Raw genomic sequence first — 230686 nt, 5'->3', positions numbered from 1 at the left:
CCCTGAGTGAACGCAGGCCGGAACCGAGGCGCCCGGCCCTGCCGAAACGAGACTCAGAGTGTACGCAATTCGCCGCACGCCTGCTGACGGTGCGGCACGCGCGCGGCGCGCCGCGTGCCGCACGCGCTGTGTCGCAGCGCACCGTGCCGTCGGCCGTCAGTAGCGCGGCGGCGGCGGTTGAACGCCGGCCGGCGGCATCGGCGGCGGCGTGCGCGGCGCGCCGCCATATCCACCACCCCCGCCGCCGCTCATCCCGCCCGGCACCGGCACACGGTTGCCGGCCGCATACATGCATTGCAGGTAGCCGTAGTCGTAGCGGCGCTGCATGTCGTATGCCGAGCCCTGCGCCGCGCCGGCGCCGACCACGCTGCCCGCGAGCAGGCCCGCTCCCGCGCCGACGGCCGCACCGGTGCCGCCGTTGATCGCGGCGCCCGCCGCCGCGCCGAGCGCGGTGCCGACGGCCGCGCTGCCGACCGCGCTCGCGGTCGACGCCTGCCCGGCGCTCACGCCGCCCGACTGCTCGAACGCAAACTGGCGACAGTTCGCGTCGTCGGCGCGGAACTGGTCGAACGACTTGCCGGTGCCCGGCAGCGCCATCACGCTCGGCCCGGTCGGCATGTACGCGCATGCGCCGAGCAGCGCGGCCAGCGCCAGCGCGGCCGGCAGGCGCAGAGGTCGAATCGCTGGTTTCATCGTCGCGCCTCCGTCATTGCGGTCGCGCCGGCACCGCTCGCCAGCCCGACCTGCATTCCTTCACATACGGGTAGTAATGCCTCGACGCGTCGCAGTAGTACCAGAGGTTCGCGTCGCCGTTGTCCTGGGGCTGGCCCTTCTCGATGTATTCGGGCGGCGGCCCCGGATCGACGGGCACCGCGACGACGGGCGGCGGGTAGTAGTACGGCGCGGGAACCACGGGGTAGTAGTACGAATAGCCGGGGCCGACATAGACCCCGACCCGGGCGGCATGCGCGAGGCCGCCCGTCGCGATCGCCACCGTCGCGACCGCGCCCAGCGCGAGCTTCAATCGATTCACGTCACGTTCTCCGGCACGCCGGTTCGTCGATTCGAACCCGGCATATCGAACGCTACGCCGCGCGCGATCCGGCATCCATTACAGGCACGCGCGCCAATGTTGCGCGCCGTTACCGTTGTGACAGACCCCGTCGGCGACGGCCCGCCGGCGCGGCCGCGCGCATTACGCGCTAACGGGCCGAAACCGGCCGGTCGCGCGCGGCGCCGCGCAGCAGCGGTTCGCCACCGCCGCTATCGTTCAATGCCGCGACGCGCCATATTGACGCACGTGCGGCAGACCGCCACGCCGGCCGGTCGCACGCCGCGAACGCCGTTCTTGATACGAATCAACGATTTATCCCGGCATCGGCCGAAACGGGCTGGACATCTGCGACGAGTTGGCACATTTCGCGGCGCAACATCGCGTCCCATACTCCAGCCAACCCCGCCGCCCGTCGGCCGGGGTCCGCCGGCATCCGCCGGCGGGCATCGACAGCTTCGGTCAACTGGTATGGATACCGCTTTCTCGGCCCTCGATCTGGCCCGCCTGCAATTCGCGTTCACCGTCTCCTTTCACATCGTCTTTCCGGCCATGAGCATCGGCCTCGCGAGCTTCATCGCGGTGCTCGAATACCGCTGGCTCAAGACCGGCAAGCCGTACTACAAGACACTCTGCCTGTTCTGGTCGAAGATCTTCGCCGTCGCGTTCGGGATGGGCGTCGTCTCCGGCGTCGTGATGAGCTATCAGTTCGGCACCAACTGGTCGGGCTTCTCCAGCTTCGCCGGCTCGGTCACGGGCCCGCTGCTGATGTACGAGGTGATGACCGCGTTCTTCCTCGAAGCGGGCTTCCTCGGGATCATGCTGTTCGGCTGGAACCGCGTGAGCCCGCGCGCGCACTTCGGCGCGACGCTGATGGTCGCGATCGGCACGCTGATCTCGACCTTCTGGATCCTCGCGTCGAACAGCTGGATGCAGACGCCGCAGGGCTTCGAGATCGTCGACGGCCGCGTCGTGCCGACCGACTGGTTCGCGATCGTCTTCAACCCGTCGTTCCCGTACCGCCTGCTGCACATGGCGATCGCCGCGTTCATCGTCGCCGCGCTGGTCGTGGCCGCGACGGGCGCGTATCACCTGCTGAAGGGCCGCCGCGACAAGAGCGTGAAGAAGATGTTCTCGATGGCGCTGTGGCTGCTGCTCGTGCTCGCGCCGCTGCAGGCGGTGATCGGCGACCAGCACGGCCTGAACACGCTGAAGTACCAGCCCGCGAAGATCGCCGCGATCGAGGGGCTGTGGGAAACCGAGAAGGGCGGCACCGCGCTGAACCTGTTCGGCATCCCGGACATGAAGGCCGAGACGACGCACTACGCGTTGAAGGTGCCGCATCTCGGCAGCCTGATCCTTACGCACAGCTGGGACGGCGAGATCCGCGGGCTGAAGGAATTCCCGCCGGAAGACCGGCCGAACTCGACGCTCGTGTTCTGGAGTTTCCGCATCATGGTCGGCCTCGGCTTCGCGATGATCGGCCTCGCCCTGCTCGCGTGGTTCCTGCGCCGCCGCGGCCGCCTGTATGAATCGAAGCTGCTGCAGCGCTTCGCCCTGGTGATGGGCCCGGCCGGCTTCGTGTCGCTGCTCGCCGGCTGGGTGACGACCGAGGCGGGCCGCCAGCCGTGGGTCGTGTATGGCGTGATGCGCACCGCGCACGCGGTGTCGCCGCTGTCGGTGCAGCAGGTCAGCGTGTCGATGATGACGTTCGTGATCGTGTACTTCCTCGTGTTCGGCACCGGCGTGTACTACATGCTGAAGCTGATGAAGGCCGGCCCCGCGCTGCCCGATGCGAAGCACGACCATACGCCCGACACGCGCCACGACCATACCGCGCGCCGCCCGATGTCGGCCGTCGACGAACCGCTCGAGACCGTCTGAGCCGCCCACCCCATCCGCATACGAGAAAACCTATGGACGTCACCGTAATCTGGGCCGCGATCATCGCATTGGGGCTCTTCATGTACGTCGTGCTCGACGGCTTCGACCTCGGCATCGGCATCGTCTTCCCGTTCTTCCCGGACGAGAAGGAACGCGACCTGATGATGAACACCGTCGCGCCCGTGTGGGACGGCAACGAGACCTGGCTTGTGCTCGGCGGCGCGGGGCTGTTCGCGGTGTTCCCCGTCGTCTACTCGACCGTGCTGTCCGCGCTGTACCTGCCGCTGATCTTCATGCTGGTCTGCCTGATCTTCCGCGGCGTGTCGTTCGAGATCCGCGCGAAGGCGCGGCGCACCAAGCATCTGTGGGACCTCGCGTTCATCGGCGGCTCGGCCGGCGCGACGTTCTTCCAGGGCATCGCGCTCGGCGCGTTCCTGCAGGGCATCGACGTGAAGGACGGCGTGTTCGCGGGCGACGCGTTCGACTGGCTGACGCCGTTCAGCCTGCTGACCGGCCTCGGCCTGATCGCGACCTATGCGCTGCTCGGCTGCTGCTGGCTCGTCGCGAAGACCGAAGGCGACCTGCAGCGCCGGCTGCATCGCGTGGTGTGGCCGCTGACCGTCGTGCTGCTCGGCTTCATCGCGATCGTCAGCCTGTGGACGCCGCTGCAGGATCCGGCCATCGCGCAGCGCTGGTTCGATACGGGGCTGTTCTGGCGTCTGCTGCCGGTACCGTTCCTGGTCGCCGGGTGCGCGGTGTGGATGCGGCGCGCGGTGCGCGACCGGCACGACATGACGCCGTTCGTGCTCGCGCTGGCGCTGGTGCTGCTCGGCTACGTCGGCCTGCTCGTGTCGCTGTTCCCGTACGCGATTCCGCAGACGCTCACGATCTGGGAAGCCGCCGCACCGCATTCGAGCCAGACCTTCACGCTGGTCGGCGCAGCGGTTATCCTGCCGATCATCATCGCCTACACGACGATGGGTTACTGGGTATTCCGAGGCAAGGTGCGCCATGAAGACCAGCATTACTACCACCACTGAACGGCAAGCCGATACGCGGCGGCCGCGCATGCGCGGCTGGATGTGGTTCGTCGTGCTGTGGGCGGGCGGCGTGATCGGCGCCGTCACGCTCGGCTACGCGTTCAAGATCTTCATGAACCTGACGCTGTTTGCGGTGAAGTAAGCCGCGCGCCCGGCGCGAAGCCGGGGCGCAGGGTGCCGGTCACGCGCGGCGGCGGCGCATCATCCGCGTCCGCGCAGCGCCGCTTCGATCTTGCGGTCGGTCTTGTACTGGCTCAGCGCATACACCGACCAGATCGCGGCCGGCAGCCAGCCGATGATCGTGAGTTGCAGGATCAGGCAGATGATCCCGGCGATCGGGCGGCCGATCGTGAAGAACTGGAACCACGGCAGCAGCAGGGCAAGCAGAAGGCGCATGAACCCACCTCTCGGGACGTTGTTGAACGGGTGATGCCTCGCGAATATGCCGGCGCACCCGGCGGATTTCAAGCCGCATGCGCCGGCCCGCATCCCGGCCCGCCCGACGGCAGCGCGGCGCCGTCGACCGCCCGGCGCCGCCTGCCTCGCCCGCGTCATGCCGCGGACGCCTTCCCGTCAGGCGCGGCGATCCGCGTCCGACGCCTCCCTCGACACCCGCCTCAACGGTCGATACCGAGCCCCGGCAGCACGCGCGTATTCTCGGCCACGACCGCATGCAGCAGGCGCGGGTCCGCGCCGAGCAGCCCGAGGATCGTCGGCGCGACCTGCTTCGTGCCGACCAGGTCGGTCACGGTGCGCGCGCGATGCAGGCCCGGATACGACACGAGCAGGCCGAGATGGCTGTCGTCGGGCGCGTTGCCGCCGTGCTCCTCGTCCTTCTTCGTGCTCGACGTATAGATCACGCCCGGATTCGGCTGCACGACGATGTCCGGCGTGCGGCCGTTGGCCGGGTCGCCGAAGCGGTCGGCGAGCGCCGCACCGTACAGGATGTACGCCTGCGGACCGTCCGCGCAGATCCCCGGCGCATTGCAGCCGAGGTTCGCCTTCAGCGTCTCTACGACGGCCGTGCGCTGGCTGCGGTCGCGCAGCCAGATCAGGCCGACGTCGTCGGTCTGCACGAAGCCCGTGCCGACCAGCCCCGAACCGTCGTTCAGGTTGCCCGTCCGGGTGTTGTTCTGGCCGAAGTTGCCGTTCGGGTCGAGATAGTTGTTCGCTTCGAGCAGCTTGGTCAGCGTATCGCCGTTCTTCACGAGCTTCGTGTGATCGGTCGGCGACTGGCCGTGCTTCGACGTGACGATCACGGCCGTCGACGAATACAGGTTCGCCTGCTTCAGCGCCGCGACGACATGGCCGATCGCGTTGTCGACATACGTGATCGCATTCGCGACCTGCCCGTTCGGCGTGAAGTTCGCGTCGAGATAGCCGCCGCCCGTCGCGACCGGCGCCTTCTGCGCAACGCTCAGCGTCTGGAAATTCGCGCCGAACAGCGTCGGCACCGGCGCGCTCTTGGTCCCCGTCGAGTCGCGACCGCCGATCTGGTTGATCAGCGCCTGCACGTGCAGGTTGTCGAAGCGCGCGGTATGCGAATAGACGTCGGTGTAATCGGTGCCCGTCGCCGGATCGATCGAGTTGATCTCGGTGCGCGCGAGATCGTCGACGCCGGCGCCCGACGGGCCGTTCAGCCAGTCGTAGCCCCACGCGTGCTTGTCGGCCCACGCGGTATGCGCGTTCGGGATACCCGCCTTCACGGCTTCGAACACCGTGTTGGTCTTCACGTAGTTGTGCGGATAAACCGGCACGCACTGGCCGTTGACCTTCGCGTGCGGAATCGCCTGCGGGTTGAATGCGCCGCCGCCGTCGAGGTGGACGAGCGCGCCGCCGTTCTGGGCGTCGATGCCCGTCGTCTCGTCGAACACGACGTTCCAGCCCTGCTTGCCCGAGCAGGTCGTATCGCTCGGCGCGTACAGGTTGCGGTCGTACGACACGTCGTAGAACAGGCCGGCCGTCTTCGGCGAGCCGCCCGTCACGAGCGCCGCGAGGCCCGGGAACGAATCCGACAGGCCCGGCGTATACGCATTCGTGTAGGTCACGCCGCTTTGCGCGAGCACCGCGAGGTTCGGACACGTGTTCGCGCCGATGCAGCGCGCGAGATCCTGCTCGTGCAGGCCGTCGATGCTGATCAGCAGCACGTGCTTGACGACGCGCCGGCCGTGCGCGGCGTCGCCGCCCTGACTGTTGCCGTCCTGCTGCGCGTATGCGCCCATGCTCGCGAGCGCCAGCGCGCCCGCCACCATCGCTGCGGTTTTCCGCTGCTTAACGAAGAAAGACATCATCACCCCACCTCATCGATTGACGTTGAACTGCATGACTTGCCACCAGCGCGCAAAATATCGCCGCGCCGTGCGGCGGTCGGATGAAGCGGGGCTTTCTGTTTTCTATCAAACGTAACTAATCGCAAGCGACACGCAATCGTCGCAATGCGGCGCGCGACGCGCGCTCACGCGCCGGGCGAATTTTTTTCCGGTTGGCGCACGACTATTGGCGTGTGATAAAGGGTTTTCCCTGACCCGGAGCACGAGTATGTCGACCCTGGAAGCCCTCCGGTTCGTGCTGGACGACGCACGCACCCCCGAAATCATTCGCCATCATGTCGTCGACGCGCTGCAGTACGCGCTGCGCAACTACGGACAGGTCTTTACGGCGAAGGAAGTCGAATGGCTCGCGCAGTGGGACGACGCGCGCCTGCCGCTGGCCGCGAGAAAGGAACTGGACAAGCGCGAGCCGGCGATCGCCGCGCGCTGAGGACGCGCGCCGCGGCGCCCCGCTCGGGCGGGCGCCGCGGCGGCTTGCTACGCGCTTACTGCAGACCGAAATCGACGCGCGTCGTCGCACCCTTGTCCTGGATGCCCTTCGCATCGAGTTTCGGCGCCACGACGAACACGCGGCGCGCATCGATCTTGCCTTCGAGATACTGACGCACCGCCTGTGCACGCTGCTGCGCGAGCGCGCGCAGCGCGTTGTCGTCGGCCGGCGCGTGGTCGGCCAGCGCCTTCTTCATGTCCGCGTCGGGCAGCGTCTTCTGCAGGCCGATCAGGTTGCGCGGCTTCTTGAAGTCGGCGGCCTTGTAGGCACGCGTCAGGTACTTGCCGTACTCGGCCGGCTCGACCTTCACCGACATCGGATCGATGCTCTCGCCCTGCCCGATCACGTCCTTCAGCTTCTGCTGGCGAACCAGGCGATCGACGTACGCATCGCGCAGCCCCGGCGTGTCCTTGGCCGGGTCGACGCGCCCGATCAGGTCGAGACGGATCGACGGCTTCTCGGTCAGCATCTTCACGACGGTGTCGAGCTTCTTCTGCTGCGCGTCGTCGAGTTCGTACGAGCCCGGTGCGAACTCGACATAGCCGAGATCCTCGCCGCCGCCGCCGAACGCGTTCGCGAGCAGCATGAACGGCGACGTGACGGCCTTCGCGATCAGGTTCAGCACCGCATGCCAGATCAGCCCGCCGACGCTGAACTCCGGATTCGACAGCGAGCCCGACACCGGCAGGTTCACGTCGATCTCGCCGCGCGTGTTCTTCAGCAGCGAGATCGCGAGCTTCACCGGCAGCTTCGTCGCCGTGTCGTTCTCGACGTGGTCGCCGAACGTCAGCTGGTCGATGAAGATGTGGTTGTTCGCCTTCAGCTGGTCGTTCGCGAGCTCGTAGTGCAGATCGACGTTGAGCTTGCCCTTCGTGATCGGATAGCCCGCGTACTTCGCCGAGTACGGCGTCAGGTTGGTCAGTTCGATGTCGTGCGCGGTCGCCGTGAGGTCCAGCGCCGGCTTGTCGATCAGCGGGTTCACCGAGCCCTTGATCGAGATCGGCCCGTTGCCGGCGAGGTTCGCGGCGACGTCGACCGGCGCGGAGGTCGTCGAATCGGTGCCGAACGCGCCGACCGTGCCCTTGATCGCGACCAGGTTCGCCGTGTAGTTCGGCTTGATGAAGTTGTCGGTGTAGGTCACGCGGCCGTTCTGCAGCACCAGCTGGCCGAAGTGCATCCGCACCGGGTTCTTCGGCGGCGGCGCGGCCTTCACGATCACCGTCGCCGACGCGGCGGCCGGCGCGGACGCCTGCTGCGCGGCCGCGGCCGACGCCGCCTGCGCGGCGGCCGGCGGCGTGACGCCCGGCGACAGCGGCACCGGCTCGCCCTTGCTCGCATCGCGCGTCAGCGACTGCGCGGGGCCCGACTCCTTCGCGACGACGTCCTTCAGGTTCAGCCGCCCCTGCGCGTCGAGCAGCACGCGGCCGTAGAAGTCGGAGAAGGTCACGCGCGACGCGTCGACGTCGGTGCCCTTCTCGTCGTAGTTCGCCTTCAGGTTCGACAGCGCGAGCGAGCGCCAGCCCGCGAACGGGTCGGAGGTCGCCTTGTCGAGCATCCGCACGTCGACGAGCGCGACGTCGCCGCGATACGTCGCGCGCATCGCGTCCTTCACCTGCGCGAACTGCAGGTTGCCCTGCGCGTTGAGCAGCGCGCTCGCGATCGTCGCGTTCAGCGTACTGCCGAAATACGGCTCGAACGCGGCCGCGTCGAGGCGGTTGCCGTTGATCTTCAGGCCGAGCTTCAGCGGTTGCGCAGTCACGTCGCCCGACACGTTCAGCGAGCCCTTGCGATTCAGCGTCGCCTTCAACTGCACCGGCAGCGGCTTCGTCATGTCGTCGCCGAGCTTCTGCACCGACAGGTCGAGCGGCTTGATCGCCAGTTTCACCGGGCGCGGCGTCGACAGGTCGGTGAAGTTCGCGGACGCGTCCTTCACGTTCAGCGCATCGATCCGGTAATGCCAGGACGGCGCGGCGGCCTCGGCCTTGCGCGCGACCGTGCGCTTGGGCACCGACGCCTGCGCGGGGCCCGCGAGCGCCGCGAGGTCGATCTTGCCGTCCTTCAGCCGCTTCACGTCGAGCGCCAGCCCGCTGGCGTCGACGCTCGCGATCTCCGCGGTGCGCGCGGCGACGTCGACCTTCGCGATCTTCGCGCTCGCATCGGGCAGCACGATCGCGGGCGCCTTCGCGTCCGGCGCCGCGATCTTCACCGACTTCAGGCTCACGACGCTGTCGGCGACCTGCGCGTCGAGCGGCGTCTTGCCCCAGTCGGCCTTCGCGTTGAGCGTCGCGCCGAGCGCGCCGTCGAGCACGCGCGCGCGCGTCGCTTCGCCGAGATACGGCTGCAGCGGCGCCAGCGCGAGCGCATCGACCGTCAGCTTCGTGTCGACCTGCTTCGCCGCCAGGCTGAACGCGCCTTCGGCCTTCACGTCGCCGCCGCGCGACAGCGCCGTCGACAGCGTGTACTTCGCGGGCGTCCTGCCTTGCAGCGAGAAGCCGTCGAGCGTCGCGGCGAGCTTCGTCAGCGACAGCGCGGTCGGCGGCGCCGGCACGCGGTCGTCGAGGTTGACCGTGCCGCCGTCGATCGCGAAATGGCGGATCGTCAGGTCGAGCGGCGGCGTCTTCGCGTTTGCTGCGGCCGGCTTCGCACCGCTCGCGGCGGCGGAGGCGGCAGCGGCCGTGGCGCCCGATGCGGCCGCTGCCGGCTTCGGCGCGGCTGACGGCTGACCGGCGAGCTTCTCGAGGTTCAGCACGCCCTGCTTGTCGCGCGACAGGTCGACCACCGGCCGGTCGATGCGAATCTCGTCGAAATGCAGCACGTTGCGCAGCGGCTCGAGGCTGGCCGCCGCGACATGCACGCCGTGCGCGGCGAACAGCGGCTCGGACGCGAGGCCCGTCACCTTCGCGTCGGCCAGGTCGACGGTGCCCGACACGCGCAGCGCCGGCGTTTCGCCGTTCATCGCGAAGCTGAGCGCGAGGTCGCTGCTCAGCAGGCCGCTCGTCACGGCGACCGGCAGCTTGGTCGGCGCGTACGAGATCAGCTTCGGCACGTCGAGCTTGTCGAACTTCAGCGCGATCTCCGATTCGCGCGACTGCGCGAACGGCTTGGTCTTGCCGTCGATCGCGATCGGGCTGCCGTCGAAGCGCAGGCGCAGCGTCGGCTGGACGAAGATGTCGGTCTTCGACGGCAGCGTCGCGATATACGGAATGCCGAGCGTCCAGTTGTCGACGACGTGCTTTTCGTTCAACAGGCGGTCGTCGAAATCGATCCGGCCGTTGTTGACCTGGATGTTCGACACGGAGAACAGCGTCGGCTTGCTGTCGGGTTTCGACGGGGTCGAGAATTTCTCGATCAGGTCGGTGAAGTTGAAGCGCTGCGCGTCGTAGCGGACGATGTGAAAGCGCGGCGAATCGAGGCGGATCTCGTTGACGATCGGCGCGCCGCGGAACAGCGACGTCCACGACGGCCGAACGACGAGCTTCGCGATGTCGATGAAGTCGCCCTGCCCGCCGCGCTCGCCGAGGTGGATGCTGTCGGCTTCGAGGTTCAGCGTGTACGGGTTCAGCGCGATGCGCTGGATCGTCGCGGGCCGGTCGAGCTGCTTGCTCAGCTGCTGCTCGGCGATATGGCGGATCAGCGGCGGCGCCGCGAAGAATCCGAGCAGTCCGAATAAAACCAGGAAGATCAGCACGCCGATGCCGATACGCCGGGTGCGACGCGCGCGTGCGATGCCGCCGAGGGCATGGAGGGTCGAGGGTAGGGTTTCTTTGTCTGCGCTTGCCATGCTGGATTGCCTCGGGAATGGACGCCGGCCGCACCGGAAAACCGGTTCGCCCGCGCGCGCTATCCCGAAAGTATAGGCTCAGGAGGTAACGGAACGGCGTTCGGGTGCCGCCGCCGCGCCCGCCGATCGGACCACGGCGGCGGCCGTCCGTTCATTTCCGCACGACGACGGGCGGCATCCACGAGCCGTCGCTCGCTTGCGGTTTCGGCGCATACAGCCGCAACGCGAGTGCGAAATCGGTGCGCGGCGCCGGCAGCCAGTTCGCGCCGCCGGGCGTGGCGGACACGACGATGTCGATCGAGCCGTCGTGATTGCGACGCAGCCGGTCGCGATCGCCGAGCGAGCGGCGTGCGGCGCCGACGTCGGGCAGCGCGCCGTTCGTCGTGTACGGCGTCAGCGTCCAGAACGCGCGCACCGGCGGCAGCGCACGCGGCGCGAAATGCAGCACGTAGCGGTTCGCGCCGTTCAGCGGATGGCCGTCGCTGTCGACGCGGACGATCGCGAGCGTCTCGTCGTCGCGCGTCGCGGTGCCGAACTGCGTATAGGCCGCATACGCGCGCAGTGCGTAGTCCTGGCCGTACTTGCCGGCCGTATCGCCGATCCAGGTCCAGCCGTTCGCGTTCAGCAGGTTCGGCGGCGGCGTCGCGAGCCGCGCGCGCGCCTCCGCGACGCCGGCCGTCGCGGCCGCGAGGCGGTCGCCCGTCCACAGCACCGGATAGCCGGCCGATACGCCGATGTCGTCGAGCAGTTGCTTCGCGTGCGGATCGTCGTCGGGCGCCGGGTTGTCCTGCAAGGCCTGCGCGAAACGCGTGAAGAACGCCTTCGGATCGAGCGCGGCGACCTGCTCCGCCGGCGTGCCGCCGCTCGCCGCCTCGGACGGCGCACTGCCCGCGTGGACCGCGACCGACGCGCCGCGCGCGGCGCCCGTATAGACCGACAGCGGCACCACGCGGATCGCACGCTGCAGCTTCTTCACGTTGGTCAGGTCGCGGCCGCCGCTCGTCTGCAGCCGCACGTCGAGCCAGACATTGCGCGACGGCACGTCGACGCGCACCGCCCCCTTCGGCAGCGCGCCCTGCCAGTCCTTCGCGGCGAAGGCAATCGTTTGCGATCGCGCGCCGCCGCGAGCCCCGTGCGCGGTCACGCTCGACGACGACCACAGCACGTTCGTCCACATGTCGAGCGCGCGGGCGTCCCAGTAGCGGCCGCGCGTGTCGGGCAGCGTGACGATCACGGGCTCGTCCGCCACGTCGAGCCAGCCGGTCGAATCGAGCGTATCGACGCCCGGCAGCGGCGGATTGACCGCGCCGACCGGCGGCAGCGCCTGCGCATGGCGCAGCGTGTTGAGCGGCGCCTGGCCCGGCTGCGCGCCGTCGCCGCCCGTTGCGACGTCCTTCGCGACGTCCATCAGCACGAGCGGATACGCGTACACATAGGAGTCGGCGACTTCCGAGCGCATCCAGCCGGTTTTCTGCTGGATCGCGTCGGGCTGCGACGCGCATCCCGCCAGCAGCGCCGCCATGGCCAACGGCACGCAGGCGCGCCGCAGAGAAATTGACTCTCGTAGGTTTTCAATCATCGATTACTGGCCGAATATCATTCTTTTCAGTCAACGCCGGCTTCGTCAGCGACCGGCGCATGCCAGACATCGCAGCAAGCCCGGCGGGCCGCTTCGCGGCGCAGGATGCCGATGTCAGGCCGGTATCATAGCGCCTAAGGGCATCCCCCAATATGCCGAATAACGGGTCGGGCGCTAGCGGCGTCCGGCCGCGGCCGTGCGCACGGCCGCTAATTGGGGGAGGATCGACGCCGGCAGGCGCGAACATGCGGGCCGCCCCCCCGCGGCACATCGTCGCCGACGCTTGACCTTACCATCATGGGAATGTTGATACTGACACCCATCGCGTCACGCTTCGGGGAAATCCGCCATGAATGAACCACTTGCTTCCGCAGCCCTGCACACGATCGAACTCGGCGTCGACGGCATGCATTGCGGCGGCTGCACGGGTCGCGTGCAGCGCGCGCTGGCCGCGGTGCCGGGCGTCGTCGACGCGGCGGTCGATCTCGACCGGCAATCGGCAACCGTGACCGCGTTGGAGACGGTCGAACCGGCCCGGCTGGTCGAGGCGGTCGGCGAGGCCGGCTATCCTGCGGTAGTGCGTGAAGCGGGAATCGGGGCGGCCGCAGCTGCGCGGACGCACGAGCACCGCGCGGCAATGCCGGCAGCGTCCGGCGCCGCCGACCGGACGCTGCCGGCCGATACGACGATCGAACTCGACATCGACGGGATGACTTGCGCGTCCTGCGTGTCGCGCGTCGAAAAGGCGCTCGCGAAGGTGCCCGGTGTCACGCATGCGTCGGTCAATCTCGCGACCGAACGCGCCACCGTCGAGGCGGCGGCCGACGTCACCGCTGCGCGGCTGGTCGACGCCGTGAAGCAGGCCGGCTATGGCGCGACGCCGGTCGAGCCGGATGCCGCCGTCCCGGCAACCCCCACCGCGCCGACCGCTTCCACCGATATCGAGCTCGACATCGGCGGCATGACCTGCGCATCCTGCGCCGGTCGCGTCGAGAAAGCGCTGGCCGCCGTGCCGGGCGTCGCGCGCGCGTCGGTGAATCTCGCGACCGAGCGCGCCTCGGTGCACGGCGCGGGCCCGCTCGCCGCCGACGCGCTGATCGCCGCCGTCACGACCGCCGGCTATCGCGCATCGCTGACGGCCGCGCCCGCTCCCGCGACGCAGGCCGACTCGCAGGCCGCCCGCCCCGCCTCGGACGCCGACACGCGCAAGCGCCGCGAAGCGATCCGCGAGCGCAATCTCGTGATCGGGGCCGCCGTGCTGAGCGCGCCGCTCGTCGCGCCGATGCTGGCCGCGCCGTTCGGCATCGACGCGATGCTGCCCGGCTGGCTGCAGCTCGTGCTCGCGTCGATCGTCCAGTTCGGCTTCGGCGCGCGCTTCTACCGCGCCGCGTGGCACGCGGTGAAGGCGCGCGCGGGCAACATGGATCTGCTCGTCGCACTCGGCACCTCAGCGGCATTCGGGCTGAGCCTGTGGATGCTGCTGCGCGATCCCGCGCATCCCGGCCACCTCTACTTCGAGGCGTCGGCCGTCATCATCACGCTGGTGCGCTTCGGCAAGTGGCTCGAAGCGCGCGCGAAGCGGCAGACGACCGAAGCGATCCGCGCGCTGAACGCGCTGCGGCCTGATCGCGCGCGCGTCGTCGAACACGGCGTCGAGCGCGACGTGCCGCTCGCGCAGGTGCGCGTCGGCACGGCCGTCAGCATCCGTCCGGGCGAACGCGTGCCCGTCGACGGCCGGATCGTATCGGGCCGCTCGCATATCGACGAATCGCTGATCACCGGCGAGAGCCTGCCCGTTCCGAAAGACGCCGGCGACATCGTCACGGCCGGCTCGATCAACGGCGAAGGCGCACTCGTCGTCGAAACCACCGCGATCGGCGCGGAGACGACGCTCGCGCGCATCATCCGTCTGGTCGAATCCGCGCAGGCGGAGAAAGCGCCGATCCAGCGTCTGGTCGATCGCGTCAGCGCGGTGTTCGTGCCGGCAATCCTCGGCATCGCGGTGCTGACGCTGATCGGCTGGCTGCTCGCCGGCGCCGGCGCGGAAACCGCGATCCTCAACGCGGTCGCGGTGCTCGTCATCGCATGCCCGTGCGCGCTCGGCCTCGCGACGCCGGCCGCGATCATGGCCGGCACCGGCGTCGCGGCCCGGCACGGCGTGCTGATCAAGGACGCGCAGGCGCTCGAACTCGCGCAGCGCACGACCGTGATCGCATTCGACAAGACCGGCACGCTGACCGAAGGCAAGCCGTCGGTGACGGCCTTCGAAGCGGTCGGCATGCCGCGCGGCGAAGCGCTCGCGCTCGCGGCGGCGGTGCAGCGGCAAAGCGACCATCCGCTCGCCCGCGCGGTGGTCGCCGCGCACGACGCGGCGGCTGCCGCCGACGGCAGTGCGGCAGCCACGCCGGTCGCGACCGACGCGCGCGCGGTGGCCGGGCGCGGCGTCGAAGCCCGCGTCGACGGGCAGTTGCTTGCACTCGGCAGCACGCGCTGGCGCGACGAACTCGGCATCGTCGTGCCGCCCGCGCTCGACGCACGCGCCGCCGAACTCGAAAGCGCGGGCAACACGATCTCGTGGCTGATGCGCGCCGACGCGCCGCGTGCACCGATCGCGCTGATCGCGTTCGGCGACACCGTGAAACCCGGCGCGCGCGACGCGATCGCGGCGCTCGCCGCGCGCGGCGTCGCGAGCGTGCTGGTCACGGGCGACAACCGCGGCAGCGCGGCGGCCGTCGCCGCGTCGCTCGGGATCGACGAAGTCCATGCGCAGGTGCTGCCCGACGACAAGGCGCGCGTGGTCGCCGACCTGAAGCGCACGCACGGCGGAATCGTCGCGATGGCCGGCGACGGGATCAACGATGCACCCGCGCTCGCGGCGGCCGATGTCGGCATCGCGATGGCGACCGGCAGCGACGTGGCGATGCATACGGCCGGCATCACGCTGATGCGCGGCGATCCGGCGCTCGTCGCCGACGCGATCGACATTTCGAAGCGCACCTATCGGAAGATCCAGCAGAACCTGTTCTGGGCGTTCGTCTACAACCTGGTCGGCGTGCCGCTCGCGGCGCTCGGCTGGCTGAGCCCGGTGATCGCAGGCGCCGCGATGGCGTTTTCCAGCGTCAGTGTCGTGACGAACGCACTGCTGCTGCGGCGATGGAAGGGACGCGCGCGCTGAGCGCGCGGGCGAACCTCGCCGCGGTCGATTTCAGCGGGGAAGTGGTATCGGGAAGCGGATTCAGTCGTGAACGACCGGCTTGATCAGCGTCGTCGTGATCGGCACGAAACCGCACGCGCGATACAGTGCGCGCGCCGCCGCGTTGTGGTTGAACACCGACAGCCCGATCTCCGTCACGCCGTGGCGGCGCGCGTCGTCCTCGAGTGCGTCGAGCGCGCGCGTGGCCCAGCCCTCGCGACGTCGGGACGCGACGATCTCGAGATCGTAGATGAACAAGGTGCGGTTCGGCCCCTCGGCCACGAGCGCGTACCAGAGGTCGCCGACGGTGTCGCCGCTGGCGGTATCGACCAGCGAGACGAGCGTCTGGCCGGAAGTCAGCAGGCCGTCGGGCAGCAGGGTGTCGAAACAGGCGCGGGCACGGTCGGCCGCGTCTTCGGGGGCGTTTTGCCCGGATGACACGAGATCGCGCGCATAGCCGTCGATGGCGCGCGTGCGGTACGCGTGAAATTCACCGGCCGTCATTGGCCGCATTTGCAGCATGGCCCGGTCGCCGTGGAGGGATCGAGCTTTCAGTGTAGCGGGACGGTCGCACCGGCGCACGGGGCGGCGGCGGAAGCGGGCGCTGGACGGCGAGCGCCGGGCTGAATCAGCGAATCAGCGAATCAGCGAATCAGCGACGGTACAGGCAAATCGGCACGAGATGCGAGCGACGCACACGCTCGGCTTCAGCGCGACGGGCAGCGTACGAGTATTCCGCATCGAGCGGCAGGTGCGGCGAAACGAACAGGTCGTCGATCTTTTGCAGCAGCGCGAAGATGAAGCTCATGTGAGACTCCTGACAGATAAGGCTAGGGTTTTCCCTGAGATAGATGCCATTCTAAGGGTTTTCCCTAAACTCTGCCAGTGCGCTGCATCGGTTTGTCGCACCGTCCCGCCGCGCCGACGCGTGGCGCGCCCCCCGATCCTTGCCCGGCGCGGCTTTCCAGACGGGGTCGAAACGATCAATGCGTGCGACGGGCCCGCTTCGCGGCGGCGGCTTCGCGCGACGCGTTGCGCTGCAGCCGGTCGACCTGGGACAGCAGCGCTTCGTGATGCTCCTCGAGCGTCATCAGCGTCGCCTGCTGGGTCGACAGATCGGCCGCCAGACGATCGATCCGCAATTGCCGGGCGGCGACGTCCTGCTTCAGATGCGCAATCTGCCGCGTCTGCATCACCAGCGCGACGAGCCCGGCCAGCACGACCACGGCCAGCGCGAGCAGCAGCCGGTTGACGCGGCGCATCTCGCGATCGGCCGCGCGCGTCAATCCGGCCACTTCGGTCTGCAGGGCCGCGACGCGGTCCGACAGCGGGCGCAGCTGAGTTTCCGGATCGAAGGTCGGGCCCGCCTGCTCCGCGGACGGCTTCGTCACGAAAGCCGCTGCGGATGGCGCGCTCGGCGACGCCGCTGCGGCAGCCGGTCGGCCCGCATCGCGCTGGACGGGAGCCGTCGGCGGTTGCGACGATTGCGGCGCGGCAGGGCGCTCGTCAACCGGGACGGTTTCCGGTGCCGGGTTGGGTTCGGTGGAGAGGGATGCGGCTTCCGCGATCGTCGGAACCGGCCCGGAGCGGGCCGCCGTATCGCGCGGCGTCGTGCGACGCTTTGCGCCCGACGAGGACCGGCGCTCCTTCACGTTGTCGGCGGCGGACCGTGCCGCACCCGACTTCACCGCCGGGCCGGCTGTCGCAGCTTCGTCGATCGGGGCGACGGCGGCCGCATCGTCTGGGCCGTCGACTTTTGCCGTGGCATCGGCAGGTTCGAATGCGTGTTCGCCGAGGGCCGACGCGCTGCCCGCCCCGGATGCCGCACGCGCTTCAACCGCCGCCACGGACTCTGCATCGCTCACACGCGCATCGATGACCTTCGCCGCAACTTCGCCGACTTCATGCGCGTTGCCCGACGTCGGGGCCATCCCGTCGACTACCGACGCGCCGCCACCCTGCGCAGCCTCATCGTGCCCGGATGCCTGCATCTCGCCGGGCGCCGCCGCGCGCGTCGCATCGCTTACATCCGAATCCGCGGCTTCCCCGGCTTCCACGCGGCCGGTCGCGGTGGCCGCTTCGGCCATTTCAATCGCCTCAAAGCCGTCGAGCGTCGCCTGCCGGCCGGCAGCAGCATCGTCCGCCGCACTGCTCGTTTCCGCCGACGCCTGCGCAACCGCCTCGTCGCGCACCGCAACCGACGCACGCTCGCCCGGCTCGAGCACCGGGTCGCCGAACAGGTCGAGCGTCTGTTCGGCCCGCGCCGGATCGCCGCCCGGCGCGGGCGCCGCCTTCACCGCGGCCTTCGCGGCCGCCTCGCCTGCGGCCGCCGCGGAGCGCGGACGGGAGCGTGCCGACGAACGGCTGCCGGAACGGGAACGGGAACGAGGCGCGATAACGGATTCGGTCATGAGATCGGATTGCGAGGCCCGCGGGCGCGGGACCGGACGTCGAACGGAATCGGTGGCCGGCCATTGTCGCATGAGCCGCCGCCTATTCGTCGCCCGACAGTCCCCTTCCTTCCTCGAAACGCGTGACGCCGCGCAACGCGCGCAGCTTGTCGCAGATCGCGCGATATTCGAGATCCGACACGCGTGCGAGCGCGATGCGCACCTCGTCGTGCTCGCCCGTGTCGTCGGCGCGCTGCACGATGAACTGCTTCACGCGCGCGCTGTCCGGCCCGAGCGCCGCATGCAGCGAGTCGAACGTCAGCGTGCCGCTCACGACCGTCAGCGCGAGCTGGCGCCGCTGCCGCACCGTGAAGTAGCGCCGTTCGAGCGGCTTGATGCCGGCCAGGATGATCAGGATGATGATCGTCGCCGAAATCGACGCGACGTAAAGCCCGCCGCCCACCGCGAGACCGATCGCGGCCACCGACCACAGGCTCGCGGCCGTCGTCAGCCCGCGCACGATCTCGCCGCGCAGCAGGATCGAGCCCGCGCCGAGGAAGCCGATCCCCGACACGACCTGCGCGGCGATCCGCGACGGATCGAGCACGATGTGGTCGCTGCCGAGCACGTCGGCGAAACCGAATGCCGACACGATCATGATCAGCGCGGAGCCCACGCACACGAGCATGTGCGTGCGCAGCCCGGCCGCCCACGACAGGCGCTCGCGCTCGAAACCGATGACGCTGCCGAGCGCGGCCGCGAGAATGAGCCGCATCACGAGTTCCAGATTGCTGAGCATCCGATTTATCTCCTTTTTTGTGGTGCCGGCCGCGCGGAATGTTTTATCCTTGGGCCCGGCTGCGCCGATTCGGGCCGCGCCGACACGTTCGATCCAAGCGCTCAACCCCGCCATGTCCGTCTCCGACTCCGCTTCCGCCCAGGCCGCCCAATTGCGCCACCATTTCGCGCACGTCGTCTTGCCGCTTTGGCGGGGTTCAGGGTTCGACCACGCATTGCAACTGCCGTTCGAGGCCGTCGATCCGGCCACCCACGCACCGTTGCCGGTAACGCGCTATCGCGCGATGGCGTGCGCGCGGCAGCTGTTCGTGTTCGCGCAGGCCGGCGACGCGGCGCACGCGGCCACGTTGTTCGATTCGCTGCGCGACCGTTTCCGCGACACGCGCCACGGCGGCTGGATCTACAGCGTCGACGCGCAGGGCGCACCGCTCGACACGACCAAGGATCTCTATACGCACGCGTTCGTCGTGTTCGCCTGCGCCGCGTGGCACGCGGCATCGGGCGAACCGGCCGCGCGCACGATCGCCGAGGAAACCGCCGCGCTGATCCAGGACCGCTTCGCACCGGCGCCGGGCGATGCGCTGCTCGATGCAGCCCGTCACGCCGATTTCTCGTCCTCGGGCAAAGGCGCACTGCAGAATCCGCTGATGCATCTGACCGAAGCCTGGCTCGCGGCCGCCGACGCGTTCGGCGACCCGGCATTCGACGACGCGCTCTTGCGCACCGCACAGGCCGTCGAACGCAGCTTCGTCGACACGGCGACCGGCTGCGTCGCCGAACTGCCGCTCGGCACCGCCGGCAACCGCTTCGAGCCCGGCCACCAGTTCGAATGGTTCTATCTGGTGGACGCGGCCGGCGCGCGGCTCGCGCAGACCACGCTCGCCGACGCGCTCGCGCGCGCGTTCGAGTTCGCGGAACGACACGGCGTCGACGCGCAGACGGGCGGCGTCTGCGCGGCACTCGACGCGCAGGGCGCATGCATCGACGGCACGCAGCGAATCTGGGCCCAGACCGAATATCTGCGCGCGCTCGCGACGCACGGCGGCACGCCGGCCTCCGCGCCGCTCGCGACGCAGATCGGGCGCTTCGCCTCGCGCTTCCTGCACCCGCGCGGCTGGTTCGAATGCAAGACCGCGGACGGGCAGGTGTCGCGCGCCGACATGCCTTCGACGACACCCTATCACCTCGCGACCGCCTACGCAGCCCTGCCGGCCTGAGCGGCTGACGGTAGACGGCGCCGCCGCGCGACACGCGCGCCGGCGGTTCGGTGGTTCGGCGGCTGCGCCCGGGAGCGTCCCGCGCACACCGCACATCGGACGGGCACGCGGTTCGCTCGTCCGGCAGCGGCGGCGCCGAAATCCACGCGATTCCCGCCTTCCGCGCAAAAGTCGCGCCGCATCGCGCGCGCGATGCGGACGAATTTCCTTGCTTATCCGCAGCCCCCTTCCTAGAGTTCAGCGCAAGCGGCCACTCATTGCGAGGGAAGTCGATGACCGACATCGTGGACCACGCGCGCGGCGCATTGCGCGCGCAACCGTTCAGCATGCTGCTGGGCACGGAGCTGATGCACATCGGCGACAACGAAGTGTCGCTGTGTCTGCCCGTGCGCGAAGAACTGCGGCAGCAGCACGGGTTCGTGCACGGCGGCGTCATCAGCTATCTCGCCGACAACGCGCTGACGTTCGCCGGCGCGCTCGCGCTCGGCCCGCGCGTGATCACCGCCGAATACAAGATCAACTATCTGCGGCCGGCGGTGAACGGCACGCTCGTCGCGCGTGCGAAGCTCGTCTATGCGGGCCGCAACCATGCGACCTGCCAGTGCCACGTGTTCGTCATCGACGGCGATCACGAGCGGCTCGTCGCGATCGCGCAAGGGACGATCAACCGCGTCGGCGACGGCAAGATGCCGGGCGCGCCGGAGGAAACGGCCTGAACGCAGCGGCCTGACGCCGCGCCGAGGCCGAAACCGGCGCGTTCGTTCACGCCGTCCCGCCGTCTTCCGTCAGCGGCAGAAAACGCGGCGCCATGCGCGCGCGCAGGTTGCCGTTCGCATCGGTTCGATAAATCCCGCGTGCCGCGTTGTGCGGATGCGTTGCCGCGTCGGCCACGCTCAGCACCGGCGCGAAGCACGCGTCGGAGCCTTCGAGCAGCGCACGCCAATGCGCAGACGGTTGCTGCGCGAACACCTCGGCGAAACGCGCCTTCAGCGCCGGCCAGCGCGCGCGGTCGTACTGCGACGCCGGATCGACGTCGGTCAGGCCGAGCCGTTCGACCAGCAACGCGTAAAACGGCGGCTCGAGCGCGCCGATCGTCACGCATTCGCCGTCGGCGCAGCGATACACGTCGTAGAACGGCGCGTCGTGAAACAGGCTCGGCTGCGCGCCGTCGAGCTGGCCGTTCGCGCGCGCCCAGAGCGCGAGCGTGCCGAGCATCGACACGATGTCGACGATCGCGCCGTCGACCACGCGTCCCGGTCCGCCGCCGCGCACGTCGAACAGCGCGCAGACGATGCCGAACGCGAGCCCGAGCGCGCCGCCCGCGTCGCCGACCACGGTCGGCGGCAGGCCGGGCCGGCCGTCGCGCGGCGCGGACAGCGACAGCAGCCCCGTCAGCGCAACGTAGTTCAGGTCGTGGCCGGCCGCAGCCGCGAGCGGCCCGTGCTGGCCCCAGCCCGTCATCCGGCCATACACGAGCGTCGGGTTGCGGCGTGCGCACGCATCGGGCCCGAGGCCGAGCCGCTCCATCACGCCGGGCCGCAGCCCCTCGATCAGCGCATCGGCCTGGGCGACCAGCGCCAGCGCCGCGTCGCGGCCGTCCGGCGCCTTCAGGTCGAGTTCGACGATCGTCTTGCCGTCGCGCAGCAGGTCGCCCTCGCCGGCTCGCAGCGCATCGGGCGCGCTCGTGCGGCCGGACGGGCGCGCGATCAGCGTGACGCGCGCGCCCATTCCGGCCAGCATCCAGCCCGCGAGCGGGCCGGGGCCGAGACCTTCGAATTCGACGATGTGGACGCCGGCGAGCGGTGCGTTCAGTGACATATCGACCTCGCTGGAATACAGGCGGACAGGATTGGCGGATGTTTCGATTCTATGTGAGGGCGTGGGCGGTTATCGGCCTCCGCCCGCCGCCTCAGCCACGACGCACTGCGCCGGTTCCTGCACGGCTGACCGAAACGACACGGGCGGCCGAAGCCGCCCGTGTCCTTGCCCATGCAACCGGCAACGATCAGAACGCATCCCCCGGCACGCGCACCCAGCCTTCCATCAGCACGCGCGCGCTGCGGCTCATGATCGCCTTCGTGACGGTCCACTCGCCGTTCTCCTGCTTCGCCTCCGCGCCGACGCGCAGCGTGCCCGACGGATGCCCGAAGCGCACCGCGTTGCGTTCGCCGCCACCCGCCGCGAGATTGACGAGCGTGCCGGGAATCGCCGCGGCCGTGCCGATCGCGACCGCCGCCGTACCCATCATCGCGTGGTGCAGCTTGCCCATCGACATCGCGCGCACCAGCAGGTCGACGTCGCCCGCATTCACGCGCTTGCCGCTCGACGCGACATAGTCGGCCGGCTTCGCGACGAACGCGATCTTCGGTGTATGCTGCCGCGTCGCGATCTCGTCGAGCGTGTCGATCAGCCCCATGCGCAGCGCGCCGTGCGCGCGGATCGTCTCGAACTTCTCGAGCGCCTTCGCGTCGCCGTTGATCGCGTCCTGCAGCTCCGTGCCCGTATAGCCGATCGCTGCCGCATCGACGAAGATCGTCGGAATCCCCGCGTTGATCATCGTCGCCTTCAGCGTGCCGACGCCCGGCACCGCGAGATCGTCGACCAGGTTGCCGGTCGGGAACATCGAGCCGCCCGCGCCCTCCTCCTCGGCGGCCGGGTCCATGAACTCGAGCTGCACTTCGGCGGCCGGGAACGTGACGCCGTCCAGTTCGAAATCGCCGGTCTCCTGCACCGCGCCGTTCGTGATCGGCACGTGCGCAATGATCGTCTTGCCGATGTTCGCCTGCCAGATCCGCACGGTCGCGACGCCGTCGCGCGGCACGCGCGCGGGATCGACGAGGCCGCCGCTGATCGCGAACGGGCCGACCGCCGCCGACAGGTTCCCGCAGTTGCCGCTCCAGTCGACGAACGCCTTGTCGATCGACACCTGCCCGAACAGGTAGTCGACGTCGTGCCCGGCGCGCGTACTCTTCGACACGATCACCGTCTTGCTGGTCGACGACGTCGCGCCGCCCATCCCGTCGATCTGCTTGCCGTACGGATCGGGGCTGCCGATCACGCGCAGCAGCAGCGCGTCGCGCGCGGCGCCGGGCGCCTGCGCGGCCTCGGGCAGGTCCTGAAGCCGGAAGAACACGCCCTTGCTGGTGCCGCCGCGGATGTAGGTCGCGGGAATCCTGATTTGAGGAATATGAGCCATGTTCGTGTATCCCTTGTTGATCGAAGCCGGCGCGTCAGCGCCTTCCGCTGCCGGATGCTTCGCACTCCGATGCCATGCGAAGCAAAATGACGCGGGCCTGTTCGAGCCGGCGGCGCCTGCGCGCCGCCACCGGAACAGACCCTTCGCTCCACGCGCCGCTGCGGCGCATGAAGCCGCCGCGCAGGCCATGCAATCGCATCGCCCGCCCGGCGCCCCGCCGCATCACGCGGCCTGCGACGACTCGAGGAAGTCCTGTGCGAAGCGCTGCAGCACGCCGCCCGCCTCGTAGATCGACACTTCCTCGGCCGTATCGAGCCGGCACGTGACGGGCACCTCGACGCGCTCGCCGTTGCGGCGATGAATCACGAGCGTCAGGTCGGCGCGCGGCGTGCGCTCGCCGATCACGTCGAAGGTCTCGGTGCCGTCGATGCCGAGCGTCGTCCGGTTCGTGCCGGGCTTGAACTCGAGCGGCAGCACGCCCATCCCGATCAGGTTCGTGCGGTGGATCCGCTCGAACCCTTCGGCGACGATCGCCTCGACGCCCGCGAGCCGCACGCCCTTGGCCGCCCAGTCGCGCGACGAGCCCTGGCCGTAGTCGGCGCCGGCGACGACGATCAGCGGCTGCTTGCGATTCATGTACGTCTCGATCGCCTCCCACATCCGCATCACCTTGCCGTCCGGCTCCACACGTGCGAGCGAGCCCTTCTTCACCGCGCCGTCGACCACCGCCATCTCGTTGACGAGCGTCGGGTTCGCGAAGGTCGCGCGCTGCGCGGTCAGGTGGTCTCCCCGGTGCGTCGCGTACGAGTTGAAGTCTTCTTCCGGCAGGCCCATCTTCGCGAGATATTCGCCGGCGGCGCTGTTCGCCATGATCGCGTTCGACGGCGAAAGATGGTCGGTCGTGATGTTGTCGCCGAGCACCGCGAGCGGACGCATGCCGCGCAGCGTGCGCTCGCCGGCCAGCGCGCCTTCCCAGTACGGCGGGCGGCGGATGTACGTGCTCTGCGGCCGCCAGTCGTACAGCGGCGCCGCGCGCTCGCCCGCATCGGCCACGCGCGCGAACATCGGCTCGTAGACGGTGCGGAACTGCTCGGGCTTCACGCTCGACGCGACGATCGCATCGATCTCCTCGTCGGTCGGCCAGATGTCCTTCAGCGTGACGGGCTTGCCGTCCCGGTCGTGGCCGAGCACGTCCTTCTCGATGTCGAAACGGATCGTGCCGGCAATCGCATACGCGACGACGAGCGGCGGCGACGCGAGGAACGCCTGCTTCGCATACGGATGGATGCGGCCGTCGAAGTTGCGGTTGCCGGACAGCACGGCCGTCGCGTACAGGTCGCGATCGACAATCTCCTGCTGGATCTTCGGATCGAGTGCGCCCGACATCCCGTTGCAGGTCGTGCAGGCGAACGCGACGATGCCGAAGCCGAGCTTTTCGAGTTCGGGCAGCAGGTTCGCTTCCTTCAGGTACAGCTCGACCGCCTTCGAGCCCGGCGCGAGCGAGCTCTTCACCCACGGCTTGCGCACGAGGCCGCGCGCGTTCGCGTTGCGCGCGAGCAGGCCCGCCGCGATCACGTTGCGCGGGTTGCTGGTGTTCGTGCAGCTCGTGATCGCCGCGATGATCACCGCGCCGTCGGGCATCTCGCCCGCCTTTTCTTCCCACTGGCCGGCGATCCCGCGCGCGGCGAGATCGGACGTCGGCAGCCGCTTGTGCGGATTCGACGGGCCGGCCATGTTGCGCACCACGCTCGACAGGTCGAACGTCAGCGTGCGCTCGTATTGCGCGTCATCCAGCGTGTCGGCCCACAGGCCGGCCGCCTTCGCGTAGGTCTCGACGAGCTTCACCTGTTCGTCGCTGCGGCCCGTCAGGCGCAGGTAGTCGGTGGTCTGGCCGTCGATGAAGAACATCGCGGCGGTCGCGCCGTATTCGGGCGCCATGTTCGAGATCGTCGCGCGATCGCCGAGCGTCAGGCTCGCCGCGCCTTCGCCGCGGAATTCCAGATACGCGCCGACCACCTTTTCCTTGCGCAGGAACTCGGTCAGCGCGAGCACGATGTCGGTCGCGGTGATGCCGGGCTGGCGCTTGCCGGTCAGCTCGACGCCGACGATATCCGGCAGCCGCATCCACGACGCGCGGCCGAGCATCACGTTCTCCGCCTCCAGCCCGCCGACGCCGATCGCGATCACGCCGAGCGCATCGACGTGCGGCGTGTGGCTGTCGGTGCCGACGCAGGTGTCCGGATAGGCGACGCCGTCCTGCACCTGGATCACCGGCGACATCTTCTCCAGGTTGATCTGGTGCATGATGCCGTTGCCCGGCGGGATCACGTCGACGTTCTCGAACGACTGCTTCGTCCACTCGATGAAGTGGAAGCGATCCTCGTTGCGGCGATCCTCGATCGCGCGGTTCTTCGCGAACGCGTCCGGATCGAAGCCGCCGCATTCCACGGCCAGCGAGTGATCGACGATCAGCTGCACCGGCACGACCGGGTTCACCTTGGCCGGGTCGCCGCCGCGCTCGGCGATCGCGTCGCGCAGGCCGGCGAGGTCGACGAGCGCGGTCTGGCCGAGGATGTCGTGACACACGACGCGCGCCGGGAACCACGGAAAGTCGCGCTCGCGCTTGCGCTCGATGATCTGCTTCAGCGAATCGGCGAGGATCGCCGGATCGCAGCGGCGCACCAGGTTCTCGGCGAGCACGCGCGACGTGTACGGCAGCGTGTCGTAGGCGCCGGGCGCGATCACCTCGACCGCGGCGCGCGTGTCGAAGTAGTCCAGCGACGTGCCGGGCAGGGGTTTGCGGTAGGCGGTATTCATCATGTGGGGGAAATCGAAGTATGGCGTGCGGCGCGCACCGGCCGCCCGCGGAACGGACGCCGGTGCGCGCGGCTGGCGTATCAGCGCTTCTCGATCGGCACGAACTGCAGATCGTCCGGGCCCGTGTAGTTCGCGCTCGGGCGGATGATCTTGTTGTCGACGCGCTGCTCGATGATGTGCGCGGCCCAGCCGGAGGTGCGCGAGATCACGAACAGCGGCGTGAACATCGCGGTCGGCACGCCCATCATGTGGTACGACACCGCGCTGAACCAGTCGAGGTTCGGGAACATCTTCTTCGCGTCCCACATCACCGATTCGAGACGCTCGGCGATGTCGTACAGCTTCAGGTCGCCCGCTTCCTTCGACAGCTTGTGCGCGACGCCCTTGATCACCTTGTTGCGCGGATCGGAGATCGTGTAGACCGGGTGACCGAAGCCGATCACGACTTCCTTGTTCTCGACGCGGCGGCGGATGTCGGCTTCCGCTTCGTCCGGCGAGCGGTAGCGGCTCTGGATTTCATACGCGACTTCGTTCGCGCCGCCGTGCTTCGGCCCGCGCAGCGCGCCGATCGCGCCGGTGATCGCCGAGTAGATGTCCGAGCCCGTGCCCGCGATCACGCGGCCCGTGAACGTCGACGCGTTGAACTCGTGCTCCGCGTACAGGATCAGCGACGTGTGCATCGCGTCGACCCACGACTTCGACGGCGTCTTGCCGTGCAGCAAGTGCAGGAAGTGACCGCCGATCGAGTCGTCGTCGGTTTCCGTTTCGATGCGCTTGCCGTTGTGCGAGAAGTGATACCAGTACAGCAGCATCGAGCCGAGCGACGCCATCAGGCGGTCGGCGATGTCGCGCGCGCCCGGCAGGTTGTGGTCGTCCTTCTCCGGCAGCACGGTGCCGAGCACCGACACGCCGGTGCGCATCACGTCCATCGGGTGCGCGGACGCCGGGATCTGCTCGAGCGCCGCCTTCAGCGCGTTCGGCAGGCCGCGCAGGCCGCGCAGCTTCGCCTTGTAGGCGGCCAGCTCGGTCAGGTTCGGCAGCGTCTCGTGGACGAGCAGGTGCGCGATTTCCTCGAACTCGCACGATTCGGCGACGTCGAGAATGTCGTAGCCGCGATAGTGCAGGTCGTTGCCGGTCTTGCCGACCGTGCAGAGCGCCGTGTTGCCGGCCGTCACGCCCGACAGCGCCACCGACTTCTTCGGCTTGAATGCGCCTGCGGCGGCCGGTGCTGCTGCGTCTTTCGTCTCGCTCATGTTTCGGTTCTCCAGATGCGGGGATGCGGATTCGTATGTCGGGGCGCGCGGCTTACTTCTTGCCCTGCGCGAACAGCTCGTCGAGCTTGCGCTCGTATTCGTGATAGCCGAGGAAGTCGTACAGCTCGGCGCGGGTCTGCATCGTCGGTACGGCCGCCTTCTGCGTGCCGTCGCGGCGCACCGTCTCGTAGAAGTTCAGCGCGGCCTTGTTCATCGCGCGATACGCGCCGCAGCAGTACAGCGCGATGTCGACGTTCGCCTCGCGCAGTTCGTCGAGCGTGAACATCGGCGTCGAACCGAACTCGGTCAGGTTCGCGAGGATCGGCACCTTCACGGCCGCCTTGAAGCGGCGGTAGTCGTCGAGCGTCTTCATCGCTTCCGGGAAGATCATGTCCGCGCCCGCCTCGACATAGGCCACCGCGCGCTCGATCGCCGCGTCGATCCCTTCGGCCGCGGCCGCGTCGGTGCGCGCCATGATCACGAACTGGTCGTCGGTGCGCGCGTCGACCGCAGCCTTCACGCGATCGACCATTTCCTCGGTCGGCACGACTTCCTTGCCCGGACGATGGCCGCAGCGCTTCTGGCCGACCTGGTCCTCCATGTGCACGGCGGCGACGCCGGCCTTGATGAACGAGCGGACCGTGCGCGCGATATTGAACGCGCCGCCCCAGCCGGTATCGATGTCGACCAGCAGCGGCAGGTCGGTCGCGTTGGTGATCCGGTTCGCGTCGATCAGCACGTCTTCCATCGTGCTGATGCCGAGATCGGGGATGCCGAGCGAATTCGCGGCGACGCCGCCGCCCGACAGGTACACGGCCTTGAAGCCGGTGGCCTGCGCCATCTTGGCCGCGTACGCGGTGATCGCGCCGACGACCTGCAGCGGCTGCTCCGCCGCGACTGCCGCGCGGAATTTCGCGCCGGCGCTCTGAAGATGCGTGTTGCTCATGAACGGCCTCCTGAAGGAATGCCTTTTAACAGCAAGGACCGGGCCAGCTTGCATCGCGCGGCTAACCCGCTGATTTTTAAGCAAACGGCCGATGCGCGACCGTGCCCGCTTGTTTCAAATTGGAAATTTCGTGTTCCAAAAATGAAATGCGGCGCGCATAATCGGCCGCATGGACCTCTCCTCGATCAAGCCCGTCGGCGCCGCCGACCGCACGGTGCGTCCGCGCATCTGGGCGATGGGCATCAGCCGCCTGCGCGACCTGTTTCGCGAGATCGCCGGCGAATTCGACGAACGCGCCGACGTGCGCATCGTGTCGCGCGCGTATGAGGATGCGCTGAGCGCGATTGCCGAGGCCGGCGCGACGCGCCCCGACGTGATCGTCGCGGCCGGCTCGAACGGCGGCTTCCTGAAGACGCGCGCGCAGGTGCCGGTCGTGGTCGTGTCGCCGACCGGCTTCGACGTGATGCAGGCGCTCGCGCGCGCGCGGCGCGACGCGACGCGGATCGCGCTCGTCAGCGCCGGCGAAACGCCGCCCGAAGTGCGCCGCTTCGTCGCCGCGTACGGCCTCGACGTGCAGTTTGCGTCATATCAGTCCGCGCAGGAAGCGGAAGCGTGCGTGCACGACCTGCGCGACCGCGGCATCGAGACGATCGTCGGCCCCGGCCTCGTCACCGATCTCGCGGCCAGCGCCGGGATGGGCGCGGTGTTCCTGTATTCGCACACGTCGGTGCGCAAGGCCGTCGATACCGCGCTCGAGGTCGCGTACGCGACGCACGCCGAGGCGTTCCGCCGCCAGCGGCTCGACAACCTGCTCCAGCATCTGCGCGACGGCGTGGTCGCGCTCGACGCGCAGGGCCGCGTCGAGGCGATCAACGAACGGCTCGCGTCGGCGCTCGGGGTCGAGCCCGCGGCGGCCGTCGGCCGCGCGCTGGTCGACCTGCGGCCCGAACTGCGCACGCTGCGCGGCGAGGACGGCGACGCGCTCGCGACCGTGCGCGGCATCCGCTACGTCGTGCATCGCGGGCCGCTCGTCGATCGCGGCGTCACGTCGGGCAGCGTGCTGACGTTCCAGGAATCGCGTGCGGTCGAACGGCTCGACCGCGCGCTGCGCTCGCAGCCGGGCACGCAGCAGTTCGCCGCGCGCTATGCGCTCGACGACGTGGTCGGCGCATCCGCGCCGATGACGCGCGTGCGCGACCTCGTGCGCCGCTACGCGAAATCGGATGCGACCGTGCTGGTGCTCGGCGAGAGCGGCACCGGCAAGGAAATGATCGCGCAAAGCCTGCACGGGCTGTCCGCGCGGCGCAGCTATCCGTTCGTCGCGGTCAACTGCGGCGCGTTTCCGGAGGCGCTGCTCGAGAGCGAACTGTTCGGCTACGAAGAAGGCGCGTTCACCGGCGCGCGGCGCGGCGGCAAGACCGGCCTGTTCGAGGCCGCGCACCGCGGCACGCTGTTTCTCGACGAAATCGGCGAGATGCCGCCGTCGCTGCAGAGCCGGCTGCTGCGCGTGCTGCAGGAGCGCGAGGTGATCCGGCTCGGCTCGACCGAGCCGATCCGCATCGACGTGCGCGTGATCGCCGCGACGCACCATCCGCTGCTCGCGGCCGTCGAGGCCGGCACGTTCCGCGCGGATCTCTATTACCGGCTCAACATCCTGAACATCGGCCTGCCGCCGCTGCGCGAACGCGCGGCCGACCTGCCCGCGCTCGCGGCCACGCTGCTCGTGCAGGCCGCGCGGCGCGAGCCGCGGCTGGCGGAGCGGCTGCGCGACACCGACGATGCCGCGCGCGTGCTCGCCGCGACGCAGGCGACGCTCGCGCGCTACCGGTGGCCCGGCAACGTGCGGGAACTGCAGAACGTGATCGAGCGGATTGCGGTGGAACTGGCCGAGGAAGCGGACGAAAGCGATCCGGCCGCCGCGTGCGCCGCGCTCGCGCCCGACGCGCTGCAGACGATCGCGCCCGAGCTGTTCGCGCTGCCGGCCGACGCCGCCGAAGCCGACGATGCGCAGACGCTGCAGACGCTGCAGGCGCGCCGGCGCCGTGCGGAGGCCGACGAGATCCGCGCGGTGCTCGACGCGTGCGGCGGCGACCGCGACCGCGCATGCGCGATGCTCGGCATCAGCAAGACGACGCTCTGGCGGAAGCTGTCGGCGAAATAGCGTCGGCGCGGGCGGAAGGCTCGCGCGGGCGCGTCAATCCGCCTTGTGATAGTGGCGATAGGCCTTTGCGCGGTTGCCGCACGACGACATCGAGCACCAGCGCCGGCTGCCGTTCTTGCTGTCGTCGATGAACAGCCACTGGCACGCGTCGTTCGCGCAGCGCTTGACCTTCGCGAGCCGCGCGCCGCCGAGCAGGTCGGTCGCCGACCAGAGCACCGGGCTCAGCAGCCCGGCAAGCGTCGCGTTCCGCGCATCGATCCGCCACGCATAGCCGCCGTCGATCCGCGCCAGCGCGACGCGCGGCGACGCTTCGCCGAGAAAGCCGCAGAGCAGCGCGAGATCGTCGGGATGCGGCTCGCGCTGCTCCGCCTGCGCGTGAAACAGCCGATACAGCGCCTCGCGCAATGCGAGCGCGCGCGCCAGCAGCGCCGCCCCGTGTCCTTCATCCGCGCTGCGCGCGCGGCACGCTTCGGCCAGCCACGCCGGCACGCCGGCGCGCTCGCGGCACCAGGCCAGCAGGTCGTCGAGCGATCCGAAGGTTTCCGTCGGCGTGTCGGTGCCTCGCCAGTACAGCGTGTTCGCGAAATCGATGCTCAGGGTTTCGGGCGGCGCCGGAATCAGGCTGTCCGGCGCGGCCGCGGCGCGGGTTTCTTTCATGCCGGGATCGTACTAACCACCATGCAGGTTGACAAGCGCCGAGGCGCTTCCTAGCATAACCAGCATGGTGGTTAAAAACGATTTGTCGCACCGACGTTCCCCTTCAGTCCAAGGAGCCAGCAGATGATCGATCACCTTTCCTTTGGCGTCGCGCATATCGAGCGCAGCCGCGCGTTCTACGACAGCACGCTCGGCGCACTCGGCTACAAGCGGCTGTACAGCGACGACGGATCCCTCGGCTACGGCACCGACGAACCCTCGCTGTGGCTCACGCACGTGGCGCGGCCGGTCGTCGCCGACGCCGAATCGGGGCTGCATGTCTCGTTCAAGGCCGATTCGCCGGTCGAAGTCGATGCGTTCTACCGGGCCGCGCTCGAGCACGGCGGCCGCGACAACGGCGGGCCCGGCAAACGCGAGCACTACGGTCCCGGCTATTACGCGGCATTCGTCGTCGATCCCGACGGATATCGGCTGGAAGCGCACTGCGAACTCGACAACCCCGTATGACGCGGCCGCGCCGGGCGTCGCGCCCGGCGGCGGACCACCGGCGCACGAACTGCAAGGGCCCGATTCCACGTTGCGCGGAATCGGGCCCTTGTCTTTCGGGTCGGCGCTGCCTGGCGGCGGGTCGCGGCGAAACCGGTTGCGCCCGCAACCGGTCGCGCGTCGTACCGGCGCTTACTCCGCGCCGCGCGTGCGCTGCAGTTGCTCGCCGAGCCCTTCGATGCCGAGACGCACCATCTGGCCGGCCTTCAGGAACACCGGCGCAGGCTTGATGCCCATCCCGACGCCCGGCGGCGTGCCGGTCGTGATCACGTCGCCCGGCTGCAGGCTCATGCAGCGCGACAGATACGCGATCAGTTGCGCGACGGTGAACACCATCGTGCGCGTGTTGCCGTTCTGGTAGCGATGGCCGTCGACTTCGAGCCACAGATCGAGACGCTGCGGATCGGGCACCTCGTCGCGCGTGACGAGCCACGGGCCGATCGGGCCGAACGTGTCGAAGCCCTTGCCCTTGTCCCACTGGCCGCCGCGCTCGATCTGCCACTCGCGTTCGGACACGTCGTTGACGACGCAGTAGCCGGCGACGTAGTCGAGTGCGCGCGCCTCGTCGACGTCCTTGCACGGCGAGCCGATCACGACGCCGAGCTCGACTTCCCAGTCCGTCTTGACCGATCCCTTCGGGATGTCGATGCCGTCGTTCGGGCCGCAGATCGAACTCGTCCACTTGCCGAACACGACCGGCTCCTTCGGCACCGGCATGCCGGCTTCGGCCGCGTGATCGGCATAGTTCAGGCCAATGCCGATGAACTTGCCGACGCGCGCGACGCAGGCGCCGATACGCGGCTCGCCGGGGACCAGCGGCAGCGTCGCCGGATCGATCGCGCGCAGCCGTGCAAGACCCGCATCGGACAACACGTCGCCGGCCAGATCCGGGACCTGCGCGGACAAGTCGCGAATCCGGCCGTCCGCGTCGAGAATGCCGGGCTTTTCCTGGCCGGGCGGGCCATAGCGAAGCAGTTTCATCGTGCTCAACCTCTGTAGTCGAATGTGACAGGATACCGGCCGGCGCGGCAGGCCGCAGCCGCGCGGCCGGACTGATCGTCGATCGTCGATGGCGCGCGCCGGCACTGCATCGGGCTTGCCGTTCGACGCGCAAGATTCGCGCGGGCGCAGCGATCGCGGCGCCGCACGACAGTGCGGCGCGCGTCGGTCGGGCGGCCGCCGGTCTGCGCATCGGCGACGACGGCGCGCACGCCGCGCCACGACCCGCCGCAACGGCCGGCATTCGTGCGCGGCCGCGCCGCCGCTGGCCCGCGACTCTTTGTACCATCGGCCGCGCGCCGTGAAATGACGCGCGACGCATACCGACTATTGGGGTATCCGCAGACATTGCGACGCAGCGCCCGTCTGCTCCGCGTCTTTCGTCTTCCCGCACCTTCACCATACGAAATAGCGGATATTCGGGCCGACCCTGTCATCGGGATCGCCTCCTGATCCGTTCTTGTCGAGTAACGATCGGTAAAAAGACGCGGCATTGCACACTGCTGGTTTGTTGTTAATCTCGGACGAATTGCGTTCATTGCCTTCGAGCCCTGCGTGTTGCCGTTCGCCGCGTACGTCGCCGCCGATCGATGGTCATTCTCGAACCTCATACCAATATCAATGCAAACGACAAACGACCTGCTTCCCGGTAGCGACGCACGGGAATCAATGAGCGCAATCGATCGCTATCGCGCACCCGCGCTCGACAAGGGGCTCGACATTCTCGAGTTGCTGTCGGAACAGAAGGAAGGGCTCACCCGTACCGAAATCACGAAGGAACTCGGCCGCAACGCGAGCGAAATCTACCGGATGCTCGAACGCCTGGTCGCACGCCGCTACGTGATGCGCTCGCCCGGCGGCGACCGCTATACGCTGAGCCTCAAGCTGTTCACGCTCGCACACCGCCATCCACCGATGAACCGTCTGATCGCCGAAGCGCTGCCGCCGATGCAGCGCTTCGCCGACGCCGCCGAGCAGTCGTGTCACTTGGCCGTCTACGATCGCGGCAGCCTGCTCGTGATCGCGCAGGTCGACGGGCCCGGTTCGTGGGGCGTGTCGGTCCGGATCGGTGCGCGCATCGGGCTCGCCGACACGGCGTCGGGGCGCGTGATGCTGTCGTTCCAGAGCGCCGAGCAGCGCGCGCACATGCTGGCCGAGCATCGCAAGGTCAAGGGCGAAGCGCCGCTCAACGAGCAGGAACTCGCGCATGCGTGCCAGTCGATCCGCCAGACCGGCTTCCTGCGCCAGGACAGCCGGCAGGCGTACGGCGTCACCGACCTGAGCGCGCCGCTGCTCGGGCCGTCCGGACAGGCGATCGCGGTGCTGACCTGCCCGTACATGCGCCGGATCGATGCGCACGCGGCACCGTCCGTCGATGCGGTCGTCGAGCGCCTGCGCGACACGGCCGGCCACCTGTCGATGTACCGCGCCGAAGCCTGCTGACACGCGCGTGCACGACACGCCCGCCGCAGCCCGGCGCGGCAACGCGAAGCTGCGACCGGCGCGGGCTGCGTCCCGCGCCGGCGTATCGCCCGTTCGATGCGCGGCGCCCGATCGTCGCAACCGCGCGCGGCGATGCACGGCCGCGCTACGCTAGAATGACGGCCCTCTCAAAAACTACGGCGGCCCGCGGTTGCGGCCGCCGTGTCCGATGGATGTCATGGCCAAACTTCTGAACGATCAAGAATTCCAGCGTTTCTCCGAACTTCAGCAGAAGCAGGCAAGCTTCACGATCACGCCCGAAGAGGCGGACGAACTGCGCGACATCGTCGCGCGCGCCCAGAAAAAGCGCGACGATCGTGCCGCCGCGATGCAGGCGATCGAGGACTACATCGAGCAGTTCGACATCACGCCCGACGAGCTGTTCTCGCCCGAGCAGATCGGCGATGCGGCCCGCACCTACGGGCTCATCACGGCAACCAAGAAGGAACGCACGCTGCCGCCGTCGATCACGTTCAACGGCAAGCCGTACCAGTGGACCAAGACGCTTCCGGACGACGTGCGCGGCGCGCTGTTCGACGCGTTCACGTCCGGCGAGTCGGTCAAGCGCTTCATCGCGATGCCGAAGGACACCGCGCGCTGCGCGCTGACGATCGCCCGCCTCGAGCGCGAAACGGGCGCGGTCTACGCCGATGCGCACCTCGAAGAACTCGCGATTTCGCGCGAGCAGGTGAACGACGCGGCGGCAAAACTCGCTGCCTGAAATCCCGCCGCGGGCACGGTTCGTGCCGGGCCCGCGGCACGCAGGCGCGGGCCGCGCCGGCACCCGCGCCTGCGGAAGGCGAACGCCCGCACACTCCCGTAAATACTCACCCCGGCGTTTAGTGAGCGCTCACCTTTCCTCCCGGAAAAGCTCACCAGACGATCCCGGAGACGCTCACCGAAGTCGTCCCGGAAGTCCTCACCGGTGCCTCCCGCAGACGCTCACCGGTGCTTCCCGAACAGTCTCACCACGCCTTCCCGCAGGCCCTCACCGATGCATCCCGGAAAGGCTCACCGGCGGTTCCCGAGGAAGCTCACCGGGCGCTCCCGTATCGGCTCACCTTCGGACTCCCGTAAGCGCTCACTCGCTGTTCCCGAAAAATCTCACCTTTCAGCTCGCTGCGCGGCATTTCGCCTGCCCTACGGCTGCAGCTTCATCCTGAAGCCGACGACGCCCGGCTCCTCCGTCGCCGACACCTCGAACCCGCACGACTTCGCCAGCGAGATCATCGGCGCGTTCTCGCGCAGCGCCTCGCCGACCATCCATGCGGTGCCGCGCGAGCGCGCGTAGTCGATGATGCGCGTCATCATCAGCCGCCCGAGCCCCTTGCCCTTCTGGTCCGGCCGCACGGCGATCGCGAATTCCGCCGTCTCGTTGTCGGGATCGGCCACCGCGCGCGCGACCGCGAGCGTATGCGACCGGCCCGATGCGTCGGTCACCTCGACGATGAAGGCCATTTCGCGGTCGTAGTCGATCTGCGTCATGCGCGCGACCTGTGAATGATCGAAGCTGCGCACCGCGCCGAAGAAGCGCATGCGCAGGTCCTCCGGCGTCATCGCCGCGAGCAGCTCGTTGTGCGCGGCCTCGTCTTCCGGCCGGATCGGACGAATCGTCGCCGTCTCGCCGCGCCAGTCGAGCGTCTGTTCGAGATGACGCGGATACGGCATGATCGCGAGCCGGCTGCGCCCCGCGGCCAGCGTGATGCGCGGCGCGATCAGCCGCGCGCGGTCGGGCAACACGCGCAGCGTGACCGACATCGCGACGACCTCGCGCACGTCGCACACGACCTGCGACAACGCGGTCAGCGCATCGAGCGTCGGCTCGACCGGCGCACGACGCGCATAGGGCGAGCGCGCCATCACCGCACGCGCGAGCACCGTATTCATCGGCGGCAATCCGTAGACGACGAACGGCGCCGAGATGCCATCCGCCGACGGCACCGTGTAACGAAACACCGGGCCGAAATTCGAATCGTCGTACATGTCGACCGTCACGTCGACGATCCTCGCGCCCGCCTGGTCGTCCGCCGTCGCGCCGCGCAGACCGAAATGGGACAGCCATTGCAGCGCGGCGTCGCCGGCAAGTTCGTGTTGCCCGGCTTCGAGCATCCGGCGCGCGTCGGCCTGTGCGGACGCGACGCACCCGGCCGGCTGCAGCGGCGTGCCCTCCGGCGTCTGCATCAGCAGTTCGCGCCCGAGGTTGTAGTCGACCAGACGCGCGTAGGCGCGCGCGAGCCGCTGCGGCGTCGTGTGCACCGGAATGCCGTTCGCGTGCAGCGCGTCGCGCGTCGCCGCATCGACCGCGCCAAAGAAACACGCGAGGATCCCGCGATGCGCATGCTGCCGCGAATCGATCAGCGTACGCGCAACCCGTTCGGCCGGCGCGCTGTGCGACGTCGAGTGCACGACGAACAACGTGCCTGTCTGCGGGAACGGCGCCAGCGCCTTGATCGCCGCGGCGAAATGCTCGGGGCGCGCATCGTCGCCGAGCGTCAGCGGATTGCCCGGCGCCTCGAGATGCGGCAACGCGGCCGACACGGCGGCCGTGGCGGCCGGCGGCCAGTCGGACAGCACGTCGCGCACCTCCGCCACGGCATCGACCGCCAGCTTCGCGACGCCCGCATCGCTCGTCACGAGCGTCGCCGCGCCGCGCGCCGTGACGCGGCCGACACCGAGCGTCTCGATCTCGTCGAGCAGATCGTCGAGCGCATCGACGCGGACCATCCCCGCGCGCTGGAACGCCGCCGTGTAAAGCGCATCGCCGGGATCCGCGCGGCCGGTGCGCAATGCGAGCACCGGCTTGTTGCGCGCCGCCGCGCGCGCGGCCGACATGAACTTGCGCGCGGCGCGCACCGAATCGAGTTCGAGCAGGATCGCACGGGTGCCGGGATCGCTCGCCAGATAGTCGATCACGTCGCCTGCGTCGACGTCGGCCTCGCTGCCGAGCGCGACGACGTGCGAAAAACCGAGCCCGCGCGCGCCGGCCCAGCCCAGCACCGCGTTCGTCAACGCATTCGATTGCGACACCCACGCGACGCCGCCGGAACGCGCCGTATACGCCGGTGCGCCGAAATGCGCGTGACGCGCGGGCGACAACACGCCGAGGCTGCCCGGCCCGACGATACGGAGCACGAACGGCTTCGCGGCCTTGAGCGTGCGATCGAGCGCGACGCGGTCGGCATCGGTGCGCGCCTCGCCGACGATGATCGCGACACGCGTGCCGAGTTCGCCGAGCTTGCGCACGATGCCGGCCCATGTCGCCGGCGGCGTGCAGATCACGGCGACCGACGGCGGCGCGGGCAGCCGGTCGACGTCGGCCACGACGGTATGCCCGTCCAGCTCGCGGTGTTTCGGATTGACGGGCCAGACGGGCCCCTGGAACGCACCGGCCAGCACGCGCGACCACACCATCGCGCCGATGCTGCCTTCACGCGACGACGCACCGACGACCGCAACGGACCTGGGCTGGAACAACGCATCGAGATGGCGAACGGTCACATCGGCTCCATACGGTAATGAAAGACGATCCGGCCGACACGCGGCCGTGCGGGCCGCGCGCCGGGCGACGCGAATTCCAAGCATAGGCGAACGGCCTGCGGCTGCCTATATGCCGAACGGCCAGCTATCCGGCGGCCGTCAACAACGGCATCATCGACTCGCCATCCATGCACGGCGCAGGCACGACTGCCCGCGTCATGCAGATCAAAGGTGAGGATTTACAGGAGCCATGGTGAGAATCTTCGGGACCGGCGTGCAACGACACGCAAATCGGCGAGCGGTGATGAAAACCTGCGCCGCGCATGCACCGCGAAATTCGCCAATGCGAATGCTCGGGCCATGCGCAATTGCAGGCGTGTTTACCGAAAATCGCCGCGACAAGCAGTCGAATCGCGGCGAATTCGCGCAAGGCGATCCGTTAATTGCGTGCTGTCGCACGACGATTCGCGAAACGCAATCGCATTGCGGTGGCATGAAAACAAAACGGTGCGATGGCTGTCTGGCCAATCGCACCGTCCATCAACGCACCAAAGGTGAGCGTTTTCGGGAGTCAGTCCTTGATCAGGAAACGCGTGCGGTTCTTGCCGAGCCAGGCCGGCGCGCGGCCGCGGCCGCTCCACGTTTCGCCCGTCTTCGGGTTGCGATATTTCGGCGGCAACGGACGCTTCGATTTTGCGGCGGCGGCGCCGAGCGGACGGAAACCGAGTTCTTCCGGCGTAATGTCGAATTCGTCGATTTTTGCGCGGATCTCGGCTATCGCGTCGGCAATCGCCTTTTCGCGTTCCTTGTCGATCTTTTGCTGAAGCCGTTCGAGTTGCACGGACAGTTGCCGGTAGGTCGCCATATCGATGGGATTCCGTGAGGGTTATTCAAGAAAATAGCCAACGTCACGCAAATTGAAAAGCGCTGTCCCCAACGGGCACGTCCCGGACGGGCATGTCCCAAACGGGCATGTCCACCCCGCCGCTCGCGGATCAATAGCCGCTTTTCTTCCTGCACGCGAACAGCAGACTCCGCACGCCACCGTCGGTGGACTGCTGAAGCACGTCGTACTCGCCGTTGCAGATCGCGCGGGCGTTGTCCGTGCAGTTGCCCCACGAGTCGCCCGTACATTGCACCTGCGTGGTCGGGCGCCCGTCCGAAGTAAACAGCGGCGCACTGCCGCCGCAGCCGCCGAGCCCCGCGATCAGGGCCAACAATCCGGCCCGACGCAGCAGCCTTCCGGGCCGCCGACAGACCGACGCAAGCATGTGTTTCATTGTTCTTTCCGTCAACCTTTTTTTAAATGCCGCGAGTATGCCATGCGTCGTCCCCCGATGTTCAGTTCGGCGGCCGGTCGGGTTGTCCGCGCGTCTTGTACGGCAAGGTCCGGCGCGGATCGTCGGTGATGCGAATGAACACCTGCTCGACGTCGGGCAGCGCCTCGAATTCCCGTTGCAAAGCCTGTCGGTCGAGCGCCGCATCCGCGCATCCTTCGACATAGATGAAGCGCCGCTGCACGGTGATCCACAGGCTCGTGCCGCGCAGCCGGTCGGAACCCGCGAAATGCGCCTTCGCGGCTTCCGCGATCGGCGCATCGTACATATAGGAATTCGGCTTCGTGCAGCGGTGCGCGAGCCAGCAGGTCGTCCCGCGCTCGGCGCGGTAATGCGCATCGTCCGACATCTCGGCGCGGGTCATCCACGGGCCGAGCGGCAGCGGACACTCGGCCACGTCCCGCGACAACGCGATGAACGGATCGTTGTACCAGTTGCGGCGCGCCGTCGGCGCGTCGGCATCGCCGGACTGCGCGAACGCCGAAGTCGCCAGCGCGAAAGCCGCGCATGCCGCCATGCCGATTCGCTTCATGTCGTCTCCTGTCGCCGGCGTGTGCGCACGCGCGCTTGCGCCGACCCATGTTGTCGGGCCGACTGGCTGCCGGGCCCATCGTGCGCCGGCGTTCCGTCGAACCTCGTGCAAGACCGGCGCGGCTTACCGGTCGATGCCCAGCGCCGCGAGTTTCTTGTAAAGCGTCGCGCGGCCGATACCGATGCGCGCGGCCGCGTCCACCACGCGGCCGTCGCATGCAGCCAGCGCGTCGGTCAGGAACTGGCGCTCCCATGCCGCCAGCGCGTCGGCATACGAGACGCCCGGCGCGCCGCCGTCGGCCGGCGGCGATGCAGCCGGTCGCGCGAGCGACGCACCGTCCTGCTGCACGCGCACCGGGCCGAGAAACGGCGCGAGCGCGCGCGCGTCGATCACCGAGCGGTCGGACAACATCAATGCGCGCTCGAGCGTGTTGCGCAGCTCGCGCACGTTGCCCGGCCACGGATACGCGCACAGCATCCGCAGCGCATCGTCGGTCAGTTCGCAGTGCGCGGCGCGTCCGTGCTGGGCCGCCAGTTCCTCGAGCGTCGCATAGACGAGCGCGGCGATGTCGGAGGCCCGTTCGCGCAGCGGCGGCGCGTGAATCGTCAGCACATTCAGCCGGTAATAGAGATCGGCGCGAAAACGTCCGGCCGCCACGAGCGCCGGCAGATCGGCCGACGTCGCGGCGATGATCCGCACATCCGCACGCACGATGCGGTTCGAGCCGACCGGCTCGAACTCCTTGTCCTGCAGCACGCGCAGCAGCTTGCCCTGCAACGGCAGCGGCATGTCGCCGATCTCGTCGAGGAACAGCGTGCCGCGATCGGCCAGCTCGAACTTGCCGACGCGGCCCTTGCGGTCGGCGCCCGTATATGCACCGGGCGCCGCGCCGAAGAATTCGGTTTCGAGCAGCGTGTCGGGAATCGCGGCGACGTTGACGGTCACGAGCGGCTGCAGCGCGCGCGCCGACGCCGCATGGATCGCATGCGCGAGCAGTTCCTTGCCGGTGCCCGTCTCGCCGAGCAGCAGCACCGGCGAATCGACCTGCGCGGCGCGGCGCGCCTGACGCTTGGTTTCGAGGCTCGCGGCGCTCGTGCCGACGAAGCTCGCGAACGTGTATTTCGCGCGGCGCGCCTGCGCGAGCGAACGCTGCGTCGCGATCAGCTGCTGCTGAAGCTGCGCGTAGCGCGAGAAGATCGGCGTGAGCGTCTTCAACTGGTCGAACAGCGCGAAGCCGATCGCGCCGACCGTCTCGCCCGCCTCGTTCTTCAGCGGCAGGCGCGTGACGACAAGCGGTTCGCGGCCCGTCTCCATGATGTCGAGCAGGATCGGCTGCCCGGTCGACACGACTTCGCGCATCAGGCTGTTCGGAATCACGGCCTCGCAGTCGAGGCCGACCGCCTGCTGCGGATCGGCGAAGCCGAAGCGCGCCGCATAGCGCTCGTTCATCCACACGACGCGCGCGTCGCGATCGACGACCACGGTGCCCGCGCTCGAATCCTCGAACGTCCGGAACAGCGACTCGGCGGCGCGTCGCAGCACATCGCCGTAGTTGACGGGCAGGCGCACCCAGTCGTTCATCATCGTGTCGTCGTCTCCGCGTATGCTTGGCCGATTGTCTCCGGAACGGGACGAATTATCTCATTCCGGAGACACGCCGCAACGCCTTGTCCGGGAACACCCTGCCCGTTTCGCCGAGCGTCCGGGTGACCAGGATCGTCTCCGGATGGAGACGTTTTATGTAGAATCCTCAGACATTGGCCGGCGCGGGCCCGCCGGCCTCCGGCGGACCCGCGTCCGGCGGCGCAATCCGGCCGATGGCACGAAACCTGCAGAACCTGAGCCGGTCCGCGGCGCGCCGCACGACCGAACAACAACCAGAGCCATTAGGAGACTTCCCTTGTCTTTCGTGATCGTCCTCGCCGCGCTGGCGTTCCTGATGTTCGCCGCGTATCGCGGCTACAGCGTGATCCTGTTCGCGCCGATCGCCGCGCTCGGCGCGGTGCTGCTGACCGATCCGGCCGCCGTCGCGCCGGTCTTCTCCGGCATCTTCATGGAGAAGATGGTCGGCTTCGTCAAACTGTATTTCCCGGTGTTCATGCTCGGCGCGGTGTTCGGCAAGGTGATCGAACTGTCCGGCTTCTCCGAGTCGATCGTCCATGCGGCGATCCGCTACATCGGCCGCTCGCGCGCGAATGCGGTGATCGTCGCGGTGTGCGCGCTGCTCACCTATGGCGGCGTGTCGCTGTTCGTCGTCGTGTTCGCGGTCTATCCATTCGCGGCCGAACTCTATCGCCAGAGCAACATTCCGAAGCGGCTGATGCCCGGCGCGATCGCACTCGGCGCGTTCTCGTTCACGATGGATTCGCTGCCCGGCACGCCGCAGATCCAGAACATCATCCCGACCACGTTCTTCAAGACCACCGCATGGGCCGCGCCCGTGCTCGGCACGATCGGCTCGCTGTTCATCATCGTTGTCGGCCTGAGCTATCTCGAATGGCGTCGCCGTGCCGCGATGGCGAAGGGCGAAGGCTACGGCTCGTCGCTCGTCAACGAGCCGGAACGCGTCGAGGCGCAGTCGCTGCCGAATCCCGCGCTCGCGATCCTGCCGCTAATCCTGGTCGGCGTGTCGAACTTCGCGTTCACGAAGCTGATCCCGCAGTGGTACGGCGCCGCCTCCTATACGGTCGCGCCTGACGTGCTGCCCGGCGTGCACACGCCGGTGACGACGTCGATCAAGACGGTCGTCGCGATCTGGTCGGTCGAGGCCGCGCTGCTGCTCGGCATCGTGCTGGTCGTGCTGACCGCGTTCAAGCGCGTCAGCGAACGCTTCGCGGCCGGCTCGAAGGCGGCCGTCGGCGGCGCGCTGCTCGCCGCGATGAACACCGCGTCGGAATACGGCTTCGGCGGCGTGATCGCTGCACTGCCGGGCTTTCTCGTCGTCGGCGACGCGCTGAAGAGCATCCCGAACCCGCTCGTCAACGCCGCGGTGTCGGTCAGCTCGCTCGCGGGCATCACCGGCTCGGCGTCGGGCGGCATGAGCATCGCGCTCGCCGCGATGTCGGACGTGTTCATCAAGGGCGCGCAGGCGGCCAACATCCCGATGGACGTGCTGCACCGTGTCGTCGCGATGGCGAGCGGCGGCATGGACACGCTGCCGCACAACGGCGCGGTGATCACGCTGCTTGCGGTCACGGGCCTCACGCACCGTGAGTCGTATCGCGACATCTTCGCGGTGACCGTCATCAAGACGCTCGCGGTGTTCTTCGTGATCGCCGTCTATTACATGACGGGGCTCGTGTAAGTCCTTGCGCCGGGCGGCGTTTTGCACGCCGCCCGCGCCTGCCGGCCGCTTCGTCGCGGCCGGCGCGTTCTACCCGCGTTTCACGAACGGCACGCAGCCGTGCCGGATCGACGCCGCGATGGCGTCCGGCCCCTTTCCGGCCGGCGCCCCGGCCCGCCGGACCTTCCCCCGCGCCGCCCCGCCATTCGGCCCCGCTCGCTCCACCGTCATTGTTGTCCGCAGCGAAACACTGCATTGGGCGCCCGCGCATTTTTCGCGCGGCCGGCCCGGCCTACACTGGTTTCAACGTCGCCCGTCGCCTTCGTCACACGAAGAGCGGCCGATTCACCGGAAACCTGGAGGTCCCGATCATGAAGCGCCTGATTCAAGCGGTTGCCCTTGCCCTGGCCGTCTCCGGCCCGGTCGTCGCCCATGCGCAGTCGAACCAGCCGCTGACGCGCGCGCAGGTCCGTGCCGAAGTGAAGGCACTGAAGCAGGCCGGTTTCCAGCCGAGCGACTGGTTCTATCCGGCCAGCATCAAGTCGGCCGAAGCGAAGATCGCGCAGCAGAACGGCGCCGGATACGGCAGCGCGCGCGACGCGTCGTCGGAATCGGGCCGTTGATTCCGAACACGGCCACGCCGGCCGTCACGCCTTCACGGGCTGAATCAGCTTCGCGCATGCCGCTGCCTGCGGGTCGCCCGCGGGCAGCTTCCCGCATACCTCGTCGAACTGCCTGACGACGGTCCTGACCGACGCATCGTGCGCGCCGCCGCTGCGCCAGCGGTTCAGCTGCGCGACGACCTTGGTCAGCGCACGCAGGTTCGCGCCGTAGAACGCATCCCGCGTCTTGCCCGCCTGCGCGAGCACGCTCGCGGCAATCCCCTCGATCCGCGCCGAATCGTCGGGCGCCAGCTGCACCGCGTTCGCGAAATAGGTCGCGCCCCAGCGCAGCTTCGTCGCGGGGCCCGTCGCCGCGTCGTATGCCTTCCGGTACCAGTCGAGCGCCGCCGCCTTGTCGCCGCGCGCTTTCGCGTTCGCGGCCAGCCCGGACATGAAGTAGTACGGCGTCGACGAGCGCGGCAGTTCGGTTTTCAGCAGCGCATCCGACTCGTCGAACAGCCCGGCATCGGTCAACGTATCCGCGCCCTCGCTGACGAGCGCCTGCCGCTCGTACGGATTCGCCGCGCCCTGCACCGACGCGGCGATCTGCCGACGCACGGTATCGACGAGCGCCGGCGCATCGAGCGGCGCGCCGCTGCGCGCCTCGCCGCGCGCGAGCAGCACGCGCCCGTGCAATGCCATCAGGCGATCGATCGACGACAGCGTCGCATCGGTCGACAGCCGCGCGAGCGCCGCGTCGTATGCACCGCGCAGCTTCGCGCGCTGCGCATCGCCGCCGCCGAGATACGCGACGACGCGCGCCGGCGCCATCACCAGCACGTCGGAATCGGCGCGCGACAGCGCGCGATCGGCCAGCACAGTGCGCCATGCGTCGCCGAGCGCCACCTTGTCGAGCGCGCCGGCCTGCGGCGGATCGTCCGACGCGGCGACCACGGCCGCCTTCAGCGCGAAGCGCGCCGCCTCGGCCTTGGCGCCGGCAGCACGCGCGCGCTGCGACAGCGTCTGCAAGGTCTGCGCGACGCGATCGGCCGGCACCGGCAGCGCGCCGTCGGTATCCCACGAGTAGTCGGCCAGCAGGCGCCATTCGTCCGGCGTCAGCGATGCGCCGTCCTTCAGCGCGCTCGCGAGCGTCTGCCGCACCGGATGCGCGGCGGTCATGCCGAGCGACAGCGCCTGCATGTAGCGGTCGAGATCGGCCTCGCCCGGCAGCCGCGTCACCTCGGCGCCGTCGGGACGGAACAGGATCATCGTCGGATAGCCGTGCACCTTGAAGCGCTCGCCGAGCTTCTGCGCACTCTCGGTGTCGCCGTCGAGATACACGGGCACGAACAGCGACGAGCGCGTCTTGAACGCCTGCTGGCTGAAGATCGTCGACTTCACCTGGTTGCACGACGGGCACCACACCGCGCCCCAGTAAAGCAGCAGCGGCTTGCCGCTGCGCTTCGCGAGCGCGAAGGCGTCGTCGACGTCGCCCTGGTGCCACGCGATGCCGGGCGGCAGATGGGCGCGCTGCGGCGATGGGCTCGCCGCGACGGCGTCCTGTGGTGCAGTGGTGGCGAAGGCCGCGCCCGACGCGGCGAACAGGCAGGCGGCGGTCAGAGTCCGGAGAACGGTTTTCATCGAAGCGGGTTCCGTTGAAAAGACGATGGCGGGAAGGCGCGTCGCGCGCCTGTCGCGACGGCCGGCAAATCGTTCGACGATACGATGCAGGCAGCCGGTTGAAAACGAACGAATTCTCAATTGAATATCAGGCACCGGACGCGCGGCCTCACGGCCTCGGCCTGAGCCGCGCCATGTGATGGACGGACGCATACGCGCCGTCGCGCAGCGCATACTCGGGCGATTCGCCTTCGATCCGGAAGCCGTGCTTTTCGTAGAGCGCGATCGCCGCGCGATTGTCGACAAACACGGTCAGCTCGACCCGCGTGACGTTCAGCCAGTTCTCGGCGAGGTCGATCGCGGCCGCCAGCAAACGGCTGCCGATGCCGCGCCCGTGATGCGACGCATCGACCATCATGCCGAGCCCGGCTACATGACGGCGGCGCGGGTTCGATTCGGTATGCAGGGCGAGATGGCCGACCACCACGCCATCGATTTCGGCGACGAGGCTCACGCCCTGTTCGCGAATGCGCTCGAGCCGCTGCTGCCATTTCTCGAACGACGGAAACGGATGCTGCAGCGTATTCAGGCAGACCGCGGGTTGCGCGGAGATCTTGCGGATCGCGCCGACGTCGTGCGCGTCGCTGTGCCGGATCGTGATGTCGGTCATGACGGATAGCGTCCAGGGTATCGTTTTTCAAGGGCATGCCGCGGTGCGCGTACTGCAGGCCTTCGAGCTTATCCGGTTTCATGCCGATGCAACACCGTCGTCACGGGTTCGCCCCGCATGTCGATGGCGCGCGGCGGACGTAACGGGATCATCGTCGTCGATTCGGTTGTGCCCGCAACGGCATGGCGCCCCATCGGCCTCGTGCGGACGGACATTTTTTACCGAATGCCTTGCGAAAATCGGTAATTTCTCGCCGCCGGAAGCAGTCGTCCACTCGCACGCTGTTCGTTGCGCACACAACATCACGCGGCCGACATGCAATGTCATCTCGCCATCACGTCGACGTCACGTCGGCTCCCTAGACTGGTCGCCGCCCTGCCCGGCATGCGCCAGGCCGGCGCGTGCCGGCATCCCGTCCCGCGCATCACGAACGCGCGAGCGACGAGGCAGCAACGACGGCCGAAACCGCCACGCGACGCAGCGCGTCGTCCGTGGGGCGCGCACATCCGGCGCGCGGCCGGCGCATCCGCACGCACGCGCATCGCGGCCGTCCCAGGGGGGGACGACGCTTGGGCGCAACCAGACGAAGTCACGAACGCTCCCACCATCACAGGACTCGAACGCCATGACGTCACGCCGCAAATTTCTCCAGAAAACCACCGCTGCCGGCCTCTCGGCCGCCGCGCTGTCCGCGTTTCCGCCGAGCATCCGCCGCGCGCTCGCGATTCCCGCGTTTCACGAGACGGGCACCATCCAGGACGTGAAGCACGTCGTACTGCTGATGATGGAGAACCGCGCATTCGACAGCTACTTCGGCACGTTCAAGGGCGTGCGCGGCTACGGCGACCGCTTCGCGGTGCCGTCGCCGAACGGCCGCGACGTGTTCTACCAGACCTACACGAAGACGACGCCCGCCACGACCAGCACGCCGTATCACCTCGACGCGAGCCAGGGCAACGCGCAGCGCGCGGGCGGCACGCCGCACACGTGGGCCGACGCGCAGGCCGCCTGGGACCACGGCCGCATGAACCGCTGGCCCGACGCAAAGACGCTGCTGTCGATGGGCTACTACGACGCAGCCGAAGTGCCGTTCCAGCGCGCGCTCGCCGATGCGTTCACGCTGTGCGACCACTACCACTGCGGGATGCACACCGGCACGATCGCGAACCGCCTGTTCTACTGGAGCGGCACCAACGGCCCGAACGGCATCAGCCCGACCGACGGCAGCCGCGTGAAGGTCGCCGCGCTGAACAACCAGTTCAACGGCGGCAACGACATCGGCCCGTCGAGCCAGGGCTGGACCTGGACGACCTACGCCGACCGGCTGCAGCAGGCCGGCGTGAGCTGGAAGGTCTACCAGAGCCTGATCGACAACTTCGGCTGCAACGAGATGATGAGCTTCCGCCACTGGCGCGCGGCCATCGAGCAGATGCCGGCCGCGCGCCGGCCCGTGTATGTCGCGTCGACCGACATCACGCAGCCGGTGACGGCCGCCGGCCCGTTCTACGATCCGGCGATCGACGACCCGCTCAGCCCGCTCGCGAAAGGCTTCGGCAACACGATGCCGTACGGCTTCCTCGAGTCGTTCAGCGACGACATCCGCAACGGCAGGCTGCCGGCCGTGTCGTGGATCATTCCGCCGTCCGTCTACAGCGAGCACCCGGGACCGTCGAGCCCCGCGCAGGGCGGCTGGTACGTGCAGGCCGTGCTCGATGCGCTGACCGCGAACCCGGAGGTGTGGAGCAAGACGGTGCTGCTGATCAATTACGACGAAAACGACGGCTTCTTCGACCACATGCCGTCGCCGGCCGCGCCGTCGCGCAATGCCGACGGCACGCTCGCGGGCGGCCATACGCTGCGCGACGCCGACGTCGCCGTCGAGTACCACGACTTCGCGCCGGCCACGTCGAGCCAGCCGGCGGCCGACGGCCGTCCGTACGGGCCCGGTCCGCGCGTGCCGATGTGGGTCGTGTCGCCGTGGAGCCGCGGCGGCTGGGTCAATTCGCAGGTGTTCGACCATACGTCGACGCTGCGCTTTCTCGAGCAGCGCTTCGGCGTCGCCGAGCCGCAGATCGGCGCGTACCGCCGCGCGGTGTGCGGCGACCTGACGAGCGCATTCAACTTCCGCTCACCGAACAACGAGCCGCTGCCGACGCTCGCGGGCCGCTCGACGAAGCAACAGGTCGACGCGCTGAGCGCCGCGCAGCAGGCCGCACCGAAGATCACGCCGCCCGCCACGCCGGCCGCCCCCACGCAGGCCGCCGGCGTGCGCCCGTCGCGCGCGCTGCCGTACGAACTGCATGCGAGCGCACGCGCCGATGCCGGCAAGGGCACGATCACGCTGAAGTTCGCGAATACCGGCCGCGCGGCCGCCGTGTTTCATGTCTACGACAAGCTGCATCTCGACCGCCTGCCGCGACGCTATGCGGTCGAGCCCGGCAAGACGCTGCACGACGACTGGGCGGCCGGCGCCGACGACAGCGGTAAATATGACCTGTGGGTGCTCGGCCCGAACGGCTATCACCGCCGCTTCACCGGTGACCTGACGCGACTGGCCGGCGCCCGCGCGCCGAACCCGGAAATCCGCGTCGGCTACGCGGGCGCGAGCGGCAACCTGCATCTGCGGCTGAGCAATCACGGCGCCGGCACGGTGCGCTTCACGGTGAAGTCGAACCAGGTCTACGGGCCGCTGACCGCCCGCGGCGCCAACGACGACCATGGCCATGACCACGGCAAGGGCACCGCATGGACCGTCACGGTGCGCGCCGGCGAACAGTCCGAGCTGCACTGGAAGCTCGATTCGACCGGCAACTGGTACGACTTCGTCGTGACGGCGGACAGCGACGCGAGCTTCTCGCGCCGCGTGGCGGGCCGTGTCGAAACCGGCCGCCACTCGGTCAGCGACCCGGCGATGGGACTCGCCGACCGCTTCTGACGCGGCCGCGGCGACGCGCGCGGCAACGCGCGTCGCCGTGCCCGCCGCGCCGGCCGCAACCGCCGGCCGGACGCCGGCGCACTGCCCTGCGCCCTGCCTGGAACGCCCGTCCGGCGCGGACAAACATCTGACGGATCGGTGGTATAACCCTCATTTCCGGCCGTACGAAAATGCTCCGTAATGCCGTCCGTTCGCGTTAAACTGCGTCAAGCTGTTTTGCAGTTTTTCTACAACGACATTTCGCCATCACGGCAACCACGACACGAGGATAGGTTCGATGCGCACTACCGGCTCATCCGGGGCAATGACCCTGCTCACCGAACACGACCCGGCCGACGGCCGCGAACTGCGCTCGCTCCGGCTCGAAGCGACCGCCGACGGCAAGAGCGTACTGCTGATCGAAATCGACGAACGCAAGCCCGGCATTCATCGCGAGGTGCGCTATGAAATCACGCCGGCCGAGCTGATCGCGGCGATTCGCTCGCACGGCGCCGAGCTGCCCGGCGAAAACCACGGCCTCGCGTCGCTCGCCCGCACCCCCTCCTGATCCGCCATGGTGAGCGGCGCACCCTTCGCCCGCTCACCGTCATCACCCTGCTGCCGTCAGGCACTTTCCGCCATTCCGTCCGCCGTCTTGAAAATGGCCGATAATCGGCCCATCTTGATGCTTTCCGCGCGCGCGTCGCTTCCAGTCAGCCGCCATGCTCCGTGATCTCGTCGCCCAGTACGGGCCGCTTCTCGTCTTCGCCAACGTGCTCGCGGCGGCCATCGGGCTGCCGGTGCCGGCGTTGCCGACGCTCGTGCTGTTCGGCGCGATGGCCGCGATGCACCCGGGAATGATCGGCTCGCAGCTGGTGACGGTGATCGCGTTGTCGGTGCTCGGCGCGCTGATCGGCGACACCGTCTGGTACGTCGCCGGCCGGCGCTACGGCGGCACGACGCTGAAAACGATCTGCCGGCTGTCGCTGTCGCGTGACAGCTGCGTGAAAAAGACCGAGCGTTTCTTCGGCCGCTACGGCGTGCGCGTGCTCGCGGTCGCGCGCTTCATTCCGGGGCTGTCGCTCGTGTCGGTGCCGATGGCCGGCGCGCTCGGCACACGCTATCGCACCTTCGTCGGCTACGACGCGCTCGGCGCCGCGCTGTGGACGATCGTCGGACTGTTCGCGGGGCTGGTGTTCTACCGGCAGATCGACTGGCTGTTCGCCGGCGCGAGCCGGCTCGGCCGCGCGGTGCTGGTCGTGATCGTCGCGCTGCTGGCCGTTTATGCAGCCATCCGCTGGATGCGCCGCCGCGCGCTGATCCGCCAGCTCGCAAGCGCGCGGATCGGCGTCGACGAGCTCGACGCGCTGCTGCGCGACGCCTCTGCGCCGGTGATCCTCGACGTGCGCTCGCCCGAACACCGCAAGCTCGACCCGTTCACGATTCCCGGCGCGCAGTTCGCGGACGAACGCCAGATCGGCGATATCGTCGCGCGCTATCCGCTGACGCAGAAATTCGTCGTGTACTGCTCGTGCCCGAACGAGGTGACGGCCGCGCTGATGGCGAAGCGCCTGCTCGACGCCGGCTTCACCGATGCGCTCGCGCTGCGCGGCGGCCTCGACGCATGGCGCGACACGGGCCGCCAGCTCGTGTCGCTCGCCGAAGACCTGCCGGCGGCGAACGACGCGATCGCGGGGCTGCACAAGCCGGCCTGAACGCAGCCGGCCGCGCGACGCGGGCGGCCCGCGCGTCGCTCGCGATCAGAACGCGTGCAGCGGCAGGTTCACCACCAGACGGTACTCGCGGTTCGTCGCATCCGAGTAGTGGGCCGAACCGTTGTGCCACATCGCGATGAACGTGACCTTCGTGTCCTTCAGCTTGCCGCTCTGGAACGTGTACGACGGGATGAAGCCGAACTCGTGGTGACGGCCCTGCACCGGCGCGCCGTTGCTCCAGTAGATGCTCGACTTGCTCGGGTCGTTCGCCGCGCCCGCGCTCGCATCCGCGCCCCAGCCCGTCACGCCCCACACCATCGCCTTGAAGCCCGGCAGGCCCGCTTCCTTGCCGTAGAACGTGTAGCGCAGCTGCAGCGACTTTTCGTGCGGCGCGTTGTAGTCGACGTCCATCGAGTTGGTCAGGAAGATCCCGTTGGTCTCGGTGATGTAGTCGAAGAACTGGTCGCCGAGGATCTGCTGGTAGCCGAGCAGCAGTTCGTGCGGGCCGTGCTGCGCGGCCAGCGACAGGCTGTACGCGTTGTTGTCGATCTTGCCCTGCAGCGCATCGCCCGTGTCGTGCGTCGAGTAGACGTTCGCGAAGCCGGTCCACTTGATCGACTTCGTATCGCCGATGCTGTGCTTCACCGACGCGTAGTACTGGTGCCACACGTCGTCGGCCTGGTCCGCATACAGCGCGAGCTCGCCGTTCGGCGAGTAGTCCCACGTACCGCCCACGTACGTCAGGCGATTGACGCGCGTGCCGCCGTACTGCGTCGTCAGGTTCGTGAGCGTCGTATGCCCGCGCGCGTCGGTCTTCGTGAAGCTGCCGGCCTCGAGCATCACGTTCTTGAATTCGTTGCTGACGATCGTCGCGCCGAGGAAGGTCGGCGGCAGCGCACGGTTGTCGTGCTGCTCCATGAACGGGTTGTCGACGGCCTGCAGACCGTACTTGATCACCGTGTTCGAGATGCGCGCCTTCACGTCGTAGATGCCCGGGTACGCCCACGCGAGCTGGTTCGAGCCGCCGCCGCCCTTCGCGATGTGCGCCATGCTGCCCGCGCCTGCGCCGCCGTCGAGCTTCAGCGCCGCATACAGCGATGCGTCGAAGCCGATACCGATCAGGCCCGTCGTGTAGCCCGACTCGAAGTTCGCCATCACGCCCTGCACCCACGCGTGGCGGTGCGGGCCGCCCTTGTTGTCGAGCACGTCCGCGTAGTTGCGGAACAGGAAGTCGAGATGGCTGTCGGCGATGAAGCCCTTCGACTTCGATTGCGCGGACGGCTGCTCGTCGGGCGGCGTGACGGCCTGGGTGGCCTCCGCGTTGACAATGGCGTTCGGCGTCGTCGCCTGTGCGACGCTCGCACTCGCGCCGGCGGCCGGTGCGGCCTGCGCGACCGTCAGCGGCGCCGGGGCCGCGTCGTCGGCGCACGCCACGCCCGTCAGCGACACGCCGGCGAGCGCCGGCAGTCCCCATGCAAGCAGCATCTTCGATGCCGTCCCGATCGTCTTCTGCTTTTTCATCGTGGTTCTCTTCTTGTGTTGATGTCGTCCCGCCGGTCGCGATCCGCGCCCGGCCCCCACCCGGCGCGACCGGCTACGGACGCGCCTGTACCCGCGACGCGAAGATCGTTCGCGCCGCACTTACCCCTGTCGACCTGCCTGTTTATGGTTGTTCGACGCTCATGCCACACCCGCACGGATGCACGCGACGCGCGCCGCCGAGCCGTGCCGCACTTCCGGCAGCGGCACGTCCTGCGCGCACGCGTCGATCGCGACCGGGCAGCGCGTCCGGAATGCGCAGCCCGACGGCGGATTCAGCGGCGACGGCATCTCGCCCGCCAGCAGCAGCGGCCGGCGCGCACGCTCGCGCGCCGGTTCCGGCGTCGGCGCCGCGTCGAGCAGCGCGCGCGTGTACGGGTGCTGCGGCACGCCGTACACGTCGTGCCGCGTGCCGAACTCCATCACGCGGCCGAGATACATCACCAGCACGCGCTGGCTGATCGCCTTTACCACCGCGAGATCGTGCGCGACGAACAGATAGGACAACGACAGGTCGCGCTGCAGGTCGCGCAGCAGGTTCACGATCTGCGCCTGGATCGACACGTCGAGCGCCGACACCGGTTCGTCGCAGATCACGAGCTTCGGCTCGCCGATCAGTGCGCGCGCGATGCCCACGCGCTGGCACTGCCCGCCGGAGAATTCATGCGGATAACGCAGCATGTGATGCGCGTTCAGGCCGACCCGCTCGAGCATCGCGACCACGCGACGCCGCACTTCGGCGCGGCCGAGGCCCGGCTGGTGCGTGACGAGCGGCTCGGCGACGACCTGCTCGATCGTCATGCGCGGATCGAGCGACGCGAGCGGATCCTGGAAGATCATCTGCACTTCGCGCCGCATCGCGGTGCCGCGCAGGTGTTCGGTCTCGACCGGGCGGCCGCGCCATTTCACGGTGCCGGCCGTCGCCGGCACGAGGCCGATCAGCGCGCGCGCGAGCGTCGACTTCCCGCAGCCCGATTCGCCGACGAGCCCGACCGTCTCGCCGCGCTTGACGTCGAACGACACGCCGTCGACGGCGCGCAGCGTGCCCTTCGGCGACCACGGATAGCCGCCGAGCGGCACGCGGAAATGCACCTTCAGATTCTCGACGGACAGCAGCGTGTCGTCCGTTGCGCCAGCATCCTGGCGTTGATCGACGCTCATCGCAGTCCTCCCGTCAGATCGGCCACCGGCCGGTGGCATGCGCGCACCGCGTGCGCGGCGCCATAGGTTTCGAGTGCCGGGCGCGCCGTGTCGCAGCGGTTTTCCGCATACGCGCAGCGCTTCGCGAACGCGCAGCCGGCAGCCGCGGTGCCGGGCATCGGCGGATTGCCGGGAATCGCGACGAGCGGTGCGTCGTCGGCGTCGGTCAGGCGCGGCAGCGCGTTCAGCAGCCCGATCGTGTACGGATGCGACGGCGCCGCGAAGATCGACTCGGCCGGCGCGTATTCGACGGTGCGGCCCGCGTACATGACCATCACGTCGTCCGCGAGGCCCGCGACCACGCCCATGTCGTGCGTGATCAGCACGATCGCGGTGCCGCGCTCGCGGTTCAGCTCGCGCAGCAGGTCGATGATCTGGGCCTGCACGGTCACGTCGAGCGCGGTGGTCGGCTCGTCGGCGATCAGGATTTCGGGTTCGGACAGCAGTGCCATCGCGATCATCACGCGCTGGCGCATGCCGCCCGAGAACTCGTGCGGATACATGCGGATGCGGCGCGCGGCATCGGGAATGCGCACCGATTCGAGCGCCTCGATCGCGCGCTGCGTCGCGGCCTTGCGCGACAGCTTGCGGTGCAGCTGCAGCGTCTCGGTCATCTGCCGCTCGATAGTCAGGAACGGATTGAGCGACGTCATCGGATCCTGGAAGATCATCGCGATCCGGTCGCCGCGCACCGCGTTCAGCGCGCGCGTATCCATCTCGAGCAGGTTCTTGCCGCGATAGCGCGCGGCGCCGCTGGTCGTGCCGTTGCCGGCCAGCAGGCCGAGCAGCGCCATCACGGTCTGGCTCTTGCCCGAGCCCGATTCGCCGACGATGCCGAGCGTCTTGCCGGCTTCGAGCGAGAACGACACGCCGCTGACGGCGTCGATCGGCGGTGCGTCCTTGCGCGTGAAGCGCACGCCGAGGTTGTCGACTTCAAGTAGTGCGGCCATCTTCAGCGATCCTTCGGGTCAAGCGCATCCCGCAGGCCGTCGCCGACGAAATTCACGCAGTAGAGCGTCACGCACAGCATGACGGCCGGGGCCAGCAGCAGCCACGGCATCGATTCCAGTTTCTGCGCGCCGTCCTGGATCAGCACGCCCCAGCTCGTCATCGGCTCCTGCACGCCGAGGCCGAGGAACGACAGCACCGATTCGGTCAGCACGATGTTCGGCACCGACACGGTCGCGTACACGACGACCACGCCGAGCAGGTTCGGCACGACGTGGCGCAGCACGATCGATGCCGGCGACACGCCGATCGCGCGCGCCGCATCGACGAACTCGCGGCTGCGCAGCGACAGCGTCTGGCCGCGCACGACGCGCGCCATGTCGATCCACGAGAACGCGCTGATGGTCAGCACGACGAGCAGGAACGAGCGGCCGAACAGCGTCATCATCAGGATCGCGATCAGCAGGTACGGGATCGCGTACATCATGTCGACGATACGCATCATCACCGCGTCGACGCGGCCGCCCGCGAAGCCCGCGGTCGCGCCCCACGCGACGCCGAACAGGCCCGACACGAGCGTGCCGAGCAGGCCGACCTCGATCGATACGCGTCCGCCGATCAGCGTGCGCACCAGCAGGTCGCGGCCGAGTTCGTCGGTGCCGAACCAGTGCTGGTTGGCGAGCGTCGGCGGCAGGCTGATCGCGCCCCAGTCGCTCGCGGCCGGATCGGCCGCCAGCAGCCACGGACCGACGAAGCAGGCGAGCGTGATCAGCGCGAGCAGCACGAGGCTGAACACGGCCGCACGGTTGCGCAGGAAGCGCGCGAATGCCAGCGCGAGCGGCGAGCGCGAACGCGGCGGCGTGTCGGTCTGCACGGGCAGGCCGACGGCAGGTGTGGTGGGAGTCATCGCTGCGCCTCGCTCAGTAACGGATGCGCGGATCGAGCCACGCGTACGCGAGATCGACCAGCAGGTTGAACAGCACCGCGCAGACGGTCGTCAGCACGACGAGGCCGAGCACCAGCGTGTAGTCGCGGTTGATCGCGCCGTTCACGACGAGCTGGCCGAGCCCCGGCAGCGCGAACACCGATTCGGTGACGACGGCCGCCGTGATCGACGTGATGCAGACCGTGCCGAACAGCGACACGACCGGCATCAGCGCAGGCTTCAGCGCATGGCGCAGCACGATCGTCGAACCGGGCAGGCCCTTCGCGCGCGCGGTGCGGATGTAGTTGCTCGACAGCGTCTCGATCATCGAGCCGCGCATCACGCGCGCAAGCAGCGACACGTTGATGAAGGTCAGCAGCACGATCGGCAGCAGCCGGTATTGCCAGCCGCCGTCGCCCCAGCCGCCGGCCGGCAGCCAGCCGTTGCCGGCCGACGTCTTCAGCAGGATCGCGAAGATCCACACGAGCACCGGGCCGAGCACGAACGGCGGCACGACGTTGCCGAAGTTGCCGATCAGCATCACGAAGCGGTCGATCAGGCTGTCGCGGCGCACGGCCGCGACGGTGCCGAGCAGCACGCCGAGCACGATCGAGATCGGGATCGACACGCCGCCCACGCCGAGACTCACGGGCAGCGCCTTCTTCACGAGGTCGTTCACGGACCAGTCGACGTAGCGGAACGACGGACCGAGATCGCCGTGCAGCAGCGAGCCGAGATACAGCAGGTACTGCTTCCACAGCGGCTCGTCGAGGTGGTACTTCGCGTTCAGGTTCGCGAGCGTCGCCGCGGACAGCTGCTTCTCCGTATCGAACGGGCCGCCGGGCGTGAAATGCAGCAGCAGGTAGCAGACGGTGATGACCGCGAGGATCGTCGGCACCGCCCACAACGTGCGTCTCAAAGCGTAGGCCAGCATGATCGCTCCGCTCAGTGCTTGATCAGGTACATGTCCTGCGAAGCACGCATGTCGATCACGTTCTTCAGCGAGTAGCCGCCCACGTACGGCTTTACGAGGCGGTCGGCCGAATACTGGAACAGCGGCACCATCGGCGTGTCGTTCATCGCCGTGTCGTGCGCCTGCGTGAGCAGCGCGGCGCGCGCCTTGTCGTCGAGCTTCTGGTTGCCTTCGTCGACGAGCGCATCGACCTGCTTGTTGCAGTAGCCGACGGTATTCTGCGAGCTGCCGCAGCGGATCAGGTCGAAGAAGGTCATCGCGTCGTTGTAGTCGGCGAACCAGCCGTCGCGCGCGATCTGCACCTTGCCGTCATGGCGCTCCTTCATCAGCACCTTGAATTCGACGTTCTCGAGCCTGGTGTTGATGCCGAGCTTCGTGCGCCATTCGGATGCGGCGAACAGCGCGACCTTCTTGTGCAGGTCGTTGGTGTTGTACGTCAGCGTGAACGACAGCGGCTTCGCATCCGAGTAGCCGGCCTGCTTCAGCAGGTTCTTCGCGGTCTCGACGCGCTTGGCCATCGGCCACGCCGCCCATTCCGGCGTGAACGGCTGCACGCCCTTCGTGCCGTTCGGCATCAGCCCGAACATCGGCTTCTCGCCGGCCTGCGTGAGCCGCTGCGTCAGCACGTCGCGATCGATCACCATCGACAGCGCCTGGCGCACGCGCTTGTCCTTCAGCGCCGGATCGCTGTTGTTCAGGTAGTAGTAGTACGTCGCGAGCTGCAGGCCCGGCCGCAGTTCGCCGCCGAACTGCTTGCTGACCTGCTGGAAGATCCCCGACGGAATCGAGTAGCTGTAGTCGATCTGGCCGGCCTGGTACATGCGCATCGCCGTCTCGTCGCTTTCGATCGGCAGGTACGTGACCTTGTTGATCACGACCTTCGGCGCATTCCAGTACTTCGCGTCCTTCGTCATCACGATGCGGTTGTTCGGCTGCCAGTCGACCAGCTGGTATGCGCCGTTGCTGACGAGGTTGCCCGGGCGCGTCCATGCGTCGCCGAACTTCGCGACCACGTCCTTGTTCACCGGCGCGAGCGGCGCCATCGCGGTCAGCTCGGGGAAGAACGCGACCGGCACGTCGGTCGTCACTTCCAGCGTGTACGGGTCGACCGCGCGCACGCCGAGCGTCGACGGCGCGGCCTTGCCCGCGATGATCTCCTTCGAGTTCTTCACGAACTCGACGAGGATCGTGTATTTCGAGCCTGTCTTCGGATCGACGAGGCGCTGCCACGAGTAGACGAAATCGGCGGCCGTCACGGGCTGGCCGTTGCTCCACTTCGCGTCGTGGCGAAGCTTGAAGATCCACGTCGTCGGCGTCTTGCGCTCCCACGACATCGCGACGCCCGGCACGACCTGGCCGCTCGCATCGATGCGGGCGAGCCCCTCGAACAGGTCGAGGCCGATGGTGTTGCCGGTCCACGATTCGATGTGCGCGGGATCGAGCGACTCGACTTCGGCGGGCACCTGTCGCGTCAGGTCCTGCTGCGCAGCGAGCGTGACGTTCGACGGGACGGTAACGGCGCGAGCGGCGGGCGTCGTCAGGGCGAGCGCGGCCAGCACGGCCGACATGGCATGCAAGGATTTCATCGTGGCAGTCTTGAGAAGGTTGTTCGGTGAGCGTCGCGCGGCAGGTGCCGCGGGTTACGCGTGAGACGCTGTCGGGAGCAGCGATTGAGGAGGCCCGTGATTCTCGTATTGCATATTAGTATTCCTTACGTTTCTTTCGACAGGCACTCCGTCTCGGAAACGAAGGAATACCTGTGCGTTAGAACAGCCTCGGTGTACCGACCCAGACCACCACCGACTCGATCTTCGCGGTGTTGACCCAGCTGTGCGGGACCGTCGACTGATAGTGCGAACTGTCGCCGGCCTGCAGGACGAACGTCTTGCCTTCCAGCGTCAGCGACACTTCCCCTTCAATCACATACAGGAACTCCTCTCCTGCATGTGTCGTCACCTCCGAGCGTTTCTGTCCCGGCGGCATCCGCACGAGGATCGCCTCGAGCTGACGCCCTTCGGTCACGTTGGTCAGCCTCGCGAACAGGTTCGCCGAATCGGCGAATCCGAAGAAGCGCAGCTGCTCGCCTCGACAGACCGAGCGTTCCTCGCTCGGCGTATCCACGAAGTACTGCACCGTCACGCCAAGCGCCTGCGCGATGCCGGCCAGCGAAGTCAGCGACGGCGATGCGAGCCCGCGCTCGACCTGGGACAGAAACGGCTTCGAAATGCCCGCGACCGTCGCCGTTTCGTCGAGCGTGCGCTTCAGTCGTTGGCGCAACGCGCGAATCTTGCTGCCCAGTGCGGCGGCAGCGTCGGCAGACCGCGGGTTTTCAGTGGGGGGAACCATAGCAGGCCGAAAAGTGGTCGTCAAAAAATGTTTGATGGAAAGTAACTAAGTTAGGTGGATATGGCTTAGTCTTCGGGTTTGCGCACGCCTTCGGCGTTGAGCCCGGTGCACTAAACAGGGGCCGAAGCGAGCGAAAAGAAGCGCTATCTTGCCAGACTCACCGCCTTCACAGGCAAGCTGCAAGCGGCTCTCCGGGATTTTTCGGAGGGCCGGGCGCGAAGTTTACAACGACATGACGAGACAAATGTTCCTGAAAGCTGCTGCCACGTCGGGGATTTCCCTATGTGGTGCGGACCTGACGCACCGGACCGGCAAACGTTACCATTCGCGCGCCGGTCGGGGGCTCGCCCCGCCGGATTCCGGCGGAGTCTGACCCCGGCCCGGGCCAACCGCCCGACTGATGCCACCGCCTGCGCGCAGGCCTACCCGGCCGCCACGCACGGGCGCCAGTTCGACCCTTGGCGACACGCGATCCGCGTCGCCCGTTTCAACGAGATTTGATGATGCACGCACCTGTTTCACAAACCCGATCGTTTACGACGGTCTTCCTCATCGAAATGTGGGAGCGCTTCGGCTACTACGGCATGGCCGCGCTCCTGGTCCTGTTCATGGTCGACCGGCTCGGCTTCACCGACAGCCATGCGAACCTGACGTGGGGCGCATTCACCGCACTCGTCTACGCGTCGCCGTCGATCGGCGGCTGGATCGGCGACAAGGTGCTCGGCGCCCGTCGCACGATGATCATCGGCGCGGCCGTGCTGTGCGCCGGCTACCTGATGCTGGCGGTTCCGAACGACCAACTGGTCTACATGTACACGTCGCTCGGCGTGATCGTCGTCGGCAACGGCCTGTTCAAGGCCAACGCGGCGAACCTCGTGCGCCGCATCTACGAAGGCGACGACGCGCGCATCGACAGCGCGTTCACGATCTACTACATGGCGGTCAACATCGGCTCGACCGTGTCGATGCTCGCGACGCCGTGGATCAAGGATCACTGGGGCTGGCACACCGCGTTCGCGGTCTGCTGCGGCGGTATGCTGCTCGCGATCCTGAACTTCATGCTGATGCACCGCACGCTCGCGCACATCGGCTCGCAGCCCGACGACGAGCCGATCCGCTGGAAGCGCCTGGGCGCGGTCGCGGCGGGCGGCGTCGCGCTCGCGCTCATCACGCTGTACGTGCTGCAGCACAAGCAGCTGGCCGTCGCGAGCGTGTGGACGGCCGCGGCTGCGATCCTCGCGATCTTCGCGTACATGATCGCGAAGTCGGAGCGCTCCGAGCGCGCCGGCCTGATCGCCGCGCTCGTGCTGATCGCGCAGGTGATCCTGTTCTTCATCTTCTACGTGCAGATGTCGACGTCGCTGACGCTGTTCGCGCTGCGCAACGTCGATCCGCGCTTCATCCTGTTCGGCACGACGCTGTTCACGTGGAGCGCCGCGCAGTTCCAGGCGCTGAACCCGATCTGGATCATGCTGCTGAGCCCGGTGCTCGTGTGGGTCTACAACGCGTTCTCGAAGCGCGGCCGCGACCTGCCGGTCGCCGCGAAGTACGCGCTCGGCTTCGGCGCGGTCGCCGCCGGCTATCTCGTGTTCACGATCAGCGGCCGCTATGCGGTCGACGGCCGCGTGTCGTCGTGGTTCATGGTGTGGGGCTACGGCCTCTACTCGCTCGGCGAACTGCTGGTGAGCGGCCTCGGCCTCGCGATGATCGCGCGCTACGTGCCGGCGCGGATGAGCGGCTTCATGATGGGTGCGTACTTCGTCGCGACGGGCGTGTCGCAGTATCTGGGCAGCGTCGTCGCGAACTTCGCGCAGATGCCGTCGCACGAACTGCCGGCGACCGAATCGCTGCCGCTGTATCTGTCGCTGTTCGAGAAGCTCGGCTGGCTCGCCGCGATCGGCATGCTGCTCGCGCTGCTGCTGCTGCCAATGATGAACCGCCTGTCGCGCCAGCATCAGCGCTGCGCGGAAGAGCGTCGCGACGAAGCGCTGCAGGCGCAGGCCGTCGCCGCGCAGTAAGGGCTATCCCTCGGCGTGCTGCGTGCGCGCCACATTCTCCTGCCGGTTGCGCAATCGCGTCCTACACTGGTTGCAGGGAGCGCTTCCGACGAGACGCGCGACAAGCAGGAGAACACGATGAAAAGCAAGACGACGCGGCTCTTGAGGATACTGTCCGACATCCGGCGCGCGCAGCGATGCACCGCATTGCGCGCCGCCCGGGCAGCCGCCGAAGCCGATGCGGTACTCGCGCAGCAGGACGACGCGGCAGCGTCCGACGAACGCGACGACGCCGAATCCGACGACACGTCCCCCGCTTCCCGCTCCGATATCGGCTCGCGCCACTGACGGCACGCCGGCGTGCCGCCTGCGCGCTTCGCGCGCCTCGAGCCCTTCCCGCGCCTCCCGCGTGCTCACGCAGCCGCGCTGCGCCATCGCGAGAACCACGCCCCCGAACCGGCCACCGCCATCATCAGCCCGAGCGCGCAGGCGTCGGCCGCGAAGCCCACGCCGAGATGGCGCAGCGCCGCGCCGTTCGCGACCGGATGCAGCAGCGAATCGATGACCAGCGAGATCACCGCGCCCGCGACGAAGCAGATCAGCCCGCGCTGGCCGACCGCGACGACGGGCCGCACGGCCTGCGCGACCCGCGCGATCCAGCCATAGCGCACCCAGTCGGCCATCAGCCACGCGACGGCTGCGAAGCTCACGACGCGCGGCAGCGCGAGATCGCGCTTGAGCACGCCTTCGGGCACCGGCAGCCCCGAGAACAGCTTGTAGCTCGCGCAGCCGAGCACGACCGCGCACGCGACGCCGGTTGCCGCCGCGCTCCAGCGCCCGAGCGCGACGCGCCGATAGAACGGCTGGCAGCGCGCGAGCACGCCGGCGACGAACATCAGCTGCCACGCGAACGGATTGAAGCTCCAGCGGAACGTGTCGGTATCGAGCAGTTCCGGGCCGAGCCAGCCGGCCGCGAGCCACGACGCGACGCTGAGCGCGACGAGCAGCCACGGATGACGGCGCGCGAACGGCACCAACGCCGGCGATGCGAGCGCGAACAGCACGTACATCGGCAGCACCGACGCGAGATACGGCTGGCGCTGGAACGTCAGCAGTTCGGCGAGGCCCGTGAGCGGCGACGCGAGCATCACGCTGACGTCGTCGAGCGCGAGGTTCGGCGCGTCGATTCCATAGTGGTCGAGCACCGCGGACACGACGAGCATCAGCGTCGACGTCGCGAGGAACGCGCGGTAGATCTGCATCGCGCGCCGCACGAAACGCCGCTGCGCGGCGCGCGCGCCGTGCCGTTCGGCGATCGCGCCGTACGCGCTCGCGGTCGCGAAGCCGCCGAGAAACACGAACACCTCGGCCGCGTCGCACAGGGCGAACGCATGCAGCGTCACGCGCGACAGCACGCTCGCGCCGATGTGATCGACGACGATCATCAGCAGCACGATCCCGCGGAAGAAGTCGACTTCGATCAGGCGGCCGCTGCGCGGCGGCACACTGGCGGCGGCAAGCGGCGCATTCAACGACATGACCGCCCCCGCGCGATGGCGGCGCGGCACGCACCGGAAGATTCAGGGGAAGAAACGGGAAGGCGAGCGCGACCGGCGGCGACACGCGTATGCTCGCATCGCGCCAATCCGGCTGGCCAGGCACGGAGATGACCGTTCATTGGAACACTGCATACGAAGTAAAGACGGTCAGATCAGTCTAACGGCCGATGCGGGGATACCCTAAGTAACAAAGTGCAACGGAATCTTCGGTTCGGTTACAGGGGCGAGATCGCAGAGGCCCGACTGGCAAGGCTGCCAGCCGGGCGTCAGTGGGCCGTCAGTGGGTCGTCAGTTGCGGGCCGCACGCGCACCCTCGACGCGCGAGGCGCGGCATGCCGCACGCCGCGCATCGCGGTGCGGGCCATCACGGGCGACGACTATTTGCGCACGGGCAGGCGCCGCATCAGCATCGCGCTGTGCCATGCGGTCAGCGCAACGGCGGCCCAGATCGGCCCGTAGGTCGCGAGCTTCGCGACCGTGAGCGTCTCGCCGAGCAGCAGCAGCGACACCGCGACGAGCAGCACCGGCTCGACGTAGCCGAGGATCCCGAACAGCGCCATCGGCAGCATCCGGCTCGCCTTCAGGTAGCACGCGAGCGCGAGTGTGCTGAGCACGCCGAGGCCCGGCAGCAGCACGGTCCACAGCAGCGGATGGCTGCCGACCGGCGTCGCGCTGGTCGCGACCATCGCGATCGCGATCGGGCACAGCAGTGCGACCTCGATCGCGAACGCGGCCAGCGAATCGGCGTTGATCCGGCGACGCAGCACGAAATACGGCGGATAGCCGAGCGCGACGACGAGCGTCGGCCACGCGAACGCGCGCGTCGCCCAGACCTCATGCGCGACGCCGAGCGCCGCGCACGCGACGGCCGCCCATTGCAGCGGATCGAGCCGTTCGTGATAGTAGAAGCGGCCGACCAGCACCATCGTCAGCGGCAGCAGGAAATAGCCGAGCGACACTTCGAGCATGCGCCCGTGCAGCGGCGCCCACAGGAACAGCCACAGCTGCAGGCCGAGCAGCGCGGCGCTCGCCGGCACCGCGATCAGCAGCCGCCAGTCGCGCACGCTGCGTGCGGCGAGCGCGGCGAGCGCCGGCCAGCGGCCGCGCAGCGCCACCAGCGCAAGCGCGCCGGGCGCGGTCCACAACACGCGCCACGCGAAGATGTCGAGGCCGGTCAGCGGCACGAGCAATTTTGCGTACGCCGACATCAGCGCGAACAGCGTCGACGCCGCCACCGACAACATGACGCCGCGCCCGGCCTCCGGATACCCCGTCATATGCGCCTATTGCTGCTGGAAGCGCTCGAAGCGCTTTTCGGTCTGGCGCTCCTCGAACGTCACCTCGGTCACGCGTGCGGCCGGCGGACCGTGGCGCAGCCACGCGAGCATCCGGTCGATCTGTGCGCCCGGGCCCTGGATCATCGCCTCGACGCTGCCGTCGTCGAGATTCGACACCCAGCCGCGCAGCTTCAGCGCGTGCGCCTCGCGCACCGTCGCGTGACGGAAGCCGACGCCCTGCACGACGCCGCGCACCCGCACGTAGTAGGTCTCGATCCGTTCGTCCAGTTCATTGCGGGTCATCGCGTCACCCCTCTCCCGTTGCATTTCAAGCCCGGCATTGTAGTCGCGTCGGCCGGTTCACACACGTGCGCCGCGGGGCGGACGGCCGGCCACGCGCACGAACCGGCGCAACGGCCATGCCCGCCGCGCGCGCCGTGCCGCCGTCGCCGCGCGCGCCGACCACGTACAATCTCGCCGACGCACAACCGCCGCGCCGCTCGCGCGCGGCCACGAAGGAATGGCATGACTGATACCTCCCGCGATCTCGTCCTGGTCACCGGCGCGTCCGGTTTCGTCGGCTCGGCCGTCGCGCGCATCGCGCAGCAGAAGGGCTATGCGGTGCGCGTGCTGGTGCGCCCGACCAGCCCGCGCACGAACCTCGCGGATCTCGACGCCGAGATCGTCACCGGCGACATGCGCGACGAGACGTCGATGCGCGCCGCGCTGCGCGGCGTGCGCTACCTGCTGCACGTGGCGGCCGATTACCGGCTGTGGGCGCCCGATCCCGACGAGATCGAGCGCGCGAACCTCGAAGGCGCGGTCGCGACGATGCGCGCGGCGCGCGCCGAGGGCGTCGAGCGGATCGTCTACACGAGCAGCGTCGCGACGCTGAAGGTCACCAGCGCCGGCGATCCGGCCGACGAGAACCGGCCGCTGACGCCCGAACAGGCGATCGGCGTATACAAGCGCAGCAAGGTGCTGGCCGAGCGCGCGGTCGAGCGGATGATCGCCGACGAAGGGCTGCCGGCCGTGATCGTCAACCCGTCGACCCCGATCGGCCCGCGCGACGTGAAACCGACGCCGACCGGCCGCATCATCGTCGAGGCCGCGCTCGGCAAGATTCCCGCGTTCGTCGACACCGGGCTGAACCTGGTGCACGTCGACGACGTCGCGCACGGCCACTTCCTCGCGCTGGAGCGCGGCAGGATCGGCGAGCGCTACATCCTCGGCGGCGAGAACCTGCCGCTGCAGCAGATGCTCGCCGACATCGCGCAGATGACGGGCCGCAAGGCGCCGACGATCGCGCTGCCGCGCTGGCCGCTGTACCCGCTCGCGGTCGGCGCCGAGGCCGTCGCGAAGTTCACGAAGAAGGAGCCGTTCGTCACCGTGGACGGTCTGCGGATGTCGAAGAACAAGATGTATTTCACGTCCGCGAAGGCCGAGCGCGAACTCGGCTACCGCGCGCGGCCGTATCGCGACGGGCTGCGCGACGCGCTCGACTGGTTCCGCTCGGCGGGCTACCTGAAGTAGCACAAAGCGGCGTACGTCGCGCCGCTTTGCGCACTTTGTTACACGTCGCGCGCGGACCGTCACCGGCGCAGCGGGTAAAATCGCGGGTCCTACGCAGAGAAAGCACGCATGAACCTGAACGATCAGATCGATGCGCTCAAGACGGGCGTCGATCAGCTCCTCCACGATCACCACGCCGCGCAACAGGCGGCACGCAGCGCGGAAGCCTTCGCGCGCGCCGCCGCGGCGGAAGCCGAAGCCGCCGCCGAGCGCCACGCCGCTGCGGAAACCGAAGCCCGCGCTGCCGCGCAGCGCCACCTGGAAGCGGCCGCCGAGGCCGAAGCGGCGCAGCAGCGTCACGCCGAAGCGACCGCGCAGGCCGAGGCCGCCGCGCAGCGTCATACCGATGCAGCCGCCCAAGCCGAAGCCGCCGTGCAGCGCCACGCGGAAGCGACCGCGCTGACCGAAGCGCTCGCACAGCGCCACGCGGATGCCGAAGCCGCATCGCAACGCCATGCGGCGGCGATCGCCGAAGCCGAGGCCGCCGCGCAGCGTCATCACGCCGCCGCGACCGAAGCGGAAGCCGCCGCGCAACGTCACGCGCAGGCCATCGCCGAAGCCCAGGCCGCCGCGAAGCGTCATGCCGAAGCCACCGCCGAGGCCGAAGCCGCGACGCAGCGCCACGCGGCGATGATCGCCGAAGCGGAAGCGCTCGCGCAGCGCCATGCGCAAGCGATCGCCGAAACCGAAGCCGCGGCGCAGCGCCACGCGGAAGCCACCGCCGAGGCGCAGGCCGTCGCGCAGCGTCACGCGCAGGCGATCGCCGAAGCCGAAGCCGCCGCGAAGCGTCATGCCGAAGCCACTGCCGAGGCCGAAGCCGTCACGCAGCGCCACACCGAAGCGATCGCGGAGGCCGAGGCGGCCGCCGAGCGCCACGCGAAGGCCGTCGCCGACGCGGAAGCGCTGGTCGAAGCCGTCGTCAAGGATGCGATGACGACGCAGACGGCCGCAGCGGCCGAGATCGAGGATGTGGAAGTGGCGGAGCCGACGGACACGCCGGCCGCCCTCGCGGCCGAACCCGCCGATGCAGCCGGGTCGTCGGCCGCCGAAGCGGCGACCGACGTAGCGACCGAAGCGACCGACGCTGCGGGGACCGGGACCGCGGTCGTTGCCGCGACCGGCACCGACGTGGCGGCCGCGGCACCGGCAGAATCGACCGAACCGGCGCCGGCCGACAAGTCGACGCTGCACGTGTCGCGCCCGTCGCAGAACGAGCTCACGCTGACCGTCAACGGCGAATCGATCACGCTGCATCCGGAACAGCTCGGCCAGCTGATCGAGGAACTCGCGCACGCGCGCGCGTCGATGCAGCCGGAACCGCCGCAGGGCATTCCGCCCGGCTGGCGTTTCGTGTCGACGAAGAACCCGATGATGGCCGTGCAGAAGCAGTCGAACGGCGACCGCCTGCTGGTCGCGCGTCACACCGGCTACGGCTGGGTGCCGTTCACGTTCTCGCCGGACGTCGTGATCCAGATGTACATGATGCTGACCCAGCGATAAGCGCGCCGCGACGCGCCGCCAACGAAAAACAGCCCGATCGGTGCGTAGCCGATCGGGCTGTTCGTTTTCCGGGCATCGGCGTCGCCGTTTCGGCGGCGGCGCCTACGGGATCGGCGAGCCGCCGCGACGCCGGATGCAGGCGGCGGTCGCTCCCTCAGCGATCGACCGGCGCCTGCACGCGCGCCTTCCACTGCCCGCCCTTGCCGCGCCAGTAGCGCCACGCGGACGCGAAGGTCGCGCCGACATAGAACGCCGCGACGAGCGGCAGCGCGGGCGCCCACAGCGGCGAACGCCGGTAGTAGCGCAGCATCGGCGCATACGCGGCGCACATCGACGCCCACGCGAGCCATGCCGGCCACGCGCGCGCGCCGTACACGAGTGCCGCGACGGGCGGCACGAGGTAGATGATCGTCATCCCGAGCAGCGTGCCGGCGAGCAGCCACGGCGAATAGTGCAGCTGCGTGAACGCGGTGCGCGCGATCATGTTCCAGATGTCGCGCCAGCTGTCGTACGGGCGCAGCGACACGCTGCGGTCGGCGAGATCGAGACGGATCGGATGGCGGCCGCTGCCGCGATGCTTGATCTGCGCGGCGAGGCTGCAGTCGTCGATCAGCGCGCCGCGGATCGACTCGATGCCGCCCGCTTCCTCGAGCGCCGTACGCTTGACGAGCATGCAGCCGCCCGCGGCGCCCGCGGTCTTGTTGCGCGGATTGTTGATCCACGAGAACGGATAGAGCTTCGCGAAGAAGAACACGAACGCCGGGATCAGCGCCTTTTCCCAGAACGAGTCGCAGCGCAGCCGCACCATCAGCGACACGAGATCGCGCTCTTCGGCCTGCGCGCGCGTGACGAGCTGCGCGACCGCGTCCGGCGGATGGCCGATGTCGGCATCCGTCAGCAGCAGGTAGTCGGCCGGCAGGCCGAGCGTGCGCACCGCGGCGATCCCCTGCGACTGCGCCCACACCTTGCCCGACCAGCCGGCCGGCAGCGGCTTCGCGCCCAGCACCGTCAGGCGCTCGGCGCGGTTGGCCGCGAGCGCGGCCGCGCGGGCCGCATCGGCCGTGCCGTCGTCGCTGTGGTCGTCGACGATGATCAGATGAAAATCGCCCGGATAGTCCTGCTCAAGCAGCGAGGTCGCCGCGCGCGCGATCACGTCGGCTTCGTTGCGCGCCGGCACGACCGCAACGACGGCCGGCCAGCCGGCTTCCGCCGCCGCGCCGCGCGCCTCGGGCGGCAGCGGCCGTGCGGGCTGCGCGCGCCAGAAGCCGCCGCGCGCGACCAGCAACACGATCCAGATCACCAGCGACAGGCCGGACAGCAGGAATGCGATCGCCAGCATCATCGGCGCGCCTCCCGCCGGACGGCGCCGGATCGATCACTCGGGGTCGGAACAAGGGAACCCGACGCCGCACGGGCGGACGGGCAATACGCGAAAAAATCGACGGTCATCGAAAGGCCTTGAAATGAGCGCGACGCCGGGCAGCCGGAGCGGCTGTCCGCGAAACCGCGTAGTTTACTGGGTTCCGCGTGCGCGAGCGCCGACGCGCCCGTGCCGCGGTTGCAACACGCCAGATTCAGCGCCAAAGCAAGGACGGCCCGATAGGGTTAAAATGCGCGATTAATTCGGGGTTCCGGGGCCTGGCCTGGCCGGTTCGTTTCCTGCCTTCATAACATCAAGCCGGGGCGATCGAGCGGTGCCAGCTCATCGAACCCCGTTTCTGTCGTCGGAGTTCGCTCACTTATGCGAGTCATCCTTGCCCAGCCCCGCGGCTTTTGTGCGGGGGTTGTCCGTGCGATCGAGATCGTCGATCGCGCGCTGCAACAGCACGGCGCGCCGGTCTATGTGCGTCACGAGATCGTCCATAACCGGCATGTCGTCGAAAATCTGCGTAATAAAGGGGCACGATTCGTTGAGGAACTCGACGAGGTGCCGCATGGCGCCGTCGCGATCTTCAGCGCGCACGGTGTCGCCCAGACGGTCGAGCGCGACGCGCAGGCGCGCGGGCTCGACGTGCTCGACGCGACCTGTCCGCTCGTCACGAAGGTGCACGTGCAGGGCCGGCAATACGTGGCCGCCGGCCGTCGGCTGATCCTGATCGGCCATGCGGGCCATCCGGAAGTCGAAGGAACGATCGGCCAGATTCCGGCCGAGGTGGTGCTGGTGCAGAGCGAGGCCGAGGTCGACACGCTGACGCTGCCGGTCGATACGCCGGTGGCGTACGTCACGCAGACGACGCTGTCGGTCGACGATACGCGCGGCATCATCGAAGCGCTGCAGCGCCGGTTCACCGACATCGTCGGTCCGGACACGCGCGACATCTGCTACGCGACGCAAAACCGCCAGGCAGCCGTGCGCGAGTTGAGCGAGCAGGTCGACGTGCTGCTCGTGGTCGGCGCAACCAACAGTTCGAATTCGAACCGCCTGCGCGAGATCGGCACCGAAAGCGGCGTGCCGAGCTATCTCGTCGCAGACGGCTCGGAAGTGAAGGCCGAATGGTTCGCGGGCGTGCAGACGGTCGGCCTGACCGCCGGCGCGTCGGCGCCCGAAGAGATGGTCGAGGATGTAATCGGCGCGCTGCGCGCGCTGGGGCCCGTCGAAGTCGCGACGATGGCGGGCCGTGAGGAAAAAGTCGAATTCAAGCTGCCGGCGAAGCTCACGCAAGCTGTCGCCCGCGAAGTTTAAGGAGGACATCTCTTGTCTATTCCGCTGCTCCAGCAAGTCCGCGTCGGCGCGTACATCATGCGCCAACACCTGTCCGGCAACAAACGCTATCCGCTCGCGCTGATGCTCGAGCCGCTGTTCCGCTGCAACCTCGCGTGTAACGGCTGCGGCAAGATCGATTATCCGGACCCGATCCTGAACCAGCGCCTGTCCGTCGAGGAATGCCTCGAGGCCGTCGACGAATGCGGTGCGCCGATCGTCTCGATCGCCGGCGGCGAGCCGCTGCTGCACAAGGAAATGCCGGAAATCGTCAAGGGCATCATGAAGCGCAAGAAGTTCGTGTACCTGTGCACGAACGCGCTGCTGATGGAAAAGAAGATGGACGACTACCAGCCGAATCCGTATTTCGTCTGGTCGGTCCACCTCGACGGCGACAAGGAGATGCACGATCACTCGGTGTCGCAGGAAGGCGTGTACGACAAGGCCGTCGCGGCGATCAAGGAAGCGAAGCGCCGCGGCTTCCGCGTGAACATCAACTGCACGCTGTTCAACGACGCGATCCCCGAGCGCGTCGCGAAGTTCTTCGACACGCTCAAGCCGATCGGCGTCGACGGCATCACCGTGTCGCCGGGCTACGCGTACGAACGCGCGCCGGATCAGCAGCACTTCCTGAACCGCGACAAGACGAAGAACCTGTTCCGCGAAATTTTCAAGCGCGGCGAAGGCGGCAAGCGCTGGTCGTTCAGCCAGTCGTCGCTGTTCCTCGACTTCCTGGCCGGCAACCAGACGTACAAGTGCACGCCGTGGGGCAACCCGGCGCGTACCGTGTTCGGCTGGCAGAAGCCGTGCTATCTGGTCGGCGAAGGTTATGTGAAGACCTTCAAGGAACTGATGGAAGACACGAACTGGGACAACTACGGCGTCGGCAACTACGAGAAGTGCGCGGACTGCATGGTCCACTGCGGCTTCGAGGCCACCGCCGTGATGGACACGATCGCGCATCCGCTGAAGGCGTTCGCCATCAGCCGCAAGGGCATCAGGACCGAAGGCGCGTTCGCGCCGGACATCTCGATCGACAAGCAGCGTCCGGCCGAGTACGTGTTCTCGCGTCACGTCGAGATCAAGCTCGAGGAAATCCAGCGCGCCGGCAAGGGCAAGCTGCAGAAGCCGACGAAGCCGGCCGCGGCGGCCTGAGCGACCGTCAGGCGAAGCGGAGGCTCGGCCTCCGCGCACGCACGCAGGAATAGAAGCGCCACGGAGTGAACCCACTCCGTGGCGCTTTCGTTTTGGGCCGCGTCCTGCCGGTATTCGCCTGCGTCGGCAGCCGCGCGAGCGCGCGGTCGGCCCTGTCTCCTCCTCCCGCCTGCTTCGGTGCGCGGCCGCTAGGCGGCCAGCGCCTCGGTCCGGTGCGTCTGCATCCGCGCGGCCGCATGCTCGACCAGTTTCGGCTCGCCGCTGGCCGCGAACGCGCAGACATGCCGCCACAGCTCCGTCAGCCGATATCGCGTCAGCGAGTCGACACAGGCGTCGTTCGCGGCGAGCACACGTTCGAGCAACGCTCCTTCGTCTTCGGTCAGCGTCCACGCGCCGCCTTGCCGTGCGCGCGCCGTGCTCGCATCGAGCGCGCGCTCCGCGTCGACGCAGAGCTCGACGCTAACGTCCGCGCGGTTCAAGTCGTCGAGCGCCAGGAACACCAGGTAGAGGCTCGTGCGCAAGCGCAGCAGCAGCGCTTCGCTGCCGTGCTCGCCGCGCAGCGCGACGAGCGCCATGTGGCATTTGAGGGAAATGTCGCGCGCGTACGCAGGCGGCAGCGGCAACAGCCACTCGCGCGTCAGCGGCACGTGGCGACGGGGTTTCTTCGTGGCCTTCATGATTCGCGCTCGCTTCGCGGATCGTCGTCCGCGCTCACGTCAGGCCATCCGGTTCGGCACGCGGACGCGCCGCGGCTCGCATCGCGACGGCCGGGCGCACGACGCCACGCGCCGTGCAGATCAGTCCTTCGCGACGCCGGGCGCACGTCCGGCAGCCGACGCAGTGCCGACGCACGCACGACGTCGGGGAATCGGGTCATGCATCCCATGCTCGCCTCCTGCATCAGAACGTGTTCTCGCCCTTCAGGTAATACGCGGTCTTCACGAAGAACGCCCTGACCGGATGACCCGTCTGCGCGTCGCGCGCCGCACGCGCCTGCATCGCGGCCTTCTCCTCGGCCGAGCGGTCCGGCACCGGGGTGCGCACGCGTTCGAGCGCGCGCTGCATCGCAAGCGGATAGTTCTGGTTGCCGGCCGTCGTCGCGCGGTAGCCGGCGCGCGTCATCTGCATCAACTGCACGTCGGTTTCCGCGCGCGCCGCGGACCAGGTCAGATGCGTCGCGTTCGGCGACCAGTCGGCACCGGCGGTTTGCGCAAAGCTGACGGCAGGCAGCGCAGCGAGTGCGCCGGACAGAAGAGCAACGGATACGAGGGATCGCATGGTATTGGCCTCAAGATGGTTGTTTCCGCATCGATCGTGGCGATGCGTTGAAACCATCGTATGCCGCGCACCGCGCCGCTTGAATAGCCGAATCCGCAATTGATATTTTCGGGTCGGGTGCCCGGCCTGAAAGCGGCCGCATTCGAGAATCCCGCCCGAACGGAATTTCTTTATTTCATTCAATTACCTGATCGCGTTTTTCGCGACGGTTTCGCGCGGCGCGCGCGGCGCTTTTTCAATTTTCGAAATGACGTGTTGCCGACGCGGCGAAGGCTGCAGCGCGAGCCCGCACGGGTTTGTTGCGTGATGCGCCGGACGTGACGCCGCCTGAAAAATCCCGCACCTGCATCGTGCGTTTCCGACATCCGACAAGCCTTGCTCGCCGCGACCCGACATCCCCGACGAGTGCGCGCGATAATGACGTATCGCGCCGCTTCGTCCGGCGCTTCATGCGGGTTCTACTTTTCTTCGGGTCTTTCCATGGATTTCATCGACGTCAACGCCATCAAGAACTGGCACGCGCACGTCTACTTCGATGCCGCCAGCCGCGACGCGGCGTGGGCGTTTCGTCAGACCATCGAAGCACGCTTCGGCGCGATCATCGAACTCGGCCGCTTTCACGAACGCCCGGTCGGCCCGCATCCGGCGTGGTCGTACCAGATCGCGTTCGGCGCCGCGCAGTTCGACGACATCGTGCCGTGGCTCGTGCTGAACCACGGCGCGCTGGATATCTTCCTGCACCCGAATACCGGCGACGACCTGCGCGACCATCGCGATTCGGCCGCGTGGATCGGCAAGTCGTATGCGCTGAATCTCGACGCACTGGCGGGATAGGCATCCACATTTCGGTTTGCGGTGAAACGTCCGCCGGCGCGGCGTCGATACAGTGGGTCCCGTCACCGACCTTTCGAGGAACCCGCAATGATCCCTTCCGATGCCGATGCCCGGCGCATTCACGACGACTGGCACGCCGCCGTCGTCGCCCGCGATCTCGATGCGCTGATGGCGCTGTATGCGGACGACGCGGTGCTCGAAACACCGTTGATCGTCGTCACGCTGCCCGCGCAGGGTTCAGGCGTGCTGCACGGCAAGGCCGCGATCGGCGAGTTCTTCTCGGCAGGCCTGCGCAATCCGCACAACCGGCTCGGACGCTGGTACCGAACCGGCCTGTTCTTCTCGAACGGGCGGCAGCTCACGTGGGAATATCCACGCGCGACGCCGGACGGCGACCAGGTCGATCTCGTCGAGGTGATGGATCTGCGCGACGGGCTGATCGCGCATCACCGCGTGTACTGGGGATGGGTCGGGTTTCAGGCGTTGACGGCGGCGGTGGCGGCGCGCGAACGTGGGTGAGGGTCGCAGCCCCCCCCGCTCACGCGACATACATCGCGACACTGACGAACTGGCACAGGCTCCCCGCCAGCACGAACAGATGCCAGATGCCGTGGCCGTGGCGAATCCGCTCGTCGTTGATGAAGAAGTAGATGCCGACGCTGTAGATCACGCCGCCGGCCACGAGCCACGCGGTGCCGACCGGCGGCAGCGCGTGGATCAGCGGACGGATCGCGACGAGCGCGAGCCAGCCCATCAGCACGTACAGCACCATCGACAGGATTCGCGTGCGCCGCCCGAGCGTGAGTTCCTGCGCGATGCCGAACACGGCCAGCCCCCAACTCACGCCGAACAGCGACCAGCCCCACGGGCCGCGCAGCGTCACCAGCGTAAACGGCGTATAGCTGCCGGCAATCAGCAGATAGATCGCCGAGTGGTCGCATTTCTGCAGAATCGCCTTCAGGCGCGGATTGCGCACGCTGTGATAGAGCGTCGAGATCGCGTAGAGCACGCACAGCATCGCGCCGTACACGCTGAAGCTGACCACCTTGTAGGGGTCGCCTTCGAGCGCGCCCATCGTCACGAGCGCCGCCAGTCCCGCCACCGACAGCACCGCGCCGACAAGATGCGTAATGCTGTTGAAACGCTCACCGACATGCACGACCTGATCCTCCTGCGCAACTCATCGGCGCAAATCAAATGGGTTCCATGATACCGGCGGCCGGGAAACGACGGCTCGAGGATCCGCAAACGTCACGTCGCCGCGGCCGTCGCCGGACAAAGAAAAAGCGCCGTGACGCAAGTCACGACGCTTTCGTGTTCGCCACCGGACCGGCGACCGGTTCAGTTCAGCAGCACTTCCCCGCGCCCGATCCGTACCGCGCATTCTGACGTTCGCGGAAGAATGCCTCGTACGTCATCGGCTCGCGGTCCGGATGCGTGGCGCGCATGTGCGCGACATAGGTATCGTAGTCGGGCAGGCCGACCATCAGCCGCAACGCCTGCCCGAGGTAACGCCCCGCACTGCGCAGGTCGCTGCCAAGATCGCTGAACATCGCGGCCTCCCCTTAACGTCCGCTGCCGAGCTGCGCGGCCGGCATCGCCTCGTACGGCGTCTCGCGCACGGTCGGCTTCGACTCGCGGCGCGCGCGCAGCACGGCCAGCAGCCCGTACACCGCGATGCTCACCACGACGAGGATGAACAGCCCGGCGAGCGCGGCGTCGATATAGTCGTTGAAGATGATCCGCTTCATCTGCGCGATCGACTTCGCCGGCGCGAGCACCTTGCCTTCGTCCACCGCGGCCTGCAGCTTCGCCGCGTGCGCGAGGAAGCTGACCTTCGGGTTCGCATCGAAGATCTTCTGCCAGCCGGCCGTCAGCGTGCAGATCAGCAGCCACACGGTCGGCACGATCGTCACCCACGCATAGCGCTCGCGCTTCATCTTGAACAGCACGACGGTGCCAAGCACCAGCGCGATCGCGGCAAGCATCTGGTTCGAGATGCCGAACAGCGGCCACAGCGTGTTGATGCCGCCGAGCGGATCGACCACGCCCTGATACAGGAAGTAGCCCCACGCGGCCACGCACAGACCGGTCGCGACCAGGTTCGCGGGCAGCGATTCGGTGCGCTTGAGCGCCGGGTGGAACGTGCCGAGCAGATCCTGCAGCATGAAGCGGCCCGCGCGCGTGCCGGCGTCGACGGCCGTCAGGATGAACAGCGCCTCGAACAGGATCGCGAAGTGATACCAGAACGCCATCATCGCTTCGCCGCCGATCACCTGGTGCAGGATGTGCGCCATGCCGACGGCCAGCGTCGGTGCGCCGCCCGCACGCGCGATGATGGTCGTCTCGCCGACCGCCTTCGCCGTCTGCGTCAGCATGTCGGGCGTCAGCACGAAGCCCCATTGCGTGACGGTGTTCGCGACCGCTTCCGGCGTCGAGCCGAGCACGGCGGCCGGCGCGTTCATCGCGAAGTAGATGCCCGGCTCGATCACGCACGCGGCGACCAGCGCCATGATCGCGACGAACGATTCCATCAGCATCGCGCCGTAGCCGATGAAGCGCGCGTTGGTTTCGTTGTCGATCAGCTTCGGCGTCGTGCCCGACGAGATCAGCGCGTGGAAGCCCGATACCGCGCCGCATGCGATCGTGATGAACAGGAACGGGAACAGGTTGCCCGACCATACCGGGCCCGTGCCGTCGACGAACTTCGTCAGCGCGGGCATCTTCAGTTCCGGCGCGACGACCAGGATGCCGATCGCCAGGCCGACGATCGTGCCGATCTTCAGGAACGTCGACAGGTAGTCGCGCGGCGCGAGCAGCAGCCACACCGGCAGCACCGATGCGACGAAGCCGTAGCCGATCAGGATCCAGGTGAGCTGCGTGCCGCTGAACGTGAACCAGGCGGCGAGCGTCGGCGAATCGTGCACGTTCTGGCCGAACGCGATCGACGCCATCAGCAGCACGAAGCCGATGATCGACACCTCGCCGATGCGGCCCGGACGGATGTAGCGCGTGTAGACGCCCATGAACAGCGCGATCGGAATCGTCGCGGCGACGGTGAACGTGCCCCACGGCGAATTGGTCAGCGCCTTCACGACGATCAGCGCGAGCACCGCGAGGATGATCACCATGATCAGGAACGCGCCGAACAGCGCGATCACGCCGGGCACCGTGCCGAGTTCCATCTTGACGAGATCGCCGAGCGAGCGTCCGTCGCGACGCGTCGAGATGAACAGCACGATGAAGTCCTGCACCGCGCCCGCAAACACGACGCCGGCCAGGATCCACAGCATGCCGGGCGTGTAGCCCATCTGCGCGGCGAGCACGGGCCCGACGAGCGGGCCGGCGCCGGCGATCGCGGCGAAGTGATGGCCGAACAGCACGTACTTGTTGGTCGGCACGTAGTCGAGGCCGTCGTTGTACTTGACGGCCGGCGTCATCCGCAGCCCGTCGAGCTGCATGACCTTGCTGGCGATGAAGCGGCTGTAGAAGCGATATGCGATCAGATACACGCAGACTGCGGCGATCACGATCCACAACGCGCTGACGCGCTCGCCGTGCGCGAGCGCGATCGTTCCGAACGCGAATGCGCCAAGCAGCGCGACCGCGATCCAGATCAGGGTGCTGGATGCCCGATTCATGGCGTCTCCTAGTCTCCTATTTGGTTTTCGACTGCGCCCGGCTGCCGGGTGGGCGGCCGCGCGCGCGTGACGTCAATGCGTCGCGCCCCGGTCCTGTCGAGGGCCGGGGCGGTGGGTCGTAGTATTCCGCGCGGCGCGGGGGCTTACAAGCGGATAACTACGTATGCGGGGGTACGTAGAATTACGTAGATTCGGGCGGGGTTGGCGCGTTGACCGTCGGTTTGCGCAAACCGGCTCGCTTTTTCCTCAAGCGAATCGGCCGCTCAACTTCTGCTCGAGAACAAATCGGCCACCACGGACCGCAGCCAGCGATTGCCCGCTTCGTGATGGTACTTGGCGTGCCAATGCTGCCGCACCGCGAATTGGTCGACCCGGAAGGGGCAGGAATAGACCACGATGTCGTTGACCTTCGCCAGCGTTTCCCCGATGTTCCGTGGCAACGTGGCGATCAGATCGGTCGACTTGATGATCGACCCGAGCCCGAGCATGCCCGGAAGCTCGAGGACGACATTGCGCTCTATGTTCTCGCGCAGCAGCGCCTGCTCCAGCAGTTGCGCGCCCGTGCCGGCAGCGATGATCACGTGCCCCTCGCTGCGATACTGTTTCGTGCTCAGTCGCGTGCGTACGCGCGGATGATCCGGGCTGGCGAGACACACCCAATCCTGCATATAGAGCTGTTGCTGATACATCCCGCTGCCGAGCCACGGCACATGACCGATCGCCAGATCGGCTTCGCCCGATTCGAGCGCGCGTTCCGTATTTCCGTCTATTCGCGCGGCCTCCAGCCGGATCCCCGGCGCGTGTGCGCGCACGTACGCCAGCATTCTCGGAAGCAGCGTGATGTGACTCGCATCGGTCATGCAGATCCGGAAGCGGCGCTTCGCGGTACCCGGATCGAATGAAATTTCCCACGCCGAGAACCGGCGAAGCGACTCCAGTATCTCCCTGCACGGTCCGATCAGCGCGTCGGCCTGGGGCGTCGGCGTCATCCCCGTCGGCGTGCGGACGAACAGCGGATCCTGCAGATGTTCGCGCAGCCGGCCGAGCCAGATGCTGACCGTTGGCTGGCTCTGTCCAAGCTGCTCGGCAGCGCGCGTGACGCTGCGCAGGTCGTACAGCAGGTCGAAGAGCTGCAGCAGCTTGAGATCGGGTAGCTCGGAGGTGTTCATGGCGATATTGTCGAACGCAATGCCCTCATTGTATTCATTGCATTGCCTGCCGAGGGGCTACCCCGTATCTTCAATTTGGGCTCGACAGCCCGCCTCCCGGCGAGGGCGGCCACGTTCGAGTCGCCGGAGATGCAGCCGACGATGCTGCTCCAGTCAATTCAAGATCAGGAGACGTTCATGGACAACGGAATGCCGCGGCAAGGCGGCGGGACCGACGGGCTCAGGGATGAAAGAGCCCGCAAACAGGCACGGAAAGCGCGGGCAAGCGGCTGGATCGGCTCCGCGCTCGAGTACTACGACTTCTTCATCTACGCACAGGCTGCGGCGCTGATCTTTCCTCAGATCTTTTTTCCCAAAGGCGACCCGAAGATAGCGATCGTGGCCTCGCTGGCCACGTACGGCGTGGGTTACGTGGCGCGGCCCATCGGCGCATTCGTTCTCGGACACTGGGGCGACACGCACGGCCGCAAGACCGTCCTCCTGATCTGCATGTTCCTGATGGGCTTCTCGACGATGGCCGTCGGCGTGCTGCCCACGTATCAATCGGTCGGCATGCTCGCGCCCGCGCTGCTCGTCATCCTGCGCCTGGTGCAGGGTTTCGCCGTCGCAGGCGAAATCTCCGGCGCCAGCTCGATGATCATGGAACAGGCACCGTTCGGCCGACGCGGCTACTTCGCGAGTTTCACCTTGCAGGGCGTGCAGGCCGGCCAGATTCTGGCAGCCGCCGTCTTCCTGCCGCTGGCCTACTACATGCCGGAAGACGCGTTCGCCGCATGGGGCTGGCGCATTCCGTTCCTGTTGAGCGCAGTCGTCCTGATCGCGGGCTTCATCATTCGCCGCGAAGTCGACGAAACCGCCGCATTCGCCAGGGAAGACGCGAGCGGTCAGGTCGCGCGTGCGCCGATCCTCGAAGCGTTCAAGTACAGCTGGCCCGACATGCTGCGCGTCTTTTTCATGGCGTTCATGAACGTGATCCCGGTCGTCACCACCATCTTCGGCGCCGCGTATGCAGTGCAACCCTCGTACGGCATCAACTTCCATGCGAGCGTGTACCTGTGGATTCCGGTGGTCGGCAACATCGTCGCGGTGCTCGTCATTCCGTATGTCGGGAATCTCTCGGATCGCATCGGGCGGCGGCCGCTGATGATCTTCGGCGCACTCTCGTCCGGCCTCCTTTCGTATGCGTATCTCTATGCGATCAGCGTGCACAACCTGCCCGTCGCCTTCGTGATGTCGATCCTGATGTGGGGTGTGGTGTACCAGGGCTATAACGCGGTGTTCCCCGGCTTCTATCCGGAACTGTTCCCGACGCGCTTTCGCGTCTCGGCGATGGCGATCGCGCAGAACATCGGCACCACCGTTACCGCGCTGCTTCCCGCGCTCTTCGCGGCGGTCGCGCCGCCGGGATCGCACAACGTGCCCTTGATGATCGGCTCGATCACGCTGGGCGCCACGATCGTCTCCGCGCTCGCCGCATGGAGTGCGCGGGAGACCTATCGCGTGCATCTCGACGACCTCGGACGGAAAGACGCTGCGCCAATCCCGAAAGAGCAATATCACCGGCTCCGCGAAGAAGTCTTGAGCGGGACGAGACTCGCGAAAGCGTCGATGCAAACGCATTGATTCCCTTGGACGACGGGCGCATCCGTCGATGTGCCCGTCCCGTCCATTCGATCCGGCCGCGTCGATGCGGCAGCGCCGCGCCTGCACCCCGCCCGAAACGTCAGGCGGCGGCCGATACCGCCGCCCGGAGCCCGAGCAAATAGCTGTCGAGACCGAACCCGCAGATCTGCCCCTTCACGATCTCGGCGAACACGGAATGATGGCGGAAGGTCTCGCGCGCATGGATGTTGGACATATGAATCTCGACGATCGGCACCGTCAGGATCGCGAGTGCGTCCCGGATCCCGTAGCTGTAATGCGTCCAGGCACCGGCATTGATGAGTACGCCATCGACCTTGTCGAGGAACGCCTGATGAATGCGCAGGCACATGTCGCCTTCGCTGTTCGTCTGGAAGCTCTCGACGGCGACGCCAAGCTCCGCGGCCAGCGCCTGGAGCCGGGCGTCGATGTCGGCGAGCGTGGCCGTTCCGTATTGAACCGGATCGCGCTTGCCGAACATGTTGTGGTTGATGCCGTGCAGCATGAGAAAAGTTTTCATCATTGACCTTATCGAGTTTCAGCGTGACGTCGTTTCGACGACCGTGCCCGTTTGTGCGGCCTTCACGATCGCCTCGATGATGCGGAGATTCTGCAAGCCGTCGCGCGCGGTGACGATCGGCGTGGCTTCGCCGCGCACGACTCGCCCGAAGTGTTCCATCTGACGCCTGAGCGGATCGTCGCGCGTCATCGCGACCACGCTGACATCGAACGGCTTCCACCAGGATCGATCCTCGTCCCTGCCGTAGGTCTTGAGACGCATCGTCGGAATCGACAACGATCCGAAGGTGCCGGCGATCACGTAGCAATCCTCGTCGGAATACGACGGGTACGCGCGGTTCTCCTGCGAAGTCTGTTCCCAGCTGCGCGCGCTGGCGGCCGTATCCGACAACAGGAACGTGCCGAGTGCGCCGCCCGCGAAACGCAGGTTGATGGCGACGGTATCCTCGACGGCAAGGCCGCGCGTCGCACGCGACGAAAACGCCTGCACCGCCACGATGTCGCCGCACAGCATCCGCAGATTGTGAATCTCGTGAATCATGTTGAGCAGGATCGGGCCGCCGCCCGGCTGCTTGCGCCATGGCGCGTCCGCGAAATAGCGATCGGGCTTGAAAAACAGCGCACTGCCCATCACGGCGACCAGCGAACCGAGCCGCCCCTCGTCGATGATTTCCTTCGCGCGCGTCATGATCGGACTATGCGCGCGATGATGACCGATCAATACGCTCGCGCGATAGCGCTCGACATCGGCAACGAGCGCTTCCGCCTGTTCCACCGTGGTGGCGATGGGCTTCTCGAGCAGCATCGGCACGCCGGCCTGCATGCTCAGGCGTGCGTGCTCCACGTGAAGCGTGTTGGGTGTCGCAAGGACCACGCCGTCGGGACGATCCTTCTCGAACAGTTCGTCGAGCGATCGGTAATGCGGCACGCCCGCTTGCGCTGCAACGTCTGCCGCCGCATCGGACGGGTCGATCACGGCCGCAAGCGCGCATGTCGCACTTTCGCGTATCACGCGTATATGTTCGAGCCCGATGTAACCCGCCCCCGCTACCGCGATGCCCGTTTTCTCCATTTCACTCTCCATGGTCTTCGGGGCCTGCGTAATACCGGCTTCGACGCGCCGGGCGTGCCCGTCACATACGGCAGGATGAACACCATCGCGAATGGTGCGATCGCGTGCGGCGCTTCCGCGGCTCGTCAGTCGAGCGGGACAGTCAGCTGATCGATGACGGCCTGCGTGCGCGGACGAACCCCGCGCCACCAGGCGAACGCCTCGGCCGCCTGTTCGACCAGCATGCCGACGCCGTCGGCGATGCGTTGCACGCCCGCCCGACGCGCGAGCTGCAGGAACGGCGTGAGACCCTTTCCGTACGCCAGCTCATAGGCCGCGCCGGTCGCGTCGAAGACGCCCGGCGGAACGGGCGGCAATTGCCCGATCAAGCTCGCCGACGTCGCGTTGACGACGAGGTCGAACTGCCCCATCGACCCGAGCTCCGCATAACCGCATGCAGTCAGCGTGACGCCTGCCGCGACCTGCTCGACCAGCGCCTGCGCTTTGTCCACGCTGCGGTTGGCGATCACGAGTCGCGCCGGCCGCGCCGCGAGGAACGGCAGCAGCGCGCCGCGCACGGCGCCGCCCGCGCCGAGCACCAGCACGCGCTTGCCCGCCATGGGCTGGTGCAGGTTGACCTCGATGTCGCGCACGAGGCCGACGCCATCGAAGTTCTCCGCCACGATGCGGCCGTTCTCGAACCGCATCGCGTTGACGGCGCCCGCGAGCGTCGCTCTTTCGCTACGCTCGTCGGCCATCGCGAACGCCTGCAGCTTGAACGGCGCGGTGACGTTCATCCCCTTGCCGCCCGCCGCGATGAAGGCCCTCACTGTATCGCCAAAAGCACCGGCCGGTTCCAGCGGCCCCTCGATGGCGGCATAGGTGATGTCCTGCCCGGTTTCCCTTGCAAAAAGGCCGTGGATCAGCGGCGATTTCGTATGGCCGATCGGATTGCCGATTACCGCGTATCGATCGCTCATTGCGCCCCCGGCTTCGAGAAGAGCACCCCGTCGGTTTGCATCGCGTCGATCTCCGCTGCACTGAAACCCAGCGACTGCGCAACTTCCGCGTTGTGCTGGCCGAGATCGGGACCGACGTCGCGGATGGACGTGTCGCAATCGGAGAAGCGGAACGGCAGGTTCGGCAGCCGCAGTTTTCCAAGGCGCGGATGCGTCTGCTCGATCACCATGCCGCGCGCGACGATCTGCGGATCGGCGACGACCTCGTCGATGCGCTGAACCTTCGCACTCGGCACGTCGACGCCGTCGAGCAGCGCCAGCACATCCGCGACGGAGCGCGCGGCCACCCACGGCTTCACGACCGAGAGAATCGCCTCGCGGTTCGCATTGCGCCCGTTCAAGTCATGAAACCGCGTATCGGCGCTGAAGCCGGCCGGACCGCCGTGCTGTTCGACGACCGTTGCGAACCGCTTCCATGCATCATCGACCTGCGCAGCGATGACGAGATCGCCGTCGGCCGCGCGAAATACGCCGTACAGGGTCGAGGTCGGCATGTCATGCCCGGTTTGCTCGGGCACCACGCCTTGCATCGTGTAGCACTGGACCGCGTACTCGTGCATCGAGAAGAGCGTGTCGTACAGCGCCATGTCGATATGCTGACCGCGCCCGCTCTTCACGCGGCCGAGCAGTGCGGCGTTGATCGCCGCGACGGCGTGAATGCCCGTGTACATGTCGCCGAGCGAAATCCGCATGAGCGGCGGCGGCTCGCCCGGATTGCCGATCATTTGCATGATGCCGCTCCTGGCTTCCGCGATGAGACCGAAGCCCGCGCGATGCGCGTCGGGCCCCGTGTGTCCATACGCCGAAATCGAGCAGTAGACGAGGCCGGGATTGCGCTCCGACAACGCTGCATAGCCGAGGCCGAGCCGGTCGAGCGCGCCGGGCCGGTAGTTCTCGATGAACACGTCCGCCGAATCGCACAGGCGCTGCATGAACGTCTTGCCGCGCGGATCCTTCATGTTGACGCTGACACCCCGCTTGCCCATGTTGAGCTGCAGGAAATAGGCGCTTTGCTGGTCGTCGAGAATCGTGGCGTGCTGGCGGCCGGCATCGCCGCTGCCGGGGCGCTCGACCTTGATCACTTCAGCGCCGAGTGCGGCGAGGCACCGTCCGACATACGGGCCGGCAAGAAAGTGGCTGTAATCGACGACGCGGATACCTTCGAGGGGACGGGCCTGCATCAGTTCGCTCCCGGACGGCGCGGGATCATCAGACGATGCTCGCCGCGTTGAACGACTTCACCGTTCTGATTGATCAACTCGGACGGCAACACGACGATGCCCCAGTCCGGACGGCTCTTGCTCGGCCGCATCGAGCCCACCCGGAACTTCACATGCAGCACGTCGTTGACCTTGATCGGCAACAGGAAGTCCCAGGTCCATCCGAGCGACATGCCCGGCAGGAAACGATAGTCGCTTCGCGTCTTGAGGCCGTCGGCGATGGACAAGCCGAACAGGCCGTGTGCGACGATGCAGCCGAAGTGGCTCGCGTTCGCGTATGCCTCGTCGACATGAACCGGCGTGTGGTCGCCGGTGAGGTCGGCATACGCGAGGATGCGTTCTTTCGTGACGGTGTAGGTCGGGCTGACGCACTCGTCGCCTTCCCGCGCATCGTCCCAGTATTTTTCGGTGATGGTGCTCGTGCTCATGCTCACGCCTCGGCGCGCGGGTTGATCGCCAGCGCCTGCGCCACGCAGGTGACGGGCCTGGCCTGAATCAGTTCGACGACGAGCCCGTCGGGCAGACGCAGCCAGTTACGGCCCTGCGGCATGTCGGTGACACCGAACGCCTGCGCGGCGGCGATCGCCGCTTCGAGGTCTTCGCACATCACGCCGAGATGCGCGAGCCGGCCTTCGGTTCCGTCATGCCCCGGCGCGCTGATGAACTGCAGGCCGCCCAGCGTCCAGTACTGACGCGGTTCCTCGCGCGTGCCGTCGACTTCTCGCATCGTCATGCCGAGCACGCTTTCGAAGAAGCGGATATGCCAGTGGATGTCCTTCACCCAGATGGCCACGTGTTCGAGATAGGCTTTGGTTGCGCTCATACCGGCGCTCCTTCCTTCTGGCGATCCGTGATCGCGCGCTCGATCCCCTTGATGCATGCGACGAGCGTCGAGTTCACCGGCGTCGGCACGCCAAGCCGTTCGCCCCACTGCACGACTGCGCCGTTGATGAAGTCGATTTCGGTCATCGACGACTTCTCCAGGCTTTGCAGCATCGAGGTCTTGAATGCGGGTGAAAGCCCCTCGGCGGCCATATTCCAGGCTTCTTCGGCGTGCTCGATCGAAAGCGCGATGCCGGCGGCTTTCGCGACTGTCATTGCCTCGTCGACGGCCGCCAGCGAGGCGGCCTTCAGGACGGGCTCGTCGTAGAGCTGGCCGTAGGTGAGGCGCGTGATGCCCGTGATCGCGCCCGTTGCGACGTTGATGAGCAGCTTGTCCCACATCGTGCCGACGATGTTGTCGCTGACCGTGGTGGTCAGACCGGCGCTGTCGAACGCCTCCGCGATCGCCTGCGCGCGGCGCGTGATGCAACCGTCGAGTTCGCCGATGATCGTGAGCTTGCCCGTCACGCCGGACTGAATATGGCCCGGCGCACGCAGCACGCCGCCGACGTAGGTCTTGCCGGCAAGCACGCGCTCGCGTCCGACGATCCCGCTCAGCACGTCTTCGTGGCCGAGGCCGTTCTGCAACGACAGCACGACCGTCTCGGGGCCGACGAGCTCGCGCGCGCCGCGCATCGCCGAATCCGTGTGAAAGGACTTGACCAGCACGACAACGAGGTCGACCGGGCCGACTTCGGCGGGATTCATCGTCGCGCGAACCGCGACGCGGCGCGTGCCGCGCTCGTCGTCGACCTGGAGGCCGCTGCGCGACATGGCCTCGACGTGGGCGGCAAAGCGGTCCACGAGCCATGTCTCGTGGCCGCCTTCCGTCAGCGCGGAACCGATGGCGCAACCCAGCGCGCCAGCGCCCAGAAATGCGATCTTCATGTGTGTCTCCTTGTATGGAGACGAAGATACGGTTCCTCCCTGCATGCTGGCAATGCAATGGGTTTAATGACGCCATTGCGTTTGGCAATATTGGCGGGGATGTCGAGGCTTTCTGGTGGGGGGAGGGTTCGGGAAACAGGGGCGGTTCAGGTGGACGCCGGCAAGAGGGCGGCGTCGACGTATTTTTCGTCCAACCAACTCATGTAGTCCGGCCGGAAAGTATGCCGGCGTGGGCGCGAAGTTGCGCGATGACTGACGCAACGGACGACGGCGAACCTTGCCGATACGCGTGCCGGACCTTATCCGGCGGCTATTTGTGGCTGGGTCGGGACGCGGGCCGAGGCGCGTCAAAACGGGGCGGGATGATCAACAGCGTGTTCGATCCCGCGTCCGTTCCGTCCTGGGAATATAAATGCGTAAGGGCGCCGCCAGCGACACATCGATGTGCGCTACCCGACCTGCCGCCACGATTCGCCCTCCCGACCATGGGCCAGCAGCCTGCCCGCGATCTCGGCCACGCGAGCCACGTGTGCGACGGCTGCGTCGCGTGCCGCCAACCCGTTGCCGGCTGCAATGCCCGCGAGAATCTCCCGCATCTCCCCGACAGCCTGGTGTCCGCGATCATCGGAAGCGATCGTTAGCGCACGCAGCCGGTTGATGCGCGCGATCAAGGTCTGCACGATCTCCCATGCGACGTGCTTCTTCCCGGCGATGAACATGCGCTCATAGAACGCCGAGGTAAGCTGCTTCACCGCCTGATGATCCTGCGTGTCGAACGCCTGCCGGATCCGGTCGATGCACGCCGAAAGATCCGCGACGAGCGACGCGTCCGCATGCTGCGCGCAGGCCATCGCGGCCTCGCCTTCGAGCAGCGCGCGTATCTCGTAGATTTCGGCGGCCGTATCGAAGTCAAGGACCGCGACGATCGGCCCCTGGTTCGGTATCGAGTCGACAAGGCCCTCCGTTTCCAGATGGCGCAAGACCTCGCGCACGACAGTACGGCTCACGCCGAGGATCTCGCACAGCGAGCGCTCGATCAGCCGCTCGCCCGGCTGAAAATGCGCGTCCAGAATCGCGCTGCGCATCTTCTCGAGCGCGAGTTCCCGCAGCGTGGCGGTGGGCCGCTCGACTTTCAGTGACGGCAGTGCATGACTCATGGCTGCCGCCATCAGGCTTGCGCGAACAGGCGCACGTCGCGCGCATCCCAGTCGACGAGCGCCTGCGCACCGATCGCGATGCCGTCGTCGTGCCGACGGGCGGCCGGCATGCGGATCGAGATTTCCTGCTGCCACGGCGTCGCGACCGCGTAGTGCATCGCATCGCCGAGATAGGTGACATCGCGCACCGTGACGGGCAGGCCCGCGCCGGCGTTCGAAACGCTTGCGCCGCCCGCGTGTTGCAGCGAACTGATCCGCATCTGTTCCGGACGAATCATCAGCGCGCCTTCGTCGCCGGCGGCAAGCGTCGGATGGAACATGTCAGACGCCATTTCGAGGCCGTTCGGCAACACGCCGCCCATGCGGCCGTCGCTCGTCTTCGTCACCTTGACCGGCAGGAAATTCGAGTTGCCGATAAAGCTCGCGACGAAGCGCGATGCCGGGTTCGCATACAGTTCCTCGCCGGTGCCGACTTGCTCGATACGGCCATGGTTGAATACGGCGATGCGGTCCGACAGACGCAGCGCCTCCTCCTGGTCGTGCGTGACGTAAAGAATCGTCACGCCGGTTTCCTGGTGAATGCGGCGCAGTTCGAGCTGGATTTCCTCGCGCAGCTTCTTGTCGAGCGCGGACAGCGGCTCGTCCATCAGCAGCACGGGCGGATCGTAGGCAAGCGCACGCGCGATCGCGACGCGCTGCTGCTGGCCGCCGGAGAGTTGCGCAGGCATCCGGTCACGGCATTCGGACAGATGCACGAGCTTCAGCATCTGCTCCACTTTGGCGCGGACTTCCGCGTCGGGCCGGCGCCGCACGCGCAGCGGGAACGCGACGTTCTCGCCCACGGTGAGGTGGGGAAACAGCGTATAACGCTGAAACACCATCCCGATGTTGCGCTGGTTCGGCGCAATCGAGAGCAGCGACTTGCCGTCGAGCAGCACGCGTCCGTCAGTCGGCGCCTGAAAGCCCGCGACGATATAAAGCGTGGTGCTCTTGCCCGAACCCGATGGTCCGAGGAAAGTCATGAATTCGCCCTTGCGCACGTCGAGCGACACCTGATCGATCGCGACGACGTCATCGTAGGTCTTGCGCAGGCGCTGAATTTGCAGGAAAGCAGTCATGGCGTGTTACCTCAGTGAGCGCGTGCGCGGCGCACCACCGCGCCCGCCAGCATCAATACGATCGTCAGTCCAACGAGCAGCGACGACGCGGCCGCGACGACGGGAGTCAGGTCTTGCCGCAGCGTCGCCCAGATCCGTACGGGCAGCGTCTGCAGCGTCGGGCTCGACATGAAGATCGACACCACGACTTCGTCCCACGACGCAAGGAACGCGAACACCGCGGCGGCGAACAGGCCGAGCCGGATGGCAGGCAGCGTGACGCGCAGCTTCACCGTGAGCGGCGATGCGCCACAGATCAGCGCGGCATCTTCCAGCGCCGTGTCGAAGCTCACGAGCGAATTGCTGATCGAGATGATCGAAAACGGCAGCGCAATGATCAGGTGGCCGATCACGAAGCCGGTCATCGTGCCGTTCAGCCCGATACGCAGGAAGAACGCATAGAGCGCAACGGCGAGCACGACAACGGGCAGCACCATCGGCGTCAGGAAAAAGCCCCGCACCGCCTCGCGGCCGCGGAACTTGCCGCGCACGAGCGCCAGCGAGGCAAGAAACCCGATCGCGACGGACAGCATCGTGACGATGATCGCCAGCTTCGCGCTGGTCAGCAGCGAGTCGATCCAGCCGGCGTCGGTAAACAGCTGCCGATACCATTCGAGTGTCCAGCCCGGCGGCGGGAAAATGAGCCATTGCGAATCGCCGAACGACAACGCGACGATAAACACGATCGGCAACAGCAGGAACAGTGCAACGGCCGCGCCCACAGCCACCAGGATCCAGCGCAGCGCGCCGAGGCGATCGAAATCGAGCAACATGTCAGCGACCTCCGGCGGCGTTTGTGCTGCCGGTGAAGCGCAGCTGCAACGCATAGAGCGCAAGCGTGACGGCAAGCAGGACGAAGGCCGCGGCCCCCGCGAGGCCCCAGTTCAGCAGCTCCTGCACCAGCTGCGCGATCAGTTCAGCCAGCATCATGTACGACGGCCCGCCCAGCAGCGTCGGCGTAACGAAGTAGCCGAGCGCCATGACGAACACCATCAGCGCACCGGACGCCACGCCGGGCATCGCGAGCGGCACCAGGATCCGCCAGAACGCCTGCCAACGGCTCGCGCCGCACACCGCGGCTGCGCGCAGCGTCGACGGGTCGATGCTGCGCAGCGTTGCATGCAACGGCATCACGAGGAACGGCAGCATGATGTAGGTCATGCCGATCGTCACGCCGGTCAGGTTGTTCACGAGCGACAGCGGCTCGCGGATCACGCCGAGTGCCATCAGCGCGCGATTGATCGGCCCTGTTCCCTGCAGCAGCACCATCCACGCGAACGTCCGTGCGAGCAGGTTCGTCCACATCGACAACAGCAGGATCGCGAACAGGACCGAACTGAGCCTGCGCGGCGCGATGGCGAGCAGCCACGCCATCGGAAAGCCGACGATCAGGGTGACGAGCGTCACGACCGTCGCGACGACGAACGTATTGCCGAACACGCGCACATACGTCGTCGAGCCGAGCAGTTGCTCGTAGTTGTGCAGCCCGGGCGTCGGTTCGAGCACGCTGCGCAACAGCAGCGACAGCACCGGCAGCAGGAAAAAGATCACGAGCAGCAGCATCGCAGGGGCCAGCAGCCGCATGCTGCGCCAGTCGCGCCGCTTGCGCGGCGGCGTCGCGGCAGGATGCGCGACGGTACTCAATACGTTGGGCATGGTGTCTCCTTTGTCGGCCGGCGCCGGCACTTCAGTGCCTGTTTCCGCTGGCCCCATGCAGGTTCGTTGCTCTGCCGCGCCGGTTCCATCCGGTTCGGGATCCTGAATGGCGTTCAGGTCGGTACGACGCGACGCATCGGCTTACTTCGACTGCCACGCGTACCAGCGCTTTGCGATCGCATCGCGGTTCTCGGCCCAGTACTTCATGTCGAGATTGATCTGCGAACCCTTGTACTGGTCGGGCAATGCTTTCGCGATCGCCGGCGGCATCAGCGCAGCCGACTTCACGTTGATCGGTGCATAGCCGGTATTGGCGGCGAACCTGGCCTGGGCCTCTGCGCTCGTTGCGGCGGCCAGGAACTTCATCGCCGCGTCGCGATGCTTCGCCCCCTTCGGGATCACGAGCATGTCGGCGGCGGTCAGGTTCTGATTCCACGACATGCCGACCGGTACGCCCGTCTGCGCAAGCGCATGCAGGCGGCCGTTCCAGAACATGCCGATCGGCGCTTCGCCCGACGCGAGCAGCTGCTGCGATTGCGCGCCGCCGCTCCACCAGACGATGTCGCCCTTGATCGAATCGAGCTTCCTGAACGCGCGGTCGAGATCGAGCGGATACAGCTTGTTCGGCGCGACGCCGTCGGCAAGCAGCGCGATCTCGAGCACACCCGGCGCCGACCACTTGTAGAAGGTGCGCTTGCCCGGGAAGCGCGTGGTATCGAACAGGTCCGCCCAATTCTGCGGCTGCGCGCCCGTGTACTTCGCCTTGTTGTAACCGAGTACGAACGAATAATAGAAACTGCCCACCGCGGACGGCGTCGCGAAGCGCGGGTCGAGATCGGCCTTCTTCACCACGGAATAGTCGATCGGCTCGATCAGCCCGGCCTTTTCCGCCGCATACGCGAAGTCGCCTTCGACGTCGACCACGTCCCAGCTGACGTTGCCGCTTTCGACCATCGCCTTGAGCTTGCCGTAGTCGGTCGGTCCGTCCATCAGCACCTTGATGCCGCTCGCCTGCGTGAACGGCTGCGCCCAGTCCTTCTGCTGCGACGACTGGGTCGTGCCACCCCAGCTCGTGAACACGATCGGCTCCGCCGCGAGCGCCGGTGCGGCGCAAAGAACGGCCAACGGTGCGATACAGGCAAGCTGCGATGCCAGACGCGATGCTGCGAAACGCGGGATGCTACTGCTGCTCATGGTCTCTCTCCAGGTGAAACGGGTGCGGCTCGCGGCCACCGGAACGGCAGCCCTCCGAATACGCGTGCTCAGTCCGGCAGCGCGCGCCGCCGATGCCGTTATGCGACAGCCAGCGGCTGGACCGTACCGGCCTGCGCGTCGCCAACGTAGATTCCATATGCGTCCTGCCGGCGTTCGCGCACGTAGCGCTCGAGCATCGAGCGCACGGCGGTATCGGCGATTTCGTCCCAAGGAACCTGCCACAGCGGCACGATGCGGATACTGCTGTCGAACCACGGCGAACCGGTGGGCATCACGCGGCCGCGGTAATAGATGTGCACGCCCGGCTCGCGGCCGCCGGCCGATTCGAAGACGGCGAACAGGAAGTCGAGATGCGCGTTGAGCCCGAGTTTCGCCAGCACGCCGCGCAGGCTCGCCGCATCGCTCGCCGGTTCGAGCCGGCTGCCGGTCGGCAGGCGCAGGCCGCGCGGCGTATCGACGAGCACCAGCCCGTCGCGATGTTCGAGAATCGCGCCCACCTGCGCGCGCCCCGCCGCGGACAACGCCTCCTGCGACAGGCTGAAGTTCACGTACGCGCCGCGGCAATAGCCGAGCGGCGACGCGCTTGTCTGCGCGAAGTCGACCACGCGTCCGATCAGGATGATGTGGTCCCCCGCATCGACCACGTCGTGCGTTACGCAGTCGAAGCTCGCGGCCGCATCCCGGATCACCGGGGCACCTGTCTTGCGCGTGTCCCACGGCACCCGGGCGAATTTGTCCTGTGCTTTCGATGCGAACACGCCCGACACGTCGGTCTGGTTTTCCGCGAGCACGCTGACCGCAAAACGCTGCGTGGCCGAGAACACCGGATGGCTCGACGCCGTCTTTGCGATGCACACGAGAATCAACGGCGGATCGAGCGACACCGACGTGAAGGAATTCGCGGTGAAGCCACGCGGCGAACCGTCTGGCTGGATCGTCGTGACGACCGTCACGCCGGTGACGAATGTGCCGAGCGCACGGCGAAAGCCGGACGCGTCGAATGCCCGCTGCGTGATGGACTCGGTTGTCGACTCGGTCATGGCGTCCTCCCGTAATGGCTGTGCCGCTCGATGAGATTATGGTATGCCATCTTATGGGCTACAACGAGCGGCGTTGTATTATGGAATACCATGAGTCGAATCAACAGACGAAACAAAAGGCCGCCGGCAGGTGTGCCGACGGCCTTTCATGGTGAATCGCGCGTATCGACGCCCGCGCCGGCGTGCCGTCAGCGATCGCCGACGGCCTCTTCCTGCTGCTGCGCGAGCGCGGACAGTGCCAACTCGGACACGCGCTTGATGTGTGCAGCCGATGCCGCCGCGGCTGCGTCGCCGTCGCGCCGCTCGATCGCGTCGAGCAGGCGGTTCATCTCGGTATTGGAATCGCTGCCACGCCCCGGCATCGCGATGGTCAGCGCACGCAGGCGGTTGATGCGCGCGTTAAGCGTCTTGACGACCGTCAGCGACACCTGCTTGCCGGCCGCCTCGAACAGCGCTTCATAGAAGCGCTCGGTGTATTCGAGCACGCGCGGCAGATCGTCCTTCTCGAACGCATCCTCGATCACCGCGCGATTCTCGCGCAGTCGCTGCACGACTTCGGGTGTGGCGCTCTCTGCGCACGCACGCGCGGCATTGGCTTCGAGCAGCCCGCGCAGTTCATAGATCTCGCCCACCTGCGCCGGATCGAGCCGCGCGACCACCGGCCCCTGCCGCGACACGGTCTCGACCAGCCCTTCCGTCTCGAGATGCCGCAGCACCTCGCGCACCACCGTGCGACTCACGCCGAGTTCGTCGCAGAGCGTGCGCTCGACGAGCCGTGCGCCCGGTCGGAAATAGCCCTGCACGATCGCGCCGCGCAGCTTGTCGAGCGTCAGTTCGCGCAGGGTCTTGGCATTGCGGTCGATTTTCAGGTCTTGCATGGACGGCACTCTTGGAAACGGTGTGGGCCTGCAGCCGGCCACGAACCGGCCGCCAATATGGAATGCCATATTATGACCTAACTGTCAGCGAGCTTTCCATCCCGCCCGCCGCGCGCCTGCCGACATCGCCCGCTCAGCCCTCCAACCCCTCGACGATCGCGATCTGTGCGCGGCAATGTCCATCCCGCTTCGCCTTCGCCGCCTGGTATTCCGGTGAGTGATAACACGCGAGCGCAGTGTCCATATCGGGAAAGCGGATCACGACGTGGCGCTCGAACGCGTTGCCCTCGAGCGTCTGCGACGCGCCGCCGCGTGCCAGGAACACAGCGCCGAACTTCTTGAACGCCTGCGGCGCGAGGTCCGTGTAGTCCTTGTACTTCACGGGATCCAACACCTGCACGTGAGCAATCCAGTACGCACTCATTTTTCACCTCCGCTTTCGCGCAATTTCAAGACACGGGTTAACACTCATGGCATGCCGTAACATGGTATACCACAATGAATCTCACAATCAACGCATGAAAGGAAGGTGCCATGAGCCTGATTCGGAAGTCCGTCCTCCACGTCGAAACGCTGTACGTGGATGGCGACAAGGTCGCTGCGAAACCGCTGAAGATGATCGGCGCGGTCGCCGTGATCAAGAACCCGTGGGCGGGCCGCGGATACGTCGAGGACCTGTCGCCGGAGATTCGCGCGCTCGCACCGCAACTGAGCGAACACCTGACGAAGCTGATCCTCGACGAAGCCGGTTCGGGCGACGCCGTCGAAGCGTTCGGCAAGAGCGCGATCGTCGGTCTCGACGGCGAGATCGAGCACGCATCCGCGCTGATCCACACGCTGCATTTCGGCAATACGTATCGGACGGCCGTCGGCGCGAAGTCGTATCTCGCGTTCAACAACACGCGCGGCCCGGCCAACGCGCCGCTGCTGATTCCGATGATGGACAAGAACGACGAAGGCCGCCGTTCGCACTACCTGACGCTCCAGTTCTCGATTCCGGACGCGCCGGCCGCCGACGAACTCGTCATTGCCCTCGGCGCCGCCACCGCCGGCCGGCCGCATCACCGCATCGGCGACCGCTACAAGGATCTCGCAGAGCTCGGAAATGACGTCAAGAACCCTGCCGCTGTCAAATAACCGAGTCGCCCACTATCTCGACCAGGGCGCCGGCGAACCGCTGGTGCTGATTCATGGGGTCGGCATGCAGGCGAGCGCGTGGTATCCGCAGATCGACGACCTGTCGCGCGACTTTCGCGTGATCTCCGTCGACATGCCGGGCCACGGGAGGAGCGATCCGCTCGACAACGACGCCGAGTTGCCGCAATTCGTGCAGTGGGCGGTCGAGTTCATCGACGCGCTGAAGGTCGGCCCCGTTAACCTGGCCGGCCATTCGATGGGCTCGTTGATCGCAGCCGGCGTCGCCGTCACGCGCCCCGATCTCGTCAAGCGCGTGGCGGTCCTGAACGGTGTGTACCGCCGCACCGAGCAGGCGCGCGAAGCCGTGCTGCAACGCGCCGCCGAATTGCGGTCGGGCACCGTCGACGTCGATACGCCGCTCAAGCGCTGGTTCAATGCGGAAGAAGCGCAGCAGGCCGCCGCGCGAAAGGTGCAATCGTGGCTGCAGTCGGTCGACCTCGCCGGTTATGCGATCGCGTACCACGCCTTCGCGAACGGCGACGACGTCTACGCGGACGCGTGGCACCGGATCGCGTGCCCCGCCCTCGTGCTGACGGGATCGGACGATCCGAATTCGACGCCCGAGATGGCGCGGCAAATGGCGCAGGCCGCGCAAGACGGTAAGGCCGTCGTGATCGAGAGCGAGCGTCACATGGTGAACCTGACCGCGCCCGACACAGTCAATCGCGCGCTGCGCGCGTGGCTGCAGACCGTGCCGCAGGCGGAAACCCTGAAATCGGAAGTGTGACATGAGCCAAGCAATCAGCCAGGAAATGCCGGTCATCAACACGCGGGAACTGCGCGATGCGTTCGGCGCCTTCATGACCGGCGTGACGATCGTCACCACCGTGCGCGACGACGGCCAGCCGCTCGGCTTTACCGCGAACTCGTTCTCGTCGGTGTCGCTGGATCCGGCACTGCTGCTCGTCAGCATCGCGAAGACGTCGAGCAATTTCCAGACGTTTTCCACGGCCGGTCACTTTGCGATCAACATCCTCGCGGAAGGGCAAAAGGACCTGTCGAACAGGTTCGCGCGCCCGAGCGACGACCGCTTCGCGAACGTCGGCTGGCATCTGAGCGCACATCGTAATCCGCTGATCGACGACGTCAGCGCGTGGTTCGACTGCACGACGCACGAAGTGATCGATGCGGGCGATCACGCCATCATCGTCGGCAAGGTCGAGGCGTTTCATTCGGCAGGTTACGCGGGGCTCGGTTACTACCGCGGCGGTTATTTCACGCCGGCGAAGCTGTCGACCGAAGTCATCGCGGGCCCGAAGGTCGTCGTCAGCGCGATCATTGCGCGCGACGACAAGGTGCTCATGATCCGCACCGCCGAAGGCAAGTGGACACTGCCCGCGAAGGAGATCGGCCGCGAAGGCGCCGACAAGGCGCTCGCCGAACTCTTCCGGCAATACCAGCCCGACGCATCGGCAAGCTTTATCTATTCGGTCTACAACAATACCGAGACGCACTACCAGTACATCTCGTTCCTCTGCAGCGCACCGGATGAAGCGGCGGCCGCCGGCGAATTCGTGAGCCTCGACGATCTCGACGCCGACGCGTTCCAGGACAGCGCGCTCGCCAGCATGCTCGAACGCTATCGCAAGGAGAGCCAGCTGAAGAGTTACGGCCTGTACTTCGGCGATCACAGCACCGGCACCGTCCGTCCGCTTCTTTCCTGAAAGGTCCCATCATGCGTTTTTCGCTTTTCGTTCACATGGAGCGCGTCTCCGACCAGACCAGCCAAAAGCAGCTGTACGACGAGATGGTCGAGCTGTGCCAGATCGCCGATCGCGGCGGCATGCACGCCGTCTGGACCGGCGAACACCACGGCATGGATTTCACGATCGCGCCGAACCCGTTCATCAACCTCGCCGATCTCGCGAACAAGACGAAGCGCGTACGGCTCGGCACGGGCACGGTCGTCGCGCCGTTCTGGCATCCGATCAAGCTCGCCGGCGAAGCCGCGATGACGGACATCATCTCGGGCGGGCGCCTCGAGCTCGGCATCGCGCGCGGCGCCTACTCGTTCGAATACGAGCGCCTGATGCCGGGTCTCGACGCGTGGAGCGCAGGCCAGCGCATGCGCGAGCTGATTCCGGCCGTGAAGAAGCTGTGGGAAGGCAATTACGCGCACGACGGCGAATTCTGGAAGTTCCCGTCGACGACATCGTCGCCGCTGCCGCTGCAGCAGCCACATCCGCCGATCTGGGTAGCCGCGCGCGACCCGAACAGCCACGAGTTCGCGGTGGCCAACGGCTGTAACGTGCAGGTCACGCCGCTGCATCTCGGCGACGACGAAGTCGAGAAGCTCGTCGGCCACTTCAACGCCGCGTGCGCGAAGTACAGCGACGTGCCGCGCCCGCAGATCATGCTGCTGCGTCACACCTATGTGGCGAGCAGCGAGGACGACGCGCAGCTGGCCGCCGACGAAGTCAACGTGTTCTACAACTACTTTGGCGCGTGGTTCAAGAACGAGCGTCCGGTCAGCCGCGGGATGATCAAGCCGCTGAGCCGCGACGAAATTGCCGCTCACCCGTTCTACACGCCGGAAGCGATGCGCAGGAACAACGTGATCGGCACGCCCGCCGAAGTGATCGAGCGCCTCAAGGCCTATGAGGCGCTCGGCTTCGACGAATACTCGTTCTGGATCGACACCGGCATGAGCTTCGAACGCAAGAAGGCGTCGCTCGAGCGGATGATCCGCGACGTGATGCCGGCGTTCCGGTAAGGGGGCGATGTCATGAATGCACATTTTCAACTGTATATCGACGGGCGGTTCGAACCGGGCGCCACGACCTTCGGCAGCATCAATCCGGCGACCGGCGCCGTGTGGGCGCAGATGCCGGAAGCCCGCACGGACGAAGTGAATCGTGCGGTCGCGGCGGCCCGCCGTGCACTGACCGATCGCGCCTGGGCAGGTCTGACCGCGTCGGCGCGCGGCAAACTGCTGTACCGGCTCGCGGACCTCGTCGAACAGGCTGCACCGCGGCTCGCCGAAATCGAAACGAACGACACCGGCAAGATCATCCGCGAAACGTCGAGTCAGATTGCATACGTCGCCGAGTATTACCGCTACTACGCCGGCATCGCGGACAAGCTCGAAGGCAGCAGCATCCCCGTCGACAAGCCCGACATGCAGGTATGGCTGGAGCGGCAGCCGGTCGGTGTGGTCGCCGCGATCGTGCCGTGGAACAGCCAGCTGTTCCTGTCCGCGGTCAAGCTCGGCCCCGCGCTCGCGGCCGGCTGCACCGTGGTGCTGAAGGCATCCGAGGAAGCACCGGGGCCGCTGCTCGAGTTCGCGCGCGTCGTGCACGAAGCCGGCTTCCCGCCCGGTGTCGTCAACGTCGTCACGGGCTTCGGCCCGGAATGCGGTGCGGTGCTGAGCAGCCATCCCGATGTGGACAAGGTCGCGTTCACCGGCGGCCCCGAGACCGCGCGCCACATCGTACGCAATACGGCCGGTAACCTCGCCAAGGTGTCGCTCGAACTCGGCGGCAAGTCGCCGTTCATCGTGTTCGCCGATACCGACATCCAGAGCGCGGTGAATGCGCAAGTCGCGGCGATCTTCGCGGCGAGCGGCCAGAGCTGCGTCGCGGGCTCGCGCCTGCTGATCGAGGCGTCCGTCAAGGATCGATTCCTCGCGCTGCTAGTGGAACGCGTATCGCGGATTCGCGTCGGCTCCCCCGGCGAGCGGGAAACCGAATACGGCCCGCTCTGTACCGAGCGACAGCTTCGCCACATCGAGACGGTCGTCGAGCGCTCGGTGCGCCAGGGGGCGAAAGTGCTCGCCGGCGGAAAAAAGCTGGCGCGCGACGGGTATTACTACGCGCCGACGATCCTCGACTGCACCGGCGTCGCGCACGCCGACAGCATCACCACCGAATTGTTCGGCCCGGTGCTGTCGGTCGACACGTTCGAATCCGAGCAGGAAGCGATCGACAAGGCGAACAGCACCGCGTACGGCCTCGCGGCCGGCATCTTCACGACCAGTCTCACGCGTGCTCACCGCGTGTCGAAGCGCGTGCGCTCGGGCATCGTGTGGATCAACACGTATCGGGCCGTGTCGCCGCTCGTGCCGTTCGGCGGCTTCGGCCTGTCCGGACACGGCCGCGAAGGCGGTCTGAGCGCCGCGCTCGAATACACGACCACGAAGTCCGTATGGCTGCGCACGTCGGACGATCCGATCGGCGACCCGTTCGTGATGCGCTGAACGGCGATCCGTTCACCTGCCGTATCGATTCATAAGCCGCAGAGACCAAGCTGCGCGCGCGCGGCGCAGCTTGGTCCGGCAATAACGATGGAGACAGCATGACAAAGCAGGACAGCGACGGCGGCGTTCTCGCCATCGAAAGCAACTCGATCGAATATGTTCCGCCGGAGGCACGACACGGCAAGCCGGCCGACCTCTTCACCCTGTGGTTCTGCACGAACGTCGCACCGCTGGCCGTGATCTCGGGCGCCACGTCGGTTCTGGTATTTCATCTCGATCTGACCAGCGCGATTCTCGCGATCGCAGCCGGGCAATTCTTCGGCGCGATCTTCCACGCGCTCACTTCCGCGCAGGGGCCGCTCGTCGGCGTGCCGCAGATGATCCAGAGCCGCGCCCAGTTCGGCCGCTACGGCTCGCTGCTCGTGGTCGGGTTCACCACGCTGATCTACCTCGGCTTCTTCGTGTCGAACATCATTCTCGCGGGCAAAACACTGCACACCGCCATGCCGACGATACCCGTACCCGCCGCGACCGTCGTCGGCGCGGTGCTCGCGACGCTGGTGGGCGTGATCGGCTGCCACTTCATTCATCGCTTCAACAAGATCGGCGCGTGGTTCATGGGCGGCGCCCTGCTGATCGGCATCGCGCTGATGGCGCCGGCGCTCGATGCACGGATCTTCGAGCGCGGGCATTTCGATTTCGCGAACTGGTTCGCGATGTTCGGACTGTGCGCGGTCTGGCAGATCAGCTTCGCGCCCTATACGTCCGACTACTCACGCTATCTGCCGACCGCCGCCGGGTTCGGGAAGACGTTCGCATACACGTATTTCGGCACGTCGCTGGGCACGATCTTCGCATTCCTGTTCGGCGTGCTCGCAGTCAGCACCGGACATTCGATCGACGCGATGCAGGCGGTCCGCGAGCAGACCGGCGCGTTCGGCTACGTGCTGATCTTCCTGTTTCTCGTCAACATCATCGGCCACAACGGGATGAACCTGTACGGCGCGGTGCTGTCGTTCATCACCGCCGCGCAGACGTTCCGCCCGCACTGGGTGCCGGGGCGCAACGTGCGCGTCGCCGTGTCGGCGGTGCTGCTGGTGGCGTCGACCGCGACCGCGCTGTGGGCGTCGAGCAACTTCATCGCGATCTTCCTGAACGCAATTTTCGCGCTGCGCATCGTGCTGGCGCCGTGGATCGCGATCAACCTGATCGACTTCTATCTCGTCAATAACCGCCATTACCGGGTCGCGGAAATCGTCGGCAGCAACGGCGGCGTGTACGGTGCGTTCAACGTCAGGGCGATCGCGATCTACGTGTTCGGGATTGCGGTGCAGGTGCCGTTCATGGAGGAGAGCTTCTTCCATGGCCCTTGGGCGTCGATTGCCGGCGGCGCAGACGTGTCATGGATGGTGGGCCTCGCCGCCACCGCACTGGTGTGCTACCTGTTCGCTTCGAAGGACGGTTCGCGCTCCCGCAACCAGTGCCCGGCCGGCGCCGGCGCTCTGGATTAACGATGGAATCGATCATGAATGAAGACGACGCGCTGTTTCAGAAAGGCTTGCCGATCCGCCGCGAAGTGCTCGGCCCCGAATATGTCGATGCATCGATGGAGAAAGCCGATGCCTTCATGATGGCGTTCCAGCGCGCCACCACCGCGTGGGCGTGGGGATGGGCATGGGGCGACGACACGCTCGACCGCAAGACGCGCAGCCTGCTGAACCTCGCGATGCTGACTGCCGGCGGCCATACGAACGAACTGAAGCTGCACGTGAAGGGCGCACTCAACAACGGCGTGAGCGTCGACGAGATCAAAGCGACGCTGCTGCATGCGACCGCTTATTCGGGTATTCCGCATGGCTTGAGCGCGTTCAAGGCCGCACATGAAGTGCTGGTAGCCGAAGGAGCATTGAAATAAGCGGACCGCTCGAGAACGGGTGAATCGGGAAACTGGCCGCGGGACGCGATCCGGACAGATTCCGCATCGCGTCCCGCAAACCCGGTCGCGCCGCTCCCGCCTTCTGCCTCATCTTCCCGTTCGAGAAAGGGGCAAGCCCCCTTTCCCGCCCTCCACCCCCGCGATCCGCCTAAGGCTGCCCCGCCCCGCCCGACACCCCATAGATCTGTCCCGTCACGTAGCTCGCGCGCGACGACGCCAGCTCGACATAGATCGACGCGATCTCGGCCGGTTGCCCCGGCCGCCCCATCGGCACCTGCTCGCCGAACGTCTCGACGTTGTGCGTGGTCTGTCCGCCGCTGACCTGCAGCGGCGTCCAGAATGGCCCCGGCGCGACGCCGTTGACGCGGATCCCGCGCTTGATCATCTGCTTCGCGAGCCCCTTCGAGAAATTGGCGATCGCGGCTTTCGTCATCGCGTAGTCGAGCAGGTTCGCCGACGGTTCGTACGCATTGACCGAGGTCGTGTTGACGATCGCCGAACCGGGCGGCATGTGCGGAATGGCGGCCCGCGTGATCCAGAACATCGCGTACAGGTTGGTGCGCAGCGTCCAGTCGAACTGCTCCGTACTGATGTCGAGGATCGAGTCGTGACTCTGCTGACGGCCCGCGTTGTTCACGAGAATGTCGAGCCCGCCGAGCCCGGCCACAGCACGCTCCACCAGCCCGTTGCACGCGCCTTCGCTGCGAATGTCGACGGCCAGCGGCACGGCCTTGCGCCCCGCGCTGCGAATGAGCTCCACGACTTCGCGCGCATCGGGTTCTTCGTCGGGCAGATAGACGATCGCGACGTCCGCGCCTTCCCTGGCGAACGCGATCGCCACCGCGCGGCCGATGCCCGAGTCGCCGCCCGTGATCAGCGCCTTGCGGCCGTCGAGCCGCCCGCTGCCGCGATAGCTGCGCTCGCCGTGATCGGGACGCGGCGTCATGCGGCCCGCGAGACCCGGCCATGGCTGCTGCTGCTGCGGAAACGGCGCATGCGGATAGAGCGGGCGCGGATCGCGCGGCGCCGTGTCGCCCGCGTCGGGCGGCCCGCCCGTCTGCGCGATCGTCGGCAGCGCGACGCTGGCGACCAGTCCGGCCGTCGTGCCTTGCATCCACTTGCGACGGGATTCGGAAACTTCGTCTGACGACATGATGGACTCCGGTACGTGTAGGGGGAATGAAAACGAGACGCGCCGATGCGGCCGACGATCCCGCCGCAGCAAGCGATATGCCGCCGTCGGAGTGCCCCGCCGGCACGCCGGCCGACGCATCCGCTCCACAAATTACAAGCGGCGCGTCATCCGGCACACCCGCGTCCATGCGCGTCGCAACGCCGCCGGGCGCGCCGCGCGCCGAGCGCGGCACGCGCCGAGCGCGGCACGCGCAATGCTCGACGACTGCATGCCGGCTGCGCGCCGGCGCCCTTTCGACACCGAGGAGGACGATCATGAGCGCGACCCACCCGACACCGAACGACGACGACACGACCGCCATGCCGGACCTGCCGTCGCCGGAACGCGACGACACGCGTCACGACGAGTTGCCCGACCTGCCGGATCCCGTCGAGGTGGGCGAGGACGGCTAGCCGGTCGCGCACGCGCGCATCGCTTTACCGGCTCGCCACTCGCCGCGGTTCACCGCGTGCGCCGCTTCTCGCGCGCAGCCTCGCTGGCCGGCACGGCGTCGATGTCCTGCAGCGGCTCGCCCGGGATGCGGCGCTTCGCGGACTGATCGGCGGGCACTTCCGCCGCCGGCTCGGCGAGGGCGTCCGCGCCGTCGCCCTGCGCATCGAGCTGCCGCTCGGCGCGCTGCCAGTATTCGTCGGCCCGGCCGTCCGGCTCGCCGTCCGCCTGCCACAAGCGGTACGCGCGCTCGCGGATCTGCGTTTCCCTGTCTTCGTTCATGAGGTTCTCCTTGTTTGCCATAACGATCAGCGATCCGGCCGCGACGGCGCCGACACCGCGCCGAGCGTCGACGACATCCCGCCGTCCGCGGCAGTGGCGAGGTCGCCGAGCGCGACGATGCCGACCAGCCGCTTCTGCCGGTCCACCACCGGGACGCGGCGAATCTGCGCGTCTTCCATCTTCTTCTGCACCGCCGAAATGTCGTCGTCCTCGTAACACCAGTTCGCGGGTCCGCTGACGACGCCCTCGACACGCTCGTCGGGCGGCACGCCCATCGACACCGCACGCACGACGATGTCCCTATCCGTCAGCATGCCGATCAGCCGGGTGCCGTCGCAGACGGGCAGCGCGCCGACGTTCAGCTCGCTCATCAGCTTCGCCGCCTCGCGCAGGCTCTGCGTCGGGCCGATGGTCGCGGCGTCGCGCGTCATCACTTCCGATACACATGTCATGTTTCGCTCCTTGGTCAGCCGCCCATCGCGGCCTGCTGCACGAGCATCGCGCGTTCCGGCCGCCGCGCCGGTCAGTTTTCCTCGGAGCAGCGGACCGACGTCAGGCCGGCCGACTCGACGACCCGCATCAGCTGTTTCAGCTTCAGGTCGGTGTCGGCCGCTTCGCGCCACTGCACGAGCAGCTCTTCCTCGCGCACCGCGCGCGCCGCCGTTTCGCAAAAGCTCCGCGTCCGGCACGTGAAACCCGCGTCGTGCAGCTTCGCGGCCAGCTGTTCGCGCGCCGCCGAGCCGAGCGGAAACTCGACCTTCACGAGCGCGGTCCTGACGCGCCGCAGACGCTGCTCGACCCATCGCAGCGGCCAGACGACCAGCAGCGCGAGCACCAGCCCGAGCGTGCCGAGCCACAACTGGCCGCCGCCGATGCAGAGTCCGATGACGGTGACGAACCACAGCGTCGCGGCCGTGGTGACGCCGGACACCAGGCCGTCGCGATGCAGGATCGCGCCGCCGCCGATGAAGCCCATCCCGGTCAGGATGCCGAGCGGCAGCCGCATCAGGTCGAGCACCGAGAACGCGCCCTCCGGCTTGCCCGCCTGCAGCAGCAGCGCATTGACCTGGAGCATCGACAGGCATGCGGCGAGACAGACGAGGATCGTCGTGCGCAGTCCGGCCGTCTTGCCGGATTCGCTGCGGTCGAGGCCGACCAGCCCGCCCGCGACGAGCGCCAGCACGATCCGGACGAGGACGTCGTGCCACTGCAGTTCGATCGGCATCAGTTCCATACGCGCCTCCCGTGCAAATCGTCGTCCGTCGGGGCGCGAACGCCGCCGACGACGCTTGCCGGACGCAAGGATCGGGCCTGCTGTCCCGGTCACACGGTGCATGCGCGCGCATCGTGTAGCGGTTCGGGCGGAATTGTAGAAAGGGGGCGCTCCGCGAAGCACACGCATGCGTCGGCATGCGTGCCGGCGTGCGCGCGACGGTATGGAGGAATAGGGCCGGATACCGGCGCCGGGTATGGCGGATGCGCGGCGAGCGGTCGGTCGGCCGACACCCGGCCACGCCATCCGACGACCATTCCGGGACGCCAGCCGGGATGCGGTGCCCGGCGCCAGCCGATCGTCGTGCCGGCGTCGCCGCGGCGGCAATCCCACGCTCGAAGCGCCCTTACGAAGGAGTTCGACCATGCTCACGCAGAAAACGAAAGACATCGTCAAGGCCACGGCCCCCGTCCTCGCGCAACACGGCTACGACATCATCAAATGCTTCTACACGCGCCTGTTCGCCGCGCATCCGGAACTGAAGAACGTGTTCAACATGGCGCACCAGGAACAGGGACAGCAGCAGCAGGCGCTCGCGCGCGCCGTCTACGCATATGCGGAAAACATCGAGGATCCGGGCAGTCTCGCGGCCGTGCTGAAGAACATCGCGAACAAGCACGCGAGCCTCGGCGTGCGTCCCGAGCACTACCCGATCGTCGGCGAACACCTGCTCGCCGCGATCAAGGAGACGCTCGGCGACGCGGCCACCGACGACCTCATCTCCGCGTGGGCGCAGGCCTACGGCAATCTCGCCGACGTGCTGATGGGCATGGAAAGCGGGCTGTACGAGCGCTCGTCCGCGCAGCTCGGCGGCTGGACCGGCTGGCGCACCTTCATCGTGCGCGAGAAGCGGCCCGAAAGCAGCGTGATCACGTCGTTCATCCTGGCGCCGGCCGACGGCCAGCCGGTCGCGAATTTCGAACCGGGCCAGTACATCAGTGTCGCGGTCGACGTACCCGACCTCGGCCTGCAGCAGATTCGCCAGTACAGCCTGTCGGACATGCCGAACGGGCACACGTACCGGATCTCGGTGAAGCGCGAAAGCGGCGGCGCCTATCCGCCCGGCTATGTGTCGTGCCTGCTGCACGACCACGTGAACGTCGGCGACGAGATCAAGGTGGCGGCGCCTTACGGCAGCTTCCATATCGACGTCGACGCGAAAACGCCGATCGTGCTGATCAGCGGCGGCGTCGGGCTGACGCCGATGATCAGCATGCTCAAGCGCGCGATCCAGGATCCGCAGCGGCAGGTCGTATTCGTGCACGGCGCACGCAACAGCGGCGTGCATGCGATGCGCGACCGGCTGCGCGAGACTGCGAACACCTATGCGAATTTCAGTCTCGTCGTCTTCTACGACGATCCGCTGCCGCAGGATATCGAAGGCACGGATTACGACCTGAAGGGGCTGGTCGACGTGAACGCGATCAAGGGCGCGATTCTGCTGCCCGACGCCGATTACTACATCTGCGGGCCGGTGCCGTTCATGCGGATGCAGCACGACGCACTGAAGAACCTCGGGATTCACGAATCGCGGATTCACTACGAAGTGTTCGGGCCGGACCTGTTCGCGGAATAGGCGCGCGCAGCGGGCCGGCTGCGCCGCGACGATCGTGCTCGCACAGCGACGCTGGTCGCCGCAAAAGCTTCGCAGTACAGTAAAATACGCGCTCATTCGACGCATCGCCCCACAGCGGCTTCGCTGCAGCCCACCCTTCGACGGCAGGAAACATGGAGTTACGCCATCTGCGCTATTTCGTGGCTGTCGCCGAAGAGCGCAGCTTCACCCGCGCCGCGCAGCGGCTGCATATCGCGCAACCGCCGCTGAGCCGCCAGATCCAGCAGCTCGAGCAGATGCTCGACGTCCAGCTGTTCGAACGCAACTCGCGCCCGCTGAAGCTGACCGAAACCGGGCGCTTCTTCTATCAGCATGCAGCGCAGCTGCTCGCGCAGACAGCCGAACTCGAATCGATGACGCGTCGCGTCGGCAAGATCGAACGCAGCCTGTCGGTCGGCTTCGTCGGCTCGACGCTGTACGGCATGCTGCCGAAGATCATTCGCCGGTATCGCCAGAAGTACGCGGAAGTCGAGCTGAGCCTGCACGAGATGTCGACGATGGATCAGATCAAGGCGCTGAAGGAAGGTCGCATCGACGTCGGCTTCGGCCGCATCCGTCTCGAAGATCCGAGCATTCGGCGCGTGGTGCTGCGCGAGGAGCAGCTGATTGCCGCGCTGCCGCTCGGCCATCCGCTGTGCGCGGCGAAAGCGGTCGTGTCGCTGCACGACCTGCTGAAGGAAACGCTGATCATCTTCCCGAAGGCGCCGCGCCCGAGCTATGCGGACCAGGTGCTGGCCGCCTTTCACGATCGCTCGCTGAAGCCGGCGCGCGTGCTGGAAACGCGCGAGCTGCAGATCGCGCTCGGCCTCGTCGCAGCAGGCGAAGGCGTGTCGATCGTGCCGAAGAGCGTCTACGGGCTGAAGCGCGACGATATCGAGTACAAGGATCTCGACGACGCGAAGCTCGTGTCGCCGATCATCATGAGCATGCGCATGCTCGACCAGTCCGAAGACCTCGAGCGCATGCTGCAGCTCATCTACGACCTGTACGTCGAGCACGGCATGGAATACCTGCCGCCGTCCGAACCCGATAGCCCGCCCGCGAAGGACTGAGCCGACCGCCACCGGCGAGTCGGCCCGCGACGCACGGGCTCAGCGGGGCGCCGCCGCCACTTCCGGCCCGGCGGTGCGATGCGCGCGCAGGCTGAACGCCGCGAGCGCGGCGCCGGCGAGCGGCACCGCCAGTGCGATGAAGAAGCCCGACGGGCCGCCCCACGCGAGGAACGTGCCGCCGATCGCCGATCCGGCAATCGCGCCCGCGCGCCCCATGCCGATCGCCCAGCCGGTCGCGGTCGCGCGCAACGCGGTCGGATACGCGCCGACGACCAGATAATTCAGCGCGATCTGCTGGCCGCCGATGCCGAAACCGGCCGCGCCGACGAGCACGAACACGAGGGTCCAGTTCGTGCCGGCCTGGCCGAGGCCCACCGCGATGACGATGCCGAACGCGAACATCGCGCACAGCAGGTTCCGCGTATTCACGCGCGGCAGCACGATCGACAGCGGGATCGCGCACACGATGAAGACGGCGTTGACGATCACGGTGCCGAGCGGCGCCTGCTGCGCGCTCAGCCCCGCCGCCTTCAGCACGGTCGGCAGCCACGACAGCAGCATGAACCATGCGATCCAGTTGAGCAAGTAGATCGCCCAGATGCCGAGCGTCCTGCCCGCATAGCCATCGCGGAACAGCGCGCCGACGCTCGCCTTCGCGCTCGCCTCGTCGGGCACGGCGAACCGCGCATCGGCCGGCAACGGCTGCGCAACGATCCTCGACAGCGTCGCGCGCACGCGTTGCTGCGCCCGCGCATCGCCGCGCGACGCCTGATAGAACAGCGATTCCGGCAGCAGCAGCGCGACAACCGCCAGCACGACGAGCGGCACGCCGCCGCCCACCACGAAGATGCCCTGCCAGCCAATCGCCGGCAGCATGCGCGCGGCGAGCAGGCCGCCCAGCATGGCACCGGCAGGCAGGCCGAGCAGCACGCCGGTCATCACCGCGCCGCGCACACGCGCCGGGCAGTATTCGGCGGCGAGCGCGAGCAGCACCGGCGTGCATCCGCCCATGCCGAGCCCGGCAACGAAGCGCAGCGCGAGTATCTGCGCCGGCTCGCTCGCCCACGACGTCGCGAGCGTCGCCGTGCCGAACAGCGCGAGCCCGATCATGATCGCGGGCCGTCGTCCGATGCGGTCGCCGACGAGGCCGAGCGTCATCGCGCCGATCGTCATGCCGACGATTCCCGCGGTCAGGATCGGCGCCAGCGCGCCGGCCGGCAGCCTGAACCAGGCGAGAATCGCGGGACCGGTGAACGCGATGGCCTGCGTGTCGAAGCCGTCGAGCAGCGCGATCAGCACGCACAGCGCGAGCACGCGGAACTGGAACGCGCCCAGCGGCGCGTCGTCGATCAACGCCGGAATCGAGCGGGTAGAAGCAAGGGTCATCGGAGCGAGTCTCCAGGTCGGGGCCGCGACGGCGGCACGAACGCGGCGGTCATGCCCGCCGCACCGCCACCGCCTTGATTTCGACGATATAGCCGGGCGCACCGCCGAGCATGTGCGCGCCGACCGCCGTCCAGGCCGGCTTCGGATCCGTGTCGAAATAGCGGTCGCGCACCTGCATGAACAGCGGCAGGTCGCGCATGTCGGTGTGAAAGCTCGTCAGGTCGACGACGTCCGCGAGCGATGCGCCGGCCGCCTCCAGCACGTAGCGGAGGTTGTCGAACGCCTGCGCGATCTGCGCTTCGCGGCCCTCGACCAGTTGCATCGACAGGTCGCGGCCGATCTGGCCCGACACGTAGATCGTGTCGCCGACGCTGATCGCCGGCGCATAGCCGATCTTCTCGTACACCGCTTCCATCCCCGGCGGGACGATGGCCTTGCGTTCATGCATGCGTGTCTCCTGGTCCGGCGTCGCGCGCCGGTAGATTGTCCTGCCTCGGAACGACAGACGACGGACGAAGGCGGCGCGGCGGCCGCCCGCATGCGCCGCCCGCGTCGTCAGCCGTTGTCGCCGCCGGCGACGGGCAGCACCGCGCCCGTGATGTAGCTCGCTTCGTCCGACGCGAGGAACACGATCGGCGCGACCTGCTCGTCGAGCGTGCCGTAGCGCTTGAAGAAGGTCGATTCGGTGACCTGGCGCACGGCCTCGTTCATCCACGCCTTCTCCTGCTCGCTGTCGCCGGCCGCATTGCGCGGCACGCGGCGCGGCGGCGCGCTGGTGCCGCCCGGCGCGGCCGCGACCACGCGGATGTTGTGCTCGCCGTACTCCATCGCGAGCGCCTGCGTGAGCGCGTTGACGCCGCCCTTGGCCGCCGAATACGGCACGCGGCGAATGCCGCGCGTCGCGTTCGACGACACGTTGACGATGGTGCCGCCGCCGCGCGCGAGCAGATGCGGCAGTACCGCATGGCATGCGTACAGCGTCGGCATCAGCGAGCGGCGGATCTCGGCGTCGATCTGCGCCGGCTCGAACTCGGCGAACGGACGCATCCGGATCGCGCCGCCGACGCCGTTGACCAGCACGTCGATGCCGCCGAACCTGCGCGCGGCGAACGCCATCGCCGCGTGCGCGCCTTCGTAGGTCTCGAGGTCGGCGACGAAGCCGGCCGTCTGCTCGCTGCCCGCTTCGGCCGCCACCTCGCCGACGAACTCGGCGCGGTCGACGAACAGCACCTTGCCGCCTTCGGCGGCGATGCGCAGCGCCACGCCGCGGCCGATACCCTGTGCCGCGCCGGTGACGACCACGACCTTGTCCGAGAATCGCGGTTTCATCATGCCGCCTTCAGCGTCGCGTTGGGCGTGAACTTCTCGTAGTGGAAGCTGTTGGGCTTCACGCCGGTATCGTCGAAATGCTTGCGCACCGCGTCGACCATCGCCGGCGGCCCGCACAGATAGACGTCGACGTCGCCGTCGTTCAGCGCATCGGCCGGGATATGCTGCGTGACCCAGCCCTTGCGCGGATGGTTCGACGCTTCCTCGGCCACGACCGTCGCATAGCTGAAGTTCGGCAGCTTCGCGACGAACGCCTCGATCGCGTCGACCTGCACCAGGTCGAGGTCGCGCGTCACGCCGTAGATCAGATGGACCTTCTGCTGCGAACCGGCGCGCGCGAGCACTTCGAGCATCGACAGGAACGGCGCGAGGCCCGTGCCGCCCGCGAGGAACAGCAGCGGCCGCTGCACGTCGCGCAGGTAGAAGCTGCCGAGCGGGCCGTGCAGGGCGAGCGTGTCGCCCGGCTTCGCGGATTCGAGCCAGGTGCTCATCACGCCGCCCGGAATCTTCTTGATCAGGAAGCTCAGCTTCGTCTCGCCCGGCGCCGACGAGAACGAATACGAGCGGTGCTGGCCGCTGCCGGGCACGTCGATGTTCACGTACTGGCCCGGCAGGAACACGGGCGCGGCGGCGGAGGCGTCCACGTCGAGTTCGAGCACGATCGCCGCGTCGTTGTGCGGCTCGACTTTCGTCACGGTCGCCGCGAACTGGCTGTTGCCGGTCTTGCATGCGGTGGACGAGGTCGGCACCGCGATCACGCAGTCGCTCTGCGGCACCATCTGACAGGTCAGCACGAGGCCGCCGTTCTTCTCGTCCTCGCTCAGCGCATCGTCGATGTAGTCGTCGCCGAGATCGTAGCTGCCGCTTTCGGCGCGGCACTTGCAGGTGCCGCACACGCCGTCGGAACAATCCATCGGCAGGTTGATGCGGGCCCGAAACGCCGCGTCGAGCACCTTCTCGCCGGCCTTGCAGTCGATGAAGCGGGTCACCCCGTCCTCGAAGTTCAGTGCAATCTTGTAGCTGGACATGGCAGTCGCCTCCACTTCCTTTTCAATTCCGGACGATCGGCTCAGACGTGATAGACGTCGAGCACCTGCCGGATGTAGTCGTTCTTCAGCACGATCTTCTTGTACGAGATCAGCAGTTCGTCGCCGACCTTGCGCAACGTGACGAACATCGTGCCGAAGAAGTGATCCGTCACGCGGTAACGATGGTTGAGCGTGTCGAAGTTGTAGCGCACGTCCACCTCGTCGTCGCGCTCGGCCAGCACTTCCACGTTCGTCACGTTGTGGCTCGTGCGCGGCTCCGGCGTCGATGCGCCGCTGCGCTCGGTCTTGATCCGGAACACGCGATCCTCGAGGCCGCCGCGATCGGGGTAGTACATCAGCGAGATCTGGCTCTCGTGATCGTCGGTCAGCCGGTCGTCGTCGTCCCACGCCGGCATCCAGTAGGTGACGTCTTCCGTGTAGCAGGTCAGCCATTCGTCCCACTGGCGATCGTCGAGCAGGCGCGCTTCGCGGTACAGCGCCGCGCAGATGGTGCGGTAATCGAAGCTCATGACAATGCCTCCTCGCGTTCCTTCTCGAGTGCGCCGCGCATCACGCGCACCCAGTATTCGTGCTGGCACACGAACAATCCTTCGTCTTCGCTGCGCTCGCCCGAAATCAGCGGCTTCAGCCCCATCTTCCTCGCGTTCTCGTCCGCGCCGTGGATCCACAGCGGCGCGCCGCGCGACAGGTCGTTCCACATTGCCGTGGCGCCCGCATAGCCGGACTGGCAGGCGCGGAATTCCTCGAGGTCGTCCGCGGTGCCCATTCCCGACACGTTGAAGAAATCCTCGTACTGGCGAATCCGCAACGCGCGATCCTCGGCGCTCTCGCCCTTCGGCGCGAAGCAGAAGATCGTGACCTCGGTCTTGTCGACGCCCAGCGGCCGCACCACGCGAATCTGCGTGCTGAACTGGTCCATCAGGAACACGTTCGGGTACACGCACAGGTTGCGCGTCTGGTTCACGATGAAATCCGCGCCGACTTCGCCGACGCGCGCCTTGATCTCGTCGCGATGCCGATAGACCGGACGCACTTCCGGATTCATCGTCTGGGTCCACAGCAGGATGTGGCCGTGCTCGAAGCCGTACACGCCCGCGACCGACCTGCTCCAGCTGTTCGCATCCACGGCCTTGGTGCCGTCTTCCTTGCGGCGGCCCATCGTCGCCGCGTAGTTCCAGTGCACGGTGCTGACGTGATAGCCGTCGCAGCCGTTTTCCATTTGCATCTTCCAGTTGCCCTCGTAGATGTACGAGGAATTGCCGCGCAGCACTTCGAGGCCGTCCGGCGCCTGGTCGACGATCTGGTCGATGATCACGCGCGCTTCGCCGAGGTAGTCCTCGAGCGGCAGCACGTCGGCGCTGAGGCTGCCGAACAGGAAGCCGCGATAGCTCTCGAAGCGCGCGACCTTCTTCAGGTCATGCGAGCCGTTCGTGTTGAACTGCACCGGATACTCGGTGGTCTTCTCGTCCTTCACCTTCAGCAGCTTGCCGCTGTTCGAGAACGTCCAGCCGTGGAACGGGCACGTGAAGCTGCCCTTGTTGCCGTGCTTGCGGCGACACAGCATCGCGCCCTTGTGCGCGCATGCGTTGATCACCGCGTGCAGCTCGCCGGTCTTGTCGCGCGTGATGACGATCGGCTGCCGGCCGATCCACGTCGTGTAGTAGTCGTTGTTGTTCGGGATCTGGCTCTCGTGCGCCAGATACACCCAGTTGCTCTCGAAGATGTGCTTCATCTCGAGATCGAACAGGTCCTGGTTCGTGAAGATGTCGCGGCGGCAGCGGAATACGCCGTTTTCCTTGTCATCCTGCACGGCGGTGGCCAGCAGGTGATCGAGTTCGTTGGCTTTGTCGATAATGGCAGACATGACTCCTCCTCCCATGCACCCTCCGCGCACTGCGGAGAAGGACTGCATCGGTGTCGAATGATTCTCGCGGGAGCCGGGCCGGCGGCAGCGCGGGCTGCCGCCGCCCGGGTGTTAGGCGCTGACCGAAGCGCGCGGGCGATTGACGATCTGGTTGTCCTTGCCCTGCACGAGCGGCGTCAGCACGATGTCGAACTGGATGTCCTGGTACGCATCGGCCTTCATGCCCAGCGCGGCGCCGCCGGTCTTTTCGACCACGTGCGGGATCAGCTCCTCGCGCGTCGCGTACGCGAAGTCGTCCCAGATCAGCGGATCGCCTTCGATGTTGAACTGCGTCGTCAGCTTGCGGTGACCTTCGCCGCTCACGAAGAAGTGCACGTGCGCCGGACGGTTGCCGTGCCGGCCGAGGCCGTTCAGCAGTTGCTGCGTCGCGCCCTGCGGCGGGCAGCCGTAGCCGACCGGCATCAGCGTGCGGAATTCGTACTTGCCGTCGGCGCCGGTCCGCACCGCGCCGCGCAGGTTGAACTCGGTCTGCGCGCCGGTCGGGTCGAAGTGCGAGTAGAAGCCGTTCGAGTTCGCGTGCCAGCATTCGACCACCGCGCCGGCGACCGGCTTGCCGTCCGTGTCGGTCACCGTGCCGTGGATCACGAGCGGGCCGGCGTTGGCGTCATCGTCGAGGTCGATCTTCGATACGCGGTCGCGCACCGGCGCGCCGGCGACGTACAGCGGGCCTTCGATCGTGCGCGGCGTGCCGCCGTCGAGGCCGGCTGCCTTGTCGGCCGCGTCCATCCGGATGTCGAGGTACTTCTCGAGGCCGACGCCGGCCGCGAGCAGCGCCGCTTCGCCGTCCTGGCCGAGCTTGTTCAGGTAGTTGACGCCGGCCCAGACTTCATCGGGCGTGATGTCGAGATCGTCGATCGCCTTGAACAGGTCGCCCAGCAGGCGGTGGACGATCTGCTGGAAGCGCGCGTTGCCGGTGTCGCCGTTCAGGTTCGAAGCGGCCTTCAGCAGGTCCTGGACTTCCTGGGTATCGAATACTTTGACGCTCATGATGTGTGTCTCCACGTGTATTTGGAAAAAATCGACCGGGGCGCGCGAGGGGAACGGGCGGTGCTCCGGTTCAGGCGTCGCCGTCACGAATCGACGACGGGTGGCGACACAACGGCGTCACCGAAATCTTCATGTACGGGAACAACGGCAGGCCGGTCAGGATGTCGTGCAGCTCGGCGTTGCTGTCCGCGTCGAAAATGCTGTAGTTCGCGTATTCGCCGGCGATGCGCCAGATATGGCGCCACTTGCCGCTGCGCTGCAGTTCCTGCGAATACGCCTTCTCGCGCGCCTTGATTTCGTCGGCGACGCCGGCGGGCAGGTCGGCCGGCAGGTTGACGTCCATGCGTACGTGGAAAAGCATCGTGATGGTCCTGTTCGGTATCGAGGGGAATCGGTTTATCGCGTGACCTTGGTCAGCCCGTCGCGCGTGAAGCGCTTGATCCTGGCCTCGTCCAGCTCGATGCCGAGGCCCGGGCCGTTCGGCACGGTCAGTGCGAAGTCGCTGTAGTCGAGCGGCGCGGTCAGGATCTCTTCGGTGATCAGCAGCGGGCCGAACAGCTCGGTGCCCCATTGCAGGTTCGCGAAGCTCGCGAACAGATGGGCGGAGGCGACCGTGCTGAACGCGCCTTCGAGCATCGTGCCGCCGTACAACTCGATGCCGGCCGCATCGGCGATCGTCGCCACGCGCTGCGCGGCGAACAGGCCGCCGTTCTGCTCGATCTTGATCGCGAACACGTCGGCGCCGTGCTGCTTCGCGATCTCGAACGCGCTGTCCGGGCCCTGCAGGATTTCGTCGGCCATCAGCGCGACCGGGAAGCGGCGCATCAGGCGCGCGAGCGCCGCGGCGGACGCGACCGGCTGCTCGACCAGCTCGCAGCCGGCATCGGCGAGCGCCGGCAGCGCCCAGGCCGCCTGCGTCTCGCTCCACGCCATGTTGACGTCGACCCGCACCGCGCCGCGATCGCCGATCGCCTTCTTGATCTCGGCGACGTGACGGATATCGACGTCGAGCGCCTTCGCGCCGATCTTCAGCTTGAACACGTTGTGGCGGCGCAGGTCGAGCATGTGGTGCGCCTCGTCGATGTCGCGCGCCGTATCGCCCGATGCGAGCGTCCACGCGACCGGCAGGCGGTCGCGCCGGCGGCCGCCGAGCAGTTCGCTGACCGGCACGCCGAGCCGCTTGCCGTGCGCGTCGAGCAGCGCGGTTTCGAGCGCGCTCTTCGCGAAGTGATTGACCTTCACCAGCTTGCCGACGTACGCCATCAGCGCCTGGATGCGCGTCGCGTCCTTGCCGATCATCGCCGGCGCGAAATACGTGTCGATCGCGAGCTTCATCGCTTCGGGGCTTTCCGGGCCATAGGCCATCCCGGCGATCGTCGTGCCTTCGCCGATGCCGGTCACGCCGTCGCTGCACGTGACCTTCACCAGCATCAGCGTCTGTCCGTGCATGGTCGCGACCGAAAGCTTGTGCGGGCGAATCGTCGGCAAGTCGACGAGCCGGGTTTCGATGCGTTCGATGGTGATCGGGGTCATGGAATACGTCGCGTGAGTGAAGTGCTTGGACCGATTTATACGTCTCGGCCAGAGCGAGCGTCCAATACTTTTGGACACCCATTTTCATACTTGGTGGGTATTGGATTGGCGCGCAACCCCTTGAATGACGCGCTGCACCATACTTTTGTTGAGGGTCTAAGCGGGCGGAAAGCCGTGCCGGTGGCGGCCGAGCGGCGACTCTCCGGACGGTGTCCGGAACGCGGGCGCGAGGGGTGTCATGCGCGCGGCGGCGGCACGCAAAACGGCCTGGCAAGCGCGAAACCTAGGGTTTTCCTGATGGGATGCAGGGGTGCCCGGAGGCTGGCGCGCTCGAGGCAGGCCGCCGTCCCCGCGCCCGGATCGCGGCCCCGTTGCGGGCGTCGGCGCGACATGCGCTGCGCGGGCCGTGTATCGCGAGTGTCCAGCAACTGGACAGCTCGACGCGAGCGGGCCCGCGCCGGCGCGTCTGCCGCGGGTGGGCAGAATCCCGGATGGCCGCGTTGCGCCGCCGCTGCCTACCCTCGCTCCGTACCGACCGCGGCCGGCCCGCGACCGGCCGGCGGTCCGGCATTCATCAGGAGCGTATATGACCATCAGTGAAGGAAAAGCGCTGTTCGACAGCGACGTCTGGACCGGCAAGCTCTTCAGCGGCGGCTGGACGGCCGGACCGGGCACGGCCGACGTGATCGAACCCGCGACGGGCGCCACGCTCGGCCGCATCGGCATCGCCGACGGCGAGACGGTCGCCGGTGCGTCGGCGGCGGCCCGTCGCGCGCAGCCGGCATGGTTCGGCCTGCCGTACGACGAGCGTTCGGCCGTGCTGCGCCGTGCGGCCGCCGTCGCGGAAGCGCAGTTCGACGCGATCGTCGACTGGACCGTGCGCGAAAGCGGCTCGACGCGCGCGAAAGCCGCCTTCGAGACGTCGGTCACGATCAAGGCGCTGCACGAAGCGGCCGGCCTGCCGTCGCGCGCGGCCGGCGAGGTGCTGCCGTCGGGCGCGGGCCGGCTGTCGCTCGCGCGGCGGCGTCCGCGCGGCGTGGTCGGCGTGATCTCGCCGTTCAACTTTCCGCTGTATCTCGCGATGCGCGCGGTCGCGCCGGCGCTCGCGCTGGGCAACGCGGTCGTGCTGAAGCCCGATCCGCGCACCGCCGTGTGCGGCGGCGTCGCGATCGCGCGGATCTTCGAGCTGGCCGGCCTGCCGGCAGGCGTGCTGCACGTCGTGCCGGGCGACGGCGCGGCCGGCGCCGCGCTCGTCGCCGATCCGAACGTCGCGATGATCCACTTCACCGGTTCGACGGCCGCCGGGCGCAAGGTCGGCGAAGCGGCCGGCCGCTACCTGAAGAAAGTGTCGCTCGAACTCGGCGGCAAGAACTCGCTGATCGTGCTCGACGACGCCGATCTCGACCGTGCGATCGCGAATACCGCGTGGGGCGCGTATCTGCATCAGGGCCAGATCTGCATGGCCACCGGCCGCGTGCTGGTCCAGCGCGCCATTCACGACCGGTTCGTCGCGAAGCTCGTCGAGAAGGCCCGCAGCCTGCGCGTCGGCAATCCGGCCACCGAGGACGTCGGTCTCGGGCCGCTGATCAATGCCGCGCAGCGCGATCATGCCGCGCGCGTGGTCGCGGCGGCGCGCGACGCCGGCGCGCGCGTCGACGCAGGCGGCGGCTATCGCGAGCTGTTTTTCGAGCCGACCGTGCTGAGCGGCGTGACGCGCGGCAACCCGGCCTTCGACGAGGAAATCTTCGGGCCGGTCGCGGTCGTCGTGCCGTTCGATACCGACGAGGACGCGATCGCGCTGGCCAACGACAGCGCATACGGACTGTCGATGGCGATCCTGTCCGCCGACGTCGGGCGCGCGCTGCGGCTCGGCGAGCGGCTGCATACGGGCCTGCTGCACATCAACGACCAGACGGTCAACGACGAAGTCGTCAATCCGTTCGGCGGAGTCGGCGCATCGGGCAACGGCACGAGCATCGGCGGCGCGGCAAATCTCGAGGAATTCACGCAGTGGCAGTGGCTGACCGTCAAGGGCGAAGCGCCGCTCTATCCGCTTTGACAAGGAGACCGACATGTACACCGACAACGATGCGCGCGCCGTTACCGCCGCCGTCGCCCGCGCGGCCGGCGCGCCCTTCTCGATCGAATCCGCACGCATCCGCGGCCCGCGCGCCGACGAGGTGCTGGTACGCGTCGTCGCCACCGGCCTCTGCCATACCGACCTGATCGTGCGCGACCAGTACTATCCGGTGCCGCTGCCGGCCGTGCTCGGGCACGAGGGCGCCGGCGTGGTCGAAGCCGTCGGCCCGGACGTGAAGACGCTCGCCGCCGGCGATCACGTCGTGCTCACCTACGGCGCATGCGGCCATTGCAACGCATGCGTCGGCGGACACGGCGCGTATTGCCGGCACTTCTTCGGCCTGAACTTCGGCGGCGGCGATCCCGACGGGCACACCGCGATTCGGGACGAACACGGGCAGCCGCTGCACGATCACTTCTTCTCGCAGTCGTCGTTCGCAAGCTATGCGCTGGCCCGCGAGAACAACGCGATCCAGGTGCCGAAGGACGCCCCGCTGGAACTGCTCGGCCCGCTCGGCTGCGGCATCCAGACCGGCGCGGGCGCGGTGATCCACTCGCTCGCGGTGCGCCCGGGCAGCAGCTTCGCGAGCTTCGGCGCGGGCGCGGTCGGGATGAGCGCGATCATGGCCGCGCGCATCGCCGGCGCGACGACGATCATCGCCGTCGACATCGTGCCGTCGCGCCTCGAACTCGCGAAGGCGCTCGGCGCCACGCATGCGGTCAACAGCAAGGAAGTCGACGTCGTCGATGCGGTCAGGCAGATCACCGGCGGCGGCGTCGACTTCGCGCTCGAGTCGACCGGGCACGCGGCCGTGCTGTCGCAGGGCATCGAGGCGCTCGGCAGCCGCGGCACGATCGGCGTGGTCGGTGCGCCGAAGCTCGGCACGAAAGCCGAGTTCGACGTCAACAACCTGCTGCTCGGCGGTCGCACGATCCGCGGCATCGTCGAAGGCGACAGCGTGCCGCAGACATTCATCCCGCAGCTCGTGCAGCTTCATCAGCAAGGGCGCTTCCCGTTCGACCGGCTCGTGAAGTTCTATCCGCTGCAGGAGATCAACCGCGCGGCCGAGGAAAGCAGCAACGGCACCGTGCTCAAGCCGATCCTGCGCCTGCCGCATTGACGGCGGCGCGTCCGGTTCCGTCCGTTGCGGCGCTGCGCACGCGGCCGCCCGCGTCGCCCGCGCCCGCTGCGCGGGCGACGCGCCGAATGCCTGCTCCACGCGCCGCAACACGACGCGCTCGCCCACTTCCGGCTACCCTATCGTTTCGAAGCCCCCGCGGCGGCCGCCGGCACCTGCCGCAAATACGCGACAGCGGTTCCACGCGGCGGCGCGGGCGGCGTTACGCCGGAAACGATTTCGAACCTTGAATGGAAGGTAGCGTGGAAACGGGACTTCAATCCTCGTCACGGTCCATCGACCTCGATACGCTGCGCGCCCGGTTTGCGGCGGGCGAGCCGTTGCCGGACACCGCGTTGCCCGGCACCGTCGCGCGTTCGTGGGCCCGCTCGCGCGACGCGGGGCTGCGGCCGTGGCAGACGGCGTACTACGAAATGCAGCGCGATCCGGGCAGCGTGGGCGAATCGCGCGCCGACCGGCGGCTCCATCGCTGCGTCGTCCACGAGATCGAACAGTTGTGGGCCGCATTCGGCGGCACGAACTGGACGATCTTCTGCGTCAATCCGGGCGGCACGATCGTGCATGCGCGGCGCAGCCCGCATTGCGACGACGCACTGCTCACGCCGATCGTCGCCGGGCGGCGCGTCGTCGAACCGAACATCGGCACGACCGCGCCGAGCTGCGTGATCCACGACGGCGTCGAGACCTTCGTCGTCGGCGCGCAGCACTATCTCGACGAATTCTCGCGCGTGTTCTGCCTCGCCGTGCCGCTGGTCGGCTTCGACGGCGAAGTGATCGGCGCGCTGGACATCACCGGCATCGGCCAGCGCAATGCGATGCAGTTGCGCGAGCAGTTCCGCCATGCGTCGCTGTCCGCCGAGCAGCGGATCTACGCGATGCTGCGCGACTGTCATCTGCTGCACGTGCAGTACGATCCGCGCTGGCTCGGCACGCCGCTCGCGGGCGTCGTCGCGATCGACGAGGCGGGGCGCGTGCGCGCCGCGAGCCGGCTCGCGCGGCAGATGCTCGACCTGACGCCGGACGGGCCGCTCGCGCCGCTCGACCGCCGGCAATTGTTCGCCGATGCGACGCCGGCGCAGCAGCGCCGCCTGATGCAGCCCGCGCGCACGCCGCAGCGGATCGCGCGCAGCGACGGGAGTCATGTCTGGGTGCGCTGCCTGCGCGCGCCGCTCGATCGTGCGGCTGCACGCCGACAGCCGGGCGCCTTCGAGGACGCGGACGAGCTGTGCCCGACCGCACGGACCGACCCGCATGCGAGCCTGCACGAGCAGTCGCTCGACGCGATCCGGCGCGCAGTCGACGAGCACGACGGCAACGTATCCGCCGCCGCGCGGCAACTGGGCATCTCGCGTACGACCGTCTACGCGAAGCTGCGGCAGCTCGATGCCGCGGGTATCGTGAACGGCCTGCCGTCGCGCGCGTAGCGATTCGCGTCCGTCACGCGGTGTCCGCGTCCGACTGGCCTGCGCCGCAGCGAGTCACAGCACCCACGCGTCGGCGCGGCGCGCGACGGCCGGATGCGCCTGCCGGCCTGGCCAAACCGCATAGCATGCCGGCCGGTCGAACGGCCGGCCGCGCACTTTTCTACGACTGCCGCTCCGACACCACGGCCGGCTGCGCTGCGCCGCCGTCGTCGCGCGCGGCGTCCCGCTTTTCCCAGAACGTCGCGTTCGCGATGCCGAGCGCGACCGGGTCGAAGCTCGGCTCGCGGCCCGCGCGCTGCTGCGCCTCGTAATCGCGCAACGCCTTGAGCGCGGGCTTCTGCAGCAGCACGATCGCGACGATGTTCAGCCACGCCATCAGACCCACGCCGATATCGCCGAGCGCCCACGCGACGCTTGCGCTCTTCACCGCGCCGTACAGCGTCGCGAGCAGGATCACCGCCCGCAGCACGAAGGTGCCCGCGGCACTGCTGCGCGCGCCGCTCAGATACGCGACGTTGGTCTCCGCGATGTAGTAATACGCGAGGATCGTCGTGAACGCGAAGAAGAACAGCGCCATCGCGACGAACGCCGCGCCGAAGCCCGGGAGCACCGATTCGACCGCCATCTGCGTATAGCCGGGGCCGGCCTCGATGCCGGCCGCGCCCGAGAACAGCGCGCGGCCGCTCGGCGCGACCACGTTGTAGGCGCCGGTGATCAGGATCATGAAGCCCGTCGCGGAGCAGACGAACAAGGTATCGACATAGACGGAGAACGCCTGCACGAGCCCCTGCTGCGCCGGATGCCCGACCTCGGCCGCCGCCGACGCATGCGGGCCCGTGCCCTGCCCGGCCTCGTTCGAATAGACGCCGCGCTTCACGCCCCACTGGATCGCGAGGCCGAGCACCGCGCCGAAGCCGGCCTCGAAGCCGAACGCGCTCTTGAACACGAGCGCGACGACGCCCGGCAGGCGTTCGATATCGAGCGCGATCACGACGCACGCGATCAGGATGTAGCCGAGCGCCATGAACGGCACGACGATCTCCGCGACGCGCGCGATCCGCTTCACGCCGCCGAAGATGATCAGGCCGAGCAGCAGCACCAGCGCGGCGCCCGTGACGGGCTTGGCGATGCCGAACGAGTTCTCGACCGCGACCGAGATCCCGTTCGCCTGCACGCCGGGCAACAGCAGCCCGCACGCGAGCACCGTGGCGATCGCGAACGCCACCGCATACCAGCGCACGCCGAGTCCCTTCTCGATGTAATACGCGGGACCGCCGCGATACTGCCCTTCGCGCCGCTCCTTGTAGATCTGCGACAGCGTCGATTCGACGAACGCGGTGCTGGCGCCGAGGAATGCGACGAGCCACATCCAGAACATCGCGCCGGGGCCGCCGAACGTGATGGCCGTCGCGACGCCCGCGATGTTGCCGGTGCCGACGCGCCCCGACAGCGACATCGCGAGCGCCTGGAACGACGACACGCCCTCGGCCGACGCCTTGCTGCCGCGCATCAGGCGCAGCATCTCGACGAAATGGCGCACCTGCGCGAAGCGCGTGCGCAGCGAGAAGTACAGCCCGGCGGCGAGGCAGAGGAAGATGAGCGCAGGGCTCCAGATGACGCCATTGATCGAATCGACGAGTTGTTCCATGAAGCGTTTTGGTTGAGAGCGGGGTGACGGGGAAGGACGACCGGACCGGTCATGTCGCGTCGTGGCGCGCACGGAGTCGGATAAATCCGAATCATCCTTTCATTGATATTACATTTCTTTCACATTCAGTCGGAATTGGGGCGAGCCCCGAGCGGGACGGCGGGCGATCGCCGGTGTCGCCGCAGCTTCGACGAGTCGATCGCGCCAGGCGCGCCGACCGGAGCGAGCAGGCGACGCATCGCAGACGCAACGCGAATCGCGCGTCGGATGTCGTACGGTATGGCCGCTTGAACTATCGATTCGGACTACGGATCGAGCGCATCCGCATGCGGGCATCGCGCATGAAGCCGTCAGCCGGGTCGTGACGCTTGCGCGGCGGGAGGATGGGCGGAAAGAAGATGGAAGAGTCCGGCATGCCCGCCGTTACCGGCCGGGCATGCCGTCCTGCGCACAAGCGCCCGCCGCATTGCGTGACGGGCGCCGGCAGGTTTGCTGCAGATCAGTGCTTGTCGTCGAGCTTCTTCGGCTTCGGCGGCGCCGGCACCTTCGCATACTGGAATGCAGGCGTGGCCTTCAGCGCGTCCTTCGTCGCGCCCGGCAGGTAGATGTTGCCGTTGCGCACGTCGAGCGATGCAATCGGCACCGCGACATCGTGCGCGGCCACGCCGAGGAAGCCGCCCGCCGACACGATCGCCGCCGACACCGAGCCGTCCGGCGCGACGATCAGGTCGCGCACGGTGCCGACCTTCTGGTTCTGGTCGTTGTAGACGGCCTTGCCGAGCACGCTTTTCTTCACGCTCCAGCCTTCGAGCAGCGCCTGCGACTGCTCGACGGTCACGCTCAGCGGCTGCGCGCCCGCGATCTGCGCGTGCGCGCTGACGCTCGATGCCAGAACGGCCACTGCGATGATGGTCTTGTAGAACGCCATGCTTGTTGCACTCCGTTGAATGATTGTCGATTCAGGCGGCGAAGCCGGACAACGCGACGGCGCGCGGTTATACGCTGCCGCGACACTGCCCGACTTCGCCGACGGATCGGCGGCACGGCCGCACCGCCCCCCATGCGCGTGCCGCGGCGGTTCGTACCGACCGGCCCGCAGCGCGTCGCATCGGGCCATCTTAGCGCCAGCGGCGCAACGCTGCATCGGACGCGATGCCGCAGTCAGGCGTTGCGCGAATACACGCGCCGATGACGCACGGCTTCGGCGAGCACGTCGAGCACCGGTTCGGTCTGCGTCCAGCTCAGGCACGCATCGGTGATCGACACGCCGTACTTGAGCGGCACGCCGGGCTTCAGGTCCTGCCGGCCGGCCTCGAGATTGCTCTCGACCATCACGCCGACGATCCGGTGTTCGCCCTGCGACAGCTGCCGCGCGAGATCCTGCGCGACATCGATCTGGCGTTCGTGCGACTTGTTCGAATTCGCGTGCGAGCAGTCGACCATCACCTGCTCGCGCAGGCCGGCCGCGCGCAGCACCGCGCAGCTCGCCTCGACGTGCGCGGCGTCGTAGTTCGGACCGTTCTTCCCGCCGCGCAGGATCACGTGCGCATCGTCGTTGCCGCGCGTTTCGAAGATCGCGGCCATCCCCATCTTCGTCATCCCCATGAAGGCGTGGCTCGCGCGCGCGGCGACGATCGCGTCGGACGCGACCTGTACGCCGCCGTCGGTGCCGTTCTTGAAGCCGATCGGACAGCTCAGCCCCGACGCGAGCTGCCGATGGCTCTGGCTTTCGGTCGTGCGCGCGCCGATCGCGCCCCACGCGATCAGGTCGGCGATGTACTGCGGGCTCAGCAGGTCGAGGAATTCGGTCGCGGCCGGCAGGCCGAGCGCGTTGACGTCGAGCAGCAGTTGCCGCGCCGCGCGCAGCCCTTCGTTGATCCGGAAGCTGCCGTCGAGGCGCGGATCGTTGATATAGCCCTTCCAGCCGACCGTCGTGCGCGGCTTCTCGAAGTAGACGCGCATCGTGATCAGCAGGTCGTCCTTCAGCGCATCGGCGGCGACCTTCAGGCGGCGCGCGTAGTCGAGCGCCTGGTCGTGGTCGTGGATCGAGCACGGGCCGACGACGATCAGCAGCCGGTCGTCGCGACCGTGCAGGATGTCGCCGATCGCCTTGCGGGTGTCCTCGACGAGCGTTTGCGTGGCGGCCGGCACGGGCAGCTCGTCCTGCAGCAGCGCCGGCGAGATCAGCGGGCGCACCGCGCCGATGCGGACGTCGTCGATGCGCGTCGAGTCCTGCGTCGCGTCGGCGACGCCGACCTCGCGATCGCGTGAAGGATTGTCGAGGTTCTGCATGGTGATTCTCCGGGGACGTCTGGAATGGTAAGCAGGCTCGATTATGGCACCCGGCCGCGACGGCAGCGATCGCGCGCGGGCAGGCCGTTCGGCCGACTGTTCGCGCACGGCCGACGGTCATTACGATCGTGACTGACCCGGTATCGAGCGGCCGCGTTGTTCGACGCGCGCCGCCCGCTGCCGGCAATCGACCGATCGCTCCCTGCCCGACCCGATACGCCACGATGACCTTGTCCGAACTGTTCCGCGCCATCCGCCAGCCCTATGCCGACCTGCTCGCGAAAGCGGCGACGCAGCTGCCCGCCCATATCGAACCGGCCTGCCGGCACGCGGACGGCACGCTCGCCACCGAAGGGCCGCTCGCGCTGCCGTGGCGGGCCGACTACATCCCGACCGAAGGCGAAGCGGCTGGCCGCCCGGCGAGGATCGACTCGTTCAGCCGGCTGGAATTCGAGCCGATCTCGTTCGAGGTCGATGCGGCGACCGTGTCGATCGGCCCGTTCGCGTGGGACCGGGCGACGATCGAGGTCGACGGTCTCGCCGAAAATGCGACGATCGATCTGTTCAAGTCGTGGTTCTGCGCGTGGTTCGACGCCGACGATGCCCGTGCGCCGGGCGAAGACGGGCTGCACGGCGTCGTTCACTCCCTGTCGGAGCCGGCGCGCATCGAACAGGGGTGGCGCGTCAACGTGGATTTCGGCTCGGCGCCGGAGACGGCTGCCGAGGATGTGCTGTTCCGCCTCGTCGATGCGGGCGCGACGCGGATCAGCCTGGGCTCAGGCGATCATGACGATGAAGCGGGCCGGCGCCGCTATTGAGCCGCGTTGCGCGACGCGCCCGCCTGCGCGCCGGCGCCGCGATTCATCGCGCGGTCGCTCAGGACGCGTCGCCCTGCGTGTCGACGTCGATCCCGAGCTCCGCGGCCATCCGCTGCACCAGCGCGCTCAGCCGCGCGACTTCGTCCGCGAGGCGCTTCTGCTCGGCCTTCACCGCTTCGAATTCGGAAGGCGGAACCGAGTCCGCTCCGCCCGCGTCCGCACCGGCCGCGAATTCGCTCACGTTCACTTCGCCGCACATCAGGTGCATCCAGCGGTTCTCGCGCGCGCCCGGCGCGCGCGGCAGCCGGACGACGAGCGGCGGCTGGCGCGTCGCGAGTTCGTCGAGGAACGCCTCGACCGACGAGATGTCGGCGAAGCCGTGCAGGCGCGCGCTGTTCAGGCGCAGTTCGGCGGCCGTCTGCGGGCCGCGCAGCAGCAGGATCGTCAGCAGCGCGATCGCCTGGCTCGGGATGCCGAGCACGCGGTTCATGTTGTGCTCGAAACGCGGCACGCGGCTGCTGCTGCCCTCCATCACGAGACTCAGATGCTTGAGCGCGTCGAGCGCGGTCGTCACTTCGTCCTCGGTGACGTTCATCACCGGCGAGCGCGCGGTCTTCTGGTTGCAGCCCGCGGTCAGCGCGTTCAGCGACAGCGGATAGGTGTCCGGCACCGTGTGTTGTTTCTCGACGAGCACCCCGACAATGCGGGCCTCGAGGGGCGTCAGTTCGCGAAGGGCGCGTGGCGTGGGCGTGTCCGGCGTGGTGTTCATGGTTGTCGTCGCGGCAGCGGCAGGAAAGGGAAAACGGATCGCGGCCCGTCCGGCACGGCTCGACGGGCGAGCCATATGATAGCTTGCGACGCGCGGCCCGATGCCGGTCGATGCGGCGGCGCGCGCCTTCGCCGCCAGCGCGCTTCGTCCGGTGCGTCGCGCGCGTCGCGCGGCTGCGCCGTTTGCGCCGCGCGCAGGCCGGCGCTACGATACGCGTTCACCCGGACGCCGCAGCGCATCGCGCGTTCACGCATCGCGCCGCGCCTCGCCCGTTCCGCACGCCACGCCGCCCGAGCGTGCGCACCGCCCTCCAACGCCTTTCATCCGACCGTTCACCGACATGACTTCATCCTCTTCCGTACCGAATGTGCGCGCGATCGTCACCGGCCACACGCGCGGCCTCGGCGCATCGCTTGCCGAGCAGCTGCTGCTGGAAGGCATTGCCGTGCTCGGCGTGTCGCGCAGCCGCCATGCTTCGCTCGCCGCGCAGGGCGGCGACTCGTTCGCCGAAGTCGAGCTCGACCTGTCGGAGCCGTCGGCCGTCGCGACATGGCTGGCCGGCGACACGCTGCGCCGCTTCGTCGACGGTGCATCGCTCGTGCTGCTCTTCAACAACGCGGGCATCGTCGATCCGATCGGCCCGCTCGATGCGCAGGATCCGGCCACGGTCGCGCGCGCGGTCGGACTGAACGTCGCGGCGCCGCTGATGCTGTCGGCCGCGCTCGCGCAAGTCGCGTCGGCCTCGACCGAGTGCCGGATCGTGCACGTGTCGAGCGGCGCGGCGCGCAATGCGTATGCGGGCTGGAGCGTTTACTGCGCGACCAAGGCCGCGCTCGATCAGCACGCGCGCGCCGTCGCGCTCGATGCGAACCGTGCGCTGCGGATCTGCAGCGTCGCGCCGGGTGTCGTCGATACGGGCATGCAGGCGACGATCCGCGCGACCGGCGACGACCGCTTCCCGATGCGCGAGAAGTTCGAGCAGCTGAAGGCGAGCGGCGCGCTCGCGACGCCGGAAGCGGCCGCGCGGCAGCTGGTCGGCTACGCGCTGAGCGACGCGTTCGGCTCGGCGCCCACGGCCGACGTGCGCGAACTGCCGGCCGCGTGATCCGGGATAGAATCCTTCGATCGCCCTTCCCCGAGGATCCCCGATGGTCACCCGGACCACCGCGCCGTTTCAGCAGATCAAGACGCTCGTGCGCCAGAAGACCGAATCGGGCGACTGGCGTCCCGGGGACCGCATCCCGTCCGAACTCGACCTCGCCGCGCAATTCGGCGTCGCGCGCATGACGGTCAACCGCGCGCTGCGCGAGCTGACCGAGGAAGGCGTGCTGAAGCGCATCGCGGGCGTCGGCACGTTCGTCGCCGAGGAGAAGCCGCAGTCGAACCTGCTGATGATCGCGCATATCCGCGACGAGATCCGCGCGCGCGGGCATGAATACCGCTGCCGCGTGCTGAGCCATGCGCGCGAACCCGCATCGTTCGACGTCGCGGCCGCATTCGGCCTGCCGGTCAATACGCCGGTGTTCCACGTCGTCTGCGTGCACGAGGAAAACGGCCGCCCGATCCAGCTCGAGGATCGCTATGTGAACCCGGCCGCCGCGCCCGGTTTCATCGACCAGGATTTCGTGAGCGAGCCGCCGTCCGAGTACCTGTTCAACAACGTGTCGCACTACGAACTGGAGATCGAGCACGTCGTCGACGCATCGCTGCCGACCGTCGAACAGGCGCGGCTGCTCGACATGCGCGCCGACGAACCGTGCCTCACGCTCACGCGCCGCACCTGGACGAACGGGCTGCCCGTCACGTTCGTGCACTTCCTGCATCCGGGCAACCGCTACCGGCTCGGCTCGCGCTTCAAGCCCGGCGCCGGACGCCACCAGACCTGAACGCCGCGGCGCGACGCGTCGCCACATGCCGTGTCGCAAAAGACAACGGCCGCTTCGTCATGAAGCGGCCGTTGCGCGTAGACCGAAGCCTGCCGACGTCAGATCGCGTGCGTCTGTCCCGCATCGCGCGACCAGACGACCGGAAACAGCGGATGCTCGAGCGGCGCGCCGTCGGGCAGTTGATCCGCGAGCCCGGGGAAATCGGGCGAGGTCTTCCAGCGGCGCGGCGCGTGACGGATGTCGTCGCCGACGAAGCGGATCGAAAACGCGCGCCGGCGATTCTGCGTGCCGCCCGACGCATGCAGCGTGAGCATCCGGAAGCACACCATGTCGCCCGGTTCGAGCGCCCAGTGACGGATCGGGAAGGCCGCACGATCGGCTTCGATGTCGGGCAGGTCCGCGAGGCTGCCTTCCGGAAACCATTTCGCCTCCTTGTCCATGAACGTGCGCGGCATCAGCCACGGCCCGCGATGCGAACCCGCGACGAATTCGAGCGTCGATTCGAGCGGCACCGGGTCGACGGGGATCCACATGCTGACGTTGTCGTTGCCTTCGATGTTGTAGTAGGGCTGGTCCTGATGCCACGGCGTGCGCTGCCGCGTGCCGGGTTCCTTCACGAGCAGGTGGTCGTGATGCAGCCGCACGGTCGCGGTGCCCATCAGCGCGGCCGCGACGGACGGCGCCGGCGAGCGCAGGATGAAGTCGCGATACGCGTCGTTGTGCTGCCAGTTGCAGAAATCCTCGAAGAACCAGCCCGGATCGTCGGGCCGGCTCGCGACCTTCGCGCGCGGGCTCGGCTGCGCGAGGTTCGCGTCGATGCCGGCCCTGAGCGCCGCCACTTCGTCCGGCGAAAAAATCCCCTTGATGCAGACCGCGCCTTCTTCGCGGAACGCATCGATCAGGTCGGGCGTCACGGCTTGCGCGACACGGTCCTCAATGCTCATCGTCATGGCTTGCCTGTCGGTTGGTTGGATCGTGGAATCACGGCTTCGCGCCGTAGATATCGAAGTCGAAGTATTTCGCGGCAATCTTCTGGTACGTGCCGTTCGCGCGGATCGCGGCGATCGCGCCGTTCAGCCGGTTCTTCATCGCGGTATCGCCCTTGCGCAGCCCCATCGCGACGCCGAAGCCGGTAATGCGCGCATCGGTGATGTCGTCGCCGGCGAACGCGAAGTGCTTGCCGCGCTCGGTCTTCAGAAACGAATAGCCGGCCTGCGTCTTGTCCTGGAACGTCGCGTCGAGGCGTCCGTTGACGAGATCCTGGTAGACCTGATCCTGGTTCTGGTAGGACACGATCGTGACGCCCTTCGGCGCCCATTCGGCCTTCGCATACATGTCCTGCGTGGTGCCCTGGATGATGCCGACGCGCTTGCCGGCGAGCGACGCCGCGGTCGACTGCAGCTTCGAGCCGGCCGGCGCGACGAGCGCGGCCGGCGACGCGTACAGCTTGTTCGAGAAGTCGATCTGCTTGAGCCGCTCGTCGGTGGCCGTCATCGCCGACATGATCACGTCGAACTTGCGCGCGCGCAGCGCCGGGATCATCCCGTCGAAGTTCTGCTCGACCCATACGCATTTCGCGCGCAGCTGCTCGCAGATCGCGTTGCGCAGGTCGATGTCGAAGCCGGTCAGCGAGCCGTCCGGCTGCTTCGCCTCGAACGGCGGATAGGTGGGATCGATGCCCCAGCGGATCGTCGACGGATCCTGGGCGAACGACACGAGCGGCGCGCATGCGAGCGCGGTGACGAGAAGCGTTGCGATCCGGTTCATGGCAGGTCCTTGCTGGTCTCGACGCGGCGGGTCGGCGCCGGGCGTCCGGGTGAATGCGCCGCGCCGACGCGTCGGTGCGGGGGCAAAAAGCGGGACTTCGATGACTGCGCGATGCAGTCTAGACCGCTTGATTTTCGAGCGCAAGCAGGGGAGATGCGGATGGGGAAAACCGGTGACCGACGGGATTGAGATGCATGGAGAAACAACCTATAAAACCCATTTTTGTCGGCAATTTACATGCAACCTCTCCTATTTTTTTATTTTCCCCAGATCAACCACAATCCTCGGAGCGTGTACTTCCTCGGTTATTTGTTCGATATCGATGTCTATACAGCCCTCACTCCCCCCATCATAGACCACCCCGCCAACCCGGCCGGCACGTTTCTCCGCCAGCTTTCCCGCCACCACCAGCGTCTGCCCGGTCTTCGAATGCCACCGGCACCCCGCAACACCGTCCCGCGTCCGGCGAAACCGCGATTGCCCGGCGCATTCGGCCATGCTAAAAGTCGTCGCACATTTGGAAATGAAATGCTCGAATCCCTAAAAGTGCGGAAATGAATAGACCCTTGTTCGACCTCGATCTGCTGCGCGCGCTCGTGATGGTCGCCGACTGCGGCAGCTTCACGACGGCGTCCGCGCGCCTGCACTCGACGCAATCGACGGTCAGCCAGAAGGTGCGGCGGCTCGAGGAGATCGCCGGGCACCGGCTGCTCGATCGCGGCACGCGCGACGTGCGGCCGACCGATGCGGGCGTCACCGTGCTGAGCTACGCGCGCCGCATGCTCGGCCTGAACGACGAGATGCTCGAGGTGCTGGCGGGCGCGACCGTCGCGCTGACGATCCGGCTCGGCGTGCCCGACGACTTCGCGGCCGGCCGCACGACCCATGCGCTGGCCGCGTTCAAGCGCGCGCATCCGCAGGTGAAACTCGAGGTGACGTGCGGGCTGAGCCGCGACATCAGCGCCGCCTACGATCGCGGCGAACTCGACCTGGTGCTGATCAAGCAGCGGCGCGACAGCCGCGAAGCCGTCGTGCGCTGGCCCGAGAAGCTGCGCTGGATCGACAGCGCGAAGCACCCGTCGATCGATCTCGATCCGGTGCCGATCGTCGTGTTTCCGCCGCGCGGGCTCTATCGCGACGACATGATCAAGGCGATCGAGGAGCGCGGCCGCCGCTGGCGGATCGCGTTCACGACGTCGAGCCTGAGCGGGATCCAGGCGGCGGTCGCGGACGGGCTGGGCATCAGCGTGCTGCCCGCGCGCGTGGTGACGGACGAGCATGTCGTGCTGACCGCGAAGGAAGGGTTCGCGCCGATCGAGAACATGGACATCGCGATCCTGCACCGCCCGACAGCCGACCCGATGGTCAGCGAACTGACGAAGACGCTGGCGGAGATGCTGGAGCACGAGCGGTAAGCGCGACGGGCGAACCCGCCCGATCGCGGCCGTCGCAATGCGGGCACGTTCGACGCGCCGACGTGCCGACCCGCCGCGCTGCGTCAGAACATCGTGTTCCCGTTCGCAGCCTGCTCGGGCACCGGCTGGTTGACGTCCCAGTGCTCGACGATCTTGCCGTTCTCCAGCCGGAAGATGTCGACGATCGCGTTGCCGCGCGTGCCGGGCTCGCGCACCGCGTGCACGTGCAGGATCACGTAGTCGCCGTCGACGAACGAGCGCCTGATCTCGCTGTGCGACTGCGGATATTTGTCGCGCAGGAACGCGACGAACTTGCGGAACCCGTCGCGGCCGTCGGCCGCGTTCGGATTGTGCTGCACGTAGCGATCGCCGACATAGGCGAGCGCGGCTTCCGCGTCCTTGTCGTTCAGGCCTTTCTCGTAGAACGCGAGCACCGTCCGGCGATTCGCCTCCTGCTGCGCGTCGCCCGCGCCACCGGCCGCCGCGGCATGCGCGGCCGTCACCGCGAACATCGCCGCGGCCATCCATCGGCATGCAGGGGCTGCTGTCTTGCGTCGCATCGTCGTCTCTCCGGAAGGTCGCCTGAAAGCCGGATCTTACCGGGACCGCCGCCGACGATGCGCAGCCGCGCACGTCGCTCGCTCAGACCAGCGCGCCGTTTCGCGCGACGACCTTCCCCGACGACACGACGAGCCGCCGAACCGGCCGCGCAACGACGGCCTCGGCCGGCGTCAGCGCATCGACGAGCACGACGTCGGCGCGGGCGCCGGGCTGCAGTCCGTAATCCGCGAAGCCGCAGCCGCGCGCGGCGCTCGACGTCACGCAGTCGAGCGCGACTTCGAGCGCATCGTCGCGGCGGAAATCGTTGCGCATGCCGATCAGCATCGCGCGTTCGAGCATGTCGGGCGATCCGTAGGGCGTCCATGTGTCGCGCACGCCGTCGTTGCCGCCGATCACCGTCACGCCCGCCGCGCGGCATGCGACCACGGAAGGCACCGGCACCGCCGCTGGCGCGGTCGTGACGATCGCGACGCCGAGTTCGGCCATCCGCGCGAGCAGCGCGTCGCGCTCGCGCTCGGCGATATCGCCGAGACAAAAACCGTGGCTGATCGTGACCTTGCCCTGCATGCCGAGCGCGGCCGTGCGCTGCAGGATCAGGTCGAGCGAATACGCGCCCATCGACGCGCGCTCGTGCAGGTGGATATCGAGCCCGCGGCCGTGACGCTCGGCGAGCCCGAACAGCACATCGACCGCCTCGACCGGATCGCCTTCGATCGCGCACGGATCGAGTCCGCCGAGCAGGTCCGCGCCCGCGCCGAGCGCGTCGGCGAGCAGCGCGTCGGTGCCGGGGCGCTTCAGCACGCCCGATTGCGGAAACGCGACGATCTGGATCTCCACCTGTCCGCGCAGCGTGTCACGCGTCGCAAGCACGCCGTGCAGATGCCGCAGCCCGGCCTCGGTGTCGACATCGACGTGCGTGCGGATCCGCGTCGTGCCGGCCGCGAGGAACGCGCGCGCCAGCGCGAGCGACGCCGCGCCGGCGTCGTGTCCGCTCGTCGCGCGATAGTGCCGTTCGTTCTCGATGCGGTCGACGAGGCGCGGCCCGACCGCGTTGCGATACCACGGCATTCCCCAGTGCGTCTTGTCCAGATGCGTGTGGCCTTCGACGAGGCCCGGCAGCGCGAGTGCGCCCGCGCCGTCCTCGATCGCACAGCTGGCAGGCGCATCGAGCGACGCGCCGACGCGCGCGATGCGATCGCCGTCGATCAGGATATCGAGCGCGTCGTCGTCGGCGCCGGTGCGAACATTGCGGATCAGCAAGCTTGTCATGTCGATGTCGTGGGTCGGTCGGAATGGACGGCGGGCATCGTCAGCGATGCGCGCGCCGGTCGGTAACGCTTATCGCGTGAAGCGCAGCGCGGGCGCGATCGGCGCAGCGGTGTCGCTTTCGCCGCGGCGGAACACCCAGCGTTCGGCCGGCACGCCTGCGACGCCGGCCGCCGCATTCGGCGCGCGCACCGCGACGAAGGTCGCGTCGCAGCCGACCGCGATTCCATAGTTGTCCTTGCCGATCGCACGCGCGCCGGCGTGCGTCGCCATGTCGAGCGCGATGCCGAGCGCTTCGTCGGTGTAGAAGCCCGAGCGATAGCCGACCATCATCGCGCGCTGCAGCATGTCGCCGTTGCCGTACGGCCACCATGCGTCGCGGATGTTGTCGTTGCCGGCGAACACGTGCACGCCTGCGTCGCGCAGCGGCCGCACCGGCGGGAACGCACAGTCGCCGGGCGCATTGGTCAGGATCGACACGCCCGCATCGGCCAGTGCCGCAGCCGTGCGCGCGACGTCGTCGTGGCCCACTTCGCCGAGCGCATACGCATGACTCACGTTCACGCGGCCGCCGAGCCCCGCCGCGCGCGTGCGCGCCGCGATCCGCAGCAACTGCGCGATGCCCGTTTCGCCCGGCTCATGCAGATGGATGTCGATCTTCGCGCCGCGCTTCTCGGCGATGCCGAACACGATGTCGAGCTGGCCTTCCGCATCGCCGTCGAGCGTCGTCGGGTCGATCCCGCCGACCACCTCCGCGCCTTCGCGCACGGCCGCGTCGAGGATGTCGGCGGTGCCGCGACACGATACGACGCCGGCCTGCGGGAACGCGACCAGTTCGATGTCGACGATCCCGCGCCACTGCTCGCGCGCCGCCATCACGGCGTGCAGGTTCGCGAGGCCGGTCGTCGCATCGACGTCGACGTGGCTGCGCATCGCGACCGTGCCGAACGCGGCCGCCTGCGCGATCAGCGCGTTCGCACGCTCGACGATCGGCGGCGCGGCCGCGAGCTGGCGCTTCTCGACCGCGAGCCGCTCGCGCAGCGATCCGACCGGCTCGTGCGGCACCCAGCGATCGCCGACGAAGCTCTTGTCGAGATGAATATGGCCGTCGACGAAGCCCGGCAGCACGACGCGGCCGTCGAGATCGACCGTTTCCGCGCCGGGCGCGGGCGTGCAGTCGGGTCCGATCGCGACGAAGCGACCGTCGTGAACGACGAGGTTGATGGGCTGGCCGCCGGCGTCGACGGCGTTGATGAAGAAGCGATCGGTCATGGCTCGGAATGTGGGGCGGTCGCTGCGCGACGCCGACGCGGACAGGGGAAGGAACCGCAGCCGGCGCGGCGCGACCGTTGGCAGGGAATCCGGTCACGATATCGGACGACACGATCCGAGGCCAATTAAATGTCGCGATGCCGGGCATTCGATTTCGCGATGCGTGGCGGGACGGGCCGGCGGGTATGGAAAAAACCCGGGGTCCGATCGGAGCGGGCGGCGACAACCGCGACGAGCGAACGAGGAGGCGACACCCGATGCCGCCCCGACGTGACGATCGCATGCGGCGCGCCGACGCCCATTGCCGACCGCGGACTCACGGCGGCGATGATGTAAACGCATGCCGCGCCACGCCTCCCGCTCCTCGTTTCGACACCGCGCGCCGCCCGCGATTTACGCGGCAACAGACTTTACACGTTGTTACCCGCCTGCACCGGACTTGCCTGCGGCCATTCCTTATACTCACGCCGAGTTCGCCCTCCGCCGGCAATCCGCTGGCGGACACGTTGCCGATGCAGGAAACATCATGATGCGCATGCCCTCCACGAAGACCGTTCTGTTCGCCTCGCTCGTCGCCGTGGCGGCGCTTCCGCTGACCGCCTGCGTCGCGCCGGGCTACGCGCCGTACGGCGCGCAACCGGGCTATCCGCAGCAGCAATACGCGACGCCCGGCTATGCGCAGCCCGCGTATTCGCAACCTGGCTACGTGCAGCAGCAGCCGGCGTATCCGAACCAGGCGCCGTCGCCATACGATGCGCAGCAGCAATACGGTTCGCAACCGTACAACCAGTATGGCAATCAATACGGCGGCCAATACGGAAACGGCTACGGCACGCAGTACGGCACGATCGCGAACATCCGCCCGATCAACAGCTCGGTCGGCCCGTCGGGCGTCGCGGGCACGGTGGTCGGTGCGCTGATCGGCGGCGTGCTCGGCAACCAGGTCGGCCGCGGCCATGGCCGCGATGCGGCGACCGTGATCGGCGCGCTCGGCGGCGCGGTCGCCGGCAACCAGATCGGCCAGCAGATGGGCGCGGCCCAGCCGCCGAGCGGCTACCGGATCGACGTGCAGGTCAGCGACGGCTCGTCGCGCTCGTTCGACGTGCAGTCGCCGGGCGACCTGCGGCCGGGCGACCGCGTGCGCATCGACGGGAATCAGTTGTCGCGGTATTGATCGCCGGTTTCTGCGAGGCCGAGCGGATGACGTCGCGCACGATGCTTCGCATCGGCGCGACGCGGCTTCGATACCGCCGTTGCGCGCCGGCGTCGACATCGCGCCTCGCTGCCTCCCACGTTTCGCTCCACCCTCCACCCATACCGCTCCGACGCAACTCGATCGTCAGACGATCGGCGCGCCTGTGCGCGGTCTGCCTCTCGCGCAATTGTCCCGGTGCGACGACGTCGCGCCGACCTGCGACAACTCGCGGCGCTCACGCTCGACTTCGACACGCTGTTCTGCCGCGCTCGCCGGTGACATGACATCGGCATTCATGGCGGCCGACAGATGGCCTACGGCACACGGGACTACGCGTACGGAATGCTCGCGAGCGATCCGGCTTCGCCGATAACGTCCGGCATGGCGGCGAGCAATTCGTGTTCAGCCTGTATTTCGACAGCGGAATCGGATACGCCGCACCCGAGCCTCGGCCACATCGACGCCGACGTGCCCGCGTGCTGCTTCGACGACGACGCGCACCGGCCGCGCGATGCGATCTGAACCACGCGGCTGGCCGTATTGCGAACGACGTGCGCCGCAGGACAACTCGCGGCGCGCGTCCATACTCGCGATGTCATGCCGCGCGCCCGCTCCGCGCCCCGCGCCCGCCCCCCCGCATCCCCCTCCCAGCCCCCCACAGCACCCCGCCCCGTTTCCGTTTAGCATGACCCTGCCCTGCCGCGCATCGCGCCGCAGATTCCGGCCTCTGCCGCATCCTCGACACAACGACACAACAACACGATGATCACGATCCGCCTGCTCGACGCCGCCGACGCGGCCCCGTTCCAGTCCCTGCGCCTGCGCGCGGTCGACACGTCGCCGACCTCGTTCCTGCCGACCCGCGACGAAGAAGCGCTCGTGCCGATCGACGAATTCGCGGCACGGCTCACGCCGACGCACACGCAGGCCGTGTTCGGCGCATTCGACGGCGACACGCTCGTCGGCATCACCGGCGTGCGCCGCGATGCGCGCGCGAAGGTCGCGCACAAGGCGACGATCTGGGGCGTGTTCGTCGACCCCGCGTATCGCGGGCGCCGCATCGCGCAATCGCTGCTCGACAGCGCGACCGCGCATGCGGCGCAAGCCTGGGGCTGCCGCCAGCTGATGCTGTGCGTCAACGCGATCAACGGCACCGCGGAGCGGCTGTATGCATCGCAAGGGTTCGTCCGGTTCGGCACGGAGCCGCGTTCGCTGTTCGTCGATGGCCGCTTCTACGACGAACATCACATGGTGAAGACGCTCGCGTAATGCGATCGGGAGCGGCAACGAAGGGCTGACGTAGACGAGCGAGCGAGTGAGCGCCCGCTCACTCGCCATATGCGCGCAGCATAGGCGTCCGCTGCAAGCCGCGTCGAAGTCGGCGCCGCGGTACGGCGCGGCAAACCGGAAACCAGGAACCGGCCGGACGCGGCACCCCGCCGACGTGAGCGCACACCCACCTTCGATGCAACGGCCCACGCCGCCCTTCGCCGGTTTATGCGCAAAAACTTTTAAAAAAGATATCGCGCATCCCGGCCCGCGTCGGTGATTCCGCCCCCTGTTCAGCCCCCCACGCTCCGCGCTATCGTTTCCTTCATCTTCACAGCCCAGGAGCCCAACTTGCCTAGCCGTCACGGAGTCGACCTCATCCGCGCCCGCGCGCTGTTCGACCGCGAGCGCCGTGCATTCACCGAAGCCATGCCGATTTCCCGCGCGCTGTCGGCGGAAGCGGCCGAGCATCTGCTCTTCGGCGTGCCGTTGCACTGGATGCAGGACTGGTCGACGCCGTTTTCGCTGTATGTGAAGGAAGCGCGCGGCGCGACGTTTACCGATGTCGACGGCCATCGCTATGTCGACTTCTGCCTCGGCGACACCGGCGCGATGTTCGGCCATGCGCCCGAGCCCGTCGCGCGCGCGCTCGTCGAGCAGGCCACGCGCGGCTACACGACGATGCTGCCGAGCGAGGACGCCGCGTGGGTGTCGCGCGAACTCGCGCGCCGCTTCCGGCTGCCGGTCTGGCAGTTCGCGCTGAGCGCGAGCGACGCGAACCGCTTCGTGCTGCGCTGGGCGCGCGCGGCCACCGGCCGCAACACGATCGTCGTGTTCAACGGCTGCTATCACGGCACCGTCGACGACGTCTTCGTCGATCTCGTCGATGGCCGCCCCGTGCAGCGCGACAGCCTGCTCGGACAGTCGTACGACCTGCTCGCGAACACGCGCGTCGTCGAGTTCAACGATCTCGCGGCGCTCGAAGCGGCGCTGAAGGACGGCGACGTCGCGTGCGTGCTCGCGGAACCCGCGATGACGAACATCGGCATGGTGCTGCCCGAACCGGGCTTCTGGCGCGCCGCACGCGCGCTGACGCACCGCTACGGCACGCTGCTCGTGATCGACGAGACGCATACGATCAGCAGCGGCCCCGGCGGCTATGCGGTCGCGCATGGCCTCGAACCCGACATGCTGGTGGTCGGCAAGCCGATCGCCGGCGGCGTGCCGTGCGCGGTGTACGGATTCAGCGCCGAGTTCGCCGAGCGCGCGAAGCAGGCGAAGCTGAACGCGCCGCCGGGCCATTCGGGGATAGGCACGACGCTCACCGCGAACATGCTCGCGATGCATGCGATGCGCGCGACGCTCGCCGAAGTCGCGACCGACGCGGCCTACGCGCACATGTTCGAACTCGCCGCGCGGCTCGCGGCCGGGCTCGAGCAGGCGATCGCGAAACACGCGCTGCCGTGGTGCGTGACGCGCATCGGCGCGCGCACCGAGTTCCAGTTCGCGCCGACGCCGCCGACCAACGGCACGATCGCCGGCGCCCAGCTCGACAGCGAACTCGAGCACATCGTGCATCTGTACCTGCTGAATCGCGGCGTGCTGATCACGCCGTTCCACAACATGATGCTCGTGTGCCCGCAGACGACGGCCGACGACGTCGATCGCCTCGTCGCGCAGTTCGACGCCTGCCTGGGCGAACTGACCTGAGCGTGCGCCCATCCGGCCCGCCGCTCATGCGGGCCGGACGCAAGCCGGATGCTTGCGGCCGCACCGCTCATTTCGGCAGATCGGTCGGATCGACCTGCGCGCCCGGCACGCCGTCGGCGCGCGCACTCGCCGCGAGTTCCTGCCGCAGCGCCGCCTGCGCGTCGGCCGACGCCTGCGCATCGGCACCGCCGTCGAGCGCCGGCAGGATGTAGCCGTTCACCATGCGGCGGAACAGCTTCACGTTCTGCGCATCGCGCAGGCCGCCGTCGATCGGCAGCACGCCCGTCATCACGACGACCGTATTGCGCCTCGGCAGCACCGTGATGAACTGCCCCTTGAAGCCCATCGCATCGAATTCCGGCTCGCGCTCGACGATGTTGTTGATCCACCAGTAGTAGCCGAAGTGCGGCGACACGCGCGGCGACGTCATCTGCGCGATCCACGCCTGCGGCACGACCTGCCGCCCCTGCCAGCGGCCGCCGTCGAGCACCAGCATGCCGATCTTCGCCATGTCGATCGCGCGCAGCCGCAAGCCCCAGCCGGCCGATACGAGCCCCGTGCGGTCCGCGCGCTCCCAGGCGGCGCGCTGCATGCCCAGCGGCTCGAACAGCCGCGCCTGCGCATAGCGCTCCAGCGGCTCGCCGGCGGCCGCACTCAGCATGGCCGACGCGAGGATCGGATTGACGTCGGTGTACTCGAACACGGTGCCGGGCGCGAGCGTCGGCGCCGCCGATGCGGCGAGCTTCAGCCGGTCCGGCGCGGTGTAGTAGATCGGATCGTCCTTCGGGCTGAAGTCGTAGTGCAGCCCGCTCGACATCGACAGCACATGTTTCAGCGCGATGTCGCGCTTGTCCGCGAGCGCGTCGCGCAGGTCGGGACGCCATGCGGCGAGCCGCGCCGCCACCGGTTCGTCGAGCCGCACCGCGCGCTGCTCGACCAGGATGCCGGCAACCAGCGACGTCACGGCCTTCGTGACCGAATACAGCTCGTAGGTCGCATCGCGCGACGCGTGCGCGCCATAGCGCTCGAAGATCAGCTTGCCGTCCTTCACGACGAGCAGGCTGTAGACGTCGAGCTTCTGTTCGCGTATCCATCGCGACAGCTCGACGAGCTTGCGCGAATCGACACCGGCCGCCTCCGGCGCGGCGACTTCGATGCCGGTTTCGTTCAGCGGCGGCGGCACGTCGGCCGGCTGCGCCGCCGCCAGCGCGGGCGCGAGCGCGCCGCTGCCGATCAGCAGCGTCGCCGCCCTCGCAAGCAGCCGACGCATCATGGGCACGGCACGCGACACACTCACGCTCGCAACCGGCACGACCATCGATCGGCCATTCATCTCTGCATTCCTCATCAAATCCCCGGCGCGTCGTTGAAAGCGGCGGCGGTGCCCGGCACGCCCTGCGTCTGCCGGCTCAGCGCCAGTTCGTCGCGCAGCGCCTGCGTCGTGGTCGCGCGCTCGACCGGCGGTTGCGCGGGCGTGAGCGCGGGCAGGATGTAGTCGCCGACCATGCGCCGATACAGGTTCAGGTACGTGGCATCGCGCAGGCCGCCGTCGGTCGGCAGCAGGCTCGTCATCACGACGACCGCGCGCTGCGCGGGCAGAACCGTGATGAACTGCCCCTTGAAGCCCATCGCGCCGAACTCGGGCGTGCCCTGCTCGACCACATGATGGATCCAGCAGTAATACCCGTAGTCGGCCGCGGCCGGCGACGGCGTCGTCATCTGCCGGATCCAGCCCGCGGGCACGACCTGCCTGCCGTTCCACCGGCCTTCGTCGAGCAGCAGCATGCCGATCTTCGCCATGTCGATCGCGCGCAGCCGCAGCCCCCAGCCGCCCGCCACCGCGCCCGTGCCGTCCGCACCGGTCCAGCGGTAATGCGCGAAGCCGAGCGGTTCGAACAGCCGCTGGCGCGCGAACGCGTCCTCGCGCTCGCGTGCGGCGATCGACACGGCCGTGCCGGCCAGCACCGGATTCACGTCGATATAGTCGAAGCGCGCGCCCGGCGGCGTCGCCGCGCGACTCGTCACCGCGACGCGCAAGCGGTCGGGCGCGTCGTAGTACAGCGGATCGGTGCCTTCGCGCGTCGTGTAGCGCAGCCCGCTCGACATCGACATCAGGTGCCGCAGCTCGATGTCCTGCTTGTCCGCGAGTTCGTCCGCGAGATCGGGCCGCGCGGCCGCGATCAGCGGCGCGACCCGGGTCGACGGGCCGAGCTTGCCCTCGCCGTCGAGGATCCCGGCGAGCAATGCGGTGACCGTTTTCGTCACCGAATACAGCTCGTAGTTGTTGTCGCGCGAGAGGCCATCGCCGTAGCGCTCGAACACGATCCTGCCGTCCTTCACGACGACGAGGCTGCGCACGTCCATCCGCTCGCGACGCAGCCACGCCGACAGCCGCACGAGCGGCGCCGAATCCACGCCGACCGATTCGGGCACGACGCTCGGCATGTCCCGCGGCGCGTCGCCGGCCGCCGCCGCCGGCCCGGCGCACGAACCGGCGACGATCGCGGCGGCCGCGAGGCCGCGCATTGCGTGGGAAACGCTCATCCTGGCTCCTTTGAATACGGGTGCGCGCCGCCCGCGCGGCGCGCAGGCCATCAGTCGAGACACGGCTTGCCGGCCGGCAGGAACTGCCCGCGCCCCGGCTCGGCCGCGAGCAGCCGGCCGTCCTCGACGAGCAGTTCGCCGCGCGACAGGCAATGGCGCGGCCAGCCCGTCACCTCGACGCCTTCGTACGGCGTGTAGTCGACCGCGTGATGCAGCGACGCATTCGCGATCCGCACGCGCCGGTCCGGATCCCACACGACGATGTCCGCATCGGCGCCGACCGCGATCGTCCCCTTGCGCGGATAGAGCCCGTACAGCTTCGCGGGCCGCAGCGAGGTCAGCTCGACGAACTGGTGCAGCGACAGGCGCCCTTTGCGCACGCCGTCGAACAGCAGCGGCAGCCGCGTTTCGAGCCCCGGAATGCCGTTCGGGATATGGTCGAACGACACGCGCTGCCCGCCCGGATGCTTGCCGCACGGATCGTCGTAGTTGAACGGCGCGTGATCGGACGAGAACACCGAGAACACGCCCTGCTGCAACGCCTTCCACACCGCCTGCTGGTTCGCCGGATCGCGCGGCGGCGGGCTGCAGACGCACTTCGCGCCTTCGTAGCCGTCATGGCCGTGATGGCCGAGATCGGCGGCCGTCAGATACAGGTATTGCGGACACGTTTCCGCGAGGATCGGCAGCCCGCGCGACTGCCCCCAGCGGATCTGCTCGATCGCCTCGGCGCCCGACACGTGCACGATCAGGATCGGCACGTCGACGAGTTCCGCGAATGCGATCGCGCGATGCGTCGCCTCGCGTTCGACCACCGCCGGCCGCGCGTGCGCGTGGAACTGCGGCGCGACGTGTCCGTCGCCGAGCAGCCGCTCGGTCAGCCAGCCGATGCAGTCCGAGTTCTCCGCATGCACCATCACGAGCGCGCCGTGCGCACGCGCCACCGACAGCACGTCGAGCATCTGCCGGTCGTTCAGCTTCAGGTCGTCGTAGGTCATGTACACCTTGAACGACGTGTAGCCGTTCGCGATCAGCCGCGGCAACTCCTCGGCCAGCACGTGCGGCGTCGGATCGGCGACGATCAGGTGAAAGCCGTAGTCGATCAATGCGCGCCCTTGCGCACGCCGGTGATAGTCGTCGACGGCCGCCTGCAGCGACTGGCCCTTCGCCTGCGCGGCGAACGGGATCACGGTCGTGGTGCCGCCGCACAGCGCGGAGCGCGTCCCGGACAGGAAGTCGTCGGCCATCCGCAGCCCGTCCGGCATCGGCTGGTCGAGGTGGCAGTGCGCATCGACGCCGCCCGGCATCACCAGCATCCCGGTCGCATCGAGCTCGCGCGGCGCGCGCGGCAGGCCGTGGCCGAGCATCGCCACGCGCCCGGCGCGGATGCCGATGTCGCACGAGAAGCGGTCCGCCGCGGTCACGACGTCCGCGTGACGGATCACGAAATCGAGATCGTTCGACATGGCGCGTCCTAGATCACTTCGCTGAACAGACGTCCCCAGCCCTTCACCTGCCGCGTGTCGTAGTCGGCAAGCTGCAGCGACTTCCACACGACGGTCGAGATCGTGTCGTAGATCGGAATGCCGGTCTCCTCCTCGAGCGCGGGCACGAGGTGCGCGGCGTTCAGGTTCGTGCAGAAGATCGAGATCGCGCGCGGGCCGGCCGCCGCGACTTCGCGCACCATGTTGCCGATCACGTCGCCGGCGACTTCGGAGAACGAGAAATTGACCTTCAGGTTCAGGTGGCGCTCGGCGATGCAGTCGAAGCCCGAACGACGGTAGTTGTCGACGATCTTCGTCTGCACGTCGTCGAGATACGGCGTGACGAGGCCGAACTCGTGCGCGTTCGACTTCTTCAGGATCTCGTTGAGCGCGAGCACGGAGGTCGTGGCCGGAATGCCGGTCGCCTCGGTGATGCGCCGGCACAGCCGCTCGTCGGCCTCGAAGCCGAGCCAGCCCGACGACGTGCCGTTCCACGCGATCACGTCGACCTTTGCATCGGCGAGCAGCATCGCGGCCTGGATGATCTTGTCGTCGTCGAACTGGCCGAGCGCCGCGCCCGTCAGCGAGATCTCGGTGACCGGAAAGCGCGCGAAATGCGCGGACACGCCCGGCAGGCCGGCGACCATCGCGCTCGTCAGCGGTTCGAGCGAAGTATTCGAGGACGGCGTGAGCATGCCGAGCAGGGTACGTTTCTTCATGAGGTTTCTCTCTCTACCAGTGAAACGGTCGGTCAGACCGGGAGCTTGTTTTCGTAGTCGATCGCGCTGGAGCATGCGAGCAGGCCGACGCCGGCCGCCGCGAACACCATCAGCGCGAGGAAGTAGGAACCGGTGAACTGCACGATCGCGCCGACGACGATCGGCACCGCGACGCCGCCGATGTTGCCGCCGAGATTCATGAAGCCGCCGAGGAAGCCGATCTTGTCGCGCGTGCCGAGCGACGACGGGATGCACCAGTACAGCCCGCACCAGCGCAGGAAGAACAGCGTCGACGACAGCAGCGCGACGACCACGACGGGGTTCTTCACATAGGCGACCGAGAAGATCGACACGGTGGCGACCAGCGCGGCGATGCCGAACAGCGTGCGCATCACGACGTTGGGGCGGCCGCCCGCGGCCTTCCACTTGTCGGCGATCCAGCCGCCGAGCAGTTCGCCGACGAAGCCGCTGAAAAAGATGATGAAGCTCGACCCGCCCATCTGCTTGATGTCGAAGCCGTGCACCTTGTGCAGGTAGTTCGGCATCCACGTGAGCAGCCCGTAGAACACGCTGTTGAAGCACATCCAGCCGAAGAACATGCACCACACCGAGCGGTACCGGAAGAAATCGCGCGAGCGGCCCGACGCATGCGCCGGCTCGGCCGCGAGATCGCTCGCATGCGACGCCTCGATGTAATCGGCTTCCAGGTCGTTGACGCCCGGATGCTCGCGCGGCGTATTGCGGATGTACCACCATGCGACCAGGCCGGCGAGTACCGTGCCGATGCCGGCCACCGCGAACGCGAGCCGCCACGAGCCGAGCAGCGCGATCAGCCCGGCGATCAGCACCGCGCCCAGTGCCGCGCCGAGCGGCGCACCGCCATCGAGCAGCGTCGCGCCGCGGCCGCGTTCGGTCTGCGTCATCCAGATCGCGTTGAGCTTGCCGCCGGCCGGATAGATCGGCGCTTCGGCCGCGCCGAGGCCCAGGCGCGTCAGCAGCAGCGCCGGCGCATTCGTGCACAGCGCGGCCAGCGCCTGGAAGAAACCCCAGAACACGGTCGCCGTCGCGATCACGATGCGCGGCTTGAAGCGGTCGGCCAGCATCCCGCCCGGGATCTGCATCACCGCGTAGGTCCAGAAGAACGAGCTGAGGATCAGACCCTCCATCGCCGGGCCGATGCCGAACTCCTGCGAGATGTATGGCATGGCGACGGACAGCGACGCGCGATCGACGTAGTTGATCGCGATCAGGCTCAGCATCACGACGAATATCTTCCAGCGGACGGCGGACTTGCCGACCGTCAGGGCGGCGACACCGGAGGTTGAAGACATGGACGGACTCCAGGGTTGAACGAGGATGGTCGGGACGTCGCGCAACGTTGAGCCGAGTATAGGATTAGAAATTTATAATTACACATGGTGTAAACGCTTGGTTTTATTGGAATTATGTTTACGATATCGACGCAGCGGGTTGCACCGGGATCGTGATAAGCTTGCACCACCATGAGCCAGACACCCCGCAATCCCCTGCTTCTGCGCACGCGCGGCATGGCCGCCGAGATCGCCGCGCGCCTGCGCGTGATGATCGACGAGGGCGAACTGCCGCCCGGCGCGCGGATCGACGAAAAGGAACTCAGCCTCGCGTTCGACGTGTCGAAGACGCCGCTGCGCGAAGCGCTCAAGGTGCTCGTCGCGGAAGGGGCGGTCACGCACCGCCAGTACATCGGTTATCGCGTCGCGTCGATCGATCTCGACGATCTGGCCGCGACGTTCGAGCTGCTGCACGGCCTCGAGGCGATGGCCGGCGAGCTGCTGCGGCAGCGGCTCGGCGCGGCGACGCTCGCCGCGCTGCAGGCGAAGCACCGGCGGATGGTCGAGTGCCACGAGGCCGGCAAGCGCGTCGAGTATTTCCGCCTGAACCAGCAGATTCACCAGATGATCGTCGACGCGGCCGGCAACCCGGTGCTGTCGGGCGTCTATGCGTCGCTGATGTCGAAGGTGCACCGTGCGCGCGGCGCGGCGAACGCGGACACGCTGCGCTGGGCCGAATCGCTGCACGAGCATGAGGCGATCATGGCCGCGCTCGCCGATCCCGACCGCGCGGCGCTGCCGCAGATCCTGCGCGGCCATTCGGAGAACACCGCGCGCGAGGTGCTGGCGATCCTGCACAAGACCACGGGCGCGATCGACGCGCCCGGCAAGCGCACGGCCGAAGCGTGACGGCCCTGCCGTGCCCGCGCGCGGCGCCCCGAAGCGCGGCGCTTACGCCGCGCGCAGCGCGAGCCGCGCGACTTCCGCGAAATACCGCGCGCCGATCGACAGGATGTCGTCGTTGAAGTCGTAGGTCGCGTTATGCAGCGGCACGCCGCCGCGCCCGGCCGCTTCGCCGTTGCCGATGAACACGAAATTGCCGGGCACCGCCTGCAGGAACGCGCCGAAGTCTTCCGAAATCATCATCGGCTGCACGTCGGCGTTCACCGCGTCGGCACCGGCGACCTGCGTCGCGGCCTGCACGGCCGTGCCGACCCATTCCGGCGAGTTCACCGTCGGCGCGAATTCATGCGTGTACTCGAACGTGCACGTCGCGCCGTGCGTGCGGCAGATCCCGTCGGCGATCTCGCGCATGCGCGTTTCGAGCAGCGCCTGCACGTCGCGCGAATAGCTGCGCGTGTCGCCCTTGATCGTCACCGTCGACGGAATCACGTTGCGCAGCCCGTCCGTGATGAATTCGGTGCACGAGATCACCGCCTGCGCGCCCGGATCGAGATTGCGCGACACGATCGTCTGCAGCGCCAGCACGACCTGCGCGCCGATCACGATCGGATCGACGCCCATGTGCGGCCGCGCCGCATGCGTGCCGCGCCCGTCGATCCGGATCGTGAAGTTGTCCTCGCTCGCCATGATGCCGCCCGCGCGCGTCGAGAACGTGCCGGCGCGCATGCCCGGCATGTTGTGCGCGCCGAAGATCGCGTCCACCGGGAAACGCTCGAACAGCCCGTCGGCCATCATCGCCTTCGCGCCGCGGCCGTGCTCCTCGGCCGGCTGGAAGATGAAGCGCACCGTACCGTCGAAATCCCTGCGCTCGGCCAGCAGCTGCGCGGCGCCCAGCACCATCGACATGTGGCCGTCGTGCCCGCACGCGTGCATCTTGCCCGGCGTGCACGACGCGTAGGCGCGGCCCGGCGCATGCTCGGCGATGTTCAGCGCGTCCATGTCCGCGCGGATGCCGATCGCGCGCGTGCCGGTGCCGGCCGTCAGGTTCGCGACGAGGCCCGTGCCGCCGATGCCGCGATGCACGTCGAGCCCGAGCGTCGTCAGGATGCGCGCGACGTAGTCGGACGTGTTCACTTCCTCGAAACCCGTCTCCGGATGCTGGTGCAGATGCCGTCGCCAGGTTGTCAGCCGCCCTTGCAGCGTGGTTTCTTCCGTTGCGTCCATCGTGCGTACCTCGTCGGTCGTCATGTCGTTCGGTTCGCTCAGGCCGTCGCGGCCGCCCGGTTCAGCCAGTCGCGCTGCCGCGCCAGCACGGCCTCGGCCGTGTCGCCGACGCACTGCCGGTAGACCGACGGCGCGGTCGCGCCTTCGGTGTTGATCGCGAGCACGCGCGAATGCGCGTCGAGCCCGGCCTGCCGCGCGCGCGCCGGATCGCGCATCAGCACGGCCAGCCCCGCGACGCCTGCCGCGCCCGATTCGCCGGACACGAACGGCACGTCGCGCTCGCTGCCGGCCGCGAGGTCGCGCATCGCCTGCACCGCGTCGTCGTCGTCGATCAGCATGAAGTGGTCGATGCACGGCTCGAGGAAATCCCACGCGAGCGGCGACGCCTCGCCGCACGCGAGCCCGGCCATCACCGAATCGACGCTGCCGGTCGCCTTCGACGCCTGCCCCGCGAGCGCGCTCTGGTACAGGCAGTCGGCCTGGCGCGGCTCGACGACGATGAAATGCGGCCGCCGTGCGCCGTCGCGCTCCCACAGATAGCTCGCGACGCCGGCCGCGAGCCCGCCGACGCCGCCCTGCAGGAACACGTGCGTAAACGGCCGGCCGTCGTCGTCCGCCCGCTGTTGCGCGAGCGCTTCGGCCGCGATCACGCCGTAGCCCTGCATCACGTCGCGCGGAATCGCCTCGTAGCCGTCGTACGACGTATCCGACACCACGTGCCAGCCGTTCGCGTCCGCGAGCTGCGCGGCGTGCACGACCGATTCGTCGTAATTGCCGGCGATCCGCACGATGCGCGCGCCGTAGGCGGCGATCGCGCGCTCGCGCTCCGCATCGACGTGCGCGTGCAGCACGATCACGCAGCGGCAGCCGATCGCGCGCGCGGCGGCGGCCAGCGCGCGACCGTGATTGCCGTCGGTCGCGCTGATCACCGTGAGCTCGGCCAGCGACGCCGCGTAACGGCCCGTGATCAGCCCTTGCGGATCGAGATCCTCGCTGCGCCGCAGCCGCTTCACGAGCCGCATCAGCGCGATCGGTGCGCCAAGCGCCTTGAAGCTGCCGAGCGGCGAGCGGCACGCCTCGTCCTTCACGCGCACGCTCGCGACCCCGAGCCGCGCGGCGAGGTCGGGCAGGTCGCGCAGCGGCGTGCGCGCGGCGCCGACGAGCGGCCAGTGCGACAGCCACGCGCCGCTTTCATCGGCCGCGGCCATGTTCATGATGCGGCGCAGCGTGTCGGGATAGGCAGTGCGCGACGCGCGCGGATTGGCGATCAGCATGGCGGGATGGACTCCGGAAAAAGGCCGCGCGGGCGGCCCGGCGGTGGATGCGGTGCGGCGCGTACGGGTTGCGCTCGCCGTCGGTCCGAAAAATAATATTGCGCAGGCCGGTCAATAAAATCGCCAAATCGGCGCGCCGGACGCAAAAATTTCTCATTCTTTCGAGGTCGCCGCGCCATCATGCCCACCCCACTCGATGCGTTCGATCGCAAGCTGCTGATGGAAGTCCAGCGCGACGCGCAAACGCCGCAGAACGAACTCGGCGCCCGCGTCAATCTGTCGACCGCCGCGGTGAACCGCCGCCTGCGGCGGCTCGCGGAAGACGGCGTGATCGAGCGCTACACGGCCGTCGTCGCGCCGGAGAAGGTCGACCATCCGCTGACGATCGTCGTGAACGTCGAGGTCGAGAGCGAGCAGATCGACCAGCTCGACGCGATGAAGCGGAGCTTCGAACGCTGCCCGCAGATCCAGCAGTGCTACTACGTGACCGGCGAATGGGACTTCGTGCTGATCCTGGCCGTGCGCAACATGGATCAGTACAACGCGCTCACGCGCGAGCTGTTCTTCGCGAACAACAACGTGAAGCGGTTCAAGACGCTGGTGAGCATGAGCCGCGTGAAGGTCGGGCTCGAGGTGCCGGTCGACGCCGGCGAGTGAGCGCACGCGGCGGCGCAGCGGCCGGCGCACGATCGCATGCGCCGGCCGCCTCCCGTCGACGGCTACGTCAGCGGCAACTGAAGTTCGCTGCCGAATTGAGGTCGCCCGAACCGTTGTAGCGCGCGACCTGCGGATACGGGCACAGCGGCCGCGTGCGTCCCGCGCCCCACGACGCGGGCACGTCCGCGTTCGGCGCCGCACTCGTCGCATCGCGCGCGGCGGCGACGATCGCGGCGGGCGCCTGCCCCTGCTCGACCCACGCGACGAGCGGCGTCAGCATGTCGAACTGGTCCGCCGCCGGGCCGCCCGAGCAGTGATTCATGCCGGGCACCGGATAGAAGCGCGCGAAGTCCGTGGCGTCGCCGCCGTTCGCCTGCGCGAGCCGGGCGTACCAGTCGCGCGTGTCGTCGAACGAGAACACCGGGTCGCCGGTGCCGTGATAGACGAGCAGCTTCGCGCCGCGCGACTTCAGCGCGGACAGGTCGGTCTCATCGGGCGGCGTCATGAACGACCACGCGGATTGCGTGTACACGCCGTTGGTCGCGAAGATCGCCGGCGCATCGTTGTCCATGTCGAAGCCGAGCGCGAAGCCGGCGAGGTTCGCGAGCGTCGCGGCGGTTTTCGGCGGCGTCATGAAGGTGAACGCCATCGCGGCCGGATCGAGCATGACCGAATTCGACTGCTTCCATGCGGCCCAGCCGCCGCCCGCCACGCCCGGATCGTACGGAAAGCTCGCATAGAGCGCCGTGCCCGCGCTGTTGCGCGCGCCCGCGAACACGTTGCCGAGCGCGGTTTTCTGCGCGGCGGTCAGGCACGACCCGGTGCGCGTGCCGTTCGCACAGGTCGGGATGTCCGCGTCGATGCTGAAGTGCGCCTGGCATGCGGCGACGTCCTGCACCATGCCGTCCGCCGCGCCGTCGAGCGCATCGCACTTGTCGAGAATCCGCGCGCCGACGAAGCGGCGCTCCGCATCGGTGAAGCCGCTGCGAATATCCGGCAAGCCGTTCGATCCGGTCGCCGACGCGATCTTCGCGAACTGCTGCGCGCCATACATCTCGCCGATGGCCGCCTTCGGCAAGTGAAAGCCCGGATCGCCGGCGATGATGCCGTCGTAGTCGGCCGGGTTGCGCACCGCCGTGACCATCGCGTGACGGCCGCCGTTCGAACAGCCGCCGAAATAGCTGCGATCGGGCGCCTTGCCGTACGCGAGCCGGATCACCTGCTTCGCCATCGGCGTGAGCGCATCGACGGCCTGGTAGCCATAGTCGAGCCGCGCCTGCGGATCGACGCCGAACAGCGGATTCTGCGCGGCGCTGTGCCCGGAATCGGAGCTGATCACCGCGAAGCCCATGTTCAGCGCATCGGTCAGCGGGCCGCCGCCGCCGATCTCGCCGGTCGCCGTGACGACGTTGCCGTCGAGGCCGCCGTTCGCCTGGTAGAAGAAGCGGCCGTTCCACGCCTTCGGCAGGCGCATCTCGAAACCGATCGCATAGGTGTTGCCGTCCACCGGGCTCACGCGCTCGTTCATCCTGCCTTCGATCACGCAGTGCTCGGCGATCGGCTTGCCGGCCACCGTCAGCGCGCCGGCCGCCGCCGTCGTCACCGTCGTGAACGACGTACCCGGATAGGCGAGCTTCGCGGCGAGTGCGTCGCAGGTCTGTGTCATCGCAGCCGGCGTCGCGGCGCTCAGATGCGTCGGCGTGGCGCTGACGGAATCGTCGCCGCCGCAGCCGGCAAGCATCGCGGCCGACAGCGGCGCAATGCAGAGGAATGCAGATTTTGCGTTCAAGATTGCTCCCGTTCGTCAGGCTGCCGGATCAGAACATGTGCCGCACGCCGACCATCGCGCCGAGCTGCCCCATCCCTTCGCCGGGCGTCGTGCCGGCACCGCCGCCGCTGACCGCGTAGCGCGCATGCGCGCTGTTCCACAGATACGACGATTGCGCGTAGACGGCCGTGCGCTTGCTCAGCAGATAGGTCGCGCGCAGCGTGGCCATCGTCGCGCGCGTGTCGTGCGCGCTGTTGACGACGCGATAGCCTTCGCCGTCGACGATGAAGTCGGGCTTGACCGCATACGACGCGCCGGCGAAGAAGATGTCCGAACGCGCACCGGCCGCGGCCGGCGAACCGGTCGACACGCGCCGCCCCATCCAGCCCGCGCCGATGCGCGCGCCCGCCGCCTGCGCATACGCGCTCACATGCACGCGCGCGTCCTTGCCGCCGCTGTTCGTGAAGGCGACCGGCGCGACGCCGTCGAAGAAGTTCGCGGCCGCGCCGGTGCCGCCGCGCTGCTCCTCGTAGGACGCCGCCGCACCGAAATACGCGCTGTCGTACTTGAGCATCACCGACCAGTTGCGGCACTGCACCGCGTCGCCCGGCACCTGCCCCGCGCAGGTGCCCTGCCCGGGCGAGTTGCCGGTGCCTGCGCCGTCGCGGCCGAACGAATACGCGGCGCCGAACGTCACGCCGCGATAGCTGCCGACGTAGGTCACCGCGTTGTCGGCGCGGCCGTTCGGCACGTACGCATCGAACGAGCCGAGCCCGTAGATGTCGGGGCCGATGATGTCGGCGCCCTGCAGCGCGAGATAGGTCATCGTGTACTGGCGGCCGAACGCGAGCGTGCCGAAGCCGCCCTTCAGCCCGACGAAGGCCTGCCGCCCGAACAGCCGGCCGCCCTGCCCCAGATCGCCGCCGCGCACGTTGAAGCCGCTTTCGAGCGTGAAGACCGCCTGATAACCGCCGCCGAGATCCTCGGCGCCGCGCAGCCCCCAGCGCGACGGCAGCTCGCCCGTCACGCCCGGCATGCGCACCACATGGTCGCCGGCCGCGTTCGCGTGCGACACGAATTCGACGCCGGTGTCGATGATCCCGTACAGCGTCACGCTGGACTGCGCATGCGCGCCGGTCGCGGCCAGCGCGCATGCGCCGGCCGCCAGCAAGGCTTTGGTGTGCTTCATGGTAGATGTCTCCAGACCTGCGTCGATATCGCGCTCTGACGGCGCTCGGGTTGAACCACGGGAAATTCAGTCGCGCGGCTGCGGCCGCCGGATCAGCACCAGCGCGGCGACGGCGGCGACCAGCGTCACCGGGATGCTCGCGCCGATCACGGCCGACCCGCTGCGGCCCGTCGCGAGCAGTTGCGCGGCGGCGAGCGGCCCGACCACGGAGCCGAGCCGGCCGACCGCCACCGCCGAGCCGACGCCGGTGCCGCGCATCGCGGTCGGGTAATACATGGCGGCGAGCGCATACAGCACCGACTGCCCGCCGACCACGAACATCCCGGCCGCGAACGCGGCCGCCGACAGCCACACGAGCCCCGGCGCGATCGCGAGCGCGGCAAGCGACAGCACGATCCCCGCATACATGCCGCCGACCACGCGCGACGGCCGGATCCGGTCCATCGACATGCCGATGCCGAGCACGCCGAGCCCGCTGCCGATGTTGAAGAAGATCTGCACGATCCCGGCCTGGCTGCGCGCCAGCCCCTTCGCGGCCATCAGCGACGGCAGCCAGTTCAGCAGGAAATACAGCACGATCAGCGTGCAGAAGTAGCTGAGCCACAGCGCGAGCGTGGTGCCCGTGCGCGCGCCGCCGAACAGGGTGTGCGCCACGCCCGGGCGCGCGCCGCCCGATGCGCTGACGTCGAGGAACGCGCGCGATTCCGGCAGCAGCGCGAGCAACAGCGGCGCGAGCAGCAGCGGCCCGACGCCGCCGACGTAGAAGATGTGACGCCATTCGGCGTCGCCGGCCAGCAGCACGCCGATCACCGACGCGATCACGCCGCCGAACGGAATGCCGCAGTACATCACGGCCACCGCGCCGCCGCGCGAGCGCGCGTCGACGGCTTCGGACGACAACGCGATCAGGTTCGGCATCGCGCCGCCGAGCCCGAGGCCGGTCAGCGCACGCACGACGACCAGCATCGCGAAGGTGGACACCTGCGCGGTCGCGATCGACAGCAGCCCGAACAGACAGACCGATGCGATCAGCACGTGCTTGCGGCCGACCCGGTCGGCCAGCCAGCCGCCGAGCATCGCGCCCGGCAGCAGGCCGAACGTGCCCGCGCTGAACGCGAGCCCCATCTGCGAGACCGTCAACCCGAATTCATGGGCCATGCGCGGCGCGGCCACGCCGACCGACTGCAGATCGAGCCCTTCCAGCAGCGCGATCGCGAAACACAGACCGAGCGTCGTCGCGACGGCCGGCCTTGCGGCAACGGATGTATCCATTTCGTCTCCAGACCTTGAATGGCGCGCTGGGCGGGAACGCATGCGCGGCATCTTTTTTTCGTGATCGGATCGTGAACCGCAAATATCAGGCTACCTGATTCACTGTCCGAAATAAAATCCGCGCGGCCGGTGGGTCGTGCGGACCGTCATCCCGTGCGGGACGACGGGACGATTTAATAACAGGCAACCTGATATTTCAAGTGCGGCGAGCGCCGGTGTTAACCCGCAACGCGGGCGGCAGCCGGCCGGACAAGGCCGGGAGGGAAGCGCAAGGCGGCGAGAGATCAGTCGCGCAGGTTGCGCACGAACAGTTCCAGCGTGTGCTGGACCTGCGCGACGTCGTCGGCGGCCAGGCCGTCGCCGAGCATGCGGCGCTCGAGCGGCCGCAGCACGCGCTCGCATTCGCGCAGGATCGCCGAGCCTTCGTCGGTCAGCCGCAGCAGGATCACGCGGCCATGATTCGGGTCGGCCTCGCGCGTCACGAAGCCGCGGGCCGCCATCGCGACCATCACCTCGTTCGCGGATTGCGGCGTGATGAACGAGCGCACCGCGAGCTGCGCGTTGGACAGCGCCCCGCGCGCCTCGAGCACGGACAGCGCCGTGTATTGCGCGAGCGTCACGCCGAGCGGCGCGAGCGCGTCGCTCATCTGGCGGCGCAGCAGCCGTTCGAGATTGCCGATCAGGTAGGTCAGGCGCAGCGTCGCGCGCACCGGCGGCTTCGCTTCGGCGGGTCGGGCAGCGCGCTTCGCGCGGGCCGGTTTGGCGGGTGTCGAACTCATGAAGGTGTCGGAAGAGATATCGCGGGCCATCTTACCTTACGCGGCACGCGCGGCGAACGCGCCCGCGCGCCGTCCCGTCGCCGCACGGCCGGTGCGGCGCCCTTGCCTCATGTGTTCTCGCAAACGACGCGCCCGCGCCTCACGCGCCGCGCGGGGCGGCGACGATCACGCCCGCATCGGCCGCGTCGGCCGCATACATCGCGTCGACCAGCGCGGCACGGTGGCCCAGCACCGCGCGCTGGTTGATCGAGCCCTTGTCGGTCACCTCGCCGAGATCGAGCGACGGCGGCGTGTCGAGCAGGCACAGCCGCGTGACGAAGGTCGCGCTGCCGGTCGCTTCGCGGTTCAGCCGCGCCAGCAGGTCGGCGAAGAACGCGCGCACGGCGGGCGCCTGCAGCACGGTGCGCGCGTCGGCGTCCGGCCCTGCGCCCGCGAGGCGGCGGCAGTCGTCGAGGCGCGGGAAGATCATCGCGCCGACGTCGTCGCGGTTCATCCCCGTCACGACCGCGTCCTGCACGTAGGGCGCGCCGCTCGACACGATCCGCGCGCGCATCGGCCCGACGCTGACGAAGGTCCCCGACGACAGCTTGAAATCCTCCGCGATGCGGCCGTCGAACATCAGCCCGAGTTCCGGACGCTGCGGGTCGACGAAACGCACCGCGTCGCCGCTGCGGTAGTAGCCTTCTTCGTCGAACACTTCGCGCGCGTCGTCGCCGCTCGCGCGCCAGTAGCCAGCCATCACGTTCGGCCCGCGAAAGCGCGCCTCGAGCTTGCCGTCGACCGGCACCAGCTTCGTCTCGCAGCCCGGCGCGGGCAGCCCGATATAGCCGGCGCCCGACATCGGCCCGGTCGTAAACAGGCAGGACGGCGCGGCCTCGGTCATGCCGAGGCCCGCCATGATCCGGATGCGCTCGCCGCAGTGCGCGAGCGTCACGCGGTCGAGCCGGTCCCACGCGGCCTGCGACAGCCCCGCGCCCGCGAAGAAGTACATCTTCACGCGCGAGAAGAAGGTCGCGCGCAGCGCGGCGTCGGTTTCGAGCGCGGCGGTCAGTTCCTCCCAGCCCTTCGGCACGTTGAAGTACACCGTCGGCGCGATCTCGCGCAGATTGCGCAGCGTCTCGTCGAACTTGCCGGCGACCGGCTTGCCGTCGTCGATGTAGAGCGTGCCGCCGTTGTACAGCGCGATGCCGACGTTGTGGCTGCCGCCGAACGTATGGTTCCACGGCAGCCAGTCGACCAGCACCGGCGGTTCGATGCCGAACTGCGGAAACGTTTCGAGCAGCATCTGCTGGTTGCTGCACAGCATCCGGTGCGTGGTCGGCACCGCTTTCGGCAGCCGCGTCGAACCGGACGTGAACAGGAATTTCGCGATCGTGTCGCCCGTGATCGCGTCGTGCGCGGCATCGACGTCGCGCGGCGCCGTGTCGAGCAGCGCCGCGAAGCGCGTGACGCCGCGCATCCCGTCCGGCGCCGAGACGACCACGCGCTCGACGTCGGCCGGCACCGCCGCATCGAGCGCCGCTCGAAACGCGCCGCCGCCCGCGGCGAACACGAGGCCAGGCGTCAGCAGCGCCAGCGCGTGGCGCAGCTTGCCGTAATCGCTCGACACGAGCGAATACGCCGGCGACAGCGGCGCGTACGGGATGCCGGCCCACATCGCGCCGAACGCGACCTGCAGATGTTCGAGATCGTTGCCCGACAGGATCGCGACCGGCCGCTCGACCGACAGGCCGCGATCGAGCAGCGCCTGCCCGATCGCGCGCGCACGGTCGAGCATCTGCGCATAGCTGATGCCGACCCACGCGCCGTCGGCGCCGCGTCGCGCGACGAGCCAGCGGTCCGGATGCGCTTGCGCGCCGCTGACGAGCCGGTCGGTCAGCCGGCGCGGATACGCGCCGAGCGCGGTCGACGCGCGCAGGGTCCAGCAGCCGTCGCGCTGCGCGATGTCGGGCGGCGCCGCACCGATCGCGACCGGGCGGTAGCCGGCAAGGCCGGGCTGCGCGGCGGCGCGGCCGGGCAGTTGGGTCGGATCCGCATCCAAGGTATGTCTCCATTCGGTTCCGTCCGGCGCGGTCGTGCGCGCCGGCGGGCACTGCGTTGTGTCGTTTTCGAGCGGGTCGCCGCGCGGCGGCGATCCGCTCAGATCGGGTAATGGCGCGGCGCGGTCTGCACGGTGATCCAGCGCAGGTCGGTGAACTCGGCGATCGACGCCTTGCTGCCGAAGCGGCCGTAGCCGCTCGCCTTCACGCCGCCGAACGGCATCTGCGCCTCGTCGTGCACGGTCGGGCCGTTGATGTGGCAGATGCCCGACTCGATCCGCTTCGCGACCTGCATCGCGCGCGCGATGTCGCGGCTGAACACCGCCGCCGACAGCCCGTATTCGCTGTCGTTCGCGGCGGCAAGCGCCGCTTCGTCGCCGTCGACGCGCTGCACGGTCACCACGGGCCCGAACGATTCGTCCGCATAGAGCTTCATCTCGCGCGTGACGCCGTCGACGACAGTCGGCTGCATCACCGCGCCGTCGACCTCGCAGCCGAGCGGCAGCGCGGCGCCGTGCGCGCCCGCATCGGCGACCAGCGCCGCGATGCGCTGCGCGGCCGCCGCGCTTTCGAGCGTGCCGAGCACGACGCCCGGCGCGGCCGGGTTGCCGGCCTTCAGCGTGCGCGCCTTCGCGACGAGCTTGTCGACGAATGCATCGGCGACCTTGCGATCGACGATCACGCGCTCGGTCGACATGCAGATCTGCCCCTGGTTGAAGAATGCGCCGAACGCGACCGCGTCGACCGCCGCATCGAGGTCGGCGTCGTCGAGCACGAGCACCGGCGCCTTGCCGCCGAGTTCGAGCAGCGCGGGCTTCAGGTGCTGCGCGGCGAGCGTCGCGACGATCCGGCCCACGCGCGTCGAGCCGGTGAAGTTCACGCGCCGCACGGCCGGATTCGCGATCAGCCGCTCGACGATCGCGGGCGCATCCTCGGGCGCATGCGTGATCACGTTGACGACGCCGTCGCCGAGCCCCGCGTCGTGCAGCACGCTGCCGATCAGCCGATGCACGCCGGGGCAGCCTTCGGACGCCTTCAGCACGACCGTGTTGCCGCACGCGAGCGGCATCGCGAGCGCGCGCGTCGCGAGGATCACCGGCGCGTTCCACGGCGCGATCCCGAGCACCACGCCGCACGGCTGGCGCACCGCCATCGCGAGGCTGCCCGGCACGTCGGACGGAATCACCGCGCCGTCGATCTGGGTGGTCATCGCGGCGGCCTCGCGCAGCATGTTCGCGGCGAGCATCACGTTGAAGCCGTACCAGTTCGCCATCGCGCCGGTTTCCGCGCGGCCGGTCTCGATGAATTCGCCGGCGCGCGCGTCCATGCGGTCGGCCGCCGCCAGCAGGCGCCGCCGACGCTCGGTCGGCCCGAGCGCCGCCCACGCGGGAAACGCGCGCGCGGCCGCCGCGACCGCGGCATCCGCATCGTCGAGCGTCGCCGCCGCGGCGCGCGAAGCCACCTGGCCCGTCGCCGGATCGATCCGGTCGAAGGTCGCGCCGTTCGACGCGCCGCGCGACACGCCGTCGATCAACAAACTCACTTCATGCATTTCGCTGTCTCCGCTCAGTCCGTTCGCGTGCCGCGCCGCGCGTCAGCGCTTGTAGGCCTGCAGGCCCGGCTTGATGCTCTTCTCGTCGAGGAACTGCTTGAGGCCCTGTTCGCGCCCGCCCTCCGGATCGCGGTAGTTCGCCTGGTCGAGCTTCGCGTACAGGTAGTCCTCGTTCTGCTCCCACGTCAGTTCGCGGCAGCGCTTGAAACCGTGCTTCGCGTTGCGGATCACGACCGGATTCTTGTCGAGCAGCTTCGCGGCGAGCGCGCGCACCTCGTCGTGCAGCTGCGCGCGCGGCACGCTCTTGTTGACGAGCCCCATCTGCGCGGCCTGCTGGCCCGTGAAGGTGTCGCCGGTCATGATGTAGTAGAGCGCCTGGCGGTGCCCGACCGTGTCCGCCATCGCCTTGCTGACGAGGTTGCCCGGCGGGATGCCCCAGTTGATCTCCGACAGGCCGAACACCGCTTCGTCGGCCGCGATCGCGAGATCGCACGCGACGAGCGGCGAGAAGCCGCCGCCGAAGCACCAGCCGTTGACCATCGCGATGGTCGGCTTCGCGTACATGCGCAGCAACTGCCATTGCCAGCGGCTCGCGTCGCGGCGGATCTTTTCCTGCAGGATCTCGGGGCCCGCGTCGACTTCGCGGAAATACTCCTTCAGGTCCATCCCGGCCGTCCAGGCGTCGCCTTCGCCGGTCAGCACGAGCACCTGCGCTTCCGCGTCGAGCTCGACCGCCTCCAGCACCTCGATCATCTCCGCGTTCAGCGTCGGGCTCATCGCGTTGCGCTTGTCCGGGCGGTTCAGCGTGACCCATGCGATCCCGCCCTCGACTGCAACCTTCACCGTACTCCAGCGACCTTCGTAATTCATCTTCGTTCTCCAATGACAGTGCCGCCCTGCGCGACTCGCCATCAATTTACTATCAGGTAACCTGATATGTAAAGCGGAATGGAAACGTCTCGGGACAAACCCCTAAACGTGCCCGAACAGGGGCATGGCGCGCCGCGACGCGCGGGCTTTACACGATGAGAAGGAGCCTGCGGCGTGCGCGCAGGACAAGGCGGAGGTCATGATCGCGCGTGCGCGCGGCGTTCCGCGCCGGGGTCGCTTCGGCGCGCGCCCGCTGATCGACGAACAAGGAAGGAAAGGTTTCGATGAGGGTTCGATGCGACGCGATGCGGGCGTGGCGCGGCCGCACCGTGCGAACCGCCGGCGGGCGCACGGCGGCCGCGCAAGCCGCGCGCATCGACCGGTTCAGCCGGCCGGCTTCCCCGCAAATCGCGCGGTCGGTGCGCCCGCATGCCGCGTCGCCGCGACGAACACGCCGCCCGCATGCGCGTCGGCCGCCAGCGCGTCGTCGCCCAGGCCGGTGCGCGCGCTCGTCACATACAGCCGGCCTTCGCCGTCGAGCGCCACGCAGCTCGGCTGCGCGGTCGGCACCGCCACGCGCGCGGTCTCGACACCGTCCGGCCCGTAACGCACCACGCGCCGCCCGCCCCACTGCGCGTTCCACAGGCCGCCGTCGCGATCGATCGTCGAGCCGTCCGGATCGCCGTCCGCGTCGGTCAGCCGTGCGAACGGCCGCACGTTCGCCACGTCGCCGCCCGCGCGATAGTCGCAGACGAAGATCACGCGCACCAGCGAATCGCAGAAGTACATCCGCGCGCCGTCCGGCGAGAACGCGATGCTGTTCGCGATCGCGGCCGGCGGCAGCGCGAGCCGTCCGAGCGTCAGGTCGGGACCGAGCCGGTAAAACCCGCCGAGCGCACGCGGCGGCTCGCCGCCTTCGTCCTTCATGCCGAACACGAACGCGCCGAACGGATCGCAGCGGCCGTCGTTCAGGCGCGTCGGCAGCTCGGGCTCGACGTCGACGATCCGCGTGAACACGCCGCTGCGCAGGTCGAAGAACGCAAGATGCGTCGCCAGACCGACCAGCAGCACGTCCGGATCGTTCGTCAGCGCGAAGCACGCGAGCCGTTCGGGCATCGGCCACTGCGCGAGGTCCGAGCCGTCCGCGCGGCAGCGCCACAGGCGCGCGCCTTCGATGTCGGTCCAGTACAGCGCGCGCGTCGCGTCGCACCATGTCGCGCCTTCGCCGAGCGTGTTGCGGCTGTCCACCAGCAGCGCCGCCAGCGCGGCCGGATGAGTCTGTTGCATAGCGTCTCCCGATATCTGTCGCATTTTCGGGCGGCCGCGCTTGCGTCAGATCTTCATCGCGCGCCGCTGGTTGCGACGATACTGGTCGAACAGCACCGCGAGCAACAGAATTCCGCCGCGTATCAGATATTGGTAGAAGGTCGGCACGTTCAGCAGGCTCATCGCGTCCTGCACGGAGCCCATGATCAGCACGCCGACCAGCACGCCGGAGATCGTCGCGACGCCGCCCGTCAGCGACACGCCGCCGAGCACGCACGCGGAGATCACGCCGAGTTCGAGGCCGACCGAGGTCTTCGGGTCGCCGAGGCTCATCCGCGATGCGAGCATCACGCCGGCGAAGCCGGTCACGAGCCCCTGCAGCACGAACACGGTGATGCGGATGCGCATCACCGGCAGCCCCGCGAGCAGCGCGGCCTCGCCATTGCCGCCGACGGCCAGCACGTTCTTGCCGAACACCGTCCGGCGCAGCAGGAAGCCGAACACGACGAAGCCGACGATATTGCTCCAGATCGGAAACGAGATGCCGAGGAACGAGCCGGAGCCGAGCTCGAAGAAGCGTTCCTCGGAGATCATCACCGCATCGCCGTTCGACGTGATGAACGCGAGCCCGCGCACGACTTCCATCATCGCGAGCGTGACGATCAGCGAATTGATGCGCCAGCGCGCGATCAGCACGCCGTTGACGAGCCCGACCGCGCCGCCCGCGAGCACGCCCGCCACGGTACCGATCACGACGCTGTGCGTCGCGGTGATCAGCGTCGAGGCGACCACGCCCGAGAACGCGACGATCGACGCGACCGACAGGTCGACCTCGCCGAGCGCGAGCACGAACATCATCGTCACCGCGATCGAGCCGATCAGCGTGACCGACAGCAGCAGGCCCTGGATGTTGCGCGGCGTCAGGAAGTCCGGCACGGTCAGCGACAGCGCCGCGAACAGCACGACGAACACCATCACGATGCCCGAGCGGTTGATCAGCTGCCACACGCCGCTGCGCGCCCGCGCGGGCGCGGCCGTGGCATCGGGGGACGGAGAAGTGCGTTGGGGTTGCATTGCCTGGCTCATATCGATTGCATTCCGGTTGACTGCACGCCGCTAGCGCGGCAGCGCGAGCTTGATCAGCGCATCGGGCGTCGCCTGCGCCTTCGCGACTTCGCCCGCGATCCGCCCTTCCTTCATCACGACGATCCGGTCCGACACGCCGATCACCTCGGCCAGGTCGCTCGACACGAGGATCACCGTGCGGCCCGCGTCCGCGAGCTCGTAGAACAGGTTGTAGATTTCGGCGCGCGCGCCGACGTCGATGCCGCGCGTCGGCTCGTCCATCAGGAACACGTCGATGCGCTCGGCCAGCCAGCGCGCCAGCACGACCTTCTGCTGGTTGCCGCCCGACAGCGCGCCGATCGGCGTGTCGCCGTCGCGCGTCTTGATCGCAAGCCGTTCGATGTAGCGCTGCGCGAGTTCGCGCTCCTGCCGCGGGGCGAGCAGCATCCGCGCCGGGCTGAAATGGCGGCGCGCGCTGATGTTCAGGTTGTCGGCCACCGACGCGATCGCGACGATGCCTTCGTGCTTGCGGTCTTCCGGGCACAGCGCGATGCCCGCGCGCACCGCGTCGCGCGGGCTCGCGAACGCGACGCGCCGCCCGTTCAGCTCGACATGCCCGGCGCTCGGCCGCGCCGCGCCGTACAGCAGCTTCATCAGCTCCGAGCGGCCCGCGCCGACCAGCCCGAAGAAGCCGACGATCTCGCCGCGCCGCGCGGCGAACGACACGGGCTCCGACAGACCGGGCCCGACCAGCCCCTTCGCCTCGATCAGCACGTCGCCGGCCGCGCGCGACCGGTAGCCGTACACGTCCTCGATCGGGCGCCCGACCATGCAGCCGATCAGCCGGTCGCGGTCGAGCTCGGCGACCGATTCGAACGTCTCGATCCTGCGGCCGTCGCGGAACACCGTCACGCGATCGCACAGCGCGTCGACTTCCTCCATCCGGTGCGTGACGTAGATGATCGCGCGGCCGTCCGCGCGCAGCGCACGGATGATGCGAAACAGCTGCGTCGTCTCGCGCGCGGACAGCGAACTCGTCGGTTCGTCGAACGCGATCACGCGCGCGTCGCGCATCAGCGCCTTGCCGATCTCGATCATCTGGCGCTGGCCGATCGACAGGTACTTCACCGGGATGTCGGGCTCGATGTGCTCGCCGAGCCGCTCCAGCGCATCGAGCGCACGCGCGGCGAGCGCGCGCTCGTCGACCACGCCGAGCCGGCTCGGCAGCTGGCCGAGCATCAGGTTCTCCGCGACCGTCAGCTCGGGCACCAGATGCAGTTCCTGGTAGATGATCGCGATGCCGGCCTCGAGCGCGGCGCGCGTCGACGCAAAGCGCTGCACCGCGCCGTTCAGCGTCAACGTGCCGGCCTGCGGCTGGTTCACGCCGGACAGCACCTTCAGCAGCGTCGACTTGCCCGCGCCGTTCTCGCCCATCAAGCCGTGCACCTCGCCCGCGCGCACCGACAGCGACACCGCGTCGAGCGCACGCACGCCCGGGAAGGTCACCGTGATGCCGTCGAGCGCGAGCACCGGTTCGCCGGCCGGCGGCGCGCCGGCGCCGGCTTGCGCGGCATCGTGGTGGCCGGACACGGCCGTCATCGTCTGCATCGTCATCGCGTCCTCGCTCGCGCCGCTCAGATGCCGAGCTCGGCGCGCACCGCCTGCCAGTTGCTGCGCGTCATCAGCTTGCCGCTGGTCTGCGTGTCGGCGGGCGGCATCTTGCCGTTGCGGATCCAGTCGACGAGGTTCTGCGTGCTTTCCTTGCCGTGGTTCGTCGAGCTGACCGCGATCGTGCCGTAGAAGCCGGTCGGCTCCTTCTTCTGGAATTCGGCGAAGGCCTCGCCCGCGCCGTTGATGCCGACGCCGATCACGTCGGCCGCCGGGATGTGCAGCTGCTCGGTCGCGCGCACCGCGCCGAGCACGGTTTCCTCGTTCAGCGCGTAGATCACCCATTTCTTCACGTTCGGATGCCGCGCGAGCACCGGCGCCGCCGCGCTGAAGCCGCCTTCGTCGTCGGTGGTCTTCTGCGGCGCGTCGAAGATGTTCTCCTTGCGGAAGCCGTTCGCGAGCAGCGCCTGCGTCGCGCCGTCGGTGCGCAGCTTCGCGGTCGGCAGCTCGTAGTTGGTGATGCGCAGCGCGCCGACTTCCTCCGGCTTCCAGCCGCGCCGCTTCATCTCGTCGGAGATCGCCTGGCCGACCTGGTTGCCGATCTTGGTCGCCGACATCCCGAGGTGCGGCACGTTCGTCAGCGGCTTGCCGGTCGAGTCGACGAGCTGGTCGTCGACGGTCACGAACTTCATGTTGTAGCGCTTCGCGCGCGCGGCGATCGCCGGCCCGAGGCGCACGTCGGGCGCGCAGATCACGAAGCCCTGCGCGCCCTGCGAGCCGAGGTTGTCGATCGCGGCGAGCACCTTCTCGCCGTCCGGCGTGCCGATCTTCACGACCGAGAAGTTCTCCTTCTGGCCGAGCGCGGACGCCGCGTTCTGCTCGTTGATGAACCAGGCCTGCTCGGGCATTTTCACGAGAAAGCCGATCTTCAGCGGCGCATCGGCGCGGGCCATGCCCTGCATGCCGAGCGGCGCGATGCACAGCGCGGCCAGCAGCGCGCGCAACAGGGTCCTGCGATTCGTGCGAAACATGTCTTTGTCTCCTTGTATCGACTTTGTGTGGTGGTGCTCGAAGATGATGTGCGTACGCCCGCCGCGCTCAGCGGCCGAACGCGCCGGTGTCGACGCGCCGGCCGAACAGGAACGCGTCGGCGACGAGCCGCAGCGGCCGCACGTCGACGTCGCTTTCGCGACGCGCGATCAGCGCATGAAACTGCGCATACAGCGCCGGGTACTCGCGCGCCGGCCCGAGTTCGACCGGCTCGCCCGCGATCGACAGCTTCGCGCCGCCCGCGCTGATCATCAGCATGCCGTCGGCCGTGTCGACCGCGATCTCCCATTGCTCGACCGGGCCGTGGCGCCAGTCGAATTCCGCATGCACGGGCACGCCGTCGGTATCCGCGCATTCGAGCTCGGCCGCGATCGGCGTCTGCGTGTCGCTCGGCACGACCAGCGTCGCCTCGCGCAGCACCAGCTCGCGCGGCAGGATCCGCGTGACGATCGACAGTGCGTTGATCCCCGGGTCGAACACGCCGAGGCCGCCCGGCTCCCAGATCCATTGCTGCCCCGGATGCCAGCGCCGCACGTCCTCCTTCCAGCGCACCTGCACCGCGCGGATCCTGCGCGTCGCGAGCCACGCACGCGCCGGCTCGACCGCGCTCGCGCAGCGCGAATGCCAGGTCGCGAACAGCGTGAGGCCGCGCGACTGCGCGAGCGCCTCGAGCGCGGCCACTTCGCCGAGCGTCGCGCCCGGCGGCTTCTCGAGCATCACGTGCTTGCCCGCGTCCAGCGCCGCGCGCGCCTGCGCGTAGCGCACCTGCGGCGGCGCGCACAGCGACACGGCGGCGAGCTCGGGCTCGCCGGCCAGCAGCGCGCCCAGATCCGGATAGTTCCGCACGCCGGTGACTTCCGCATGACGGCTCGCGCATGCGGTCAGCGCGAACCCGGGTTCGGCGGCAATCGCCGGCAGATGCTGGTCGCGGGCGATCTTGCCGATCCCGACGACACCCAGCGAAACGACTTGGCTCATCGTGCGCTCCCTGATTCGTTGGATTGGTTGCTCAGCGCGCCCAGCGCAGCACGAGCGGATCGAGCCGGCGCGCGATCGCGACCAGCTCCGCGCGCGTGTCCGGATGCAGCGCCGGCATCGGATGCCGCGGCGCCTCGCACGCGATCACGCCGCCTTCGCGCATCAGCGCCTTCGCGGTCAGGATCCCGGACTGCCGGTTCTCGTGGTTGATCAGCGGCAGCCACGCCTGATAGCGCGCGAACGCGTCGTCGTGACGCCCTTCGCGATACGCTTCGAGGATCGGCCGGATGCCGTCCGGATACGCACCGCCCGTCATCGCGCCGGTCGCGCCGGCGTGCAGGTCGGCGAGCAGCGTGATCGCTTCCTCGCCGTCCCACGGCCCTTCGATCGCGTCGCCGCCGAGCCGGATCAGTTCGCGCAGCTTGTTCGCGGCGCCCGGCGTCTCGATCTTGAAGTACGCGACCTGCTCGATCTCGCGCGCCAGCTGCGCGAGAAACGGCGCGGACAGCACGGTGCCGCTCGCGGGCGCGTCCTGGATCATGATCGGGATCGACAGCGCGTCCGACAGGCGCGCATAGAACGCGTGGATCTGCGCTTCGGGCACGCGGAACGTCGCGCCGTGATACGGCGGCATCACCATCACCATCGCCGCGCCGAGCTGCTGGGCGCGCACGCTGCGCGCGATGCAGGTGTGCGTGCTGTAGTGCGACGTCGTGACGATCACCGGCACGCGGCCGGCGACGTGTTCGAGGATCGTGCGCGTCAGCAGGTCGCGTTCGTCGTCGGCGAGCGCGAACTGCTCGGAGAAGTTCGCGAGAATGCAGAGCCCGTCCGAGCCCGCGTCGATCATGAAGTCGACCGCGCGCCGCTGGCTCGCGAGGTCGAGCTCGCCGGTCTCGGTGAAGGTCGTCGGCACGACCGGGAAAATGCCGCGGTAGCGCGGCGTACGGCTCGATGTCATGGTTCGGTTCTGCGTCGGTCGTAGTGGGGCATGCGCTCAGGATTCGCGCGCGAGCGCGCCGTCGGTGGGCTGCGGCGCGCGCAGCGCCGCGCGGACCACGAACGTGATCAGCACGGCGAACAGCAGCGTCGCCGCGAGGAAATACAGGCCGGCCGCGAGACTGCCGGTCGCCTGCTTGATCAGGCCGATCCCGTACGGTCCGAGATAGCCGCCGAGATTCGCGAGCGAGTTGATCGCGGCGATCCCGACCGCGGCGCTCGCGCCGCTCAGGAATTCGCCGGGCAGCGCCCACACGACGGCCTGGATCGAATACAGCGAAAACGCGGTCAGGCAGATGAACAGGAACTGCAGCGCCGGCTGCCGCACCCATGCGCTCGCGGCCATCGTCAGCGCGGCGGCCGCCGACACGACGACGATGTGCAGATAGCGCTCGCGCGTACGGTCCGAGTGACGCGGCACGACCAGCAGCCCGATCACCGCGAACAGGTAGGGCACCGCGGACAGCAGGCCGGTCGCGGCGTCGCCGGCGCCGAACGCCTTGATGATCGTCGGCAGCCACAGCGACAGCCCGTAGATGCACAGCGGAAACGGCAGGAACAGGGCGGCGAGCAGCAGCACGCGCCGGTCGCGCAGCGCGGCGAGCGGATTGCGGTGCGTATCGGGACGGTAGGTATCGCGATCGGCGGCGAGCTGACGCGCGATCCAACGGCGCTGCGCATCGTTCAACCAGCGTGCGCGGTCGGGCGATTCCGGCAGCAGGCGCATCGTCGGCCACACCAGCAGCACGGCCGGCAGGCCGCTCGCGACGAACAGCATCTGCCAGTTCGACAGGCCGAACAGCCCGTGCGTCGACAGCAGCCATCCGGCGAGCGGCCCCGTGACGATGCCGGCCACCGGCTGCGCGAGCACGAGCAGCCCGATCACGCGCGCACGGTCGCGCATCGGGAACCACTGCGTGAGGAAATAGAGGATGCCCGGATAGAGGCCGGCCTCGGCCGCGCCGAGCAGGAAGCGCAGCACGTAGAAGCTCGTCGGCCCCTGCACGCAGGCCATCGCCATCGTGATCACGCCCCACGTCGCGAGGATCCGCGCGAACCATACGCGCGCGCCGAAGCGGCCGAGCGCGAGGTTGCTCGGCACCTCGCACAGGAAGTAGCCGATGAAGAACAGCCCCGCGCCGAGCCCGTACGCCGCGTCGCTCAGGCCGACGGCCGCGTTCATGTACAGCTTCGCGAAGCCGACGACCGTGCGGTCGACGTACGCGACCACGTAGATCAGCGCGAGAAACGGCACCAGCTTGCGCGTGAGCGTGCGCATCAGGTGCCGTTCGTCGACCGCGGCCGGCGAGCCGGCCGCGGTCGCGGTCGATGCTGCGGACATGTTCTGCGTGATCATCCTGTCTCCATGAGGGGCTGCGCCGGCGTCGTCGCCGGTCTGCCCTGCTTCACCTGTGTTCACCGGCGCGCTGCCGCGCCCCGCTCAATGCGAATGACTCGGTACCTCCGCGCCGCGCGTGCCGACCAGGAAGTCGAGGTCGCAGCCCTCGTCGGCCTGCAGCACGTGATCGATGTACAGCCGCGCGTAGCCACCCTTGCCGAGCTGACCCGCGACGCCGGGTGCGGCGGACGGATCGAGGTCGGACAGCCGGCGTTGCAGTTCGTCATCCGTAATGTCGAGATGCAGCGTGCCGGCGTCGCAATCGAGCTCGATCCAGTCGCCGTTGCGGACCGCCGCCAGCGGGCCGCCGGCCGCCGCCTCCGGCGCGACGTGCAGCACGACCGTGCCGTACGCGGTGCCGCTCATCCGCGCATCCGAGATGCGCACCATGTCTTTCACGCCCTGCCGCAGCAGCTTCGGCGGCAGGCCCATGTTGCCGACCTCGGCCATGCCCGGATAGCCGCGCGGCCCGCAGTTCTTCAGCACGAGGATCGAGCTTGCGTCGACGTCGAGCGATTCGTCGTTGATCGTCGCCTTGTAGTGATCGAAGTTCTCGAACACGACGGCGCGGCCGCGATGCTTGAGCAGCTCCGGGCTCGCCGCCGACGGCTTGAGCACCGCGCCGCGCGGCGCGAGATTGCCGCGCAGGATCCGGATCCCGCCGTCGGCGATCAGCGGCCGGTCGAGCGGACGGATCACTTCCTCGTCGTAGTTCGGCGCGTCGCGCACGTTGTCCCACAGCGACTTGCCGTTGACCGTCAGCGCGTCGGGATGCGGCAGCAACCCGGCTTCGCCGAGCCGGCGCAGCACGGCCGGCAGGCCGCCCGCGTAATAGAACTCCTCCATCAGGAAGCGCCCCGACGGCATCAGGTCGACGATCGTCGGCGTGTCGCGGCCGATGCGCATCCAGTCTTCCAGTTCGAGCGGCACGCCGATGCGCCCCGCGATCGCCTTCAGGTGGATCACCGCGTTGGTCGAGCCGCCGATCGCCGCGTTCGCGCGGATCGCATTCTCGAACGCCGCGCGCGTCAGCACCTTCGACAGCACGAGCCCTTCGAGCGCCATCTCGACGATGCGGATGCCCGACATGTGCGCGAGCACGTAGCGGCGCGAATCGACGGCCGGTATCGCCGCGTTGTGCGGCAGCGCGACGCCGAGCGCCTCGGCCATGCAGGCCATCGTCGACGCGGTGCCCATCGTGTTGCAGGTGCCGGCCGAGCGCGACATCCCGGCTTCGGCCGACAGGAAGTGATGAACGTCGATCTCGCCGGCCTTCAGCGCTTCGTGCAGCTGCCAGACGGCGGTGCCCGAGCCGATGTTGCGGCCTTCGAGCTTGCCGTTCAGCATCGGCCCGCCCGACACGACGATCGCCGGAACGTCGCAGCTCGCGGCCCCCATCAGCAGCGCCGGGGTCGTCTTGTCGCAGCCGGCCAGCAGCACGACCGCGTCGATCGGATTGCCGCGGATCGCTTCCTCGACGTCCATCGACGCGAGGTTGCGCGTCAGCATCGCCGACGGCCGCAGGTTCGATTCGCCGTTCGAGAACACCGGAAACTCGACCGGAAAGCCGCCCGCCTCGAAGATCCCGCGCTTCACGTGCTCCGCGAGCTTGCGGAAATGCGCGTTGCACGGCGTCAGCTCGGACCATGTATTGCAGATGCCGACGATCGGCCGGCCGTCGAACTCGTGATCGGGAATGCCCTGGTTCTTCATCCAGCTCCGGTACATGAAGCCGTTCTTGTCGTTCGTACCGAACCATTGGGCGGAGCGCAGCCTGGGTTTTGTTGCCGACATCGTCAGTCCTGTGGAGGCAAGATACCGGCGCAGTCTAGGTAGAAATTTGATAACCTACCAATGACGTTTTCGCCGTTTCCGATATCCGTTTCTATATTGATATAAACCCGTACGATGCCCGAAGCCAGTCCGTGGGGAAGCCGCGCCCGCCTGAAAACGCGCCAGCTGCTGCTGGTCGTCGCACTTGCCGACGAAGGCAGCATCCATCGCGCGGCGGCCGCGCTGAGCATGACGCAGCCGGCTGCGTCGAAGCTGCTGCGCGAGCTGGAGGAATCGATCGGCGCGGTGCTGTTCGAGCGCCTGCCGCGCGGGATGCGGCCGACGCTGTACGGCGACGCGCTGATCCGTCACGCGCGCGCCGCGCTCGGCAGCCTCGACCAGGCGCGCGAGGAACTGGCCGCGCTGAAGTCCGGCCATCTCGGCCGCGTCGCGGTCGGCGCGATCACGTCGCCGGGCCTGCGGCTCGTGCCGCCGGCCGTCGCCGCCGTGAAGGGCTCGCACGCAGGCATCCACGTGTCCGTCGAAATCGACACGAGCAACGCGCTGCTCGAACACCTCGCGCAGGACAAGCTCGACATCGTGATCGGCCGCCTGTCCGCCGAGCACGACAAGCTGCATCTGCGCTACGAGCCGCTGACGGGCGAGCCGGTCGCCGCGGTGGTGCGACCCGGTCATCCGCTGCTCGCGCACGCGCCGCTCGCGCTCGCCGACGTGCAGCGCGCCGCATGGGTCGTGCCGCCGGCCGGCAGCGTGCTGCGCCATCGCTTCGAGCTCGTGTTCCAGCGCGCGAGCCTCGCGCCGCCGGCGAACGTCGTCGAGACGGCCGCGCTGCTGTTCATCACGCAGGTGCTCGAGCAGAGCGACATGATCGCGGTACTCGCGGAGGACGTCGCGCTGTACTACGCGCGACACGGGATCGTCACGGTGCTGCCGCTGGAGATGGATTGCCGGATGGACGATTTCGGGATCATCACGCGCACCGACCGGCTGCACTCGCCGGCTGTGACCGTGATGGCCGACGCGATTCGCGCGTCGGCGCGCGAGGTGTACGACGCCGCACCGTGACGCGACGCCGTCATGCCGTCATGCCGCGGCAAACTCGATCGTCGGCTCGCAGCGGATCGGGAAGTTGACCGAGTTCGCGATATAGCACTGCTCGTGCGCCGCGTGATGCAGATGTTCCGCCACGGCGGGATCGTCGCCGGCGCGAATCGTCACGCGCGGGCGCAGCACGATTTCGGTGAAGCGGCCCGGCGCGACGCGGTCGACCATCGTCCCTTCCGCCTCGTCGACGTAGTCGAGCACGCGGATGCCGGCATCCGCGCACAGGTGCAGATACCACAGCTTGTGGCACGCCGAGACCGACGCCAGCAGCAGGTCTTCGGGGTTCCACCGCGACGCGTCGCCGAGGAAGGCCGGATCCGACGAACCGGGAATGTCCGGCTTGGCGCCCGCGCGAATCAGATGATCCCGCCCGTACGCGCGATAGCCGGACGTGCCGGTCCCGCGATTGCCCGTCCACTGCACTTCGACACGATATGTGTGCTCGCCATGCGCCATCTCGCTCTCCTTCGAGGTCGGAATCCACGGACGCCATTTTGGCACCGGACGGCCGTTTGGTATACCATTATTCCAAATTGAGGAACGCGCAAGATGGAAGCCAGACTCGACTCCACGGCGGACACGGTGGCCGCATCGCTGCGGGAAATGATCATCAACGGCGAACTGCAGGCCGGCGAGCGGCTCGTCGAACGCGACCTGGCCGAGCGCTTCGGGATCAGCCGGATTCCGATGCGCGAGGCGATCCAGCGCCTGGAACGCGAAGGACTGCTCGATATCTTCCGGAATCGCGGCGCGGTCGTGCGAATGCTGAGCGCATCGGACGTGCGGGAAATCTACGACATGCGCGTGCTGCTCGAAGGCGACGCGATCTATCGGAGCGTGAAGCGGCTCGACGACGAGACGCTCGCGCGCGCCGAACTCGTCCATCGCCTGCTCGGCGACGCGAGCGCGCCGCACCGGCAGGGCGAGCTGAATCGCGAATTCCATGCGCTGCTGTATTCGTGCTGCGGCAACGCGCGTCAGTTGAAGGCGATCGGCGAATTGCGCGGCCAGGTCGAACGCTACGAACGCCTGCAAGCCACCTTGCTCGCCGATACGCCGTCGTTCCAGGTCGAGCACGAGGCGATCCTGCAGGCCTGCCGGGCGCGCAATGCGCGCGCCGCCCGTGCGATGACCGTCGCGCATCTCGATTCGGCAAGGGAGATCGTGATGCGGCTCGTCGCAGGCGGCTGACGCCGCGTGCGCTACTTCGCGCCCGGCACCCGGCCGGTGCTGGCGCGCACCACCAGCCGCGGCGGCGAGGCGGTGCGCACGCGCCGCGCCACGTCGATCGGGCCGTCTGCGTGGCGCAGCGCGTTGAGCAGTTCGACCGCCAGATCCGCGGCTTCCTCGGTCGGAATCGCGACGGTCGTGAGCGCGGGCCGCGTCTCGCTCGCGAGACGAATATCGGTGATGCCGATGACCGACAGGTCGTCGGGCACGCGCCGCCCGCGGTCGGCGGCCGCGTGCATCGCACCGATCGCCGGCAGGTCGTTGGTCGCGACCAGCGCGGTCAGCCTCGGATGGTCGTCGAGCAAGCGGCTCGCGGCGCGCACGCCGCCCTCGATCGTGTCGGGTTCGCTCGCGAGCGCCGACGCGTCGAGCCCGGCTTCGCGCATCGCATCGAGAAACCCGTCGTAGCGCGCCGCCTGCACGCCGTTGCGGCTGCCGCCGACGATCACGCCGATCTCGCGATGGCCCAGCTCGATCAGATGCCGCGTCGCCAGCCGCCCCGCCTCGCGGAAATCGACCGTGACGCACGGCAACGCGTCCGGCGGCGCATCGGGCCGCTCCCACATGCACAGCACGACCGGCACGCCGCGCCGTGCGGTCTCCAGCAGGTCGGGCAGGTGCAGGTTCGCGTTGGTCACGAGAATGCCCTCCGAGATCGTCCCCGCGATCTGGTCGAGGTACGCGCGGCCTTCCTGAGGATCGTCGTTCGTATTGCAGATGATCAGGAACTGGCCGTTGCGGCGCACCGCGCGTTCCACGGCCAGCGCGAACTCCGGATAGAACGGATTGGCGATGCTCGACACCATCAGCGCGACCGTCGGCGCGCGCCCTTCCGCCAGCGCCCGCGCCGCGAGATGCGGCCGGTAGCCGAGCGCCTGCACGGCCTCCAGCACGCGCGCACGCGTGGCTGCGCCGACCCGGCCGCGATCGCGCAGCACGTTCGACACCGTCGCGGCCGTCACGCCGGCGCGGCGCGCGACTTTCTCCAGGGTTGCCATGGTTGACTCACTATATGGGACATCGATCCAGTATTTGCTTCGCTCACCGAAGCGGCGCACTATCGCCGCACACCCAGCGCGCCCGACCGACGGGGCGCGACTCGGCCGCGATCGCCTGTCGCTTCTTTTTTGATCGCGGTGATTAAGCGCTTAATCAAGCATCAACGCGCATTAGAACATGGAGCGGAGACAATGGCGAGCATCTCGATGCGCGGCGTGCAGAAAGCCTACGGCGAGCACGCCCCGGTCATACGCGACGTCGATCTGGAAATCGGCGCGCACGAGTTCTGCGTGTTCCTCGGGCCGTCCGGCTGCGGGAAGTCGACGCTGCTGCGACTGATCGCCGGGCTCGAGGACCTGAGCGCGGGCGAGCTGTCGATCGACGGCCGGCGCATCGACGACGTGCCGGCCGCCGAGCGCGGCGTCGCGATGGTGTTCCAGAGCTACGCGCTGTTTCCGCACATGACCGTCTACGAGAACATGGCGTTCGGCCTGAAGCTCGCGCACACACCCAGGGCCGAGATCGACCGGAAGGTGCGCGACGCCGCGCGCATCCTGCAGCTCGACACGCTGCTCGAACGCAAGCCGAAGGCGCTGTCAGGCGGCCAGCGGCAGCGCGTCGCGATCGGCCGCGCGATCGTGCGCGAGCCGGGCGTGTTCCTGTTCGACGAGCCGCTGTCGAACCTCGACGCGGCGCTGCGCGGCCAGACGCGCATCGAGATCGCACGCCTGCACCGGCAGTTCGAACGCGCGAGCGTCGTCTACGTGACGCACGACCAGACCGAGGCGATGACGCTCGCCGACAAGATCGTGCTGCTGCACGCCGGCGCGGACACCGCGCAACACGGCAGCATCGCGCAGGTGGGCGCGCCGCTCGATCTCTATCACCGTCCGGCCAGCCGCTTCGTCGCGGGCTTCATCGGTTCGCCGCGGATGAACTTCCTGCCGGCCGTCGTCACCGCGTGCGATCCGCAGCGCACGACCGTCACGCTCGCGCCGTCCGGGGAAACCTTCGTGCTGCCGCGCGACGGCACGGCGCTGCATCCCGGCAGCGCCGTCACGCTCGGCATCCGTCCCGAACACCTGACGCTGGGCGCCGCGTACGCCGCCCCCGACGCCACCGCACTCGCACGCGACGTCGCGCTCGTCGAACGGCTCGGCGAACAGACCTACGTGCACCTCGATGCGCCCGGCGGCGCGCCGTTCATCGCGAAGGTGCCCGGCGACGCGCAGGTGCGGCCGGGCGAGCGCGTGCAGCTGCACGCCCCGGCCGCGGCCTGCCACCTCTTCACCGAAGACGGCCGCGCGGTGCCCGCGTGCGCCGACCTCCACGTTCACCACTACGCATAAGGATCGGGCATGCGCCTCGGAGTCTGCTACTACCCGGAACACTGGCCGGAAACGATGTGGGCGGGCGACGCCCGCCGGATGAAAGCGCTCGGCATCGAGCAGGTGCGGATCGCCGAATTCGCGTGGAGCCGCATCGAGCCGTCGCCGGGCGAATACGACTGGGGCTGGCTCGACCGCGCGATCGACGTACTCGGCGCGGCCGGCCTCGACATCGTGATGTGCACGCCGACCGCGACGCCGCCGAAGTGGCTGGTCGATCGCCATCCCGACATCCTCGCGATCGGCGCGGACGGCCGGCCGCGGGCGTTCGGCTCGCGCCGCCACTACGACTTCTCGTCGCCGACCTATCTCGAGGCGTCGCGCCGCATCTGCACCGCCGTCGCCGAACGCTACGGCCGCCACCCTGCCGTGCGCTACTGGCAGACCGACAACGAACTCGGCTGCCACCAGACCGTCGTCAGCTACTCGCCGGCCGCGCTCGCAGGCTTCCGTGCCTGGCTGAAGGCGCGCTACGGCACCATCGACGCGCTGAACCGCGCGTGGGGCACCGTGTTCTGGAGCATGGAGTATCGCGACTTCGGCGAGATCGACGCCCCCGTCGGCACCGTGACCGAGGCCCACCCGTCGCATCGCCTCGACTACCGGCGCTTCGCGTCGGACGAACTCGCGCGTTATCACCGGATGCAGGTCGACGTGATTCGCGCGCATTCGCCGGGCCGCCCCGTCGCGCACAATTTCATGCAGCTGTTCACCGAATTCGACCATTACGACGTGGCGCGCGACCTCGACATCGCGACCTGGGACAGCTATCCGCTCGGCGCGCTCGAGGAGCAATGGTTCGCGCCCGACGTGAAGGCGCGCTGGCTGCGCACCGGCCATCCGGACTTCGCGTCGTTCAACCACGACCTGTATCGCGGCATGTCGAAGCTGCCGTTCTGGGTGATGGAACAGCAGCCGGGGCCCGTGAACTGGGCGCACTGGAACCCGGCGCCGCTGCCCGGCATGGTGCGCCTGTGGAGCTGGGAAGCGTTCGCGCACGGCGCGGGCTGCGTATCGTATTTCCGCTGGCGGCAGGCGCCGTTCGCGCAGGAGCAGATGCACGCCGGCCTGAACACGCCGGACGACCGGCTCGACCAGGGCGGCCGCGAAGCGGAACGCGTCGCCCGCGAGATCGCGACCGTGCGCGACGCCGCCGCGGATGCGGACGGCCCGGTGCGTGCGTCCGTCGCGCTGATCTTCGACTACGAGGCGAAGTGGCTGTTCGAGGTGCAGCCGCAAGGCGCGGATTTCCACTACCCGCGTTTCGCGTTCGAGTATTACTCGGCGCTGCGCTCGCTCGGCTTCGACGTCGACGTGATCGCCGCCGATGCGCCGCTCGACGGCTACCGGCTGATCGCCGTCCCGCCGCTGCCCGTCGTGCCGGACGATTTCGCGGCGCGGCTCGCGGCATCGGGCGCGCACGTCGTGCTCGGCCCGCGCACCGGATCGAAGACGCCCGACCTGCAGATTCCGCCCGCACTGCCGCCGGGCCCGCTCGCGTCGATCCTGCCGATCCGCGTGTGGCGCGTCGAGTCGCTGCGGCCGAACCTGACCGAGCGGGTCGACGGCACGCTGCGCGACGGCACGCCGCTGACCGGCGAGGCGCGCCACTGGCGCGATCTCGTCGAGCTGCGCGACGCCGCGCGCACGGATGTCCGCGCGCACTTCGTCGACGGCCATCCCGCGTGCGTGTCGCACGGCACGCTGCACTACTGGGCCGCGCTGTTCGACGATGCGACGACGGCACGCCTGTTCGCCGACGTCGCGGCCGATGCCGGCCTCGCACCCGCGCCGCTCGACGACGGCGTGCGCGTGAGCCGGCGCGGCGGCCTGACCTACGTGTTCAATTACCGCGCCACGCCGTACACGATCGACGCGGTGCCGCCGGCGGCGTTCGTGCTCGGCGGCGCGCAGGTCGAGCCGCAAGGCGTCGCCGTCCATCGCAGCGCCACCTGACGCATCACCCCACCGGCGCCGCCGCGCGCCGGTCACGACAACGACACATCGGACTGGAGACACCCATGATCCATCGCTCCCTTCGCCTCGCTGCCCGGCTCGCCACGGCGGCCGCCGTCGCGCTCGCGTCGTTCGGCCTCGCCGCATCCGCCGATGCGGGCACGCTGACGATCAATATCGCGTTCAAGGGCGCAAGCCAGCGCGCCGTGTGGCAATCGACGCTCGACGCGTTCCGCAAGGCGCACCCCGACATCGACGTGAAGGCGACCTTCGTCGACGAGGAGGCGTACAAGGTGCAGTTGCCCGCGTGGCTCACGACCGTCGCGCCCGACGTGGTGAACTGGCACGCCGGCGAGCGGATGGCGTACTACGCGAAGCGCGGGCTGTTCGAGGACCTGAGCGGCGACTGGGCGAAGAACGGCTGGGGCGCGATGTACGCGTCGACGCGCGACGCGTCGTCATACAACGGCAAGCAGTACGCGGCGCCGACCGTCTATTACTCGTGGGGGCTGTTCTACCGCAAGGACCTGTTCCGCAAGGTCGGCATCGCCGACGAGCCGAAGACGTGGGAGCAGTTTCTCGACGCGTGCAGGAAGCTGAAGGCGGCCGGCATCACGCCGGTGGCGGTCGGCGGCCGCGACGCGTGGACGCTCGCCGGCTGGTTCGACTATCTCGACCTGCGCCTGAACGGCAACGCGTTCCACCAGCAGCTGATGGCCGGCGACGTGCCGTACACCGACCCGCGCGTGAAGAAGGTCTACACGGCCTGGAAATCGCTGATCGACGACGGCTACTTCATCGACAATGCGCTGTCCTACGATCTCGACGGCGCGCAGCCATTCCTGTTCCAGGGCAAGGCCGCGATGATGCTGATGGGTACCTTCATCGCCGCCGGCTTCCCGCCGAACGTGAAGCCGGAAATGGGCTACTTCCGTTTCCCGATCATCGATCCGAAGGTGCCGACCGCCGAGGACGGCCCGGTCGAATCGCTGCACATTCCGACCAGGGCGAAGAACAAGGCCGACGCGCACACCTTCCTCGCATTCGTCGAAACGCCCGAGATGGGCGCGAAGCTCGCCGAAGGGCTCGGCTCGCTGTCGGCCAACAGCCAGTCTCCCGAACCGGCCGATCCGATCTCGCGCATCGGCTTCCGGATCCTCGCCGATACCAAGGGCGGCGTCGCGCAGTTCTACGACCGCGACATGACCAAGGAAATGGCCGACGAAGGGATGAAAGGGATGCAGCAGTTCGTCGCGAACCCGTCGCAGCTCGACGCGGTGCTCGCGCAGCTCGAGCAGACCCGCAAGCGGATCTACAGGAAGTAAGCCGGTGGGCCGCGCGGCGGCGTTGCGCCGCTGCGGCCGTCCGTTCGTACGCTCGTTCAGGAGCCTTGCCGTGTCCAGTCCGATTTCGTCCCGACCGCTCGAATCGCCCGCCGGCCGCCCGGAGCCGACGCGCCAGCGCGCCGCCGCCGTCGCGTCGTCCGCGCGCCGCCCGTCGCCCGCCGTGCGGCGGCAACGGCGCGCCGCGTGGCTGTTTCTCGCGCCTGCCTGCGCGATGGTGGCCGTCTATGTGATCTGGCCGATCCTCTCCACGCTGTGGCTGAGCCTCTACAACTGGGACGGGATGACCGAGCGCACCTTCGTCGGCGTCGCGAACTACGTCGAGCTGCTGCATGCGCCGACCTTCTACACCGCCCTGCGCAACAACGTGATCTGGCTCGCGCTGTTCATGCTCGCGCCGCCGCTCGGCCTCGCGCTCGCCCTGTACCTGAACCAGGCGGTGGCCGGCATCCGGCTCGTGAAGTCGCTGTTCTTCGCGCCGTTCGTGCTGTCGGGTGTGGTCGTCGGGCTGATCTTCTCGTGGTTCTACGATCCGACCTTCGGGCTGCTCGCGCTGATCGCCGGACACGGCATACCGGTGCTCGGCGACGCGCGCTACGCGACGTTCGGCGTGGTGTTCGCCGCGCTCTGGCCGCAGACCGCGTACTGCATGATCCTGTACCTCACCGGCCTCACGTCGCTCAATCCGGAACAGATCGAGGCGGCCCGGATGGAAGGCGCGCGCGGCTTCGCGCTGCTCTGGCACGTCGTGCTGCCGCAACTGCGGCCGACGACCTTCATGGCGATCGTCGTCACGGTGATCGGCGCGCTGCGCAGCTTCGACCTGATCTCGGTGATGACGGGCGGCGGCCCGTTCGAAAGCTCGACCGTGCTCGCGTATTACATGTACGACCAGGCGATCAAGTACTACCGGCTCGGCTATTCCGCGTCGATCGCGGTCGTGCTGTTCGCGATCATGCTCGTCTACATCGTGTTCCAGTTGCGCCGCCTGCTGCGCAACGAGCAATAACCCGACCGGTGGCCATCATGTTTCCGACTCCCGTTGCCCAATGGAAGCCCGTCTCGCGGCGGCTGTACAAGCTGTCGCTGCCCGTCGCGCTGCTGATCTGGCTGCTGCCGATGATCGCCGTGTTCGTCACGTCGGTGCGCTCGACCGAGGAACTGGTCGAAGGCCACTACTGGGGCTGGCCGCGACATTTCTCGATGATCGAGAACTACCGCGATGCGCTGACGACGTCGCCGATGCTGCATTACTTCTGGAACAGCGTGCAGATCACGGTGCCGTCCGTCGTCGGCTCGATCGCGCTGGCGGCGATGGCCGGATTTGCGCTGGCGACGTACAGGTTTCGTGGCAGCACGGCGCTGTTCGGGACGTTCGTTGCGGGGAATTTCGTGCCGGTGCAGGTGTTGATGATCCCGGTGCGCGATCTGTCGTTGCGGCTCGGCGTGTTCAATACGGTCGAGGCGCTGATCCTGTTTCACGTCGCGTTTCAGACCGGGTTCTGCACGCTGTTCCTGCGTAACTTCATCAAGCAGCTGCCTTTCGAGCTGATCGAGGCGGCGCGGATCGAGGGGGCGGGAGAGTGGACAGTGTTCTGGCGAATCGTGCTGCCGCTGATCCGGCCGGCGTTGGCCGCGCTGGCGATCCTCGTGTTCACGTTCGTGTGGAACGACTACTTCTGGGCGCTGTGTCTGACGCAAGGCGACGAGGCCGCGCCGATTACCGCGGGCGTTGCCGCACTCAAGGGACAATGGACGACGTCGTGGAACCTCGTGTCGGCCGGGTCGATTCTGGCGGCGCTGCCGTCGGTCGCGATGTTCTTCGCGATGCAGAAGCATTTTGTGGCGGGGCTGACGTTCGGTGCGACCAAAGGTTGAGCGGGGCCCGCCCGTCTCGGTGTCTCTTACTCTCCCCATCGAGAGGTTGCCCGCTTCGGCGGGCTTTTTTTGCGCTTCTGGACGTCTCGCCGCGCGCCGGCCCCGGTGCTGACCGTCGGTCGCTACACCCGCCCCGCCCCTTTCTCCCGCAATCGCACATCCACCGCCCCGAGGTTCTTCTCATGCGACACGAGCATCTGCGTCAACGCACGGTGCAGGTCGGGATCGTCGAGCGTCGGCAGCAAGGCCTGCAACTTCCGCACGACCCACCGCTGCCCGCGATTCAGGAACGCCAGCCGCTCCGGCAGATCGTCGATCGCCATCGCCTTCTCGTAGAACGCGCCCGTGGCATGCGTCGGCGTCGCGTCGAGCGACCGGATCGCATCGACCAGCACCGCGCACCAGTGTGCTTCGTCCTGACGGATGCCGGCGACGAGCCGGTGAAGTTCGGGGTCGCCGATCGTCGCCGCCGTCTCCGACGCGACGCGCGCGCCGGCGCGCTCCGCCTCCAGCAGTTCGTTCAGCAACGCGAGCAGCGCATCGCGCTGCGCATCGGCCTGCGCCGGACTGTCGTCCGGGCGCGCGTCCTGGGTGGGATCGGGACGGGCAGCGTGCCCGTCGCCGGAGTTCCGGTTCGACATGCGACGTCCTCCGTATCGGAAAGGTGGCGCGCCGGCTCGTGCGCTGCCGTTCCGCGACGCGCTGCGGCGCACGCGGCCGGCGCGCGCCGCAGGCGGGCGGCAGCAGGCCACAGGAGAAATGGATTCCAGTGTGACATAGCAATGTGACGGGCGTTTTCAGGCGACGAAACGCGCATGACGCTCGTCAACCGAAGCTGCGGCGCGCACCCGATCGTCAGGTCCAGCCTTCGAGCCGCAACGTCGACCGCACCAGCCGCTGCTCCTCCTGCTCGATCTCCCTCAGATACTCGACGCACTGGCGGATATGCTCGCTCGCGGCCTTGCGCGCCTGCTCGGGCAGCCGGCCCGTGACCGCGTTGTAGAGCCGCGCGTGCTGACGGTCGATCTGCTTTTTCAGCGGCTCGCGGTGATAGAGATTGTTGACCGACGCGAACACCGAGCTGAGCAGCAGGTCGGTCAGCGACTGCAGCGTATTGACGAGCACCGGGTTGTGCGACGCCTCGCAGATCGCCAGATGGAACGCGTGGTCGAGCTTTGCGCGCGCGGCCGGATCGAGGTCCTGCGCGTCGGCCGCGGTCATCTCCTCGTAGCGGCGCGCGATCAGGATGAAATCGGCCGGCGTGCCGCGCAGCGCGGCGAGCCGTGCGGCCTCGGCCTCCAGCATCCCGCGCACCTCGAACAGGTCGTACAGCGTGCGCGGCTGCGAGCCGAGCAGATGCATCATCGGCGTGATCTCGCGCTGCGGGGTCAGGCTCGCGACGAACGAACCCTTGCCGTGCGTCGTGTCGATGATCCCGCGCGCACGCAGCAGCTTCATTCCTTCACGCACGGCCGTGCGCGACACGCCGAGCTTCTCGGTCAGCCGCCGCTCGGACGGCAGCGCCTGCCCTGCCTTCAGCACGCCGTCGACGATCAGCTTCTCGATCCGCTCGGCGACGACGTCGGCCACGTGCCGCGCCGGCCCGCGATTTTCCTGCATTTCCATACTGGTATGACCACTCTGGACGGACTGCGTCGATTTTCTCACAAACGCTTGTCCTGATTCAGTTTGACGGCAATTTTGTCAGCCGTTTCAAGGCCCCTTCCGAAAAACTGGTATGACCACGCACGCCACGTCTGGACAGGCCTGCGCGACCCGCCAAGAATGCCGTCCATCCGGCGCGCCGCGCATTGCGCGGCCGCCTGCATGGTGGAGACGGAGACAAACGATGAGTTTCACCTACGACGAACGGATCGACGGCCCGCTGGCGACCGTCGACCGCGCCACGCTCGTCGCCGCGCTGCATGCGGCGTCGCCCGGCCTCGACGTGCTGCACGATCGCGAGGCGCTGAAGCCGTTCGAATGCGACGGCCTTGCCGCGTACCGCACGGTGCCGCTCGCCGTCGTGCTGCCCGACACGGTCGAGCAGGTGCGCGCGGTGCTGCGCGTCGCGGCCGCGCACGGCGTGCCGGTGGTCGCGCGCGGTGCCGGCACCGGGCTGTCGGGCGGCGCGATGCCGCTCGAAAAAGGCCTCCTCCTCGTGATGTCGAAATTCAACCGGATTCTCGACCTCGACCCCGACGCCGGCACCGCACGCGTGCAGCCCGGCGTGCGCAACCTCGCGATCTCGCAGGCGGCCGCGCCGTACGGGCTCTACTACGCGCCGGACCCGTCGTCGCAGATCGCCTGCTCGATCGGCGGCAACGTCGCTGAAAACGCGGGCGGCGTGCATTGCCTGAAATACGGGCTGACGGTGCACAACATCCTGAAGGTCGAGATCCTGACGATCGACGGCGACACGCTGACGCTCGGCGCCGACGCGCTCGACGCGCCCGGCTTCGACCTGCTCGCGCTGTTCACCGGCTCGGAAGGGATGCTCGGCATCGTCACCGAAGTAACCGTGAAGCTGCTGCCGAAGCCACCTAGCGTGAAGGTGCTGATGGCGAGCTTCGACGACGTCGGCGCGGCCGGCGGCGCGGTGGCGCGAATCATCGGCGCGGGCGTGATTCCCGGCGGCCTCGAGATGATGGACAACCTCGCGATCCGCGCGGCCGAGGATTTCATCCACGCGGGCTACCCGGTCGACGCGCAGGCGATCCTGCTGTGCGAACTCGACGGCGCGGCGAGCGATGTCGACGAAGACGCGGAACGCGTCGCCGCGCTGCTGCGCCAAGCGGGCGCGTCGGAGATCCGCGTCGCGCGCGACGAAGCCGAGCGCCAGCGCTTCTGGGCCGGCCGCAAGAACGCGTTCCCGGCGGTCGGCCGCATGTCGCCCGACTACTACTGCATGGACGGCACGATCCCGCGCCGCGAGCTGCCGCGCGTGCTCGAAGGCATCGCCGCGCTGTCCGCCGAATACGGGCTGCCGGTCGCGAACGTGTTCCACGCCGGCGACGGCAACATGCATCCGCTGATCCTGTTCGACGCGAACCGGCCCGGCGAACTCGATCGCGCGGAAGCGCTCGGCGGGCGGATCCTCGAACTGTGCGTCGCGGTGGGCGGCAGCATCACCGGCGAGCACGGCGTCGGCCGCGAGAAGATCAACCAGATGTGCGTGCAGTTCGACGCCGACGAGATCGCGTTCTTCCACGCGGTGAAGGCCGCGTTCGATCCGCAGCGCCTGCTCAATCCCGGCAAGAACATCCCGACGCTGCACCGCTGCGCCGAATTCGGCGCGATGCACGTCCATCACGGCAAGCTGCCGTTTCCCGAACTGGAGCGCTTCTGATGCGACGCGAATTCGAATCGATCGACGACAGCGCGGCGCTGATCGCCCAGGTCGCCGCCGTGATCCACGATCGCCAGCCGCTGCAGATCCGCGGCGGCGGCACGAAGGCGTTTCTCGGCCGCACCGCCGAACCCGCGGGCCGCACGCTCGACACGCGCGCGCATCGCGGCATCGTCGGCTACGACCCGACCGAGCTCGTCGTCACCGCGCGCGCGGGCACGCCGCTCGTCGATCTGGAAGCCGCGCTCGACGCAGCCGGGCAGATGCTGCCGTGCGAGCCGCCGTCGTTCGACGGCGCGGCGACGGTCGGCGGGATGTTCGCGGCCGCGCTGTCGGGCCCGCGCCGTCCGTGGGCCGGCGCGGTGCGCGACTTCGTGCTCGGCTGCCGCGTGATCACGGGCGAGGCGAAGCACCTGCGCTTCGGCGGCGAGGTGATGAAGAACGTCGCCGGCTACGACGTGTCGCGCCTGCTCGCCGGCAGCTTCGGCTGTCTCGGCGTGGTGACCGAGGTCTCACTGAAGGTGCTGCCGAAGCCGCGCGCGACCTGCGACCTCGCGCTGGCGCTCGATGCGGACGACGCCGTGCAGCGCGTCGCCGCGTGGCGCCGCGCGGGCCTGCCGCTCGCGGGCGCGTGCCATGTCGACGGCGTATTGCGGGTGCGCGTCGAGGGTGGCACGGGCTCGGTGCGGGCCGCGCGCGACACGATCGGCGGCGACCGCGCGGACGACGACGCGTTCTGGTCGCGGTTGCGCGACCTCGCGCTGCCGTTCTTCGACGATCCGCGCCCGCTGTGGCGCGTGTCGGTGCCGGCCGCCGCGCCGCTCGACACGCTGCCGGGCGCGCGGCTGGTCGACTGGGGTGGTGCGCAGCGCTGGCTGAAGACCGACGCCGCGCCGGCCGACGTGCAGCGGTTCGCCGCGCAGGCGGGCGGCCACGCGACCTGCTTCACCCGCGGCGTGACGGACGCGCCGTTCCAGCCGCTGCCGCCCGCGCTGCTGCGCGTGCATCGGCAGCTCAAGGCGCAGCTCGACCCGCACGCGATCTTCAACCCCGGGCGCCTGTACGCCGAATTCTGACGCCGAACGCCGAAGCGAACCGACGATGCAAACCAATCTCAGCGAAGCAAGCAAGGCCCTCGCCCGGGCCGACGAAGCGGAAGCGATCCTGCGCGCGTGCGTGCACTGCGGCTTCTGCAACGCGACCTGCCCGACCTACCAGGTGCTCGGCAACGAACTCGACGGGCCGCGCGGCCGCATCTACCTGATCAAGCAGATGCTCGAAGGCGAGGCGTGCGGCGAACGCACGCAGCAGCACCTCGACCGCTGCCTCGCGTGCCGCAACTGCGAAACGACCTGCCCGTCCGGCGTGCGCTACCACACGCTGCTCGACATCGGCCGCGCGGAAGCCGAGAAACGCGCGCAGCGACCCGCGCGTGAGCGGCTGCTGCGCGCGGGGCTGCGCCACGTGGTGCCACGCCCCGCTACGTTCGCCGCGCTGCTGAAGGCCGGCCGCGCGCTGCGCCCGCTGTTGCCCGGCACGCTGCAGGACAAGATTCCGGCCGCCGTACCCGCGGCTGCGCCGCGCCCGGCGCCGCGCCATGCGCGACGCGTGCTGATGCTGGAAGGCTGCGTGCAGCCGGCGCTGTCGCCGAACACCAATGCGGCCGCCGCGCGCGTGCTCGACCGGCTCGGCATCAGCGTGACGCCGGCGCGCGAGGCCGGCTGCTGCGGCGCGACCGAATACCACCTGAACGCGCAGGACGCGGGCCTCGACCGCGCACGGCGCAACATCGACGCGTGGTGGCCGGCGATCGAGGCCGGCGCCGAAGCGATCGTGCTGACGGCCAGCGGCTGCGGCGCCTTCGTCAAGGAGTACGGCGACCTGCTGCGCTCCGACCCCGCGTATGCGGACAAGGCGCGCCGCGTCAGCGCGCTCGCACGCGACCTCGCGGAAGTGATCGCGGCGGAACCGCTCGCTGCGCTCGCCGCGCAGGCGCCGCGCCGCATCGCGGTGCACTGCCCGTGCACGCTGCAGCATGCGCAGCGCCTCGGCGGCGCGGTCGAGCGGATCCTGGCACGGCTCGGCTTCGACCTGACGCCGGTCGCCGACGGCCATCTCTGCTGCGGCTCGGCCGGCACCTATTCGCTGACGCAGCCCGAACTCGCGACGAAGCTGCGCGACAACCGGCTCGACGCGCTCGAAGCCGCGCGGCCGGACCTGATTGTCACGGCCAACGTCGGCTGCCAGACTCACCTGAACGGCGCGGGCCGCACGCCCGTGCGCCACTGGATCGAGCTGGTCGACGACCGGCTCGTCAACTGACCGCGGATTGCGGAGGAACATGATGCAGACGAAACCCGAACTCGAATTCGCCGACGCCGACCGCATGCTCGCCGCCGCCCGCGCGGAAGCCGAGCGCCACGGCTGGTGCGTGTCGATCGCGATCGTCGACGACGGCGGCCACCTGCTTGCGTTCGCACGCCTCGACGGCGCGTCGCCCGCGAGCGCGAGCATCGCGCAGGAGAAGGCGCGCGCGGCGGCGCTCGGCCGCCGCGAAACGAAAGCCTATGAGGATATGATCAACAACGGCCGCACCGCGTTTCTCAGCGCGCCGCTGACGGGCTTGCTCGAAGGCGGCGTGCCGGTCACGGTCGGCGGCCGGATTGCGGGCGCAATCGGCGTGTCTGGCGTAAAGTCCGAACAGGATGCGCAGATCGCCCGCGCCGGCACACAAAGCGTCGCGGCCTGATCCGCGCGCGCATTCTTATTCCCCGGGAGGATTGACGATGATCGACCAAGAAGGACTGCAAGTCGCGCCCGCGCTGAGCCAGTTCATCGAAAACGAAGCGCTGCCGGGCACCGGCATCGACAAGACTGCGTTCTGGCGCGGTTTCTCGGCGCTGGTGCACGACCTCGCGCCGCGCAACCGCGAACTGCTCGCCGAACGCGACCGCCTGCAACAGGAACTCGACACGTGGCACCGCGCGCACCCCGGCCCGGTGCGCGACCTTGCCGCGTATCGCGCGTTCCTCGAAGGCATCGGCTATCTCGTGCCGACGCCGTCGAACGTCGCGGCAGCCACCGCGAACGTCGACAGCGAAATCGCGACGCAGGCCGGCCCGCAGCTCGTCGTGCCGCTGTCGAACGCGCGCTATGCGCTGAACGCCGCGAATGCGCGCTGGGGCAGCCTGTACGACGCGCTGTACGGCACCGACGCGCTGCCGGAAGACGGCGGCGCCGAACGCACCGCGACCTACAACCCGACGCGCGGCCAGCGCGTGATCGACTATGCGCGCAACGTGCTCGACAACGCGGCGCCGCTCGCCGGCGCATCGCACCGCGACGCGCTGCGCTACCGCGTAGAGGACGGCCAGCTCGCCGTCGAGACCGGCAAGGGCGTCGTGCACCTCGCGCAGCCGGCGCAGTTCGTCGGCTACCAGGGCGCGGCCGGGGCGCCGTCGGCGATCCTGCTCAAGCACAACGGCCTGCACATCGAGATCCAGATCGACGCGTCGACGCCGATCGGCCGTGCCGATCTCGCGAACGTGAAGGACGTCGTGCTCGAAGCGGCGGTCAGCACGATCATCGACTGCGAGGACTCGGTCGCGGCCGTCGACGCCGACGACAAGGTCCAGCTCTACCGCAACTGGCTCGGCCTGATGCAGGGCACGCTGGTCGAGGAAGTCGCGAAGGGCGGCAAGACCTTCACGCGCCGCCTGAACGCCGACCGCGAATACACCACGCCCGCCGGCGGCACGCTGACGCTGCACGGCCGCTCGCTGCTGTTCGTGCGCAACGTCGGCCACCTGATGACCAACGGCGCGGTGCTCGACCGCGACGGCAACGAGATTCCGGAAGGGATCCTCGACGGCGTCGTCACGACGCTGTGCGCGCTGCACGACCTGAAGGCGAAGCGCAACTCGCGCACCGGCTCGATCTACATCGTGAAGCCGAAGATGCACGGCCCGGTCGAGGTCGCGTTCGCCGATACGCTGTTCGCGCGCATCGAAGATCTGTACGAGCTGCCGCGCAACACGCTGAAGATGGGCATCATGGACGAGGAGCGCCGCACCAGCGTGAACCTCGCCGCGTGCATCGCGGCCGCGGCTTCGCGCGTCGCGTTCATCAACACGGGCTTCCTCGACCGTACCGGCGACGAGATGCACACCGCGATGGAAGCGGGCCCGATGATCCGCAAGGGCGACATGAAGTCGTCGGCGTGGATCACCGCGTACGAGCGCAACAACGTGCTCGCGGGCCTGTCGGCCGGCCTGCGCGGCCGCGCGCAGATCGGCAAGGGCATGTGGGCGATGCCGGACCTGATGCACGCGATGCTCGAACAGAAGATCGCGCATCCGCGCGCCGGCGCGAACACCGCATGGGTGCCGTCGCCGACCGCCGCGACGCTGCACGCGCTGCACTACCATCTCGTCGACGTGCAGGCCGTCCAGCAGGAACTCGAGAAGATTCCGTATGCGAGCGAGCGCGACGCGCTGCTCGAAGGCCTGCTGACCGTGCCGGTCGTCGAGCACGCCGAATGGAGCGACGCCGAGATCCTGAGCGAAGTCGAGAACAACGCGCAGGGCATCCTCGGCTACGTCGTACGCTGGGTCGAACAGGGCGTCGGCTGCTCGAAGGTGCCCGACATCCACGACGTCGGCCTGATGGAAGACCGCGCGACGCTGCGCATCTCGAGCCAGCACATCGCGAACTGGCTGCGTCACGGCGTGATCACCGAGGCGTTCGTGCTCGACGTGTTCAAGCGGATGGCGCGCGTCGTCGACCAGCAGAACGCGGGCGACCCGAACTATCGCCCGATGGCGCCGGGCTACGACCAGTCGACCGCGTTCAAGGCCGCGTGTGCGCTCGCACTGCAGGGTACGTCGCAGCCGAGCGGTTATACCGAGCCGCTGCTGCACCGCTTCCGGCTCGCGTTCAAGGCGCAGCAGCAGGGCGCGTAAGCGGGCGGATGCCGGAAGGAAGCCCGGATGCGGGCTTCACGAAAACGGGCGGCCGCGATGGCCGCCCGTTTTTTCATGCGCGCGCCGATCCGGCAAACCCTTGCCCGACAAGGCGCCGCGCGCGATTCGCGAGCATCGTATTGCCCGGTAAATTGATCCACATCAACGATCCGGCGCATTTTCCGCGTGCGCCGGCCTGCGCGCTATACTCGCTCCAATGTGCGCCCCCGATCGCCGGCAAGCCGCTTCGGCAAACCGCGTCAACCGGCGCCGCCTGCGCCATTGAGGAGGAGAATGGCGCCGCCGTGCGCGCGGCACCTGCGGGAAAACCCGCCGATGATCGACGCACGCATGACTGCGAACCGGGTCGCGGTCCATACTCTTCATACGAACAACCCGATCGCCCCGCGCATGGCGGCGACGTCCCACAATCGATCGGCCATGGCAGAAACCGACTACACGATGCTCAGCGAATCCGGCCCGACAAGCCGCGTCGCCGCGCATCTGCGCCGGCTGCTGCTGCCCCACCTGATCTTCTATTCCGCGCTGCTGATCGGGCTGCTCCTGCTGCTGCTGTGCGCGATCGTGCTCTACGAGGGCCGCATCGACGCGCGCGACCGCGCGCGCACCACGCAGCAGAATATCGCGCTGATGGCGTCGTGGGACATCGAGCGCAACATCGAGATCTATTCGCTGTCGCTGCAGGCCGTGGTCGAGGGCGAGAACGATCCCGCGGTCGTCGCGCTGCCGATGCCGCTGCGCCGCCAGGTGCTGTTCGACCGCGCGACGACGGCCCGCTACCTCGGCGGCATCTACGTGCTCGGCGCGAACGGCGACATCGCGGTCGACGGCAAGAGCGACGTGCCGCGCAAGGGCAATTTCGCGAACGAGCCGTACTTCGCCGTGCACCGCGATCATCCCGACGTCGGCCTGTACGTCAGCGATCCGTACCGCTCGCGGCTGCGCGGCGGCTCGCCGAGCATCGCGCTCAGCCGGCGCATCACGCGGCCCGACGGCTCGTTCGGCGGCGTCGCCGTGATGTCGATCCGGCTCGAATATTTCCAGAACCTGTTCTCGCGGCTGTCGCTCGGCGATCGCGGCTCGATGTCGCTGATCGGCACGGACGGCGTGATGGTCATGCGCCAGCCTTACGACCCGAAGATCGTCGGCCGCGACATCAGCAAGGCGAGCACGTTCCGGCAGTTCATGCGCGCGAACGAAGGCAGCTTCTTCGACACCGCGTCGATCGACGGCGTGCGGCGCCTCTACGTGTTCCGGCACCTGGCGAACCTGCCGCTGATCATCATGGTCGCCCAAGCCGAATCGAACATCTATGCCGCGTGGTACGACCGCGCGATTCCGATCGGCTCGGCGATGGCCGTGCTCGCGCTGGGCTTCGTCGCGCTGTCGCTGCTGCTCGACGTGCAGCTGCGCAAGCGCCATCGCGCGGAAACCGAGCTGCAGGCGCTCGCGCGCACCGACGGGCTCACCGGCCTCGACAACCGCCGCATGCTCGACGTCACGCTCGCGCGCGAATGGCGCCGCGCCGCGCGCTCGCAGCATGCGCTGTCGCTGCTGTTCGTCGACGTCGACCACTTCAAGCGCTACAACGACACGCAGGGCCACCAGGCCGGCGACGACGCGCTGGCCGCGGTCGGCCATTGCATCGTCGGCTGCCTGCGCCGTCCGGCCGACTACGCGGCCCGCTACGGCGGCGAGGAGTTCGTCGTGATCCTGCCCGACATCGACACGGGCGGCGCGGTGGCGATCGCCGAGACGATCCGCACGAGCATCCTCGACCTCGGCATCCGGCACGACGCCAGCTCGTTCGGCTGCCTGACCGCGAGCATCGGCGTGACGACCTGCTACCCCGAGCGGGACGACAGCATCCAGGCCGCGCTGAAGCTCGCCGACGACGCGCTGTACCGCGCGAAGGAAGCCGGGCGCAACCGCGTCGTCGTGCAGAGCGTGCATACCTCGGTGCGGCTCGAGCCGCGCCGCGCTTGACGACGGTTCGCCCGCCGCGACGGGCGGCGTCAGGCGCCGCGCGCGGCCGGCCGCGAGGCGCGGCGATGCCCGCGCGCAAAATCGCCGACAATACCGGCTCGATTCGCCGGCCTGCGCCGGATGCCGGGGTCTGTCGGACAGGGAGCACGCACGCGCTGCCACGAGAACGGCCCCCGGCGCTTCCGGTCGGCGCCGATTCGCGGGACCGCGCCGCCTCACAATGAAACTCAAGGCAAAGATCTTTCTCCTCGCCATCGTGCCGTTCCTGCTCGCGATCGCCGGGATCGGCTTCGGCGTGCGCCAGCAGGCGACCTCGCTCGCCCGCACGCAGCACGCGACGATCCAGGCCGCCTATCTGTCGAGCAAGGAAGTCGAGCTGAAGCACTACGTCGAACTCGCGACCAGCGCGATCATGCCGCTCTACGACGCGAGCGGCCGCAACGCGCGCGACGACGCGATGCTGCGCACGCAGGCGCTCGCGATGCTGCAAAAGATGGATTTCGGGCCGGACGGCTATTTCTTCGTCTACGACCTGCACGGCAACGCGCTGATGCATCCGCGCGAGCCCGAGCGCGTCGGCCACAACTACTGGTCGATGCGCGACCCGCAAGGCGCGTTGACGATCCAGCAGCTGATCGGCGCGGCGATGCACGGCGGCGGCTACGTGCGCTACGTGTGGCAGCGGCCGTCGACGGGCCGGGCCGCGCCGAAGCTCGGCTATGTCGTCGCGCTCGAACGCTGGGGCTGGATGGTCGGCACCGGCATCTATCTCGACGACGTCGATACCGCGCTGCAGCGCATCGACGCGCGCGCGTCCGCGAACATCGAGCGCACGATGAGCTGGCTCACCGCGATCGCGCTCGCCGGCGCGGCGGCGATTGCCGTCTGTGCGCTGGTGCTGAACGTCAGCGAATCGCGCAGCGCCGACGCGAAGCTCAAGCAGCTCGCGCAGCGCGTCGTGGAATCGCAGGAACAGGAGCGCGCGCGGCTGTCGCGTGAGCTGCATGACGGGATCAGCCAGATGATGGTGTCCGCGAAGCTGATGCTCGAATCGGCGCTCGCGCGCTTCGAGCGCGGCGCGGCGCGCCTGCCCGAGGCCGAGCAGGCGCTCGCGTCGGGCGTGGTGCGCCTCGGCGACACGCTGCGCGAAGTACGGCGCATCTCGCACGCGCTGCGTCCCGCGATGCTCGACGATCTCGGCCTCGCAGCCGCGCTCGAGCAGCTGATTCGCGAGTTCGGCGCGCAAAGCGGCATCGACATCGGCTATACGCAGGTCGCGCACAGCGGCGCGCGGCCGCTGCCGGCGGCCGTCAACACCGCGCTGTTCCGGATCGCGCAGGAAGCGCTCAGCAACATCGTGCATCATGCGCACGCGTCGCGCGCCGCCGTCACGCTCGACGTCGGCGCGCAGGCCGTCACGCTGACGATCGCCGACAACGGCTGCGGCTTCGACGCCGAGCGCTCGCAGGCCGACGCGCGCGGCGGCATCGGCCTGCGCAACATGCGCGAGCGTCTCGACGCGCTCGGCGGCAGGCTGACGATCGCGTCGCAGGTCGGCCATACCATCGTGACCGCGCGCGTGCCGCTGCCGAGCGCCGCGTAACGACGCCCCCTATCAGGAGACCCTTGACCCATGAGCGCCCCCGACACGGCCCGGACCGCCGCCCGCCTGCTGCTCGTCGACGATCATCCGCTGGTCCGCGACGGGCTGCGGATGCGGCTCGAAGCGGCCGACCTGAGCGTGGTCGGCGAGGCCGGCAACGCCGACGAGGCGCTCGCGCTGGCCGCGTCGCTCGAACCGGATCTCGCGCTGATGGACGTCGGGATGAACGGCATGAACGGAATCACGCTCGCCGGCGTGTTCCACGACCGGTTTCCCGCGATCCGCGTGCTGATGCTGTCGATGCACGACAACGTCGAATACGTGACGCAAGCCGTGCGCGCCGGGGCGAGCGGCTATCTGCTGAAGGATTCGCCGGCCAGCGAGATCGTCCGCGCGATCGGCTCGGTGCTGGCCGGCCAGACCTTCTTCAGCGAAGGGCTGGCCGCGCGGATGATCCAGGCGAGCGCGGCCGCGTCGCCGCTCGACCGCCTGACGCCGCGCGAACGCGACATCCTCGATGCGCTGGCCGAGGGGCTGTCGAGCAAGCAGATCGCGCAGCAGACGGGGCTGTCGGTGCGCACGGTCGAGACGCACCGGCTCAACCTGAAGCGCAAGCTCGAGATCGAGGGGCAGGCCGAGCTGATCAAGTTCGCGGTCGAGCATCGGCGGCGCTAGGCGCACCGCGCCGCCAGCGCGATCGCGCGCGGCGGCGGCATGCGCCGGCCAGCGCCGCGCGCCACGTCATTCCGGCCGGGAGGAGGCCGCGCCCGGCGCCGCGCCGACGCCTGTCCGCACCGCACCTTCCCGCTGCATCAGCAGCATCGCCGCCACCGCGATGCAGAGGATCCCCGACCATCCCGCCGCGATCGAGAATCCGTGCGACATCGCATCCCGATACGCGCCGAGCATCTGCGGCCGGCCCGCCGGGAACAGATGCGCATGCACCGCCTGCCGCGCCAGCGTCGCGGCGTCGGTCGCGCCGGCCGCCTGCATGGCCGCCGTCATCCGCTGCACGGCGCCGACGCTCATCGCGCTGCCGAGCACCGCGATGCCGAGGCTCATCCCGGTCTGCCGCAGCGCGTTCATCGTCGCCGAGGCCATCCCCGCGCGCTCGGCCGGCGCCTGGTCCATCACGGTCATGCCGGTCGCGGGCACCGCGAGTCCCATGCCGACGCCGAGCAGCGCCAGTGCGATACCGACCGGCAGATAATGCGTCCGCGCGCCGAATCCGGCCATCGCCGCGAGCACGACGCCGATCAGCGCGTAGCCGACCACCATCAGCCGGTGCAGCGGAATGCGCGCCGCGATGCGTCCGAACAGCAGCGACGTGAGCGCCGTCATCACGAACTGCGGCATCAGCTGCCAGCCGGCCTCGGCGGGTGCGCGGCCCTGCCCCTGCTGCAGGAACAGCGACAGGAAGAACAGGCTGCTGTAGCCCGAGAAGCCGAGCGCGAACGATGCGAGATTGGCGCGCGCCAGCCGCCGGTCGCGAAACAGCCAGACCGGCAGCAGCGGCCGCGCGACGCGCGCTTCGATGCGGACGAAGGCGACGAACGCCAGTGCGGCGGCCGCGAGCGTCGCCAGCACCTCGACGCGCGACGTGCCGGCTTCGCCGAGCCCGATCAGCCCGTAAGTCAGCAGCCCGAGCCAGATCACGCTCAGCGCCTGCCCGATCGGATCGAACGCGGCATGCTCGGGATGGCGGCGCTCCGGAATGCCCCACGCGCCGAGCAGCACGGCCGCGACGCCGATCGGCACATTGACCAGAAAGATGTCCTGCCAGCCGCCATGCTCGACGAGCAGCCCGCCCAGCAACGGCCCGACGATCAGTGCGAGCGCGCTGAAGGCGGACCACGCGCCGATCACGCGGGCGCGTTCGCGCGCGTCGGGAAACGCATGCGTGAGGATCGGCATCGCGCCGGGAATCAGCAGCGCGCCGGCGAGCCCCTGGATCGCCCGGCCGGCCAGCAGCGGCTCGATGCTGCCCGCACACGCGCACACCACCGAGCCGGCCGTAAACAGGGTCACGCTGCCGAGCCACACGCGCCGGTGCCCGTAACGATCGCCGAGCGGCCCGGCCGACAGCATGAACGCCGACAGCGCCAGCGCATATGCGTTGACGACCCACTGCAGGCCCGCGATGTCGGTGTCGAGCGCCGTCTGCAAGGTCGGCAGCGCGACGTTGACGATGCTGATGTCCAGCGTGGCGAGGAAGGTCCCGAGACAGGCGGCCAGAACGAGTGCGGCGCGACGATAGCGGTGCATGACGATCGGCCCGCGAGGGGCTGAAAATGAGAATGGTTCTCATCTTATATATCGACTGACCGTCGGTCAATGGAGCGCGTTGGCCGCGGTGGCGGGGCTGGCCTAAACTGCGGGCTTTGCATGAACGGGCATTGAGCCGCGCAATGACGGACCGAACAAGGACAGCGAAAGACGACGCACCGGCGGCCAGGACGCCGCGCACCAAGCCGGCCGAGGTCCGCCTCGACGAGCTGATGGCCGCTGCCGAAAAGCTGTTTCTGGCGCAGGGGGTGGAGGCGACCACGATCAGCGAGATCGTCCAGCATGCGCAGGTCGCGAAGGGCACCTTCTATCACTACTTCGATTCGAAGGCCGACATGCTGGCCGCGCTCGCGCAGCGCTATACGGCGTCGTTCCTCGAGCGCCTGCAGCAAGCGGTCGACGCCTGCGACGCCGACGACTGGCTGGGCCGCCTGCGCGCGTGGATCCGCGCCAGCATCGACACCTACGCGGCGACCTACCGCACGCACGACATCGTCTACACGAACCACCATCACCACGACCGCGCGAATCCCGACCGGAACGCGATCCTCGACCAGCTCGGCGCGATTCTCGAAGGCGGCGCGCAGGCCGGTGCGTGGCGGCTCGCGCATCCGCAGGTCACGGCGCTGCTGATCTACGCCGGCGTGCATGGCGCGACCGACCACCTCATCGCGTCGCCCCAGACCGATCGCCACGCGTTCGTCGAGGCCGTCGTCGGCGACTGCCTGCGGATGCTCGGCATCGAGGACCCGGCGCGCCGCCGCGCGTAACGCTTCGCCGGTTCCCCAAAAAGAAAAAGACGCCCTCCGGCGTCTTCTCCTTTCCGGCATCGGTAAAACCGCCCGACGCTCAGTTCGTCCGTGCGTTGTGCTTCTGCAGGTAGGCGATCAGGCCGTCGATCCCGCCCGACGCAAGCTGGCTCTTGAACTGACCCTGATAGACCTGGATCAGCCACGCACCGGACATGTCGATGTCGTAGATCTTCCAGTCGCTGCCAACCTTGCCCAGACGATAGCCGACCGACTGGCTGTCGCCCGGCGTCGTCACCGTCGACTGCACGAGCGCGTCCGCGCCCGACGCGCCGCCGGCCTTGAACGAGAACTTCGCGTCCTGGTTGCCGAGCTGGGCGAGCGATGCCGCGTAGGTGCGCGTCATCAGCAACCTGAACTGCTTGTACAGCTCCTGCTGCTGTTGCGGCGTCGCCTGCTTCCACGCGTCGCCGACCGCGATGCGGGTCGTGCGCTCGAAGTTCGTCGCGGGCAGGAAGCGCTGCTCGACGACCTGCGTGACCTTCGCCATGTCGCCGCCGCGCGCGGCCGGATCGGCCTTCATCGCATTGACGGTGCCCTCGACCGCATTGCGGACGACGTCGACCGGCGCGCTCTGCGCGAAAGCGGAAACCGACACGGCGGCCGCCGCGACGAAAGCAAACAGATGACGTTTCATACGGATATCGCACTCGATGAGAAAAAACCGCCGACACATTGCGCCGGCCGATGCTGCAAAGTATACCGGGCCTGACGGCGCGCTGCCGCACGGTGACCGACTGTTACCTTTGCACCCCTTTTGTCACAGCGCCCGCCCGGCGGAAATCCGGTCGATTATGTAAATATCCCCATACAAAAGCGGCCGCTCTCGCACCGATTCCATCGCCGCGGCGCAATTCTCATTCCGGCCCCCGAATACCCGAACGTCGCGACTCTCGCCACGATGCGCCGGTATACTTGGCTACTTTGCCCTTCCAGCCCCGCCCCACCGCCACATGGTGACATCTCTCATCGTCCGACTCGTCGCGTGGTCGGTGCGACGCCCCGTCTGGGTCGTCGTGCTGTCGCTCGTGATCGCCGCGTTCAGCGGCGTCTACGTTGCGCATCATTTCAAGATCAACACCGACATCAGCAAGCTCGTCGACGCAGAGCCGCAGTGGGCCGCGCTCGGCCGCGCGGTCGACCGTGCATTCCCGCAACGCAACGGCACGATCCTCGCCGTCGTCGAGGCGCCCGCACCCGAATTCGCGAACGCCGCCGCGCAGGCGCTGACCGAGTCGCTGCAGAAGCAGACCGACGCCGGCCGCATCGGCCAGGTCGCCGAGCCGGGCGGCGGTCCGTTCTTCGAGCACAACGGCCTGCTGTTCCTCTCGCCGCAGGAAGTCGCCGACACCACGTCGCAACTCGCCAGCGCCCGCCCGCTCGTCAACGAGCTCGCGAAGAACCCGAGCCTCACGGGGCTCGCGACGACGCTGTCGACGACGCTCGGCCAGCCGCTGCTGACCGGCCAGGTGAAACTGCCGGCGATGGCCAAGCTGCTCGCGCGCAGCGCCGCGACGGTCGACGACGTGCTGGCCGGCCGGCCCGCCGCATTCTCGTGGCGCGCGCTGGTCGACAACGATGCCGCGCGGCAGCCCGCGCGCGCGTTCGTCACCGTGCAGCCGGTCGTCAACTACGGCGCGCTGAAGGCCGGCGCGGAAACGAGCCAGGTGATCCGCGACGCGGCCCGCGCGCTCGACCTCGAGAAGCGCTACGGCGCGGTCGTGCGCCTGACCGGCGAACAGCCGCTCGCCGACGACGAGTTCGCGTCGGTCGAGGACGGCGCGGTGCTCAACGGCGTGCTCACGCTGCTCGTCGTGCTGTGCATCCTGTGGCTCGCGCTGCGCTCGAAGCGGATGATCGGCTCGGTGCTCGTCACGCTGTTCGTCGGCCTCGTCGTCACCGCGGCGCTGGGCCTCGCGATGGTCGGCTCGCTGAACATGATTTCGGTCGCGTTCATGGTGCTGTTCGTCGGCCTCGGCGTCGACTTTTCGATCCAGTACGGCGTCAAGTATCGCGAGGAACGCTTTCGCGACGCGCGCATCGATCACGCGCTGATCGGCGCCGCGCACTCGATGGGCATGCCGCTCGCGCTCGCGACCACCGCCGTCGCGGCGAGCTTCTTCTCGTTCATCCCGACCGCGTATCGCGGCGTGTCCGAGCTCGGCCTGATCGCCGGCGTCGGCATGTTCGTCGCGCTGCTGACCACGCTCACGCTGCTGCCGGCGCTGCTGCGCCTGTTCGCGCCGCCGGGCGAATCGAAGACGCCGGGCTTCCCTTGGCTCGCGCCGGTCGACGACTACCTCGACCGTCACCGCAAGCCGATCCTGATCGGCACGCTCGCGGTCGTGATCGGCGCGTTGCCGCTGCTCACGTTCCTGCGCTTCGACTTCAACCCGTTGCACCTGAAGGATCCGCACAGCGAATCGATGGCGACGCTGCTCGCGCTGAAGGATTCGCCCGAGGCGGCCGTGAACGACGTCACGCTGCTCGCGCCGTCGCTCGCGGAGGCCGACGCGGCCGCGAAACGCCTCGACGCGCTGCCCGAAGTCGGCCGCACGACGACGCTGTCGACCTTCATTCCGGCCGACCAGCCGCAAAAGCGCGCGGCGATCGCCGCGGCCGCGAGCGCGCTGCTGCCCGCGCTGACCCAGCCGGCCGCGCCGCCGGCCACCGACGCGCAGCGCGTGGCCGCGCTCAAGCGTGTGTCGGACCTGCTGAGCTACGCGGCCGAGGACCATCCCGGCCCGGGCGCGGCGGCTGCGCAGCACCTGTCGCAATCGCTCGCGAAGCTCGCCGCCGCCGACAGCGCGACGCGCGATCGCGCCGAGCGCGCGTTCTCCGACACGCTGCGCATCGCGCTGAACCAGCTTGCGGCGCTGCTGCAGCCGCAGGACATCACGCGCGATTCGCTGCCGCCGCAGCTCGTGCGCGACTGGATCGCACCGGACGGCCATGCGCTCGTGCAGATTTCGCCGAAGGTGCCGAAGGGCGTCGACCCGAACGACGACACGATGCTGCGCCGTTTCGCGACGGCCGTGAAAACCGCCGAGCCGGGCGCGATCGGCGGGCCGATCTCGATCCTGCACTCGGCCGACACGATCATCAGCGCGTTCCTGCATGCAGCGCTGTGGTCGATCATTTCGATCACGATCCTGCTATGGATCACGCTGCGCCGCTTCGGCGACGTGCTGCGCACGCTGGTGCCGCTGCTCGTGTCGGGCATCGTGACGCTCGAGATGTGCGTGGTGCTCGGCATGTCGCTGAACTTCGCGAACATCATCGCGCTGCCGCTGATGCTCGGCGTCGGCGTCGCGTTCAAGGTCTATTTCGTGATGGCGTGGCGCGCGGGACAAACCGGGCTGCTGCATTCGAGCCTCACGCACGCGGTGCTGTTCAGCGCCGCGACGACGGCCACCGCATTCGGCAGCCTGTGGCTGTCGCATCATCCGGGCACCTCCAGCATGGGCAAGCTGCTGGCGCTGGCGCTGACCTGCACGCTGATCGGCGCCGTGGTATTCCAGCCCGTTCTGATGGGCAAACCGCGCGTGAAGCGCGCGAAGAACCAATCGCAAGGAATCAATGAATAAGGTGCGAATCATCGCGGCGACGGTCGCCGCAAGCGCGATGCTGGCCGGCTGCGCGACGGGCCCCAACCGCAACCCGAACGACCCGCTCGAGCCGATGAACCGGACGATGTACAAGTTCAACGACGCCGTCGACTCGAACATCGCGGTGCCGATCGCGAAGGGTTACCAGAAGATCACGCCGACGCCCGTGCGCACCGCGATCAGCAACTTCTTCTCGAACCTCGGCGATCTCGGCAACATGGCGAACAACCTGTTGCAGCTGCGCATCACCGATGCGACGCAGGATCTGATGCGCGTCGCGATGAACTCGGTGTTCGGCGTCGGCGGCCTGATCGACATCGCGACGCCGGCCGGGCTGCCGAAGCATCACCAGGACTTCGGGCTGACGCTCGCGCGCTGGGGCGTGCCGTCGGGTCCGTACCTCGTGCTGCCGGTGTTCGGGCCGAGCACGTTCCGCGACGGCGTCGGCCGCGCGGTCGACGTGCGCTTCAACCTGCTCAACTACATCGAGCCGGCCGTGCGCAACCCGATGTACATCGCGCAGTTCATCAGCGCGCGCTCGGACCTGCTCGGCGCGACCGACCTGCTGAAGCAGGCCGCGCTCGATCCGTACTCGTTCGTGCGCGACGCGTACCTGCAGCAGCGCAAGTCGCTCACGTATCACGGCCAGTCGTCGGCCGGGCTGCCGAGCTACAGCGAGCCGGGCGAAGCGGGCGCCGTGCCGGCGGCAACGCCGGCCGCGCCGGGGCTGCCGAATTACGAGGATCCGGGCGAGTCGGGCGGCGGAACGGGCGCCGCGCCCGGTAATGCGCCGGCTGCGCCGGGCCTGCCGCAGTACAACGATCCGGGTGCGGACACCGCGACGCCGGCCAGCGCGCCGGCTGCCGCGTCGGCCACCGCACCGGCCGGCTCGACGACGGCGCCCGCCGCCAGCGGTGCGCCGATCGCGCCGGCCGTGCCGAGCGTGCCGGCGAGCGGTCCGGCCGCGCAGTAAGGTCGGCGGCCCCGACGCTCGCTACGCTGTCAAAGCCTGCTGTCACGCATTGTCGGCAACCTGCCGCGCGGCAATCCGGGCGGCGGGCCGCTATCCGGCAGGTTGAACATCGCCATCGTGCCAGGACAGCGGAACGTCGCCAGCACATCGGTCGTCAATGGATTCGCGACACTTCCCGCGCTCGCGACGTCGAGCGCCGCTTCGCGACCGTCGAAGCTGAACACCACGCGCGTGCGGCCCGGTGTGGCCGTCTCGATTACGCGCCCCTTCCGAAGCAAGCGCATCAGCGCCCATGGTCCGTCCGCTGCGATTGTCGATGTGTCCGGCCGGATGCGCCGATCTCAGCATGGCCATCCTCCACCTACAAACGATTGGATAAGCTCCCTGTTATGGCAAGGTGACATGCTTGATCCAGAACGGCGCTAAATAGCCAATGCATGTTCCGATCACTATGGCGAGCACATAACCTTCTACCTCTGACGCTAACATCAGGGCGACAAGCAGACTCCCGCCGATCGAACAGGCAATTTGCCAAATTGTCGGATACCGAAAGGCTCCCGGTTCCAGTTCCGGTACGGCTATGGCACCGAACAAGGCGCCCATTACGCCGAGAACGGGGATAGTGCCTATCGAATATCCGACCGATACTCCGCCAAGCAGAACAAATACAACGGCGGAACCGCCAACAATGGCGACAATCGTCTTGATATGAGTGATTTTTCTTCGACTCATCGATTACCTTTGGTTCGTCAACGATGACGTCACGGATGACATCGAAATGCGCTCCCGCATCGGATCCGAGACCACCGGAAGCGGCTCGCGCGGCAGCCCCACCGGAGGACCACTATCCGGTAGATCGAACACAGGCATCGTGCCCGGACAGCGAAACGTCGTCAGCACATCGGTCGTCAACGGATTGGCAACACTTCCCGCGCTCGCGACGTCGAGCGCCGCTTCGCGACCGTCGAAGCTGAACACCACGCGCGTGCGGCCCGGTGTGGCCGTTTCGATTACGCGCCCCTTCCGAAGCAAGCGCATTAGCGCCCATGGTCCGTCCGCTGCGATTGTCGATGTGTCCGGCCGGATGCTCGGGCTCGCGACGAGCCGGGCGTAGACGCCACCACGCGGTCCCGGCCAGGTCACCGTAAAAGGCGCGACCGGGCCATGTTGATAACGCGTCGTCTGTCCGTCGATGTCGAGCGACAGGCTCATGATCGTCGGATCGAGTTCAGGGACGCGGATGTCGACCTTCCAACTCGGCCGCTTGCGGTCAACATCGCTGAAGAAAATGTCGCGGATTGCCGTGGCATGCTCGAATGGCGCGAGGTCCGGCCCTTGAACGGGTTCGGTCGCGCCGGGCAGGGTCCGGTAGCGCCACGGTTTCGCAGCGGTATCGACGAACGGCGCAAGCGTTCTCATGAAGAAGTCGTCGATCACGCCCCCGTGCGCAAACATCCGCGTGAAATCGTCGATGCCGACGTCGCGGCTGCTATCGGGCGAGAACGGGTAGTTGCCTTCGATCGTCGTTCGACAGGTATCCCCGACTGCGGCCTGCATCTGGCGCGACAGCAACTGGCCGATGCCCTGATTGATCCCGCGCGAGCCGTCGACGGCGAGTTGATGCAGCACTGCCCGCAATGGCGCGGGCATCGTATCGGCCATCATCTTCAGCTTCGCGGCGTGCTCGCTTTCCGGCGGCATGCTGTTGTTCAGCAGCGCATTGTCGGCAATCGCGAGCGCTGCGTAGTAGTCGTTCAACAGATCGGCGATTCCGTCCAGGCTCGTTCTTCCCGACGACGTTCCGACCCGCTGCGTATCCGGTCGTGTATCGGCATGGCCCGTCACCACCTCGCGCAACGCCGCGAAATGACGATCGACCCACTCGCCTTCAGCCTCTTCCGATGCACGAGGCCCCAGTATCGTCTCGGCTGTCTGGTTGATCGTGTCGGTTGCTTTTGCGAGGAAGGGGCCGTCCGGCTTCGCCATTGGCTGTGTCAGCGTCGTTTCGATTACCGCCGCCCGGACCAGACGAGTCAGCGGTGAATCGGGCGCAGCGAGGGTTCGCAGTATCTTGAGGTTGAAAGCGAGACTCGTTCGACTCACGATACGGATGTCGCCGAGAAACGCGTCCCATTGTTGCGCGTACTCGAGCAGGTACCGACGCGTAACCGCTGCCAACAGCGCGTCGTCGTCCTGGTTCGGTGCGCTCAACGTGCCAGCGGAATTCCTGCGAGGATAGCCCGATGCTCGACGTCCAATTACCCAGGCGTCATCGTCGCTTGCCGCCCGAAGGAATTCCGGCAAGCGTTTGCTGAACACCGCCTGATAACCTTCTCGCGTAAAGATTCCCGGCACGCCGCCCGATAAGGGCGCTCCGCTGACGCGCGTAAACACCATGCCGGCCTGCGTTCCAACCATCCGCAGCAGCGAAAATTCATCCGGCGCGTCGTTCCGCATGGCCGCCTTGGCGCGCCGGTAAAGACGTTCGACCGGGTCGCTTCGGTCGAGAAAGACGCGTGCCTGCCGAATCAAGGCATCGTTACGGGACAGTGGCGAGTGCACGACATGTCCCTCGGAAAACAGCCGCTGGACGTGGCCGATCACAGCGGCGCGTCCGCCGAATGCCGCCGCGCTGTCGTGCCGCGCCCAGTCGTCCAGCACCCACATCCTGATGTCGTTCGAGTTGAACCGTTCTCGGTCGTGGAGCATCAGGTACACGCGCAACGCGTCGTAAGCGGCTTGGGCATCGCCCGTCGCCACGGCGCTGACGATCGCGTCCTCCATGCGGCGGACGATGTGCGGCAGCACGGCCTGTTCCGACAGGGCCTCGTACACGTGGCGGCTGCCGGACGCGATCGTCTCGAGGCGGGCGGTTGCAAAACGAAACGTGTCGTCGGCATCGGTGGCGAGACGCGTCGCGTCATGCAGCAGATCTTTCGCATGGTCCAATACCATCGGCGCACGTTCCGGATCGGCGGAAAGGTCGTTTCGTGCGAGTAATGCGGCGAGTGACCGTGCCTTTTGCCCCAGCGTTGCAAGGGATGTTCGCTCAGCAACGAAGCCGTTCCAAAGATTCGCGCACAATCCGGCGGCAATCAGCCACACGAGCGAGTGTCCCAGCCACCGCTGCAGTCGTGCCCGATGCTCACGATTCCGGTTCGGGATCGCGAGATGCCCTTCGCGAAACACGATCCCGGACCACAAATCACGCAGGAAGTAGCTGGTTTCGCCAGGCGTCGGTCGAGGGTTCCTTCGTGTTGTGCCGGATGCGTCGATCATGCGTCGCAATAGCGTTCGACGTTCCGCAGCGACCGGGTGATCACCCTGGGATGCACTCGTCAGATAAACGCCTCGGAACATCGCACGCGGTCCGGTCGGGCCACCGTTGTGGTCCCTGGCGAACACGTGTTCGATCAGGTCGCCCAACGGGTTCACCAGTGCCGCAACCGATTCGGGCAACGTCGCAAGACGGCGCCGGCGGTCCATATCGGTTTCGTTGCGAAGCAGACTGGTCACGCCATCGGCCAGACGCGTGGCAAGCAGATTCAATCCTGTCCTGAGCGCATCGTTCATCCGCGCCTGCAGGTCGGACCCGAGCGTCACACCCCAAATCTGCGCACGCTCCGCTTCCCCGAGCGAAGCAAAATAGTCGGCGAAACCCGGAAGCCGATCCATTTTCGTGACAACCAGCCAGACGGGAAACCCGGTGCCGAATTCGGCCTGCATCTCCTCGACGCGAGCCCGCAATGCGCGGCTCTCGGTCGTATGTGCGGCGGGATTCGCATGCGCCAACGCAGCGACGTCGATCGTCAACAGCACGCCATTCAGCGGCAGGCGAGGCCGGATACGGCGAAGCAGCCGAAGAAATCCCTGCCACTCCGCGGCATCGGACTGCCTGCGAATGGCGGCCATGTCGGGCGGCTGATTTTTCGGCTTCCCGTCGCTCGGCCTGTGCGACGACGCCAGCGGCAGCGAGTAGCGCGACGTGCCGTGTTGCACGTAGTGGCCCGCCGTATCGATCAGCACCGCCTCATTGGTCAGCCGCCATCCCGGCAAGGCGCGCGCGTCATTGGGTGCAAGTGAATGCTGAAGACGTGCGTCGAGCGGAAAGGGCAAGCCCGAGTTGAGCAGCATCGCGGTCTTGCCCGAACCCCTCGGGCCCAGCACGACATACCAAGGCACATCGTAGAGATGTGCTGCGCCTCGAAACAGCCGGGCCAGCCTTCCGCCGGCCCCGCGGCCGGCTTTCAACTGCGCGATCGTTGCGCGGGCCATGTCTTCGATTTCCGCCAAGCGCGACGCAGCCAGCGGCCGTGCGCCGCGCTTGCCGAGTCGAAGCAATCGTCTGAGCCGGCCCGGATGCCGGCGCATTTGCCTCCACCATCGGATCGACATGACGGCGGCATAAACGGCCACAACACCGGTCATTGCCAGAATGCGGAACGTTACCGAAGCAAACAGTGGTTCGCCAGACAGCGTCACCAGCGGAAACGCATGCCAGATCGCGAGACTGAGCAGCACGACGGTCACGATGCTCGTCGTCCAGTCGATCAGCCACAGGACCCATGCGGCGAGTACCAACGCGATCAACGTCAGCCGAATGTCGATCGACGCAAGCGGATTCAGTCCACCGAAACTCAGCAGCGGTCCTGCAAACCAGATCGCGACGACGGCAGCGATCACCATCACGACCGCCCTCAGATGACGCGAACTTAGAAACGAGAGAATCTTCTTCATGTGGACGGTGAATCGTATCCGGCTTGCACTAGCGCGCCGGATCGCCCTGCGGCGGATCGATTGCGCTGTATGGCGCGATGCGCGCGATGTTGGAAAGTTGTCGCTGCACGTCGTCGGCTTGCGCCCCTGACTCGATGCGGCAATAGACGTACAGCGCGCAGAGCGCCGCTGACAGCAGGGCCGCCGACAGCCACACCGGCATTTCGAAACAGGCTCTCGGTCGCGCCGATTCGATCGTCGTGGCGTGGGGCGACAGCGCGTTCGGGACGGTGGGTAGATGCGCCGCAATCGCGTTGTAGATTCGCTCTCGTACGCGGTCGTGCGCGCTGAACGTCCGGCCATTCGGATACCGGCCTTCAAACCCCAGGCTGAAAATCCGGTAGATCAGTTCGAGCAACGGCCAATGGTCGGCGGCGTCATCCAACAAACGCAGCGTAAGCGCGTAGACTTTCGAGCCGCCCTGGTTATCCTCGCCGATTCGTTGGGTCAGCGCGTCTGACGCCCATGCAACGCTTCCCGACGCGTCGCCGCGCGCCGCCAGTACGCGCATCGCAGCTTCGTCCAGTGCAGTGCACAGGCAATATCGGGCGCCAATCCTGTGATCCTCGCGGATGTTGGCCCGTACGCACAGGCGCTCGAATACGCGAACTTCTTCCAGCAGCAGGTCGCGCAGGCGTGCGTCGTGGCCGGTGTCGATCAGCGCGGGCATGTCCACCAATGCTCGAAGCAGCACCCTGCCCGCTTCCAGCAAGGCGTTACGGTGCCCAAGTACCGCTGCCAGTCTCGTCGGTTCGTCCTCGGGCGGCGCAAGTGGCCCGAATGGACGATTACGGCGCGACCCAGGTTGCTGTCGTGGATCCCTGTTGGAGAGCAACGTGCCGTTTGGCCGTTGCGGTGGTGCGGACGCGCGTCTCGCCGACACGATTTTGGGCGCGCTACCGGATTGCGTCGCGCTCGAAATTCGGCTCATCGCAGCAAGGTCAGACTGTCGGGCCGTCGTCGGACACGACAAGCGTCGCGCCACAACTCGTACCGCTGCCGTGATGGGCAATTTGGCGGCCGTTGATCGTGCCGACGCCGCCGTTGGTGATGACGCCCGCGCCATGTAGCGGACATGACACCGCATCGCCTACGCATGCCGCGGGACGTCCGTTGATCGCGACGCCTGCGCTCGCTGATGTGACCGCGCCACCGTGGGTGGTCAATGTGCCAAGGGTTGCAACGCGGGCTGGCATGTCTCATCACCTCCAAAAAAGTAGTTGTCCTATTTCATATCCGGACAGCGGATCATCAAAAGCATGAGGCCATCGTGAGCGGTACGTCTATACGCGGTCGGGCCCGCTATCGACTTCGCTTCACGCTGTTCGTTGTACGGTTCCTGTGGCGTCGGCAGGCGATCTGCTACGTAACGTCGGCCACTCGGAAAGCCACGTTAAAACCCTTCATAGACCCGAGAAAAGCGAAACAAAAAAACCAATCTCAACCACTCCCCTTCGATCACAACGGACAACAACAGCGATGCCACATAAACGGGTCAATAGCATTTGCATTCGTAATCTTCGATTGTCTGCCTCGGAGAATATGGCTTGTCAGGTCGCACCAACTTGCCGAACATACCGCGCTCACTACAGCTATTAACGCATTTATCCAGCATCTCGGGATACGATCGACTTCCACCAAGCATGTATGCGGAAAGCAGCCCCACTACCACAACAATCGAAAAAGCCGCCATAAGCTGAATTTTAATACTCAATTTCATAAACCAAAACCACCCCACAAATTCTACGAAGATTTATTTCTCGAAATTAGCAGACCCACAGTTTCGATCGCACGATAAAAACTATTTTTATCTATAGACGAATTTTCAAATGACGAGAGCCAAATCAGCCATCCTCTCAATACATTACATTCTTTAATTGTTAGCAACGACCACCTCTCAACAAAGAAGTCATCCCACCAGTCCGGACTTGGAGTTCTATCCAACATACCAACCAAATTATTTACAACAATTAAATTTGGCTCGCTGTCGTTAATGCTACTCACCATCACTCCCGGAATGTAATAACAAAAAGCTTCCGGAGAGAGCCAACTCAAGACATCGTTATATTTTTCCCATAAATCGCCTGTCGTCTCACTCCATTCGCATGCACCAATGGCACGCACGCCCTCGACTTCATCGCAACTCAGGTCATTTGAACCAGTAAGAATATTCGGCTTTTTTCTCCACTTAAATGATTCAAAAATCTTAAAAGCCAACTGACTCATAACTTCATCCTCGCCAATCCCCATCAGTTGAAATCCGTCGTCAAGGCGCCTAAGTATCGGCGCGTCGGAAGAGGCGTAGCACGACCTGGAGTTGACCCTGTAATCCCGGACACGGCATCACACTAAGGTTGCTGAATCCATCGAGCGCCGGAACTCGCGAGGCGAGCGGTATTTCAGCGCGCTATGGGGATGCTTCTCGTTGTAATGCTCGAACGCGATGGCCAAGTTGCGTGCGGCAGTCGCTGCGTCCGGCTTCGGCATGAAGGCGACGTAGTCGCGTTTCATCGTCTTCACGAAGCTCTCTGCCATCCCATTACTTTGTGGGCTGCACACCGGTGTGGTCAATGGCTTCAGGCCGATGGCCACTGCGAACCGGCGCGTGTCGTCGGCCGTGTAGCCCGAACCGTTGTCGCTCAGCCACTCGATTTCGGACGGGGTATGCAGTTCGTTGCCAAACCGATTTTCCACTGCAGCCAGCATCACGTCGCGCACGATGTCGCCGCTGTGACCTGCTGTCGTGGCTGCCCAGCTCATCGCCTCTCGGTCGCAGCAATCCAGCGCAAACGTCACCCGCAGCGGCTCGCCGTTGTCGCAGCGGAACTCGAAGCCGTCCGAGCACCATCGCTGATTGCTGCGCGCGACGGCCACCTTGCCATCGTGCCGACGTTGCGGCCGAGGCGGGGCTGGACGCCGTTGCATCAGCAGACCGTGAGTGCGCATGATGCGATAGATGCGCTTCGCATTGAACGGCACCTGTCCGGCAGCAATGCGTTCATTGCGCAGCGAGCCCCACACCCGGCGATAGCCATAGCTGGGCAAATCGCCGACGACTCGGCGGATTTCCTCGACCACGCTCGCATCGTCCGTCTGCCGCGATTGACGGCCATCGCGCCACGTCGCCGGACGCGACAGTCGTGCCGATACGTTCGAGCGCGACACGCCGAGAACTTCACAAACCAGTTTCACTGGTCGTCCTCCGGCAGCGAGGGCGAGTGCGCTATCCATTTTTTTGCCCGGCCGTACTCGACTGCTTCGCGGAGAATCTCGTTCTCCATGGTCTTCTTGCCGAGCATCCGTTGCAGCTCGCGAATCTGCTTGAGCGCGTCGGCCAGCTCTGAGGCCGGAACCACTTCCTCGCCAGCCTTGACCGCTGACAGGCTCCCATCCTGGTACAGCTTGCGCCAGTGGAACAGCTGGTTCGGGTTCACGCCGTGCTGCCGCGCGACCATCGAAACCGACTTCCCTGGTTCGAAACTCTCGCGAACCATCGCCAGCTTTTGCTCCGCCGTCCAGCGCCGCCGGCGCTCCGGGCCCGTCAACACTTCCATCACTTCCTGCCTGGTGTTAGTCAAAAACACAGTCTTATGCCTACCCGTTATTGTAAGTGGGTGACTGTGTCCGGCGTTTCAGGGGGCTGCTCCACGACCAAGCCATAAAATTCATACCTCGCGCCAGCACCCAGTTCTAATTGCGTTGTCGATCATACTCATTGTTAATGCAGAATATTCCCCGCGTCGCCTTACCGCCCAGCCCAAAAATGGCACCGCCCAAAGCAATGTGCGAATGAATGGACTTTCACCAACAAACTCGGGAGGAAAATATTCATCGAACTCAAACCCAGTTATGTCGACATGATATTGTTCACAAAGAACCGTAATACACCCCTCTGCCACATCGCCATAGACATCAAGATCGTGATAAAGACGTGTACCCAGCGTACATTTCGCTATCACTCTTTTTGAAAAACCACAGTGCTTTAAATATTCACGCAATTCTGGTGATAGATCGTTTTCCATGAGCATCACTCACAAGAAACAGCATCGTGAATTTCATAGGCGGCTACGGCCATTCCAGCATACGGCGATTTGCGAAGCGCGCTAGCGGTCCGTCCAGGTCGCGATCACGTACCAGCACTGCCTTGCTGCAGCGCGGTTCATTTGATTGAAACGCGATGTCGTCGCACCTGCCGGCCCCCGGCCGCGGCTTGGTCGCGAATGAGCCAGAACCACCGAGTGCGCCCTCCACGAGCGCATTCCCAACTGAATTAAGTGCTGCCTAGGAAAACGTTTCGGATTGTCACCAACACGCATCTGCCACTCGGCCACGCCCATACGCACTCAGATCCGCCGCCACCCTCTCATGCCTGCGGCATCCCCCGCGATCCGTCACGTAATGCCACGCCCGCCCGTCAGCCAGCCGCCGCAACGGTCCTTCATGATCTGGATGCCGCACATACGTCACCGCCCTGTCCTCATTCGACGGGCGCTGTTGGCCACCATCGCGTACTGATAGCGCGTCACCTCCTACGCTTCCGTGTGCTTCTCGTACTTCGGCTTCGCGATCAGCACGTCCGTCCCGGCAGCAGGTCGTCTGTCTGAATTGATTTCGCGAATAAAATAGTAGATGTCACCCTTCTTTCCCAAATCTGTCAGCCACCACTCTTACCAATATTGCGTACGAAACATAAAGTGCAACGAAATAAGTTGCGCCCAACATAGACTTCAACCACCAATACGGCAAAAATCCAAAAATAACAATACGCAATAAATATTCACCTTACTGAATCTTTTATCGAATCTCAATCCGTCACCTCATCGCAATCATCCGACACATGACACCCCATAGCCGCGTCACAATGATCTTGGCACCTTGCTTTGCCCCTTGAAGCTTCGCTTGGCCAATAATCTCTGACTTGTGCACGTCAATTCTTTTATTTGATTTTGTGATTTTTGACGCACTGCGTGCAACCTTCATTTGCTCTGAGAGCACACGTGCGGCCCTTGTCGATTTACTCGCCTTCCGTACGGAAGCCCCATTCCCGGAAAAATTGCGGGAGATGCACCAGAAATCACCATCGTCCACCTGAGCGCGATGCTTCGCCACCCGCCGACCGAGCCCGTCGTATCATTTGCAAATCGCCATAACTATTTCTGCATTAAGCTATCTTTCAGCGTCGCAGCCTTCTCTCTCATCTTAATGTCACGAACGCGGAACCCAGCCAATAATATGCCAAGTCCAACGTGCGCCATTTCTCGAGAAATATCATCGGCCGCAGCGGCCCATTTCTTGAGAACGTCAAATGACTCCGTCACTTCACCATTTCTTGCCACAAAGTCTGCGGCAGCCATTCGCAAAGCTTGAGATTTATAATAAACCCGATTCTCGTCAATCGTTGCAATTATCTTAGATATTTGCCTGCCGGAATATTTTTGAATATCACCGGTGAAATTCACGAAGACCTTACCAATTCCGGGCGCAGATATAGCATTAGGGTCCGACAGCAGCCACACATAAATATCGAAAATCTGTGGATCAATATTATTCTCAAGAAGCTGGCAATCATCTAAAGCCGCTAAAGCCGCCTGCAGAGATTTTTTGCTTCTAGATTTTACCGACCGCTTGACCTCATCAAGCAATATTCCCAACTCCATGACGATCTCCGTACTTCGCTGATCATCGAGATTCTCCAATGCCAACGAAGTTTAGCTAACGGGCCGCGAAGCCTTCATGAACAACTAAATCTCACCTAATAACATTGACATTTGAAGCTATTAGAAATATCACGTCCATATTGCGGGCGAGGCGGCTCCAGCCTTCCAAACAGCCCTTTACTTGCACAGGTCTTCACACAGCGGCCCCATCTCTCCTGGTAAGTCGGCCGTCCAAACATTGCAATAAGGAATATAAAGGCAAGCACCAAAACAACGATCCATGGATAAAACTTTGAAAAACGATCCTTCATAGCACGCCTCGTAATGTACAGGTAAAGTTTCTCGGGTCCTCGCCAAAAACCGAATACGACTGATCGTATTTCTTCGGACGTGCCTTGCAGGTAAGGCCGGAATCATCGGTCGGGCGAAGTTCCGACAGAGGATCGTCGCCGTAGTAACCGGTAGCGCAATAGAAGCGCGGCACGTCGACTGGGATATTCACACCGGGCCAAACACCGGGTAGTACATCCGCTGAAATCGCGTTGTTAGAAATATCGTTCAGTAGAGGTCCGACTCGAGCGTCTTGTACGATCACTGGTCGAGGCGGCACAGTGTCGGCTCTGTACAGATGTCCCATTCCGAGCAGGACCGGCCCTCTCGCCTGAAGACCGAGCGGATCAATGCCTACTGTAGGATTACCACGCACATATACGTACAGATTGCGTCCACCTTGCAGTCCAATCGGATCCTGATTGATATACCGCCCCACCATCGGATCGTAGTACCTGAACCGGTTGTAATGCAGCCCTGACTCTTCATCCCGGTACTGCCCCGGAAAACGTATCGGATTGTCAACAACACGCGTCAACCACCTGGCCGTACGTCCATACGCGCTCAAATCCGCCGCCCACACCACTTCTCGCTGTTCGTCATGCAGCTCCTGCGGCGTCCCCAGGTGATCCGTCACGTAATGCCACGCCTGCCCATCCGCCAGCCGCGTCAACGGTCCTTCATGATCTGGATGCGGCACATACGTCACCGCCCTGTCCTCATGCGACGTGCGCCCCGTGCGCACCTCCTGCATCATCCAGTCGCCGTCCCACATGAACAGCGTCGTCTGCTGCGCGCCGCCCGCCGGCGTGTGATGCTTCGCCACCCGCCGGCCGAGCGCGTCGTATTCGTACTCGCTTCTCGCGCCGTCCGCATGCTCGATCGCGATCAACTGGTGGCTGCCGTCGTACCGATACCGCGTCACCTCCGGCACTTCCGACGGCTCCTCGTACTTCGGCGTCCCCGTCAGCACTTCCATCACGCGCAGCAGGTTGTCCGTCCCGCGCTGGCTGCGCTTCTCCGCTTCCGTCAGCGCCGGCTTCGGCGGCAACGGCACCGTCCGCGCAATGCGATTGCCATGCCCGTCGTACGTAAAATCCACCGGACGATCCGGGCGCGTCTGCGGCGCAAACCGCAGCAAGCGATCGCCGCTCGCCTTCCACGCCTGCATGCTTTCCACGTTCGGCGCAGCAGCCAGCAGGTTTCCCGCCGGATCGTAGTGAAACGCTTCCGGTCCGCTCGCCGCCATCACGTGCGTCAGCCGCGATAGCGCGTCGTACCGATACGCCTTCTGATCGCGCCACGCATCGTCCAGCGTCGTCAGCTGACCGGCGTCGTCGTATGCCCACGCCCGCCATGGCCGCGGACGCTCCAGCGAGCGCCCGCGTTCATCGAGGTTCTGCCAGCGATGCACCGCGAGCAGGCCATTCGCGCCATATTCGAGGTGATGCGACGCCGGACCTTGCGTACGCCGGATTTCCCGATGCAGCGCGTCGCGCTCGAAACTCGCCAGCGGATGCTCGTCGAGCAGGATGCCGTGCACATGCCCCGAGCCGTAGCGCTGCCAGACCAGCGAACCGATGTCCGGCACGTGTGTCCAGTCGCGATTCCCGATCGCGTCCACGCCGTGCGTGAGGCGCCAGACACGCCCGTGGTGTGCCTGCACCTCCGCCGTGCGGCGCCCCGCTGCGTCGTATTCGTAAGTCACCTGCACCGGCGCACGCCCGGGCGAGATCGCCTGCGCCTGCGTGAGCAGCCCGCGCTCGTCGTAGCGATAGCTCGCTTGACTCCCGTCGCTCGAGCGTCGCTCCACCGGACGGCCGAGCACATCGTAGGTCACGTGCGTCGTGATCTGTCCGTCCTGGCCGTGATCGATACGCTCGACCAGTTCGCCCGCCGCGTTGTACCGGTAGCTCTGCCGACGGCCGTCGAAGCCAGTCTGTTCGATCAACCGGTCGCGGCTGTCATAGCGGAACGTCGTCGTCTCCCGGTTCGCATTGGTCAGCTTCGTCAAACGGCCGATCGCGTCGTACCGGAACTGTTGCGTCCCGCCCGCCGGATCGACGATCTGCGTTCGCTGCCCGTATCCGTCCCAGTCCACGCGCGTCACGCGCTTGAGCGGATCCGTATGCGCAACCGCGCGGCCCGCTTCGTCGTATTCGACCTTCCACCAGCCCATGCCGGCCGGCTGCACCGCCGTCACGCGCGCAGACACGCTGCCGCTGTGGTGGCTCACCTGCCCCAGAGCGTCGGTAGTCTCGGTCAACTGGCCGAATCGGTCGTAGCGATAGGTCGTCGTGTGTCCCGAGCAATCGGTGCGCGCCACGAGTTGGCCCGCGTCGTCCCATTGCATCTTCGTCACGTTCCCCAATGCATCCGTGCGCGCGACGGGCAAGCCGTTTTCGTAGACGTAACGCGTCACGTTGCCGAGCGGATCGGTTTCGCTCCTCAGGTGACCGTGCGCGTCGTAGCCGCGCTGCCAGATCTGCCCTGCCGGGTCGGTAATCTGTTCCGGGAGGTCGTGCTCGCCATAGCTGATGCGCGTGACGTTGCCCGCCGGATCGATGATCGACGTCGGATTGCCGCGCGCATCGTTCACGATCCGCGTCGTGCGACCGAGTGCATCCGTGTAGCCGGCCACGCTTCCCGTCTCGTCGAAATGCGTCTGCTCGACGCTGCCGTCGGGATGCACGACCTTCTCGACCGCCCACAAGCCGTTGTAGTGGTATTCGGTCGTGTGCCCGAGGCCGTCCGTCACCCGCGTCGCGCGCAGCGACGGCAGGTAATCGAAGCGCGTCTCCCGCGTGACGACCCGCTGCCCGCCGGCGCTTTCGGTATAGGCGTAGGTCCGCAGGCAATATGCATTCGGCGTGTCGTCGCTCCACTCCGATACGTGCGTCGCGCCGGCCGGCGTGCGGTAGGTCGTCAGCAGATGGTTGTCGTAGCCGTAGCGCCACGTCAGGTTCTCGCGATCGGTGGCCTCGACCAGATCGCCGTGCTCGTCGTACACATAGCTCGTCAGGTGCAGCGGCTGGTTCCCGACACCCTGGTCGAGCAACACGCTCGTGATCCGGCCGGTATCGTCGAGCGCGCAGCGCACGGTATGCACATTGTTGCGAACTGTTTCCAACCAGCCCTGTGCCGTATAGCCGAGCGTCAGACACTGGCCGTCGCGCGTCGTGATGCGTTGCAACTGCCAGCGCGTCTCGTCGACCGGGTGACGGCCGTAATGCTCTTCGACGCCATTGCCGAAACGCAGCGCATAGGTGGCGCCCGACGCGTTGTCGTCACCGCGCATCAGCGTGAACTTCTCGATCGGATGGAAATGCGCTTCGCCCGCGTTCAAGGCCGGAAACTGCAACTGCCGCCCATCCGCGTCGAAGTAGATCAAGCCTGTCGCGCTCGTGCGCACTTCCGTCGCATACGGCAGCTTCCACGCCACGCCCAGACTGCCGCGGCGTTGATCCGCGCTACGGTAGCTCCGGCTCCAGTCGATCGATACGCGGCCCGGCAACGTAAAGTCCGTATGCGACAGCACCTTCTGCCCCGTCGCCAGATCCACCGGGTTCGCACTGACGCTCTTCTTCGCGCATTCCGCGCAATCGGCTTCGGTCACGGGTGCGAGGCCGCCTGCGTTGCCGTTCGTCATGCTGATCGTCGGCGCCTGCAGGTAAATCGCCGTGCCTTTCAGGTGAATGCCGGACTCGTCGATCGTCACCGTGCCGCCCGGCCCGATCAGTTGCGCCTGTTTCGCGCCCGACAGGCTGCTTTCGCCCGTATCCGCGATGCGCAGCTGGTTGGCGTTCGAGCTCGATACCGGTGCGGGCAGCTGCGGCGCAAAGTCGGGCGACGGTTCGATCGGATTCGCCTGATCGGCGGCCACGGCATCGCCCACCGCCTTGCCGCGCACGGTCAGCGTATAGGTGTGCCCGACATCGGCCGTCCAGTCCTGCGCGACGCGGTCGGTGCGGCTGCGGCCCACCGTGCTCGCCATCTGCAGCCCGACGTTGCGCAGGTACAGCCCGCCGACGTTGACGTTGTAGGCCATCCCGACGTTGAACATCGCGCCCATGCCCACGCTCTTCACCGACGCAAGCGTCACGGTCTCGAACTTGTAGCCGCCGGTCGACAGCGTCCAGTGACGCCCGATCTGGTCGGTTTCATCGTGGCCGATCCGCTTCGTGCGGTCATGCCCGACCGTGTGCGTTTCGTCGGCCTCGATCACCGCATCGAGATTGCGCTCCGCCTGGATCCAGACCTGCTCGGCTCCTTTCTTGTCCTCGAAGCGGATCGCATTGGCGTTGCCGTATCCGCCGCCCTTGGTCGAGCGCGTCAGGATCCCGCTTTGCGTCGCATGGGCCGGCAGCGTCCACGGCGGCATCGTCATCGCGTTGTAGACGCGCCCCGTCACGATCGGCCGGTCCGGATCGCCGTTTTCGAAATCGACGATGACTTCGGTGCCGACCCGCGGAACATGAATGCCGCCGAAGTTGCTGCCGGCCCACGGATAGGACACGCGCACCCAGCAGGACGAGTTCTGATCCTTCACTTCGGATCGGTCCCAATGGAACTTGAGCGTCACCTCGCCGTTCTTGTTGGTCCAGATCTCCGCGCCGGCCGGACCGGTCACGATCGCCGTTTGCGGGCCGCGCGTGCGCGGTTTCCTGATCGTGCGCGGCGGACGGAATACAACGTCGGACGGCTGTACGGTGAACCTGCTGCGAATCGCGTAGGCGGAGAAGCCCGTCGTCTCGCCGGTTTCCTTCACGTCCAGCTCCGACGCGATCACCAGATACTCGCGGTTGGCGCCCGTCATCGGATGGCCGGCCAGCACGAACGTCGTGCCGCACACCACGTTGCGCAGGTTGCCCTCGCCTTGCGCGCGTGCGCCCTGCGCGTGAATCTCCTCCATGCGCACTTGTGCGAATGCCTGGCCGTCCTCCGTTTCCGTATAGTCGCCGGGCCATTCGTAACGTTCGAGCTGGTTGTGCGCCGTCTCGCGCGGCAAGCTGTTCTGCGCCGTCAGCGTCGCGCCCGGCTTCTCGAAATCGAAATCGTCGGTGGTCCAGACGCCCGATCGCAGGCGCTCCGTCGCCTCGAAGCGATCGACGTGCTCGCGGTCGATCTTCTGACCGGGCGGGTAGTACTCGAGCGTCTGATACGCGACGCTTTCCGCGCTCCGATAGGCGCCCGGACCGTCGACCAGCACCAGGCGGTGCACGCCTTGCGAGTGTTCGAAGAACCACGCGATGCCGTGTTCCTCCATCAAGCGCTGGGCAAACGCAAAATCCGATTCGCCGTACTGGACCTGATAGCGCAGCGGCCTGTAGGTGCGACCCACGCGCATCTCGAACGAATACAAATACGAACCGAACACCTCGCGCAGGATGTCGAGCACGCTCTTGCGCTGGAAGATGCGATAGTCGGTTCGCTCGCGCGCCAGTGCCAGCCAGGGCTCCAGCACGACGCGGTAACGGCACTGGCGATTCAGTTGATCCACATAGCTGGCCGCGGTCACGATGCCGCTGATTTCTCGCGTACCGGCGCCCCGGTTCGCCGCGCCCGCGTGGCCGGCCATCCCCGCGACAAAGCTGCCCATCCCGTCCAGCTGGATCGTGACCGTCAGTTCCTTGCCGAGCATCGCCTTGAGATCGAGGTTGGCGAGTATGTCGGCCGGCAGTCGCGGATCGGCGGGTGTCGTCAGCCACAGTTCGTACGTGTACGGCGTGGAGAGCTGTTCCGTGCCCCGCATCGCGCTCAGGTGCAGCATCGCGCCGATGCCTTCCAGGTCCGGCAGCGCCGGACCGCCGACCGAGAACGTCCGGTTCGTCTTGAAATTCACCATGCGGGCTGGCCCTCGTACGCTTGATCGTTGTTATCCGTTACCGACTGCATGAACCGCTTTCCTCCCCGAGTCAGACTGCGCTGCGCGTCCCCATTCGAACCGGCCAGCGCATCAGCTCGCCGCGCTGCGACGAGCGCAGCACGGATTGAGTAAAAGAATGTGTCGAAACGTGACGAGCCACGTAATGCTCGAGGATCACGCCAAATAGAAAAGGGCTCGCACCGTCAAAGCCAGCCTCGTCGACGGTCAGCACGCATTCGATGCCTCGACCGAACCGCAACTGACTCTGGCCGGGCAGTGTCTTCGTCACCGGACGCGTCTCGACACGGATCAGGCTGTCGATCTGTCGACGGAACCGCACGTCGTCGGCAGCGGCGAACAAAACCAGAATGTCGCGTAGCGCGCTTCCGTCCTGAGTCTCCAGCCTGCCGTAGTCGAGGTTCAGCTGACCGATCAGCCGCCATGCAGCCTCTCCCTGAGCAAGCGGCGCGCGTGCAGGACTCGGCGCACGAACGAGTTCCGTCCGCCTGACGGGCGCGCTGATTTCGACAGTCAGATCGGTCGCGCCCTCGGGCTCCAGCAAGCTCGGCAGATCGCCGTTCGTCAACCACGCATCTACCGACAGGTATTTCATGTCCTGTGGATAGGATTGCTCATTTTCATCGACCAGCGAAACGAACGCATCGGTACTCACGTATGGCGTACGAGCGCCGTAGCGACGGTATGACGTCTTCGCCATTCCGGGCTCGCGGCGGATCGTGAAATAGAGCCCGTGATCGGCTTCGTTGTTCAGCCGCGCCCGGTGCAGCGGCCGAAACTCGAGCGATGCCGCTCCTTTGCTCACGAAGCCATGCAGTGCCTCCACCGCGAACACCTCGTAATCCGAGCCGTTCTGCCGGTCGGGTTGCAACAGAATTTCGCCGCCCGTGCCCGGCACCTCGGCGGGATCAGTTTTGCGACGAAACAGGTTGATGACCGGTGTACAGAAGAGGGCGAAGCGGGAAGCATCGACGTGCTCGACCAGCGAACCGTCGAATCGATCCAGCAACACGACGATTTCGGCTTCGCGACCGGTCACATATCGCAATCCCGCATTCAGACCGGTCAGCGTGAAAAACCAGAAGCGGGCGGGACACGTCGCATATTCGTGCAGCAGGTTATGGCCATGAAACTTCGGCCCGATCAGCGGCAGCAAGCTCTCGTCGGCAGCGAGTCCGGTATGTTCGACGGCTCGATCGGAGACAATGCCGAATGACCGATTCGAATCGGCGAAACGATTCGTCGTCCCGATCACGGACGCCACAGCGCCAGCGTGGATCAACTCGAACAGCCGCGATGCCACGCGCTCGTCGCCTGCCAGATAGACGGGCAATCGCTCCAGCCCGCGCAGTTCCTCGAAGCGCGCTTCGCCCGTGGTGCGAAGCCTGAGACGCAGCGCGCCGCGAATCGGCCTGTCGGCTGCGCCATAGCGCTCTACCGATGGAATGTCCGGAGGCACCCCGGTCAAGCGCGCCGAAACAATCTCCAACGGATACAACGTCACATCGAGACCGCTGTGAAACGTGCAGGGCGTGCGTTCGCCATCCGGCACGCGGCTCGTGAACGCCGTGCCGCGAGGGACACGAAACCCCTCGAGCAAATTGCCTTCCTGTTCGTCGGGATAGAGGCGCGCTACCGCGATCGAAGGCGTTGGGGCGACGTAGTTTGGATAGACCGTTTCGAGCAGCCGACTGCTGAGCAGGGGGAACGCGGCATCCAGTTTCAATTGCAGCCGGGCAGTCGTGAAACTCGCCGCTTGCACCAGGCGCTCGACAAAGGGATCGGCAATCTCGCCGGCATGCAGGCCCAGCCGACGCGCGATTTTCGGATGCGCGTGGGCGAATTCCTCCACCAGCTCCTTGAAATAGAGCAGTTCTCGATTGTAGGCATCAAGGAGATGAGGGTTCATGGCAAGCGCAATCCGGGTTCCACGCCAAGCGTTCGACGGCATCGCTGTCAGCAATGAGTCGAATGCTAGCCGCAAAGACCATCTCAAAAAATCCCTGACGGAACCGAGAAACCAGATTTACGTGCCGTATCTGCGATCATGTTTTTGAGATATAGGACGTTGTCCTGATCATTTAATTGGCAACGTGATCCGCGGATACGGTCCTGCGCCCGTGCTCGTCGCCCCGGGATCTCGCGAATTTCGCTCGCTATACCATCGTGCTGATGCACGGGTATCGAACGGTCGGAAGCGTTGCGTCACGCAACGCTCGCTTTGTATGGATGGGGGAGAAGCGGCGCCCGCCGCTCAGACGATCCGCAGCGCGCCCGCGCGCCCGAACGCATGCCGCGCCTGGATCAGCGTCGTACGCGCCGCGCGCGCATCGCCCGCGACCTGCAGCAGCGGGCCCAGCTGCGACGGCTGCTTCAGCAGCTCGCGCAGGATCGGCAGGATCGCCGTGCTGCCGTCGTCGCGCAGCCCGGCCGTCGCCGCGCGCGGCAGCGTGCGCCACGCGGGATCGACGATCGCGCGGCACACCGCGAACGGCACGCCGCGCGCCGCAGCGAACGCGGCTGCGATATGCGATTCCATGTCGACGGCCAGCGCGCCCTTCGCGCGATGCAGCGAGGTCTTCTCCTGCTCGCTAATAACCGGCGCGCCGACGGCCGCCATCGCGCCGCGCGTGACGCGCGCCCACACCGGCGTGTCGTGCAGCGCGGCGACGAGCCGCGCGCTCCAGCCGACATCGGTCGGCACGCGCCCGAACGGCCCGTCGACCGCGTCGGCGATCACCAGCGCGCCGGGCTGCAGGTCGGGCGCGAGCCCGCCCGCCGTGCCGAAGCTGACGATGCCCGCGCAACCGCGCGCGGTCGCCTCGGTCAGCGCACGTTCGAGCCGGTCGGCCCGCGCGGCGAACACGGCCTCGACGCCGTCGCCGCGCGCGATGCGCGCCTCGAACGCCATGCCCGTCACCGCAATGACGGGCAGGGTGCCGGTGTGCTGCGACGTCATCCGCGTCACATCCCGACCGTCACGCGCGTCGCATTGGCGCGCTTGAGGTTGCGGTAGCGCGCGAGCGCCCACAGCGGGAAGAACTTGCGGTAGCCGTGGTAGCGCAGGTAGAACACGCGCGGGAAGCCCGTCGCCGTGAAGCGCGTCTCGTCCCACAGGCCGTGTTCCTTCTGCTCGGCAATCAGGTAGTCGATCCCGCGCTTGACCGCCGGGTTGTTCACCTCGCCGGCCGCCATCAGGCCGAGCAGCGCCCACGCGGTCTGCGACGCGGTGCTCGGCGCCTGCTCGTAGCCGCGGTAGTTGAGCTTGTAGCTGTCGCCGTCCTCGCCCCAGCCGCCGTCCTTGTTCTGGATCGACAGCAGCCACTGCGCGCCGCGCTTCACGCGCGCATCGTCCGGCCCGAGGCCGGCCGCGTTCAGCGAGCACAGCGCGGTCCACGTGCCGTACACGTAGTTCATCCCCCAGCGGCCGTACCAGCTGCCGTCCGGCTCCTGCTCCTTCAGCATGTAGTCGAGCGCGCGGCGCGCCGGCTCGCTGTTCAGCGCCGTCTCGCCAAGCTGCGACAGCATCGACAGGCAGCGGCCCGACACGTCGGCCGTCGGCGGATCGAGCAGCGCGCCGTGATCGGAGAACGGGATGTTGTTCAGGTAGTACTGCGTGTTTTCCGGTTCGAACGCGCCCCAGCCGCCATCGCTGCTCTGCATGCCGACGACCCATTCGCGCGCACGCGCGATCGACTCGCGATACGCATCGTTTTGCTTGAGCTGCTGCGCGCGCTCCATCGCCATCGCAACCACGGCCGTATCGTCGACGTCCGGGTAATGCGCGTTCGCGTACTGGAAGGCCCAGCCGCCGGGCCGTACGTGCGGCCTGCGCGAGATCCAGTCGCCGCGCACGTCGAGGATCTGCAGCGGGCGCAGCCATTCGAGGCCGCGCAGCGCGGCGTCCTCGGCGCGCGTGTCGCCCGTCTCGAGCAGCGCATGCGCGGCGAGCGACGTGTCCCACACGGGCGACAGACACGGCTGGCAATACGCTTCGTCGTCGTGCACGACGAGCAGCTTCTCGATCGACTTGCGGGCGATCGCGCGATTCGGATGATCTTCCGCGTAGCCGAGCACGTCGTACATCATCACCGCGTTGGCCATCGCCGGATAGATCGCGCCGAGGCCGTCCTCGCCGTTCAGGCGTTCGTCGACGAACGACACGGCCTGACGGATCGCGCGCTCGCGCGTGTACTTCGGGAACAGGCCGTCGACCGCGCGCAGCGCATGGTCGACCACGCGGAAGAACGCGAACCAGCCCGCGCTCTGGTGGCCCTGGCGCGGCAGCAGCCCCGCGTTGACGGGCGGATCGATGAACAGCTCGTCGATGCGCACGCCGCGCGGGTTCTTCGCGAGCGGGCGCTTCGCGTTCAGCACGAGCAGCGGCACGATCACCGTGCGCGCCCAGTACGACACCTTCGACAGGTGGAACGGGAACCACTGCGGCAGCAGCATGATCTCGACCGGCATCATCGGCACCGCGCGCCACGGAATCGCGCCGTACAGCGCGAGCTGGATGCGCGTGAACACGTTCGACATCTCGGCGCCGCCCATCGCGTGGATCGCGCGGCGCGCACGCTGCATGTGCTCGGCGTTCTCGTCGTCGCCGATCACCTTCAGCGCGAAATACGCCTTCACGCTCGCGCTGATGTTCGGCGCGCCGTCGGTAAACAGCGGCCAGCCGCCGTCGGCCTGCTGGATGCGGCGCAGATAGCGGCCGATCTTCCGTTCGAGTTCGAGGTTCGGCGTCTCGCCGAGATAGTGGACGAGCAGCACGTATTCGGCGGGAATCGTCGAATCGGCTTCGAGTTCGAAGACCCAGTGTCCGTCCGCGTTCTGCGCGGCCAGCAGCGCATCGGTCGCACGCGCGACGGCCGCTTCGAGATCGGCCGGCGCGGTGCCGGCGGACAGGGTAGCCATATCGGTGAGATCGTTCATCGGTCCCTCTCTTATTGTGTCTGGAGCGCGTCGGCGGCCAGCTGGCCGGAACGGATCGCGCCCTCGATCGTGGCGGGCAAGCCGGTGGCAATCCAGTCGCCCGCCAACACGAGATTGGTCCAGCGCGTACGCACGGCCGGACGTTTCATTTCCTGCGACGGCACCGCCGCAAAACCCGCGCGCGGCTCGATCGCGAGCTGCCACGCGGGAAGGGTTGCCGGGTTCGCGCCGGTCACGCGCGCGACGTCTTCCCAGATGCGCCGCGCGAGCGTGTCGTGCGGCATGTCGAGCCAGCGGGCGGCGTCGTGGATCGTCGCCGCCAGCTGGTCGTCGCCGGACCGGACCGCATCGACGACGCCGTTGACGACGGCCGTGTCGAGCGGGCTGCCGGCCGGCGGCTCGACCGCGAAATACGCGGTCACGACCGCGCTGAAGGTATCGGGCGCGGTCAGGTCGGGCACCAGCGGCTGCGCGACCTCGGGCGGCACGGCCAGCACGACCGCGTCGCCGGGCGCGAGTTCGATGCGCTCCGCGCCGATCGCGACCGCGTCGACCGCGTTGCCGTGCGCGCCGAATTCGAACGCGTCGAGCCGCGACCGCAGCCGGATCTGCGCGCCGCCGTGCTGCAGCATGCGCAGCGCCGGATCGACGAATGCACTGCCGAGCCCGTGACGCGCGACGAGCGGCCGGCAGCCGGCGCCGCCCGCGGCGAACATCCCGCACAGCACCGCGCGCGCCAGCTCGGCAGTCGCGTGGCGCGGCTCGACGTTCAGGAGGCCGAGCCAATACGGCCGCAGCCAACGATCCCACAGCACGCCGTCGCACCGCATCGTCTGTGCGAGTGAGCGGCCGGTGCGCGCGAACGCGAGCGGCGCGAGCGCGAGGTAGTCCAGCGGCGTCGTGCCCGGCGCGCGCGATGCGGCATCGAACAGCCACGACGGCCAGTGCCCGGCGCCGAAGCGCAGCGTCCAGCGCTGCTGTGCGGCGACGTCGACGACCGGGAATTCAGGCAGCGAAGGTCCGGCAAGCTGATCGGCCGCGCCGATCGCGCGCAGGTAGCGCTGCGTGGCGGCCTGCCCTGCGAAGATCCGGTGCAGCCCGCTGTCGATGGTCGCGCCCAGCGTCTCGTCGAACCATGAACGGCAGCGACCGCCCGCCTGCGCATGCGCGTCGTGCAGCACGATGCGCCGCCCGCGACGCTGCAGCTCGACCGCGGCCGACAGGCCCGCGAGTCCCGCACCGATCACGTGGACGGTCCTGGGCATCGGCTCAGAACAGCGCGTAGCGCGCGGCGATCATCAGCATGCGCGCCTTGGGCTTGCGCAGCGGCGCGCGCGGCGCGGCGAAACCGCGCGCGACCGCCGCTTCGAGAATGCAGCGATAGGCGCCCGACATGATGCGCGGCGCCTTCACCTGTGCACGCGCGCAGGTGTCCATCACCGCGTCGGCCTGGCGGAAGTGCTCGAGCGCGCGCTCGACGAGCGTCGCGCACACGCGCGGCAGCGCCGGATCGCGCGCGATCGTCGCCGGATCGGTGATCGCGATGCCTTCGCGCGCGAGCAGTTCGCGCGGCAGGTAGCAGCGGTTGATCGCCGCGTCGTCGTCGATGTCGCGCAGGATGTTCGTCAGTTGCAGCGCGCGGCCGAGGTGGTGCGACAGCTTGATCCCTTCGGCTTCCGGCATCCCGAAAATCCTCACCGACAGGCGGCCGGCCGCGCTCGCCACGCGGTCGCAATAGAGGTCGAGCGTCGGCTCGTCGGGCGCGCAGATGTCTTCGGCGGCGTCCATCGCCATCCCGTCGATCATCGCGTGGAAATCGTCGCGCTGCAGGTCGAATGCGCGGATCTCGCGCTCGAGCGCGGCCAGCGCGCGCGGCGGCCGGCCCGCGAAGCACGCGTCGATGTCCGCGCGCCAGCGTTCGAGACCGGCGGCGCGCTCGGCGCGCGGCAGGTCGCTGTCGGCGATGTCGTCGACCGCGCGGCAGAACGCATAGACCTGGAACATCGCGTCGCGCTGCACGGCCGGCAGGATGCGCATCGCGAGATAGAAAGAACTGCCCGATGTGACGGCAGCGGCGTCGGTTTCTTGTTCGTCCACGACGAGATTGGAAACGGCCAAGACGAGCTCCACGGAGACACCCACGCGGGGCGATTGAAGAAGCCATGCCCGGCTGGGATGGTCAGGGCGTCAAATGCGTGCGAGATAGTCGAACGATCGACGCAGACAGGCACAAATTACCGGCCGGTTGCCGGAATTGGGCGGAAGTATACCAATCTTTGAAGTTCGATGGCGGCGCCTTGCAGCGCCGGAAACCGCGCGGCGGCTGGCGCAGGCGCGTCGGCCACGCGGTTCGCGGGCGCCGCAGGCGCGCGCGCTCGGGCGGCGTCAGCCGTAGACGATGTCGCGCTGCAGATCGAGTGCGATCAACCCCATTTCGCGGGTCAGCTGCAGCATCGCGCGGCGTTCGAGGCGCGAGCCCATGAAGCTCGTCACGCGCCCGTCGGGTTCGGCGGTGAACTGGAACACCGGGCCGCCGGTGCCGAACCACGCACCCGGCACGTCGGGCGACTCGCGCCAGTCGATCTCTTCGAACACGCGCGCGATTCCCGCGCGCACTGCGTCGCCCGGGCCGATCGGCGGCGCGACGTCGCCCAGGTCGTCGAGCGAATAGGGGCCGGGTTTATCCGGTTTCCGGTAGAAGAGGTAATCGACGTTCATGGGCGGAAGCGAAGCGAAAGCGTCAACTTAACGTGCTTTTCCGCAAATTTGAAATGCTTTCGCGCAAATTGTGGCCTCCGCGATACATTCGGGGCCGCATCGCGACGACGCCCCCGCGCCGGACCGCGGCTGCCGGCGCGGCAGCCCGCTTGGCGGCGCGCCGCTTCGTCTAAGATGACACCTTGTCCTGAAAAAGCCAGCTTCATGGAGACGAACGTGACCGCCCCCTCGCATCCCGACCAACCGGTTTTCGTGCTCGTGCACGGCGCATGGCATGGCGCGTGGTGCTTCGCCCATGTCGCGACTGCGCTGGCCGAGCGCGGCCACCTCGCGATCGCGCGCGACCTGCCCGCGCACGGCATTCACGCCCGCTTTCCCGCCTCCTACCTCGAACGGCCGCTCGACAAGGACGCGTTCGGCGCCGAGCCGTCGCCGGTCGCGAACACGTCGCTCGACGATTACGCGGCGCAGGTGATGCAGGCCGTCGACGACGCGTACGCGCTCGGTCGCGGCAGGGTGATCCTCGTCGGGCACAGCATGGGCGGCCTCGCGATCACCGCGGCGGCCGAGCGCGCGCCGGAGAAGATCGCGAAGCTCGTCTATCTGGCGGCGTTCATGCCCGCGTCCGGCGTGCCGTGCCTCGACTACGTGCGCGCGCCCGAGAACCGCGGCGACCTGCTGGCGCCGCTGATGCTCGCGAGCCCGCGCACCACGGGCGCGCTGCGGCTCGATCCGCGCAGCGGCGACCCGGCGTATCGCGAGATGACCCGGCGCGCGCTGTACGACGACGTGCCGCAGGCCGACTTCGAGGCCGTCGCGAACCTGCTGAGCTGCGACGTGCCGGCCGCGCCGTTCGCGACCGCGATTCCGACGACCGCCGCGCGCTGGGGCGCGATCGACCGGCACTACATCAAGTGCCTGCAGGATCGCGTGATCCTGCCCGCGTTGCAGCAGCGGATGATCGACGAAGCCGACGCGTTCACGCCCGGCAATCCGACTCACGTGCATCAGCTCGACAGCAGCCATTCGCCGTTCATGTCGCAGCCGGCCGTGCTGGCCGGCGTGCTGGCCGACATCGCGAAGCACTGAGCACCGCGCGGCGGCTTGCCGAAGCCGCTTCTTCGCGTACGACGATGCGCCGTGCCGCGCGCTACGCGTGGCCGACCGAGCGATCGCGGCCGAGCCGCTTGGCGCGATAGAGCGCCGCGTCGGCGTCGTTGACGAGCGAGTCGCAACTCGACGCGCCCGCCTTCGCGCATGCGCCGCCGACGCTCGCCGTCACCGGCACGCTGAAGCCTTCGGCGTCGACCGGCGTGCCGCCGATCGCCGCGCGCACCTTGTCGGCCACGCGCATCGCCTCGTCGAGATTCGTGCACGGCAGCAGCAGCGCGAATTCCTCGCCGCCGAAGCGGCCGAACGTGTCCTGGGTGCGCACGATCGACGCGACGCGGCGCGCCGTCTCGCGCAGCACCGCATCGCCGGCCGCGTGCCCGAAGCGGTCGTTGATCGCCTTGAAGTGATCGAGATCGAACAGCAGCACGGACAGGTCGCCGCCGTAACGCTGCCAGCGCGCGAATTCGGCGCTCAGGCGCGCTTCGAAGCAGCGCCGGTTGGCGATGCCGGTGAGCCCGTCGCGATTCGCATGCTCGCGCAGCTTCGCGAAGGCCTCCTCGCGTTCGCGCTGCATCACGCTCACGTGCGTGACGTCCGAGATCGTCACGCACACGGCTTCGACCTCGCGCCCGCGCGCGAGCGGCATGAACGTGCAGTCCTGCTGCATGTAGTCGACGCCGCCCGTGATCGGCCGGTCGTGCTCGAAACGAAACAGGTAGGGGCGCTGCTCCCACGAACTGAACGCGAAGCTGCCGAGCTGGAACACGCTGTCGAGCTTGCGCGCGAGCCATGCGCGCGGCAGGTCCGGAAAGCAGTCGAACAGGTTGCGGCCGATCACGTCGGCGGCCGGCACGCCGCTGTGGTCCTGCATGAAGCGATTCCACATCAGCACGGTCATCGCGCGATCGAGCACGAACAGCCCGAAGCCGACCCGTTCGATCACGAGATCGCTGAGCGATGCGGGCGCGGCCATCACAGCGCGGACAGCAACGCGTCGAGCGCGTCGCCCATCAGGCGGATCGAATCCTCGGCCATCAGCATCACGAAATGAGCGCGGAACGCGTGATCCTCGAGACCGAAGTTCACTTCGAGCAGCAGCGCGATGCTCCAGGCGAGCGCGCTCGGCTCGAACACTTCGTCGAACGACATGTTCGCGCCGAGCAGCCCCGGCGGAAAGAACACCGGCTTGCGGCCGAGTTCGTCGAGGATCGACGCGACGCAGGCGCCCATCAGCACGTTCGCGACGTCGAATACGAGTTCGTCCCGGGTCGTCATGCCGCCGGGCATGTCGTCGCCGAAGGTGCGCTCGACCAGCGACATCAGCCGCGCAATGCCGGCGCTGCGGCACAGCACGATCGCCTCGCCCTTGATGTCGGAGCGGAAGCCCTGGCGCACGGCGGTCACGTTGTCGCGAATCCCCGTCATCTCGCTCAGCACGCCCCCCGCGTCGGCCGCCTTCACGACGCGCACGCGCGGCACCGACAGCTCGATGAAACGCCCGAGCAGCAACGCGAGCCGCGCCGCGGCGCGGCCCATCGCGAGGTTGGCGATCTCCTGCAACGCGTCGCGTTGCTCCGCCGTGAACACCGAGTCAGGCATACAACCCATACTCCCTGAGAATGGGCAGCAATGCGTCCGGCGTCACGGGCTTGGCGACGAATGCGATCGCGCCCAGCTCGCGGACGCGCGTTTGCGCCTGCGGCTGGATATCGGCGGATACCACGATCACGAACGTGTTCAGATCCTCGTGGCGCAGTGTTTCCAGTACCTGATAGCCGCTCATGTCGGGCATCGTCAGGTCCAGAAACATCACGGAAGCCTTGCCGTCACGATAAAGCGCCAGCGCCTCCCGGCCATTCGCTGCGTACGCGACATCGACATCCCAGTCGACCGGCAGGGCTTTCGCCAACAGTTTGCGCGCGAGCAGCGAATCGTCGGCAATTACAATCGGCAGGGACATGGCAGGCGATGCGAAGTACGGAATGGTCTCTCTCGCGTTAACGGCCGCGCGGCGCAGATCTTGAGGCGGACGACCGGCAACGCGGCGAGCGCCGTGGCGCGGACGTCGCCGCACACGCATGCGCGCGATGCGTCGCGCGACACGCGCCGGCAGGCGCATCACGATCCGTGTTGGGAAAAGCAACGCGCGATTCTCTGGCTAAACCGGTGGCGGTGCAACTCGCCGATTTATCCGTTTCGAACAAAATCGATTCGGACGCCGCGCATTCCGAAAACAGCCTGGGTCATTTTCGGCATCTGGACGCAAAATTTTTCCCTGTGTACGTTTGCGCTTCCGGATTCGTCGCGTTTTCAATCCGACAGCCGGCTTACGTCGCAGCCGCCCGGTTGCACGCCAAGGCGCGCCCGTGCAACTCGTTTATGATGGGGCACCTTCGCTTCACCGCTTGCTCGAATGACGTCCGACCGGCCTGCCGACTCCCGCACATCCGCCCCCGCTCCCGCCGACGACTGGCAGGACGACGGCAACTATGCGTCCGGCGCGCCCGAGCACGATTTCGCGGTTCGCCGCGTGACGCTGATCGTGCTGCTCGTCGCGGCGATCGTGCTGCCGTGCATCTACGTGGTCGTGATGGCCTACAACGACCTGAAGGCGCGCGAAGCGGCCGCGAGCGACGTGACGATGCGCACCGTGCGCGTGGCCGAGGAGCATGCGCTCAAGGTGTTCGACCTGAGCGAAACGCTCGACGCGCGGATCGTCGACCTGGTCCAGGACATGGACGACGCGACCGTGCGCAGCAAGGAGTCCGATATCCACGAGGCGCTGAACACGATCGGCGGCGGCTATCCGCAGGTGGCGGCCGTGTCGATCTTCGGCGCGAGCGGGATGCTGCTCGCGAACAGCCTCTACTATCCGGCGCCGTATGCGTCGATCGCGAACCGCGACGACTTCGCCGGCATTCGCGACGGCAAGGTCATCGAGCACATCTCGCGGCTGATGATGGGGCCGCTCAAGCTCGAGAACATTCCCGTGTTCAACACCGGCGTCGCGCGCCGGCACAGCGACGGCTCGTTCGCGGGCATGGTGTCGATCGCGCTGAAGTCGTCGTATTTCAATGCGTTCTACCGCGACCTGCTGGGCGGCTCGAAAACGCCGATGACGATGGCGCTCGCGCGCTCCGACGGCGCGGTGATCGCGTCGTATCCGCCGCCGCCGTCGATCGCGCATACCGATCGCGAAGCGACGTTCGGCAACCCGCGCAACGATCCGCGCGCGGGCGTCGTGCGCGTGCGCCACGGCAGCGACGACAGCGAGATCGTCGCGTACCGGCAGGTCGGCAGCTATCCCGTCTATGTGACCTGCGCGTACCGCACGTCGGAAATCTGGCGCGAATGGTATGAACACCTGAGCGTGCTGTTCCTGTCGATGTTCGCGCCGTCGATCGCGCTGTGGTGCGTGATCTGGCTGTCGCTGAAGCGGCTGAAGGCGGAAGAGCAGGCGTGGGATCGCTGGCAGGCCGAAGCGTCGATGCGGCGCTCGATCGAATCCGCGTACCGGCAGTCGCGCAAGATGCAGGCGCTCGGCACGCTCGTCGGCAGCGTCGCGCACGACTTCAACAATCTGCTGATGATCATCTCCAGCAACGTGCAGATCGCGCGGCGGCGCGGCACCCAGCATCTCGACAAGGAACTCGGCGCGATCGAGCGCGCGCTGAAGAACGGGCAGTCGCTGACGCGCCAGCTGCTCGGCGTCGCGCGCAAGCAGCCGCTGCACAACGAGACCATCGACGTCGGGCAGTGGCTCGGCACCTGCCGCGAACTGCTGAAGACCTCGCTCGGCTCGAAATCGTCGCTGGTCGTCGCGATCGATCCGGGCGTGTGGCCGATTCGCGTCGACGTCGCCGAGCTGGAACTTGCGGTGATCAACCTCGCGGTCAACGCGCGCGATGCGATGTCGAGCGGCGGCCGCTTCACGGTCGGCGCGCGCAACGTGACGCTGCGCCGCGAGGACGGTTTTCCGCTGACCGGCGATTTCGTGCAGATCTCGCTCGACGATACGGGCTCGGGCATGGCGCCCGACGTGCTCGCGCGCGCGTTCGAGCCGCTGTTTACGACCAAGGCGCAGGGGATGGGGACCGGGCTCGGGCTGCCGCAGGTGTTCGCGTTCTGCGAACGCTCGGGCGGCCTCGCGACGATCGACAGCGCAGTCGGCGCCGGCACGTCGGTGCGCCTCTACCTGCCGCGCGCGCGCGCCGAGGACGTGGTGGCGCGGCCGACGGCCGCCGCGCACGAGCCGGGCCCGCACGCGGGCCTGCACGTGCTGCTCGTCGAGGACAACAGCGAAGTGGCGGCCGGCACCGAGGCGCTGCTGTCGCTGCTCGGCCACCGCGTGACCTACGCGGCGACCGCCGACGACGCGCTGCAACTGATCGAGGGCGCGACCGCGAACGACGCGTTCGACCTGGTGATCTCGGACATCCACATGCCGGGCCGGCTGAACGGCATCGACCTCGCCGAGGCGATCGAGAAGCGGCCGGGAAAACTGCCGGTGATCCTCGTCACCGGCTATGCGGAGGAACTCGACCGCACGCGCACCGTCAACGTGCGCGTGCTGTCGAAGCCGTTCGACATCGCGCTGCTCGACGAGATCCTGATGGGCATCCGCGACGCGCGCGACGCACGGCATACCGGCATGTGACGGGCCGCGGCGCGTGCGGCGCGCCGTGCGCGTGCCGGTGCCGGCGATTCACGCGGCTTAGGGAGGGCGCTCAGGCCGCCTTCAGCACGCGCACCCAGGCGGCGTAGCGATCGACGAAGCCCTGCAGGAACTTGCGGGTGTCCTCGTTGACGATTTTGCCGTCATCGTCGATGCGCGACGGATCATGCTTGATGAACATCTCCGGCTGCCCGAGCGTCTTCACGTCGAGATAGGCCAGCACGTTGCGCAGGTGCTGCTGCGCGAGCGCGGTGCCGGTCGCGCCCGGCGACGTGCCGAGCACCGCGCCCGGCTTGCCCGCCCACGAATTGGAACCCCACGGACGCGAACCCCAGTCGAGCGCATTCTTCAACACGCCCGGAATCGAGCGGTTGTACTCGGGCGTGACGAACAGCAGCGCATCGGCCGCTTCGATCGACTGCTTGAAGCGCTTCGCGACTTCCGGGAAGTCGGCGTCGTAATCCTGGCTGTACAGCGGCAGTTCGCCGATTTCGACGAACTCGAACGAAAGATCGGCGGGGGCGAGCGAGATCACGGCGCGCGCGAGCGCGCGGTTCCAAGAACCGCTGCGCAGGCTGCCGACGACGACCGCAACACGATAGGCCATGGCATTCTCCTTCCGGTGAGTGAGGAATCGAATCGATTGCTTCTGGATAGGCGACAAAGGTCTGTTTATAGGCAGGCCAGCCCGCAAGCCGTCCCACGGGGCCATCCGGCCGACTTTCCACAAGGTTTTCCACAGAAATTGTGGATAACTTTGCGTCCGGCTGTGACGCGATGGACCACCACCCGCCGCACCGTGTCGGCACGCGCGACGCGAGGCTTCGGCAAGCATAGCGCAGCGCGCCGCGCCGCATTGTGAATTCGCGACGGAACATGCATTGCCGGCCGGCAGCGCGGCCAGTAAGCTGCTCGCACGGCGACGCACGCATCCTCCGACGTGCGCCGGACCGATTCGACCGACCTTTTCCCGCCCCAGCCCATGCCGTCCGCGTACGACGATCCCGCTTATCTCGAAAAATTGCGGTACGACTTGTTGCGTTTCGCGCGCCTGCAATTGCGCGACACCGACACCGCCGAAGACGCCGTGCAGGAAGCATTGACCGCCGCGTGGTCGCATGCGGCCGATTTCGCGGGCCAGTCGGCGCACAAGACCTGGGTGTTCGGGATCCTGCGCAACAAGCTGATCGACGTGTTGCGAGCGCGGCAGCGACTGGTGAGCCTGTCGGCGCTCGACGCGGAGCTCGACGGCGAATCGGCGCTCGACCGCGAACTGTTCAAGGAAAACGGGCACTGGGCCGCGCATACGAAGCCGCGACCGTGGCCGCGGCCGGACACGCTGTTGCAGCAGCAGCAGTTCTGGACGCTGTTCGAGATGTGCCTCGACCATCTTCCCGAACAGATCGGACGCGTGTTCATGATGCGCGAATTCCTCGATGTCGAGATCGCGGACATCTGCAGCGAGTTGACGTTGACGACGAATCACTGCAGCGTGCTGCTGTACCGCGCACGCACGCGATTGCGCACCTGCCTCAGCGAAAAAGGACTGACGACCGAAGATGCTACCGGGGAAATGTAAGGACGTGACGCGGCTGCTGTCGGATGCGCTCGATCGGCATCTGACGATGCACGAACGCGTGCAGGTGCGCGTGCATCTGCCGGTCTGCAGCGGATGCCGCGCCTATCGCGGACAGATCGCGCTGCTGCGGACGGCCGCGAAAGTAGCGGCGGGGCAGGAGCCGGAAAGCGGGGAGGAATCGTGATGCGCGGATGTGCGGGCGGGAGCGGGTGACGCGGGTGTTCGATGCGGGACGAAGGCTGCCGGTGTTGTAGAGGTGCTTTTGTCGCGGCTGGCGCTGTCATGTGATCGGAAGCGGGGGCGGACTGCCGCCGCGCAGCGCGTAGCTCTCGTCGATGCCCGGTGTGTCGGGCGGGCTGCGCGGTGGCGGGCGCTTGCTGTCGGCCGGGCCAGCCCGTCCAAGCCGACCCGGGCTGATGCAACAAGAAAAATACGTCGATGAAAAATTATTCGAACAGCGCGCGCACCGATTCCGGCGGTCGCCCGATCGCGGCCTTGCCGCGATACACGACGATCGGACGCTGCAGCAGGATCGGGTGAGCGACGATCGCGGCGTAGGCCTCGGCGTCGGTCAGGTCTGCGCGTCCCAGGTCGAGGGTCTTGTACGGCTCTTCGCCATCGCGCAGCATGTCGCGCACCGGGCGTCCGAGCTGGCGATGCAGCGTTTCGAGCGCCTCGACCGTCGGCGGCGTCTTCAGATACTCGACGACGTTGACGGGCGCGCCGGCGGTGTTCAGCGTTTCGATCAACGCGAGCGTCTCGCGGGACTTCGAGCATCTAGGGTTGTGGTAGATCGTGATCATCGTTCTGGCGTGGATGGGGGAAGCAGGTATTGTAGCCAAGCCGGGGCGGGAAGCCGGTTCGGGGTCGGGGCTTGAAGCGAAGTGGGTGAGGATTCGATTCCTCACGGGAATGCGGTGTTCGAAGCCGCTTGTTTGAATGAGAGGTTGGAAAGCGCGCGGGATTGAAGCCAAGCGCTTGATGTGTTTATGCGCATAAAGGCGCTGCCCGGAAGGGCGGGGCGGGTGTCCGGCAAGAAGAAGCCGTGACGGTAGACGGCGCTGCCGGTGCACGGGTAGTGACGGAGGTTTATGCGCATAAAGCGATCTGTTCGCTTCGATCGCTGGCCGCTCGCTCATGTCGCAACGCGTTGGCACTCCTGCTGCCGGAAACCGGGCCGCACATCGAGGCCCTGCAACAGACGTCGTAGGCGCATCACCGCTCATGCGACTGCTCGCGTGACGACCGTGGCGCTCTGCCAATCGGTCGCCGAGTTTATGCGCACAAACTCGACGCGCAGCAGGCAGGGCGGCGCAGGGCGACGAATGCCCGTCGGTTCGATGGCACTTCCCATGGGTTCGGATGACCATCGGGTTGCTTTGCGCGCGGCCATGCTGTCCACATTCGGCGATCGGGGGTGACAGCCATTGGCGTCCAGGGGAGCCGCCTCCCCCGGTCCGACCGAGTTTATGCGCACAAACTCAGTCGCCGCGGTTCGCTAACGGCGACGCTGACGGCCCACCACGCGACATACAAAAGGGGAGTCGTCACCGCGAGTTGCTCGCCAGCGAATATCCCTTCCGGGTCATTCCCGGCTAAATCCGGCTGACCCACTGACTCATCCCGGAACTCATCTATTTGAACCGCCACCACCTCAGTCTCCACCTCCCCGTTTATGCGCATAAACCGATAGGCCGAACGGCCAACACGTAGTTGCTAAACGACAATTTCATTGAAATATAAATATCGTCCTGTAGAATTCCAACGACCAAAAACAGGAGTGGAAATTGGCCGCGGAAATCATTGCAGTCACTCAACAAAAAGGCGGCGTCGGCAAAAGCACGATCGCCATGCACCTCGGCGCCGCGTTCCATGAAAAAGGGAAGCGCGTCCTCGTCGTCGACGCAGACGGCCAAAACACACTGGTCCACTGGTCGAGCGCGTCGGGAGACAGCGACAACGGCATTCCCTTCCCCGTCGTCAACCTTGCCGAAGCCGGCAGCCAGATCCACCGCGAGATCAAGAAGTTCATCAACGACTACGACATCATCGTCGTGGACTGCCCGCCATCGATCACCGAGAAGGTCTCGGGCGTCGTCCTGCTGGCCGCGTCGATTGCCGTGATCCCGACTTCGTCGTCGCCGGCCGATTACTGGTCGAGCGTCGGGCTCGTGAAGCTGATCCAGCAGGCGCAGGTCATGAACGAGGACCTCCGCGCGGTGTTCCTGCTGAACAAGACCGAAGAGAAACGCATGCTCACCCGCGAGCTGAAGCGTGCGCTCGAAGAACTCGGTTTCCCGCTGCTGAAAACGCAAATCCCGACCCGCGAAGCGTACAAGCAGGCGATGGCGCTCGGCCAGACCGTCCTGCAGATAAACGACCGCGGCGCGCGGCTCGCCGCTGCGGAAATTCGTGCATGTGCCGACGAAATCGTCGCGATGCTGCCCTGACTTTATGCGCATAAAGGAGTCGCATGAAACCCTCCCAATTTGCTAAAGGATTCCAGGCGCGCCCGGATATCACGACGAGCGAGAAGCGCACGGCTCTCGACCGGCTCAACGCCATCGACGGCATCGTCAAATCGGAAACGACGTCGCCAACGCCGACCAAATCCTCGAAGAAAGACAACACGGCGGCCGCCGCTCCGGAAGTCGTGCTCGACGCGTCGACCGACGAATCGGCGCAATATCGCGCGTGGCGCCTCGAGAATCGTTATGCGCCCGGTCAGGTGATCGAGCTGCCGCTGAAGGCCATCAAGCACAGCCCGTTCAACCCGCGGCATTTCTATCTGAAATCGTCGATCGCCGAACTGGCAGTCAACCTCGCGAAGCAGGGGCAGCAGCAGGCGATCCACGTGATCCCGGACTACGACAATCCGGGCACGTATTTCGTCAGCGACGGCGGTCGCCGCGTACGCGCGCTGAAGGAAGCGAACAAGGAATCGGTCAAGGCGATCGTGATCGACGTGCCGATCGGCATCCAGAGCTACAAGCTCGGCTACGACCTCAACGTCCAGCGCGATTCGCAGACGGTGTTCGACAATGCCGTCGTCTGGCGTCGCTTCCTCGACGACCAGCATTTCCAGAGCCAGAAGGAACTGGCCGAACATCTCGGTCTCGACGAGTCGACGGTCGCCGTCGCGCTGTCGATCGGCAAGCTGCCGGAAGCGGTCATGCAGGAGATGGTCGCGCGCCCGGATCGCTTCGGTTCGAACATGGCGTACCAGGTCGGCCGCTATCACAACGCGCGCGGCACCGAGGCCACGCTGCGGCTGATCAACAAGATCGTGTCGGACGACCTCAGCACGCGCCAGGTGGCGGATATCGTCAAGGGCCGCGTGGCGGCGCAGGAGACGCCGAAGCCCGCGAGCCGTCAGCGCTATGCGCAACGGCTCGAGATCAAGCTCGGCGGCAAGTCGGTCGGCGACCTGAAGTCGTACGGCGAGGACCGCATCGAGCTGCGCCTGCGCGGCCTGCCGAAGGACAAGCGCGACGCGATCCTCGAGCAGCTCGAGCGGATGCTGTTGTCGGACTGATGGAAAGGGCCGGGACGGCCCGGCGATGATGCCGGGCCCGGCCACCCTCGGGCGGCCGGCCGGCGGCCCGTCAGCGGGCCGGAAAGGGCCTCAGGCGGCCCGGGATTGATTCAGCGTGAACGACAGCAGGTCGCCGTCGGTCGGCTCGCCCCAGGTCTTCTGCGCGAGCCAGTCGAAGAAGGCCGTCTCGGCCAGCTTGGAGTCGAGGCCGCGCTTGCGCCAGTCGTCGCGCAGATGCGAGCCCATCGTCGGCAGCGCTTCCGACTCGAACGACTCGCGCGCCACTTCGCGCTCCTCTTCGCCCTGCTCTTCGTACAGCACCTTCGCTTCCTTGCGGCGGAACGCCGCGAACTCGCTCAGCAAACGTGCCTTCAGGTCGTCCGGCTGCGCCGTCGCGGCCTTCGCGGACGGCGTGGCGGCCGGCAGCGCGTCGACGGTATCGACCGGCGGCGCATAGCCCTTCTTCAACGCATCCTTGAACAGCGCTGCGGCGCTGCGCACCGGCGGCAGCGTCGTGCTGCGCATCCGCTGCTCGGTCATCTGCAGCGCGGCGCGGATGCGATTCTCCTCGCTGTCCGCATACAGCGTCTGCGCTTCCTTCAACGGAATCCCGAGCTTCACCATCCGGTCGACCAGCGTGCTGTCGAACACGTTCGGGTGTTCGTCGAGCGCCAGCATCGGCTGCTTGCGTTCGGTCACGCGGAACTGGATCTCGGCGACGCGTCGCCCTTCGCGATGCTCGATCAGCTCGACGAAGATGTTGGTGACCGCGTTGACCTCCGCAATCGCCGGCCGTAGATAATCGCGCTTGAAGTACTTGTACTCCCGTTTCGCCTCGTCGCCAGCTTCCGTGTCGGGCGTGCCCGACAGGATCGGGCGCCACCATTCCCACGGCTCGCGCATCGTGAGGTGGCTCGGGTTCGTCAGGTAGCGCACGCAGATCTCGTAGAGCGCGAGGCCGGCGCTGCTGCGCAGCTGGCTCTGGAATTGCAGGCTCAGGCGCGCGTACTGGACCGGGTCGAGCAGCTTCTTCTTGATCTTCGGCGCGAACGAGAATTCGACCCACACGCGACGGGTGGCCGGATCCTCGAGAATTTCCGCATCGGCGATCAGCGTCGAGATCCCCCACTTGCGGCCGGGCTTCTGGCTCGACGTGCCGGTGCTCCATTCGACCTGCACCGACACCATGCGCCGCAGGTGTTCCTTCACCAGGGCGGTGTCGTTCGAATCGAAGGCGGAGTTGGCGACGATATCCGACAACAGCGCGCGATACGTATCGCCCGAGTCGTCGGCCTGCTGCGCCACGGCCAGCAGGACATTGAACAGCTTGCGAGTGAGGAGCGTGATCTTGCCGCTCTTCGGCTGAATCGCGATTGCCTCGACGGCCTTACGCAATTCGGCTGAACTGGCACTCACCACATCCACATCGGTTTTCTTGGCGCGCTTCGTGGCCAT

The 230686-nt window shown here is 67.7% G+C and carries 199 protein-coding genes and 2 pseudogenes; 73 read left to right on the top strand and 128 right to left on the bottom strand.

The genetic code is table 11. The features are described 5' to 3' along the window. Nucleotides 1–156 precede the first annotated feature (156 nt). Nucleotides 157–693, bottom strand: a complete 537-nt coding sequence (locus WS57_RS00985) for a YMGG-like glycine zipper-containing protein (RefSeq protein WP_040130875.1) — start codon at nt 691–693, stop codon at nt 157–159. Between the two features lie 13 nt (nt 694–706). Then, a complete protein-coding gene (locus WS57_RS00980; RefSeq protein WP_059604949.1) occupies nt 707–1033 on the bottom strand; it encodes a hypothetical protein in 327 nt (108 codons plus the stop codon). A 489-nt stretch (nt 1034–1522) separates the two neighbouring features. On the opposite strand from WS57_RS00980, the gene WS57_RS00975 reads away from it, so the two are divergent. Genes WS57_RS00975 through WS57_RS37510 form a run of 3 tightly spaced genes read left to right on the top strand, consistent with a single transcriptional unit; the run spans nt 1523 to nt 4117 of the window. Then, the gene (locus WS57_RS00975) at nt 1523–2935 is read left to right on the top strand and encodes a cytochrome ubiquinol oxidase subunit I (RefSeq protein ID WP_040130873.1); all 1413 of its coding nucleotides are present in this window, start codon (nt 1523–1525) and stop codon (nt 2933–2935) included. 32 nt (nt 2936–2967) lie between these two features. Next, nucleotides 2968–3975, top strand: a complete 1008-nt coding sequence (gene cydB, locus WS57_RS00970; protein WP_040130872.1) for a cytochrome d ubiquinol oxidase subunit II — start codon at nt 2968–2970, stop codon at nt 3973–3975. Then, nucleotides 3947–4117, top strand: a complete 171-nt coding sequence (locus WS57_RS37510) for a hypothetical protein (protein ID WP_167361710.1) — start codon at nt 3947–3949, stop codon at nt 4115–4117. The genes cydB and WS57_RS37510 overlap by 29 nt, the downstream gene beginning before the upstream one ends. Before the next feature lie 59 nt (nt 4118–4176). Here WS57_RS37510 and WS57_RS00965 read toward each other — a convergent pair whose 3' ends face one another. Both WS57_RS00965 and WS57_RS00960 read right to left on the bottom strand, forming a co-directional pair. Further along, nucleotides 4177–4371: a YqaE/Pmp3 family membrane protein gene (locus tag WS57_RS00965; RefSeq protein WP_040130871.1), complete on the bottom strand. Its 195-nt coding sequence runs from the start codon at nt 4369–4371 to the stop codon at nt 4177–4179. 221 nt (nt 4372–4592) lie between these two features. Continuing rightward, entirely contained in the window at nt 4593–6266 is a 1674-nt protein-coding gene (locus WS57_RS00960) for an alkaline phosphatase family protein (protein ID WP_060240581.1), read from the bottom strand. 247 nt (nt 6267–6513) lie between these two features. On the opposite strand from WS57_RS00960, the gene WS57_RS00955 reads away from it, so the two are divergent. Further along, nucleotides 6514–6735 (top strand): hypothetical protein, encoded by a 222-nt coding sequence (locus WS57_RS00955; RefSeq protein ID WP_040130869.1) that lies wholly within the window; start codon nt 6514–6516, stop codon nt 6733–6735. Between the two features lie 55 nt (nt 6736–6790). Here the strand turns inward: WS57_RS00955 and WS57_RS00950 are convergent, their stop codons facing one another. Both WS57_RS00950 and WS57_RS00945 read right to left on the bottom strand, forming a co-directional pair. After that, nucleotides 6791–10576 carry a DUF748 domain-containing protein gene (locus WS57_RS00950; RefSeq protein ID WP_069243625.1) on the bottom strand — a complete coding sequence of 1262 codons (3786 nt, stop codon included), beginning with the start codon at nt 10574–10576 and terminating at the stop codon, nt 6791–6793. A gap of 151 nt (nt 10577–10727) precedes the next feature. Beyond that, nucleotides 10728–12155, bottom strand: coding sequence for a DUF1254 domain-containing protein (locus WS57_RS00945; RefSeq protein ID WP_040130867.1), 1428 nt, complete (start codon nt 12153–12155; stop codon nt 10728–10730). 349 nt (nt 12156–12504) lie between these two features. Here WS57_RS00945 and WS57_RS00940 point away from each other — a divergent pair, with 349 nt between their 5' ends. Beyond that, nucleotides 12505–15330 (top strand): heavy metal translocating P-type ATPase, encoded by a 2826-nt coding sequence (locus WS57_RS00940; protein ID WP_081337569.1) that lies wholly within the window; start codon nt 12505–12507, stop codon nt 15328–15330. 60 nt (nt 15331–15390) lie between these two features. Here the strand turns inward: WS57_RS00940 and WS57_RS00935 are convergent, their stop codons facing one another. From WS57_RS00935 to WS57_RS00925, 4 genes are all read right to left on the bottom strand, one after another. After that, a complete protein-coding gene (locus WS57_RS00935; protein ID WP_009689758.1) occupies nt 15391–15870 on the bottom strand; it encodes a GNAT family N-acetyltransferase in 480 nt (159 codons plus the stop codon). A 130-nt stretch (nt 15871–16000) separates the two neighbouring features. Further along, entirely contained in the window at nt 16001–16156 is a 156-nt protein-coding gene (locus WS57_RS37505; RefSeq protein WP_009689757.1) for a hypothetical protein, read from the bottom strand. Nucleotides 16157–16331: 175 nt separating this feature from the next. Then, the gene (locus WS57_RS00930; protein WP_335645795.1) at nt 16332–17831 is read right to left on the bottom strand and encodes a flagellar hook-length control protein FliK; all 1500 of its coding nucleotides are present in this window, start codon (nt 17829–17831) and stop codon (nt 16332–16334) included. Between the two features lie 10 nt (nt 17832–17841). Next, nucleotides 17842–18537 carry an MgtC/SapB family protein gene (locus tag WS57_RS00925; protein WP_009689754.1) on the bottom strand — a complete coding sequence of 232 codons (696 nt, stop codon included), beginning with the start codon at nt 18535–18537 and terminating at the stop codon, nt 17842–17844. 112 nt (nt 18538–18649) lie between these two features. Here WS57_RS00925 and WS57_RS00920 point away from each other — a divergent pair, with 112 nt between their 5' ends. Both WS57_RS00920 and WS57_RS00915 read left to right on the top strand, forming a co-directional pair. Then, nucleotides 18650–19753 carry an AGE family epimerase/isomerase gene (locus tag WS57_RS00920; protein ID WP_069243623.1) on the top strand — a complete coding sequence of 368 codons (1104 nt, stop codon included), beginning with the start codon at nt 18650–18652 and terminating at the stop codon, nt 19751–19753. Nucleotides 19754–20025: 272 nt separating this feature from the next. Next, complete coding sequence (locus WS57_RS00915) at nt 20026–20469, top strand: PaaI family thioesterase (protein WP_009688685.1); 444 nt, start codon at nt 20026–20028, stop codon at nt 20467–20469. A gap of 46 nt (nt 20470–20515) precedes the next feature. Here WS57_RS00915 and WS57_RS00910 read toward each other — a convergent pair whose 3' ends face one another. From WS57_RS00910 to prpB, 5 genes are all read right to left on the bottom strand, one after another. After that, nucleotides 20516–21571: a CaiB/BaiF CoA transferase family protein gene (locus tag WS57_RS00910; protein WP_069243622.1), complete on the bottom strand. Its 1056-nt coding sequence runs from the start codon at nt 21569–21571 to the stop codon at nt 20516–20518. A gap of 187 nt (nt 21572–21758) precedes the next feature. Then, a complete protein-coding gene (gene prpF / locus WS57_RS00905) occupies nt 21759–22949 on the bottom strand; it encodes a 2-methylaconitate cis-trans isomerase PrpF (RefSeq protein ID WP_009688029.1) in 1191 nt (396 codons plus the stop codon). Between the two features lie 222 nt (nt 22950–23171). Next, the gene (gene acnD, locus WS57_RS00900) at nt 23172–25766 is read right to left on the bottom strand and encodes a Fe/S-dependent 2-methylisocitrate dehydratase AcnD (RefSeq protein ID WP_155774292.1); all 2595 of its coding nucleotides are present in this window, start codon (nt 25764–25766) and stop codon (nt 23172–23174) included. Between the two features lie 80 nt (nt 25767–25846). Continuing rightward, nucleotides 25847–27019, bottom strand: a complete 1173-nt coding sequence (gene prpC, locus WS57_RS00895; RefSeq protein ID WP_060240573.1) for a bifunctional 2-methylcitrate synthase/citrate synthase — start codon at nt 27017–27019, stop codon at nt 25847–25849. A gap of 52 nt (nt 27020–27071) precedes the next feature. Further along, nucleotides 27072–27965: a methylisocitrate lyase gene (prpB, locus tag WS57_RS00890; RefSeq protein ID WP_009688026.1), complete on the bottom strand. Its 894-nt coding sequence runs from the start codon at nt 27963–27965 to the stop codon at nt 27072–27074. 169 nt (nt 27966–28134) lie between these two features. Here prpB and prpR point away from each other — a divergent pair, with 169 nt between their 5' ends. Next, entirely contained in the window at nt 28135–30126 is a 1992-nt protein-coding gene (gene prpR, locus WS57_RS00885; RefSeq protein WP_069243620.1) for a propionate catabolism operon regulatory protein PrpR, read from the top strand. A 33-nt stretch (nt 30127–30159) separates the two neighbouring features. On the opposite strand, the gene WS57_RS00880 is transcribed toward prpR, so the two are convergent. Beyond that, nucleotides 30160–30783, bottom strand: a complete 624-nt coding sequence (locus tag WS57_RS00880; RefSeq protein ID WP_059519166.1) for a CGNR zinc finger domain-containing protein — start codon at nt 30781–30783, stop codon at nt 30160–30162. 123 nt (nt 30784–30906) lie between these two features. On the opposite strand from WS57_RS00880, the gene WS57_RS00875 reads away from it, so the two are divergent. Then, nucleotides 30907–31290 (top strand): VOC family protein, encoded by a 384-nt coding sequence (locus WS57_RS00875; protein WP_009694888.1) that lies wholly within the window; start codon nt 30907–30909, stop codon nt 31288–31290. A 171-nt stretch (nt 31291–31461) separates the two neighbouring features. On the opposite strand, the gene WS57_RS00870 is transcribed toward WS57_RS00875, so the two are convergent. Then, complete coding sequence (locus WS57_RS00870) at nt 31462–32310, bottom strand: ureidoglycolate lyase (RefSeq protein WP_059519286.1); 849 nt, start codon at nt 32308–32310, stop codon at nt 31462–31464. 639 nt (nt 32311–32949) lie between these two features. Between WS57_RS00870 and WS57_RS00860 the strand changes: the two genes are divergently transcribed. Together WS57_RS00860 and WS57_RS00855 are read left to right on the top strand one after the other, a co-directional pair. Further along, nucleotides 32950–33771 carry an IclR family transcriptional regulator gene (locus WS57_RS00860; protein ID WP_040130858.1) on the top strand — a complete coding sequence of 274 codons (822 nt, stop codon included), beginning with the start codon at nt 32950–32952 and terminating at the stop codon, nt 33769–33771. Between the two features lie 208 nt (nt 33772–33979). Continuing rightward, nucleotides 33980–34531: a hypothetical protein gene (locus WS57_RS00855; RefSeq protein ID WP_040130857.1), complete on the top strand. Its 552-nt coding sequence runs from the start codon at nt 33980–33982 to the stop codon at nt 34529–34531. 419 nt (nt 34532–34950) lie between these two features. Here the strand turns inward: WS57_RS00855 and WS57_RS00850 are convergent, their stop codons facing one another. The 5 genes from WS57_RS00850 to WS57_RS00830 form a co-directional block, all read right to left on the bottom strand. Next, a complete protein-coding gene (locus tag WS57_RS00850; RefSeq protein ID WP_069243618.1) occupies nt 34951–37308 on the bottom strand; it encodes a GNAT family N-acetyltransferase in 2358 nt (785 codons plus the stop codon). A 550-nt stretch (nt 37309–37858) separates the two neighbouring features. Continuing rightward, nucleotides 37859–38152, bottom strand: a complete 294-nt coding sequence (locus tag WS57_RS00845; RefSeq protein WP_009693989.1) for an H-NS family nucleoid-associated regulatory protein — start codon at nt 38150–38152, stop codon at nt 37859–37861. A 130-nt stretch (nt 38153–38282) separates the two neighbouring features. Then, nucleotides 38283–38567: a hypothetical protein gene (locus WS57_RS00840; protein ID WP_194794089.1), complete on the bottom strand. Its 285-nt coding sequence runs from the start codon at nt 38565–38567 to the stop codon at nt 38283–38285. A gap of 61 nt (nt 38568–38628) precedes the next feature. Continuing rightward, entirely contained in the window at nt 38629–39156 is a 528-nt protein-coding gene (locus WS57_RS00835; protein WP_009693991.1) for a BON domain-containing protein, read from the bottom strand. Between the two features lie 123 nt (nt 39157–39279). Then, nucleotides 39280–40740 (bottom strand): sigma-54 interaction domain-containing protein, encoded by a 1461-nt coding sequence (locus WS57_RS00830; protein WP_059482079.1) that lies wholly within the window; start codon nt 40738–40740, stop codon nt 39280–39282. A gap of 316 nt (nt 40741–41056) precedes the next feature. Here WS57_RS00830 and WS57_RS00825 point away from each other — a divergent pair, with 316 nt between their 5' ends. Both WS57_RS00825 and WS57_RS00820 read left to right on the top strand, forming a co-directional pair. Beyond that, the gene (locus WS57_RS00825) at nt 41057–42460 is read left to right on the top strand and encodes a GntP family permease (RefSeq protein ID WP_040130853.1); all 1404 of its coding nucleotides are present in this window, start codon (nt 41057–41059) and stop codon (nt 42458–42460) included. 350 nt (nt 42461–42810) lie between these two features. Next, entirely contained in the window at nt 42811–43062 is a 252-nt protein-coding gene (locus WS57_RS00820) for a DUF4148 domain-containing protein (RefSeq protein ID WP_009693422.1), read from the top strand. A gap of 24 nt (nt 43063–43086) precedes the next feature. Here WS57_RS00820 and WS57_RS00815 read toward each other — a convergent pair whose 3' ends face one another. Next, complete coding sequence (locus WS57_RS00815; RefSeq protein WP_069243617.1) at nt 43087–44682, bottom strand: thioredoxin family protein; 1596 nt, start codon at nt 44680–44682, stop codon at nt 43087–43089. A gap of 148 nt (nt 44683–44830) precedes the next feature. Then, complete coding sequence (locus tag WS57_RS00810; protein WP_069243616.1) at nt 44831–45331, bottom strand: GNAT family N-acetyltransferase; 501 nt, start codon at nt 45329–45331, stop codon at nt 44831–44833. A 625-nt stretch (nt 45332–45956) separates the two neighbouring features. Here WS57_RS00810 and WS57_RS00805 point away from each other — a divergent pair. The 3 genes from WS57_RS00805 (at nt 45957) to WS57_RS00795 (ending at nt 49960) form a co-directional block, all read left to right on the top strand. Beyond that, on the top strand, nt 45957–48266 hold the full coding sequence (locus tag WS57_RS00805; protein ID WP_069243615.1) for a phosphocholine-specific phospholipase C: 2310 nt from the start codon (nt 45957–45959) through the stop codon (nt 48264–48266). A gap of 277 nt (nt 48267–48543) precedes the next feature. Further along, a complete protein-coding gene (locus WS57_RS00800; protein ID WP_009689998.1) occupies nt 48544–48813 on the top strand; it encodes a hypothetical protein in 270 nt (89 codons plus the stop codon). Between the two features lie 154 nt (nt 48814–48967). Further along, nucleotides 48968–49960, top strand: coding sequence for a DedA family protein/thiosulfate sulfurtransferase GlpE (locus tag WS57_RS00795; protein ID WP_059604921.1), 993 nt, complete (start codon nt 48968–48970; stop codon nt 49958–49960). A gap of 45 nt (nt 49961–50005) precedes the next feature. On the opposite strand, the gene WS57_RS00790 is transcribed toward WS57_RS00795, so the two are convergent. The 7 genes from WS57_RS00790 to WS57_RS00760 all read right to left on the bottom strand — a co-directional run bounded on the left by WS57_RS00790 (nt 50006) and on the right by WS57_RS00760 (nt 57891). Then, nucleotides 50006–51481 (bottom strand): OprD family porin, encoded by a 1476-nt coding sequence (locus tag WS57_RS00790; RefSeq protein ID WP_059516951.1) that lies wholly within the window; start codon nt 51479–51481, stop codon nt 50006–50008. Nucleotides 51482–51640: 159 nt separating this feature from the next. Beyond that, a complete protein-coding gene (locus tag WS57_RS00785; RefSeq protein ID WP_059482069.1) occupies nt 51641–52660 on the bottom strand; it encodes an ABC transporter ATP-binding protein in 1020 nt (339 codons plus the stop codon). Continuing rightward, the gene (locus tag WS57_RS00780) at nt 52657–53649 is read right to left on the bottom strand and encodes an ABC transporter ATP-binding protein (protein WP_009692485.1); all 993 of its coding nucleotides are present in this window, start codon (nt 53647–53649) and stop codon (nt 52657–52659) included. The genes WS57_RS00785 and WS57_RS00780 overlap by 4 nt, the downstream gene beginning before the upstream one ends. A gap of 2 nt (nt 53650–53651) precedes the next feature. Further along, nucleotides 53652–54554, bottom strand: coding sequence for an ABC transporter permease (locus tag WS57_RS00775; RefSeq protein WP_009692484.1), 903 nt, complete (start codon nt 54552–54554; stop codon nt 53652–53654). Nucleotides 54555–54567: 13 nt separating this feature from the next. Continuing rightward, on the bottom strand, nt 54568–55506 hold the full coding sequence (locus WS57_RS00770; RefSeq protein WP_009692483.1) for an ABC transporter permease subunit: 939 nt from the start codon (nt 55504–55506) through the stop codon (nt 54568–54570). A gap of 11 nt (nt 55507–55517) precedes the next feature. Then, nucleotides 55518–57131 carry a peptide ABC transporter substrate-binding protein gene (locus WS57_RS00765; RefSeq protein WP_059604915.1) on the bottom strand — a complete coding sequence of 538 codons (1614 nt, stop codon included), beginning with the start codon at nt 57129–57131 and terminating at the stop codon, nt 55518–55520. A gap of 178 nt (nt 57132–57309) precedes the next feature. Then, entirely contained in the window at nt 57310–57891 is a 582-nt protein-coding gene (locus WS57_RS00760) for a cupin domain-containing protein (RefSeq protein ID WP_009692481.1), read from the bottom strand. Nucleotides 57892–58391: 500 nt separating this feature from the next. On the opposite strand from WS57_RS00760, the gene WS57_RS00755 reads away from it, so the two are divergent. Both WS57_RS00755 and WS57_RS00750 read left to right on the top strand, forming a co-directional pair. Beyond that, nucleotides 58392–59909 carry a peptide MFS transporter gene (locus WS57_RS00755; protein ID WP_040130844.1) on the top strand — a complete coding sequence of 506 codons (1518 nt, stop codon included), beginning with the start codon at nt 58392–58394 and terminating at the stop codon, nt 59907–59909. A gap of 117 nt (nt 59910–60026) precedes the next feature. Next, nucleotides 60027–60236, top strand: a complete 210-nt coding sequence (locus tag WS57_RS00750) for a hypothetical protein (RefSeq protein WP_009692479.1) — start codon at nt 60027–60029, stop codon at nt 60234–60236. Between the two features lie 65 nt (nt 60237–60301). Here the strand turns inward: WS57_RS00750 and WS57_RS00745 are convergent, their stop codons facing one another. The 3 genes from WS57_RS00745 to WS57_RS00735 all read right to left on the bottom strand — a co-directional run bounded on the left by WS57_RS00745 (nt 60302) and on the right by WS57_RS00735 (nt 63027). Then, complete coding sequence (locus tag WS57_RS00745; RefSeq protein ID WP_059516956.1) at nt 60302–61426, bottom strand: OpgC domain-containing protein; 1125 nt, start codon at nt 61424–61426, stop codon at nt 60302–60304. Nucleotides 61427–61824: 398 nt separating this feature from the next. Beyond that, nucleotides 61825–62724, bottom strand: coding sequence for an EamA family transporter RarD (rarD, locus tag WS57_RS00740; RefSeq protein WP_069243614.1), 900 nt, complete (start codon nt 62722–62724; stop codon nt 61825–61827). Nucleotides 62725–62730: 6 nt separating this feature from the next. After that, nucleotides 62731–63027, bottom strand: a complete 297-nt coding sequence (locus WS57_RS00735) for an acylphosphatase (protein ID WP_040130842.1) — start codon at nt 63025–63027, stop codon at nt 62731–62733. Between the two features lie 222 nt (nt 63028–63249). Between WS57_RS00735 and hpnA the strand changes: the two genes are divergently transcribed. Continuing rightward, on the top strand, nt 63250–64257 hold the full coding sequence (hpnA, locus tag WS57_RS00730; protein ID WP_059516958.1) for a hopanoid-associated sugar epimerase: 1008 nt from the start codon (nt 63250–63252) through the stop codon (nt 64255–64257). A 108-nt stretch (nt 64258–64365) separates the two neighbouring features. After that, nucleotides 64366–65796 carry a hypothetical protein gene (locus WS57_RS00725; RefSeq protein ID WP_059516959.1) on the top strand — a complete coding sequence of 477 codons (1431 nt, stop codon included), beginning with the start codon at nt 64366–64368 and terminating at the stop codon, nt 65794–65796. Nucleotides 65797–65950: 154 nt separating this feature from the next. On the opposite strand, the gene WS57_RS00720 is transcribed toward WS57_RS00725, so the two are convergent. Continuing rightward, nucleotides 65951–67138, bottom strand: coding sequence for a glycosyltransferase (locus WS57_RS00720; protein ID WP_040130839.1), 1188 nt, complete (start codon nt 67136–67138; stop codon nt 65951–65953). Nucleotides 67139–67537: 399 nt separating this feature from the next. Between WS57_RS00720 and ispH the strand changes: the two genes are divergently transcribed. Continuing rightward, entirely contained in the window at nt 67538–68479 is a 942-nt protein-coding gene (gene ispH / locus WS57_RS00715; protein ID WP_009689049.1) for a 4-hydroxy-3-methylbut-2-enyl diphosphate reductase, read from the top strand. Between the two features lie 12 nt (nt 68480–68491). Then, a complete protein-coding gene (gene hpnH, locus WS57_RS00710; RefSeq protein ID WP_009689048.1) occupies nt 68492–69652 on the top strand; it encodes an adenosyl-hopene transferase HpnH in 1161 nt (386 codons plus the stop codon). 188 nt (nt 69653–69840) lie between these two features. Here the strand turns inward: hpnH and WS57_RS00705 are convergent, their stop codons facing one another. Together WS57_RS00705 and WS57_RS00700 are read right to left on the bottom strand one after the other, a co-directional pair. Beyond that, entirely contained in the window at nt 69841–70329 is a 489-nt protein-coding gene (locus tag WS57_RS00705) for a hypothetical protein (protein ID WP_009689047.1), read from the bottom strand. 223 nt (nt 70330–70552) lie between these two features. Continuing rightward, nucleotides 70553–70930: a hypothetical protein gene (locus tag WS57_RS00700; RefSeq protein WP_059516961.1), complete on the bottom strand. Its 378-nt coding sequence runs from the start codon at nt 70928–70930 to the stop codon at nt 70553–70555. Nucleotides 70931–71410: 480 nt separating this feature from the next. Between WS57_RS00700 and WS57_RS00695 the strand changes: the two genes are divergently transcribed. Then, nucleotides 71411–71764 carry a DOPA 4,5-dioxygenase family protein gene (locus WS57_RS00695; protein ID WP_009689045.1) on the top strand — a complete coding sequence of 118 codons (354 nt, stop codon included), beginning with the start codon at nt 71411–71413 and terminating at the stop codon, nt 71762–71764. Between the two features lie 87 nt (nt 71765–71851). Beyond that, nucleotides 71852–72283 carry a nuclear transport factor 2 family protein gene (locus WS57_RS00690; RefSeq protein WP_009689044.1) on the top strand — a complete coding sequence of 144 codons (432 nt, stop codon included), beginning with the start codon at nt 71852–71854 and terminating at the stop codon, nt 72281–72283. Between the two features lie 19 nt (nt 72284–72302). On the opposite strand, the gene trhA is transcribed toward WS57_RS00690, so the two are convergent. From trhA to WS57_RS00670, 4 genes are all read right to left on the bottom strand, one after another. Further along, the gene (gene trhA / locus WS57_RS00685) at nt 72303–72923 is read right to left on the bottom strand and encodes a PAQR family membrane homeostasis protein TrhA (RefSeq protein WP_009689043.1); all 621 of its coding nucleotides are present in this window, start codon (nt 72921–72923) and stop codon (nt 72303–72305) included. 187 nt (nt 72924–73110) lie between these two features. Continuing rightward, nucleotides 73111–73317: a YbdD/YjiX family protein gene (locus tag WS57_RS00680; RefSeq protein WP_009689042.1), complete on the bottom strand. Its 207-nt coding sequence runs from the start codon at nt 73315–73317 to the stop codon at nt 73111–73113. A 12-nt stretch (nt 73318–73329) separates the two neighbouring features. Then, nucleotides 73330–75405 (bottom strand): carbon starvation CstA family protein, encoded by a 2076-nt coding sequence (locus tag WS57_RS00675; RefSeq protein WP_009689041.1) that lies wholly within the window; start codon nt 75403–75405, stop codon nt 73330–73332. A gap of 263 nt (nt 75406–75668) precedes the next feature. Beyond that, nucleotides 75669–76574, bottom strand: coding sequence for a LysR family transcriptional regulator (locus WS57_RS00670; protein WP_059516963.1), 906 nt, complete (start codon nt 76572–76574; stop codon nt 75669–75671). A 189-nt stretch (nt 76575–76763) separates the two neighbouring features. Between WS57_RS00670 and WS57_RS00665 the strand changes: the two genes are divergently transcribed. Further along, nucleotides 76764–78197 carry an MFS transporter gene (locus tag WS57_RS00665; RefSeq protein ID WP_059516991.1) on the top strand — a complete coding sequence of 478 codons (1434 nt, stop codon included), beginning with the start codon at nt 76764–76766 and terminating at the stop codon, nt 78195–78197. Between the two features lie 100 nt (nt 78198–78297). Here WS57_RS00665 and aroQ read toward each other — a convergent pair whose 3' ends face one another. The 15 genes from aroQ to WS57_RS00590 all read right to left on the bottom strand — a co-directional run bounded on the left by aroQ (nt 78298) and on the right by WS57_RS00590 (nt 91321). After that, nucleotides 78298–78735, bottom strand: coding sequence for a type II 3-dehydroquinate dehydratase (gene aroQ, locus WS57_RS00660; RefSeq protein ID WP_009689038.1), 438 nt, complete (start codon nt 78733–78735; stop codon nt 78298–78300). A gap of 18 nt (nt 78736–78753) precedes the next feature. Then, on the bottom strand, nt 78754–79806 hold the full coding sequence (locus WS57_RS00655) for a Gfo/Idh/MocA family protein (RefSeq protein ID WP_059604912.1): 1053 nt from the start codon (nt 79804–79806) through the stop codon (nt 78754–78756). A 125-nt stretch (nt 79807–79931) separates the two neighbouring features. Continuing rightward, complete coding sequence (aroE, locus tag WS57_RS00650; RefSeq protein ID WP_059516967.1) at nt 79932–80765, bottom strand: shikimate dehydrogenase; 834 nt, start codon at nt 80763–80765, stop codon at nt 79932–79934. Next, on the bottom strand, nt 80762–81985 hold the full coding sequence (locus WS57_RS00645) for a CaiB/BaiF CoA transferase family protein (RefSeq protein WP_059604909.1): 1224 nt from the start codon (nt 81983–81985) through the stop codon (nt 80762–80764). The genes aroE and WS57_RS00645 overlap by 4 nt, the downstream gene beginning before the upstream one ends. After that, entirely contained in the window at nt 81985–82452 is a 468-nt protein-coding gene (locus WS57_RS00640) for a MaoC family dehydratase (protein ID WP_059604906.1), read from the bottom strand. The genes WS57_RS00645 and WS57_RS00640 overlap by 1 nt, the downstream gene beginning before the upstream one ends. Before the next feature lie 2 nt (nt 82453–82454). Then, nucleotides 82455–82847, bottom strand: coding sequence for a VOC family protein (locus tag WS57_RS00635; RefSeq protein ID WP_059516973.1), 393 nt, complete (start codon nt 82845–82847; stop codon nt 82455–82457). Next, on the bottom strand, nt 82844–83794 hold the full coding sequence (locus WS57_RS00630) for a ketopantoate reductase family protein (RefSeq protein WP_069243613.1): 951 nt from the start codon (nt 83792–83794) through the stop codon (nt 82844–82846). The genes WS57_RS00635 and WS57_RS00630 overlap by 4 nt, the downstream gene beginning before the upstream one ends. A gap of 449 nt (nt 83795–84243) precedes the next feature. Then, the gene (locus WS57_RS00625) at nt 84244–84951 is read right to left on the bottom strand and encodes a GntR family transcriptional regulator (protein WP_009689031.1); all 708 of its coding nucleotides are present in this window, start codon (nt 84949–84951) and stop codon (nt 84244–84246) included. Nucleotides 84952–84962: 11 nt separating this feature from the next. Continuing rightward, the gene (locus WS57_RS00620) at nt 84963–86069 is read right to left on the bottom strand and encodes an ABC transporter ATP-binding protein (protein WP_009689030.1); all 1107 of its coding nucleotides are present in this window, start codon (nt 86067–86069) and stop codon (nt 84963–84965) included. Nucleotides 86070–86080: 11 nt separating this feature from the next. After that, nucleotides 86081–86881, bottom strand: coding sequence for an ABC transporter permease (locus tag WS57_RS00615; protein WP_009689029.1), 801 nt, complete (start codon nt 86879–86881; stop codon nt 86081–86083). A gap of 1 nt (nt 86882) precedes the next feature. After that, complete coding sequence (locus WS57_RS00610; protein ID WP_059516977.1) at nt 86883–87764, bottom strand: ABC transporter permease; 882 nt, start codon at nt 87762–87764, stop codon at nt 86883–86885. 141 nt (nt 87765–87905) lie between these two features. Next, a complete protein-coding gene (locus WS57_RS00605; protein WP_059516979.1) occupies nt 87906–88958 on the bottom strand; it encodes an ABC transporter substrate-binding protein in 1053 nt (350 codons plus the stop codon). Nucleotides 88959–89056: 98 nt separating this feature from the next. Next, nucleotides 89057–90019 carry a flavin reductase gene (locus WS57_RS00600; RefSeq protein ID WP_059516981.1) on the bottom strand — a complete coding sequence of 321 codons (963 nt, stop codon included), beginning with the start codon at nt 90017–90019 and terminating at the stop codon, nt 89057–89059. A 188-nt stretch (nt 90020–90207) separates the two neighbouring features. Then, nucleotides 90208–90897: a GntR family transcriptional regulator gene (locus WS57_RS00595; RefSeq protein ID WP_009689024.1), complete on the bottom strand. Its 690-nt coding sequence runs from the start codon at nt 90895–90897 to the stop codon at nt 90208–90210. A 133-nt stretch (nt 90898–91030) separates the two neighbouring features. After that, nucleotides 91031–91321, bottom strand: coding sequence for a DUF1330 domain-containing protein (locus WS57_RS00590; protein WP_009689023.1), 291 nt, complete (start codon nt 91319–91321; stop codon nt 91031–91033). A 110-nt stretch (nt 91322–91431) separates the two neighbouring features. Here WS57_RS00590 and WS57_RS00585 point away from each other — a divergent pair, with 110 nt between their 5' ends. The 7 genes from WS57_RS00585 to WS57_RS00555 all read left to right on the top strand — a co-directional run bounded on the left by WS57_RS00585 (nt 91432) and on the right by WS57_RS00555 (nt 98204). Then, on the top strand, nt 91432–92034 hold the full coding sequence (locus tag WS57_RS00585) for an amino acid synthesis family protein (RefSeq protein WP_059516983.1): 603 nt from the start codon (nt 91432–91434) through the stop codon (nt 92032–92034). Further along, nucleotides 92003–92821: an alpha/beta fold hydrolase gene (locus WS57_RS00580; protein ID WP_059516985.1), complete on the top strand. Its 819-nt coding sequence runs from the start codon at nt 92003–92005 to the stop codon at nt 92819–92821. The genes WS57_RS00585 and WS57_RS00580 overlap by 32 nt, the downstream gene beginning before the upstream one ends. A 1-nt stretch (nt 92822) precedes the next feature. Beyond that, a complete protein-coding gene (locus WS57_RS00575; protein ID WP_009689020.1) occupies nt 92823–93758 on the top strand; it encodes a flavin reductase in 936 nt (311 codons plus the stop codon). A gap of 11 nt (nt 93759–93769) precedes the next feature. Continuing rightward, nucleotides 93770–94807, top strand: a complete 1038-nt coding sequence (locus WS57_RS00570; RefSeq protein WP_009689019.1) for an LLM class flavin-dependent oxidoreductase — start codon at nt 93770–93772, stop codon at nt 94805–94807. A 12-nt stretch (nt 94808–94819) separates the two neighbouring features. Then, nucleotides 94820–96289, top strand: a complete 1470-nt coding sequence (locus WS57_RS00565; RefSeq protein WP_059604900.1) for an aldehyde dehydrogenase — start codon at nt 94820–94822, stop codon at nt 96287–96289. Between the two features lie 98 nt (nt 96290–96387). Continuing rightward, complete coding sequence (locus WS57_RS00560) at nt 96388–97800, top strand: purine-cytosine permease family protein (protein ID WP_009689016.1); 1413 nt, start codon at nt 96388–96390, stop codon at nt 97798–97800. 14 nt (nt 97801–97814) lie between these two features. Further along, a complete protein-coding gene (locus WS57_RS00555; protein WP_059516993.1) occupies nt 97815–98204 on the top strand; it encodes a carboxymuconolactone decarboxylase family protein in 390 nt (129 codons plus the stop codon). A 169-nt stretch (nt 98205–98373) separates the two neighbouring features. Here WS57_RS00555 and WS57_RS00550 read toward each other — a convergent pair whose 3' ends face one another. After that, entirely contained in the window at nt 98374–99378 is a 1005-nt protein-coding gene (locus WS57_RS00550) for an SDR family oxidoreductase (protein WP_009689014.1), read from the bottom strand. A 296-nt stretch (nt 99379–99674) separates the two neighbouring features. On the opposite strand from WS57_RS00550, the gene WS57_RS37500 reads away from it, so the two are divergent. Next, a complete protein-coding gene (locus tag WS57_RS37500; protein ID WP_167361709.1) occupies nt 99675–99812 on the top strand; it encodes a hypothetical protein in 138 nt (45 codons plus the stop codon). 49 nt (nt 99813–99861) lie between these two features. Here the strand turns inward: WS57_RS37500 and WS57_RS00545 are convergent, their stop codons facing one another. The 3 genes from WS57_RS00545 to WS57_RS00535 form a co-directional block, all read right to left on the bottom strand. Beyond that, nucleotides 99862–100131 (bottom strand): DUF2934 domain-containing protein, encoded by a 270-nt coding sequence (locus WS57_RS00545; protein ID WP_009689012.1) that lies wholly within the window; start codon nt 100129–100131, stop codon nt 99862–99864. Nucleotides 100132–100157: 26 nt separating this feature from the next. Further along, entirely contained in the window at nt 100158–100583 is a 426-nt protein-coding gene (locus WS57_RS00540; protein WP_059513038.1) for a CBS domain-containing protein, read from the bottom strand. Nucleotides 100584–100654: 71 nt separating this feature from the next. After that, nucleotides 100655–101365, bottom strand: a complete 711-nt coding sequence (locus WS57_RS00535) for an MgtC/SapB family protein (protein ID WP_009689010.1) — start codon at nt 101363–101365, stop codon at nt 100655–100657. A 403-nt stretch (nt 101366–101768) separates the two neighbouring features. Here WS57_RS00535 and hmpA point away from each other — a divergent pair, with 403 nt between their 5' ends. Together hmpA and WS57_RS00525 are read left to right on the top strand one after the other, a co-directional pair. Beyond that, nucleotides 101769–102980, top strand: a complete 1212-nt coding sequence (gene hmpA / locus WS57_RS00530; RefSeq protein ID WP_069243612.1) for an NO-inducible flavohemoprotein — start codon at nt 101769–101771, stop codon at nt 102978–102980. A gap of 152 nt (nt 102981–103132) precedes the next feature. Continuing rightward, entirely contained in the window at nt 103133–104071 is a 939-nt protein-coding gene (locus tag WS57_RS00525) for a LysR family transcriptional regulator (RefSeq protein WP_040130808.1), read from the top strand. Nucleotides 104072–104110: 39 nt separating this feature from the next. Here WS57_RS00525 and WS57_RS00520 read toward each other — a convergent pair whose 3' ends face one another. From WS57_RS00520 to WS57_RS00480, 9 genes are all read right to left on the bottom strand, one after another. Continuing rightward, the gene (locus tag WS57_RS00520) at nt 104111–105457 is read right to left on the bottom strand and encodes an MFS transporter (protein ID WP_069243611.1); all 1347 of its coding nucleotides are present in this window, start codon (nt 105455–105457) and stop codon (nt 104111–104113) included. A gap of 49 nt (nt 105458–105506) precedes the next feature. Then, on the bottom strand, nt 105507–105905 hold the full coding sequence (locus WS57_RS00515; RefSeq protein WP_009689005.1) for a RidA family protein: 399 nt from the start codon (nt 105903–105905) through the stop codon (nt 105507–105509). Between the two features lie 107 nt (nt 105906–106012). Continuing rightward, nucleotides 106013–106789: a benzoate diol dehydrogenase BenD gene (benD, locus tag WS57_RS00510; protein ID WP_040130806.1), complete on the bottom strand. Its 777-nt coding sequence runs from the start codon at nt 106787–106789 to the stop codon at nt 106013–106015. After that, nucleotides 106786–107814: a benzoate 1,2-dioxygenase electron transfer component BenC gene (benC, locus tag WS57_RS00505; protein ID WP_009689003.1), complete on the bottom strand. Its 1029-nt coding sequence runs from the start codon at nt 107812–107814 to the stop codon at nt 106786–106788. The genes benD and benC overlap by 4 nt, the downstream gene beginning before the upstream one ends. 41 nt (nt 107815–107855) lie before the next feature. After that, nucleotides 107856–108344: a benzoate 1,2-dioxygenase small subunit gene (benB, locus tag WS57_RS00500; protein WP_009689002.1), complete on the bottom strand. Its 489-nt coding sequence runs from the start codon at nt 108342–108344 to the stop codon at nt 107856–107858. Beyond that, nucleotides 108341–109699, bottom strand: a complete 1359-nt coding sequence (locus tag WS57_RS00495; RefSeq protein ID WP_009689001.1) for a Rieske 2Fe-2S domain-containing protein — start codon at nt 109697–109699, stop codon at nt 108341–108343. The genes benB and WS57_RS00495 overlap by 4 nt, the downstream gene beginning before the upstream one ends. A gap of 111 nt (nt 109700–109810) precedes the next feature. After that, a complete protein-coding gene (catA, locus tag WS57_RS00490) occupies nt 109811–110746 on the bottom strand; it encodes a catechol 1,2-dioxygenase (protein ID WP_040130803.1) in 936 nt (311 codons plus the stop codon). 70 nt (nt 110747–110816) lie between these two features. Beyond that, on the bottom strand, nt 110817–111107 hold the full coding sequence (gene catC / locus WS57_RS00485) for a muconolactone Delta-isomerase (protein ID WP_009688998.1): 291 nt from the start codon (nt 111105–111107) through the stop codon (nt 110817–110819). Nucleotides 111108–111142: 35 nt separating this feature from the next. Continuing rightward, on the bottom strand, nt 111143–112279 hold the full coding sequence (locus WS57_RS00480) for a muconate/chloromuconate family cycloisomerase (RefSeq protein ID WP_059481998.1): 1137 nt from the start codon (nt 112277–112279) through the stop codon (nt 111143–111145). Between the two features lie 586 nt (nt 112280–112865). Between WS57_RS00480 and WS57_RS00475 the strand changes: the two genes are divergently transcribed. From WS57_RS00475 to WS57_RS00465, 3 genes are all read left to right on the top strand, one after another. Continuing rightward, complete coding sequence (locus WS57_RS00475) at nt 112866–114338, top strand: benzaldehyde dehydrogenase (protein ID WP_059604885.1); 1473 nt, start codon at nt 112866–112868, stop codon at nt 114336–114338. A gap of 13 nt (nt 114339–114351) precedes the next feature. After that, a complete protein-coding gene (locus WS57_RS00470; protein WP_059604882.1) occupies nt 114352–115479 on the top strand; it encodes an NAD(P)-dependent alcohol dehydrogenase in 1128 nt (375 codons plus the stop codon). A gap of 260 nt (nt 115480–115739) precedes the next feature. Beyond that, complete coding sequence (locus tag WS57_RS00465; protein ID WP_236871900.1) at nt 115740–116921, top strand: helix-turn-helix domain-containing protein; 1182 nt, start codon at nt 115740–115742, stop codon at nt 116919–116921. 160 nt (nt 116922–117081) lie between these two features. Here the strand turns inward: WS57_RS00465 and WS57_RS00460 are convergent, their stop codons facing one another. The 3 genes from WS57_RS00460 to WS57_RS00450 form a co-directional block, all read right to left on the bottom strand. Next, nucleotides 117082–118569, bottom strand: a complete 1488-nt coding sequence (locus tag WS57_RS00460) for an alanine/glycine:cation symporter family protein (RefSeq protein WP_059604879.1) — start codon at nt 118567–118569, stop codon at nt 117082–117084. 499 nt (nt 118570–119068) lie between these two features. Continuing rightward, entirely contained in the window at nt 119069–119497 is a 429-nt protein-coding gene (locus tag WS57_RS00455; protein ID WP_009694494.1) for a PRC-barrel domain-containing protein, read from the bottom strand. A 233-nt stretch (nt 119498–119730) separates the two neighbouring features. Further along, nucleotides 119731–120861: a 3-deoxy-7-phosphoheptulonate synthase gene (locus WS57_RS00450; RefSeq protein ID WP_009694495.1), complete on the bottom strand. Its 1131-nt coding sequence runs from the start codon at nt 120859–120861 to the stop codon at nt 119731–119733. A gap of 224 nt (nt 120862–121085) precedes the next feature. On the opposite strand from WS57_RS00450, the gene WS57_RS00445 reads away from it, so the two are divergent. Beyond that, nucleotides 121086–121679, top strand: a complete 594-nt coding sequence (locus tag WS57_RS00445) for a hypothetical protein (protein ID WP_069243609.1) — start codon at nt 121086–121088, stop codon at nt 121677–121679. 58 nt (nt 121680–121737) lie between these two features. Here WS57_RS00445 and WS57_RS00440 read toward each other — a convergent pair whose 3' ends face one another. Next, nucleotides 121738–122448, bottom strand: coding sequence for a YceH family protein (locus tag WS57_RS00440; RefSeq protein ID WP_069243608.1), 711 nt, complete (start codon nt 122446–122448; stop codon nt 121738–121740). Between the two features lie 340 nt (nt 122449–122788). On the opposite strand from WS57_RS00440, the gene WS57_RS00435 reads away from it, so the two are divergent. Further along, the gene (locus WS57_RS00435; protein WP_059513044.1) at nt 122789–123553 is read left to right on the top strand and encodes an SDR family oxidoreductase; all 765 of its coding nucleotides are present in this window, start codon (nt 122789–122791) and stop codon (nt 123551–123553) included. 43 nt (nt 123554–123596) lie between these two features. Further along, nucleotides 123597–124334, top strand: a complete 738-nt coding sequence (hutC, locus tag WS57_RS00430) for a histidine utilization repressor (protein WP_009694500.1) — start codon at nt 123597–123599, stop codon at nt 124332–124334. A gap of 98 nt (nt 124335–124432) precedes the next feature. Here hutC and WS57_RS00425 read toward each other — a convergent pair whose 3' ends face one another. Then, complete coding sequence (locus WS57_RS00425) at nt 124433–125284, bottom strand: phytanoyl-CoA dioxygenase family protein (RefSeq protein WP_069243607.1); 852 nt, start codon at nt 125282–125284, stop codon at nt 124433–124435. A 31-nt stretch (nt 125285–125315) separates the two neighbouring features. Continuing rightward, nucleotides 125316–126101, bottom strand: coding sequence for an ABC transporter substrate-binding protein (locus WS57_RS00420; protein WP_009694502.1), 786 nt, complete (start codon nt 126099–126101; stop codon nt 125316–125318). Between the two features lie 237 nt (nt 126102–126338). Here WS57_RS00420 and WS57_RS36720 point away from each other — a divergent pair, with 237 nt between their 5' ends. Both WS57_RS36720 and WS57_RS00415 read left to right on the top strand, forming a co-directional pair. Then, on the top strand, nt 126339–126659 hold the full coding sequence (locus WS57_RS36720; protein WP_155774246.1) for a hypothetical protein: 321 nt from the start codon (nt 126339–126341) through the stop codon (nt 126657–126659). Next, complete coding sequence (locus WS57_RS00415; protein ID WP_009694503.1) at nt 126656–127516, top strand: LysR substrate-binding domain-containing protein; 861 nt, start codon at nt 126656–126658, stop codon at nt 127514–127516. The genes WS57_RS36720 and WS57_RS00415 overlap by 4 nt, the downstream gene beginning before the upstream one ends. Nucleotides 127517–127599: 83 nt before the next feature. Here WS57_RS00415 and WS57_RS00410 read toward each other — a convergent pair whose 3' ends face one another. From WS57_RS00410 to WS57_RS00400, 3 genes are all read right to left on the bottom strand, one after another. Continuing rightward, a complete protein-coding gene (locus WS57_RS00410; protein WP_069243606.1) occupies nt 127600–128076 on the bottom strand; it encodes a nuclear transport factor 2 family protein in 477 nt (158 codons plus the stop codon). Between the two features lie 82 nt (nt 128077–128158). Next, complete coding sequence (locus WS57_RS00405; protein ID WP_059513023.1) at nt 128159–129346, bottom strand: amidohydrolase family protein; 1188 nt, start codon at nt 129344–129346, stop codon at nt 128159–128161. Between the two features lie 69 nt (nt 129347–129415). Beyond that, complete coding sequence (locus WS57_RS00400) at nt 129416–130615, bottom strand: amidohydrolase family protein (protein WP_069243605.1); 1200 nt, start codon at nt 130613–130615, stop codon at nt 129416–129418. A gap of 526 nt (nt 130616–131141) precedes the next feature. Between WS57_RS00400 and WS57_RS00395 the strand changes: the two genes are divergently transcribed. From WS57_RS00395 to WS57_RS00380, 4 genes are all read left to right on the top strand, one after another. Continuing rightward, on the top strand, nt 131142–131789 hold the full coding sequence (locus WS57_RS00395) for a glycine zipper 2TM domain-containing protein (protein WP_059513019.1): 648 nt from the start codon (nt 131142–131144) through the stop codon (nt 131787–131789). Nucleotides 131790–132119: 330 nt separating this feature from the next. Next, nucleotides 132120–132332, top strand: coding sequence for a hypothetical protein (locus WS57_RS37895; RefSeq protein ID WP_009694509.1), 213 nt, complete (start codon nt 132120–132122; stop codon nt 132330–132332). Between the two features lie 240 nt (nt 132333–132572). Then, nucleotides 132573–133079 carry a GNAT family N-acetyltransferase gene (locus WS57_RS00385; protein ID WP_009694510.1) on the top strand — a complete coding sequence of 169 codons (507 nt, stop codon included), beginning with the start codon at nt 132573–132575 and terminating at the stop codon, nt 133077–133079. 351 nt (nt 133080–133430) lie between these two features. Beyond that, on the top strand, nt 133431–134789 hold the full coding sequence (locus WS57_RS00380) for an aspartate aminotransferase family protein (protein ID WP_059604867.1): 1359 nt from the start codon (nt 133431–133433) through the stop codon (nt 134787–134789). 67 nt (nt 134790–134856) lie between these two features. Here WS57_RS00380 and WS57_RS00375 read toward each other — a convergent pair whose 3' ends face one another. The 5 genes from WS57_RS00375 to WS57_RS00355 all read right to left on the bottom strand — a co-directional run bounded on the left by WS57_RS00375 (nt 134857) and on the right by WS57_RS00355 (nt 140867). Then, nucleotides 134857–136062 carry a serine hydrolase domain-containing protein gene (locus WS57_RS00375; protein WP_208610301.1) on the bottom strand — a complete coding sequence of 402 codons (1206 nt, stop codon included), beginning with the start codon at nt 136060–136062 and terminating at the stop codon, nt 134857–134859. Between the two features lie 74 nt (nt 136063–136136). Continuing rightward, the gene (locus WS57_RS00370) at nt 136137–137333 is read right to left on the bottom strand and encodes a serine hydrolase domain-containing protein (RefSeq protein WP_069243604.1); all 1197 of its coding nucleotides are present in this window, start codon (nt 137331–137333) and stop codon (nt 136137–136139) included. Between the two features lie 50 nt (nt 137334–137383). Further along, a complete protein-coding gene (gene hydA, locus WS57_RS00365; protein ID WP_040130788.1) occupies nt 137384–138799 on the bottom strand; it encodes a dihydropyrimidinase in 1416 nt (471 codons plus the stop codon). Between the two features lie 8 nt (nt 138800–138807). After that, nucleotides 138808–139536, bottom strand: a complete 729-nt coding sequence (locus WS57_RS00360) for an aspartate/glutamate racemase family protein (protein WP_040130787.1) — start codon at nt 139534–139536, stop codon at nt 138808–138810. Nucleotides 139537–139568: 32 nt separating this feature from the next. Next, nucleotides 139569–140867 (bottom strand): MFS transporter, encoded by a 1299-nt coding sequence (locus WS57_RS00355; protein ID WP_040130786.1) that lies wholly within the window; start codon nt 140865–140867, stop codon nt 139569–139571. 171 nt (nt 140868–141038) lie between these two features. Between WS57_RS00355 and WS57_RS00350 the strand changes: the two genes are divergently transcribed. Further along, nucleotides 141039–141755 carry a GntR family transcriptional regulator gene (locus tag WS57_RS00350; protein ID WP_059513013.1) on the top strand — a complete coding sequence of 239 codons (717 nt, stop codon included), beginning with the start codon at nt 141039–141041 and terminating at the stop codon, nt 141753–141755. A gap of 42 nt (nt 141756–141797) precedes the next feature. Here the strand turns inward: WS57_RS00350 and WS57_RS00345 are convergent, their stop codons facing one another. Together WS57_RS00345 and WS57_RS00340 are read right to left on the bottom strand one after the other, a co-directional pair. Next, nucleotides 141798–142997: a M20 aminoacylase family protein gene (locus WS57_RS00345; RefSeq protein WP_009694523.1), complete on the bottom strand. Its 1200-nt coding sequence runs from the start codon at nt 142995–142997 to the stop codon at nt 141798–141800. A 14-nt stretch (nt 142998–143011) separates the two neighbouring features. Further along, entirely contained in the window at nt 143012–144247 is a 1236-nt protein-coding gene (locus WS57_RS00340; protein ID WP_059604862.1) for a diaminopropionate ammonia-lyase, read from the bottom strand. Nucleotides 144248–144427: 180 nt separating this feature from the next. Here WS57_RS00340 and WS57_RS00335 point away from each other — a divergent pair, with 180 nt between their 5' ends. Then, a complete protein-coding gene (locus WS57_RS00335; RefSeq protein WP_009694526.1) occupies nt 144428–144904 on the top strand; it encodes an Lrp/AsnC family transcriptional regulator in 477 nt (158 codons plus the stop codon). Between the two features lie 67 nt (nt 144905–144971). Here WS57_RS00335 and WS57_RS00330 read toward each other — a convergent pair whose 3' ends face one another. The 15 genes from WS57_RS00330 to WS57_RS00255 form a co-directional block, all read right to left on the bottom strand. Then, nucleotides 144972–146693 carry a tannase/feruloyl esterase family alpha/beta hydrolase gene (locus tag WS57_RS00330; RefSeq protein ID WP_155774245.1) on the bottom strand — a complete coding sequence of 574 codons (1722 nt, stop codon included), beginning with the start codon at nt 146691–146693 and terminating at the stop codon, nt 144972–144974. A gap of 28 nt (nt 146694–146721) precedes the next feature. Next, nucleotides 146722–147861: a porin gene (locus tag WS57_RS00325; protein ID WP_040130782.1), complete on the bottom strand. Its 1140-nt coding sequence runs from the start codon at nt 147859–147861 to the stop codon at nt 146722–146724. A gap of 66 nt (nt 147862–147927) precedes the next feature. Further along, nucleotides 147928–149133 carry a 3-(3-hydroxy-phenyl)propionate transporter MhpT gene (mhpT, locus tag WS57_RS00320; protein ID WP_040130781.1) on the bottom strand — a complete coding sequence of 402 codons (1206 nt, stop codon included), beginning with the start codon at nt 149131–149133 and terminating at the stop codon, nt 147928–147930. 284 nt (nt 149134–149417) lie between these two features. Then, nucleotides 149418–149912: a MarR family winged helix-turn-helix transcriptional regulator gene (locus tag WS57_RS00315; RefSeq protein WP_040130780.1), complete on the bottom strand. Its 495-nt coding sequence runs from the start codon at nt 149910–149912 to the stop codon at nt 149418–149420. A 139-nt stretch (nt 149913–150051) separates the two neighbouring features. Then, nucleotides 150052–151953 carry a feruloyl-CoA synthase gene (locus WS57_RS00310; RefSeq protein ID WP_069243602.1) on the bottom strand — a complete coding sequence of 634 codons (1902 nt, stop codon included), beginning with the start codon at nt 151951–151953 and terminating at the stop codon, nt 150052–150054. A gap of 98 nt (nt 151954–152051) precedes the next feature. Beyond that, nucleotides 152052–153503 (bottom strand): aldehyde dehydrogenase, encoded by a 1452-nt coding sequence (locus WS57_RS00305; RefSeq protein ID WP_059604853.1) that lies wholly within the window; start codon nt 153501–153503, stop codon nt 152052–152054. A gap of 42 nt (nt 153504–153545) precedes the next feature. Beyond that, entirely contained in the window at nt 153546–154373 is an 828-nt protein-coding gene (locus WS57_RS00300) for a p-hydroxycinnamoyl CoA hydratase/lyase (RefSeq protein ID WP_059513001.1), read from the bottom strand. Nucleotides 154374–154757: 384 nt separating this feature from the next. Next, on the bottom strand, nt 154758–155660 hold the full coding sequence (locus WS57_RS00290; RefSeq protein WP_069243600.1) for an SMP-30/gluconolactonase/LRE family protein: 903 nt from the start codon (nt 155658–155660) through the stop codon (nt 154758–154760). 45 nt (nt 155661–155705) lie between these two features. After that, a complete protein-coding gene (araH, locus tag WS57_RS00285; protein ID WP_060300869.1) occupies nt 155706–156725 on the bottom strand; it encodes an L-arabinose ABC transporter permease AraH in 1020 nt (339 codons plus the stop codon). Between the two features lie 30 nt (nt 156726–156755). Continuing rightward, nucleotides 156756–158318: an L-arabinose ABC transporter ATP-binding protein AraG gene (gene araG, locus WS57_RS00280; protein ID WP_059604845.1), complete on the bottom strand. Its 1563-nt coding sequence runs from the start codon at nt 158316–158318 to the stop codon at nt 156756–156758. A gap of 20 nt (nt 158319–158338) precedes the next feature. After that, nucleotides 158339–159343 carry an arabinose ABC transporter substrate-binding protein gene (locus WS57_RS00275; RefSeq protein ID WP_009688561.1) on the bottom strand — a complete coding sequence of 335 codons (1005 nt, stop codon included), beginning with the start codon at nt 159341–159343 and terminating at the stop codon, nt 158339–158341. Between the two features lie 67 nt (nt 159344–159410). After that, nucleotides 159411–160340, bottom strand: a complete 930-nt coding sequence (locus WS57_RS00270; RefSeq protein ID WP_059512988.1) for a Gfo/Idh/MocA family protein — start codon at nt 160338–160340, stop codon at nt 159411–159413. A 31-nt stretch (nt 160341–160371) separates the two neighbouring features. Continuing rightward, entirely contained in the window at nt 160372–161301 is a 930-nt protein-coding gene (locus WS57_RS00265; RefSeq protein ID WP_040130773.1) for a dihydrodipicolinate synthase family protein, read from the bottom strand. 36 nt (nt 161302–161337) lie between these two features. Next, nucleotides 161338–162696 (bottom strand): MFS transporter, encoded by a 1359-nt coding sequence (locus WS57_RS00260; RefSeq protein ID WP_069243599.1) that lies wholly within the window; start codon nt 162694–162696, stop codon nt 161338–161340. Between the two features lie 84 nt (nt 162697–162780). Beyond that, nucleotides 162781–164532 carry an IlvD/Edd family dehydratase gene (locus WS57_RS00255; protein ID WP_009689646.1) on the bottom strand — a complete coding sequence of 584 codons (1752 nt, stop codon included), beginning with the start codon at nt 164530–164532 and terminating at the stop codon, nt 162781–162783. Nucleotides 164533–164646: 114 nt separating this feature from the next. Between WS57_RS00255 and WS57_RS00250 the strand changes: the two genes are divergently transcribed. Continuing rightward, nucleotides 164647–165597, top strand: coding sequence for a LysR substrate-binding domain-containing protein (locus WS57_RS00250; protein ID WP_059481954.1), 951 nt, complete (start codon nt 164647–164649; stop codon nt 165595–165597). Between the two features lie 18 nt (nt 165598–165615). Here WS57_RS00250 and WS57_RS00245 read toward each other — a convergent pair whose 3' ends face one another. After that, nucleotides 165616–166092, bottom strand: a complete 477-nt coding sequence (locus WS57_RS00245) for an OsmC family protein (protein WP_009691064.1) — start codon at nt 166090–166092, stop codon at nt 165616–165618. 93 nt (nt 166093–166185) lie between these two features. Here WS57_RS00245 and WS57_RS00240 point away from each other — a divergent pair, with 93 nt between their 5' ends. Beyond that, the gene (locus WS57_RS00240; RefSeq protein ID WP_009691063.1) at nt 166186–166827 is read left to right on the top strand and encodes a GntR family transcriptional regulator; all 642 of its coding nucleotides are present in this window, start codon (nt 166186–166188) and stop codon (nt 166825–166827) included. An 11-nt stretch (nt 166828–166838) separates the two neighbouring features. On the opposite strand, the gene WS57_RS00235 is transcribed toward WS57_RS00240, so the two are convergent. Continuing rightward, nucleotides 166839–167864 carry a LacI family DNA-binding transcriptional regulator gene (locus WS57_RS00235; RefSeq protein WP_059512984.1) on the bottom strand — a complete coding sequence of 342 codons (1026 nt, stop codon included), beginning with the start codon at nt 167862–167864 and terminating at the stop codon, nt 166839–166841. Nucleotides 167865–168056: 192 nt separating this feature from the next. On the opposite strand from WS57_RS00235, the gene WS57_RS00230 reads away from it, so the two are divergent. From WS57_RS00230 to WS57_RS00210, 5 genes are all read left to right on the top strand, one after another. Next, complete coding sequence (locus WS57_RS00230) at nt 168057–169214, top strand: ABC transporter ATP-binding protein (protein WP_059512982.1); 1158 nt, start codon at nt 168057–168059, stop codon at nt 169212–169214. 9 nt (nt 169215–169223) lie between these two features. Next, the gene (locus tag WS57_RS00225; RefSeq protein ID WP_059512980.1) at nt 169224–171209 is read left to right on the top strand and encodes a beta-galactosidase; all 1986 of its coding nucleotides are present in this window, start codon (nt 169224–169226) and stop codon (nt 171207–171209) included. Between the two features lie 65 nt (nt 171210–171274). Further along, complete coding sequence (locus WS57_RS00220; protein ID WP_059512978.1) at nt 171275–172534, top strand: ABC transporter substrate-binding protein; 1260 nt, start codon at nt 171275–171277, stop codon at nt 172532–172534. A gap of 70 nt (nt 172535–172604) precedes the next feature. Next, nucleotides 172605–173561: a carbohydrate ABC transporter permease gene (locus WS57_RS00215; protein WP_059513041.1), complete on the top strand. Its 957-nt coding sequence runs from the start codon at nt 172605–172607 to the stop codon at nt 173559–173561. Nucleotides 173562–173578: 17 nt separating this feature from the next. Further along, nucleotides 173579–174430, top strand: a complete 852-nt coding sequence (locus tag WS57_RS00210) for a carbohydrate ABC transporter permease (protein WP_059512976.1) — start codon at nt 173579–173581, stop codon at nt 174428–174430. Nucleotides 174431–174552: 122 nt separating this feature from the next. On the opposite strand, the pseudogene WS57_RS00205 reads toward WS57_RS00210, so the two are convergent. Further along, nucleotides 174553–174987, bottom strand: a pseudogene (locus tag WS57_RS00205) (DUF6306 domain-containing protein); the annotation flags it as partial. 298 nt (nt 174988–175285) lie between these two features. Beyond that, nucleotides 175286–176056, bottom strand: coding sequence for a transcriptional regulator GlcC (gene glcC / locus WS57_RS00200; RefSeq protein WP_059512972.1), 771 nt, complete (start codon nt 176054–176056; stop codon nt 175286–175288). 223 nt (nt 176057–176279) lie between these two features. On the opposite strand from glcC, the gene glcD reads away from it, so the two are divergent. The 8 genes from glcD to WS57_RS00160 all read left to right on the top strand — a co-directional run bounded on the left by glcD (nt 176280) and on the right by WS57_RS00160 (nt 187025). After that, nucleotides 176280–177779, top strand: a complete 1500-nt coding sequence (gene glcD / locus WS57_RS00195) for a glycolate oxidase subunit GlcD (RefSeq protein ID WP_059512971.1) — start codon at nt 176280–176282, stop codon at nt 177777–177779. Next, complete coding sequence (gene glcE / locus WS57_RS00190) at nt 177779–178855, top strand: glycolate oxidase subunit GlcE (protein ID WP_059512969.1); 1077 nt, start codon at nt 177779–177781, stop codon at nt 178853–178855. Before glcD ends, glcE begins: the two co-directional genes overlap by 1 nt. 25 nt (nt 178856–178880) lie before the next feature. Further along, complete coding sequence (gene glcF, locus WS57_RS00185; protein ID WP_069243598.1) at nt 178881–180101, top strand: glycolate oxidase subunit GlcF; 1221 nt, start codon at nt 178881–178883, stop codon at nt 180099–180101. Between the two features lie 22 nt (nt 180102–180123). Then, entirely contained in the window at nt 180124–180528 is a 405-nt protein-coding gene (locus WS57_RS00180; protein WP_069244317.1) for a GlcG/HbpS family heme-binding protein, read from the top strand. Between the two features lie 37 nt (nt 180529–180565). Beyond that, nucleotides 180566–182740 (top strand): malate synthase G, encoded by a 2175-nt coding sequence (locus WS57_RS00175; RefSeq protein WP_069243597.1) that lies wholly within the window; start codon nt 180566–180568, stop codon nt 182738–182740. 441 nt (nt 182741–183181) lie between these two features. After that, entirely contained in the window at nt 183182–184747 is a 1566-nt protein-coding gene (locus WS57_RS00170; protein WP_069244316.1) for a sensor domain-containing diguanylate cyclase, read from the top strand. Nucleotides 184748–184967: 220 nt separating this feature from the next. After that, nucleotides 184968–186350: a cache domain-containing protein gene (locus WS57_RS00165; RefSeq protein ID WP_059604819.1), complete on the top strand. Its 1383-nt coding sequence runs from the start codon at nt 184968–184970 to the stop codon at nt 186348–186350. 30 nt (nt 186351–186380) lie between these two features. Further along, nucleotides 186381–187025 carry a response regulator gene (locus WS57_RS00160; RefSeq protein ID WP_069243596.1) on the top strand — a complete coding sequence of 215 codons (645 nt, stop codon included), beginning with the start codon at nt 186381–186383 and terminating at the stop codon, nt 187023–187025. Nucleotides 187026–187091: 66 nt separating this feature from the next. Here the strand turns inward: WS57_RS00160 and WS57_RS00155 are convergent, their stop codons facing one another. Next, nucleotides 187092–188615, bottom strand: a complete 1524-nt coding sequence (locus WS57_RS00155; RefSeq protein WP_059512961.1) for an MFS transporter — start codon at nt 188613–188615, stop codon at nt 187092–187094. Between the two features lie 143 nt (nt 188616–188758). Here WS57_RS00155 and WS57_RS00150 point away from each other — a divergent pair, with 143 nt between their 5' ends. After that, nucleotides 188759–189406: a TetR/AcrR family transcriptional regulator gene (locus WS57_RS00150; protein ID WP_059604813.1), complete on the top strand. Its 648-nt coding sequence runs from the start codon at nt 188759–188761 to the stop codon at nt 189404–189406. Between the two features lie 79 nt (nt 189407–189485). On the opposite strand, the gene WS57_RS00145 is transcribed toward WS57_RS00150, so the two are convergent. Beyond that, nucleotides 189486–190082 carry an MlaC/ttg2D family ABC transporter substrate-binding protein gene (locus WS57_RS00145; RefSeq protein ID WP_009690228.1) on the bottom strand — a complete coding sequence of 199 codons (597 nt, stop codon included), beginning with the start codon at nt 190080–190082 and terminating at the stop codon, nt 189486–189488. A 316-nt stretch (nt 190083–190398) separates the two neighbouring features. Here WS57_RS00145 and WS57_RS00140 point away from each other — a divergent pair, with 316 nt between their 5' ends. Together WS57_RS00140 and WS57_RS00135 are read left to right on the top strand one after the other, a co-directional pair. After that, nucleotides 190399–193032, top strand: coding sequence for an MMPL family transporter (locus tag WS57_RS00140; RefSeq protein WP_059604810.1), 2634 nt, complete (start codon nt 190399–190401; stop codon nt 193030–193032). Continuing rightward, the gene (locus tag WS57_RS00135; RefSeq protein ID WP_060334232.1) at nt 193025–194026 is read left to right on the top strand and encodes a VacJ family lipoprotein; all 1002 of its coding nucleotides are present in this window, start codon (nt 193025–193027) and stop codon (nt 194024–194026) included. The genes WS57_RS00140 and WS57_RS00135 overlap by 8 nt, the downstream gene beginning before the upstream one ends. Nucleotides 194027–194055: 29 nt before the next feature. Here the strand turns inward: WS57_RS00135 and WS57_RS38340 are convergent. The 16 genes and pseudogenes from WS57_RS38340 to WS57_RS00070 form a co-directional block, all read right to left on the bottom strand. Then, nucleotides 194056–194361, bottom strand: a pseudogene (locus tag WS57_RS38340) (type VI secretion IcmF C-terminal domain-containing protein); the annotation flags it as partial. A gap of 52 nt (nt 194362–194413) precedes the next feature. Beyond that, nucleotides 194414–194758, bottom strand: coding sequence for a hypothetical protein (locus tag WS57_RS36710; RefSeq protein WP_155640280.1), 345 nt, complete (start codon nt 194756–194758; stop codon nt 194414–194416). Nucleotides 194759–194761: 3 nt separating this feature from the next. Beyond that, the gene (gene tssM / locus WS57_RS00120; RefSeq protein WP_069243594.1) at nt 194762–198763 is read right to left on the bottom strand and encodes a type VI secretion system membrane subunit TssM; all 4002 of its coding nucleotides are present in this window, start codon (nt 198761–198763) and stop codon (nt 194762–194764) included. 28 nt (nt 198764–198791) lie between these two features. Next, a complete protein-coding gene (icmH, locus tag WS57_RS00115) occupies nt 198792–199733 on the bottom strand; it encodes a type IVB secretion system protein IcmH/DotU (protein ID WP_059604801.1) in 942 nt (313 codons plus the stop codon). 10 nt (nt 199734–199743) lie between these two features. Further along, entirely contained in the window at nt 199744–199998 is a 255-nt protein-coding gene (locus tag WS57_RS35220) for a PAAR domain-containing protein (protein ID WP_012216198.1), read from the bottom strand. Nucleotides 199999–200545: 547 nt separating this feature from the next. Next, nucleotides 200546–201052, bottom strand: a complete 507-nt coding sequence (locus WS57_RS36705; protein ID WP_155774244.1) for a hypothetical protein — start codon at nt 201050–201052, stop codon at nt 200546–200548. 93 nt (nt 201053–201145) lie between these two features. Then, a protein-coding gene (locus tag WS57_RS00110; RefSeq protein ID WP_155774291.1) for an IS3 family transposase occupies nt 201146–202356 on the bottom strand; the annotation gives its coding sequence in 2 pieces (ribosomal slippage) (nt 201146–202041 and nt 202041–202356; 1212 coding nt in all). A 111-nt stretch (nt 202357–202467) separates the two neighbouring features. Then, nucleotides 202468–202824 (bottom strand): DUF1493 family protein, encoded by a 357-nt coding sequence (locus tag WS57_RS35215; protein ID WP_167361708.1) that lies wholly within the window; start codon nt 202822–202824, stop codon nt 202468–202470. 1128 nt (nt 202825–203952) lie between these two features. Further along, nucleotides 203953–204459, bottom strand: a complete 507-nt coding sequence (locus WS57_RS36700; protein ID WP_155755085.1) for a hypothetical protein — start codon at nt 204457–204459, stop codon at nt 203953–203955. Nucleotides 204460–204766: 307 nt separating this feature from the next. Continuing rightward, a complete protein-coding gene (tssI, locus tag WS57_RS00100; RefSeq protein WP_236871898.1) occupies nt 204767–210634 on the bottom strand; it encodes a type VI secretion system tip protein TssI/VgrG in 5868 nt (1955 codons plus the stop codon). 70 nt (nt 210635–210704) lie between these two features. Beyond that, complete coding sequence (gene tssF, locus WS57_RS00095; protein ID WP_069243592.1) at nt 210705–212582, bottom strand: type VI secretion system baseplate subunit TssF; 1878 nt, start codon at nt 212580–212582, stop codon at nt 210705–210707. 345 nt (nt 212583–212927) lie between these two features. Further along, nucleotides 212928–213632, bottom strand: a complete 705-nt coding sequence (locus tag WS57_RS00090; RefSeq protein ID WP_059604798.1) for a phosphorylase — start codon at nt 213630–213632, stop codon at nt 212928–212930. Nucleotides 213633–213637: 5 nt separating this feature from the next. Next, nucleotides 213638–215611 carry a squalene--hopene cyclase gene (gene shc / locus WS57_RS00085; RefSeq protein WP_009688736.1) on the bottom strand — a complete coding sequence of 658 codons (1974 nt, stop codon included), beginning with the start codon at nt 215609–215611 and terminating at the stop codon, nt 213638–213640. 11 nt (nt 215612–215622) lie between these two features. Further along, complete coding sequence (hpnE, locus tag WS57_RS00080) at nt 215623–216876, bottom strand: hydroxysqualene dehydroxylase HpnE (protein WP_069243591.1); 1254 nt, start codon at nt 216874–216876, stop codon at nt 215623–215625. Nucleotides 216877–216880: 4 nt separating this feature from the next. Next, nucleotides 216881–217729, bottom strand: coding sequence for a presqualene diphosphate synthase HpnD (hpnD, locus tag WS57_RS00075; RefSeq protein ID WP_040130747.1), 849 nt, complete (start codon nt 217727–217729; stop codon nt 216881–216883). A gap of 267 nt (nt 217730–217996) precedes the next feature. Then, nucleotides 217997–218329: a hypothetical protein gene (locus tag WS57_RS00070; protein ID WP_009695038.1), complete on the bottom strand. Its 333-nt coding sequence runs from the start codon at nt 218327–218329 to the stop codon at nt 217997–217999. Nucleotides 218330–218533: 204 nt separating this feature from the next. Here WS57_RS00070 and WS57_RS00065 point away from each other — a divergent pair, with 204 nt between their 5' ends. Next, on the top strand, nt 218534–219418 hold the full coding sequence (locus WS57_RS00065; protein WP_009695037.1) for an alpha/beta fold hydrolase: 885 nt from the start codon (nt 218534–218536) through the stop codon (nt 219416–219418). Between the two features lie 61 nt (nt 219419–219479). On the opposite strand, the gene WS57_RS00060 is transcribed toward WS57_RS00065, so the two are convergent. The 3 genes from WS57_RS00060 to WS57_RS00050 are packed head-to-tail and all read right to left on the bottom strand — an operon-like array spanning nt 219480 to nt 221402. Then, nucleotides 219480–220418: a GGDEF domain-containing protein gene (locus tag WS57_RS00060; RefSeq protein WP_040130745.1), complete on the bottom strand. Its 939-nt coding sequence runs from the start codon at nt 220416–220418 to the stop codon at nt 219480–219482. Then, nucleotides 220415–221041, bottom strand: coding sequence for a chemotaxis protein CheC (locus tag WS57_RS00055; RefSeq protein ID WP_009695034.1), 627 nt, complete (start codon nt 221039–221041; stop codon nt 220415–220417). The genes WS57_RS00060 and WS57_RS00055 overlap by 4 nt, the downstream gene beginning before the upstream one ends. After that, nucleotides 221034–221402 carry a response regulator gene (locus tag WS57_RS00050; RefSeq protein ID WP_009695033.1) on the bottom strand — a complete coding sequence of 123 codons (369 nt, stop codon included), beginning with the start codon at nt 221400–221402 and terminating at the stop codon, nt 221034–221036. The genes WS57_RS00055 and WS57_RS00050 overlap by 8 nt, the downstream gene beginning before the upstream one ends. Nucleotides 221403–221855: 453 nt before the next feature. On the opposite strand from WS57_RS00050, the gene WS57_RS00045 reads away from it, so the two are divergent. Further along, nucleotides 221856–224099: a hybrid sensor histidine kinase/response regulator gene (locus WS57_RS00045; RefSeq protein ID WP_059512941.1), complete on the top strand. Its 2244-nt coding sequence runs from the start codon at nt 221856–221858 to the stop codon at nt 224097–224099. Nucleotides 224100–224169: 70 nt separating this feature from the next. Here WS57_RS00045 and WS57_RS00040 read toward each other — a convergent pair whose 3' ends face one another. Continuing rightward, nucleotides 224170–224724, bottom strand: coding sequence for an NADPH-dependent FMN reductase (locus tag WS57_RS00040; protein ID WP_009695028.1), 555 nt, complete (start codon nt 224722–224724; stop codon nt 224170–224172). A gap of 375 nt (nt 224725–225099) precedes the next feature. Between WS57_RS00040 and WS57_RS00035 the strand changes: the two genes are divergently transcribed. Beyond that, nucleotides 225100–225696, top strand: a complete 597-nt coding sequence (locus WS57_RS00035) for an RNA polymerase factor sigma-70 (protein WP_009695027.1) — start codon at nt 225100–225102, stop codon at nt 225694–225696. Beyond that, complete coding sequence (locus WS57_RS00030; protein WP_040130742.1) at nt 225677–225880, top strand: zf-HC2 domain-containing protein; 204 nt, start codon at nt 225677–225679, stop codon at nt 225878–225880. Before WS57_RS00035 ends, WS57_RS00030 begins: the two co-directional genes overlap by 20 nt. A gap of 262 nt (nt 225881–226142) precedes the next feature. On the opposite strand, the gene arsC is transcribed toward WS57_RS00030, so the two are convergent. Then, a complete protein-coding gene (gene arsC / locus WS57_RS00025; protein WP_059512937.1) occupies nt 226143–226499 on the bottom strand; it encodes an arsenate reductase (glutaredoxin) in 357 nt (118 codons plus the stop codon). A 984-nt stretch (nt 226500–227483) separates the two neighbouring features. Between arsC and parA the strand changes: the two genes are divergently transcribed. Both parA and WS57_RS00010 read left to right on the top strand, forming a co-directional pair. After that, complete coding sequence (gene parA, locus WS57_RS00015) at nt 227484–228146, top strand: ParA family partition ATPase (RefSeq protein WP_059512935.1); 663 nt, start codon at nt 227484–227486, stop codon at nt 228144–228146. A gap of 23 nt (nt 228147–228169) precedes the next feature. Further along, nucleotides 228170–229231 carry a ParB/RepB/Spo0J family partition protein gene (locus WS57_RS00010; RefSeq protein WP_009695023.1) on the top strand — a complete coding sequence of 354 codons (1062 nt, stop codon included), beginning with the start codon at nt 228170–228172 and terminating at the stop codon, nt 229229–229231. A 90-nt stretch (nt 229232–229321) separates the two neighbouring features. On the opposite strand, the gene WS57_RS00005 is transcribed toward WS57_RS00010, so the two are convergent. Continuing rightward, nucleotides 229322–230686, bottom strand: a complete 1365-nt coding sequence (locus WS57_RS00005; RefSeq protein ID WP_059481908.1) for a replication initiation protein — start codon at nt 230684–230686, stop codon at nt 229322–229324.

It is taken from the genome of Burkholderia pseudomultivorans, from assembly GCF_001718415.1.
Classification (GTDB): domain Bacteria; phylum Pseudomonadota; class Gammaproteobacteria; order Burkholderiales; family Burkholderiaceae; genus Burkholderia; species Burkholderia pseudomultivorans_A.
This window is presented reverse-complemented; position numbering and strand designations above follow the sequence as displayed.

Excerpts from the sequence above, each read along its gene's own strand:
- WS57_RS00985 (WP_040130875.1), bottom strand. The coding sequence starts at position 693 with ATGAAACCAGCGATTCGACCTCTGCGCCTGCCGGCCGCGCTGGCGCTG.
- WS57_RS00975 (WP_040130873.1), top strand. The coding sequence starts at position 1,523 with ATGGATACCGCTTTCTCGGCCCTCGATCTGGCCCGCCTGCAATTCGCG.
- cydB (WP_040130872.1), top strand. The coding sequence starts at position 2,968 with ATGGACGTCACCGTAATCTGGGCCGCGATCATCGCATTGGGGCTCTTC.
- WS57_RS37510 (WP_167361710.1), top strand. The coding sequence starts at position 3,947 with ATGAAGACCAGCATTACTACCACCACTGAACGGCAAGCCGATACGCGG.
- WS57_RS00965 (WP_040130871.1), bottom strand. The coding sequence starts at position 4,371 with ATGCGCCTTCTGCTTGCCCTGCTGCTGCCGTGGTTCCAGTTCTTCACG.
- WS57_RS00960 (WP_060240581.1), bottom strand. The coding sequence starts at position 6,266 with ATGATGTCTTTCTTCGTTAAGCAGCGGAAAACCGCAGCGATGGTGGCG.
- WS57_RS00955 (WP_040130869.1), top strand. The coding sequence starts at position 6,514 with ATGTCGACCCTGGAAGCCCTCCGGTTCGTGCTGGACGACGCACGCACC.
- WS57_RS00950 (WP_069243625.1), bottom strand. The coding sequence starts at position 10,576 with ATGGCAAGCGCAGACAAAGAAACCCTACCCTCGACCCTCCATGCCCTC.
- WS57_RS00945 (WP_040130867.1), bottom strand. The coding sequence starts at position 12,155 with ATGATTGAAAACCTACGAGAGTCAATTTCTCTGCGGCGCGCCTGCGTG.
- WS57_RS00940 (WP_081337569.1), top strand. The coding sequence starts at position 12,505 with ATGAATGAACCACTTGCTTCCGCAGCCCTGCACACGATCGAACTCGGC.
- WS57_RS00935 (WP_009689758.1), bottom strand. The coding sequence starts at position 15,870 with ATGCTGCAAATGCGGCCAATGACGGCCGGTGAATTTCACGCGTACCGC.
- WS57_RS37505 (WP_009689757.1), bottom strand. The coding sequence starts at position 16,156 with ATGAGCTTCATCTTCGCGCTGCTGCAAAAGATCGACGACCTGTTCGTT.
- WS57_RS00930 (WP_335645795.1), bottom strand. The coding sequence starts at position 17,831 with ATGCGACAATGGCCGGCCACCGATTCCGTTCGACGTCCGGTCCCGCGC.
- WS57_RS00925 (WP_009689754.1), bottom strand. The coding sequence starts at position 18,537 with ATGCTCAGCAATCTGGAACTCGTGATGCGGCTCATTCTCGCGGCCGCG.
- WS57_RS00920 (WP_069243623.1), top strand. The coding sequence starts at position 18,650 with ATGTCCGTCTCCGACTCCGCTTCCGCCCAGGCCGCCCAATTGCGCCAC.
- WS57_RS00915 (WP_009688685.1), top strand. The coding sequence starts at position 20,026 with ATGACCGACATCGTGGACCACGCGCGCGGCGCATTGCGCGCGCAACCG.
- WS57_RS00910 (WP_069243622.1), bottom strand. The coding sequence starts at position 21,571 with ATGTCACTGAACGCACCGCTCGCCGGCGTCCACATCGTCGAATTCGAA.
- prpF (WP_009688029.1), bottom strand. The coding sequence starts at position 22,949 with ATGGCTCATATTCCTCAAATCAGGATTCCCGCGACCTACATCCGCGGC.
- acnD (WP_155774292.1), bottom strand. The coding sequence starts at position 25,766 with ATGAATACCGCCTACCGCAAACCCCTGCCCGGCACGTCGCTGGACTAC.
- prpC (WP_060240573.1), bottom strand. The coding sequence starts at position 27,019 with ATGAGCGAGACGAAAGACGCAGCAGCACCGGCCGCCGCAGGCGCATTC.
- prpB (WP_009688026.1), bottom strand. The coding sequence starts at position 27,965 with ATGAGCAACACGCATCTTCAGAGCGCCGGCGCGAAATTCCGCGCGGCA.
- prpR (WP_069243620.1), top strand. The coding sequence starts at position 28,135 with ATGGACCTCTCCTCGATCAAGCCCGTCGGCGCCGCCGACCGCACGGTG.
- WS57_RS00880 (WP_059519166.1), bottom strand. The coding sequence starts at position 30,783 with ATGAAAGAAACCCGCGCCGCGGCCGCGCCGGACAGCCTGATTCCGGCG.
- WS57_RS00875 (WP_009694888.1), top strand. The coding sequence starts at position 30,907 with ATGATCGATCACCTTTCCTTTGGCGTCGCGCATATCGAGCGCAGCCGC.
- WS57_RS00870 (WP_059519286.1), bottom strand. The coding sequence starts at position 32,310 with ATGAAACTGCTTCGCTATGGCCCGCCCGGCCAGGAAAAGCCCGGCATT.
- WS57_RS00860 (WP_040130858.1), top strand. The coding sequence starts at position 32,950 with ATGCAAACGACAAACGACCTGCTTCCCGGTAGCGACGCACGGGAATCA.
- WS57_RS00855 (WP_040130857.1), top strand. The coding sequence starts at position 33,980 with ATGGATGTCATGGCCAAACTTCTGAACGATCAAGAATTCCAGCGTTTC.
- WS57_RS00845 (WP_009693989.1), bottom strand. The coding sequence starts at position 38,152 with ATGGCGACCTACCGGCAACTGTCCGTGCAACTCGAACGGCTTCAGCAA.
- WS57_RS00840 (WP_194794089.1), bottom strand. The coding sequence starts at position 38,567 with ATGAAACACATGCTTGCGTCGGTCTGTCGGCGGCCCGGAAGGCTGCTG.
- WS57_RS00835 (WP_009693991.1), bottom strand. The coding sequence starts at position 39,156 with ATGAAGCGAATCGGCATGGCGGCATGCGCGGCTTTCGCGCTGGCGACT.
- WS57_RS00830 (WP_059482079.1), bottom strand. The coding sequence starts at position 40,740 with ATGATGAACGACTGGGTGCGCCTGCCCGTCAACTACGGCGATGTGCTG.
- WS57_RS00820 (WP_009693422.1), top strand. The coding sequence starts at position 42,811 with ATGAAGCGCCTGATTCAAGCGGTTGCCCTTGCCCTGGCCGTCTCCGGC.
- WS57_RS00815 (WP_069243617.1), bottom strand. The coding sequence starts at position 44,682 with ATGAAAACCGTTCTCCGGACTCTGACCGCCGCCTGCCTGTTCGCCGCG.
- WS57_RS00810 (WP_069243616.1), bottom strand. The coding sequence starts at position 45,331 with ATGACCGACATCACGATCCGGCACAGCGACGCGCACGACGTCGGCGCG.
- WS57_RS00805 (WP_069243615.1), top strand. The coding sequence starts at position 45,957 with ATGACGTCACGCCGCAAATTTCTCCAGAAAACCACCGCTGCCGGCCTC.
- WS57_RS00800 (WP_009689998.1), top strand. The coding sequence starts at position 48,544 with ATGCGCACTACCGGCTCATCCGGGGCAATGACCCTGCTCACCGAACAC.
- WS57_RS00795 (WP_059604921.1), top strand. The coding sequence starts at position 48,968 with ATGCTCCGTGATCTCGTCGCCCAGTACGGGCCGCTTCTCGTCTTCGCC.
- WS57_RS00790 (WP_059516951.1), bottom strand. The coding sequence starts at position 51,481 with ATGAAAAAGCAGAAGACGATCGGGACGGCATCGAAGATGCTGCTTGCA.
- WS57_RS00785 (WP_059482069.1), bottom strand. The coding sequence starts at position 52,660 with ATGAGCGTCGATCAACGCCAGGATGCTGGCGCAACGGACGACACGCTG.
- WS57_RS00780 (WP_009692485.1), bottom strand. The coding sequence starts at position 53,649 with ATGGCCGCACTACTTGAAGTCGACAACCTCGGCGTGCGCTTCACGCGC.
- WS57_RS00775 (WP_009692484.1), bottom strand. The coding sequence starts at position 54,554 with ATGACTCCCACCACACCTGCCGTCGGCCTGCCCGTGCAGACCGACACG.
- WS57_RS00770 (WP_009692483.1), bottom strand. The coding sequence starts at position 55,506 with ATGCTGGCCTACGCTTTGAGACGCACGTTGTGGGCGGTGCCGACGATC.
- WS57_RS00765 (WP_059604915.1), bottom strand. The coding sequence starts at position 57,131 with ATGAAATCCTTGCATGCCATGTCGGCCGTGCTGGCCGCGCTCGCCCTG.
- WS57_RS00760 (WP_009692481.1), bottom strand. The coding sequence starts at position 57,891 with ATGGTTCCCCCCACTGAAAACCCGCGGTCTGCCGACGCTGCCGCCGCA.
- WS57_RS00755 (WP_040130844.1), top strand. The coding sequence starts at position 58,392 with ATGATGCACGCACCTGTTTCACAAACCCGATCGTTTACGACGGTCTTC.
- WS57_RS00750 (WP_009692479.1), top strand. The coding sequence starts at position 60,027 with ATGAAAAGCAAGACGACGCGGCTCTTGAGGATACTGTCCGACATCCGG.
- WS57_RS00745 (WP_059516956.1), bottom strand. The coding sequence starts at position 61,426 with ATGTCGTTGAATGCGCCGCTTGCCGCCGCCAGTGTGCCGCCGCGCAGC.
- rarD (WP_069243614.1), bottom strand. The coding sequence starts at position 62,724 with ATGACGGGGTATCCGGAGGCCGGGCGCGGCGTCATGTTGTCGGTGGCG.
- WS57_RS00735 (WP_040130842.1), bottom strand. The coding sequence starts at position 63,027 with ATGACCCGCAATGAACTGGACGAACGGATCGAGACCTACTACGTGCGG.
- hpnA (WP_059516958.1), top strand. The coding sequence starts at position 63,250 with ATGACTGATACCTCCCGCGATCTCGTCCTGGTCACCGGCGCGTCCGGT.
- WS57_RS00725 (WP_059516959.1), top strand. The coding sequence starts at position 64,366 with ATGAACCTGAACGATCAGATCGATGCGCTCAAGACGGGCGTCGATCAG.
- WS57_RS00720 (WP_040130839.1), bottom strand. The coding sequence starts at position 67,138 with ATGATGCTGGCGATCGCATTCCTGCTGTCCGGCCTGTCGCTGGTGATC.
- ispH (WP_009689049.1), top strand. The coding sequence starts at position 67,538 with ATGCGAGTCATCCTTGCCCAGCCCCGCGGCTTTTGTGCGGGGGTTGTC.
- WS57_RS00705 (WP_009689047.1), bottom strand. The coding sequence starts at position 70,329 with ATGAAGGCCACGAAGAAACCCCGTCGCCACGTGCCGCTGACGCGCGAG.
- WS57_RS00700 (WP_059516961.1), bottom strand. The coding sequence starts at position 70,930 with ATGCGATCCCTCGTATCCGTTGCTCTTCTGTCCGGCGCACTCGCTGCG.
- WS57_RS00695 (WP_009689045.1), top strand. The coding sequence starts at position 71,411 with ATGGATTTCATCGACGTCAACGCCATCAAGAACTGGCACGCGCACGTC.
- WS57_RS00690 (WP_009689044.1), top strand. The coding sequence starts at position 71,852 with ATGATCCCTTCCGATGCCGATGCCCGGCGCATTCACGACGACTGGCAC.
- WS57_RS00680 (WP_009689042.1), bottom strand. The coding sequence starts at position 73,317 with ATGTTCAGCGATCTTGGCAGCGACCTGCGCAGTGCGGGGCGTTACCTC.
- WS57_RS00675 (WP_009689041.1), bottom strand. The coding sequence starts at position 75,405 with ATGAATCGGGCATCCAGCACCCTGATCTGGATCGCGGTCGCGCTGCTT.
- WS57_RS00670 (WP_059516963.1), bottom strand. The coding sequence starts at position 76,574 with ATGAACACCTCCGAGCTACCCGATCTCAAGCTGCTGCAGCTCTTCGAC.
- WS57_RS00665 (WP_059516991.1), top strand. The coding sequence starts at position 76,764 with ATGCCGCGGCAAGGCGGCGGGACCGACGGGCTCAGGGATGAAAGAGCC.
- aroQ (WP_009689038.1), bottom strand. The coding sequence starts at position 78,735 with ATGAAAACTTTTCTCATGCTGCACGGCATCAACCACAACATGTTCGGC.
- WS57_RS00655 (WP_059604912.1), bottom strand. The coding sequence starts at position 79,806 with ATGGAGAAAACGGGCATCGCGGTAGCGGGGGCGGGTTACATCGGGCTC.
- aroE (WP_059516967.1), bottom strand. The coding sequence starts at position 80,765 with ATGAGCGATCGATACGCGGTAATCGGCAATCCGATCGGCCATACGAAA.
- WS57_RS00645 (WP_059604909.1), bottom strand. The coding sequence starts at position 81,985 with ATGCAGGCCCGTCCCCTCGAAGGTATCCGCGTCGTCGATTACAGCCAC.
- WS57_RS00640 (WP_059604906.1), bottom strand. The coding sequence starts at position 82,452 with ATGAGCACGAGCACCATCACCGAAAAATACTGGGACGATGCGCGGGAA.
- WS57_RS00635 (WP_059516973.1), bottom strand. The coding sequence starts at position 82,847 with ATGAGCGCAACCAAAGCCTATCTCGAACACGTGGCCATCTGGGTGAAG.
- WS57_RS00630 (WP_069243613.1), bottom strand. The coding sequence starts at position 83,794 with ATGAAGATCGCATTTCTGGGCGCTGGCGCGCTGGGTTGCGCCATCGGT.
- WS57_RS00625 (WP_009689031.1), bottom strand. The coding sequence starts at position 84,951 with ATGAGTCATGCACTGCCGTCACTGAAAGTCGAGCGGCCCACCGCCACG.
- WS57_RS00620 (WP_009689030.1), bottom strand. The coding sequence starts at position 86,069 with ATGACTGCTTTCCTGCAAATTCAGCGCCTGCGCAAGACCTACGATGAC.
- WS57_RS00615 (WP_009689029.1), bottom strand. The coding sequence starts at position 86,881 with ATGTTGCTCGATTTCGATCGCCTCGGCGCGCTGCGCTGGATCCTGGTG.
- WS57_RS00610 (WP_059516977.1), bottom strand. The coding sequence starts at position 87,764 with ATGCCCAACGTATTGAGTACCGTCGCGCATCCTGCCGCGACGCCGCCG.
- WS57_RS00605 (WP_059516979.1), bottom strand. The coding sequence starts at position 88,958 with ATGAGCAGCAGTAGCATCCCGCGTTTCGCAGCATCGCGTCTGGCATCG.
- WS57_RS00600 (WP_059516981.1), bottom strand. The coding sequence starts at position 90,019 with ATGACCGAGTCGACAACCGAGTCCATCACGCAGCGGGCATTCGACGCG.
- WS57_RS00595 (WP_009689024.1), bottom strand. The coding sequence starts at position 90,897 with ATGCAAGACCTGAAAATCGACCGCAATGCCAAGACCCTGCGCGAACTG.
- WS57_RS00590 (WP_009689023.1), bottom strand. The coding sequence starts at position 91,321 with ATGAGTGCGTACTGGATTGCTCACGTGCAGGTGTTGGATCCCGTGAAG.
- WS57_RS00585 (WP_059516983.1), top strand. The coding sequence starts at position 91,432 with ATGAGCCTGATTCGGAAGTCCGTCCTCCACGTCGAAACGCTGTACGTG.
- WS57_RS00580 (WP_059516985.1), top strand. The coding sequence starts at position 92,003 with ATGACGTCAAGAACCCTGCCGCTGTCAAATAACCGAGTCGCCCACTAT.
- WS57_RS00575 (WP_009689020.1), top strand. The coding sequence starts at position 92,823 with ATGAGCCAAGCAATCAGCCAGGAAATGCCGGTCATCAACACGCGGGAA.
- WS57_RS00570 (WP_009689019.1), top strand. The coding sequence starts at position 93,770 with ATGCGTTTTTCGCTTTTCGTTCACATGGAGCGCGTCTCCGACCAGACC.
- WS57_RS00565 (WP_059604900.1), top strand. The coding sequence starts at position 94,820 with ATGAATGCACATTTTCAACTGTATATCGACGGGCGGTTCGAACCGGGC.
- WS57_RS00560 (WP_009689016.1), top strand. The coding sequence starts at position 96,388 with ATGACAAAGCAGGACAGCGACGGCGGCGTTCTCGCCATCGAAAGCAAC.
- WS57_RS00555 (WP_059516993.1), top strand. The coding sequence starts at position 97,815 with ATGAATGAAGACGACGCGCTGTTTCAGAAAGGCTTGCCGATCCGCCGC.
- WS57_RS00550 (WP_009689014.1), bottom strand. The coding sequence starts at position 99,378 with ATGTCGTCAGACGAAGTTTCCGAATCCCGTCGCAAGTGGATGCAAGGC.
- WS57_RS37500 (WP_167361709.1), top strand. The coding sequence starts at position 99,675 with ATGAGCGCGACCCACCCGACACCGAACGACGACGACACGACCGCCATG.
- WS57_RS00545 (WP_009689012.1), bottom strand. The coding sequence starts at position 100,131 with ATGAACGAAGACAGGGAAACGCAGATCCGCGAGCGCGCGTACCGCTTG.
- WS57_RS00540 (WP_059513038.1), bottom strand. The coding sequence starts at position 100,583 with ATGACATGTGTATCGGAAGTGATGACGCGCGACGCCGCGACCATCGGC.
- WS57_RS00535 (WP_009689010.1), bottom strand. The coding sequence starts at position 101,365 with ATGGAACTGATGCCGATCGAACTGCAGTGGCACGACGTCCTCGTCCGG.
- hmpA (WP_069243612.1), top strand. The coding sequence starts at position 101,769 with ATGCTCACGCAGAAAACGAAAGACATCGTCAAGGCCACGGCCCCCGTC.
- WS57_RS00525 (WP_040130808.1), top strand. The coding sequence starts at position 103,133 with ATGGAGTTACGCCATCTGCGCTATTTCGTGGCTGTCGCCGAAGAGCGC.
- WS57_RS00520 (WP_069243611.1), bottom strand. The coding sequence starts at position 105,457 with ATGACCCTTGCTTCTACCCGCTCGATTCCGGCGTTGATCGACGACGCG.
- WS57_RS00515 (WP_009689005.1), bottom strand. The coding sequence starts at position 105,905 with ATGCATGAACGCAAGGCCATCGTCCCGCCGGGGATGGAAGCGGTGTAC.
- benD (WP_040130806.1), bottom strand. The coding sequence starts at position 106,789 with ATGATGAAACCGCGATTCTCGGACAAGGTCGTGGTCGTCACCGGCGCG.
- benC (WP_009689003.1), bottom strand. The coding sequence starts at position 107,814 with ATGTCCAGCTACAAGATTGCACTGAACTTCGAGGACGGGGTGACCCGC.
- benB (WP_009689002.1), bottom strand. The coding sequence starts at position 108,344 with ATGAGCTTCGATTACCGCACCATCTGCGCGGCGCTGTACCGCGAAGCG.
- WS57_RS00495 (WP_009689001.1), bottom strand. The coding sequence starts at position 109,699 with ATGTCTGCCATTATCGACAAAGCCAACGAACTCGATCACCTGCTGGCC.
- catA (WP_040130803.1), bottom strand. The coding sequence starts at position 110,746 with ATGAGCGTCAAAGTATTCGATACCCAGGAAGTCCAGGACCTGCTGAAG.
- catC (WP_009688998.1), bottom strand. The coding sequence starts at position 111,107 with ATGCTTTTCCACGTACGCATGGACGTCAACCTGCCGGCCGACCTGCCC.
- WS57_RS00480 (WP_059481998.1), bottom strand. The coding sequence starts at position 112,279 with ATGACCCCGATCACCATCGAACGCATCGAAACCCGGCTCGTCGACTTG.
- WS57_RS00475 (WP_059604885.1), top strand. The coding sequence starts at position 112,866 with ATGACCATCAGTGAAGGAAAAGCGCTGTTCGACAGCGACGTCTGGACC.
- WS57_RS00470 (WP_059604882.1), top strand. The coding sequence starts at position 114,352 with ATGTACACCGACAACGATGCGCGCGCCGTTACCGCCGCCGTCGCCCGC.
- WS57_RS00460 (WP_059604879.1), bottom strand. The coding sequence starts at position 118,569 with ATGGAACAACTCGTCGATTCGATCAATGGCGTCATCTGGAGCCCTGCG.
- WS57_RS00455 (WP_009694494.1), bottom strand. The coding sequence starts at position 119,497 with ATGGCGTTCTACAAGACCATCATCGCAGTGGCCGTTCTGGCATCGAGC.
- WS57_RS00450 (WP_009694495.1), bottom strand. The coding sequence starts at position 120,861 with ATGCAGAACCTCGACAATCCTTCACGCGATCGCGAGGTCGGCGTCGCC.
- WS57_RS00445 (WP_069243609.1), top strand. The coding sequence starts at position 121,086 with ATGACCTTGTCCGAACTGTTCCGCGCCATCCGCCAGCCCTATGCCGAC.
- WS57_RS00440 (WP_069243608.1), bottom strand. The coding sequence starts at position 122,448 with ATGAACACCACGCCGGACACGCCCACGCCACGCGCCCTTCGCGAACTG.
- WS57_RS00435 (WP_059513044.1), top strand. The coding sequence starts at position 122,789 with ATGACTTCATCCTCTTCCGTACCGAATGTGCGCGCGATCGTCACCGGC.
- hutC (WP_009694500.1), top strand. The coding sequence starts at position 123,597 with ATGGTCACCCGGACCACCGCGCCGTTTCAGCAGATCAAGACGCTCGTG.
- WS57_RS00425 (WP_069243607.1), bottom strand. The coding sequence starts at position 125,284 with ATGACGATGAGCATTGAGGACCGTGTCGCGCAAGCCGTGACGCCCGAC.
- WS57_RS00420 (WP_009694502.1), bottom strand. The coding sequence starts at position 126,101 with ATGAACCGGATCGCAACGCTTCTCGTCACCGCGCTCGCATGCGCGCCG.
- WS57_RS36720 (WP_155774246.1), top strand. The coding sequence starts at position 126,339 with ATGCAACCTCTCCTATTTTTTTATTTTCCCCAGATCAACCACAATCCT.
- WS57_RS00415 (WP_009694503.1), top strand. The coding sequence starts at position 126,656 with ATGAATAGACCCTTGTTCGACCTCGATCTGCTGCGCGCGCTCGTGATG.
- WS57_RS00410 (WP_069243606.1), bottom strand. The coding sequence starts at position 128,076 with ATGCGACGCAAGACAGCAGCCCCTGCATGCCGATGGATGGCCGCGGCG.
- WS57_RS00405 (WP_059513023.1), bottom strand. The coding sequence starts at position 129,346 with ATGACAAGCTTGCTGATCCGCAATGTTCGCACCGGCGCCGACGACGAC.
- WS57_RS00400 (WP_069243605.1), bottom strand. The coding sequence starts at position 130,615 with ATGACCGATCGCTTCTTCATCAACGCCGTCGACGCCGGCGGCCAGCCC.
- WS57_RS00395 (WP_059513019.1), top strand. The coding sequence starts at position 131,142 with ATGATGCGCATGCCCTCCACGAAGACCGTTCTGTTCGCCTCGCTCGTC.
- WS57_RS37895 (WP_009694509.1), top strand. The coding sequence starts at position 132,120 with ATGGCCTACGGCACACGGGACTACGCGTACGGAATGCTCGCGAGCGAT.
- WS57_RS00385 (WP_009694510.1), top strand. The coding sequence starts at position 132,573 with ATGATCACGATCCGCCTGCTCGACGCCGCCGACGCGGCCCCGTTCCAG.
- WS57_RS00375 (WP_208610301.1), bottom strand. The coding sequence starts at position 136,062 with ATGATGCGTCGGCTGCTTGCGAGGGCGGCGACGCTGCTGATCGGCAGC.
- WS57_RS00370 (WP_069243604.1), bottom strand. The coding sequence starts at position 137,333 with ATGAGCGTTTCCCACGCAATGCGCGGCCTCGCGGCCGCCGCGATCGTC.
- hydA (WP_040130788.1), bottom strand. The coding sequence starts at position 138,799 with ATGTCGAACGATCTCGATTTCGTGATCCGTCACGCGGACGTCGTGACC.
- WS57_RS00360 (WP_040130787.1), bottom strand. The coding sequence starts at position 139,536 with ATGAAGAAACGTACCCTGCTCGGCATGCTCACGCCGTCCTCGAATACT.
- WS57_RS00355 (WP_040130786.1), bottom strand. The coding sequence starts at position 140,867 with ATGTCTTCAACCTCCGGTGTCGCCGCCCTGACGGTCGGCAAGTCCGCC.
- WS57_RS00350 (WP_059513013.1), top strand. The coding sequence starts at position 141,039 with ATGAGCCAGACACCCCGCAATCCCCTGCTTCTGCGCACGCGCGGCATG.
- WS57_RS00345 (WP_009694523.1), bottom strand. The coding sequence starts at position 142,997 with ATGACGACCGACGAGGTACGCACGATGGACGCAACGGAAGAAACCACG.
- WS57_RS00340 (WP_059604862.1), bottom strand. The coding sequence starts at position 144,247 with ATGCTGATCGCCAATCCGCGCGCGTCGCGCACTGCCTATCCCGACACG.
- WS57_RS00335 (WP_009694526.1), top strand. The coding sequence starts at position 144,428 with ATGCCCACCCCACTCGATGCGTTCGATCGCAAGCTGCTGATGGAAGTC.
- WS57_RS00325 (WP_040130782.1), bottom strand. The coding sequence starts at position 147,861 with ATGAAGCACACCAAAGCCTTGCTGGCGGCCGGCGCATGCGCGCTGGCC.
- mhpT (WP_040130781.1), bottom strand. The coding sequence starts at position 149,133 with ATGGATACATCCGTTGCCGCAAGGCCGGCCGTCGCGACGACGCTCGGT.
- WS57_RS00315 (WP_040130780.1), bottom strand. The coding sequence starts at position 149,912 with ATGAGTTCGACACCCGCCAAACCGGCCCGCGCGAAGCGCGCTGCCCGA.
- WS57_RS00305 (WP_059604853.1), bottom strand. The coding sequence starts at position 153,503 with ATGCATGAAGTGAGTTTGTTGATCGACGGCGTGTCGCGCGGCGCGTCG.
- WS57_RS00300 (WP_059513001.1), bottom strand. The coding sequence starts at position 154,373 with ATGAATTACGAAGGTCGCTGGAGTACGGTGAAGGTTGCAGTCGAGGGC.
- WS57_RS00290 (WP_069243600.1), bottom strand. The coding sequence starts at position 155,660 with ATGCAACAGACTCATCCGGCCGCGCTGGCGGCGCTGCTGGTGGACAGC.
- araH (WP_060300869.1), bottom strand. The coding sequence starts at position 156,725 with ATGAGCCAGGCAATGCAACCCCAACGCACTTCTCCGTCCCCCGATGCC.
- araG (WP_059604845.1), bottom strand. The coding sequence starts at position 158,318 with ATGACGATGCAGACGATGACGGCCGTGTCCGGCCACCACGATGCCGCG.
- WS57_RS00275 (WP_009688561.1), bottom strand. The coding sequence starts at position 159,343 with ATGTTTCGCACGAATCGCAGGACCCTGTTGCGCGCGCTGCTGGCCGCG.
- WS57_RS00270 (WP_059512988.1), bottom strand. The coding sequence starts at position 160,340 with ATGAGCCAAGTCGTTTCGCTGGGTGTCGTCGGGATCGGCAAGATCGCC.
- WS57_RS00265 (WP_040130773.1), bottom strand. The coding sequence starts at position 161,301 with ATGACATCGAGCCGTACGCCGCGCTACCGCGGCATTTTCCCGGTCGTG.
- WS57_RS00260 (WP_069243599.1), bottom strand. The coding sequence starts at position 162,696 with ATGATCACGCAGAACATGTCCGCAGCATCGACCGCGACCGCGGCCGGC.
- WS57_RS00255 (WP_009689646.1), bottom strand. The coding sequence starts at position 164,532 with ATGTCGGCAACAAAACCCAGGCTGCGCTCCGCCCAATGGTTCGGTACG.
- WS57_RS00250 (WP_059481954.1), top strand. The coding sequence starts at position 164,647 with ATGCCCGAAGCCAGTCCGTGGGGAAGCCGCGCCCGCCTGAAAACGCGC.
- WS57_RS00245 (WP_009691064.1), bottom strand. The coding sequence starts at position 166,092 with ATGGCGCATGGCGAGCACACATATCGTGTCGAAGTGCAGTGGACGGGC.
- WS57_RS00240 (WP_009691063.1), top strand. The coding sequence starts at position 166,186 with ATGGAAGCCAGACTCGACTCCACGGCGGACACGGTGGCCGCATCGCTG.
- WS57_RS00235 (WP_059512984.1), bottom strand. The coding sequence starts at position 167,864 with ATGGCAACCCTGGAGAAAGTCGCGCGCCGCGCCGGCGTGACGGCCGCG.
- WS57_RS00230 (WP_059512982.1), top strand. The coding sequence starts at position 168,057 with ATGGCGAGCATCTCGATGCGCGGCGTGCAGAAAGCCTACGGCGAGCAC.
- WS57_RS00225 (WP_059512980.1), top strand. The coding sequence starts at position 169,224 with ATGCGCCTCGGAGTCTGCTACTACCCGGAACACTGGCCGGAAACGATG.
- WS57_RS00220 (WP_059512978.1), top strand. The coding sequence starts at position 171,275 with ATGATCCATCGCTCCCTTCGCCTCGCTGCCCGGCTCGCCACGGCGGCC.
- WS57_RS00210 (WP_059512976.1), top strand. The coding sequence starts at position 173,579 with ATGTTTCCGACTCCCGTTGCCCAATGGAAGCCCGTCTCGCGGCGGCTG.
- glcC (WP_059512972.1), bottom strand. The coding sequence starts at position 176,056 with ATGGAAATGCAGGAAAATCGCGGGCCGGCGCGGCACGTGGCCGACGTC.
- glcD (WP_059512971.1), top strand. The coding sequence starts at position 176,280 with ATGAGTTTCACCTACGACGAACGGATCGACGGCCCGCTGGCGACCGTC.
- glcE (WP_059512969.1), top strand. The coding sequence starts at position 177,779 with ATGCGACGCGAATTCGAATCGATCGACGACAGCGCGGCGCTGATCGCC.
- glcF (WP_069243598.1), top strand. The coding sequence starts at position 178,881 with ATGCAAACCAATCTCAGCGAAGCAAGCAAGGCCCTCGCCCGGGCCGAC.
- WS57_RS00180 (WP_069244317.1), top strand. The coding sequence starts at position 180,124 with ATGCAGACGAAACCCGAACTCGAATTCGCCGACGCCGACCGCATGCTC.
- WS57_RS00175 (WP_069243597.1), top strand. The coding sequence starts at position 180,566 with ATGATCGACCAAGAAGGACTGCAAGTCGCGCCCGCGCTGAGCCAGTTC.
- WS57_RS00170 (WP_069244316.1), top strand. The coding sequence starts at position 183,182 with ATGGCAGAAACCGACTACACGATGCTCAGCGAATCCGGCCCGACAAGC.
- WS57_RS00165 (WP_059604819.1), top strand. The coding sequence starts at position 184,968 with ATGAAACTCAAGGCAAAGATCTTTCTCCTCGCCATCGTGCCGTTCCTG.
- WS57_RS00160 (WP_069243596.1), top strand. The coding sequence starts at position 186,381 with ATGAGCGCCCCCGACACGGCCCGGACCGCCGCCCGCCTGCTGCTCGTC.
- WS57_RS00155 (WP_059512961.1), bottom strand. The coding sequence starts at position 188,615 with ATGCACCGCTATCGTCGCGCCGCACTCGTTCTGGCCGCCTGTCTCGGG.
- WS57_RS00150 (WP_059604813.1), top strand. The coding sequence starts at position 188,759 with ATGACGGACCGAACAAGGACAGCGAAAGACGACGCACCGGCGGCCAGG.
- WS57_RS00145 (WP_009690228.1), bottom strand. The coding sequence starts at position 190,082 with ATGAAACGTCATCTGTTTGCTTTCGTCGCGGCGGCCGCCGTGTCGGTT.
- WS57_RS00140 (WP_059604810.1), top strand. The coding sequence starts at position 190,399 with ATGGTGACATCTCTCATCGTCCGACTCGTCGCGTGGTCGGTGCGACGC.
- WS57_RS00135 (WP_060334232.1), top strand. The coding sequence starts at position 193,025 with ATGAATAAGGTGCGAATCATCGCGGCGACGGTCGCCGCAAGCGCGATG.
- WS57_RS36710 (WP_155640280.1), bottom strand. The coding sequence starts at position 194,758 with ATGAGTCGAAGAAAAATCACTCATATCAAGACGATTGTCGCCATTGTT.
- tssM (WP_069243594.1), bottom strand. The coding sequence starts at position 198,763 with ATGAAGAAGATTCTCTCGTTTCTAAGTTCGCGTCATCTGAGGGCGGTC.
- icmH (WP_059604801.1), bottom strand. The coding sequence starts at position 199,733 with ATGAGCCGAATTTCGAGCGCGACGCAATCCGGTAGCGCGCCCAAAATC.
- WS57_RS35220 (WP_012216198.1), bottom strand. The coding sequence starts at position 199,998 with ATGCCAGCCCGCGTTGCAACCCTTGGCACATTGACCACCCACGGTGGC.
- WS57_RS36705 (WP_155774244.1), bottom strand. The coding sequence starts at position 201,052 with ATGGGGATTGGCGAGGATGAAGTTATGAGTCAGTTGGCTTTTAAGATT.
- WS57_RS35215 (WP_167361708.1), bottom strand. The coding sequence starts at position 202,824 with ATGGAAAACGATCTATCACCAGAATTGCGTGAATATTTAAAGCACTGT.
- WS57_RS36700 (WP_155755085.1), bottom strand. The coding sequence starts at position 204,459 with ATGGAGTTGGGAATATTGCTTGATGAGGTCAAGCGGTCGGTAAAATCT.
- tssI (WP_236871898.1), bottom strand. The coding sequence starts at position 210,634 with ATGGTGAATTTCAAGACGAACCGGACGTTCTCGGTCGGCGGTCCGGCG.
- tssF (WP_069243592.1), bottom strand. The coding sequence starts at position 212,582 with ATGAACCCTCATCTCCTTGATGCCTACAATCGAGAACTGCTCTATTTC.
- WS57_RS00090 (WP_059604798.1), bottom strand. The coding sequence starts at position 213,632 with ATGACGTCGCAGCACACCGGCACCCTGCCCGTCATTGCGGTGACGGGC.
- shc (WP_009688736.1), bottom strand. The coding sequence starts at position 215,611 with ATGAACGATCTCACCGATATGGCTACCCTGTCCGCCGGCACCGCGCCG.
- hpnE (WP_069243591.1), bottom strand. The coding sequence starts at position 216,876 with ATGCCCAGGACCGTCCACGTGATCGGTGCGGGACTCGCGGGCCTGTCG.
- WS57_RS00070 (WP_009695038.1), bottom strand. The coding sequence starts at position 218,329 with ATGAACGTCGATTACCTCTTCTACCGGAAACCGGATAAACCCGGCCCC.
- WS57_RS00065 (WP_009695037.1), top strand. The coding sequence starts at position 218,534 with ATGGAGACGAACGTGACCGCCCCCTCGCATCCCGACCAACCGGTTTTC.
- WS57_RS00055 (WP_009695034.1), bottom strand. The coding sequence starts at position 221,041 with ATGCCTGACTCGGTGTTCACGGCGGAGCAACGCGACGCGTTGCAGGAG.
- WS57_RS00050 (WP_009695033.1), bottom strand. The coding sequence starts at position 221,402 with ATGTCCCTGCCGATTGTAATTGCCGACGATTCGCTGCTCGCGCGCAAA.
- WS57_RS00045 (WP_059512941.1), top strand. The coding sequence starts at position 221,856 with ATGACGTCCGACCGGCCTGCCGACTCCCGCACATCCGCCCCCGCTCCC.
- WS57_RS00040 (WP_009695028.1), bottom strand. The coding sequence starts at position 224,724 with ATGGCCTATCGTGTTGCGGTCGTCGTCGGCAGCCTGCGCAGCGGTTCT.
- WS57_RS00035 (WP_009695027.1), top strand. The coding sequence starts at position 225,100 with ATGCCGTCCGCGTACGACGATCCCGCTTATCTCGAAAAATTGCGGTAC.
- WS57_RS00030 (WP_040130742.1), top strand. The coding sequence starts at position 225,677 with ATGCTACCGGGGAAATGTAAGGACGTGACGCGGCTGCTGTCGGATGCG.
- arsC (WP_059512937.1), bottom strand. The coding sequence starts at position 226,499 with ATGATCACGATCTACCACAACCCTAGATGCTCGAAGTCCCGCGAGACG.
- WS57_RS00010 (WP_009695023.1), top strand. The coding sequence starts at position 228,170 with ATGAAACCCTCCCAATTTGCTAAAGGATTCCAGGCGCGCCCGGATATC.
- WS57_RS00005 (WP_059481908.1), bottom strand. The coding sequence starts at position 230,686 with ATGGCCACGAAGCGCGCCAAGAAAACCGATGTGGATGTGGTGAGTGCC.